Source organism: Salirhabdus euzebyi, from assembly GCF_014207435.1.
GTDB classification, from domain to species: domain Bacteria; phylum Bacillota; class Bacilli; order Bacillales; family Alkalibacillaceae; genus Salirhabdus; species Salirhabdus euzebyi.
In genome coordinates this window covers 172,793-374,214 of sequence record NZ_JACHGH010000005.1, presented here as the reverse complement: position 1 = coordinate 374,214, position 201,422 = coordinate 172,793, and the positions used below count along the sequence as shown (strand labels likewise).

The window sequence follows — 201,422 nt, the reverse complement described above, 5'->3', positions numbered from 1 at the left end:
AATTCCTCTTTTCATTGTTTTTCGTGGTTGAAAACATTGTTGACAAAAAGGAATAAAATGACTCTTCTTTTTTACACAATTATAAGGACTTAATCGGTATGTGTAGGGAATTAAAGGTTCGGTTGAATTAATTGAAGGTTTTCGTGGAATTATTAAAAGACATAATGGAATTTATTATCAACTCATCATCGATAATGGAAGGTTGAAGCGGATTATTCTTATTTTGATCAGTTTTTATGCTATAGGACCTTCCGACTGATAGGTGAAAGATAGCTGTTTCATATAAAAAAGCTAGATTGCTTCTCATACAATCTAGCTTTAACAATATCTAAACCTTAACAACTAATGAAGAATCCAATTCAGATATTCTAGATTTTCCTGCTGTTGCTAGTGAAACATCGACATCATTCAAAAAATGTTCAAGTACTTCCTCAACTCCAGCTTGGCCATTGATTGCAAGGCCATACACATATGGCCGACCTAATAAAACAGCATCTGCCCCTAATGCATAAGCTTTTATCACATCTGGACCACGACGAATGCCGCTGTCAAACAGCACGGGAATTTTACCGCTGACCTCCTGTACGATATTAGGAAGTGCATCTAAAGAGGAGAGGACTCCATCGAGCTGTCTTCCTCCGTGGTTGGATACGATAATTCCATCAGCTCCGTAATCGACTGCTTGTATTGCGTCGTTTGGATGTAATACTCCTTTAAGGATAATTGGTAGCTTTGTATGTTTGCGAATAAAAGCTAAGTCTTTCCAAGAGAGCTTCGGATGGAAGACTATTTTTAACAATTCCTCGATTGCACTAGCCTTATTTACTTCGGGTGATTCTTTTAGTCGTGACCGGAATACGGGGTCTGCAAAGTAGTTGGCGGAGCCGTATCCTGCACGTAAAGGAAAGTATTGATTGGTTAAGTCAGCTTCCCGATAGCCTAAAATCGGTGTGTCAATGGTAACGACTATTGCGGAATAGCCAGCTTTTTCTGCTCGTTTCACAAGACTTGCTGTTAATTCTTGATCGCTACTCCAATATAATTGAAACCATCTCGGCGTATCACCAAGTTCATCCGCAATCTCTTCTAGTGAAAAAGTAGAGACTGTACTGACAATGTATGGTACCTGCTTTTCTTTTGCGGCTCTTGCAACCGCAAGCTCCCCATCTGGATGGGCTGCACCTAAATGACCAACTGGTGCCAAAAGGAAGGGTGTTTTATACGTTTCATCTAAAAGGGAAATGGATAAATTCCGTTCCGAGACGTCATTCAAAAATTGCGGCTTGATTTTCCATTTTTTAAAAGCTTGCTCATTGTCCTTTAACGTTTCTTCGTTTCCAGACCCACTCTGTATATACGTGAATACCTCGTGGGATAACGTACCTTTGGCATGCTTTTCTAAATCACTATAATGATAGATTGGTTTATTGTTGTTTGGCATGAATTCACCTCTAATCCTTCTTCAGTCTAGCTGCTACCACGTTTCCGATTGATTGAAGACCTTGGACGAGTATAATCAAAATACCGACAGTTACGTACATAACAGTAGGTTCATAGCGTAAGTGTCCGAAGCGGTATGCAAGGTCACCAAGCCCACCTGCACCGACTAAACCAGCCATCGCTGTTGCACCGATCAATCCGATTGTTGCAATGGTTAGGCCTAGGACGATGGAAGGTCTCGCTTCTCTAACCATAACATTCCAAATAATATCCTTCGTTTTAATGCCCATTGCTTCGTATGCCTCTAATACACCACGGTCCACTTCAAGTAAGGAGTTTTCCATTAGACGTGCAATATATGGAGCGGTAAATACGACAAGTGGTACGATTACCCCTAGAACGCCGATTGTTGTTCCTACAATTAGCTTCGTAAATGGTAGAATGAAAAATAGTAAAATGATAAAAGGGATAGAGCGGATAATATTAATGACGACATTTAAAAAGCCAAAAAGATATTTGTTTTCTAAACTTTTACCTGGTCTCGTTAATACGAGTAGGACACCTAGTGGCAATCCAATCACAATAGAGATAATTAAGGAAATGGATACCATTTGAAAGGTTTGGATAATGGCTTCCCATATATACTCTCCCCATTCATCAAGAAATCCGTTTATTATTTCCATGCTTTATCACCTCATCTGTTTGAATTCCTTGATTTTGTAAATAATGAATGGCTTTTTGTACTTCATTTTCTTCCCCTTTAAAGTGGACAAGCAAGCTACCGAAAGGCTGACTCTTCAGTTGCGTAATATTTCCGGACAAAATATTTGGATAAACATCGAATTTTTTCGCTACAACAGCAAGTGCTGGCTCCTGGGATGAATGGTCAATGAATTTCAGCGAAATGATTTCACCCGTATTTCTCAATGTATCAATCAGATCATTTGAAAGCTGGTGATTAAAGATGCTATTAACGAATTTTTGTGTTGTAAGGTGTTTTGGTGAAGTGAATACGTCAAGGGTAGTTCCTTGTTCAACAATTTCCCCATTTTCCATTACAGCAACTCCATCACAAATGCGTTGAATAACATGCATCTCATGTGTGATTAACAATATCGTAATGCCTAATTCCTGATTAATTTTTAAAAGTAAGTCAAGAATGGCATCCGTCGTATCAGGGTCTAATGCACTTGTTGCTTCATCACTCAGCAATACTTCTGGCTCATGAGCAAGTGCTCTTGCGATTGCCACACGCTGTTTTTGCCCACCTGATAATTGTGCTGGGTAAGCATCCACTTTATCTGCCAGACCGACTATGTTCAAATAACGATTAACTCGTTCATCAATTTCTTCTTTTGGTACTCCGGTAAGTTTCAATGGGATGGCAATGTTATCATAAACCGTTGCCGTTTTCAGCAAATTAAACCCCTGAAAGATCATCCCAATTTTTCTTCTAGCCTTCAATAATTCCCCCTTAGAAAGCGAGGTAATATCCGTTCCATCTATACTAACTGTACCTGAAGTCGGTTTTTCCAATAAATTCACACTACGAATTAATGTACTTTTCCCGGCACCACTATAACCAATAACGCCAAAAATTTCTCCCTTTTTCACCTCGAGAGAAACATCCCTTAACGCTTCAATAGTTCCTTTTTTCGCTTGAAACGTTTTAGATAGATTACTAATTTTTATCATGGCAAAATCTCCTTTCTGCTAAAAATAGAAGAAAAGAGCCGCAAGTAGCGACTCACATTCTATTTTTTATTACCAAGATGTCACGACAGATCCCTCGAAATTGTTTTCAACGAATTCCTTTACTTCATCTGAATGATAAGCTTTGATTAGTTTATCTAAAACAGCATCATCTTTGTTTTCAGCGCGAACAGCAATGAGGTTAACCCATGGTGAATCTTTAGGTTCGATAAAAATAGAATCTTCTGTTGGAACATATCCAGCTTCCATTGCGTAGTTCGTGTTAATCGCAGCAGCTGTAAGTTCTCCAAGCTGACGTGGAATTTGTGCTGCTTCTAGTTCGATAAACTCTAGACCAAGTTTATTATCTTCAATGTCTTTTACCGAAGCTGTCACTCCAGCTCCTTCCTTTAACGTAATGAGTCCTGCTTGCTCAAACAAGATAAGTGCACGTGCACCATTTGTAGGGTCGTTCGGAAGACCTACTTTATCGCCTTCTTTTAATTCACTCACATCGGAAATATCTTCAGAATAAATACCCATTGGGAAGTTAACCGTTGTAGCAACCTCTACTAGATTTAAATCACGGTCTTCGTTCATTTGGTCCAAGAAAGGCTTATGTTGGTAGCTGTTAACATCAAGATCTCCCTCAGCTAAAGCTGTGTTCGGTGTAACATAGTCACTAATTACTTCAATTTCAATTTCCAAACCATCTTTAGCAGCAATCTCTTTCACTTTTTCCATAATTTCTTCATGCGGTCCGGCTGTAACACCAATTTTTAATTTGTCTTCGCTTAATGCTTGTGTTTCCTCATCAGCACCACAAGCTGTAATCACTGCTAATAAAAGAATACTTGCTAAAAGAATACCTAATTTTTTCATTTTTCTTCTCTCCTTAGATGTTTTAATTTTTTTCTATAAAATATTATTTTTAACAATAAATACCTTAACTTTGCCTACATGATGTATGTAGTTCATTGACCATTCTGTATTTTCTCTGGCAAAAACACCCCTTCCAATCTTTGAAAACTAAAAAACCTCTCCATAACAATGGAGAGGTTAAATAAACATAATCATTCGACCTCTCTCATCTTTCAAAACAAATAAATTTGTTTTGCTGGAATTAGCACCTTTTCTTACAGTTGTAAGAACGGTTGCCGGGCTTCATCGGGCCAGTCCCTCTGCCTCTCTTGATAAGAGATAATTTTACTATTTAATTAATTAAAGCACAGTCGCTTTAAAAGATTAATGTTATTGTATTAGAGAATTTTCAACGTGTCAACAGTAAAAATAAATGGTTGCGCTTACAAATAAAATGGCTTTGTAAATTTCACTAATTTTGATTTTCTCCCGTCTAGAACTTTCTCTAAGCAACGAGGGAAAAGTAAAACATCATAGTGTCAAAATAGGTGATTCACATAGTAAGGTTAAATGAAAGATTGATAAAAAATACGCACGATTTTTTTAAAAAATTGTAAACACTTTCATCCAAGCCCCCGTTAAAATCAGTCATTTTTAAGAAGCAGCTACTAGAAAATTAATTTGTAAAAATTATCTGAATTGTGTAGACAATAAAAAACCGTGTGCTATAATATTAGAAAATTTCATATTTTTAGTAGCAGCATAATTTTATACTATTAGTAAAATATACCAAATGCTGAATGGAGGTTTTTTATTTTTCATTTTGACTGAATAAATATACTTTAATATGTAACTTTTATTCAAAGTAGTACCATTCGCTAAAGGGGAAAGTAGGTGTTTTTCTGAAAGAAGTTTATGAGCGAATAAAGATAATGCGTAAACAGAAGAACATGACATTACAAGATTTAAGTGATGTAACAGGGTTATCTGTTGGATTCATTTCGCAGGTGGAAAGAGGTGCATCAAATCTAGCTATAAGTTCCTTGAAAAAAATAGCTGATGCATTTGAGGTAAACATTTCTGAGTTTTTTGAAGATCGAAATGGGTATACGTATGTGACTCGTAAAGATGAACAACAAGTATTCCAAGTGAATGGATTAGATACCCTTTATGCAAATTTAGGGGGGAACTTTGATAAAAGAGTTTTGGCTCCTTATATTTTAATCCTTGAACCAAGTCAGAAGAAGAAGGATTCGTTTAAATTTTCTGGGGAAGAGTTTTATTACGTTATAAAAGGAGCAGTAAAATTCACGATTGATAACAAAGAGTATGAGATTTATGAAGGTGATTCGATTCATTTTCCTTCTCACCTTGAGCACTTTGGGGAAAATATTTCTGAAGAGGAAACACACTTATTAGGGGTTATAACTCCTGTAGTGTTTTAACATGCTATACAAATTTTTATTTAAAGGGGGTGAGGACAATGAAGGAGCTACTGCAGGTTAAAAATTTAAGTGTGGAATTCCAATCAGACGCGGGAAAGATTCGGGCTATAGATGATGTTTCTTTCAACGTAAAACCAGGTGAAACTGTTTGTATAGTTGGTGAGTCTGGTAGTGGAAAAAGTGTTACTAGTCTATCCGTGATGAGGTTATTGGAATATGAAAATGGTTCTATAGCTGGTGGAGAAGTACTTTTTGAAAACGAGGACTTGGTAACAAAATCACAAGAAGAAATGAGAAAAATAAGGGGTAATGATATTTCCATCATATTCCAGGAACCGATGACTGCTTTGAACCCGGTATTTACCATTGGCCGGCAGCTAATCGAAGGGATTCAGCAGCATCAAGATGTTTCGAAAAAAGAGGCTTGGGATCGAGCTTGTGAGTTATTAAGGTTAGTTGGATTGAATGACGTCCCTGTCCGAATGAAGCAGTATCCACATGAGCTATCTGGTGGGATGAGACAAAGGGTAATGATTGCCATTGCTTTAGCTGGTAATCCGAAATTGTTAATTGCGGATGAGCCAACTACAGCATTGGATGTTACGATTGAAACCCAAATTTTAAATCTACTAAACGAATTGAAAGAAAAAATCAACATGTCCATTATCCTTATCACCCATGACATGGGAGTTGCAGCAGAGGTAGCCGATAAAATCGTGGTTATGTATGCGGGGAAAATTGTAGAACAAGGCACAGTCTACCAAATTTTCGATGAACCAACGCATCCATATACGAAAGGATTGCTTCAGTCGATTCCTTCAGATACTGATAAAAAAGATCGTTTATATTCAATCAAAGGTACGATTCCAAGTTTAAATGATTTGCCACAAGGATGTAGATTCCATCCTCGATGTGAATTTGCAACAGATAAATGCTTACAGAGTGAACCACCATTACTCCAAGAGAATGATAGGGAAGTTGCTTGCTGGAACTTCAAGGAGGTTTTAAAAGAGAAAGTGAAATTATAACTTTCTCAAATGCTGGAAGGAGGCGAGACAGTGACGACAAAGGAAGAAACAGTTCATCAGGATCAACATCCACTAGAGAAATCAAATATTTTAATAGAAGCAAAAAACCTTAAAAAGTACTTCCCGGTAAAAGGAGGGATGTTTAATAGGCAAAAAAGCTTCGTAAAAGCAGTAGATGATATTTCCTTAAAGATTTATGAGGGGGAAACATTTTCACTCGTAGGTGAGTCTGGATCAGGGAAGTCTACACTAGGACGAGCACTACTGAGATTGCAAGAACCAACGGATGGCTCCATCTTTTTTGAAGGACAAGATATAACATCACTCAAAAAAGAGGAAATGCGTAAAATTCGGCACAATATGCAGGTCATCTATCAGGATCCATTTGGTTCGTTAAATCCAAGAATGAAAGTTACAGAATTAATTGGAGAACCATTTCGGATTAATAAAATAGCATCAGGTAAGGAATTGGAGAAACGAGTAATTGAATTGATGGAGCTAGTAGGACTAGATCCTTCGAGGAGAAATCGTTATCCACATGAATTCTCAGGTGGCCAAAGGCAAAGAATCGGAATCGCAAGGGCAATTGCGTTAAATCCAAAATTCATTTTGGCAGATGAAGCGGTCTCCGCGTTGGATGTTTCGGTTCAGGCACAGGTTATAAACTTAATGAAAGATTTGCAAAGAGATTTAGGACTAACCTACTTATTTATCGCACATGGTTTGAATGTGGTAAGACACATATCTGATCGTGTCGGGGTAATGTATTTAGGACACTTGGTTGAGGTGGGGGAAGTTGAAGAGTTGTATAAGCGGCCGGCACACCCTTATACATCGGCACTAATATCAACAAACCCAACCCCAAATCCAAGAGCAAAAAGAGAGAAAGTAATTTTAAAAGGAGAAATCCCGTCTCCATCTAATCCACCAAGTGGTTGTAGGTTTCACACGCGCTGTCCTTTGGCAACGGACCGCTGTAAAACCGAGGCACCAAAGCTAGTTCCTATTTCCGAGGAACGCTCTGTTGCGTGCCATTATCCACTTGTGTAGCGCTTACTTTCTTTTTAAATTCTAGCATAATTTACAAAAAATTCAATCAATAAAGGAGTTTTTATATATGGTAAAGCCTAAAGTAAAAGACTATGACGGTTATAAATCGTTTCAATATTTAGAAGCAAATAAGGACTATAAAGATTATAAGTTAGCAAAAGAAATCGGCCGTGTAGAGCCGTTTGTTTATCCGGTAAGTGAAGAAGAAGAAGAGCAGGTTCAGCAAATTTTGCAGGAAGATTTGATTATTTCTTTGCACGAACATACTTTTGTGACACCTGAAAATGTTGATGAGATCATGGAATTTAGACGTCAAGGTAGAGACTGGACAGGCTATGAAGGTTTAAGTGTTTCAGGACTAGATGTTATATTTGAAAACTATATGGATGGCACAGCATTTATTACATCTAATGCTGGTTGGAAATGGAACGATGTTATTCATGACTTAGGGATTCGTTATAGTGACTTTGCTCATCAAGATATGGTCATTAAAGCGGAATCAATTGAAGATATTTACCGTGCGAAGCGAGAAAACAAAATTGCATTTGTTACTTCCCTAGAATCTGCAACGCAAATTGAAAATGAAATCGATCGTGTAGATGTACTATATGGTCTAGGTGTTCGTGTAATGGGTATTGCTTACTCAGAAGCAAACTCCCTTGGTTCTGGTTTAAGAGAGAAAAATGACAGTGGATTAACTGTTTTTGGTCACAAAGTAGTAGAAAGAATGAACAAGCTTGGAATGACAATTGATGTTTCTCACTGTGGTGATCAAACAACAAGAGATGTTATCGAAGCTAGCTCTAAACCTATTTTCATGACACACGTTGGAGCTCGTGCTCTTTGGAATATTAGCCGCTTAAAGCCAGACGATTGCTTAATTGCATGTGCTGAAAAAGGTGGGGTAATTGGAATTGAAGCTGCACCACATACAACATTAACAGAACAACATAAAGACCATTCCATCGAGTCCGTAATGGAGCATTTTGAATACACAGCGAACTTAGTAGGAATCGACCACGTAGCATTCGGTTTAGATACACTATTCGGTGACCACGTCGGCTTACACCATGCATTCGTAGAAGCTTTATCAATCGGCTCATCTCACGCAGGCGTATCCTTCGATGAAGTGCCATACGTAAAAGGTGTAGAAAACCCATCCGAAGCATACTTAAACGTTGTTCGTTGGTTAGTGAAACATGGTTATAGCCGCGAAGACATCCGAAAAGTAATGGGTGGAAATATTATGCGTGTATTGAAAGAAACTTGGGTTAAATAATTTTTTTACTGAAGGTCTTGGGTTTTAGTTTAGTGCAGATTAAAAAAGTTTAACGCACTTAGCAGTTGATATTACACGAAAACTCCAGCGGAAAGTGAAGTGTATATCAACTGAGGCCCTAGTTAAAACAAAATAAAAATGGGATGAGGTTGTAACAAATGAAAAAATATCTATTTATAATGATGGCTTTTCTATTAACTGTCTTAGTAGCTTGTTCCGATGATAGTGCAAGCAATGATACAGATCAAAACACAGATTCAGAAGATTCTAGTGAATCTACTGAACCAAAACAAGGTGGAAATGTAAATATTCCAATCGTTGGGGATCCAATATTCAACCCTTGGCATCCAAACGCATATGCAGAATCCAATATCGTTAACCGTGTACTTTTTCAAGGTTTAACGAAGCCTGGACTAGACAACTTGCCAGCACCAAGTCTAGCAGAAGATTGGACTCCATCAGAGGATGGACTAGTTTGGACATTTAACTTAAAAGAAGGCGTAAAGTGGCATGATGGTGTTGAATTTACAGCTGACGATGTTGCCTTCACTTTTAATGATTTAGTACTAAATGCATCTTTAGGTTCAAATGGAGCTTCTAACTATAAAGCGGTTAAAGAAGTTGTTGTGGTTGATCCACATACAGTAGAGTTTCACTTAGATCGTCCGTTTGCCTCTTTGCCAGCATACTTAGCTTTCAATTCTGAAATATTACCAGCACATAAGTTTGAAGGGGTAGAAAATCCTTGGGAGTATACAGAATTTAACAAAGAAGCACCTGTTGGTACAGGAGCATTCCAATTTGATACGTATACTTCTGGACAAAGCTTAACACTTAAGCGTTTTGATGATTATCATAATGGAGCAGCTAACATAGAAACGGTAACATTTAAAATTTTACCTGATGTAAATACGCAAATTGCACAAGTATTGAGTAACGAATTAGATGCATTTGCTTTAGAAGATACTTCTTCATTAAAGCGTTTAGAGAGTGCGGATAATCTTGAAATTGTAACATCTGATACAACTAGATATTTCTGGATTGCGACAGATCTTACAAATCCTCTTTTCCAAGATGTAAAAGTAAGACAAGCAATGCTTCATGCAATCGATCGTCAAGCAATCATTGATTCTGTCTTGAGTGGATATGGAACAATTGCGAATTCAGCTATAACACCTGACCAAGAGGGATATTTTAAAGAAGATTTACCAACATATGAATACAATGTTGACAAAGCAAAAGCGTTGTTGAAAGAAGCTGGATGGGAAGATACAAACGGTGATGGCATCTTAGACAAAGACGGAAAAGATTTCTCATTCGAGTTTGATATCGCTCTTCAAGGTGACTTAGAGCAAATGGCAGTATTGGTTCAACAGTATTTAATCGAAGTAGGCTTTGATGTAAAACTTAATACGCTTGAATGGAATGCAATGATTCAAAAGAACATTATTGAACGTGACTTTGATATGATCTTGAACTGGTGGGCTTACCCAACAGATCCAGATGTTCTTGCACAATATCACTCTTCCAACGCGGGAACTGGTAACAACATTCCTGGCTATCAAAATGAAGAGCTAGATGCATTGCTTGAACAAGGTCAATCTGTAGGAGACCCAGCTGAGCGTAAAGAAATTTATGACCAAGTGCAAGTTCATATGGCAGAAAATCTACCATACTTGTATCTGTGGTACCCTCAAGCATTAAGTGTGCGTAGTGATAGATTGCAAAATGTACCAGACTTACACTTCGGAGGCACATTGCACTATATCAACGAATGGTGGGTTAAGTAAGGTTTAAATTTCGGAGGGACCGTCCGTTAGGGTAAAGTCCCTCCCTTCTTTTTCGAATTTTTTATGGTAATGGAGAGGAGGATTCTACATGTTGCAATTTGTAATTAGACGTTTTGGTCAAAGTATTGTATTAGTTCTAATCGTCACCATTATTACCTTCTTCTTAATGAATTTAGCTCCTGGTGGCCCTTCCTCCATGATGAGAATGGATGCAACAGAAGCCGAAAGAGAAGCTATCGCGGAACAACTCGGTTTAAATGATCCGGTTATTGTGCGCTATGGAAGCTGGTTAATTAATGCTTTTCAGGGGGATTTAGGTCTTTCCTTATCAAGTGGTCAACCAGTTCTAGATCGTATTGTGGAGCGGTTTCCACATACATTTAACCTAGCAATTTGGACTGTTTTCTTCTCGGTTATTATCGGAATTGTGTTGGGGATTATTTCCGCTAAGAATCGAAACACATGGAAGGATCACCTGATTAATTTTGGTAGTGTAATAGGTTTATCGGTTCCTTCTTTCTGGTTAGCCATTATGTTTATTTTGCTATTTTCGGTTAACCTACAATGGCTTCCGTCTTCTCTTGTTACAGGGGATAGCATTTGGGATACGATCAAAATGTATATTATGCCAGTTCTGATTCTATCTACGGCTACTTTGCCGACAATTGTTCGATTTACGAGGTCCTCTATGCTCGAAGTTGTATCGCAAAATTATGTGCGAACAGCTCGTGCGAAAGGATTAAAGGAAAGAACGGTTGTTTATTCCCATGCATTACGTAATGCGTTAATTCCAGTTATCTCTATCATTGGTGTACTGATTCCGAGAATGTTAAGTGGGACAGTAATTGTAGAGTCTGTATTTGGATGGCCTGGTATGGGACGTTTAATTGTAGAGGCAGCCCAAGCCCGTGACTATAATCTTGTAATGGGTGTAACGGTTGTGGTAACGATTCTAGTCGTTTTAAGTAATTTTATAGTAGATATTATTTATTCAAAAGTTGATCCTCGAGTGAAAAATATAGGGTAATGGAGGTGTTTTCATGAACCAAGTAGCAGAAGCAAAACAAGAAATACCCGCAAGTCCTAAAGCTCGATCAAACGGATTCTTTCGTCGACTTGCTAAAAATAGAATGGCCTTCGCTGCGTTTCTGTTTTTAGTTGTTATTCATATTGTTGTATTTCTTGGACCTCTTATCTGGAACGTGAGTCCGGAAAAAGTTGATCCAATCAATGCGCTTGCGGGGTGGTCATTGGAACACCCCATGGGCACAGATGATGTAGGTAGAGATGTATTAAGTAGAATGCTTGCAGGTGGCCAAATTACCCTACTAGTAGGTTTTTGCTCGATGTTTTTTACGGTACTAATTGGGGGAATTATCGGAGCAGCAGCAGGATATTTTGGTGGTTGGATTGATACAATTTTAATGCGTTTTACAGAAGCAATGATGTCCATTCCGAACTTCTTCCTTGCACTAGTAGCCCTAACGGTATTAGGAAAAAGTCCGATGATGGTTATCCTTGTTATCGCCTTCACTTCTTGGATGGAAATCGCAAGGGTTGTGTATGGAGAAACACTGAAATGGAAGGAAAGTGAGTTTGTAGAAGCGTCGATTTCGATGGGATCAAAGTCGATGCGCACGCTACGAAAGCACGTCGTTCCACAGATTATTCCTTCTATTATTGTATCTAGTACTTTAGGTATTGCATGGGCGATTTTAAGTGAAAGTGCGATTAGTTATCTTGGCTTAGGTATCCAGCCTCCAACAGCAACGTGGGGGAATATGTTACAAGGTGCACAGCAATATATTTGGACATCCCCAATTTTAGGGATATTACCAGGAGTTGCGATTACATTAGTCGTGCTAGCGTACAACTTTTTAGGTGACGGTTTACGAGATTTACTTGATCCAAAATATCAGAAAAAGTAAATGGAGGAGGTTTTTCAATGCAAGCAGCAATAAACGGATGTGACATATATTATGAAGTTATCGGTGAAGCAGCAGGGAAAGACGCGATCTTTTTTATCCATGGTGGACCAGGGTTAGGGGATTGCCGTGGGGATGTGTTGACTTTTTCAGATTTACAGGATGAATATCAGCTAGTTTTTATTGATATGCGTGGTTCTGGCCGTTCTGCGGATGTACCGCCATATACACATAAGCAATGGGTAGATGACATTGATGCACTTAGAGAACATCTAGGTTTGGACAAAATTATATTACATGGTGCTTCTTATGGTGGGTTTATTGTGCAAGAGTATGTTCTTGCTTATCCGGAAAATACGAAAGCTATTTTGCTGAATGTAACGGCTCCGGATAATGACCATCACTTTAAAGCAATAGACAATGCGCTACAGAGTGATAAAACAGAAATTGATAAAGATAGCTTAATTCGTTTATTTGACGGAAAAGTAGAGTCAAATGACGATTTCAAAAAATTGTATGGAGACATTTTGCCTTTATATACGATGAAGCAAGATGTGGAGGCACAGAAAGCGAAGTTAGATAGCATTTATTTTCATTATGCAACTCATAATGAGGCGTTTCATTCGAATTTAACAAGCTTTGATTTAAAGGAGCGTTTACAAGAGGTGACTGTTCCGGCAATGGTTACAGCTGGAAAGCATGACTGGATTATCCCACCAAATTATTCCAAGCAGATTGCGGACAGAATTCCAGGTGCTACTTTTGTTTTATTTGAAAACTATGGTCATTCTTTAGTTCGTGAGCAAGGAGATGTATATAAGCAGCTTCTACGCGACTTTTTAAACGGGAAAATTACAGAAGAATTTGTATCAGTTGACGTTAATTAACTCGAAGGAGGCTACTTCATGTACGCGACATTAAATGGATGCAAAATTTACTACGAGGTTCATGGTAAGGATGATGGGGAGACGATTTTTTTCATTCACGGTGGACCTGGGATGAGCGACAGTAGGGGGGACACGAAAACCTTTGCTGCATTAGGGGATAAGTATCGATTAGTTTTCCTTGATAATCGTGGATCTGGGCGCTCCGAGGAAGTACCGCCTTATACACATGAACAGTGGACAAGTGATATTGATGCGTTGCGTGAGCACTTGGGTGTAGAACAAATACATGTACTGGGTGGAAGCTATGGTGGATTTTTAACGTTGGAATATGTTTTGCGTTTTCCAGAGCGTGTGAAGTCCATCATGCTTCGTGACACCGCGCCGAATAATAAAAATAGTGACTTGTCTAAACAGAAAGCATTAGATAGCAAGTTGCCGGGAATTAATGAGGAAATGCTGGACCGTTTATTTGGAGGGAAAGTTCGTTCGAATGAAGAATTTCGGGATATGATTAAAGCAATTCTTCCATTATATACGGTGGAGTTTGATGAAGAAGTTGCGGAGAAGCAATTGAATAACATTTATTTCCGTTATGAGACCCATAACTATGCATTCAGTGTTAATAAGCAAAGCTATGATATCACAGATAGGCTAAAAGAAATTCAATGCCCAGCGTTAGTGACAGTAGGTATTCATGACTGGGTAACACCTGTTGAATGCTCTGAAGAATTAGCGGCTGGTATACCAAATAACCGCTACGTGAAGTTTGAAAATAGTGGGCATTCTCCACATATTGAAGAAAACGAAAAATACTTAGAATTAGTCCGAGACTTTCTGGCAGCAGTGTAATGGTGGTGCCTGTCACCACCCGAATTTTCTTGTTTCACACTTTATGTTAATGACCTTCCTTTAGGAAAGTATATAAATAGACCATTTTGTTATATGATGCCGAATTAGGTCGGTATCATATTTTTTTTGAGGTAGGTCTGTTTGGGGAGGTGCCTGTCACTTGTCGAAAAATATTAACTATCTAAAAATATCTTTGGTACAAAGAATTTAGTAATTCCAAACATGTCCACAACTTGGTCATCTGTGTTTGTGCGACAGCGCTCATTAAATGAGTTCCACAGGAAGAAAAAAATATCAAAAGATTACTAGGTTGTTTGTTTCCACAATTAGAACAATACATCAATTTCCTTTAAAAGTTCATTTTTATATAGCAATTAAGGTAACAATTGGTATAAAATTAGTTGATAACTAATCTAAAGAATAGTTACATTTTGTCGATAATTGTAATAAGATGTTAAAAGAGCAAATCATATTGATAAAGGCACACTACCTGAAAAGGTAGGCCGCAAAGCGTTGGGACTAAGGTTGTTAATCAGCTATGTTTGCCATGCTACCAATTATAGGTGTATTTACTATTGGCTATTCTATTTTTTAGAATAGCCTTTTTCATTTATAAAGTTGGCTTTGCATCAAATTGGCATTAAGAAAAGGTTTTCTAATTAGCAGAAAGAAGGTGTTAGCCATGACAATAACGAGAAATGAAGCAGTTACACACTTGCTTAACGGAACTATATCTTCTTTTAAAAATGTCGTACCAGTAGTGGCAAACATAAACAAACCCGAATTATTAGGGAAGTCCTTACAAATTACATATGGGGTATTAATTGGGTTCACAGGTGATGTTAGGGGAAAGCTCATATTGTCTGGTGACACTTCTATCTTTGGATCTATAGGAGAAACTATGTTTGGAATGACATTGGATGGTGTCATGTTGACGTCTTTTAGCGGTGAACTTGGAAATATGGTCGCAGGAGGACTTTCCACGAATATCGCAGGAAAGGGTATCAATACTGATATTACAGCTCCTACTATTATGGATGGAAAAACTAATCTATCAGGATATGAAAAAGCACTTCAAGTACCTATATCCTTAGACCAATTAGGTGATATTTATATATACATATTGCTAGATTAAGGTGCCTGTCACCACCCGGAAAATCTTGTTTCACAGAATGTTTCACATGCGCGATTTTACTTTAAATGGACGAAGAAGCTCCGTTAGCTGAACGGAGCTTCTTTATATTCTCAAACTTTTTAATTATTTGTGCAAAGACTTAATGATTCGCCGTGAACCTTCACTTAAGTTGCCTGAGCCTTTTAATTATCTGAATGAACCTGTAATGATTCGCCTTAAACCGCCAATTAACCCGATGAGCGAGCCTTCAATTCTTCTTTGCTCGCCAGTTTTTTAAGTGCTAATGAACAATAATATTGCTTGAATCAACATAATCAAGCCCTTTTGAGACTGAACGATATAGTACTAAAGGGAAGATTCATTCCTAATTAAGTTGATCCAACCAATTATTTAAATCTGCTAAAAATGCTTCTCTACCTATATCATCAAAAGGACGATGACGTAATTTTTCATATGCTAACTCTTGTTTGTCCCCCGACCCTACTAAACGGAAAAATTCGTGAAGCTTAGTTGGTGGAGTTACCTTATCTTCAAGTCCGTATTGCAGTAAAAAAGGTAATGAAATAGAAGAGGCTTTGCTCATCAATTCGGGTAATATTTTCATTAATGCACGCCCTAAACCTGGAGTAACGGTATTATGACGTAGTTTATCTGCATTTATTTTTGTAATCACTTCTTGATCCTGAGTTAATAAATGTGGCCTAGATTTTTTCACTAAAGTATAGTCAGGTTTAATCCTACTAAAGATTGTAATTAAAATTTTCTCTAACGTCTTTACCTCATAGGAAATTGCGGGTGCAATCGTAACCAATCCTGCTAGACCTTTTCCATAATGTAAAGCATAATCAATGCCAATTAATCCACCAAGGCTATGACCGATAATAAATAGTGGCAAATCAGGATTTTCAGAAGTAACTAGCTCTCTAAAAGTATGTAGATCTTCTCGATACTCCTTCCAATTACTTATAAACCCCCTTACACCCGAGCTCTGTCCGTGTCCCCGCAAATCAAATGCGTATACAATATATTGATTCTGTAATAAGCTTTTATACATGTTTTGTAGGCCACCACTATGGTCCCCATGTCCGTGAACTACTAGTGCTACAGCTTTTGGATTGCCTACTGGTTTTAATAATTGATAAAAAAGATTGGTTCCGTTCAATCCTGTAAAATTTCCTTCGTTCTGCATATATTTTGTGCTCCCTTATCTAATTGTTATGTACATCAATAAGTGCATTTAATAGTAATAGAATACATGAAATAAAGTTGCTTTTACAGAATAATGCGAATCTATACCATCGCGATCAGGTATTCAAAAAGGTAATAATAAGTAAATTCTAAATTGTAGAAAGCATAGTGGGCATGGTGTAAAATTAATACTTAACAGAAATTTTTAACTACAAGAAACTTGGTGAATTATTTTGAAAAACATTTATTTTGTCTTATTGTTAGTCATGTTGTTTTGGGGATTAAATGTCTCCGCTATGAAGGTTTTGGTTGTGAATGTAGATCCGTTATTATTACAAGGAATTCGTGTATTTACCGCTGGAATTGCCGTGTTAGTTATTGCGTATTTCATGAAAATTTTTCGTTTACCTACCAAAAGAGAAATATTAATTATTTTTTACATTTGTATCTTTAATGTAACTGCACATCACATTTTTATTGCATTGGGACTTAAAAATACGTCTGGTGTAAATGCGGGATTAATTTTGGGGATGAGCCCATTAATGGTGATGATGCTCTCTGTCATTTTCCTAGGCAAAGAACTAACCTTTTTAAAGGTTTTTGGATTTATTTTAGGTTTTGTCGGAGTTGCTGTTACAACGTTAGCAGGATCGGGTTCTATTGCGTCTATTTCTATTGGTGACTTATTGATCTTATTCGGAATAGTAACACAAGCCTTTTCCTTTATTATGATTAGCAAACTCAACCCTAATTTTGACCCAAGACTACTCACGGGGTATATGCTTGTCTTAGGTTCTATTTTTATCTTTCTGATTGGTCTCGTATATGGGGCAGAAGTTTCGCAAATTGCCGTCTTATTTAACTGGAAGCTTGGCTCTATTTTTATTTTTAGTGCCTTATTATGTACTGCATTTGGCCACATGGTATATAACTTTGCTATTAAACAGGTTGGTCCGGCTGAGTCTGCCATCTTTATGAATTTGAATACATTTTTTGCGTTAGTTGGGGCAGCTATATTCCTAAATGAAGTGATAACTTTTTATCATGGTATTGGCCTTGTATTAATCGTAGGTGGTGTCTTATTCGGTTCAGGGGCTGTGGAGTACATGGCAGTTAGGAGAAAAGAGAAGAAGTATGGTTTGTAGTCTATAAAATAAATCCTAGACTCATAGAAAATAAAGAGTCTAGGAATTATAGTGTTTTAAGGAATATAAATCAAGTCACAAATAAAAGGAAGTTTATTATGGGATTCATGACCAAGTTGTTTGGCATACCGAATAAAAAGACAGTCTATACAAAGAATGAAGTGATTGAAGCGGCAAGAATGATTATCCCAAACCACAAGCTAGAAATACACGAAAGAATCTTAATGAATTACTATCACAAAGAACGTATTGCGGAAGCTTTGTGTAACTCTCTACCAGAAGGTTTGGTTGCACATGCTAACTTATCAAAAGTGGAGCTAGATGCCATTATGTGGTCCACCTTCATAGAAAGATTCGCAGTCTATTACGCTTTAAACGCATATGTAATTGGATTTATTACCGGTTATTCCGAAAAAATAGGGAAGCTACATGTTTGTGAACCGAATCTAGCAAGAGCTTATGACTCGTTAATGCTAGAGTTACAAAATGAAACAAGTGGAATGAACTATTCAAGAAAAAGCACCGAAGTATTTCAAGGGGTATTTAATTCTGCGTTTAAAATTGGCGAAGAATTATCGCAAGTAATTGACTAACTAGTAGGATAGGTGAATAGGACATGAATAATGACATAATGGAACAAATAAACCGACAAATGACTTATGATTTCAATAGTATATTGAGACAAGCAGAGGAAGCTTTGATGGAGGCATTAGGAAGCTACGCTCGATTATCTTCTTCGCAAATTCAAGGAATCATGAGTGATCAATCGTTTATACAAACGTATATTAATAAACATTGTTTAGATATATTTAGCTTAGGTTGGATGATTGGAAATATGGAAAAAAGGAATGCCCCACAGCAAACTGTAGAAAAAATGGGACAGGATTTCAGGGATTCTCAAAAGGAATTAGAGAGAGATCTAATGAGAAGGTTTGATAATAAAAAGGTTGTGGATGTTTTTTATGATCTGGGATTATCCTTTTTTAATAATGGACATCGTGCTGGTGGGGAGTTTTAAAGTTGTGAAATTTTTATTAGTTCCCATTATTCTTTGGGGTGCTTTTTACATGAATAGCCACTAGCTATTATACTAGTGGCTTGTTTAGTTATCATTTGTATTTAGTTAAATCTGCGACGGATGAAAAAGATTCCTATACCTATCAAAGCAAGACCAGCAATTGTGAATAAATATAGTGCTTCTTCTCCGGTTTGGGGCAAAGTGTCCTCATCTTCTTCAGGTTCTTCAGGTTCTTCAGGATCCTTATCTTCTTTAGGTTCATCTTTAGGTTCTTCAGCTGGGAGTGCTTTAACGGTTACTGTAATTGTTTTTGCCGTCATTAATCCATTACTGTCCGTTACTTGGTATGTTACTTCATATACTCCAGGTTTATCCGTATTCACTTCATTTTTTGCAACATTTATCTTGTTAGTTAGATCTCCATCTTCCGTATCTGTCGCTTTCACATCGGCAAGAGGATCAAAACTATCTCCAACTGTGATCGTTTGATCAGATGCTTCAATATGAGGTGGCGTATTTTCGACAACTGTAACTGTAATTGTTTTTGTTGTTAATTTTTCTTTAGAATCAAAAACAGTGTAGGTTACTTCATAGTCACCTGGAGTGGAAGTGTCTACTTCATTTTTGTCAATTTGAACTCGATCCGTTAGATCCCCATCTTCTTTATCAGACGCTGTTACACCAGCGAAAGGATCAAAATCGTCTCCAACTAGTAAAGTTAGGTCAGAAGCGTGGATAACTGGTGCTTCATTACCAATAACAGTAATTGTGATAGTTTTCTCAGTCTGATTATCATCGCTATCAAGTACGCTATAAGTTACTTCATATTCCCCTGGTTTAGAAACATCTACTTCATTTTTGACAACTTGAATTTGGTCAGTTAATTCCCCGTCTTCTTTATCTGAAGCAGTTACATCATCTTTAGGATCAAAATAGTCCCAAACAACAATAGTTTTATTGTCTGCATTGATAACAGGTACACTTTCCTCTACCCAGTTAATTGGTTGAACTACAGTTCCATTATGATCAAATTCCCCATTGTTAAATGTGTAATCAAATTCATATGACCTAATTATGTCATCACTGTCTTGGCTATTTAATCCAGCCCAAGAGATAATAGGGTGATTATACACACCTGATTGGTTAGGGGTTATCGTTGCTGAAATAATATTTCCATCGACATCTGTTATTTGATTCTCCATTTGAAGCGTGTCCTCTGCTACATGTAGATCAATAGCTGGAAGTTCAATTGTTTGGTTTTTAGCTGAAAAATTTGTTAATTGATCAATTAAATCTGCAGCATGGGACAAGTCAGAAAGTGAATTCCATCCTACTGTTAAACTTTTTAAATTGATCAAGCTATTAAGTGGGGTTAAATCACTAATATCATTAGAGTTTAAAGCTAAACTTGTTAAGTTAGTTAAATTACTTAAAAATGACAAATCGCTAATATTGTTTTGACTTAAGTATAATGACTGTACTTGAGTCAAACTGCTAACGGTAGAGTAATTTAGATTCATACACCCTGCAAGATAAAGAGTTCTTAAATTTGGTAAATCTTTTAAAGGCTCAGCAGTAGTTATGTCATTATTAGATAAGGTTAAAGATTCTAAGTCAGGTAACGTGCTAATAGGAGTTACATCTACAATATTATTACGGCTTAGATTTATAAAAGTTAGTTTTGTCAGACTAGAAAGTTGACTAATATCACTTATCTCATTTCCGTATAAACGCAGTATTTTTAAGTTCGTAGCATACTGCAACCCTTCTAAATTTTGTATGTTGGTATAGGAAGCTTCTAGTTTAGTAAATGAAGAGGATTGTAGGTCCGCTACAGTAGGATTGTATGTACTAGGTTTTGTTAAAGTAGCATTTATGGCTTTCTTAAGTTCCTCATCGACTATTGGAGTATCTGTTGGGTCTGGTGGCGATGTTGAATTTGCATTGGATTCTTGGGGGATTAAAAAGAATCCTAAAATTAGTACGATGGTAATGACTAATAATTTTTTGATTTTCATATTTCTCTCCCTTTCTTAAAATGTTAGTAGCTGTCACTACTACACATGTAATCGTAGAGGGAGAGATTATTGTTATCAATTATACTTTCGTATACTTTTTAGTAGATTAATTCAGATAAAGACAAGGAGTGACAAAAAAATACAAAAGAAGATTTTCTTTTTTTAAAGTTTTGTATTTATTGATTTGCTTTCCTTTATGTCCTCTAATTTCCCTTGCACAATAATTCGATCTGCTCCAGTAATGGTACATGTAACAAGTGTTATTAAATCCTGCCCTTCCACATCCTTTAAAACGTCGACTCTTTCTGGTTTGACAGTTATTACGTTGTTAATCGTGTAATGATATTCTTTACTACCCTCAATCAAAATAACTGTTTCTCCTTCTTTAACCTTGGGTAATCTATTAAAGTGCCTGCCCTCTTTAGTGCTTCGGTGGCCTGCTATCGTAAAGTTGCCTTCCCCTGGGGTTTGATTGGCTTTAATTTGGGTCAAGGCAAGGTTTAGTGACTCTTCGCTCGTTTCCGGTAAGACAGGTTGATTTAGGTCAATAGAAGGAATTTTTAATCGCATAACACCATTTTCTATTTGCTTTTTTATCGATAGAGAAATTTCTGCGTCATTTAATTCTTCCCCACTAGAAATGGCATGAATAGCGAAATGAAGTTCTTCCATTTCCTTTTCTTGTTCCCAATGAAAATAGTAAGGATAACCAACTAACCCAACACCTACTAGAACTAGCATGATGCCCATTATAAGCTTCCATTTTTTCATGCGCTATCACCAACCCCCAATTGTATTCTATATAATGTTATGCAGAAAATGGAAGAAATATCAAGGGCCTTGTATGTTGTTTTAGAGTTGGGATTCAATAAATAGGAAATTGATAATGCAGAAAATTAAAAGGAACAAACTATAAAAAATAGAATTAATAAATAAGAGAGTAATAGAATATATTGAAAAGATTTCAGAAAAGGAGAGTGGGAAAATGGTACAAGACCTACAAAATAGACAAATTCTACTTAAAGAACGTCCACAAGGTATGCCGACAGAAGATACGTTTGAATATAGGGATATTCCTGTTGACGCACCAGGCGAGGGCCAGGTAGTAGTAAAAACAATGTATTTGTCCGTCGATCCTTATATGCGGGGGCGAATGAGCAATCTAAAGTCCTATGTGGAGCCTTTTGAAGTGAATAATGTCATTTCTGGTGGGATTGTTGGTGAGGTTGTGGAATCAAAATCAGATCGCTTTTCTGTTGGGGATAAGATAACGGGAATGCTAGGCTGGCAGTTATATAACACCGTAGATGCGCGTCTCGTTCGAAAGGTTGATGAAGCGATTGCTCCACTCTCTGCGTATTTAGGTGTTCTTGGATTGACTGGTCTTACTGCGTATTTTGGCTTACTAGATATCGGGAAGCCACAGGAAGGGGAAACGGTTGTCGTTTCTGGTGCAGCTGGTGCGGTTGGAATGGTTGTAGGGCAAATTGCAAAAATTAGGGGCGCTCGTGTCGTTGGCATCGCTGGTTCTGATCGAAAAATAGAAGTATTAAAGGATCTTGGTTTTGATGAAGCGGTTAACTATAAAACAGAAGATAGTTTATATAAAGCATTGAAGCAGGCTTGTCCGAATGGAGTCGATGTTTATTTTGATAATGTTGGTGGTCCTGTTTCCGATAAAGTGATGAATCTATTAAACGACTTTGCTCGAGTTCCTATATGTGGTGCAATTTCTGCTTATAATATTACGAGCCCAGACCAAGATATGGGTCAACGCATTCAACCGAAATTAATCAAAAGTAGAGCGTTAATGAAAGGTTTTATCGTAAGCGACTATTCGAAATTTTTTAAAGAAGCGTCCGTCGATCTTGCAAAATGGTTGTCTGAAGGCAAATTGAAATATGAAGAGACCATTGTAGAAGGATTTGAAAATGTTCCGCAGGCATTTTTAGGCTTGTTTAAAGGAGAAAACATTGGGAAGCAGATTGTGAAGGTTAATAGTTAAAGTATGAAAAGTATGTTAGCAGATCCAACTGATGGGTCTGCTTTTATTTTACTTTAAGAAAGTTCAACTTTGTTAAAGGATTAAAGTATAAGAAAAGTGAAGGCTTTCGCCATAAGGACTTGGCGACAAGCCAAATTTTTCTAATGGACTGTTATAGTGACCTCATGCATAAAATGGTAGAAAATAGCAGGAAAAGAAGCATATTATGGAGAAATAATTTTATAACATAATTTGGAAGCGCTTACTTAATCATTTATAAGGAGGAGAGGACAATGACAGTAAACCCTGGTATCCAATTTTTCTTGGACAAATTGGCAGAGTTACCAAAAGTACCAATGGAGATGATCCCAGCCCAAGTTTATCGTGAAAAAAGTAAAGAGATGATGGAGTTTCCACAAGAGGCACCTGAAGAAGTGAGACAGGTGGAAAATCGTGTATTAAACCTTGAAGGAAGGGACATCCCTGTACGTGTGTACACACCAGCGGGGGAGGAGCAAGCTACATATCCTGGTTTAGTATATTATCACGGTGGTGGTTGGGTTATTGGTGACCTGGATAGCCATGACCCAATCTGTAGATTGCTTGCTAATCGGGCAAATTGTGTAGTTGTTTCGGTAGATTATCGTCTTGCTCCAGAGAATAAATTCCCTGCAGCAGTCGAGGATGCTTATGATTCCTTAGTATATGTTTCAGCTCATGCAGAAGAATTTAAGATCGATCCAAATCGGATTGCTGTTGGGGGAGATAGTGCGGGAGGAAATCTAGCAACAGTTGCTTGTATTATTGCGAAAGAAAAACAAACGCCAAGCGTCATTCATCAATTACTTTTATATCCTGCAACTGGGCGAAAGGAGGAATATCCATCTTTATTGGAAAATGGAGAAGGATACTTCTTAACAATGGAAATGATGAACTGGTTTAGTAAACATTATTTTAATGATGAAAGTGATTATCAGCATCCACACGCTTCACCGATATTTTATCCGGATTTAAGTGGCCTTCCGCCTGCTACTATTTTGACAGCGCAATATGATCCGTTGCGTGATGAAGGAAAAGCTTACGCAGATGAATTAGAGGCGCAAGGTGTAGAGGTAACATTTAAAAATTACGAAGATCTTATCCACGGATTTGCGAATTTTATTGGGTTCGTGCCTGCAGCGAAAGAGGCAATGGAGGAAGTAGCGGGGTATTTGAGGGATAGGTTTGAAGCGGTAGTGAAATAAATGAGCGAGGATCCAAAACTGGATCCTCGCTTTTATATATCAGGGGGAATTACTAGTAATTGAAATTAATTAGAACTATATGTCTATTTACCCCAAACCTCATTAGCCAAATCAACAACTAGCTTCAATTTATTCCACTGTTCTTCCTCTGTAAGCTTATTACCGTGGTGTGTCGATGCAAAGCCACATTGTGGGCTTATGCAAAGTTGTTCTAACGGAACGAATTTAGAAGCTTCCTCAATTCTTGCTTTTATCGTTTCCTTATCTTCTAGCTCACCATTTTTGGATGTGATAAGGCCTAATACAACGCGTGGGCCACCTTTAGGAATGTATTGTAGCGGCTTGAAATCACCAGAACGTTCGTCATCGTACTCAAGGAAGAATCCGTCTATCTTCTCTTTTGCCAACAGTGTTGGAGCGATGAGTTCGTAGCTTCCTTGGAATGCCCAAGTAGATTTGTAATTACCGCGACATAGGTGCTGGGTAACGATTAAATCTTCTGGTTTATTTTCTAAAGAACCATTTACCACTCTAAGAGCTAAATCAATTAAGTAATCACGATCGTATTTGCCATCATTGAATGGAATATCTGGGGCTGACAACCCTGCAATATATACGTCATCTAATTGTAAGTAACGGACCCCAGCATCGTAAAATGCTTGAATTGCTTCTTGATATGCTTTGATGATATCCTTCGCAAACTCTTCAATATCTGGATAAATGTCAGGGATACGGATACCTTCGTTGAAAAATTGATTAGGACTAGGAATGGTTTGTTTAGGAACAGCACGCCCTGCAACGATTTTCTTAAATTCTTTAAAATCCTGTAAGAAAGGATGGTTTGGGTTAAAAGAGACTTTACCGATGTTGCGAACGTTATAGCGCTCTGTTTCTTCCCCCTTAAAAATGTACCCTTGGTCTGGTACAAAACCTTCAATTCCATTAAAATGCTCCATGAAATCTAAGTGGAACCAGGTGCGACGAAATTCACCGTCAGACACAAACTCAAAGCCCAGTTCAATTTGTTTATCCACTACTCTTGCAATTTCTTTGTTTTCCACTGCACGAAGATCTTCTGCAGAAATTTTTCCTTCTTTAAAATTCCTTCTTGCCTCATGTAAATTATTTGGACGTAATAAGCTTCCTACTTGGTCCGCACGGAAAGGTGCTTGTAGTTTTGTAATGGTCATGTTTATTCCTTCTTTCTATTTGGTTTATGGTAAAATCGCAAATGCTCTTACAGGAAAACCGGATGCTTTTTCAACTTTTGGCACGATGGTGAAAATTGCTGCGCCTTTTGCTGGCATTTGGTCTAAGTTCGTTAATAATTCAACTTGGAAGGTGTCTTGTGCTAGCACATAATACTCGGCTAACAGTGCACCATTTTTTTGAAAATCAACACTAGCATCTGTATCAAATGTTTCATGTCCTACTGCTTTAATGTTTCTTTCTTCAAATAAAAATTTTAATGCATCTACTGACCACCCTGGTGCATGGTTATTTCCGTCTTCATCCTTGTTATCAAGAGCAGCTTGATCTGGCCAACGTTTACTCCAGTCTGTTCGAAGTGCGACAAATGTGCCTGCTTCTATCGTTCCATGCTTTTCTTCAAATGCTAGAATATCCTCCACTTGTAAGATGAAATCATGATTAGCAGCAGCTTCCGTTGATTTATCTATTACAACTAGTGGTAGCACAAGCTCTTTTAACTCAAGTTCATCCATATATCGTGTATCACGCACAAAATGAATTGGTGCATCTAGATGTGTTCCGTATTGCCCGGGAAAAGAGAAGTTTTGCACGAAAAATCCATCGTTATGGTCAAATTTTGTTGTAATTTCAGCTGCATCCAATGCAGCAAAGTGTGGAGAATCAGGACCAAAAGTATGTGTTAAGTCCACCCATTGTTTCTCTTTTAGCAGATTAATAGCCTGTAGTAGTTCATTTGTTTTTGTTGTTACAGTCGTCATTGTCATCACCTCAATATGAATTTAGAAGAATAAATCAGAAAAGCCTCTTCTTAAATATAAGAAGAGGCTTGGCATCACAAACAAGTACCACTCTCCTTATCTACAAGTTTGAAAACTTTCTGGAATTGGCACAGTACTTGTAAAAGTCCGCTGCCGAGGCTTCAAAGGGCCAGTCCCTCCACCTCTCTGGATAAGAAAATCGAATATGTATGAAGTTGTAATTTGTATGTTACGACGGTTTTGGATGTTTGTCAATGCTTTTTTGCTTTTTTATAGTAAAGGGAGAAAGTGTTTGTGTTTTATCTACGTTAGGCTAGAAAGTAGAAATATTTTTTCTCTAAATGGAATAAAGTTTAATGAATGCGCTTTCATATCATAATTAGTGAAAAGGAGTGATGTGATGTTTGGGAAAGTGAGTTTGGTTACACAGATGCTAATTGCCTTTGTATTGGCAATAATTGTGGGGCTAATACTCGGAGCGAATGCAGACTTTGTTCAGCCTTTAGGTGATTTATTTTTACGTTTAATCAAGTTCATCATGATACCACTAGTCTTTAGTACGTTGGTTGTCGGTGTAGCGAGCACTAGTGACATGAAAGTCCTCGGTAAACTAGGTGGAAAAACGGTTCTTTACTTTTTATGTACGACATTATTTGCAGTTACTATCGGTATTGTCATCGCGCTTATTTTTAATCCGGGAACTGGTTTAAGCATTAGTCCTGGTGAAGCGGCTGTAGAGCCTAATGAGACAGAAGGGGTTATCGCTACATTGCTAGCTATCATTCCAACAAATCCTTTTGCAGCATTTGTGGAAGGGAACATTTTGCAAATTATTTTCTTTGCTTTGTTTTTAGGAATAGGTATTACAGCTGTGGGGGATAAAGCAGCTCCAGTGAAAAGATTTTTTGATGGGTTCGCAGAGGTCATGTATAAAATTACAGGATATATTATTAAGGTCGCCCCAATTGGTATATTCGGCTTAATTGCCCCTATTGTTGGGCAGTATGGTGCATCCGTGTTACTTCCACTAATCAAAGTTCTACTCGCCATGTTATTGGCTTGTCTACTCCATATCACGATTACTTACTTCTTCCTCGTATCCAAATTTGGTAATATGAGTCCTTTATTTTTTATAAAAGGAATTTCTCCAGCAGCTTTAGTAGCCTTCAGTACTTGCAGTAGTTCCGGAACTCTTCCTGTAACGATTAAAAACGTTGAAGAAAATTTAAACGTACCTAAACGAGTGAGTAGCTTCGTTTTACCACTCGGTGCAACGATTAATATGGATGGAACGGCCATTTACCATGGTATTGCCGCATTATTCATCGCACAAGCATACGGTCTCGATTTATCATTTATTCAATATTTAACAATCGTGTTAACAGCAGTTTTAGCATCAATTGGAGCAGCAGGTGTTCCAGGTGCAGGGATGGTCATTCTTGCCATGGTATTGGCATCGGTTAACTTACCATTAGAGGGGATAGCTCTCATAGCGGGGATTGATAGAATTCTAGATATGTTTAGAACATCTACAAATGTTATAGGTGATGCGTCCGCTACTGTCGTCCTTTCTCGAAAAGAACGAGAAGCGGGTGGAGGTTGAAACTTAATCAGCTAAGCTAGTTTAGAAGCCTCTTCCATAGGTGAAGAGGCTTTTTTTCTATGGGGCATTGGAATAAACAAAAAGGTAATTCTATTCTTTTGCAGAAAACTAATTATTAATAGAAACATAGTTAGGGGTAAAACATTAGTGTGGGAGAAAGGAGTTGCATGGATGTATTCATTTATTTCACCGATTAAAATTCATCATGGGGAAGGTTCTGTTAGTAAGTTAGAAGGAATCTTAGAGGAACTGCGCGCGGATAAGGTTTTTTTACTAACTGATCCGATTTTAAAAGAACTTGGTGTCATTGAACCTGTTCTAAAGATTTTAGAAGGACGTGGGGTCACTGTTACTTTGTCAACAAACGTTATACCCGAACCACCTTTAGAAGTAGGGAACAAAGTGATTGAAGAAGTAAGGAAGACGAAGCCGGATTTAGTTCTCGGTATAGGTGGGGGAAGTGCACTAGATTTAGCAAAAGCTGCGGCTGTATTAGCGGATAATGATGGAAATGTGCAGGATTACTTAAACTTAAGTGGAACCAAAAAAATTAAGAAAAAAGGCATCCCGAAAGTTCTCCTTCCTACGACAGCAGGAACTGGGGCTGAGGTTACTGATATTGCCGTTTTTTCATTGGCAGATACCAAGGATGTCATCACTCATGACTATTTACTTGCTGATTATGCCATTGTGGACCCAGTTTTTACATACACTTTACCTGCAAAGGTGACAGCAGCTAGCGGAATAGATGCACTTACCCATGCGATTGAGGCTTTTACTTCTGTAAATGCTACCCCATTAACCGATTTACTAGCATTAGATGCGATGAGAAGAATTAACAAATACGTGCGAACGGCAGTGTGGAACGGAAAAGATAAAGAGGCAAGAGGGGAAATGGCATTAGGTAGCTTGTTAGCCGGATTAAGTTTTTATAATGCAGGTGTCGCTGGGGTCCATGCTTTAGCCTATCCATTAGGTGGACTGTTTAAAATTCCTCATGGGGAATCCAATGCTGTATTGTTGCCATATGTATATGATGCCATTTGGCCTTCCTGTTTAGAAAAGATGGTTTTAGTTGCGGAAGCTTTTGAACTACCAGCGGAAGGAAAATCAGCTAGAGAAATTGCGCTAGATGTCGTGCAAAGTCTTTATGATTTAGTAGAGGATGTTGGTTTGCCTAAGAGTATTGGGGAGTATGATATTCATCCTGAGGATATCAATTTGTTGGCGGAAAATGGGGTTAAGCAAAAGAGATTACTAGCTAGAAGTCCAAAACCTCTCCATTTAAAAGATGTAAAACAAATCTATCAACATGCATATGAAGGCAAATTAACTAGTAAATAAGGGTGAGTCTATTGTATAAAACAGTTATTGATCCACGCGTTTCGGAAACAGATGGGGTTGGCCATATTAACAACACAACGATTCCAGTCTGGTTTGAAGCGGGTAGAAATGAAATCTTCAAACTTTTTACGCCTGATAGCTCTTTTGAAAATTGGCGAATGATCATTTTAAATATGAATGTCGATTATGTGAGCCAAATTTATTTTGGAACGCATGTTACCGTTCATACGTGGGTGAAAAAGATTGGAAATTCAAGTTTGCAGTTGTATGAAGAAATTAGACAAAATGATCAACTGTGTGCGAAAGGGACTGTGACATACGTTAATTATAATGTGAAGGAAAAAAAGTCTGAGCTGATTCCTAATCATATTCGGAGTGTGTTAGAGAAACATTTAGCCGAAGATGTGTAAACGTTATCGCCTTGGAGGTCGGTGAAACCTGTGGTAAACTTATGTTTATGATTGGAGAAGAATGGATGTCTTACGGATCGTAGACATTTGAAAGGTGGAGGTATACATCGACTTCCTAATGCTTAGTTCATTAATAGCAATCGGTATTTTTGCGGGTGCTTATGGTGCAATTGTAGGTGCTGGGGGCGGATTTATTTTTGTTCCAGCACTTTTGATTTTTTATCAATTTTCTCCTGCTGTAGCGGCTGGCACGGGTTTACTTATTGTTTTTATCAATTCATTATCTGGCGTATTTGGTCTCATTAAACAAAAGAGAATTTATTATTATGTAGGGATTATTTTAACGATTGGAGCTATACCGGGTACATTTTTTGGGAGTTGGTTAGCTGAAATAATTCCAGCTGCCTCCTTTTATAAAATTTTTGCGATTTTACTTATTTTGTTGAGTGGATTTTTGTTTTATAAAAACTCAAACATCTTTCAGAAAAATAAAGGTGAAGACAGCGAACTTGAAAAAGCATTTCTGCTGGAAGAGGGTATTTGGAATAAGCAAAACATAGGCTTTTTAGGGATTGGTTATTTATTAGGTACCGTTTCCAATTTCTTTGGCATCGGTGGAGGTTGGTTGATGGTTCCAATTCTCGTTTACGGATTTAAAATTAAACCACATATTGCAACAGCAACTTCTTTATTTACTTTATGTATTTATTCCTTTGTCGGCGCAACAAGTCAAATACTAAATGGCAATATCGACTGGGAAGCTGGTATATGGGGTGGTTTAGGTGTAATGGTTGGTGCGCAGCTAGGCGTTTTAGTATCGAGCAAGCTATCCGGCAAAGTCATCATTCAAATGCTATCCCTCTTACTCCTCCTAATCGGAGCAAGACTACTGTTTATGGGGTGAAGCGGTGCCTGTCACCGCCCGAAATTTGTCGAATAAAGAAAAGGAAGAGTGCACGCGCACTCTTCCTTTTTAGTTACTCGCAGCAGGTACTTGTACTCGCGAAGGCTTCTTTTCGACTTTTACTTTTTCTTTTGTTTCAGCCGTTCTAGTGGCAATTTCATTTTTGAAATAGCCAATTACCTTTGAAATCACCGCGATAGATAATATAGAAAATAATCCTTTGATAAGTCCAACGGCATAAAGTCCGGATAAAACGACGATTCCATCAAAAATAAACGTTGTTTTACCAGGGTTGATGTTGTACCTTTTTTGAAGGAAAAGGGATAAAATGTTAGCCCCACCTAAAGAAGATCCGTTCATGAATAGAACCGATAATCCGACTCCGATAAACAATCCACCAACAATAGCACCAACCCACATCGGTATAGTAAAGCCAGGTAGAAATTGATCTAAGCTCGTTAACCCTGACAAAATGGTTACAGATAAAATTGTAGATAATGTAAACTTCCAACCCATTCGAACAAAGGAGAAGATATAGAAGGGGATATTTATCATAAAAAATACAATTGAAAATGGAAGGGTAAATAAGTATGAGACACTAAGTGCGAGACCTGCTGTTCCACCTGTAACAAGGCTGGAATGGTTTAGAAAAATGACACCTATAGCAGTAATCATGCATCCGAGCAAAATGTAAAGATACTTTTTCATGAAAACGCAACATCCTTTCTTAAAATCACGGAAAAACCCATACTATAATGATAAAATGTAAAAGATAATGTTTGTATAGTAAAATGAAGCAATAAAGGTTGTATCACCTTATATTTGAATTTATTTTAGGTTAATTATATTCATTTTGAAAAGGAGTGCCTTCATGGATAAAATTGATATACATTTACTAAAGCTTTTGCAAGCCAATGCTAGAATGACAATAAGTGAGTTATCAAAGGAATTAGCTTTAAGCCGACCAAGTGTGTCGGAGAGGATTCAACGTTTAAAAGAAAAAGGTATTATTGAAGAATATAGCGCAAGGGTTTCTTTACCAGCAATTGGACGTGAAATTTCGTTGATTATTCAAGTGAAGGATTTGAAGATTTCCTTGAAGGACTTTGAAGCGCGTATAAAAGAAAAGGAAGAAATAATCGAAGCACATCGTGTAACCGGGGATGTCAGCTATTTTTTAAAGGCGGCTGTACCGAATATGATCAGTATGATGACGTTAATAGATGATTTGATACCCTTTGGGAACATAAATACGTCTACTATTCTATCCTCACCTGTACCTTATCGTCACGTGCTACCGATGGAATAATATATTTGTGCAAAAGAAAAGAAGAAGGTTTATCGAAAACCTTCTTCTTTCATATGATCTGTTTATTTTTCAAAAGGATAATAAGAGTCTTTTATACGTAAGTCTTTTTCTAGTTCTTTACTTTGTTCTTCATATTTTTCGTAATTAAAAAAGTTTATACTTCTAAACATTGCTGACACTTTATTAATCATTTCAATCTCTTTGGATGAATAGCTATCTTGGTTTTCGTGATACTCATAGAATAACGGATTCGGAAATACTTGATACGCATGTTGTACTCTGTCAGAGTTTTCGGCATATTTTTCTGCGTCCTTGAATTGCTTCTGTGCTTCCATCCATTCGAAAATATCTCCTGAACCGTCATTAGTAAACATATCCATTTGTGTTTCTAAATAAAAATATTGTTCAACTAGCTGGTAATAAACTTTATCAGAAACCCCTTTTACCTGTGAATTACGCGGACTATCTATAAATATAGTGTAAAAGATGCCTAGCAATAGGATAAGGGAACCAATTATTGCGGTTTTTTTATTAAAAAATTTGCTATAGGCTAAACGCTTTTGTTGAGCAGGTTCTTCTAGATGTATGTTTTGCTCATTTTCTACTAGTTTTTGACCACATTCACTACAAAACTTTTCCTCTGGATTTAGCTTTCTACCGCAGTTCGTGCAAAATTTTGATGACATACTGTAGCCCCCCGTTGTCTTTATATATAAGTATATAGTACCATTCTGCACCTCGAATAACTATAAAATTGTCGAAAACAGGGAGCTCACAAAAAACGCTCCCTGTTTGCTATTCATCAAATGGATTGTAGGAGTCTTTTATTTGCATTTCCTCTTTCAGTTCTTCGCTCATCATTTTATATTCTTCCGTCTCTCTTCGCATTACTAATCTATACATATCTTGAATTTTTCCAACCAGTTCTGTCTCTTTTGAAGAAAAAGACTCTCTATTCTTCATAAATTCAAGAAGTAACGTATTGGGAAATACTTCTCCAGGATTTACTACTATATCTTCCTTTTCGGCAACCTCTTCTGCTTCTTTGTACTGTTCCTGGGATTTCATCCAATCAATAAAGGCCTCTAAACCTCCATTTTCTAACATATCCATTTGCCTTTCTAAATAAAAATATTGTTCTACTAACTCATAGTAAACTTCATCAGAGACCCCTTTTACTTTTGAATTATGAGGCGTATCAATAAGGAAAAAATAAATAAGAAATAATGCGAATAAACCAGCAACAATAAGAGAAACAAACTTTTTATTTTTAATGAAAGGTTGTTTACTTGATTCGGTTGTAGTTTGTAGTAGTTCTTCTCCCCCAGATGTTTCATTTTCTTCTAACTTTTGCCCACACTGACTACAAAATTTTTCTTCTGGGATCAGTTTTCGGCCGCAATTTGTACAAAATTTCAATGACATAGACTTCTCTCCCCTGTTGTTATGTATGTATATAATTTCTATGATTATAGCATAATTGCTATTGTACGATAGCGAAAAAAGTAGAAAGCTGTTGGAGCAAGGTATTGGTGCATGGAAATCGCAGTAATAGGTATTTTTTGTTAAAAAGAGTAAAATAATATTAGACGGAATTAGTGGAGGGAAGATAGTTTGAAAAGAAGTACATTGATAACAAGTTCCCTTTTGATGGTCGGTCTTGTTATATGGGGGCTATTCGATTGGTTCAACAGTTCAAATGATGAATTCAATAGACAAAAGGCACTTGATGTGGAAGATGAAGTGGAAAAGGAAGATACGCAAGTTTTAGAAGACGATAGAGAAAAAATAAAAGGAGTAATTACGGAGGATGATTTAACTCACTTTCAGGAACAAGGGCTCAATCCATTTGGTACGGAAGAAAAAATAAGTGAGTTAAAAGATGTTCATTATAAAGAGTTTATTCACGGAATGTCCCACCAAAAGGTTCGGGCTAAGAAAAAGTGGGGATTTTATGAATTGCATCCCGCTAGAATTCAGTGGTTACTTAATGGATTAAACGAGATAGACCTTAAGCACGAGGATATTTACGAAGAAATTTTGCGTAAGTGGGAGCGGGAGGACTTTTCTGAGATTGATAAGGACCATAATGCCATTTGGAAGCTACAAGGTGGTAATGTTGGGAAAGCGACTGGAATTTTAAGCCCAGAGGAAGAACAGGATTATATTGAAAGTCATCACTAAACTTATGAAGGTCTAACTTTAGTCGTGTTAGGCCTTTTTCATTTGCTTGATTTAAGGAGTAAGTTGAAAAAATTGTCATATTTTGTTTATTTTTCTAATGATTAAATGTAAAATAAATCCATGTACTGTCAGGAGGGGTTTGGTGAAAAAGAAGCTCGGTATTTTATTTATGTTAGCTGCAATGATAACGTTAATAGCTACCATTATTTTTGGCCCGAAGTATCAGGAAGCACAATTAAAATTGATTCAAGGTGAAAATGAACTAACAAAAACCACTTCATTACAAACTAATGGTTCTACTGAGGAGCAGGAACTTGGTTTTTTTCACAAAATAAAGAATGGTGATCCTTATAAAATGCTAGTAATTGGAAATGGGGAGTGGGCTCCTTACCTTTCAGATTCTATTAAAGAGAAATATAAGGCTAGTGCTAATATAGATTTATTACATACTTCTAAACCTGATGTTTTTCAGAGTTGGATAGAGTATTCCCGTTCAGAGGAAAAGGCTAATGATTTAATCATTCTAGCGTTAAGAGAAAACGAATCGAATGGTTTAAAAGTAAATGAATATGCTGCTTTTTATGAAAGTCTATTAAGAGAAATTTTAGGTAATAATGAGCAAGCAGAAGTAATAGTAGTTGTGAATAATGTAATGGAAGATGATTACGCTAAAAAACTGCAAGAATTGGCAAGGTATTACAATGTTTCTTATGTAGATACTAGAATAGCTTTTGAGCAATCAGTAGATCAATTAACGATAGATGGGTCACAACCGAATGAAGAAGGGCATATACTATATGCTAAACAAATGTTTGATTTAATCCGTTCAAATGTCTTTTATAATAAGGCCATCACACGCGAAGAAAAGGAACATTTATTTAAAGATTCCACTAAATTTACTAAAATGAATGTTATTTCGACTATTACTATGGTAGAAAATATTGCATCATTAGGCTTTACTGGTAGTCTAGTAGCTGTTACATTTGCCACAGGTGCAAGTAAGGGAGTTGCAGATATTTACCTAGATGGTCAATATATACAAAGTTTTGATACGTATAGTGAAAATGACGGTGAAACGACGCTTTTACTAAATAGTAGTTTGGCAGACGGAGATCACGCACTGACTGTTCAACCGTCCATACTAACTAATGAAAACGCAATAGGAGCCGAATTAGAAGTTTTAGAGGTTATTACGAATTAGGGGTGTGCCTGTCACCACCCGAAATTTGTCGATTTAATGTTATACTAATATAAGGAAGTTTAGGATACTTGAGGTGAATTACTTGGAAAACAACAAAGAGAAAAAAGTTAGTTCGAGAAGAAAGAAGCTTTTCAAAATTTCGTTAGCTGTCTCCTCCATCCTTATAATAGGTGCGGGAATTTTTGCTTATAGTGTTTATTCTAATGTGAAAAACACGGTAAATGACAGAATGTATACCCCCGTAAAAAGTATTGACCGGACACCGGAGCAGAAGGAGAAGGCTGAAAGAAAAGAGCCGCTGAACATCTTATTAATGGGTGTGGATGAACGTGAATATGACAGAGGGCGATCTGATACATTGATGGTTCTATCGGTAAATCCGAACACAGATAGTATGCAAATCATTAGTATACCTCGTGATAGCCGTACGGAAATTGTCGGCAGGGGTTTTGATGACAAAATCAACCATGCTTATGCTTTTGGTGGAACGGATATGGCAATTGCAACCGTTGAGAATTTCGCAAATATTGAATTAGATTACTACGTAAAAATGAATATGGAAGGTCTTACTGATTTGGTGGACGCTGTAGGTGGAATTACCGTAAATAATGATATTGATTGGATGGATGATTCCCGAGACTTTCATTATAAAAAAGGTGAACTCGAATTAGATGGAGAGCTAGCGATGGGTTACGTTCGCATGCGTTATCAAGATCCGAATGGTGATTTTGGTAGAAACCAACGTCAACGTCAAGTGATTGAAGGAATTATTGATAAAGGCGCAAATATAGGTTCCATTACAAAAATAGATGACGTGTTAGCTGTACTTGGTGACAATATGCAAACAAATATGAATTTTGAAGATATGAAGAATATTTTTAAAAACTACCGAGATGCAAGAAAAAATACATCTAACTATCAAGTAACCGGAAACGGTACCTACATTGGTGATATTTATTATTTGATTGTATCAGAGGAAGAGCGGAAGAAAGTGCATGAAATGATTGTTGAGTTTAATGAGGAAGTATAGGGAGAAAGCCTGAGTTTTATTCTCAGGCTTTTTTATATTCTTATATAATTAAAGTTTTTAATGGGTAAGCATAAAATATTAATATTTTTTTTATATCTATCCTTAATATAATATTGAATTAGTAAATTATTAACATATCTACATAAGAAGAAGGTTTTCATAATGAGCCTCCGAAAGAGAAGTATAAATTTAAAATTAATAGTACCTTTATTTTTCGTAACTGGAGTTATGGGCGCCCGTCCCCTTATTCCTTTAATTGCAGATGAATTAAATGCTGATCACTTTGATATAGGTTTGCTCGTATCCGTTTTTTCTTTATTTCCATTTTTAATAGCTATTAAAGTTGGTCAGGTGATGGATAAAATAGGTTATAAGAATCCAATCATCTTGAGTGGAGTGATCGGGATAGGATCACTATTAGTTCCCTTCTTTTTTCCTAATATGGTTGGATTATATATTTCACAAATTTTAGCTGGTAGTGTTTACACGGTATTTATAATGGGAGCACAAACTTATGGAGGAACTGATTCTTCTGAGCAAGAAAAAGATCATAATATCGTAATGATTAGTGTGGGTGTTTCAATAGGAAGTTTTATTGGTCCGTTGCTTAGTGGTGTATTCGCAGAAGTGTGGGGATATCGAATTTCCTTTGCATTAATGGGACTAGCTATCCTACCATCTCTTTTTATTGCTTCCAATATAAAAGATAAAAAACAAGAAATAAACTATTACAAAAGAACCGCAAAATTTATTAATTCATTAACATTGTTAAAAGAGGTAGATATCCGTAAGGTGATATTAATTTCTATGATTGTATTAGCAGGAAGGGATATTTTTACTGCTTATATCCCTTTAATTGGTATTAGTAATGGACTTTCAAATTCTATGATTGGTTTTATTGTTTCCATTAATGCCTTTGCTGGAATAATAGTTAGGTGGTCAATGCCTTACTTAATTTTGAAGTTTGGAAGAAATAACATTACTTTGTGTGCAATATTGGGATCTGGTGCTCTATTTTTATTAATCCCCATAGCCTCAAGTTCCATTTCATTAATATTAGTTTCCTTTATCCTTGGAATGGGGCTAGGGTTAGGTCAGCCTCTTTCAATTTCTACCATGGTACATATTTTACCACAAAAAAGAATTGGTGAAGGTTTAGGGCTAAGATTATCAGCAAGTCGATTTGCACAATTATCCTCTCCTGTATTATTTGGTTTTGTTGCTCAGATTTTTAGTATGTCATTTGCGTTTTTCTTCGCGGGCACATTAATTCTATTCAGTGGAGCTAAAACAAAAATAAATGATAATTGTCCAACCACATTGGTATTGAAGAAAGGTAATAACTAATAAACAATATTGTATTTGTCTTTAAGGAAACTTACAAATGCGTTAACTACACTTAAATCTAGGAGCTCTTTGCGATATAAAAGAGATGTTTTTCTAAGTAATTTCTTATTATCTATAGTCAAGTCCATAGTATGTAGATCTACGGTATCTTCTAAACAAATACTTGGAAATATACCATATCCAAGACCTGTTTTTACTAATCCTTTACAGGTTTCTATGCTATCTACTTCCATAGAAACTTTTGGTGTCTTGTTAAATGTTTTTAACCACCAATCATCAAATGTTTTCTTTAGACTAACGTCTGTTTGATATTGGATTAAATTTTGATTAGGTAAATTATTTAAGTCTATTTCTTTTTTGGATGCGATACAAAGGGCTTCCTTATTTAATGTGATTTGCTCTCCAGACCACACATGGTCACCCCTAATAATAGCTACATGTATTTCTTCACTTTGAATTAGTTTTAAAACCTTTGAACTCCATCCAGTAGTTAAGTCAATTTCGATATTTGGAAATTTTGCCAGGAATCCTTCTAATATATTAGGTAATTGGTACATTGCGAAGTTACTCGAAACTCCTATTCTTAATATCCCCTGAATATTGTTTTTCATATTTGTTAAATTATCTTTTGCGATTTGTAGTTGTCTTTTCATGGATTCTGCATACTTAACAAGATAGTCTCCCTCACTGGTAAATACAACTCCTTTACTTCCTCTCAAAATAATTTGTGAGTTAAATTCTTTTTCGATTTGTTTAATTCTATATGTGAGTGCTGGTTGAGATATATAAAGTTTTTGAGCAGCTTTTGTTATACTTCCTTCTTTATGTAATGTTAACAATAGTTCCCAGTCTTTTTCCGTCATGTCATTACTCCTTTTCATTTTTTTAAAACCTACAGAGTTAATATGTTTTGGTATATTCCATTAAAAAATTTTATAGTAATTTATAAAATTTAAATATTTCACTTATATTCCAGTTTATTTTAATCTAAATGTAAGCGTTTGAGAAGTCAAAATATAGTGAAAATTAAAATTGTTCAGAGGTGATCTTAATTGTCGAACCACTCAGAATGGATTTATGATGTTGTGGTAGTAGGTGCAGGAAATGCTGCACTTTGTTCAGCACTTTCAGCCTGTGAAAATGGGGCAAAAGTACTTGTTTTAGAAAAAGGTCCCAAAAATAAAAGGGGAGGAAATTCTTTCTTTACAGACGGTGCTATACGTTTTGCGTTCAATAGTTTAGAAGATCTAAGAAAAGTAATACCTAGTATTACAGATGAACTTGCAGCAAGAATTAACATGCCCGCTTATACTAAAAAACTTTTCCATGGAGATTTGATGAAAGCAACAGGCAATAAGTCGGAACCAGAATTAGCAAGTTATTTGGTAAATGAATCTTTTGAAACGATTAAATGGATGCACAAGCACAATATTGAATTTGATCTAATTTTTGATAATCAATCCTTTTTCAAAGATGGTATTTACAATTTTTGGGGTGGATTACCTGTCAAAACAAGGGATAAGGGTGTTGGACTTATTGAAAAATTAAACGAACGAGCTGAAGAACTTGGAATTGATGTTTGGTATGAATCACCCGCAAAGAAAATTGTTATGGCTAATGGTGAGGTTGCGGGTATTGTAGTCAATAAGAAAAATGAAGAAGTAATTGTCAAATCTAAAAGTGTTATTTTAGCATGTGGAAGTTTTGAAGCGAACAATAAACTAAGAGCAGATAATTTAGGTGATATCTGGGATAAGGCTATTGTACGGGGAACTGAATTTAATACAGGTGATGGTCTATCAATGGCATTTGAAGTTGGAGCTCAACCATTTGGAGATTGGAGTATGTGTCATTCTATTGGGACTGATGCTAATGCTCCGAAAGTAGGTGATTTTACAAAACCAGGTGATATTTTTAAGAAACATTCTTATCCACTTGGAATTATGCTTAACAAGAATGGTGAACGTTTTGTCGATGAGGGGGCTGATTTCAGGAATTACACGTATGCAAAGTATGGACGTGAAGTATTAAAGCAACCTGATCAAGTGGCTTATCAAATATATGATGCCCAAGTAAGAGAAATGCTTAGAGATGAATATGACCGTGATGAAGCAACATCTTATAAGGCCAATTCACTTGAAGAACTTGCTGACCAACTGGACGTCAATAAAAAACAATTTTTAAAAACAATTAAAGAATATAACCAGTCAGTACAAAATGGGAAATATGAACCTTCCGAAAAAGATGGAAAAGGTACAAAAGGGATTATGCCACCTAAATCAAATTGGGCTTTAAGATTAGAACAACCTCCATATTATGCTTTTCCGGTAACATGTGGTGTTACTTTCTGCTTTGGAGGAGTAAAAGCCAATACTAATGCAGAGGTACTTAATAAAAATGATCAGCCTATTAAGGGTCTTTATGCTTCTGGGGAAATGATTGGTGGGATCTTCTATGAAAATTATCCTGGTGGAACAGGATTAATGTCAGGTGCTGTATTTGGAAAGACCGCAGGAAAGTCAGCAGCTAATTATGTGAAGGGACAACTTGTGTGAAATAATTAAATATTAAATGAAGATTAAGTCTATATAAAAAATATTAATGGTATCAAATAAAAAAAAGCTATTGTTATTTATATCTAGATTAATATAAAATGTCTAAATATACAGATAATTAAAAATAAATGCTAATTGGAGGGGTGTTTTTGAAGCGCTACCAAATGCTAGTGAATGGGAGCTGGATAAACAGTTCAAGTGAGGAAACTTTTTACTCAATAAATCCATTCAACCAAAAACCGTGGGCTGAAATTCCCCAAGCAACTTCTGTAGACATCGAGGAAGCTATTGGAGCTGCTAGAAAGGCTTTTGAAATAACTTGGAGCCAAACTAATGGATACACTCGTGCTAATTTATTATTTAAACTAGCTGATCTTATTGATAAAAATGCCGAAAGACTTGCAATACTAGAGTCAACCGACAATGGCAAGGTGATAAGGGAAACTAAAAATCAAATGCATTTTGCAGCAAGGAATTTTCGTTTTTTTGCTGGTTTTGCAGATAAACTACAAGGTGAAACTATTCCTTTAGACAACCTCAACTTGTTTGACTACACCTTAAGAGAACCTCTTGGAGTTACAGTATTAATTTCTGCATGGAATTCACCTATTCAAACTCTAACAAACAAACTTGCACCAGCACTTGCTGCAGGTAATACAGTTGTGATTAAACCATCTGAACACACCTCCGTTACTACTCTTGAACTTGGAAAATTAATAGAAGAAGCAGGTTTTCCAAAGGGGATAGTAAATATTGTTACAGGTGATGGAAAAGTTGGTGCACTGCTTACTCAAAGTCAAAGTGTAAATAAGATAAGCTTCACTGGAGGTCCATCAACTGGAAAAATAATTGCAGAAAATGCAAGTAAAAATCTAATACCTTGCACCCTTGAACTTGGAGGTAAATCACCAAATATAATCTTTGAAGATGCCCACATGAAAAATGCCGTAACTGGTGCTATTGCTGGTATTTTTGGAGCGTCAGGTCAAACTTGTATTGCAGGTTCAAGGTTGTTGGTACAAAACAAAGTTTATGATGAAGTAGTAACCAACCTAGCAAAACGTGCTAGTGAAATTGTTTTAGGGGATCCGCTTAATCCTGATACTCAAATGGGACCAGTTGCCAATTTGGTTCAGTTTGAAAGAATACTATCTATGATTGGTAAAGGTAATGACGAGGGTGCACAAATTATTGTAGGCGGTAAAAAAGCTGAAAAGGAGGGCCTTTCAGACGGATTCTTCATTTTACCAACAGTGGCTGCAAATGTTAACAACAATATGAAAATTGCTCAAGAAGAAATATTTGGTCCTGTACTGAGTGTCATACCATTTGAAGACGAGGATGAAGCTATACATATAGCAAATTCTTCTGAATATGGCCTGGCTTCAGGAGTTTGGACTCGCAATATTTCAAGAGCCCATAAAATGGCAAAAAAACTTAACGCGGGTACAGTTTGGATTAATACTTATCGAACAAGTGCAGCACAAGCACCTTTTGGTGGAGTGAAAAATAGTGGATATGGGAAAGAACGAGGTTTACACGCCCTTCTTGAATACACCCAAATTAAAAATGTAATGATTGATCTTAGTGAAGAAGAAAGGGATCCATTTTCTATCAAAGTTTAACTTTTTTGGTTTATTTAACACTATTGTAATCATGTTAATGCAGGAAAATAATTTCAGGAAAGGGGGCGTGAGAATATGGAAGCTAATGAATGGAAAGTTGGGGTAGTTGGTTTAGGAAATATGGGTGGGAAAGTTGCAGAATCCATTGTAAGTAAAGGTTTTAACGTAATTGTATATGATGTTAATCCTAAAGTTACAATCCTATTAAAGGAAATGGGGGCAGAAGTAGCAAATGATCTAATAGATATTGCAGCTAAGTCTAATATAATTTTAACAAGTCTACCTAATACAGATATTGTTAGAGAAGTATATGAAACAATTTTAAACAAAGTAGAGCATGGCACTATATTTATTGAAATGAGCACAATAGATCCTGGTTATATAAAAGATTTAGATACCCAAGTTTCTAATAAAGAATCTTTCTTAATTGATCTTCCTGTGAGTGGAAGCCCGGAAGAAGCCAAAAACGGTAAATTAGTTTTAATGGCAGGTGGAAATAAGGAGGTTATTAATAGATTACAACCACTTATCAGCTGTTTTGGTGAACAAGTGCATTACGTTGGAAAGCCTGGAGATGCTAAAGCGGTTAAGGTAGTAAATAATTTAATGACTATGGGAAATGTTGCTGTAGCAGCTGAAGCCTTTTCAATTGGATTAAAGTTTGGAATTGATCCAGAGCTACTTTTTAATGTTTTAAACCAAAGTGGGGGTCGTTCTCACCATTTTAGTAAGCGCTTTCCTAATGCGTTGCAACGAGATTTTGAGGGTAGATTTTCAGTCGAATTAGGTGAAAAAGATGTTTCTCTTGGATTAGATTTATCAAAAAGTTTAGATGTCCCCTCACCAATTGCCAGCTTAGTTCAACAAATCTATCGTATCGCAAAATCAGAAGGATTTGGGCAAGAAGATATTGTTGCAGTCTTAAAACTCTATGAAAAATGGGGTAGGTTAGTGAACTAATTTACAAAACATTTATTATAAAATCGATGAAAAAAGGAGGATTTATTTATGAGAAAGTTAAAAATCTTTTCATTAATTTTAGTGTTGTCATTTGGATTACTACTTGTGGGGTGTAACAGTTCAAGTACCCAGGGATCTTCTGGTGCAGATGATCCTATCAAGGTGGGGTATATAGGAGCACTTTCTGGGGGTTCTTCGACCATGGGTGTACCTGGTAAAAATGGTATTCAACTCGCAGTTGATGAAATTAATGCTGATGGAGGAATAAATGGAAGACAGATAGAACTTATAGCAGCTGACGATAAAGCAGATCCAGCAACTTCAGCAACACAAGCTCAAAAATTAATTAATGAAGATGAGGTTGTTGCTATTTTAGGTGGGCCTAACTCAGGTACTGTTAAAGCTAATAGTGAAGTAATAGCACAATATGGCGTTCCCGAATTAATAACAATTGCAATGAACGATACACTAATTGATCCAAATAGTGCAACGTTTCCCACTACTTTCCGGATGACTGAGGATAACTCTTATGATATTAGAGCTCTAGCAGAATTTTTAATTGGAGAAGGTCATCAGAATATTGGAGTAATTGCTGATAACACAGCATATGGCCAATCAGGAACAGAAAGTATTAAGAAAATTTTAGAAGAAAAAGGACTTAATGTTGAAATTGCGGTTGATCACCCTGTCGGAGCTAAAGATCTTACTGCTCAAACACTTAAACTTCGTGAAGCAAATGTAGATGCTGTATATGTGTTTAGCCTTGGACCCGAGGGAGCATTGTTTATGAAAACACTTAAACAAATTGATTGGAAAGTACCTGTTGTAGGTGGTCGAGGACTAAATATGAAAGCGTTTGTTGATTTAGCAGGAGACGCAGCAGATGGGATGATTCTACCGACAGTAATAAATCCAAATAAACCGGAAGCAAAAGAATTTATAGAGAAGTATGACGAGAAATATAATGATGATCCAACTCATGTTTATTCTTCACTAGGTTACGATTCTATGTATCTACTAGCTGCTGCTCTTAAAAAGTCTGATGGAGAAGGTGGAGATGCTTTAATAGAAGCCTTAGAAAGTCTAAAAGATATACCTACAGTCACAGGTGGGATGGATCATACAGCTTCCTTTACGGATGATAAACATAACGCAGTAAACGAAAACTACATTATTTTTAATCAAGTAAAAAATGGAGCCTTCGAGTTCTACACAGATGAAGTTGAATCCGGTTGGGAATAATTTAAATTTAAAATAGAAGGGGAAGTCAAACTTCCCCTCTTTAACCTTCTAGTGAGAGGAGCTTATTATGGACGTTTATGGGCAGTTATTAATTGCTGGTATATCAACAGGAAGTATATACGGACTTATTGCTCTAGCATTTTTAATTATTTATAATTCCACACAGATTGTTAACTTTGCTCAGGGTGAGATGGTAATGGTAGGGGCAATGATGACTTTCTTTGGATTAAGTTTTCATTCATTTTCCTATTTATCCACTTTTTTTATTGTTATTGGCTCTATGATAGTTATAGCCTTTATCTTTCAACATGTCCTTGTAAAACCATTACAAAAACAAGGTGCCTCAATGTTTAGTATCATAATCGGAACAATTGCTCTTGGGATAGTGTTATCTGAAGGCATGGGTTTGTGGCTGGGAAAACAACAATATGGCGTCCCACCAATAATTCCTAACAATCCAATTAGTTTGGGCAATATTACGATTCTCCCACAAAACCTTCTAATTATTATAATATCCTGGTCTTTGGTCATATCAATTTGGTATTTCTTCAATCGAACAATGACTGGACTGTCATTACGAGCTGTCAGTATCAGTACAGAGGGAGCCCAGGTCAGTGGTATAAAAATTTCAAGAATGTTAGCTATCGGTTTTACTTTAAGTGCTGTCGTTAGTGGTATTGGTGGGTTGTTAATAGCGCCAGTTGTTGGAGCTTCCCCCTACCTAGGGTTATCCATAGCCGTTAAAGGTTTTGCTGCTGCAATTCTAGGAGGAATGGGTAATATTTATGCAGGAATGATAGGAGGAATAATTATTGGGATTTCTGAAAGCTTTTTCAGTTTTTATATTCCATCCTATGCTGAAGCTATAACTTTTACAATTATGTTATTTATGTTAGTCGTTAAACCAACAGGGTTATTTCCTGAACATTCATAAGAGAGGTGGGCAAATTTGAAAAACTTTAGTAGGTTTAATTTTAATTCTAAATATTTACTGCTTATTTTAGCCTTATTGTTTTTTTTCCTACCCACCTTTGTGAATAGTCCATATTTAATTAGAGTAATAGAAATGATAGCTATTTTCTCATTATTAGGGTTGGGTTTAAATTTTTTGTTTGGCTATACCGGTCAAATATCAATCGGACATTCCGCATTTTATGCATTAGGAGCTTATACTTCAGCAATTTTAGAAACTAAATTTGCTGTTCCTTTTTATATCGCTTGGATAGTTGCTATAGTACTTACTGGATTAATAGCATACTTGGTAAGTTTTCCAATACTGAAGTTAAAAGGCCACTATTTAGCTATGGCTACACTTGCTTTTGTACTTATAGTTGAGACTATTTTAGGACAATGGATACCAGTAACTGGAGGGCATGACGGAATTACGGTATTAACTGTTTCTCTATTAGGACCATGGATAGCACAAAATCTTTATTATTTTATTATTGGATCAACTATTATTGCAATATGGATGCTAATGAATATATCAAAGTCATCAATCGGTAGATCTCACCAGGCACTTAGAGACGATGAGGATGGTGCAGAATCCTTGGGTATTCCTGTGAAAAAGTATAAAGTAAATGCTTTTGTTTTTAGTGCTATGCTTGCTGCAGTAGCAGGAATATGGTACGCCCATCTATCTATGGTAATAACTCCTGAAGTATTTAGTGCAGGTGTGTCTATTCAATTATTAATGATGGTAGTAGTTGGTGGAATGGGTAGTAACCTTGGGGCAATTTTAGGAGCAATCTTTATTATTGTATTGCCAGAGTTTTTGTATGACTTTCAAGATGCAAGTATGTTTATTTATGGTTCTATTGTATTAGTAATTCTCTTATTCTTCCCAGGTGGATTGGCGGGTATTTTTAAGAAGGTATCTAAATTTTTATTTCACAGGAAGAAATATTCAGGGAAAGAAAGTGAGGTAGACGTACAAAATGCTTCTTGAAGTTAAAGGTTTAACTAAAAGATTTGGTGGATTAGTAGCTGTTAATCAAGTTGGTTTTAGTGTTGAAGAAGGGAAAATCACTGCGCTAATAGGGCCAAATGGAGCGGGAAAGACAACATTGTTTAATTGTATTTCAGGTTTTTATCAACCAAATGAAGGTGAAGTATTATTAAATAATAGTAACATTATTGGTCAACCTGCACATAAAATTCTACAAAAGGGTTTAGCCAGAACCTTCCAGCTAGTTAGAAATTTTGAAGGTATGACTATACTAGAAAATATTATGACTGCAGCTCATGTTCATTCTGGCCAAAATTTCCTTAACTCTTTATTATTTCTTCCTTCTGTTAAAAAGAGTGAAAAAGAATTGAAAGAGAAGGCAAATGACATTCTAAAGTTTCTAAATTTAGCTCATGTTGCTGATAAGTATCCTAACGAAATATCTTATGGTCAAAAAAGACTTGTCGAAATTGGAAAGGTACTGGCAACAGATGCAAAATTATTGCTAATGGATGAACCAGCAGCTGGTTTAAACGATAGTGAAACTAGGACTTTAGTAGATACAATGAGAGAAATACAAAAAACTGGTAAGTCAATATTAATTGTTGAACATAATATGAAATTTATTATGGAACTAGTTCAAAAAATAGTAGTACTAGATTTCGGTCAAAAAATTGCTGAAGGTACTCCAGAAGAAATAAGAAATAACGAAAAAGTGATTAAGGCTTACTTAGGAGGAGGGAAGGTTAATGCTTAAGGTGAAAAATGTATCAGCTGGATATGATGGCATTGATGTTCTCCATGAAGTTTCTCTAAATGTGAATGAAGGAGAAATTGTATCTCTAGTAGGACTTAACGGTGCAGGAAAATCAACACTATTAAAAACCATTTCGGGAATTTTACCTGCAAAAAAGGGAGATATCTATTTTGATGATCAAAAAGTAACTAATCATTCAACTGATTCTTTAGTGAAAAAAGGAATGGTTCATGTTCCGGAAAGCAGATTTTTATTTCCTGCACTTTCAGTGAAAGAAAATTTACTATTAGGAACGGCTGCGAAAGACAATAAATTTCGCAAACTTAAAAGTGATGAATTATTTAATTTTGTTTTTGACTTATTTCCTGTTTTAAAAGAAAGGTCTTCCCAGCGTGCTGGCACATTAAGTGGTGGTGAGCAACAAATGTTAGCAATAGGCCGAGGATTAATGTCTAATCCTAAATTATTATTACTTGATGAACCGTCACTCGGTATTGCACCCATATTAGTAGAAAAGATCTTTGAATCTTTACTTATGTTGAATAAAGAAGGAATAACTATTTTTTTAGTAGAACAAAATGTTTCTATTTCTTTAGATATATCACATCATGCATATGTACTTGATCTTGGGAAAGTGATTATGAGTGGGACAGGAAAAGAGGTTTTAAACAATCCTCAGACACAGGAAGTCTATTTAGGAGGATTTTAATAAAAGGGGGATATCCATTTGACAGGGTTAACACTTAACTTATTAAAGTCTGTAGAAAAGTATTTAAACAAAGATGTCTTTGTTAAAAATAACATAAAATTTTACAGTTTAAATTTATTACTTAAGTGTGATAATCATGAAAATTATTTCAATATTTCCAAAGGGAATATTTCGCTTGTTAAAAGTCTTGATAATAGTAAACCTTTAGTTATTGTAAGTGGAAGTGCGGAAGATTGGGATAAGATAATTAGAGGAATACACGGTGGAATGCATCGTGCATTTAGGCATAAAATATTAAAATTTGATGGTGATCCCGTTGCTATGTTAAGTATATGGAAAACCATTTGGAGAATAGGTGAATCTTTAAAACTAGCTAGTGAGGAGAGTTCGCATGCCGTATCTAATAGTTAATAATACTAGAATATATTATGAAGAATTTTCTAATGAGGGTCCAACTCTGTTATTAATACATGGAGCTGCTCAAGATACTCTCTCTTGGCGTTTTAATACAATTTTTTTGGTTGAATTAGGATTTCATGTTATTGCCATTGACTTACCTGGTCATGGAAAAAGCCAGTTAGCCCCATCAGGTCCAATAGATAATTTGGAAGACTACGCTTTTTATACTGAAAAATTTATGGATACACTAAATATAAAAAACTATTCTGTTATGGGACATTCAATGGCTGGAGGAATTGGACTATATATGGCGTTACATAAGCCCGAATCAATATCTATGTTAGTAATAGTTGATGGAGCTGCATATACATCAGGAACTTACGGTGAAGATGTTTTTGAACTTGTGTCTATCAACCCTACTGATTGGTTTGAAGTGAACTTTAGGACAATCTGTTCTCCTACAACAGATATAGCCCGAGTTGAAGAAATAGCTTTTGACGTTAGGCGATGTTCTCCAGAAGTTGCGTTTAATGATATTCGTGCATACGCAGCACTAGACTTAAGAGATAAGATGAAGGAAATAAAAGTTCCATTAATCGCCATCCATGGTGAAGATGATTGGTCTATACCATCTGAAATTGGTAAGAAAACTGTTGAGATGTCTAGTGGCAACTTTCATTTTGAGTTATTAAAAAATGTAGGCCATTTTCCGCATACAGAAAGTCCAGAGCTATTTAACCAAGCATTTAAAAGAGTATTGGAAAAGATTCCGGTTAAATTATAGTTTAAGAGGAGGGTATTAATGGCAGTTAAAGGTATGTATTTCTTAGAATGTGGTACACTCACAGTAGACAAGAGTTTAATAACCTATAAACAAGGGCTGGGGGAACCAATTGATATACCTGTGGTATCAGTATTAATTGAAACAGATGATGGGTATATATTATTTGATACGGGTTTAGATCCAGATGGCTTAGAAACACCAGAGAAAACTTGGGGAATGAAAAGTAAGGTTGTTAAATCATTTGGTAAGGAAAATGATATAAGGAGTCAACTAGAAAAAGTTGGTGTTAAGACTGATGATATTCTATACGTTGTTAATTCACATTTTCATTGGGATCATACTGGAGGTAATAGACTCTTTGAGAAATCAACTATACTTGTGCAAAAATCAGAATATCGCTTTGCATATTATCCAGACTCATTTGTGTCTAATATCTATATTAAACATCAATTTGATCACGAATTAAATTATCAATTGATTGAGGGAGATTACGAGGTAGTAGATGGGGTCTATATTACTACATCTTTTGGTCATACTCCTGGCCATCAGTCATTGATTGTCCATCTTCCTAATGAATGTGCAGTCTTAGTTGGTGATGCAGTTTACTCAAAAGAAAATATTGAAAAAAACATTCCGCCTGGTAACACTTGGAGCCTACCTAATGCAGTAGAATCTCTCAATAAGCTCCTGCATATTGCTAAAAGAAATAAAGGGAAACTTTATATTACTCATGACCCTAATTTTTGGATAGATTATAAGTCTGTACCCTATTGTTATAAATAGTTTGTCTAGTATGTTTCAATTTTAAAAAAACTCAACAATTTCGAAATCATTGCTGGTACCTAATGTGCCAGCTTTTCTAATTTCTTAAAAATAGGGAGTGTATGTATGGATTCGGTTATAGGTGTAATAGGACTGGGGAATATGGGCAGTGTAATTGCAAAAAGGCTGTCTAATTACTATAAAGTTCTTGGGTTTGATGTAGATCAAACAAAAATTGAGGAAATAAAAAAAGAGGGAATTAATTGTCCTCTTTCATTAGATGCTTTAGCGTCAGAAATTAACCATTTAATTGTTTCATTACCTGGAGGCCAAATTTCCAAAACTGTAATTTCTGAAATTGCAAAATATCTTTCTCCAAAAGTTATAATTATTGAAACTAGTACTCTTTTACCTTCTGATATGAAAGAAATAGGTAATATATGTAATTATTATAATTTAAGGGTAATTGATGCTGCAATTCTTGGTGGCATAGTTCATGTAACAGAAGGAAATGCTAATTTTCTTGTTGGTGGTTTACTTGAAACAATTAACAAAACTAGAGAAATATTAAGTGTGCTAGGAAAAAATATAGAGTATATGGGTGATTTAGGAGCTGGTATGTCAGCTAAAATAATAAATAATGCTGTTGCTCATTCAGTGATGGTTACAATTGTAGAAGCTGCAACAATAGGAGTTAAATTAGGAATAAGTTCAGAAAAAATATATGATCTACTAAAAGGCGAGACTGCTCTGATTAGACCGTTGAAACATCGATTCAATGAAAGAGTCAGAAATAGTGATTTTCAAGGAGGAATGTCTACAATAAATGCAAGAAAAGATTCTTCTCTCGTTTTGCAATTAGCAAGCGAATTAGAGATTCCTTTATTTTCCATGCAGTCAACACATACAGTTTATGACATAGCACTAAAAGAGGGGTATGGTGAACTAGATTATTCTTCTATTGCAAAACTTTGGAGTAAGTGGACAAGTATTGAATATTGAAGGTGATAAAGTTGAGTACTAAAATACAAAGTAAGGTGAGGAAGTGTAATTATATGTATTTACACAAGATTTCAAAAAAATATTGAAGGTTAAACTAATATACCGATATAATAATAAGATAGTCTCTTTGACAAAATCATCTAACGAAATGAGGAAACGTACATGAAAAAGAACTTAGCAGTCATCTTATCTATCATTCTTTTTACCCTGCCTTTATCTGCTTGTGGAAAACCAAGCAAGGAAGAGTGTGAGCAATTATTCATGGATGGAAAATTAAAAGAATTCCAAGAGGGCGAATGTGTTGAGCGCTTCATGGAAGATTTCGGATTTTAATTTGAAATCAGTAAGCCACTAACAACAAAGTTAGTGGCTTATTTTAATGGATAAAAATAGTGGTGTTCGACAAAATTCGGGTGGTGACAGGCACCATTTATTCCCCTAACTGTTTGACGCGAGTGGTGCATTTTTCCATTGCGGCTTGTACGGCTCCTCGAAAGCCTTGTTGCTCTAGTTCTGAAACGGCTGCGATAGTTGCGCCGCCTGGCGAGCATACTTGGTCCTTTAATTCCCCTGGGTGTTTTCCTGTTTCTAGTACCATTTTTGCAGCCCCTAATACTGCTTGGGAAGCTAATCGGTATGCCTGGTTTCTTGAAAGGCCTTGTTTCACACCGCCATCTGCCATTGCTTCAATCATCATGTACACGTAAGCTGGAGAAGATCCACTTATGGCTGGGATGGCATCCATTTGTTCCTCTCGGATAATCTCTACTTTTCCGAAACTTTCGAATAGATGTTTTACAGACTTGAGCTCTTCTACTGTTACTTGCTCGTTTGCACACATTGCACTCATGCCTTCTTGAATGAGGGAAGGAGTGTTTGGCATGGTACGGACAACTTTTACCTTCTTTGCAAATGCTTTTTCAACATCCGTCATAGTAATTCCAGCAGCAATGGTTACGATAATAGCATCCGGAAGAATATTAGAACGGATTGCTTGAATGACCGTCGTATAATTATGTGGTGGAACCGCCAAAAATAGTATATCCGAGTTGCTCGCGACTTCGTTATTATGTAGAGTTGTTTTTATGTGAAATTGTTCTTCTACTTTTTGTAAAGTTTCTTTTGAGGTTGCGCTTGCTATGATTTTGGAAGGTTCGATTTCACTTAACATGCCACCAATCATAGCCTGAGCCATTTTTCCACACCCGATAAATCCGATTGTTTGCTTCATTTATGTACACTTCCTTACTATTGCGTTTATAAAGGTTATTTTAACAGAATCCCAATTTTATATCGAATGTGCAAAAGCTACTTCCCGAAATAAGGTACAATTTTGCACACTTCGTTAGGAATCATTTGGTCTTATCGTTTTTGTGCAAATTAAGTAATATAAAAGTAAGCAATTGCTTATGAGCTTTTTTGCACATTGTTGAGTTTGTGCAAGGAGGATAAAGAATGACATTAGATCAACGTAGTGCAGCAGTTTTAACACATTTGATTCATGCCGATTCTTATTTATCCATCAAGGAGCTAACAGAGAGATTAAACGTTTCTAGGCGAACGATTTATTACGACTTAGAGAAAATTAACTATTGGCTAGAACAACAAGGTCTTTCTATAGTTGAACAAGTTCGTTCTGTAGGTTTGATTCTTGATGAGGAAACGAAAAAGCTCATTCCGAGTAAATTAGGAGAGATAAAAGCTTGGCATTATGAACTTTCTGCCACAGAAAGGTTCGCTTGGATAGCCATCTATTTATTTGCAAGTGAAAAGGCGCTTTATTTAGAACAACTAATGGAAAAAGTAAGAGTAAGCAGAAATACAACGATTGAGGACATAAAAACATTAAAAATGGAAATGCTCAAGTTTGATTTGGAGCTAGACTTTGACCGTAAAACTGGTTATGTCATCCGTGGAAATGAATCCGATATTCGAAAAGCAATTGTCTACTTCTTATCCCTTGCGGTTCCTGAAGAAAACTGGGAATCCCTCATTTCGGATATGCAAATGCTTTTAAAATCCTACAATCAAATGGACGAAGAGGAAAATTTATTTAGTGTAGATGATTTAAAAGCAGTTTATCGTGTCATTTCCGAAAGTGAAAAAGTGTTAAATATTGAGTTTACAGATGATGTCCTTCATAGTCTGAGTCTCCGTTTCGTTCTTTTTAGTAAACGTGTTGCACAAGGTAAATATGTTGAAATGGACACGATTGAAAAGGAAGTACTTCGTGATACAAAAGAGTTTAAAGCAGCAAGATTTATAAGTGAAAGACTAACGGAATTATTCCATATTCCTTATTCAGAGGATGAGGAATTGTATATTACAACCCACTTATTAAGTGCGAAAGTGAATTATTCAGATGAGGTTATTTTAACTCATGCCGTTCCAACTGATTTACGAACAGTTGCAGAGCATATTGTCGATGATTTTCAGAAGCATGCATGTGTCTTGTTTCAAAATCGGGATTTGCTTGTGAAAAACTTATTAATCCACTTAAAACCAGCTTACTATCGAATCAAATATGGATTAGAGGTACAAAATCAGCTAGTAGAATCCATTAAGACGAGATATCCTGAAATTTTTTCGTTAACGAAAAAAGTAGTCCATCATTTTGAAAAAATTATCGGTAAACCGGTACACGAAAATGAAATTGCTTACATTGCTATTCATTTCGGGGGTTGGATGAGAAGGGAAGGAACAGAGCCTGCTTCTCGCAAAAGGGTTTTACTCGTATGTGCAAATGGTGTAGGTACTTCCCAAATTTTAAAGCAACAATTAGAAGGGCTATTTTCTACGATTGATATTGTCGGGACAGCGTCTGTTAGAGAATTTGAGAGAAAAGAATATGATGTGGATTTTATTATATCTACCACACCTGTTTCCAAAAAAGATCTTCCTGTTTTCATTGTTAGTCCAATTTTAACCGACTCTGAAAAAGAAGGTTTATTGAAGAAAGTAAATTCTCTATTTCACCATACAAGGCAACAAGCGTATTCTGTTGATGGATTAATGGATTTAATTCAAAGACATGCTTCTGTTCATGACCAAGCAAAGTTATACGATGATTTAAAGCAATATTTAACGCGTACACCCATTACAAAAAAACAAATAAAGCCATCTTTAACGGAATTAATTACGATAGATACAATTCAAATGATTCACTCGGTTAAAGATTGGAAAGAAGCGATTAGAGTAGCGTCTAGTCCACTTATAAAAAATGATTCGATTACAGATCGGTATATAGAAGAAATGATTAGTAATGTAGAAAAATTAGGGCCATACATTGTCATTGCACCGAAAATTGCTATTCCTCATGCAAAACCTGAGCATGGTGTGCAAAAACTAGGAATGAGCTTACTGCGATTAGAAAAATCCGTCGCTTTTTCTGATCAACAAAAGCATGATGTACATTTTGTAGTCGTGTTAGCAGCGATTGACAACGAAACACATTTGAAAGCGTTGTCGCAGTTTACTCGACTGATGTCTAATCCATCTACAATTGAAAATATGCTACAGGCTTGTTCAAAGGAAGAGTTATTTTCCTATATTGAAAAAACCATACAAACAGATGAAATAAACAACTAGAAGGTACGGAGGTGTGATACTTGAAGTTTTTAGAAGAATCACTAATTGCATTAGATGTTGATATTGATACACCAGAGGGAGCTATTCGCGAAACAGGAAAACTTTTATCAGCCTCTCATCTGGTAGAGGAATCCTATGTGGACGCAATGGTTAAGTCCTTTAATGAAAATGGTCCTTATTTTGTGCTAGCACCGAATATTGCCCTACCACATGCAAGGCCCGAGGATGGAGTACATGAAGCAGCTGTCTCCTTTGTTCGATTAAAAAATCCGGTAAAATTCGGGCATGCTTCGAATGACCCAGTACAGCTTGTCTTCGGTTTAGGCGCCTCATCAAGCGATGAGCATTTAACGGTATTACAAAGATTAATGGGGCTGTTAGGTAATCCAGATAACGTAGAAAAACTGTTACATGTAAAAACACATGAAGAAATCAACCAAATGATAGGAGGAAATTAGATGAAAATTTTATGTGTATGTGGTTTAGGGCAAGGAACTAGTTTAATTTTACGAATTAATGTAGAAACGGTATTACGTCAATTGGGTGTACAAGCGGATGTGGAAAACACAGACGTATCAAGTGCTTCAAGTGAAAATCCGGATTTAATTGTTACAAGTAACGAGCTTGCTCAATCATTAGAAGGTCATGCTTCTAAAATTGTGATTGTAAATAATTATTTTGACACAAATGAGATTAAAACTGCTCTAGAAGAGCATTTTAATAATTAAATTCATAGGGGGTATTAGAAAATGGAAGCGATTTCCTGGTTAGCAACCAACTTTTTCGGAGTTCCTGCAATTCTTCTTGGTACGATCGTTTTACTAGGTTTAGTTTTACAGAAAAAGTCTTTTAGCCAAACGATCAGTGGTACGTTTAAAGCAATGATTGGTTTCTTAATTATTAACGCAGGTGCTGGTGTTATCGTTGGTGCATTGACTGTATTTGAACCAATGTGGAAGGAAGTATTTGGTCTTGAGGCTAGCTCTTTCGGTCAGTTTTTAGGGCAAGAAGCTTTCACTACTAAATATGGTTCTGCTGTAACTCTAGCAATGTTTATCGGTTTCTTAATTAACGTATTGTTGGCGAGATTTACTAGATTTAAGTATATTTATTTAACTGGTCACATGATGTTCTGGACAACGATGATTTTTGCAGGTGTTGTTATTGACGCTGTTGGTGATGTGTCTTTCACGAAATTAGTATTGTTCTTATCTGTTATTATGGGTATTTACTGGACACTACAACCGGCAATCGTACAGCCTTACATGCGTAAAGTAACAGGTAATGACAATATCGCATTAGGTCATACTTCTGCAATTGTTGCATTACTTGGTGCTTGGTTAGGACAATTATTTGGTAATAAAGAAAATGATTCTGAGAAAATCAAATTACCAAAAGGTCTTGAGTTTTTAAGAGATTCAAACGTTATTACAGCCTTAACAATGAGTATTTTGTTTACCGTTGGTGCAGTTATCTTATCATTAAAAGGTACACCTGGAGCAGAAGCGCTTGTCGCGCAATCTGGTGACCAAAACTTTATCATCTATGCAATTATTCAATCGTTTACATTTGCTGCAGGTATTGCGGTAGTATTACTTGGTGTTAAGATGTTTATCGGGGAAATCGTACCGGCGTTTAACGGTATTGCTACAAAACTAGTTCCTGGTGCAAAACCTGCACTAGACTGTCCAGTAGTATTCCCATTTGCTCCAAACGCAGTAATCCTAGGTTTCTTAGGAGCTTTTGCTGGTGCATTAATCTGGTTAGTCATCTTAGGCCAAACAATGGCTTACGTATTTGTACCGACTATGATCGTATTATTCTTCCATGGTGCAACTGCTGGTGTATTCGGTAACTCAACTGGTGGTGTACGTGGTGCATTACTAGGTGGATTTGCAACTGCTACAGTTGTAGCTTGGGGTCAATTTGTCATGGTAAAACTATTAATCGGTTCTACTATTCCGGATACAGCAATGTGGGCAGCGGATTCCGACATGTTTATCTTAGGTCCAATTATCCGTTTCGTTTCCCAATTACTATTCTAATTAAATAAAACAATTTCATAAAAGCCGACATGTTTTTTCCATGTCGGTTTTTTACATCAACATTTGTTAACAATAAGTAGGAATTATGAAGATTAACTAAGGAGGCTTCAGCATGAGTTTTATTCGTACGTTAAAGCAAGATATTAAGCCGGAGGAACTAGGATTTACTTATTCACATGAACATATCGTTTGTCGTCCTGATTATTGGGTACAACGTGGTGCTGATGATTTATTGCTAGATGATAAAGAGAAGTCTAAAAAGGACGTAGAAGATTTTAAGCGTCATGGTGGCCGATCTATCGTTGATGCTACGGCAGTGGATTATGGTCGTGATGTACAAGCAGTAAAAGAAATATCTGATGAGTTAGATATTCATATAGTAGGTACTGCTGGATTTAATAAAAGCTTTTTATGGGATGCCAAAATGAAAGAAGAGCTAAAGCCGATCGTTGGAAACTATGAAACGTATGCAGAATGGATTGATAAAGCAACGATTAATGAATTAACCGAGTTTGTTGTACGGGAAGTAGAAGAAGGTTTAGAGGGTACTCCTTTTAAAGCGGGACAAGTGAAATTTGGTACAGGGTATAACCGTATTTCTCCTTTGGAAGAAAAAACATTGCGTGCGGTTGCTCGTGCTCACCATATCACAAAGGCTCCAGTTCATTCTCATACGGAAGTTGGGACGATGGCACTTGAGCAAATAGAATTGTTGAAATCTGAAAATGTGAACCTAGAATACTTAAGCCTTGGTCATATGGATCGTAATCCTGATCCTTTTTACCATGAGCAAATTGCAAAAACGGGTGCTTATTTATCATTTGATGGTATTGCGAAAATTAAATATGCACCAGAATCAACAAGAATTCATTGTATTTTAGAGCTTGTGCGAAAAGGGTACGAAAACCAAATTTTAGTTTCCGGTGATACGGCTCGTAAAACGTACTATAAGCATTACGATTATGGCCTAGGTTTGGAATACATTATTGCAAAATGGGTACCACGTTTTATTGCGGAAGCAAACCAAAATGGGTTTGATGGGGAAAAGCTTATTCAGAAGTTTTTTGTGGAGAATCCTGCGCGTTGTTTCACATTTAAAAAATAGAAAAACATCTGAGGTGTAGCGATGAAATTCCAATTTGAAAATTCATTTGAAGTGAAAGAGAAAATAGTAAATAAAAAAGTGGCGATTTTACCGATTGGGGCTGTCGAAGCACATGGTCCTCACTTGCCTTTGGGGACCGATAATCTTCTAGCCGAGCGTTTAAGTGATCAATTAGCGGAAAAGGTGGATGCATTTGTTTTGCCAACTCTACCTTATGGGCAAGTATGGAGTTTAAAAAACTTTCCAGGCAGTATTAATGTTTCCAATGAGTCGTTAATTAGCTTGATCGTGGACATTGGGGAAAGTTTGTACCGACAAGGATTTAAGGTTTTCGCCATGGTGAATGGGCATTTGGGTAATGCCGTGGCGATGAAAGAGGCTGCTAGAAAGCTGTATGATTTATATCCTAATTTAAAAGTGCTTTATCTTTTTTACCCTGGGATGAAAAAACCCGTAGAGGAAATAAGAGAGACCCCTTCTAGTCATGGCACCTATTTTCATGCATGTGAAATAGAAACATCTTTTATGCTCTATTTAGCACCAGAATTTGTAGAAATGAATAAGGCAATATGTGACATACCGAATATTCCAATGCATGCCGATGTGACACCGACACCGTGGGAGGAGTTCACGAACTCCGCTGTACTTGGTGATGCGACTCTTGCTACGAAAGAAAAAGGGGAAAAAGTAATACAAGTAGCATTAGAAAATATGGTCAAGTTAATCGAAGACTTGAAGGAAGGAATCAACCATGCTTAAGCATAAATTATATGATTTTGTTTTGTTTAACTTTTTAGCTCGAGATAAGAAAAATACAGAAGAAGTTGTAACTGCTGGAAAGGGTTTTGTTGTTCCTGGTATTGTTGCATCTGATTTTGACCATATAGAAGATGGTGCCAATCGTGTCCGTGAAATAAAAGAAGTGTCCGACGTTGTTTCCATTGGTTTAGGAGGAGGTGGCAATCCTGCGTTTGCTCAGCGTGTAGTGGATATAGCTGCACTTTCTAATCCAGGACATATTAATCAACCTTTTGAGCGGACCTCTTTTGCAAAAGGGTATTTAGATGCTAAAGGTTTACCGCATTTGGTTAACGCTCTTGTAACGCCTAGCGGCAATGTTGGAACGGTGAAATTGGCTTCTGGATATGAAATACAAGTAGAAGAATTTGTGGAAATTGCAAAGGCTACCGGAATAGAATCTATTAAATTTATGCCACTAAAAGGTAATGTCCATTTAGAAGAGTTAGCTTATTTGACAAAGGTAGCAGCCGAAAAAGGTATTCGTGGAATTGAGCCTGCTGGCGGTATTAGCGCAGCGAATATAAAAAGTATTATTGACGCAGTGAAGGATTACTCTATTGAGCTGTTCATGCCCCATATTTTTGGTACAACAATTGATAAACAAACAGGTAGAACGATTCCTGCTGAAGTAGAAAAAATCATGCAAGCACTGGAGGGATAAGTATGCTTAATTCTTATTTTCAAAAAATAGAAGAGCGCCTTAAGCTAGTACTGGAAAATGAATCGGCACAGCTACAGGAAGCTGCGAAAAAAGTTGTGGAAAGTATTGAAAATGGTGGGGTTATTCAATTGTTTGGATGCGGTCACTCGCACATTTTAACAGAAGAAGTGTTTTATCGTGCAGGTGGATTAGTTCCGATCAAACCAATATTTGTAGAACCATTAATGTTACATGAAGGAGCCCTTCGTTCGTCTCAATTGGAGAGGAAAAATAATTATGCTTCCTCGTTTATGGCGGCACAAGATATTCAGCCTAACGATGTGGTGTTCGTTTTATCTACATCTGGACGTAATCCTGTACCTGTTGATGTTGCCCAATATGCAAAAGAAAAAGGGGCGTTCGTTATTGGGATTACTTCACTTGAGTATTCTCAAAGCCAACCATCTCGACATGAGAGCGGAAAACATTTATATAATTCCGTTGATTTAGTTATTGATAATTTCTCTGTAAAAGGAGACGCCATTTTGTCCTATGACAAAGTAAAAGTACCTTTTGGGCCTACCTCAACAGTAGTGGGAGCAACAATTTTAAATAGTATTTTTGCAGAATCTATCAAGCTGATGGCTGATCATCAATTTGAACCTCCCGTATTTTTAAGTGGGAATATGGAAGGATCTGATGAACATAACGAAGCATTAATTAAAAAGTATGAAACACGAATTCCTTTGTTGTCCTTGAATGCAGATTTGTAGAAGTTGAAGTGTGTTTGATGATATGTAGAGGAAAGATGCCTTATCAGCGAGAGGGGGTCCAGTAAGTGAAAGTTGTTGCTGTGAGAGATTATCAGGAAATGAGTGACTTAGCAGCTAAGTACATCATTCAGCAAGTGAAAAAGAAACCTTCATCGGTTCTAGGGTTAGCAACTGGAAGTACACCTAAAGGTACTTATCAAAAACTTATTGAAGATGCCGAAAAAAATGGCACCTCCTATGCACAAGTCCGAACCATTAATTTAGATGAGTATGTTGGATTAGGTCAGGATCATCCTCAGAGCTATCGTTATTTTATGAAGGCAAACTTATTTAATCATATAGATATTTTAAAGAAAAATACGTATGTACCAAATGGGAAAGCCTTCAATTTAGATGAAGAGTGCCAATGTTACGAGCAGCTCGTTCGTTCTATTGGAGTTGATTTACAACTGTTAGGAATTGGTGTTAATGGTCATATAGGTTTCAACGAACCAGGAACCCCTTTTCATAGTTCAACCCATATCGTTAAGCTAGCTGATTCCACGAGAAAAGCCAATTCCCGTTTTTTTGAGACAGTAGAAGAGGTACCTAAAAGTGCGATTACAATGGGAATCGATAGCATCCTGCAAAGTAAAGAAATTGTATTATTAGCTTCAGGCTCAAAAAAAGCAGATGCTTTGCAGAAGTTAGTCTCAGGAAAAACAGAGGATAAATTTCCAGCATCAGCATTGAAATTGCACCCGAATGTTACACTCATAGCTGATTATGAAGCATTGGCAAAGGTGCCTCAAGTTGTCGGAAGTATAGTGGAAGGGAAATAAGAAATAGGTGAAGTAATCACTCAGTTAATGGGTGGTTACTTTTTTGTCCTTTAAGAAAGTTTAACTATGTGAAAGAATTAAAGTATAAGAAAAATTAAGGCTTTCACCATAAATACTTTGCGAAAAGCCAATTTTACTTATGCTACTAACGACCTATTTCGACAAAAACTATGTTAAAATAATGGGGACATAGTTAGAAAATAGGGGGACATAACATGAAAAGACTACTACTAACTTTTGTTGCATCTGCCTTCTTTGTTGTATTCATAAGTGGGTGTTCAGCAGTGAAAGAAAACACAAATGAAGTTATTTCTTTTGTGGAAAACGAAGAATACGTACAAGCTAAGGAAAAATTAGACGAAGTAGCACAAAGTACAGAGTTATCAGAAGAAGATAAAGATAAGATTAATCGCAACATTGAACAAGAGCTAATTAAAGAAGTAGGCGCGTTAAAAGAAAGCTTTCAGAACGAAGAGGTTGATGTAGAAACATTACATAACCAGCTATCTGGATATAAAGTACTTGGTTTAAATAAGCTGATTGAAAAAATAAACCAAACAGATATAGAACTAGAAAGCTTAATTAATTCTAGAGTTGCTTTTACGAATGGTGAAAGGCACATTGAAAATAAAGACTATGATTTAGCAATAGATGAATTTTCAATGGTAATAGAAGAAGATGCAAAATTTGCACAAGCTCAAACTTACATAGATGAGTCATATGAAAGCCTTTTAACACAAGTAAAAAATGAAGCTGTTTCTTTAGAGGAAAAGGAAGAATACAGTAATGCTTATACTTATGTAAAAGGTTTTACAGCATATTTTACTGATGATGATTCTTATATAGAGCTATTAAACCAATATGAGGAATTATATTTTGAACAAAGTTTAGCTGAAGTGGAGAAATTAAAAGCAAATAATGAGCTTGATAAAGCTGTTTATCAATTAGAACAAATGGAATCAGAACTTGGAAAGAAAGAAGAAATTGTGACACTTCTCCATGAAACAAAAGCCCAACAAGAGGAGCAAGTAAAACAAAAAAGAGAAGCATTGTTAAGCAATATGAATCAACAGTATGATTCAATGGATGATATAACACGTATTTCTCCTAAAGGAATTGATCCATTTACGTTAAATATTCCTCAAGGTAGCTTTGTATTTTTTCCAATGATTCAAATTGCCGGGCAGGATTTAGATAGTGGGATTGCAGCGATATCTGTTGTTACCGGATTTAGCCAAGATGATTGGGTCTTCATGGAAAAAATCAGCTTTAATGTTGATGGAGATCGGTTTAGCTGGGAATTAGATTATGGAGAGCGCGGAAGTGAAGTCGGCTGGGGTTCTATTTATGAATGGGTAATTAAGAATAGTTTAGTCGATGGTAACATTAAAGGGGATTTAGAAAAAATTGCAAATGCTGAGTCCGTAGAGATTCGGTATGATGGTGATAGTAGTTCACGAGATGAGACTCTATCCCAAACCCAGATACAACAGATAAAAGATACGTTAGAACTATATGAAATGATCAATAAATACGGACTTTAAAGGTGAAATAAGGAGTAATTTTTCCATTTTTAATATTGGAAAGATTACTCCTTTTATTTTACTTTTTTAAGAATGAATATGAGAAAATAGGAAATTTTAAAGGAGAAGGAGGAATGATCAAATGAAAAAACTACTTTTAACAATCGGTACACTTTTAACAGTAAGCGTTCTACTTTTAGGCTTTAACACTGTCCAAAATGAGGGCGGAACCGATCTAGTGAAAGGCATTGACAAAGTGTTGGAAACGAATGAAAAACTGAAAAAGGCCGCGGATAAGAGTCCTGAAAATACGGCGAAGATTAACAAGCTTGGGAAAGAATTAGGAGAAAACTGGGACGTGATTGAAAAGCAAGTTGAAGAAAAATATCCTAAAGACTACATAAACATTGAGAAGAGTCTTTATCCTTTAATTGCTTATGCAAAGAAAGATAAGCCTGATGTGAAGAAAATCGTTATTTTAGCAGATGAAGTGAACGAAAAATTAGTGAATTTTAAGGAAAGGGTTAAGTAAACAGAAAATGAGGCTACAATCCATAAAGTGAAAATGGATTGTAGCCTTTGTTCATCAGTTAGTTCCTATTTATTTGGAGTTCCTTTGAAGATATCGGTACGTACGGGTGTGATATTAAGAGTTTCAGTTAAACTATCTGGAGTTGAGTTTGAGTTATCAATAGTACAGATATAAGTATCCGAATTTGTGCACTTTTTACTTTTCTACCTATTCCCTACGAATGATTTTCTTTCCCATACGCGTGATTTCCAACGTCTTAACATAATCAAGCCTCGTAGCCATTCGTCCGCAATGAACGAAATCCAGATCCCAATTAATCCCAACCCTAAAACAATACCTAGGAAATAAGATAAGGTTACGCTCACGCCCCACATCGATAGAATCCCCATGTAAACAGGGAATCGGACATCTCCAGCAGCGCGTAAAGATCCAATGACAACTAAGTTAAATGCTCTTCCTGGTTCAAGGATAATCGTCAAGAAGAGAAGTTGTGCACCAATCGTGATGATGTCTTGGTTATCGGTAAATATTCCAAATAAAGAATCGGCGAGTAGTGTGAAAAGAATTCCCATTAAAAACGATATGAGCATGGCGATTCGTAAGCTACGAATACATTGAACAAATGCTTTCTGATTCTCTTTGGCTCCTACATGATGGCCGACCAATATTTGTGTACCTTGACCTACAGCTACAGAGAATAGAAAAATAAACATCATTAAATTTTGGGTGTAGACTTTTGCTGTAATACTTTCTGTCCCCATCATATTAATAAAGTACATAATGACCATTTGAGAGGTTACGTAAGCTAAATGCTCCCCAGCAGCTGGAACACCAATTTCTAAAATGTTTTTCATATGTGCCTTAGGTAAATGGAAAAAGGACGCGATTGGCAATTTTACTTCCATCCGTTTCAATACGAGGAAGAATAAAACGACCAAGCCGATAGCTCTACTGATTACGGTTGAAATCGCTACCCCTGTTACTCCTAATTCAGGAAAACCAAGTACCCCAAAAATTAGAACAAAGTTACCAAACACATTAATAATGTTCATGCCGAGAGTTACGTACATTGCATCCTTCGTGAATCCATAGTTACGTAACACGACACTACACGTCATAATAAGTGCTTGAATAAAGGAGAATCCTCCTACGATTTGAAGATAGCTTCTTGCTTCTGCCATTAGTTCATTAGGTAGCCCCATCCAATTAAGAAACGTATCCGCAAAAATCACAAGCACTAAACTAAGGGCAACACCGAACAATAAATTGACAGTGATGGGAGTCGACGTTACTTCGGAAGCACTCTTATGTTTATTTGCTCCGATATATTGCGCGATAATAATCCCCGTTCCTGTTGCGACAAAACCGAACATCACAATGATAATTTGCAGAATTTGATTCGATACACCTACTGCAGCAACTGATTTATCAGAATACTGGCTGAGCATTAGCGTATCGGCACTTCCCATGAGCATGTGCAGTAAAAGTTCTATAAAAATCGGCCACGTTATGGCAAATAAGGTTAATTTTTTGGTGTTATTACTATGTGTACTCACTATTTTCAACCTCTCCATGTAATGCTGAAATCGATCTTAAAATCCGCTTCCATATAGGATATAACTTTTTTTCATTCTTGTCTCTATAAATGAATGGGGAATTAAAGGATATTTTGAGGTTAATGCATGTTGCCATAATTGGTGCAGGAGATTTATTGAAGGTTAGCAGGGAGTTATGAAAGGTTCACACAAAAAATTAAAGGGTTCATTGGAAGTTATAAGGAGTTGAGAAGAAATAATTAGGAGTTCAAAAGAAGTAATTAAGAATTCAGCGAAATGAATGGAAGGTTCATCTAAATTAATTAAGGCTAGCAGTATTTTATTGTCGCAAAAAGTAAGAAGTAGCAACCAGTTAAAAGGATGCTACTTCTTCACGTTTTAATATAACTTTCCTTGCCTATATAAAATGGTAGAAAGTTTCATAACGGCGTGGATATAACAGTTTTGACGAAGCGGGTATGGATCGCCGAAAAACTGCGGTAGAATGGTATCCATCGTCATTTTCATTTTATCGAAAAGCAATTTGAAAACTTCTTCCTCACTGTAAAATTGCGTTTCACGGCCTTGCAGCCATTCGAAGTAAGAGACGATAACCCCACCGGCATTGGCCAAAATATCAGGGATAATAATAACCCCTTTGTCACTCAAGTATTTATCTGCATCTCCTGTGACTGGTGCGTTGGCGCCTTCTACGATAATTTGTGCTTTAATTTTATCCATGTTATCTTGGTGAATTTGGTCTTCTAATGCAGCTAGAATCAGAACATCTACATCAAGGTAGAGAACTTCTTCTCGATCCAAAATGTTTGCTTTTATGTCATGTTCATCTAATTGTTCTGCAGTTGTAGGAAGGTCCCCTTTATTGTTGGATGTAAAATCAATTAAGGCTGGGATATCCAAACCTTCCGAGTTATATAACGTTACGTTCCGATCACTTACGGATACAACTTTATTTTGTATCGATGTACAGTTGTATGATTCAAGTGCTGCTATAGACCCTACATTCCCGAAGCCTTGAACAGCGATTTTTAAAGGCTTTTCTCCGAGGGATAGGGCAGTTTTGGCGAAAATGTTGTCCGTTTTCGTTAATAGGTCTTTTTGGTCTTTTAAGAAATTGTACAGCATGTAACGGAAAGTAAAGTAAACACCTTTACCGGTTGCCTCACGTCTACCTAAAGACCCACCGTTTACGACGCTCTTTCCAGTAAAGCTTCCTCTGTATGGTTCGCCGGGACGAATGCTTTTATATTCCGCCATCATCCAGTCCATTTCTTGATCTCCTGTCCCAACATCTGGAGCAGGAATGTCCTTGTCTGGTCCTAATATATCGCTAAAATAATGAACATACTTTTGGGCGATGGAGTGTAGTTCTTTGATAGTAAAGTCTCGGGGGTTAATACTTACGCCACCTTTACCACCACCAAAAGGAACTTCATGCAAGGCATTTTTTAGTGTCATGAGAGCAGCAAGGTTACTCACTTCTTCTTCATTAACGGATTCGTGAAAACGAATACCACCTTTATAAGGTCCAAGTGTATTATTATGTTGAACCCGATAAGATGGAATTCGGGCAATTTTTCCATTTTCTAATGCGATACGTAAAAAGGATTTATGAATATGGTTAGGAGTAGAGAGGATAGACGCTAATGACGTAAATGCTTGCGCTCTCGTTTCCCCTTGTAAATCTGGTAAAAAGGATGGATCCTCCAATAAAGCATCCAACGAATACTGGACAATAGCCCCAGTCTGATTAGACATAAAATGTGTACCTCCTAAAAAGCAGTGCCTGTCACCGCCCGAAATTTGTCGAACACGATAATTTTCACTATATACAAGTATAGTATGGGATATGTAATACAATTATTAAACGTTGGACATGACTTTTTTCGTTTACCCTTCTATAAAGGTATATAAACAAAAACACCACGGAATGATGTATTCTATGGTGTTTAAAAAATTATTTTATTCAAAAACGGTATACATTAAGTCTTCAAATTCCCAATCTGACATTTCGTACTCATCGATATCAGACCAAACCACTTCAAATTCTTCCGTAACCGGATCCACTCCAAACTGAATACAAACATTCACTGTGTCTCCCATGTATTCTGCTTTTCCATTGAATTCTACAATGTGCTCATCCTCTTCGGATAAGAAATATTCCCACTTTGGAGCACTGAAGAAGTCGTTAAAAGAACGGCCAACATAATCATTCGGATAATCGTAAAAATTACCCTCTGTTACAATGCTAACGTAAGGATCTTGGCTACTCGATTTAGTTTCAATGGTTTCGGTACACGCGGCTAAAACCAGTAATAAGATGAGTGAAGATAAGAGTAGTGTAAGTTTTTTCATTTCTCGTTGCCCCCAATATATAAGTGTCTAGTAAAATATGACTATATTATAGCATGAACTGCACGGGGATTTATTTCGATTTTCGAACTTTTTTAATCTATCAATAAATTAGTTGGAGAAACAAACAGATAATTAGAAAACTAGTACTAAAAGGGCCAATAACTTTATATAGTGTATTAATAGTTTTCATCTTAGTTTTTACAGGTTAATAATGTAAGCGATTACAATTATATTTTTAGGGGGAATCGAAATGAAGTATGAAGTGCCAAATCGACCAGGTGCTGTGGTGCAGTTTCGGGATCGTTATGACAATTTTATAGGAGGGGAATGGAAGCCACCGGTTAAAGGGCAGTATTTTGAAAATGTATCACCAGTTACAGGAGAAGTGTTTTGTGATATTTCCCGTTCGACTGCTGAAGATGTAGAGCTTGCGTTGGATGCGGCCCATGAGGCAAAGGGAAGTTGGGGGAAAACGTCTCCAACAGAACGAGCAAATATATTAAATAAGATTGCAGATCGCATGGAACAAAACATAGAAAAGCTTGCAGTTGCAGAAACGTGGGACAACGGAAAAGCTGTTCGAGAAACTCTTGCTGCGGATATTCCTTTAGCGATTGATCATTTCCGTTATTTTGCTAGTGCCATTCGTGCACAAGAGGGCGGTATCAGCCAGCTAGATGATGATACGGTTGCGTACCATTTTCATGAGCCACTTGGAGTAGTCGGCCAGATTATTCCGTGGAATTTTCCAATCTTAATGGCCACTTGGAAGCTAGCACCTGCTTTGGCTGCCGGTAACTGCGTAGTTATGAAACCAGCAGAACAAACGCCTGCGTCTATTCATGTTTTACTAGAATTGATTCAAGATCTTATTCCACCTGGGGTAGTGAACGTAGTTAATGGATTTGGATTGGAAGCTGGGAAGCCGTTAGCGTCTAGTAGTAGAATTGCCAAGATAGCCTTTACTGGTGAAACAACTACGGGAAGACTAATTATGCAGTATGCTTCGGAAAATATTATTCCGGTAACGCTAGAGTTAGGTGGAAAGTCACCAAATATTTTCTTCAAAGATGTGATGGATGAGGATGATGCTTTCCTGGATAAAGCGTTGGAAGGTTTAACGATGTTCGCGTTGAACCAAGGGGAAGTATGTACGTGTCCATCCAGGGCGTTAATACATGAATCGATTTATGATGAGTTTATGGAAAGAGCATTGAAGCGGGTAGAGGCAATAAAAATAGGTCATCCGCTAGATACAGAAACGATGATGGGGGCACAGGCTTCTACAGAGCAAATGGAGAAAATCACTTCCTATTTAGACATCGGTAAGCAAGAGGGGGCAAAGGTGTTAATAGGTGGGGAAAAGAACCATTTAGCTGGGGAGCTGATGAACGGGTTTTATGTAAAGCCAACGATTTTTGAGGGGAACAATAAGATGCGAATTTTCCAAGAAGAAATTTTTGGACCTGTACTTTCTGTGACAACTTTTAAAGATGATGAAGAAGCATTAGCGATTGCAAATGATACGTTATATGGACTTGGTGCTGGGGTATGGTCACGTAATTTCCATACAGCATACCGGTTTGGACGGGATATTGAAGCGGGACGCGTATGGACAAATTGCTATCATGCTTATCCGGCTCATGCAGCCTTCGGTGGATATAAAAAATCCGGAATTGGTCGAGAAAACCATCAAATGGTGCTATCTCATTACCAGCAAACGAAAAACTTGTTAGTAAGTTATAGTAAGAATGCTCAAGGATTCTTTTAAGAATGGACTGTATAGAAAGGGTGGGAAAACTTGGTGGAGAAAGAAAAGGTGATTGCAACGGAAGCAGCCATTGAATTGATTGAAAAACTGAAAGAACAACATGGGCCTTTAATGTTTCATCAATCTGGTGGCTGTTGCGATGGAAGCTCACCTATGTGTTATCCCCGTGGCGAATTTCGAATTGGGAATTCCGACGTTCAGCTAGGATTTATCGGTGATACACCCTTTTATATGTCTAGGGATCAGTACGAGTATTGGAAGCACACACAGCTTATTATTGATGTAGTCGATGGGCGAGGCGGCATGTTCTCGTTGGAAGGGCCTGAAGGGAAGCGATTTTTGACTAGGTCTCGCGTGTTTTAATAGGAAGTAATAGAAAAGTTTTATAGAGAAAGTTCACGGAAACGATCACTTGTGTGGTCGTTTTTGTTTTGTAAAGGGTTTTGTTCTTATATAAGAATGTTCTTATTTGAGAACAAATAGTCATTAATATTACTCTTGTTACAACTATAACTTTTTTTCTTCCTCTATATTATTTTTCCAATTTTTAAATTTGATGTAGGTCTGGAACTCATGAAAGTCTTTTTTCGTTAAACCAATCTCCATTGCCTGTTTAATTAAACCAACCCATTCATCGTCTAACCAATTGTCTTCACCTGATTTCTCTTCATCAATTAATACTTCAACAGTTATGTCTAATGTAGAAGCAATTTTAGATAAGAGATGTAGGGAAGGGTTTTGTTTCAAGTCCCGTTCTAAGTTACTGAGATAGGATTTAGATATTTCCGATCGTTTTGCCAATTCAGAAATTGAATAGCCTTTTAACTCTCTATAATGTTTAATTTTTTTTCCGATCATTTTGTGCTCCTTGTAAATTTTATAGTTTAAGACAATTACCTCAACATATTCATTATAAAGAATGTTTGGTTCTTAATAAAGTATAAAAATATAAGAAAATGAAAGTAAATGAGAGTAAACTACTCCCTTTGTGTTCTTAATTAAGAAATAAGGCTGAATATGAAGGTTTTCAAAACATATAACATCGTTTAAACTCAGTTTGTGGTTCTCAGTTAAGAACAAAATGTACGCAACAACGATTTTGTCTCTTACTTAGCTAAGAGTCCAAAATAAATAATTTGAATTAATCAGGGAGGAAGTAAAACATGAGTATTAAGAAAAAGCTTGGCCTAGGTATCGCAGCAGCAACACTTGGAATTTCTTTAGTGGGAGGAGGTACATACGCTTATTTTAATGACACGGATGTGTCAACTAACACTTTTGCAGCAGGAACATTAGATTTAGAAGTTGATCCTACAGTTATTTTTGACGTGGATAACTTAAAACCTGGTGACTATATGCTAAGACATTTTGACTTGGAAAATAAAGGGACACTTGATATTGCAAGAGTACTTCTAGATACTTCTTATACTGTTACAGATACACAAGGTGACAATGGATCTGCAGATTTTGGTGAGCACATTGTGGTTAAGTTTCTTGTGAACAAAGGACATAGTGAACATTGGTTTGATAATGATCAATATACAGTAATCTCTGAAAAATCATTAAAGCAACTCTCTAATACAACAGAAGAGGATCTTGCTGTTGAATTAGAAGATTGGTTCTTCGGTTCTGACTATCCACAAGATGGAATTCCAGCAGGTAAAGAAGATGATCTTTATGTGAAAATTGAATTTGTAGACAATGAGCAAGACCAAAATGTATTCCAAGGTGACTCATTAGAGCTTGAATGGACATTCACTGCTGAGCAAGAAGAAGGAGAAGAAAAGTAATTCTCTTTAAAAATGAGAAAGGTGGTTTTTTCCACCTTTCTCACAATTTCAATTAAGGAGTAATTTTGTTTTCTCAAAAAATTTAAAGTGTTTTATTTATATATTTTTTGATAAAGCAAAATTATTTTCACAGATATGGGGGATTACAATGAATAATAGCCGCCTTCAGAGGTTTAGGAAGAGAAGAAAGTTTATTTTTGTTAGCAAGATAATAGCTATATGGTATATGGCTATTATTAGTATTGTTTATTTCTCCTCTAGCACGGGTGCTTATTTTAATGTTTCTAAAATTAATACTGCTACTATTCAGGCAGGTGAGTGGTGGGATAAAAGCAACCTAGTCTTTGTGCGCGATAATCAAGGTGTTGATGTTTATCAAAGTTGTAAACCTGTAGAAATTTCAGCTATTGTCAAAAATGATTCAAATATAGCTATGATTGGATCTACGGAGTATGAAGTGCATCATCATCTAAAGAAAGAGCCAGAAAAAGGGGAAAGCACAATCGTAGGATCAGGGACAATAAATCCGTTAAATGGAAATGAATCTATAACACTTACGTTAACAGCTGATCAAGAGGGTGATTATCAATTTAAGGTTTTCCAAAGACCAGGATACAATGATAATTATGAAAATAGAACAGCTATATGGGATAGAAAAATTAAAGTTAATTGCCAACAAGGTTCAAATGTAAATTCAGAAGAAGAAGTCATAAATAAGGATGAAAATTTGGAAGTCGAAGAAAATCCAGTGGATGTACCGGAACATATAGAAAATGAAGAGTTGAGTGAAAGTAATCCGCCTGAAAATGTAGATGATGAGAGTCAGATTGAAGAAGAATCTAACTCTGATGGTACTACCGATGGGGAAAAACAAGAAGAAAATCTACCAAAAGAGAATGATGTAGATAATCAACAAGAGAATTTAGAGGAACAACCTGAAGAAGAGCAAGACTCGACTGAGGAAGGTGAAACAAATAATGAAAATCAAACTGAATAAAACAAAAGTAATGAAGTGGTTTAACCACATATCTACAGTTTTACTTTTTACTATTCTAATTGGTTTGTTATTCATGGTCATTATTTCAAAAGCCTCTGGAGGCGAGCCGAAGATTTTTGGATATCAGTTAAAGACTGTGCTTTCCGGCTCAATGGAACCAGGGATTAAAACAGGTTCCATCATAGCTGTTAAGCCCGGTGGAGATATGACACGTTTCAAGGAAAATGATGTTATTACGTTTATGGAAGAGGAAGGTTATCTTGTAACCCATAGAATTACGGAAGTTGTGAAAAGTGGGGAACAAACTCTTTATAGAACAAAAGGAGATAACAATGACGCAGAGGATTTAAATCCTGTTCTTTCTGATAATGTTGTAGCGGAATATACTGGTTTCACGATTCCTTATGTAGGTTACTTTATTGATTTTGCCCAGTCTAAAAATGGGGCGTTTCTATTATTGATTCCAGGCTTAATACTTCTCGGATATGCAGGATTTATCTTTTGGAGGACGTTGTCTGAAATTGACGTTTCTAATAAAAGAGGTTCTAAAAATGAAAAATCAGAAGCATCACCTAATCAGACTTGATTACTTGGAATATTCCTTGTTTAAAGGGGGGGAAGTTGTGAAAAAGGCTCTTATAAAAGGGTTAGGAATCATGATTATGATATTTCTATACATGATATGTTTTCCTGTAAGTGCTGTATCAGGATCACCTAATAGTTTGAATGTAGTAGACATAGAAACATCGGCGGGAGAATATTTATTCGATGTAAAGAACTTAAAACCTGGTGATTGGGCTCCACGAACCATTGTTGTGAAAAATAATGGTGAACAGGATTTTACTTATGTTACATCTATAGAAAATACCGGTCCAGAAAAGTTGTTTGGGGAGTTGCTATTAGAAGTTAGTGATTCTTCAGGAGAGATATATAATGGGAAACTAGTTGACTTTAATGGATTAGGTCAAAGGAGTTTAGCGGTTGGTAGTGAAGAAGAATTACATCTTACCGTGAGGGTACCTGAGCATCTTGGGAACGATTATCAAGGGTTAGATGCGAAATTCTTATTACAATTTACTGCAGAGGGAAAACCTGTTGAAAACAATGATGAAGACGAAAATAACGGGGAAACGCCGGTTGATAAAGAAACAGGTGGAGACGGGACTTCGGGTGGTTCTGAATTACCTGACACTGCAACTAACATGTTCAATCTCTTGTTAGGTGGAGGCGGATTACTCCTTGCAGGTGGATCGTTGTACTTATTGCAAAGGAATAGAAAAGCAGATAAAAAACATAGCTAATGAACCTTGATTTGCATTAAACCAATCAAGGTTCTTTTTTTAGGAAGCTGTTATGAGGAGGTGATTGTATGAAGAAGTTATTGACTATTGGCAGTTATGGTATTCTGATAGTTTTGCTCATTGGAAATAAGGAGGCTTTTTTATCGTTGATTAGGTCTGGTGAGGAGTTTTCCATGGTTATTAGTGGAATGTTTTTTGCCCTGTTGGTATTTTTTCCGATTGTGCCATTTGTTGTACCAGCTGGTATTACTGGAGCTTCTTTTGGAATATTAACAGGATCTATGATCATTGTAGTTGGGGTTATGGTTGGAACTATTTTGATGTTCTTAATGGCAAGATACGGTTTTCAGGATTTTGCACAAAAGGTACTATCGAAATATGAAAAGGCTAGGCAATATGAAGAGTTTTTTGAAAGGAATGCTTTTATCACAATTTTAAGCTTGAGGGTATTTCCTGTAATACCAACACCTATTGTGAATATATTATGTGGGGTATCAAAGGTAAAGCTATATACATATACGATAGGGAGTTTGCTTGGTAAACTTCCAAGAATTATTATATTCACTGTTGCAGGATACCAGGCTACTGAAAACATGTTCAGTACAACTGTGATTTATATCGTTTACTTTCTCGTTATGGCAATTGTTGTGGGGCATACATTAAAACAACAAAATAGACATGTCCAAGTATAAGTCCAATTAAGCGATCATTGAACGTATTTTTTCATTGATCGCTTAACCTTTGTCGTTATTCACTTTCCATTTACTAAATTCAATAAAATGCCTAAATTCTTCTTTTGAAATACCTGAATTTCTTACTTCGTTAACTAGCTCTAACCATTCAGTATCAAGTGATTCATCTTGTAGATTACTAGACTCACCGTGCAAGATTGTATCCACAGATACACCTAAAACTTGTGAAACCTTTTCAATAACTTGAATCGAAGGATTGCTTTGAAGATTTCTTTCTAAGGAGCTAATATAAGACTTTGCTACATCTGCTTCTGTAGCTAATTCTGAAACGGACATTCTTTTTTGCTCGCGGTACTTTTTTATGCGATGGCCAATCATAATCATCACCTTCCTACATATTAAGATACTATATTTTGCCATAGTTTTAAATTGAAAGCTTTATATTATTCATAAATGTAATCTTATTTACATAATTCGGATTTATTTACCAATTTGTGGGGGTAAAAATAAAAAAAGACTAAATTATTTTAGCCTTTTTAAACAACAAAATTCTTATATAGTTTTTCGTAATCATTTTTATTCTTACTATCACCAAAATACTTAGTAATAAAAGATAGGAAGGATTCGCTTTGGATGGATAGGTCGTCCTGATCATAGACGGAGTAGAATTGTCGATTCAGCGTGATACCTTCAATAGAAATTGCCTTTAATGATTTTAGTTGTAATTCCTTTCGAATAGCCGATTTGGAAATAATGGATACTCCCATACCTGATTCTACGGCCGATTTAATAGATTCTGTGTTCTCTAACTCTAAAATGACGTTAAGTTTAGAGGGGTCTAGGTTGTTTTTCCGTAAGTGCTCTTCCACGACTTGTCTCGTTCCAGACCCTTGTTCTCGCAGGATAATGGGAAGAGAAAATAAGTCATTTGGTGCAATAAAGTTGTTGTCGCTAATAAGTATGTGAGAGTAGTTCTGAGGGGCAATAAGAACGAGTTCGTCTTCTAAAAATGGCTTTTGAACGAAATCTGGATAGGAGATCATCGATTCAATAAAGCCGATATTAATTTCTTTGTTTTTTAAATGTTCGATTATATTTTGGGAATTTAATATACGTAAGCGGATGTTTACTTGAGGATATTCCTTGATGTATTGGCCGAGTACATAGGGGAGGACGTGCTCCCCTATTGTTCGGCTGGCTCCAACTAAAAGTTCCCCGTGAACCGATTCGGAAAGAAGTTCAATTTCTTTTTCTGCTTGATTCACGAGCTTTAAAATCTTATCCGCATTTTGAAAAAGAAGTTCTCCCGCTGGTGTTAAGGAGATCTTTTTTGTTGTGCGTTCAAATAGTTTAATGTTCAAATGATCTTCCAACTGCCGAATTTGCAAGCTAACAGATGGCTGTGATAAATGCAGGATTTTAGCTGTCTCTGAAAAGTTCTTCTTCGTTGCAGCTGTATAAAATACTTTCAAATGTTCTAAATTCATCTTTTTTCAACCCCACATATTTTCGACATAATTCGGGTGGTGACAGGCACCCCCTTAAAGCAGGAGAAGTAGTGGTCCAATTGCGGCTAGTGCTGCGAAGCCTAGGACGCCGACGATGACAGGTTTGATGCCTACTTGTTTGAAGTCGCCGAAGTTGATGCTTAACCCTAAACCTGCCATTGCCATAGCTAGCAAATATACGCTTGCGTCTATTAGCACTTCGGTAACCGCTAACGGAATGATGTTTACTGTATTAACAACACTCATTGCTAGGAAACCAAATATGAACCATGGTACAGGTAGATTTTTTAGTCCCTTTTTTTGCGTTGTTTCTTCCTTATTATCCTTAGAAAACATATACCCCAATACGAGAGCTACTGGAATTAATAAAGCAACACGCCCCAGTTTGGTTAAAATAGCGTTATCCATACTTACTGCTTCTCCTGGTACAGCTGCTGCTATAACGTGCGCCAACTCATGTAAAGTTGCACCGACTAATATCCCATAATTTTCCGGATCCAACCCAAGAACAGGGAAAAGGAGAATGTAAATGATTGCTCCAACTGTTCCCAAAATCGCAATACAAGCTACTGCTAAAGCAGTGAATTCCTTTTTACTTTTAATGACAGATGATACGGCAACAATGGCGGCGGCTCCACAAACAGCTGTTCCAACAGCAATTAGAGCGGACAAGTGTTTATCAACCTTGAAAACGCTTCCTAAATATATCATGACAGCTAGTGTAAATACGATAACAATAGAATCTATTAAAATAAGGGAAAGCCCCGCATCATAAATTTGCTGTAGGTTAAGCCTTAACCCCATTAAAATGATCCCAAGTCTCAATAAGTATTTACTACTAAATCCAATCCCGACGGATGCACTCGTTTGTACACCCATTAAACTTTTCCAGCTCATTCCTAGTAAAATGGCAATAATCATAATTCCCATAATAGAGAAAAAAGGTAGATTCGTAATTTGATCAGCTACAATTGTGATGATTAAAGTAAGTATAAGTCCTTGCGATAACCCTTTAAAATACTTTTTCCTATCTTCAGTAAGGAAAGGGGTTGGTTGATTCGTTTGTACTTGATTACTTGTTTCCAATTTTTCTTCCCCCTTTGGATAAATAGTGTCTTTTACCACATTACCATAAAAATGGGGGCAGAAATTATTGGCTTTTTTTATATTATTTATTAAAAATCCTAATATGTCAAAATTTTGCGAATATATTGTACAATTCCTGAGCGTATGCTTTAATGGGGTTGAATCAAATTGGTTGGACCAAACAACCATTGACCACCAACCAACGTATTAGTTTTTTTAATAAATGAGGAGGGGACTATAATGGCTAGAGAGGTTCATGTTATTGACCCGAAGGATAACACGGGTACAGTTATTAGTCGTACAATGACTGCTGGAAGAGAAGTGGAAGTAGAAGCTGGTGGAGAAGTGAAGATGGTAAAAGTGTTAAAGGACATCCCTTATGGACACAAAATTGCGGTTCGTTCAATTAAAAAAGGGGATACGATTTGGAAATATGGCCTAAGTATCGGTACAGCACTAGAGGATATTGAAGTTGGGGACCATGTCCACATTCACAATATAGAGAGTAACAGAGGACGCGGTGATTTATTTAAGGAAAAAGCTAATGCAGGGGAGAGTGTATAAGATGGGTTATTTTAACGGTTATGTTCGTCCAAATGATACAGTTGGTGTTCGAAACACGTTACTGATTTTATCTGGAACAGTTTATGCAAATTCAACTGCAGAGCGTGTGGCAGCTACAATAGAAGGTGCAGTAGCTATTACGCATCCACTTGGAAGATGTCAGGTGCGTCCAGATTTACGAAACACTTTTAATACTTTAGTCGCAACAGGTAAAAATCCAAATGTTGGGGCAGTTGTGGTTATTGATCATTTCCGAGAAGAAGGCTGTACAGCAGATGAAATTGCTCATGAAATTCGCAAAACAGGTAAGCCAGTGGAGGTAGTGAATATTCGTAAGGCACACGGTGCAATTGAAGCAACTGCGGAAGCAACTCGTAAAGCGATGCTGTTAAAGCGTAAGTTGTCTGCTCAAGTTCGTGAAAAAGTAAGCGTTTCCAACTTGCTGCTTGGTTTAAACTGTGGAACGTCTGACACAAGTTCAGGTATTGGATCTAACATGGCATTAGGCTTTGCTTCAGACAAAATTGTCAACCAAGGTGGACGCTCCATTTTAGCGGAAACGATGGAGCTAATGGGGGCAGAAGGTTATCTACGTGAACGCTCTGTGAACCCAGGTGTTGGCGATAAGATTGTTGGATATATTGATCGAATTGAAAGACGTGCTCTAGCAAGTGGGGAAGACATTCGTGGTTCTCAGCCTACTGGAGATAACATCGTTGGTGGTTTAAGTACGATTGAGGAAAAATCACTTGGTGCTTACATGAAGTCCGGAAGTGCTCCAATTATTGATGGTTTAGATTACGCACAAGTTTGTGAGAATAGAGAGCCAGGAGTATATGTAATGGACACACCGGGTCATGGCAGTGAGTCGATTACTGGTATTGCTGCAGGTGGCGCACAAGTGCTTGTGTTTAGTACAGGTGGTGGGCATACCATTTCCCATCCAATTATGCCGACGATTAAAATTACTGGTAACGGCGAGTCATTCCAATTCATGGAGGACACAATGGAGCTAGACTTAAGTGGTATTTTTGAAGATAAGTTAACTATAGAGCAAGCGGGCGACCTAGTGTATGACGAAATACTAGAAACGTGTAATGGGAAGTTAACGAAAGCGGAAATTTTAAAAGAACAAACAGGATTTGCGATTCACCGAGTTGGAATTAGTATTTAAACAACAGTTATATAGGGGTCAAGATAGGGTGTTTGAGCCGATATCACATAAATGAGCTGAAATATCGCTCATATGCAAAAAGATATCACTCTAGCAGCTAAATATTTCACTCATGCAGAAATATTTAGCAAAAAAAGCACCAATCTAATGGGTGCTGGCATAAACTGAATTCGATTGCGCTTCTTAGGCAGCACTCAAAGCCCCTAAGTACTGTACCTCATTATAGGAGGGTAAATATGAAAATTGTCATAACGGAATTGATCTGGCCGAATGGGCTAGAATTACTTGAAAAGTATGGAGATGTGGAATATGATCCTTCTTTGTGGTCCGATAGAGCTACATTGTTGGAGAAGGTGAAAGATGCAGACGCAATAATCGTGCGGAATCAGACGCAGGTAAATGAGGAATTACTAGGTGCTGCTTCCAACTTAAAGGTTGTTGGTAGATTAGGGGTTGGGTTAGATAACATTGATATTCCAGCGACGAAAAAGAGAGAAGTAAAAGTAGTGTTTGCAAAAAATGCGAATGCGACTTCGGTTGCGGAGTATGTTTTCTCTGCGATGTTTGATGCGAGTCGGAACCTTTCGAAAGCAAACGATGATGTTCACTTAGGAAATTGGAACCGTAAGCAATTTACGGGCTCTGAAATATGTGGGAAAAAGCTTGGTCTCATAGGTTTGGGAGAAATTGCGCAACGGGTTGCTAAACGCGCTCAGGCTTTTGGGTTAGATGTTTTAGGGTATGATCCATTTGTATCAAAATTTGATTTTGTTTACAACGAATTAGGGGTAAAGCAGGTTTCCTTAGAGGAACTTTTATCACATTCTGATTTTATTTCCATGCACGTTCCGTTAACGAAGGGGACAAAGGATCTTATTGGTGCGAAGGAAATGGAACAAATGAAATCGACCGCCTATTTAATCAATTCATCACGTGGTGGGATTATTAATGAAGCGGATTTGCTAGAGGCCGTTACGTTAAGCAAAATTGGTGGTGCTTACTTGGATGTCATTGAGCAGGAGCCAATTAAGCCAACTAATCCACTGTTAACGAATGAGAAAATTATACTTACCCCTCACATCGCTGGTCTCACGGAAGAAGCGCAAGTAAGAACATCAGAACTTGTAGCGGAGGAAGTTGGAAAGGTGCTAGAAGGAAAACAAGCGCTTTGCACCGTATAATTACGTAATAGATTACTAGATTAGGGGGGATATGCTTGCCAACCTACCAAGCAGAAGATTTAAAGCAATTTGGTCAACACGTATTTGAGGCTATTGGTGTAGAGGAAGAATATGCAAGAGTGGCCGCTGATGCATTAGTTCGGGCAAATTTAGAAGGTGTCGATAGCCACGGGATTAGCCGGTTAGGCATTTATGCGAAAAGAATGAATGAAACGAAAACGATAAATGCGAATCCTAATATAAAGGTAGAAAAGAAGGGTGAATCTGTCTTATTAGTAGACGGAGATAACGGACTTGGGCAAATTACGAGCTATGTAGCTATTCAAGAAGGTATTAAACTAGCAAAAAAGACCGGGGTTGCTGCCATCGGCGTACGTAACAGTAATCACTTCGGTACGGCCTCTTACTTTTGCCAAAAAGCATGTGAAGAGAATGTTGCTGCCATGGCATTCACGAATTCACCTCCTGGGATTGCTCCGTGGGGTGGTATCAAACCATTTTTTGGAACGAATCCGATTGCTTTTGGTTTTCCAACAGATGATGAGAAGCCTGTCATTATTGATATGTCCACTAGTGTTGTTGCGAGAGGGAAAATCATTTTAGCAGCAAAACAAGATGAATCCATTCCTAAAGGTTGGGCAATCGATTCAGAAGGTGTAGAGACGGAAGATCCGAATGAGGCTTTACAAGGTGCTGTATTACCGGTTGGTGGAGCAAAAGGATACGCGCTTGCCTTAGCGGTAGAAATTTTAACAGGTGTATTATCAGGTGCTGCTTTTGGCCCAAACGTAAAAAATATTTACAGTGAAACAGTGGAACAAGCAAATGTTGGGCACTTTTTCATATTGATGGATGTGGAAAAATTTATGCCGATTGAACAGTTCCAAAAAATAATGGAGATTTTCCTTGAAGATATGAAGGAAATGCCGAAACAGGATGGTGTGGATGAAATTTTATATCCTGGAGAGCGTCGTAATCGTGAATATACGAAACGTTTGGCGTCTGGGATAACGATTTCTGAACAAGTAAAAGAAGAATTACAATCCCTTGCCACAGCTGTACAGGTTGATTTTCCTAAGGAAAGAGTAAATGCATAAATTTTATATAATTTTTTTAAATAAATATTATAGGAATTTCGTATAATACAAGTTTTCGGAAAATATTGAATAGTTAGATACAATTCTATACTATTTGAATTATAATTGGTTGGGTCATCCGACCAATTACCTTAAAAAGGGGGGAGTTATGCAGATGAAGAAATTGTCCTTCGCCTAGTATGGCTGGGATGAAGCGAAGAGGTGTGATCCGTGTATGAAGGTTTTAAATTAAATCGCAAAGGTATTTCAAGTGTTGTTGGGGATTACATTAAGCAATTGATTCATGAAAACAAGTTTAAGCCTGGGGAAAAGCTTCCGGCAGAGAGACAAATGGCAGACCTATTAAATGTCAGTCGAAACTCTGTGCGCGAGTCCTACAAAATATTAGAAGCAATGGGTTACTTAACGATTAAACACGGTGATGGGGTATACGTTTCGAGTAAAGATGAGCACCTCAATAAAATTGCTAGCTCCTTTTTCCTCGGAACGGAAGATATTGTTGATTTGTTTGCGATTCGTAAAGTGTTAGAAGTCAGTGGTATCGATTGGGCTGTCAATCATATTACCGAAAGCGAATTGAATGAACTTGTTCATATCGTGAACACATCTAAGGAGTTAGTCCGTGAAAATGCTAACGTAGAGCAAATTGCAAATCTTGATCAAAAATTTCATTTAACACTAGCGAGAATTTCTAAAAATACGTTTTTAGTCCGAATTATGATTAGTTTAATTGACTTACTTGAGGAATCCAGAATTCAGTCAATGAAAATTGTTGGGAGAGTAAGTCAGTCCATTCAAGAACATACGGAAATTATAGAAGCTTTACGATTAGGTGACAAGCTTCTTGTTAAAAAAGCAATGACACACCATTTAGAGAGCGTCGAGCGTTCACTTCTTACTAATCTATCCTCATCTGAGAGTTCCAGCACTAATTAAATTTTTTTCCGCAAAAATGTTAACGCTTACAAAAAATTTAAACATAAATCCATGAATATGATGGAAAAGGAAAGAATTACTTTCCTAATTAAGAGGAGGAATTTGATGAAAACAAAATGGTTGGCTTTAGTGTTTGTGCTTTGTGGTCTATTTGTTTTAGGGGCATGTGCCAATAGTGCAGGAAGTACGGAAGATCCAGAAGATTACCCATCCAAGAAGATAACGTATAGCATCCCGTTTGATCCAGGTGGTCAATCAGATGTGGAAGCAAGACGTCAACAGCCGTATTTAGAGGAAGCGTTAGGACAGAGTGTTGTTATTCAGTATAAGCCTGGTGGCGGTGGTTCTGTTGGTTGGACCGAATTAGTGGATAAAGATCCTGATGGATATTTCCTATCTGGTATGAATATTCCACACATTATTTTGCAGCCATTATCCAATGATGATACAGGTTATGAAACAGAAGATATCGTTCCAGTAGCAATTGTTCAGGCGACACCTATTGGTATCGCTGTTTCAAAGGATAGTGACATTAACTCATTAGCAGATCTAGTGGAAAAAGCGAAAGCTAATCCAGGTTCTGTTACTGCAGCTGGATCAGGTACTTATTCTGGCCATCACTTAGCTTTCTTGCAGCTACAAGATTTAGCTGGAGTTGAGATGCAATATATTCCGTTTGATGGTGCAGCACCGTCCGTTCAAGCGTTTTTAGGTGGAAATACAGAGGTCCTTTTTGCGAACTCCAGTGACCTCGTGAAGTATGCGAAAGATATGAAAATTCTTGCGATTGGTTCTGAGGAAACATTTAAGCCACTTCCAGACGTACCGACAATTAAAGCAGAAGGTTACGACATGACTGCTGGTATTGACCGTGGAGTAGCTGTACCACCTGGAACAGACCCAGCGATTATCGCTAAGCTAGAAAAAGCATTCTTAGACATTTTAGATGAACCTGGTGTCATGGATGAAATGTATGCAGAAGGCTTTGAGCCGAAGAAAATGGGCCATGATGCAGCGGTTGAGTACATTGCTACGAAAAAAGAACAATACTCAAGAATTTTAGAAGAGGTTAAAGGAAACTAAGGTTTTAATATGGAGAGACGTCCAAATCCCCAGTAAGTTTGGGGATGGGCGTCCATTCCAATTAAAAGATAAAGAGAAAAGATAGATAGAAATATATATTGGGAGGTGGGAGAGTGTTAGAGTTTCTTCCTGACATAATCAGTTCACTAACAAATCCTATCAATTTACTGCTCATGTGTGCAGGGGTAATAGCGGGTATTATCGTTGGAGCCTTACCAGGGTTGACGGCAACGATGGCGCTGGCATTATTATTACCTTTTACCTTTACGATGCAGGCAGATACATCATTAATTACACTTGGTGGTTTGTATATTGGTGGGATCTATGGTGGATGTATTTCAGCCATTTTAATCAATACACCTGGTACACCATCTGCCATTGCTACGACCTTCGATGGTTATCCAATGACCAAAAAAGGGAAGGCAACCCAAGCATTAATTGCAGCGGCAGTTAGTTCCGGGATTGGGGGGGTAATAGGGGGTCTTGCTCTCCTATTCCTTACACCTCTGTTAGCAACTTTAGCATTACGTTTTGGTCCTCCAGAGTATTTCTGGATTGCCATGTTAGGTTTAACGATGATTGCAACGTTATCTTCTGGTTCTATGTTAAAAGGTTTAATGGGTGGAGCGGTTGGTCTCCTCATTAGTACGATTGGTATTTCCCCAGTTGGTGGTGAGTCGAGATATACTTTCGGTTTTTCGCCACTACAAGCAGGGTTAGAATTAATCGTTATTTTAATCGCCTTTTTCTGTATACCAGAAGTCATAGGAATGATTGAGAGTAAGATAAAACAAAAGAAGAATAAAGAAGTGAAAAAAGAACGAGGAGTCGCAAGAAAGCTTTTTTTCTACATTATTAAAAGGCCAATATTAGTTATTCGTTCCTCTATCATCGGTATTATTACTGGTATTATCCCCGGTGCTGGTGGAAACGTAGCGGCCTTATTATCTTATGATGCGGCTGTTCGTTTTTCAAAAGATAAAAAGGAATTTGGTAAAGGAAAAGTGGACGGGGTTGTTGCTTCGGAAGCTTCTAACAATGCGGAAGTAGGCGGATCCTTAGTTCCTTTACTTTCATTAGGTATTCCAGGAGCTCCACCTGCTGCAATTATTTTAGGGGCATTGATGATGCAAGGTATTCGACCGGGTCCTGATTTGTTAGAGGAGCACTCTGGTCTCGTTTATACCTTCTTAGTAGCCTTTATTGTAGCCAATGTTGTCATGTTGATATTTGGTCTTATGGGCTCTAGATATGTAGGGAAAGTCATATCCCTTCCTGTTTATTATTTAGCTCCTTCCATTGTGTTCTTAACTATTGTCGGTTCGTATGCAATTCGAAATAACTTTTTAGATGTAGCCTTGATGATTGGTTTTGGTCTTTTAGCTTATGTGATGAAGAAAGTAGGGTTTAATCCAGCTCCGATTGTACTAGGATTAATTCTTGGTCCAATCGCAGAAAGAGGATTAGCTCAATCTATGCTAATGGCAAAAGCATCTGGGAACACATTTGAATTGTTCTTCACACGCCCAATTTCAGTCGTGTTAATTGCACTATGTATCCTATCAATAGTAGGACCACTACTAAGCACAATCTTCAGATCTAAGTCAAAAATAGATGAAGAGATCCAGGGATAAGTGCCTGTCACCACCCGAATTTTGCCGAATGGAAGGAGAGTAAGTAATGCAAAGGGTTAATCATGATATTGTTTCTTCTATTATATTTATTTTTGTTGCTGCTTTTGCTCTATGGGAGACACGCGGGCTCTCTGAGATGAGTTATGTGTTCCCGAGAACTGCAGGAATTATACTATTAGTCTGTAGCATCATTTTCTTTATTAAAAGCATTATTAAAAAAGAAGATAAAAAGGCTTTTGATGATATTAATAAACGAAAAGTTATGGTGATGAGCTTAGGTATGATTGGTTACCTTATCGTCATTGGTTTAGTTGGATTCCTCATTGCGAGTATTATTTATATCTGGGCTTTCTGCTTCTATTTACAAAGAGATGAGAAGGAGAAAAGCAATAAAAGCAAAATGCTTCATGCAGGAATTACAGCATTTGGTGTGAGTATATTTTTCTTCGTTCTATTTAAATTTGTATTTGCTGTACCATTACCTCCAGGGATCTTTTTTGGAGGGTAGGATGTAAGAGAGGCTTGGACACATTGTTTAAGCCTCTTTTTTATATCGTGCCTGTCACCACCCGAAATTTGTCGAAGGATAGCCTGTTGTGTAAATAGGTAAAATAAGATAAAATAAACGAGAACAAACGTTCCTCTTTTAACCCTTCGTTCTAGTCCTCATAATCTTCATGTAAGAAAAAACAAAAATAGAAAGAGAGGTTTCACATGGGAAGAAAACTCCGCACATGGATCCCAGAATATTTCTATCACATTGTTTGTAGAGGTATTCGGCGTGATGCGCTTTTTAAAGACACTCATGACTTCCAAACTTTCTTATACATTCTCCAAAAAGTACATGAAAACACCCCCTTTGAAATAGCTTCTTATTGTTTAATGACGAATCACTTTCACCTCCAGCTTCGCTCCAAAGAGCAACCAATATCCAAAGTTATGGCGTTGATCAACAAACGTTACGCGAACTATTACAACACAAAATATAATTTGACTGGACATGTATTTGAAAAAAGATATTTTGATGACATGATTAAAACTGAAATTGGCATGTTGGAAGTAAGTCGGTATATTCACCTAAACCCACTAAAGGCCAAAATCGTCAATCGTTTAGGGGATTATCAGTGGAGTAGTTATCCATATTTTCTACTGAGAGGAAAGACAATCATACCGAACTACATGAAAGTAGATTTGCTTCTCTCTACATTTGACTCTCACCAAAATGTGTTTAGTAGTTATAACGATTTCATAGAAAATTTTGATGGAGACAAAGATCTTTTGAATAGGATTTTACTTAGTAAAGTGAATAGTTGAATATGATATAATAATCCAAAGGTGGTTGGTTATCTCATGGAGAAAATGTTAAGTGAAATTATTTCGAAAATTGATTTTTTACAATCTGATATGAATGAAATGAAAAAAAATATAAAAGGTCTCAAAACAGATGTAGGCGACCTGAAAATAGAACTTAAAACTGGGCAGGATACTTTAATGAAACAAGTTGCTGAAAACAACTGAATCATGAGCGAGAATAAGTGACTTAGCAGCTAAAGTACAGGAATTAGATATAGATATGAAAATTGTTAAGAAAACAATTACACAATAAATAACAAACTCCTCCTCATTCTGATGAATGGGGAGGAGTTTTTTTTATTTTAAGAAAGTTTAACTTTGGTAAAGGATGAAAGTATAAGAAAAACTAAGGCTTTCGCCATAATGACTTGGTGACAAGCCAAGTTTTTCTAATTTGATTTATTTCGACAAATTTCGGGTGGTGACAGGCACGTCATTTTACAGGCACGTCGTTTTTACAGAGTACTGCTTGGATGGTGAAGTAGTCTATGTTTTCGGGTAGTGCTTCTTTGATTGTTTTTAATCGGTCTTCTTCACAGTTGTTTTTGGCTTCCAGTACTAGTTGTTCTACGTCTTCTGAGAATATTTCCTCCCAATTAATTGGTTGACCTTCTTTTACACTGCGAATGATGTGCCCTTGAACAGTTATTGTTTTGTTGCCTCTTGATTGTGCTATTTCTTCTATCGTAAGTCCTTCCCTAAATAGTTGATAGGAAATGAGGTGGCTTGGCATGTCTTCAAATCTATCTTCTAAGTCTATTGTGTTAACAGGTTTCGCTTTTATAGGGCTAGGTGTAGTCTGGGATTGATTTGCGATTACTTCCTTTTCGTTCACATAATATTGAATAGTTTCCAAAAACTTCGCACCGTATTTTTCCAATTTTGCTTGTCCTACTCCACTAATTTTCAAAAAGTTGTGCTCATCAGTAGGATAGTTGCTTGCCATTTCTTTTAACGATGCGTCTGAGAATACGACATATGGAGGAACAGATTCTGTATCTGCCAGTTCTTTACGTAAAGCTCGTAATAAATCAAATAACTCTTGATTTTCTTCGGTAGTAGTTTCTTCTTCAACTGTCTTCATTTTTTTGTACACTTGTTCTTGCCCAGTTAATACATCATAGGCTTTTGTTGTTAAGCGGACTACAGGGAATTTACCATCAGATAAGGCCAAAAAGCCTTCTGCCGTTAAATATTGAATTAAGTCTACGATATCTTTTTCCCGTTGTTTTTTCATTAATCCGTATGTGGATAATTTATGGAATTGTAGTTCTTTTACCCGTTTATTGTTTGATCCTTTTAACACTTGCGCGACTAATGTCGTCCCAAAGCTTTCTCTCATACGTTTAATACAGGAAAATACCATTTGAGCTTCTGTAGTGATGGCTACTTTCTCCCGTTGATCACTACAGTTACTGCATTTTTCACAGTCCGAGTAATTGGTTTGGTCACTAAAATAATGTAAAAAATGAGAATGAAGGCAGCTTTCGGTATGGCAATAGTCAACCATTTGTTTTAATCGGCTATATTCTTTTGTTCGTTGGGCCTCATCGAGCTGACTTTCTTCTATTAAAAACTTATGAATTTGTACGTCCTGTGGGGAAAAGAGTAGATAGCAATCACTTTCTTCACCGTCTCGTCCTGCTCTTCCTGCCTCCTGATAATAAGCTTCAATATTTCTAGGCATATTATAGTGAATCACATATCTGACGTTTGATTTATCAATCCCCATCCCAAAGGCGTTGGTGGCAATCATCACAGAAATATCATCTAAAATAAAAGCCTCTTGTGCTCGTTGCCGTTCTTTTTCGGATAAGCCAGCATGATATTTTTCAACGGATAGGTTTTTCTTTTGTAAGTATTCATATAGCTGGTCTGCGTCTTTTCTTGTAGATGTGTAGATGATCCCAGAATCTTTTTTATGCTTTGTCAAATAATCTAAGGTAAAATCCTTTTTATTTTCTCCTTTTAAAACGTGAAAAGAGAGATTTTTTCTTGCAAATGTTGTTAAAACGGTATTATCTTCAGATATGTTCAGCAAACCTCTAATGTCTTCTGCAACTTCTTCTGTAGCTGTTGCAGTAAGAGCGACAACGACGGCCTGGCGACTGATGTTAAACAAGTTGTTAACGACAGAGCGGTAGCTGGGACGGAAATCATGTCCCCAATGGGAAATACAGTGGGCCTCATCAAATGCAATTAATGAAATGTCTAATGTGCGTAGGGTACTCGCAAAAGCAGGGGATTCCAATCGCTCAGGGGCAATAAATACCATCTTATATTCACCGGCCCGAATATTATCTACGCGCTCTTTATATTCATTCGTCGTCAAACTACTATTAATATACGTAGCAGGAACACCCGCTGCATGGAGTGCATCGACCTGATCCTTCATTAGCGAAATAAGAGGGGAAATAATAATGGAAACACCAGGAAAAATCATTGCTGGAATTTGATAACATAAGGATTTCCCACCACCTGTAGGCATGATACCAAGTGTATTTTTCTTATGTAATATACGTTGAATGATTTCATCTTGCCCTTCTCGGAAAGAAGAAAAACCAAAAGATTCTTTTAAAATTTGTTTTGCTGTATGTATCATCGCAACCACCTATTGTTTTTGTTTGTCTGTCTGCTATTTTATCATGAATAGTAGAACAGCACATGCAGAAGGTTATGGGAAAATTAAACATAAAGTTAGTGGAAAATAAAAAAAACATAAAGGATAAAGTCTATTCTCCTCAATCAAATTACTACTCTTTAAAAAAGTTATGTTAAGCTAAATGTGGATTGTTAAGTAAAGGAGCACGTAAAATGAACGTAAAAGGGATACACCATATCGCAATAATTTGTTCGGATTACGAAATATCAAAGGACTTTTATACAAAAAAGCTTGGTTTTGAAATCATTCGGGAAGTATATCGGGAGGAAAGAGGATCCTATAAATTAGATTTAGCTTTAAACGGCGATTATGTTATCGAGTTATTTTCTTTTCCGGATCCTCCGAAACGTCCAACACGTCCAGAAGCACAAGGGCTCAGACACTTAGCATTTGCGGTAGATCATATAGAAGATGGCGTCATTGAGTTGGCTAGCCATGGAATAGTTTGTGAAGTGATACGTGAAGATGACATTACAGGAAAGAAATTCACGTTTTTTCAAGACCCAGATGGATTGCCTTTGGAATTGTATGAAGTGTAAAATGAATCCATACATGAAGTAAACGGAAGTGAGAAGAATGATAAAGGATTTGCAGGCCATATATCCTTCCCTCGTTTTATTAGAACCCCAACTAGAAATTAGTTTTGAGCTATACACGTGGTTTGAAACTGGGGAAGGCGAGACAATTGGAATAAAAAAAGAAGAACTGTCTAGTAATGAAAGCGAATTATTAAGTGCCTTTTTGAGAAAAACAAACATTACAAAAAGACCTTTAACGAAGCGAGAAAAATGGTGGAGCCGCATTCTTTTTCAACAAGAAACCACATTTGCTGAATCAGGCATATTACGCTATCGGTTTATTTTTTTTCAAGCGGACAGTCACATTAAGGATGTGGCTTTATTTGAAGAGGGATTTGAAGCGATTTTTCCCTTCCAAATGCCTGTCATCTGGTTGAGTGGATCACAGGGATTTATTGTGGAAGAATTTTTATCTAATGACCAAGTTCCTGTTCCTTTTGAAGAAGTCATAGATGTGTTAATGAGTGATTTATACATAAAGATAAGGTTGTTTGTTGGGGAAGTGAATGAAAAGCTAGAAAATGCACAGGAGCAGTATTCCTTTCTTCAACATATTTCGCCAATGGTTTTCGCTGAAACGAAACAGAATGTTGTTTATCTTAAGGACGCTCTTTCCCAAGTACTCATCCAACAAGTAGAGGATAAGCGAAAACAACAAATGGTTGATGCCATTTTAAAGGATACGGTCGAGGATGAGGAATTGTTAAAAACGATTCGTGTTTTTTTAGAATCAAACTCAAATGTCACCGAAGCTGCCAAAAGAATGTACATGCACCGAAATAGCTTACAGTACCGGATAGATAAATTTGTTGAACAAACAGGGATTGATATTAAATCCTTTGAAGGAGCAGTTACTACATACCTTACACTGCAAATGATGGACTAACCTCTTAGTAGGAGTCCTTATTACAAAATGGAGGAAAATAAAATGAAGACTGTGGCAGTTTATTGTGGGTCCAGTACTGGAAATGACCCGATTTATATGGAAGCAGCTAGAGCACTTGGAACGCTGTTAGCAAAAGAAGGAATTGACCTTGTTTATGGTGGAGCAACAGTTGGATGCATGGGTGCTGTTGCTGATGCTGTTTTAGAAGGTGGGGGAAAAGTCATCGGTGTCATTCCCAAAAAGCTCGCAAATGTAGAAATTTCTCACCAAACGTTAACCGAGCTTCACGTAGTGGATACGATGCATGAAAGAAAGGCATTAATGGCTGATTATGCAGATGGTTTTATTGCGATGCCAGGGGGAACTGGTACATTAGAGGAATGGTTTGAAGTCTTTACTTGGGCACAATTAGGCTATCACCAAAAACCTTGTAGCTTTTTAAATGTGAATAACTATTACGATCCAATTGTTTCCCTTTTTGATCATATGATTGGCCAAGGCTTTGTCAAAGAACGCTACAAAGACTTGATTTTGATTGACGAAGATCCTAAACAATTAATTAGTAAGTTAAAGGAGTATAAGGCAGATTATATTCATAAATGGTAAGCTGTGAAAAATGCATCACTTTCTCTTTTGAGAAAGTAGATGCATTTTTCTTTTCTCTATTCAATGTTTAAAAATCCTCTAACTCTACGTCATTTTCACCAGCAAGCTTTTGTAGTTGGAAGCGGAAGTCGTTAATTTTTTGTGTTCCACTCATTAGTTTTTCATTAGCAGCATTTACTTCATCTAAGCTTTGCGTTTCAATGGCCACTCGTAACGTTAACAGTGCTTGGTATTGTTCGCCAACACCTTCCACATAAATATCATGGATTTCTTTTACTTCCTCTGTCTTAGGCGTAATGAGGTTTAACTTTTCATAAAAATCTTCGTAATTCGGAAGCACGGTAACCTCTAACACATCGTATAACGTATAATCATCCGTATAGTTTACTCCTGTAACAGATGCGTAAGCGTCCATTGCATCTACTTCTAATTGGGAAATAGGGATCAATTCATCGTTCACATACGATAGTAGGTCATCCTGGACAGGATTGCTACATCCAACTAGTGCTAGCATTAGAAAAAATCCTAGGCTTATGATTGCTTTTTTCATGTTTGTCTCTCCTTCGTCTAATTATGTATAGTTTTTTGACAAAGTTAATTATTCGACACAAAACGTCATATCCCTTTCATCATTTAAAGGAATGCAGAATTTTATTTCTTATGATAAAGTGCACAAAAAGAAAATGGAGTTTTGTGCACTTTGTCCACTATAATTTCTATGGTTAATTGTTTACACTAAATGTATCGAATATAACGCTTTCAATTTAGGAGGAAAGATAATGGCTGACGTTAAATTAGAACATGTATATAAAGTTTATGATGGGGACGTAACTGCTGTTAAAGATTTTAATTTAGATATTAAAGATAAAGAATTCATCGTATTTGTAGGACCATCTGGTTGTGGTAAGTCTACAACGCTTCGTATGATTGCAGGTCTTGAAGAAATTTCTAAAGGTGATCTAATCATTGATGGAAAACGTGTAAACGATGTAACACCGAAAGATCGTGATATTGCAATGGTGTTCCAAAACTACGCTCTATATCCACATATGAATGTTTATGACAACATGGCATTCGGATTAAAGCTTCGTAAAATGGACAAAAAAGTTATCGAAGAAAAAGTAAATAATGCAGCGAAAATTTTAGGATTGGAAGATTACTTAAAGCGTAAGCCAAAAGCATTATCTGGTGGTCAGCGTCAACGTGTTGCCCTTGGACGTGCTATCGTACGTGATGCCAAGGTTTTCTTAATGGATGAGCCTTTGTCTAACCTTGATGCAAAACTTCGTGTACAAATGCGTGCAGAAATTCAAAAGTTGCACCAACGTCTTCAAACAACAACTATTTATGTAACACATGACCAAACAGAAGCGATGACGATGGCAACAAGACTAGTCGTTATGAAGGATGGTATTATTCAACAGGTTGGATCTCCTAAAGAGGTTTACGATCTCCCGAATAACGTATTCGTTGGTGGATTTATCGGATCACCAGCAATGAACTTTTTTACTGGAACCCTAACGGAAGATGGTTACTTTACTATTAATGAACTAAAAGTAAAGGTTCCTGAAGGTAAACTAAAAATGTTGAAAGAACAAAATTACGTAGGAAAAGAAATAATTTTAGGTATCCGTCCAGAAGATATCCATGATGAGCCTGTATTCATCGAGGCTTCCCCAGAAACAAAGGTAACTGCTTTAGTGGATGTTGCGGAACTAATGGGAGCAGAAACATTCTTGTATTCTACAGTAGGCGACCAAGAATTTACGGCACGTGTGGATTCACGTACGGATGTTCACGGTGGAGATAACATTACCCTTGCGTTCGATATGAATAAAGTACATTTCTTTAGTAAAGAAACGGAGGAGCGAATTCGCTAAGATTGACTAGATATTTTAGTGAACACGATCACTCTTAATAGGAAATGAAAACGAGACAGGATAAATATCCTGTCTTGTTTTTGTTTAAGCTGTAAACTAAAATTTAAAAAAGTTAATATTTACATTTAAATTCAAAATAGGCAAATCAAAAACAAATTTATATTCTCTGCTATAATAAATTTTATAGTCTAGTAGGAAAAAGGAGCTTTCCTGATGCGAAAAATAGCTACTTTTGTAATCGCTATCATCTGTATTATTCTCTTTTATTTTACCTTTGAAACCGCATTGAAGGTTTTTCGTGCGGATTGGCAAATGCCTGAGGAATCAAAACAAGAAAATACGAACAACCGTTTAGTTTTAATTACCCGGGAGTTAGACAACCCTTTTTGGGACAAGGTTAGTGCGGGGGCGCGTAAGCAAGCTGAGGAAGATGGAGCAAGGCTTGAGATATGGGGGAGCTACGGAAACAATCAAGAGGATTTTCTAAGACAAATTGAAATAGCCATTTATTCTAAAGTCGATGGAATCATTGTACAGGGTCTGGATACGGAAGAGTTCAAGGAGTTAACGAAAGTTAAAGCTTCTTCGTACGGAATCCCGATCATTACTATCGCAAATGATGTACCTATGGCCGAAAGTCTGCGCAGAACGTATGTAGGTTCCAATCAGTATTTAGCTGGAATCATGATTGCCAGACAACTATTAACGGACATGGGGACTTCAGGAGAGGTAGTTCTTATGCTCGACAGTAGGCAAGAGCATTACCAGAAACAGCGTTTGGAGGGTATTCGGGATATTTTACAAGACTATCCAAACGTCCAAATTATTGAATCCGAAACAGAAGATACAAGAGAGCAAGTGATAGCAACAACAAAGGATTTATTGAACAAATACCCAAATGTTGATGCTTTTATCGCTGTTAATGCAAATTTCTCAGGAGACATAATCGAGGAAATGGATAGACGTTCTAATGCAGAACCTTATTATATTTATTCCTTTGATGATTATGCTGATGCGTTTTCTTTATTAAAAAAAGGAAAGCTTGACGGAATCATTGAACAATCCCCACTTAAGATGGGGGAGCTTAGCGTTAATTTAATGATGAAGTGGCTAAATCACGAGCTTGTTCCGCTTGATTTACATGGCTACCTCACTGATATTCGATTGATAAAGGCGATGGACATCCAATGAGTAGTATACAAAAGAAGATATGGGCTTTAGCTATGGTAGTGTTGCTGATCATGGCATCTATTTGGGTATCACTCATCTACTATAACCAAAAAATGCAAGATCAATATAATGAAATTCTCGAACGCTATTTAGTCATGAACGAAGTGACAAGTACGAGTCAGCAAATGGTCACCGTGTTAAACAATTATTTGCATACTCCTATATCTGACAATTATGAACAAATTGATCAGAGTAAGCTGGAAATGGAAAAGTTAAAAGAGAAGGTCGTTGATTTTAAAAATGCCGATAACGAGTTAGCATTGACGAACTATGTAAACTTAATTGATAGCTTAATGGAAGCCGTTAATCGTTCCATTATGTTTCATCCAGAATCAGAAACAGAAAATGCCATTAAAACATTCAAAGAAGCAACGAATATATCCAATTATATATCAGAGATGACCCTCACTTTAATTGATACGGAGCTTAAGACATATGATCGTCTCTATCGAGGTATTATTAACCAATCAGAAGAAATAAAACAACTGGGGATTTGGTTACTACTTTTAATTTCATTATTATTATTGCTTTTTACTTATTGGTTCTCATTAAGAATTACAAAACCTGTGGAAAAACTAACACAAGCAGCAAGCGAATTATCTAAAGGGAGATTTGATCGGAAAGTCGAAGTAGATTCCAAAGATGAAATTGCTTTTTTAGCTAAGGCGTTTGATCATATGAGGGTTAATATTAATAATTTAATTTCAGAAATTCATCAAAAGGCACAATTGGAAAAAGAGCTTCAACAGAGTAAGCTTCTTTTAAGGGAAAGCCAGTTACGTAGCTTACAAAATCAAATCAATCCACATTTTTTATTTAATACACTTAATACTATTTCGAAAAAGGCTTATTTAGAAGGATCAGAAGAGACTAGTGATTTACTCGTTAGCGTGTCTGATCTATTACGATATAATCTAAAGCACTTAGATAAATCCACGACATTATTTGATGAAGTAGAAGTGTTAAAACAGTATATTTTTATACAAAAAGCGAGATTTACGGACCGGCTAACCTTTTATACGGACATTGATGAATCATGCCTACCTGTTGAAATTCCTGGTCTTACTATACAACCGATTGTAGAAAACGCTGTCATTCATGCTGTCGAACCAATTGAGGACGGGGGTACCATCTGGTTTCGTGTAAAAGATGGTGGAGACCGTGTGATCATTGAGGTGGAGGACAATGGACCTGGAATGACCGATGATAAGAGAAAGCAAATCATGGATGGAGAAGTAGATACAACAAAAGGACAAGGGTCTGGAATTGGATTAAGCAATGTAGTAAAGCGTCTACGCCTTTTTAATGGTTATGAAGACGTGATTATGATTGAAAGTTGCTTAGGTAAAGGTACAAAAGTGACTATTAATATTCTTAAAGAAAGGGGTGTCGAAGCATGATAAAGATCCTAATTGTCGATGATGAGCAAATCGAGCGAGATGGACTACAAGTAATTTTGGAGAGAAACTTTTCTAATCTTAAAATCAAACAAGCGAAGAATGGTAAACTTGCTGTTGATATTGCGGCAAGTTTTCAACCAGATTTAGTTTTTATGGACATTCAAATGCCAGGCATGTCAGGCTTTGAAGCAGTAGAAAAGATCATCGCAGACAATCCCCACATTAAGTTTATTATGGTCACTGCTTATGCAACATTTGATTATGCGCATTTGGCAATGAAACTTGGAGTAAAAGATTATTTGGTTAAACCGAGTAAGGTATCTGATATTGTGAAAACAGTTGGAAAAGTACTAGGACAAATTGAAGCAGAACAAAGATTGTTAGAAAAGAGTAAGTTTCAGCAGGATACCTTAAAAAAAGCGATGTCTGTGTTTGAAACGGACGTTGTAACTCAGCTCTTGTTCGATCATGTCCATGAAGTGCATCTCGATGAGCTGGTTGAGCTGCTCAACATGGAGGCAAGCGAAGAAAAATTTGTGATGAGCATTTTGCTCCCATTAGGCTCAGATGACCACTATTCTATTATAAAAGAAAAGATTAGGAAAATTGGTAGTGGATGGGTTGGGGCTCTATATGGGCGTCAATTACCCATCATTGTGTTCCGTAATCAAGATCAAACATTTCGTACACAGGCTACATTGTTAGCGAAAGAAATCCTTACACTCGTCAAAACAACTGACAATGAAAACTGGTTTATTGGAATCGGTAATGTTTATAAGTCACTAAATAAAATACGCCAATCTTATCAAGAGTCTTTAATTGCTACAAAGGATACGAAGCTTCCAGTAAAATACCGTTTCTATTCTGATCTACCTGCAACTGTCCCTGGTTTTGATGAACATACTTCTAGACAGTATGAACAGCAATTTTTTGAACAGATACGTAGTGGTGAGTGGGAACAAATATATAAAAACATTACGGATTTAATCGATCATTACGAGCAGGAAGGTGCTAATCTTTTACAAGTGCAGCAACGTTTAGCTGAACTTCTTTGGATTGCTTCACGGGTAATGAGCGAAATGGGCGTAGAATCAGATACACATTATTATTCCTCTAAGGCTACTGATTATAGGCAACTTCGAGCAGAAACGAAACACTTGTTAGAAAGAATTCAGGAAGCTTTTTACGATTATAATGATAAGCTTGAAGCGGATACCATACAAAAAATCAAACAATACATTATCCAACATGCTCATGAAGATATTTCTTTAGATGCCATTGGTAAGGAAGTAGGCTTTAGTCCTATTTATATTAGTAAAATTTTTAAAGAGCAACTAGGTGTCAATTACATTCACTTTTTAACGGAGTGTCGTATAGAGGAAGCAAAGAAATTGATGAAAGATCCTGAAAAAAGTTTAAAGGAAATAACTTTTGAGGTCGGTTATCATGATCCAAACTATTTCAGTAAGGTATTTAAGAAAATGTGTAATCTATCGCCATCGGAGTATCGTAAAAAACTGTTAGGGTAAGAACAATGAGTATGTAACGAAAGGAACGAGGCGAATGAGACGATTATTTTTCCAAATAAGTATAGTAATGCTATTCGTTCTGATTACGGCTGCTTGCGAAAAAGATGAAGATAAAAGTAATGAACCTCCATCAAAGAATGCAACATACAAGCCAGTGGAAGATTTGACTGATGATGAACAGATTAAAATAGGTTTTGCTATGGATACATTGCTTGAGGAACGATGGCTCAAGGACAGAGAACTGTTCAAAAAAGCAGTGGAAGAGCTTGGAGCTGAAGTAGAAATCCTAGCAGCAAATGGTAATGATGCTCTGCAGATTTGGCAAGCGGAAACATTAATTAGCAAAGAAATTGATTTACTCGTTATCGTACCGCATAATGCAGAAGCAACCGCATCTATCGTGGAAAAAGCCCATTCAGCTGGGATAAAGGTAGTATCTTATGATCGGTTAGTAAAAAATTCGGATGTTGATACGTACATTTCTTATGACAATGAACAGGTTGGGATACTACAAGCTAAGGCAATTACAAGTTTGGTCCCTAGAGGTAAATATGTGTATATTGGTGGTGCCGAAACGGACAATAATGCTCAATTACTTAAAAAGGGTGTATTTAAGGTACTGCGTCCAATGATTGATAAAGGTGAAATTACCGTAGTGTTTGACCAATGGACAAAGGATTGGTTACCAACGAATGCTTATGAGAATATGAAAATGGCTCTAGAAGCAAACGATTATCAAATTGATGCGGTTATTGCAGCTAATGATGCGACGGCTGGTGCAGTGATTCAGGCACTGGAGGAGCACGGTCTTGCTGGTGAAATACCAGTTGCTGGTCAGGACGCTGATTTAGCTGCAGCTCAGCGAATCGTTCAAGGGACACAAACCATGACAGTTTATAAGCCGATTAAAGCACTAGCAGAAAAAGCTGCGGAGATTGCCGTAAAGCTTGCAAAAGAGGAGGAAGTGCAAGAGGATCGGAAAGTGAACAACGGAAAAGTTGAAGTGCCTTCGATTCTCCTCTCACCGATTGCTGTTGAAGAATCAAATTTAGATGAGACGATTATTGCTGACGGATTTCATAAAAGGGAAGACGTATATAATTTGACAGACCACTAGGTGTATTCGCACCTAGTGGTTTTAATTATTATGGGTGTTTTCTAAAATGCAGATAATCTATGGAAGCCCCGGAATACATCAATCCCCCTCTTGCTTTTATTCATCTAATGTAAAAAAATGAAAAATCCCTCATATTAAAAAATTACAGGTTAATAACAAAATAGTGCTATAAGAAAGCGTTTTCACCCTATGACTTCGATGTTATATTTAGCTTGTAAATAAATAATAACCTATTTTGAAAGGGGTTTCATAATGAAGAGAAGGTTGAAATTTGTACCTATTTTATTTGTAGCAATTATGGCTATTTTTATTGTAGCAGGATGTAGCGGCGGAGGTAGTGAAGTAAGTGTTGGTATCGTATTACCTACAAAAGATGAGCCTAGATGGGTTCAAGATGAAGAAAGATTTAAAGCAGCTCTAGAAGATTCCGATTATACTACTGAAATTTTATTCAGCCAAGGATCATCTGCTAAAGAAAAAGAAAACGTAGAAACATTAATCAGTAAAGGTATTGATGTTTTAATTATTGCTCCACATGATGGTGCAGCTGCTGGTTCTTCAGTAGAAGCAGCTAAAGAAGAAGGAATTACAGTTATTGCATACGATCGTCTAATTACAGACACAGATGCTGTTGATTACTATGTTACATTTGACAGTATTGCTGTAGGTGAAGCACAAGCTCAATACTTAGTTGATAATGCAGAAGGTACTGGTGTTCCATTGTATCTATATGCTGGTGCTGCTTCTGATAACAACGCATTCTTATTCTTCGAAGGTGCATGGAATGTCCTTCAACCTAAAATTGCTGATGGAACTTTTGTGATTGCTAACTCTAGTGAAGCAGTAGCATTACAAGATAAAGCGGAACTTACTCGTGATGAAATGGGTAAAATCTTAGGTCAGGTTACAACAAACTGGGATCCTAACGAAGCAAAAAACAAAGCACAAACACATCTTACAGCAGCAAGTGCTGATCTAAAAGGTGATGTTGCAATTCTAGCTCCTAATGATGGAACAGCTCGTTCAATCGCTGACGTATTTGGAACTGACTCTGAAGTAACTAGTTATGTTGTAACAGGTCAAGATGCTGAAAAGGCTTCTGTTCAGTACATCATTGATGGCACACAATCTATGACAGTTTTCAAGGATGTTCGTACACTTGTTACGGATGCAATGGGCATGGCTGTAACAATTCTAGATGGTGATACACCAGAAACTACAGGAAGTTATAACAACGGAGTAATCGATATCAAAGCTAAACAAACAGACGTTATTGTAGTTGATCAAGAAAATGTGAAGAGTGCATTAATTGATTCTGGTTACTATGATGCAAGCGAGTTTAGTGGATTAGAATAATAAAATAGTAGAATGTTACGCAATAGTGTTAGATAGCCATCTAACACTATTGCACATTGTAAAGTTGTCTGGTTAAGGAGGCATACTGATGAGCGATTATATTTTAGAAATGAACCAGATATCAAAAGAGTTTACCGGAGTAAAGGCGCTCTCTAATGTCAATTTTAAAGTTGAAAGAGGAGAAATCCACTGTCTAGTTGGAGAAAATGGTGCCGGTAAATCTACACTTATGAAGGTACTTAGCGGTGTTTATCCTTATGGAACATATGAAGGAGATATCGTGTTTAATGGGGATACAAAGCAGTTCAATAAAATAAATGATAGCGTTGATGCAGGTATCGTTATCATTCACCAAGAATTAGCACTTTTCCCTGATTTATCTGTCTACGAAAATATATTCATAGGTAATGAAATACAAAATGGTGGCGTTTTAGACTGGAACAAAGCTATTGTTGAGTCAAAGAAAATGCTAGACAAGGTTAAATTGAAAGTAAACCCTGAAGCATTAATTAAAGATTTAGGCGTTGGAAAACAACAGTTAGTGGAAATTGCTAAAGCCTTAAGTAAGGACGTAAAGTTACTCATATTAGATGAGCCAACTGCCGCTTTAAACGAAAATGATAGTGAAAATTTATTGAACCTTTTACGCGAATTAAAAAAACAAGGAATCACTTGTATCATGATTTCTCACAAGCTAAAAGAAGTTATATCCATTTCGGATAAAGCAACGGTTATTCGTGATGGGGAAACTATTTGCACATTAGATGCTTCTAAAGGGGAAATTACAGAAGCAAACATTATTAAAAACATGGTTGGTAGAGAAATTCAAGACATTTATCCAAAGAGACCTGACCAAGAATATGGGGAAAAGGTTCTTGAATTGACTAACTGGTCCGCATATGACTCCCAGTTAGGTCGTTATGTTGCTAAAGATGTTAATCTTCATGTAAGAGAGGGCGAAATCATCGGAATTGCTGGATTGATGGGCTCTGGAAGAACAGAACTTGCGTTAAGTATTTTTGGGAATTCAAAAAATTACAAGCTACAAGGGGATTTATTTGTTAATGGAATCCCTGTAAAATTCAAACATACTAGTGATGCGATAAAAGCAGGTATTGCTTATGTAACAGAAGACAGAAAAGGCGATGGGCTATTTTTATTACAGGATATCAAAAACAATATTTCAGTTGGAAATTTAAAAGGTATATCTTCTAATGGAATTGTGAATGTAAACGAAGAAATTAAAGTTGCAGATGAATATAAAGATTCATTAGGAATTAAAACTCCATCCATACAACAACTAGTCGGAAACTTAAGTGGTGGTAACCAACAGAAAGTTTCCTTAGGAAAATGGCTTTTTGTAGGACCAAAACTTTTAATATTAGATGAACCGACACGAGGTATCGATGTTGGTGCAAAATTTGAAATTTATACAGTTATGAATGATCTGATTAAAAAAGGTTTAAGTATTATTATGATTTCGTCTGAACTTGGTGAGGTTCTAGGAATGAGTGATCGTGTTTACGTCATGGCAGAAGGCGAAATCCAAGGTGAGTTGTCCTCAGAGGAAGCCAGTCAAGAAAAGATTATGCAACTAGCAACGCAATAGGAGGTTAAACTTATGAAACTGTTTAATGAATTAAAGAGTTTAATTAAACATAATATTCGCGATTATGGAATGTACATTGCATTAATAGTTATTATGATTACATTTACTATTTTAACAGATGGATTATTTATGTCTTCTCGAAATATTAGTAATCTATTAGATTCAGCTGGTTATATTGCTGTATTAGCTGTAGGGGTAATGCTCGTTATTGTTATCCGTCATATTGACTTATCTATTGGGTTCTTAGCTGGTTTTCTAGGAGCAATAGCAGCAATCTTAATTATGCAATACAATATGCCAGTTTTTATCGTTATCCCAATTATTCTCTTATTAGGTATTTTGGCTGGTGGAGTAACAGGTTTTCTTGTTGCTAAAGTTGGGATTCCGGCCTTCGTTGCAACACTTGCAGGTTGGCTTATTTATCGAGGCGCTATCTTAATGGCCACAGAAAAAACCGGAACAATTGTAGTTGAAAATGATGCATTTAATGCAATAGGTAATGGATATATTCCATCTATTATGCAAGTAGGTGGATTGCATTTACTATCTTTACTTGTAGGGGCTTTAGGAATCATATTTTACATTTATAGTTCCATTTCTAATCGTAGAAATAAAATAAAATATGATTTTGATGTTGTATCTAGACCAATCTTTATTTTACAACTAGTGTTTGTTTCTTCCATTATTGCTTACATTACGTGGCTTTTAGCAGGTTATAATGGTTTCTCTTGGACAGTAATGATAATCCTGCTAGTAGTAGCTGTGTACCATTTCGTTACTACAAAGACAGTATTAGGACGCCACATTTATGCTGTAGGTAGTAACCCGGAAGCTGCACATCTTAGTGGAATTAACGTAAAGAAAATTACATTCATCGTTTTTGGTTCCATGGGTATGCTTTCCGCGTTATCTGGTATTTTGTTTACTTCTCGTCTGCAATCAGCTACGACTACTGCTGGTACATTGTTCGAACTTGATGCGATTGCCGCCGCGTTCGTTGGTGGTGTATCTGCTGCGGGTGGTGTAGGTAAAGTAACTGGAGCTGTTATCGGAGCTGTTGTTATGGCAACTTTAACAAGCGGTATGAACTTAATGGGTGTTGGTATTGCACCTCAGTATATGATTCGTGGTGGAGTACTTGCACTAGCGGTTATCTTTGATGTAATGACACGTAGACAAAGAGCTTAATTTTGGAAGGAGCAAGGGAGCAATTCTCTTGCTTCTTTTTTGTTGCTTAGGAAATTATAAAATTTCGGACTTGTGGATAAGTTAGTTGCACGGGAGAGCCACGTCTAGCTCCAGCACCTACCCCCTCGGGACCTCTTCTGTGGCATAAACCTCCACGGCAGGTCTTGTCTTATGCCTGCCTTAGGCTGAGCAAGGCGCTGGCGCTTTTGTTCTATAGCACAGATTTATTTAATCCTTTGTAACAATGAGCCTTTACTAGGTGTTAAATAAATTGCATTTCTATTTGATTAATCCACTATTATAATGAAAAATAAAGAAACAAGAACATTATAATAGTTGATGAAAATTTTCACTTGTTTTAACTAATAGACGGGTTGGTTCTCAAAGAGAAGAAGAGGTGAACAAATGCTTTATGGTGCCATAGAAGCTGGTGGAACAAAGTTTGTTTGTGCTGTTGGAAATGAAAAAGGTGAGCTGTTAGAAAAGGCTATAATTGATACGACTACACCAGAGAAGACGTTGGAACAAATCAAAACTTTCTATCTAGGAAAGGACATTGTAGCTTGTGGTGTAGGTTCTTTTGGCCCTATTGATGTCAACAAAGAAAGTCCAACTTACGGTTATATAATGAATACACCAAAAATAAAATGGCAAAAGTTTAATCTGTTAGGTGAGTTGAAAAAGTTGTTAGGTGTACCTCTTGCTTTTGATAGTGATGTGAATGTGGCCGCAGTAGGGGAAAAATTACTTGGTGCCGGTCGCGATGTCAATAGTTGTCTTTACATGACGATTGGGACAGGAATTGGAGCAGGGCTTTATGTAGAAGGAAGTACGTTAAGTGGACTGTCTCATCCGGAAATGGGACATATTTTGTTAAAAAGGCACCCAGAAGATAGTGATTTTACAGGTTTTTGCCCTTTTCATGGAGCTGATTGCTTCGAAGGTTTAGCCGCAGGTCCGGCTATTGAAAAAAGATGGGACAAAAAAGGGAACGAGCTAGGCGTTGACCATGAAGCATGGAGGTTAGAAGCTTATTATATAGCACAAGCTCTTATGAACTATATTTTAATTGTTAGTCCAGAGAAAATTGTTTTAGGTGGGGGAGTCATGAAACAAAAGCAGCTTTTCCCCTTAATTTTTGATGAATTAATTGAAAAGCTTAATGGCTACTTAGATTTTCCTCAACTAACTCGCGAAAATATTTCCCGTTATATCGTGTCACCAGAACTAGGGGATGAAGCTGGCGTGAAAGGTGCTTTGATGACCGCAGTAAAAATGCTATAATTTTTAAAATCATTCGCTAATCTTTAGACGATGAAGGAGTTGAGCTATGGATTATTATAAGGTTGCACCTACTTTAGTCGGGGAAAAAGTATTGTTAAGGAGTATTGATTTAGAAAAAGATAAAGTCCCTTTTCATCAAATGTTTTTGGAGCCAATATTGCATGAATGGACGGGGAATAGAGTACCAGATAATGAGCAGGAATCATATGAACAATTGAAAGCTTATCGGGATTTAGACTTTCTTATTTCATGGGTCATAACGGACAAACAGACAGAAGCATTTATCGGAACATTTTGGATTGGCCCATCTAACGAAAATGGTAAGCAAATTGCAGGGGATGCCCAGAGAATAGCGAAACAATTTTGGAGAAAAGGCTATACGAAGGAAGCTCGTCAATTAATCTATGATTTTGCTTTTAACGAGTTAGGGATAGAAGAATTTCACTCTACTGCTTGGGGTAATAACGAAAATTCTTGCCAATCGATGGAGAGTGTAGGCTATAGGTTAGCAAAAGTAGAAGAGAAATTTTTTGCTAAGAAAAACAATTATTTCACGGAACATTACTATGTTTTAACTAAAGAGGCTTGGCAAAAATATAAAGGCAATAAAGTAGGGATAAGGTGACGAGCACCCTATCCCTTTAATTTGAAATGTTAATAGTTATATTTTCCAAGTAACTAGTTCGAGAATCTAATCGCAATCCACGCCTAGTTATCTCTCTCCACAACAAGTGAACAAAGTCATCTTCAAGCTGTAAGCTAATCGCAGACTCATAAGCCTCCATTAATAAATCATCCGTTAGCGCTGGGAAGCTCATTTTCTCACCCCTAAAAGGACATATCATTCTTTACCAATTTTAATATCCTAATTTTTACATACTTTATTTCGACAAAGAATGAGCAATTTCCTTCAAAAAGTAAAAAAAAATAATAATATTTTTAAATTTATTTTAAAACTAAATTTTACTAGAGGATTTTTGTTCATAGAGGACAGTACTTTTATTGAATGAAAAAATCCCCATAAACATGGGGATTTTTCTACTACTTACCAAGGATAGCTTCCACTACTTTTAAGGAGGACATGGCGTCTTGCCCAGTCACAATAGGATCTGTATCATTTATAATCGCATCAACAAATGCATCAATAACTCCTGTACTCGTTTGGTTATCGTTTGTTTGAATTGCTTCTAATTGATACTTAATTACTTCGCCATCTTTCGTTTCTACAATTAATTGATTTTCTGGATCATGGTAGATTTTCATCATACCTTTTTGACAATAGATTTTAGTGCTATTATCCTCTGATCCATAATAAGTCCATGAGAAGGAAGCTGTACCGAGGCGTCCTTTTTTCGTTTTTAAGGCAGCAACCACATTATCACAAACTTCAATCGGATTTCCATTCTCATCCACTTTATCAAGAGCACCATGAAAAGCATGGACATCAACAATTTCATCATCTAATAAATAATGGATTAAATCTATTTTATGAATACCTAAGTCTCCAGCTACACCGGAATGGGAACGCTCTTTCTTAAAGAACCAAGTAGCATTTGAATTGTTCACACTCCAATGCTCAGGACCCTGGTGCCCAAAGGATGTTTTAAAGGTAAGAACTTCACCAAGCTCTTTGCTTTCAATCAGTTGCTTAGCCTTTTGGTGTGCCTTCGTAAATCGTTGATTGTGATCAACCATTAGCTTTTTGCCTGATTTACGTTGTGCGTCTAACATTTTTTCTGCATATTCAATGCTTACAGCCAGGGGCTTTTCACATAAGACATGCTTTCCACTTAACAGAGCATCTGTTGTGAAAATATGGTGCGTGTCATTTGATGAACAATCACTAATCGCAATAATAGAAGGATCGTTATACAGTTCTTCTACTGTTTCGACAGCGCGACCACCAAATTCCTCTGCTAGCGCTTTAGAACGTTCCATATTCCGGTCAAAAAAGACGATTTCATTTACATAAGGATTCGCCTTGTATTCAGGGGCATGACGGAATTTCGTAATGGAACCACACCCAATGATACCCACGTTGATTTGTTCCATGAAAAATCCTCCTTAATCTCTTTTTTGGAAAAATACCGCGACAATAATGATTAAACCTTTTACTAACCCTTGAAGGTGAGAGGAGATGTTCATTAAGTTCATCATATTGTTTAGAACACCAAGTAAAAGAACACCGAATAAAGTACCAATTACTCTCCCTTTACCACCTGTCATTCTTGTTCCACCAATAATTACAGCAGCGATAGCATCAAGCTCATAAAGGTTACCAGAGCTTGAAGAAGAAATAGAGTTCAAGCGGCTAGTTTCAATTAAGGCAGCAATACCTACTAAGAAACCACAAAGTGTATATACCCCGATTTTAATGCGGTCAACACGAATAGCAGATAACAAAGTCGCTTTTTCGTTACTACCCATTGCATAAACGTAACGGCCAAAACGTGTTTTTTGCATAAGTACATAAACTGCTAGTGTTAGGACAAGGAAAATGATGACAGGTACATCGATAATACCGAATTCTGTATTCGCAATACTGGAAAACCCTTGTACTTCTGCAGATTTACTACCGCCATTTGCTGTATATAAAGCAATAGATCGGGCTGCGGCCATCATACCGAGTGTGGCAATGAAGGAGGCTATTCGTCCCTTTGCTACGAGAATTCCGTTAATGAACCCAACAGATGCACCAACTAAAAGTGCTGTAAGGATACCTACGAATATGCTTTCGGAAGCATTTAATGCCATAACGGAAAAAACACCGACCATTGCAAGTACAGAACCTACAGATAGGTCAATACCACCAGAAATCATAACAACGGTCATCCCAAGTGCAATAATCCCAATTGTAGATACTTGTAGTAGAATATTCATTTGATTTTGGAGAGAGAGGAAACGATCGTTCATAAGAGCTGCCGCAATGAAAATTATAATAAAGGCAATAATGACACTATATTCGCTCCAAATCCAGGATAAATTCAGTTTTTTACTACTTGTTGTTTGTTCTTCATTGATTTTTACATTAGCCAATGCTTTCAGCCTCCCTTTTCGAGCCAGTTGCATATTCCATAATTATTTCTTCCGTTAAATCATCACGGTTAAATGTACCGGTAATTTCGCCTTGGAACATAATATTAATCCTGTCACAAATTCTAAGTATTTCAGGTGCTTCAGAGGAAAGAATGATTATCGCCTTTCCTTCATCCGCTAGATTCATAATGTGTTGGTAAATCTCGTTTTTCGCACCAACATCAATTCCTTGCGTAGGGTTATCAAAAATAATGACATCACTATTTACTTCTAACCATTTTGCGATAACTACTTTCTGTTGGTTACCACCACTTAAGGAATCAATTGTTACTTTTGGATCGTGAACTTTAATGTTGAGCTGCTTTTTATATTCATAAAACTTTGCTCGTTCATTTTTTGAACTAATCAAGCCATTTTTTTCAAAATGCCCCATTGTTGATAGACTCATATTTTCAATAACGCTTAAATCTTTAATGATTGCATTTTCTTTCCGGTTTTTTGGTACTAATCCAATACCTGCTTTTACTGCTTTTCTAGGATGATTTATATTCACTTGACGACCATTTACTTCAATGACGCCATCATATTTTTTTCGAAATCCAAAAATACTTTCAAATAATTCCGTTCTTCCATCCCCAGCAAGGCCTGTAAATCCTACTATTTCGCCTTTTGCGATAGAGAAGTTTATGTTACGGAAAATTCCTTCACTTGTTAGGTTTTTTACATTCAGTACAGTTTCACCGGGACCATTCTTATGGTACATGGCATCTGTGGAAATAGATTTTCCTACCATTAATTGTGTAATGTTACTTAAATCTGTATCTTTCATATAACCATTACCGACAAAATAGCCATCACGTAGTATGGTGTAGCGATCACAAACTGCTTGAATTTCCTTCAGTTTATGGGAAATATAAATGATAGATACACCAGATTTTTTCAATGAACGCATGAGCTCAAAAAGTCTTTCTACTTCATTATCTGTTAAGGAACTAGTCGGCTCATCCATAATAATAATTTTGGAATCTCGTAAAAGTGCCTTTGCAATTTCAATCATTTGTTTATAAGAAGTTTCTAAGTCTCTTACATAAGTTTTCGGGTTTATGTTTACGCCTAGTTTAGCTAGAATTTCATTAGTTTGCCTGCACATTTCCTTAACGTTAAGTATGCCCCATTTATTACGAAGCTCTGAGCCTAAAAACATATTTTCATAAATGGTTAAATCTGTTACAACATTAAGCTCCTGGTGAATAAAACTAACTCCACTTTCTTGTGAGATGCGGGGGTTTTCCATATTAATTGCTTGCCCATTTAACTTGATTTGACCTTCGTCAGGTTGGTGTACACCACCAAGAATATTCATTAAGGTCGACTTGCCAGCACCGTTCTCCCCAAGTAAAGCATGGATTTCACCTTTTTGAAGTGTTAAATCAACTCCATGTAAAACTTCTACTTGATTAAAGGATTTCTTTATTCCACTCATCTCTAAAATGGCGTCTTGTTCCATAAATCTTACCCCCTTTGATTATGAATAGAGTAAAAATAGGAAATACGATAAATGCTAGTGCATTTATCGTATTTAATCCTATTTGTTAATCGTTACTATTAAAATGCAGCTTCTGAATCGTAATGATCTTCAACGTTGTCAATTGTAACTGGAGTTGCAGGGATAACCATTTCTGCACTTTCAGGGTCCTTACCATTTGCTAAATCTGCACCAACTTTGATTGCATCTTTAGACATTAATGGAGAGTATAGGAAAGTAGCTTTAATTAAACCATCTTCTTGAATGATTTCATAAACATCTTTCGCTCCACCCGCACCAGTTACAAACTTAATGTCTGTACGGTTAGCTTCTTTAATTGCTTGGATAACACCTAGAGCCATACCATCATCTTGTGTATAAACAGCATCGATTTCAGGATGTGCAGTTAAAACGTTTTGCATAACACTTAAAGAAGTTTCTGTTGAGAACTCTCCATTTTGTGAAGCAAGAATTTCAATATCAGATCCCTCAATTGATTCGCGGAATCCTTCACTACGTTGATTTGTAACGGAGCTTGGAGGTCCAGCTATTTCAACTACTTTACCACTTCCGCCTAATTGTTCAACGAAGAATTTACCTGCGTTGATACCAATACCAGTATTGTCACCTTTTACAACAACAGTTGCAGCGTCGTTTGTAAGCTCACGGTCAAGAATTACTAAAGGAATGCCTTCATCCGCAATTTTTTGACCAGCTGGAGATAATGCTTCTGATTCGATAGGAAGCATGACAATTGCATCTACACCTTGTGCAATTAAGTCTTCCACATTGTTAGCTTGTGCAGCAGTACTATCTGCAGTTGTGAACACATAATCATCAATTGTTCCATCTTCTACTAATGCTTTTGCTTGATCTTCAGCATTTTGAATAAGTGCACCCATCCACCCGTGAGTTGCAGATGGTAAAGCAATACCTAGTACTACTTCATCATCACTTCCACCGGAACTTTCACTACAACCTACAATACCTACAGCAAGTAAAACTACAAAAAATAAAGAAAATAAACGCTTCATTTTGACCTTTCACCCCTTTTAAATTGTCAAAAAAATAGTCCCTCTACAATGAAAACGATTTCATTATTGAGGCTAACTGACCGACATTAAACGTATTTTAATGCCGGTTCGCTAGTCTCAGCATTGTTTATGGGGTCAGACCCCCGTCGCTTTAACGCGTTACTGTTTGAGGGGACTGACCCCACAAACAGTAACGTTATCCTAACGTAGACTCGCGAATAACTAACTCGTGATCTAAGATGACACTCGATACATCTTTGCCTTTAATTTTGTCAATTAGCATATTGGCAGCAACACAACCCATTTTGTACATCGGCTGCGATATGGTTGTTAAGGTTGGATTCGTCATGTTAGAAAAACTAATGTTATCAAAACCAACTACTGCAATATCATTAGGTGCCTTTAATTGGTTTGCATTTATTTCTCTTAATGCTCCGATTGCAAGTGTGTCCGAAACGGCAAACACTGCTGTCGGTTTTTCATTAAGTTGTAAAAGTTTTCGCATTGCTTGCTGTCCATCTTCAAAGCCTAATTGCTGAGATGTGATCATCCATTCATTAAAAATGGGTAAGTGGAACTCCTTTAACGCTTTTTCATAGCCTTGGCGACGTTGACGAGCATAAAGGAATTTTTCATCAGAATTAATTAAGGCAATTTTTTTATGACCAGATTGTATAAGATGCTTAACTGCTCGGTATGCAGCTAACTCGTTATCAATCGTGACATACGGTATACAACCATTTTCATCATACTCACTACATTGAATAATAGAATGAGTTGCCGCTAGTTCATTTAATTTCTGCATATTCACTGCAGGATCCATCGATATAATGCCATCAGCAAGTTTGTTTTTGATTAAATTGAAATAAATGTTTTCTCGCTGAGGATTGGAATCTGTGTCGCACAATAAAATATTGTAGTTGTTACTAACAGCAGTATCTTCAATCCCGTTAATGATTTCCGTGTAGAAGGGATTCGATATGCTAGGAATTAAAACGAGTAGTAAGCGACTTTCCGAGTTTCTTAGATTACGACCTAGCATACTAGGTTCATAGTTTAATTCCCTGATAGCGTTCTCAACTTTAAGTTTAGTTTTGGGTGATACAGTTGTATTTTTGTTAAGGACTCTCGAAACCGTTGCAACGGAAACACCTGCTTTTTGAGCCACCTGTTGAATGTTTGCCATGACGTTTCCTTCTTTCAAAATAATGTATTTCGTTAGAATGAAAAGATAATGTAATCGATTACATTTACATCATATAATTATCAGAATTGTTTTGTCAATAACTATTTTATTTTTGCATATATTTAAAAATACCGAGAGTTTTTCATTGATTTTAAGAATGTTTTTCTTTAAGCTAGTATGTAATGGATTACATTAAAGCGTTTTCATTATAAGGGAGGGGCCTAATATGAAATTAGGTGTTTTCACAGTATTATTCTCAGATAAAAGTTTAGAAGATATGTTAGATCATGTTGCTTCTAAAGGTATTGAAGCGGTGGAGCTAGGAACTGGAGGTTATCCAGGAGATGCCCATTGTAAAGTGGATGAATTGTTAGCAGATGAAAAAGCAAGAGAAGATTTCCTTGAAAAAATCAGCAGTAGAGGACTAATCATTAGTGCTCTTAGCTGTCATGCAAATCCTTTACACCCACAAAAGCATATTTCTAAGGAAGCGGATGAATTGTTTGAAAAGACTGTTAAACTAGCTAGTCTATTAGGAGTGCCAGTTGTTAACACTTTTTCTGGTTGTCCTGGAGACCATGAAGATGCAAAGCATCCAAACTGGCCAGTTGCAGCTTGGCCAAATGATTTCCAAGAAATTTTAAAATGGCAATGGGAAGAGAAAATCATTCCTTATTGGAAAGAAAAAGCAGCTTTTGCTGAAAAACACAATATTAAAATTGGCTTAGAGCTACACGGTGGATTCTCCGTACATACACCGGGTAACTTATTGCGTTTAAGAGAAGCATGTGGACCCGCAATTGGAGCTAACCTAGATCCAAGTCATATGTGGTGGCAAGGTATTGATCCTGTCGAATCTATCAAAATATTAGGTCGCGAGGGAGCTATCCACCATTTCCATGCAAAAGATACGATTATTGATCAAGGGAATGTGAACCGTAACGGGTTAGTCGATATGACCCCATATACAGATATGAAAGACCGTGCATGGTATTTCCGGACGGTTGGATTTGGTCATGATACAAAGGTATGGGCGGACATGATTAGTGCATTACGTTTATATGGATATGATTATGTCGTAAGTATTGAACATGAAGATGGACTTATGTCTATTGATGAAGGCTTTACGAAAGCAGTTGAAAACCTGAAGCCTGTTATGGTTAAAGAGTCCGTTGGGGAAATGTGGTGGGCTTAGTTGTTGTTTATGGGGTCAGACCCCCATTACAATAATATGTTAAAGTGAAAAAGCGGACTTTATCCTTTTGTGATAAAGCCCGCTTTTTTTACATGTTAGAAAAGTATAAAAATTTTGCAGGGAAATTAGTCGATCTAGTCAAAAGTTCGAAGTAAATGCAACTATCCTATTATTCGCTAATCGCCAGTTTTCCTTATGTTTCGGTTCATTTGGAATCCATTTTACTTTTAATAAAATGTTGATAATGAATAGTGGATGGTTCAGGAAAGTGAGCTAATGTTTTGGTAGTGGAAATGTCTTGAGGTGAAAGGGGCAATAAGAGTCTGTTTTCACTTATTTTTAGATAAGCCTGGTAACTACTCCAAGGCCAATCCTCTGCTCTTTTTGTTAAACCAGCTTTTACTGGATTAAGGTGGATGTACCGGGAGGCTTCTAGCAAATAATCACTAGAATCTACTACTTCAGATTTAAATCTTCCTTGAAACAAATGACCTACAAGATCATACCGAACGTTATAATACATTGCATATATTGTGTGAATTCTTTTTATGATGTCGCTAATGGAATGGTGCTGCATTTCTATAAGCAAATGAATGTGGTTGGGCATGAGGCAGTATGCATGAAGGTTGAAGGGGAGAGATGTTTTAGTTTCTTTCAAATAATGTAAGTATTTTTGATAATCTTTTTTGTCCGAGAACAGGCTTTCTTTTCGATTTCCTCGAGCTGTAATATGATAGTGTTCACCGGTTTTCCATGGGATTCTATGTTTTCTTGCCAATTTTCAATTCACCTCCGTTTCTTTTATCATTTATATATTACGACAAAATGCGCATTTATTCCTTTTTGGGGTCAGACCCCCTCCATAGTAGTGCGGTAATGTGGTACAGTAGTGGGGGTCAGTCCCCAAAACGCACGTAATATAAATGAAATAAAAAACATCTTGATTAAATTGATGAAAAATGGCAACATATTAAAGTGTTTATTCGTCTTATAATGTGGGAAAATGTTTTTAACTTATAAATGAGGTGTCCTTAGTGGGAAGAAGAACCGAAAGAATACAAGAAAAGAAGAAAAAGAAAAAAGGTCTAAAAATCTTCTTAATCATATTAGCTATATTGTTTATTATCGCAGGAGCTTTTGCGTTATATGTATATAATAAAGTAAAGAGCACTGTAGAAGATGATATGCATGAAAAGGTCGGCAGTATAGACAATGATCCGAGTAAAGTAAAAGATGGTACGGAAGCGTTAAACATTCTATTAATGGGTGTAGATGAGCGAGAAAGTGATTCCGGAAGAGCGGATACTTTAATCATCTTGTCCTTAAATCCGAATACAGATAGTATGCAAATGATTAGTATTCCTCGTGACACGTACACAGAAATTGTAGGGCATGGAACAGAAGATAAAATCAATCACTCATTCACTTTTGGTGGTGCGGATATGACAGTTGCTACTGTTGAGAAGTTTGCAAATATTGATTTAGACTATTATGTAAAAATCAATATGGAGGGTCTTAGTGATTTAGTAGATGCTGTTGGTGGAATTACTGTTGATAATCCAATTGATTGGGTTGAATCCGGGGCTGCTTATGAAAAAGGGTTCCACTATAAAAAAGGTGAAATTGAATTAAACGGACCAGAAGCGCTTGGTTTTGCGCGTATGCGTAAGCAAGATCCGGAAGGGGATGTTGGTCGTAACCTACGACAACGTCTCGTCATTAATGCCATTATTGATAAAGGTGCGAGTGTAGGATCTGTTACTCGTATCGATGATATTTTAGATGCATTAGGTACTAATGTAAGTACGAATATGTCATTTGATGAAATGAAAGATATTTTTAAAAACTACCGTGATGCACGTAAAAATCATACAAACTATCAAGTCCAAGGATACGGAGAATATATTGGACCTTACTGGTACTTGATTGTTCCGGATGAAGAGCGTCAAAATGTTCATAATATGATTGTTGAGCATAATAATAAGAGATAAATATGAAGGTTTCCACCAAACTTTTGGTGGAAACCTTTATTTTTTATTTTATTAAACCTCGAACTTATCCATAACCTTTTCCATCATGACAGACTTAGTTTGCTCTTTCATTTGCTCAAACTCTTCCTTAATGGAACTAGCTTCCGATGGATCATAACCATGTGAGGATAGTTCTTCTTTTAATTGTTCGTAAATCTTTTGAAAGGAACTATCTGTTTTTTCTTCTAAATCATCAATTGCTTTTTTATACTTTAAGTAAAGCATTGGTAAATTAACATTACCGTCATCTTGCTTATCTGCTGCATACTCCTCAAAGGCATGCTCCATAAGGACATTTAACTTTTCCTCTACTTGTTCCTTCAGACTAGTTAAAGAATCTTCATATTTTGTTACAATGGATGATACAGACTGTGTTTCCTTTTGATCCGTGTTAGGTTCATTTTTTTCTGCATTATTTTCTTCATTCAAAATACTGTTTTTCGGTTCTCCGTGATCCAATTTGTTTTCATCTTTTTGTTCTAGATCAAAATCTGCATTTAAGAAATCGGTTAGCTTTTCATCTGCAAGGGTAAACATTTTCATTGGGTCCACATAATAGAAGGTAACCCCACAAATGAAGAGAAATACGATTAAAAATAGCGTTCTTATCACCTATACCACCGTCCTGCTGTTTGATGTTGAAGAGTTTTTTGTGAAACTATCTATTTCTACGTCATTTAGATACCCATCATTATCGACAGCAAAGGAGGGCTATATACACAGGTGATATGAACATTTTGAAATGTCATAGGAATGTAATATTTTTAATGGGGAGGGTTAAGTGTGCACTCATTTCATCCGTTAGGAGATTCAGCAATTATTGTACATTTCGATGGGGATAGTAGTTCTGAAATTCATGGAAAGATTGTTAGTCTAGCATCTATGCTTCAAGGTAGCGAGTTGGACGGATTTTTGGAGGCAGTGCCTAGCTATACGACATTAACTATTCATTACAATCCTCTCCTCATTGGCAAAGATGATCCATATGAATATGTTTGTCGGCAAGTAGATTTATTAATAAAAAAATTACCCGCTCATACTGACCTAGCTGGTAGACAAGTGGACATTCCTGTGTGTTACGGAGGGGATTTTGGTCCCGATCTAGATTATGTTGCTTCCTATCATAATCTTTCTGTCCAAGAGGTAATTGCTATACATATGGAGCCTATTTATCCGGTATATTTTTTAGGGTTTTCACCAGGTTTCCCTTATTTAGGTGGATTATTGCCTAAACTTGAAACACCACGAAAAGAAACTCCTCGAAAGACGATTCCTAAAGGATCAGTAGGTATTGCTGGGCGACAAACAGGGATATATCCTTTGGGAAGTCCAGGTGGATGGCAAATCATTGGTCAAACGCCTTTACGGTTATTTTCGATTAATCAAGATTCCCCCGCTCTATTACAGCCAGGAGACAATATCCGCTTTTACCCGATTTCACGGCAACAGTTTATGGATTGGGGGAAGGAAGATGGGAATTAAGGTGCTAAAAAGTGGTCTGCACTCGACTATCCAAGATATAGGTAGAATTGGATTACAAGCACTTGGTGTAGGGGTAAGTGGGGCAATGGATGTTTATGCGATGCGGATGGCAAATATTTTAGTAGGAAACAACGAAAAGGAAGCAGTAATGGAAATAACTTGGATTGGTCCGGTATTAGAATTTGAACAGGATGGTGTGATTAGTCTGTTTGGCGCGGAAATGTCTCCTACCATTAATAGGGAAACAATTCAGATGGGCTGTCCAATTTTGGTGAGAAAAGGTGATGTTCTACGTCTAGGAGTATCGAAAAAAGGATGCAGGTGCTACTTAGCAATTCGTGGTGGGTTCGATGTAAGTTCTGTCTTCGGTAGCAAAAGTACGTATAGTCTTGGTGAATTTGGAGGGTTTAAAGGAAGAGCACTTCAAGAAGGGGATACGATTTACTGGAATGAGGTTTCGTTAATGAAAAACCTTTCTAGTAATTGGCGGCTATCACCTAAACTTAATCATTACCAGAATAATAACGTCATTCGATTTGTAGCAGGAAAGCAATATAGTTGGTTTACAGAAAATTCACAGAACGTATTTGCCTCTCAGCTATATACTGTTACCCTTGACTCAAATCGGACGGGGTACCGCCTTTGTGGGGAACAGTCTTTGAAAGTGGAGAACGACAAAGAACTTCTAACAGAAGGAACGGTTTTCGGCACTATTCAAATTCCCCAAAATGGCCAGCCAATCGTTCTAATGGCAGATCGACAGCCGACAGGGGGATATCCGAAAATTGGGGAAGTAATTACTGTAGACCTAAGGGTATTAGCTCAAAAGAAGCCAAAGGATATGATATATTTCCAACCTGTTAGCTTAAAAGAGGCTCATCAACAGTTAATTTTACTAGAAAAAGAAATAAAATTAGTGAAAAAGATAGTTAATCAAAAACTAGAGGTGGAATCATGAGTTATTCTATTGACTTAAATTGTGACATGGGAGAAAGTTTTGGACCCTATCAAATCGGACAAGATGAAAAAATGTTCCCTTATATATCATCTGCAAATATAGCTTGTGGTTTTCATGGAGGGGATTTCCGTGTTATGGATGAAACCGTGAGGCTAGCTGTGAAACATCATGTTACTATTGGTGCCCATCCTAGTTTTCCAGACCTCCAAGGGTTTGGGAGAAGGGAAATGTCCATGACACCGAAAGAGGTTTATCAAATGATTTTGTATCAAGTTGGAGCATTACAGGCATTTGTTCGAGCACATGGTACGACATTACATCATGTGAAACCACACGGAGCCTTGTATAATTTGGCAGCTAAAAAGGGAGAAGTCGCAGAGGCGATTGCAGAAGCAGTTTATCAGTTAGATAGTAACCTTATTTTATATGGTTTAGCTAATAGTGAGTTAATAGCTGCTGCAAAAAGGAAGGGATTACGGGTAGGACAGGAAGCTTTTGCGGACAGAACCTATCAAGATGATGGTTCGTTAACACCGAGAAACATTAATAATGCTCTGATAGAAAAACGAGAGGTAGCCATTACACAAGTTATTGGGATGATCAAAAATAAACGGGTTACTTCTGTTACAGGAAAACAAATTCACCTTGATGTAGATACCATTTGTTTACACGGTGATGGAGAGCATGCAGTTAACTTTGCTAGACATATAAAGGAAGCTTTTGAACAGGAAAATATAAAACTGAATCCAGTAAATGGGTAGAACGGAGAATAAGAAATGAAAAAATGGTTTTTTTGGTTATTGCCGCTGTCTTGGATGGGAGTGATCTTTTATGCTTCCGGCCAACCTTATGAAAAACAGGATCTAAAACCGTTTTTTAGTGAGTATTTAAATTTTTCTTTTTTAGAACCATTTGTTGATAGTATTGTATTCACGTATCATAATAGCGAGGTAAGTGTTGAAGCGTTAGGGATTAATGGCTTTATTGAATTTTTTATTCGAAAAGGCGCACATTTTGGGGTATTCTTTCTTTTATTCCTTTTCTTCATTCTTGCATTTAGAAAATCAACCGCTTTTTCAAATGGGAAAATTGGCGTTTTATCTTTTGTCTTCACGGTGTTGTATGCTATTACGGATGAAATACATCAAGGGTTTACACCAAATCGAACGCCATATGCTGGAGATATCATCATCGATACAATTGGCGCCGTTTTTGGTACCATATTTTATGCTTTTTTCCTAAAATTTAGTAGAAGTTGAGAAACTTTGCGAAAAAAACGCAAATGAATGGCCAAAATTTGCAAAAGTTTCTCAACCTCCAAACCATTGAATTCGTCCAAATCGTGTATTACAATATAAATATCCTCGATCATTTTTTTGGAATAACTAGACGCTACTTTTGGCTGTCCCGAATTTAGGGACAGCACTTTTTTTGTTCATTTATAATGGGATATTATTCCAACAGAATATTATATTATGAAAACATTATGCACTAAATTGATCAGAATAGAAGGAATTAAAATAGACCCTCGTTTTTAACAAGGGCCCTGAAATTATTCGAATTCTCTTAGCTTATTACTAACTTTGTCATTTCCCGGGAAATGTTGTCACTGTTTGTTACGTTACATCTAATTCTATATACGTTTCTTCGGCTTCGACAACTTCTGCTTGATCACTCGTGACATTCACAATCCAGTTTGTAAATTCCTCTTCGACCCCAGCCTCGACGAACACATTCAAGGTTACTTTTTCTAAATACTCAATTTCCTTTAAAATATAATCTGATCCTCTTAGCTCATTTTCTAATTTTCCTAATAAGGAATAATCGGCATTTACTTTCATTCTTTTCATTAATTGTCGTTTCACAACACCGATAGCGTTAATCGCTTCTGAAGTTGCTTTCGAATAAGCGCGAATTAAGCCACCAGCACCTAGCTTGATTCCACCGAAATAACGTGTCACCACAACGGTTGTATCTTTTAAATCTTTTTTCTTTAATACTTCCAGCATAGGGACACCTGCAGTTCCGCTAGGCTCTCCGTCATCATGGGCTTTTTGTATAAGGTTATGTTCCCCAATCATATAAGCAGAACAGTTGTGATTAGCATCTTTGTGTTTCTTCTTTATTTCCTGTATGAATTGCTGAGCCTCTTCTTCGGTTTCGGTTCGTTTCACATAACCGATAAAACGGGACTTTTGAATAATAATTTCATGAAATCCTTCATTTTTTATTGTAAAATATTTATTTAACATCTTGCGCCAAACCTCCTGACACTTCATTATAAAAGTATATATACATAGTCGGCAAACGATTAGTAAATAAAACTAGCTATTGTCGAGCCTTCAGACAAAGACAAAGGGATTAGTTGCAGTTATCTAATCGTGTTTACTACGTTACTAACACGATAAGTTTTTCTTATAGGGAGAAAATAATCGCTAGAGACCCCCAGAAAATGACGGATGTGCTCGAATGATGTAAAAATGATGGAGGAAATGTTTTATGTCTAATTCAAAACAAGAAAAACAAGGCTTGAATAAAATAATTAACGAGATGGTAGCAGTCGTCACAAACAGTAAAGATGAAATCTTTGAAATAGGTGAGCAATCACGTGCTGAATGTGAACAAGTAGAACAAGAGCTGCAACGAGTAAAAGATCAAGTTATTAGTATTATTCAAGAAGGGGATATACTGGAGAAAAAGGTAAAGTATTATCGAATACGTTTATCAGAAGTGAGTAAAAATTTTAATCAGTATTCAGAAGAAGAAGTGAAGGAAGTTTATAATCAAACCCACCAATTACAATCTGAATTGTTTTTGCGCAGAGAAAAAGAAGAGCAATTACGTGTGCGAAGAAGTGAGTTAGAGCGTCGACTTGTGAATCTTTCCGAAACAGTAGAGAGAGCGGAAAATTTATTAGGCAAAATATCTGTCATCTTAAATTATTTAACCGATGACCTACAGGATGTATACCAAACTCTAGAATCAGCAAAAGAAAAAGAGGCTTTCGGTTTAAAAATTATCGACGCCCAGGAAGAAGAGCGCAAAAGGTTGTCGAGAGAAATTCATGATGGTCCTGCTCAAATGTTGGCGAATGTAATGCTTCGCTCAGATTTAATTGAAAGAACTTTCCGTGAGCGTGGGGTTGCTGAAGCTTTAGTTGAAATAAAACAAGTGAAGCAAATGGTGCGTTCAGCCTTGTATGAAGTCCGCCGGATTATTTATGATTTACGTCCAATGGCACTTGATGATTTAGGGCTTGTTCCGACTTTAAATAAATATTTGCAAACGGTTGAAGAACATAATGAAATACATATTGAGTTTTTACCAAGGGGAATAGACAATAGGTTAGATCCAAAATATGAAACAGCTTTGTTTAGACTAGTTCAGGAAGCTGTGCAAAATGCAGTGAAGCACGCGGAGCCGAGTTTAGTGCGTGTTCAATTTGAGCGGAATTATAATAGTATTAATATAATTGTGACGGACAATGGAAAAGGGTTTGATCTAGAAGATAAGAAAAAGTCATCATTTGGGTTAATTGGAATGAAAGAAAGAGTAGAAATGTTAAGCGGAACGATCGACATTCAATCAAAAATACAACAGGGTACGAAAATTAGGATACAAGTCCCATTACTAAAGTAGGAAGGAAAAATAGCGAATTATGAAGTACTAATGTATAATGGGAAAAATAGAGAAAATTTTGGTAAGAAACACCACTAATTAACTAATTTGATGACACAATGTCCGGAGCGTTTTAGTAAATTTTCAGGAGGTCGAGGAGATGGGGGCTAGAATTGTATTAATCGATGATCATAAGTTGTTTCGAGAAGGAATCAAGCGCATTTTAGACTTCGAGAACGACTTTGAAGTAGTAGCAGAAGGTGATGATGGCAACCAGGCAATTGAACTAGTCAGAAACTATCACCCTGACGTTGTGTTAATGGACATTAACATGCCAACTATAAACGGTGTGGAAGCAACAAAAAATCTAGTAACACAATTTCCAGACGTTAAAATAATTATTCTATCTATACACGATGATGAAAGCTATGTAACACATGCACTAAAAACAGGTGCTCAAGGTTACTTGTTAAAGGAAATGGATACGGATGAGCTGATCGAGGCAGTAAAAGTAGTATACAATGGCGGATCTTACTTACATCCTAAAGTGACACATAATTTAGTGCGGGAATACCGCCGACTCGCGAACGGAACAAATACGAGCAGTGCATTTAAAAAGGTGGAATACCGTAAGCCACTCCATCTACTTACAAGAAGAGAATGTGAAGTATTGCAGCTTTTAGCCGACGGAAAAAGTAACCGTGGCGTAGCAGAAGCGTTATACATTAGTGAAAAGACAGTGAAAAACCACGTATCCAATATCCTACAAAAGATGGATGCAAATGATCGGACACAAGCAGTTGTACAAGCGATTAAAAATGGTTGGGTAGAAGTACAGTAAATAAATAGAAGAATAATAGATTGGAAGGGGCAGGCTCTGAACGATTTGGAGTCTGTTTTTTTGTTTGTAAATGGGGACAGACCCCACTTACGTTAAAGGGGTAAAGGAATTCTGAATATATTTTGCTTAATGCTTTTTCATTTATTATTGTGTAAAATATTAGCAAGAGAACTCGTACATATTATAGTTAATGAAATTTTTAAAAGGGAGAGAATAAATTAATGAAAACAGCCGTTTTAACGGATAGTACAGCTTATATACCTGAAGACATACGCGAAGAACTTGATATACATATGGTTCCATTGAATGTTATTTTTGGTGATGAGTCGTATCGTGAGGAAATTGATATTAATACAGATGAGTTTTACGACAAATTAAAGACATCGGAAGAACTACCTAAAACGTCTCAGCCTTCGATTGGGTATGTTGCAGAAAAATTTGAAGAACTAGCAAAAGAGTACGATGCAGTTGTGGCGATCCATTTATCAAGTGGAGTAAGTGGCACGTATCAAGGATCGGTAGCTGCCGCGGATATGGTAGATGGCATAAAAGTGTATCCGTATGATTCAGAAATTAGTGCTATGGCTCAGGGGTTTTACGTTCTAGAAGCTGCAAAAATGGCAAAAGAAGGCGTAGGGCCAGAAAAAATTATCGAGCGATTGGATGAAATAAAGAAGACAAATCATGCTTATTTCATGGTCGATGAACTAACGAACCTTCATAAAGGTGGACGTCTTAGCGGCACGCAAGCAATGATTGGAAGTTTGCTACAAGTAAAACCAATCCTACATTTTGTTGATGGTAAAATCGAGCCGTTTGAAAAGATCCGCACACGTAAAAAAGCGCTTAACCGTTTACGTCAACTGTTTGATGAAACAGCTAGTAAAGGGGTACAAGTAGAAGCATGTGTGATCCATGCAAAGCGCTTGGAAGAAGCAAAGCAATGGAAAAAAGACTTAGAAGAAAAGTATCCGAACGTTACGGTTGCCATTAGTCACTTTGGCCCGGTTGTCGGTACCCACCTCGGGGAAGGCGCAATCGGTTTGACTTGGTATGAGAAATAAGGATTAAAATGGAGTGGGCTTGACTGGTTGTAGATATCAGGCCTACTTTTTAATAATTTTGCGTGAAGTCTTGATTACTTTCTACAAACTCCTGATATCTTTTCTTGTATTCTCGATATTATGTTATGAGCTCCCCATTTTTAACAGCTTACTCCTGATACATTACAGTAAACTACAAATATTCTGCTTTCTGCTCCTGATTTTTACAGGAATTCCGACAAATTTTCATTGAAACCGTATTTTTCCCCTAGGAATCAAAACTATCCCAGACCTTATGTGCGATTTTCTCCAAAAATATACTTGTCAAGGAGTGTTTCTACACTTGAATATAAAAAATCCTACTGAAAATCCTTCAAATGTTTATGCCGCTCACTTATCGGGCAAAATTCTTCTCCGAAACGAAATTCCTTTCACTGAAACGGAAATAGAAATGTTATTGAATCAAAAATTTTTAAACGAAATCCGTGGAATAGAAGACAGTAATTTTGGTTATCGCTGTGTCAGGTGTGGCAACCAAAAAAGGTACCTTATTGGTCGTATTCCGACAAAGACGGGAAAACAGATTTACTGCCGAAATTGCATTGAAATGGGTAGAGTAAGTACTTTTGAACCTTTATATAAATGGGCAGGTCCTGAGCTTCCATTGGATAGGCTAAAAAATCCTTGTGCATGGGAAGGGCAACTAACTGTTCATCAAAAAATTGCTTCGGACAAAATTAATGAAGCAATGACTAATCGAACGAAGCTCTTGACATGGGCAGTATGCGGAGCAGGGAAAACAGAAATGCTTTTTCGAGGTCTAACAGATGCTATTAGTCGAGGTGATCGAATTTGCCTTGCCACCCCGAGAGCTGATGTTGTCCGAGAATTAGTCCCGCGTTTTAGAAAAGCTTTTCCTGAAGTCTCCATCACTGCTCTGTATGGAGGTTCACCAGATAAGGATGATGGCTGTCAATTTGTTATTTCCACAACACATCAGTTATTTCGATATGAACGCGCCTTTGATGTCATGATTATAGATGAAGCGGACGCTTTTCCGTTTTATGCAGATGCATCCCTTGTCTATGCTGCCAAAAAAGCTAGAAAAGAATCCTCCAGTCTTATCTTTTTAACGGCCACTCCCCGAAAATGGATTAAGCTTCAATCGGCATGTGGATTCCTTCCTACTGTTTTCGTCCCTTCCCGTTATCATGGTCATCCTCTTCCAGTACCTACTTTTCCCTCTTGTTACTCCCTAAAAAAATCCCTGCAAAAAGATAAACTGCCCCCAAAAATAAACGATTGGATTGCTGAAAAAGAAAGAAACAATCGTCGGTTCCTGTTGTTTGTACCCTCCATTGAAATGGCAGAGCAAATTTCCAAATTAACGAAATATGAATATGTCCATGCTGATGACCCTGATCGGATTGAAAAAGTAGAATGCTTTCGTAAAGGAGAAATTACTGCTCTTATCACTACAACTATTTTGGAACGTGGAGTAACGTTTCCATCCATTGATGTGGCAGTGATAGATGCAGGTCACAACGTATTTGACGTTGCTGCTCTCGTGCAAATTGCAGGACGAGCTGGTCGAAACGCAAAGGATCCTTACGGTGATGTTTCCTTTTTTCATCAAGGAAAATCAGATGCGATGGTTGGAGCGGTAAAGATGATTGAAATGATGAACAATCTAGCAAAGGAGAGAGTAAAATGAACTGCTTATGGTGTCATGATGACATTATGCCAGATATTACATGGTTAAACTTCTGGAATCCCTTTTATGAGCCTGGAAAGATTTGTACCACTTGCAAGGAGGGTTTTCCAATCATTGTAGACCATGTTTGTCCGATGTGTTCCAGACCGTCTAAAAATGAAGAAGTGTGTGGGGACTGCCAAAGATGGAGTAACAGTGAAGCTTTTCAAGGTGCATTGGAGCGAAATGTTTCCGTTTTTTCTTATACACCAATAATGAAAGATATGATGGCAAAGTGGAAGTATAGAGGGGATTATGAACTGATCCATATGTTCTCGGAAGACGTGAGAAAAAAGTTTAAGGAGGCTTTTGGCAAAAGTAAAGCAACCTTAGTCCCTATCCCTCTTAGTTCCAGTCGCGAAAAAGAAAGAGGATTTAATCAAGCTAAGGCAATTGCCATGCTGTTAAAGCGACCGATAGAATCAGTGCTTACTAGAGTACAAGATGAAAAGCAATCGAAAAAAACGAGACAGGAAAGAATGGAGGCGGAAAATCCTTTTCAACTCGTGAAGGAAGTGAAGGGAGAAATCATTTTAATAGATGACATTTACACAACGGGTATGACATTACATTGGGCTGCAGAGCTATTAAAAAAGGGCGGTTCGACAAAAATTCAAAGCTTTACTTTGATTCGAAGCTAACTTTATAGAAAAACATTTTGTTCGTTTGCTAGAAAGTCGATATAATAGAGAAAATGACGAATGATCGAGGAGTGTCAAAAATGGGAGAATTAGCAAACTGCCCAACATGTGGCGCATTATTTGTAAAAGGTGTACAGTCCGTTTGTCAAAAATGCTATAAAGAAGAAGAGAAAGCATTCGAAACGGTTCACGGGTACATTCGTAAAAAAGAAAATAGAACAGCAACTGTTCCTGAGGTTTCAGAAACAACTGGAGTGGAAGAAAGACTTATAATGAAGTTTGTTAAAGAGAGAAGGCTCCATACTACTCATTTTCCCAACTTAACTTATGGTTGCGAGCGTTGTGGAGAACCAATAGGTGAAGGGAAAATATGCAACAATTGTAAAGATGAACTTCGAGCAGATTTAAGTCTGGAAGAGAAAATAGAAACAATACGTGAGAAGCAAGATAGAGAAAGTAAAATCACCTATTTTTCGGTTAATCGTAAAGATAAACGTTAAACATTCAATTGTTGTTGCCGATATAAAGAATAGAAGAATGTTTGAACGGTTTTATAAAAAGAGGTGAAGAAAGTGAAAATTAATGGATCTAATCACATACATGTTAATCCTTATCAAAAGCAGATGAATAAACAAGCGTCTGTTTCAAAAGGAAACGCTTCTGATAAAGTAGAAATTTCCAACCAAGCTCAACAAATGCTGAAGGGAAATGAAATTCAAGAAGCTCGACAAAAACATGTTGAACAAATTAAGAAGGAAGTACAAAATGGTGACTACCAAATAAACTATCAAGAAACTGCTAAAAAGATGATAGATTTTTGGTCGAACCGAGGCTAAAAGGAGGACGGCATCATGGCAACGCAAGAAATAATAACTGTGATGACAAAGCTACATTCGCTACATGAAAGTTTACTGACGATTTCTAAGGAAAAGACGGTCCACTTAAAAAGTGGTGATACAACAGCTTTTCAGGCAACGTTCGTAAACGAAAGAAAACATGTACAAGCAATAGGACAGCTAGAAGACAAAAGACAGGCTTTGACAAAACAGTGGTTTACACAACAGGGTGTGCAAGATGCCAATCAAACCGTTTCGGAAATGCTTTCTCTTATAAGCGATTCTAACGAAAAAGAACAACTAATGAAGGTATACGAACAACTCGTCATCACGATAGCAGAGTTAAAGCAGCAAGAACAATTGAATCGGGAATTAACCGAGCAATCGTTGCAGTTTGTCGAGTTATCACTCGAATTATTACAGCCTTCTATTAAAAATATGAATTACGGAGAGAAGAAACAAGGGGAACAAGCTTTTAATCGTTCCATGTTTGACTCCAAAGCATAGAGAGGAGTTGCCTTTATGTCAACCTTCAGCGGACTAGAAGTAGCAAGAAAAGCACTGTTTGCGCAACAAAGTGCTTTACATACAACAGGTCACAATATTGCAAATGCGAATACACCAGGCTATTCGAGACAACGAGTGAATTTGCAGGCGACAAGTCCTTTTCCTACTCCTGCACGTAACCGCCCCGAAATTCCTGGGCAGTTAGGAACTGGGGTTGAAGCGGGATCTATTCAGCGTATTCGGGATACGTTTTTGGATATTCAGTTTCGCGGAGAACATAATAAACTCGGATATTGGGAAGCTCGTGCCAATTCTTTAAATCAAATGGAAAATATATTAAACGAGACGAATGATACAGGGCTATCTAGCAACTTGGATTTGTTCTGGCAGTCATTGAACGACCTAGCAGGTAATGCTGAAGACTCCGGAGCTCGTTCTGTTGTTCAAGAAAGAGGAATCACATTAGCTGATACGTTTAATTATGTTTCTAATTCCTTAAAAGCAATTCAAAAGGATATCGGAGAGGAAATGGGTGTTACAACTACTCATTTAAATTCTCTTTTAACGCAAATTAAAAATGTGAATGATCAAATTAAAGAAGTGGAGCCTCACGGATATTTACCAAACGACCTATATGATGAGCGAGATCGATTAATTGATCAGCTTTCTGAGGTAGTAAATGTAAAGGTTACCTATGATTCTAGTGGAGGAAACCCAGATGCATCTGCTATGGGTATTGCTTCTATTGAATTAGTGGATGGTGAAGGGAAGCCTTATCCAACTCCAATTCAATTACTAGATGATACGAATACCGTTCATAACGTCTCTGTTTCCTTTGGCGATCTGAATGGTCAACGAGTAGTGAATGGAGTAACGGTTGATGGTCATGCTGCGTTATCACCAACGGATTTTGTTTCTCCAGGAAAACTAAAAGGCTTAATTGAGTCTCACGGCTATGAAAACACTGGAACAGCTGATGGAATATACACGAAAATGCTAGCAGATATCGATAAAATGGCCTATGCATTTGCGGAAGAATTCAATCGAGTACATCAGCAAGGCTATGATTTGAACGGAGAGCAAGGAGAAGCATTTTTCGATTTAGAAGGGGCAACTGCTGCTAACTATATAGGATATGCATCCCGCATGTCTGTCTCCGATACAATCCAAAATAACCCTTCCAAAATTGCAGCGGCATCTAAACTAAATGCTGATGGGACCACTCCTAAAGGAGACGGAGAAAATGCCCAAGAGCTAGCAAAAGTTAAAAATAGTGACCTGGCAATTTTTGGAACCAATACTTCTGTAGCAAGCTTTTTTGAAGGTACTATCGGAAACATGGCCGTACAAGCCCAACAAGCAAACAGTATGCATGCAAGTGCAAAAACACTTGAAGGCGCCGTTGAATCAAGGCGTCAATCCATAAGCGGTGTTTCCCTAGATGAAGAAATGACTAACATGATTAAATTCCAGCACGCATACAATGCTGCTGCAAGAAATATGACAGTAGTCGATGAAATGCTTGATCGAATTATTAATAATATGGGAGTAGTTGGAAGGTAGGTGAGCTAAATGCGCGTAACGCAATCAATGCTAGCAAATAACTTTTTACGAAACTTAAGTACAAGCTATGAACGAATGGGAAAATACCAAGACCAACTAACAACAGGGAAAAAAGTTAATCGACCATCAGATGATCCGGTTGTTGCGATGAAGGGTATGAACTATCGGACACAATTGAAAGAAATTGAACAGTACCAGCGTAATCTTGGGGAAATTCAGACTTGGATGGATAATTCGGATGATGCTTTGGATAAGTCTACGAAAGTATTACAACGTTTACGAGAATTAGCTACTCAAGCTAGTAATGGAACGTATGATGCTGGACAACGGGCTAATATTGCAGAAGAAGTAAAAGAACTTCGTAATCACATGGTTGAGATAGCGAATACAAAGGTAAACAACAAGTACATTTTTAACGGCACAGATACGACTAATCCACGTTTTGACAAAGACGGTTTGCTAATAGCTAATCCGCCTAATGATGAGGGCGTAAACATTGCCGTTTCTGATGGCATTACCCTAAAATCAAATATAAATCCTTCTAATGTGTTTTCGGAAGAACTTTTTGCGGAGTTAGAAAATTTCGCGGATGCTCTAGAAAATCCAGCTAGTACAGAGGATGATATAGCTGGTTATCTTGGCAAAATAGATCAATTTGCTAATAATGTAGTAGATGAACGAGCAAACCTTGGTGCTCGTACGAACCGATTAGAAATGGTGGAAGATCGTTTAAGTGCACAAAAAATAGTTGCAACAAAAGTTTTATCTGAAAATGAGGATATTGATTACGAAAAAGTTATTACTGATTTATTAACTCAAGAAAGTGTTCACCGAGCAGCTCTATCTGCTGGCTCACGTATAATTCAACCTACGCTAATTGATTTCTTAAGATAAGCTATCTGCCAAAACAGATAGCTTTTTCTGTAAAGTGAGGTATTTCCATGAAACTACCACAAATAAGATTGCAATCACAAATGGCTAAAATTGAGATGAATACTATTAATGGAACTCAATCTATTGAACAACCAAAAGCAGTTCAAACCATTGAGCAACCTTCTGCAGAAGTAACTATGAAACGAACTCCAAGTAAGTTAACTATCGATCAATCACAAGCTTGGCGTGACATGGGATTGTTCACACCTATAGAATCTGGCTATGAAAATGCTCGACTAGGTAAAGCGGGTGTTCAAGAGGGTACTTCACGTCGAGCGATTCAAGGTGACCAATTAATGAGGATTGAGAATGGTGGGAATCCGATAGTTGATCAAGCGATTACCAATGGATATAGACCCGAAAAAACTTTGGGTATAAGGTGGGTACCATCAAGTTTTGCAGTAAAAACTAGTTACGAAGCTTCCAAGTTACATATAGAAGTAAACAAAAATAAACCAATCGTTAATGTGCAACCACAAAAACCTATTGTTGATTTTAGTCCGGGCAAAGTTGAGACTAGTATGAAACAGTATGCAGAAATAGAAATTGATTATGCCCATGTGAATTGGAAGCGATAGTTTTAATAAATTGAGATAAAGAAGGGTTGACTTATGAAAATAAATACATTGTATTTTGGAGAAGTAGAAGTTAAAGAGGAAGAATTGTTAACTTTTGAAAAGGGTATTCCAGGATTTAATAAGGAAAAGAATTTTGTTTTGTTAGATATACCTGAGAATCCGACCTTTCAAGTTATGCAATCTATCGAAACAGAGGAACTAGCATTTGTAGTTACGAATCCATATTTATTTTATAACAATTATGAATTTGATCTAGATCAAACAACAATTGAACTATTGGAAGTGGAAAAACCAGAGGATGTTTTGGTAAAGACAATTGTTACAATGCAGAGCCCTTTTGAGAGCTCTACTTTAAATCTACAAGCGCCAGTGGTTTGTAATATTAAAAATAAAAAAGCAAAACAATTAGTTTTGAATAATAGCCCTTACATGACAAGACATCCATTAAGTGTTGAAAGTGAGGCGAAAGTTCATGCTAGTGCTAACAAGAAAAACAGGTGAGTCGATACATGTTGGGGATGAAATAGAAGTGAAGGTGTTAAGTATTGATGGGGATCAAATTAAATTAGGGATTTCTGCACCAAAAAATGTAGATATTTTTCGTAGTGAAATATATCAATTGATACAGGATGAAAACAAAAATGCTAGTCAATTATCTAAAGATGTACTAGATTTTTTGAAAAACAACAAAAATAGTTAAAAATATAAGAATCATGTCGATAAATAAAATGTAAGGTAATTTCATACTAAAGGCGGCCGACTATAGTATGAAAATAGAGCCACAAGGATGTGGCCACAATAAAATTTCAAGGAGGAATATAAAATGAGAATTAATCACAACATTGCCGCTTTGAACACCCATCGTCAATTAAACTTTGGAACAAATGCTGCATCAAAAAACATGGAAAAATTATCATCAGGGCTACGTATTAACAAAGCAGGAGATGACGCAGCTGGACTAGCAATCTCTGAAAAAATGCGTGGACAAATACGTGGTTTAGAAATGGCTTCCAAAAATGCTCAAGACGGTATATCTTTAATTCAAACTGCAGAAGGCGCATTAAACGAGACACATTCAATCCTCCAGCGTATGCGTGAACTAACAGTTCAAGCAGGTAATACTGGAACACAACAGGATAAAGATTTAAGTGCTATCCAAGCCGAAATTTCTTCACTAGTAGAAGAATTAGGTGGAGAAACAGGAAGTAAAGGTATTTCTGACAGAACACAATTTAATGGAAAAAACTTACTAGATGGAACATTTGCTGGTTTAGGTGGTACTAATGCAGCTGGGACTACGGTAGACTCAACAAATATAGAATCTATTACTTTTCAAATTGGTGCAAACGAAAGTCAACAACTAAGTGTGCAAATCGGTAATATGTCAGCTTCTGCACTTGGAGTGAATGGAATTGATGTAACTGAATTTGCAACCAACCCAGCTAATACTGCAACTGTAGGTTTTGATGCTCAATTACAAGCAATTGATACTGCTATTGAAACTGTTTCTACACAACGTTCTTCATTAGGAGCAGTACAAAACCGTCTAGAACACACAATTAACAACTTAGGTGCATCCCAAGAAAACCTAACGGCAGCGGAATCACGTATCCGTGACGTTGATTATGACTTAATTGCGGCATAAGCAATAATAGTCACAGTCGTCCTAACTGGTAACGGTTAGCGATAATGATCGGGTGAATTGCTGGAAACCCCTTAAGCTTTCTACTCCACAACGTAGTTGGAAACAGCAGGCGTGAAGGATTAAAAAGGAGAAAGATTGGGCAATCAGCAGCCAAGCTCCTGTTTCGAAAGAATGGAGAAGGTTCAACGACTAGGATAAACCGCCTAAAGCAAATCGCAATGGTGATGAAATCCGTAGGAAAGGTAAGCGTGAGTAACTTATCTATCCGAAGTGCCCGACCCCTTCATGCAAAGGGTGAAGATATAGTCTAGTCAATCATGAAAGTGATTGTTCGCACGATGGCGAAAGAAATGATGGAGTTCACAAAGAACAACATCTTAACTCAAGCATCTCAAGCGATGTTAGCGCAAGCAAACCAACAGCCGCAAGGAGTTCTTCAATTACTGCGTTAAGTTTTTAATTATATAAATCACATGGATGTGTTTAAGATTATTTCAAGGAGGAATTAAAAGTGAGAATTAATCATAATATTGCAGCATTAAATACCCATCGTCAATTAAACTTTGGAACAAATGCTGCATCAAAAAATATGGAAAAGTTATCTTCAGGTCTTCGTATCAACAAAGCGGGAGACGACGCTGCAGGTTTAGCAATTTCTGAAAAAATGCGTGGTCAAATTAGAGGACTGGAAATGTCTTCGAAAAATGCTCAAGATGGTATATCTTTAATTCAAACTGCAGAAGGTGCATTGAATGAATCACATTCCATACTCCAGCGTATGCGGGAACTAACTGTGCAAGCTGGTAATACTGGAACACAACAGACTAAAGACTTAGAAGCAATTCAAGCAGAAATTGATTCATTAGTTGAAGAATTGGGTGGCGTAACTGATGGAAGTAAAGGTATTTCGGATCGTACTCAATTTAATGGAAAGAATCTACTGAATGGTGCTTTTGCTTCTGGAACTGGTGATTTAGTTTTTCAAATAGGTGCTAATAAAGAGCAACAACTTACTGTGAATATTGGTGATATGTCAGCTGCAACTTTATTGGGTGTTACTACAACAGATCCTGATAATGTTGTAGCAGCTGATTTTGATGATGATTTCGTTGTAACTGCATTTGAAGGGAGCACGGCTGCCTTTGATACAATGTTAGGCAAAATTGATACTGCGATAGAAAAAGTATCAACACAACGTTCTTCATTAGGAGCAGTCCAAAACCGTCTAGAACACACAATTAACAATTTAGGTGCATCCCAAGAAAACCTAACAGCAGCGGAATCACGTATCCGTGACGTTGATTATGACTTAATTGCTGCGTAAGCAAAAACAGTCACAGTCGTCCTAACTGGTAACGGTTAGCGATTATGATCGGGTGAATTGCTGGAAACCCCTTAAACTTTCTACTCCACAACGTAGCTGGAAACAGCAGGCGTGAAGGATTAAAAAGGAGAAAGATTGGGCAATCAGCAGCCAAGCTCCTGTTTCGAAAGAATGGAGAAGGTTCAACGACTAGGATAAACCGCCTAAAGCTAATCGCAATGGTGATGAAATCCGTAGGAAAGGTAAGCGTGAGTAACTTATCTATCCGAAGTGCCCGACCCCTTAATCCAAAGGGTGAAGATATAGTCTAGTCAATCATGAAAGTGATTGTTCGCACGATGGCGAAAGAAATGATGGAGTTCACAAAGAACAACATCTTAACTCAAGCATCTCAAGCGATGTTAGCGCAAGCAAACCAACAGCCTCAGGGAGTACTTCAATTACTTCGTTAGTAATTTATTTATTATTAATCACATGGATGTGAATAAAAGATAATTATTTCAAGGAGGAATTAAAAGTGAGAATTAATCACAACATTGCAGCACTAAATACCCATCGTCAATTGAACTATGGAACAAATGCTGCATCAAAAAGTATGGAGAAATTATCATCAGGTTTACGAATTAACAAAGCTGGAGATGACGCTGCAGGCCTAGCAATTTCAGAAAAAATGCGTGGCCAAATTCGTGGTTTAGAAATGGCTTCGAAAAATGCCCAAGACGGTATTTCCCTTATTCAAACTGCTGAGGGGGCATTAAACGAAACGCATTCAATTTTACAACGTATGAGAGAATTAACTGTTCAAGCTGGTAATACTGGAACTCAGCAAGGAACGGATTTAGATGCTATTCATGCTGAAATTGAAGCCCTTAAAGAAGAAATTGGTGGAGTTACAGGTGGAAGTAAAGGTATATCAGACCGTACGCAATTCAACGGCAAAGAGCTTTTAGATGGATCCCTTGCTACTACTGGCCTTACATTCCAAATTGGGGCAAACGCAGGTCAGCAACTTACGGTCACTATTGATGATATGAGTGTTGCTGCGTTGGGAACTACTGGTACAGGGTTGAAAATTGCAGGAATAGACGTAAGACAATTTGATGATGCTACACCTACTAATGATTTTGATACCCAATTAACAGCAATTGATGATGCTATAAACCAAGTGTCTACACAACGGTCAGCATTAGGAGCAGTCCAAAACCGTCTAGAACACACAATTAACAATTTAGGTGCATCCCAAGAAAACCTAACAGCAGCGGAATCACGTATCCGTGACGTTGATTATGACTTAATTGCTGCGTAAGCAAAAACAGTCACAGTCGTCCTAACTGGTAACGGTTAGCGATTATGATCGGGTGAATTGCTGGAAACCCCTTAAACTTTCAACTCCACAACGTAGCTGGAAACAGCAGGCGTGAAGGATTAAAAAGGAGAAAGATTGGGCAATCAGCAGCCAAGCTCCTGTTTCGAAAGAATGGAGAAGGTTCAACGACTAGGATAAACCACCTAAAGCAAATAGCAATGGTGATGAAATCCGTAGGAAAGGTAAGCCTGAGTAACTTATCTATCCGAAGTGCCCGACCCCTTCATGCAAAGGGTGAAGATATAGTCTAGTCAATCATGAAAGTGATTGTTCGCACGATGGCGAAAGAAATGATGGAGTTCACAAAGAACAACATCTTAACTCAAGCTTCTCAAGCGATGTTGGCGCAAGCAAACCAACAGCCGCAAGGAGTTCTTCAACTTCTAAGATAATTAGTTTAATTAAGGAGGTTCTGTTATTAAAGCAGAACCTCTTTTTATTTTCTATAAGCTATTAAAAAGCATAATGTTGCTAGTTCACTATAGGTAAACCCAGTATAGGATTTCAATTGGTTTAACAGTAAAAGATTTCTAGGTTGAATTAAGATTTGATAAGAATTAGTACGATTTATATTCTTCAGTTCTTTAATATAAAGAGGATAAAGATAATTATAAAAATCTCCTTTTTTATAAGTTCTCAATACTTTGCTTAGCAAAACTAAATGTTGATTAAGTTCTTGGGTTGGTTTTGTTATTTTTATTTCTTCTGGTAAATATATTGTTGTGCGTTTTGCCTTAATTGGAACTTTATCATGTAACGGTAAAAGAGGAATGGTTTTTCTATACATAGAGTGATGAATGTGAGGCTGTACAAGATGAAGAAAGTATAAAATTTGTGTAGCATCGTATATTATTAATCTATTTTGCTTATCTAATGTAAAAGTAATTGTATATTTCCTTTTTAATAAGTTAATTAATTGATTATTTTCTTGTTTGGTAAAGGAATCTGTCGATAATATAATTTTTCGGGGCTTCATAGTGTGTTTATCTAGTTTTAAGTGTCCATCATCTTGAAACCACCATGCTAGAGTTAAGTTGTTAAAATATTTTTCAAGAAAATCCATTGGGACTACTTTAATTCTGTTGTGATACCATATTGATTCCAACTGGGTAATGATAGGTGACGTTTTAGATAATACATAATAACCTTCTGTATAACCAGCTTTCGTTCGAGGGTCAATTACTTTTCGGTATCTTGGCTCAGATAGAGGGATTAATCCTTTTAATTCTATATATGAATGAATACTCCAACCTTTATCTTTTATACAATGAGTAAACTGAAATCTTGGTTTTCTCCCTTTCTGAACAGTGATAGATCCGTCCCCTAACAATTTACCTGCTATCTTTGATAAAAAAATATGATTATTAGCTATCATGAAACAACCCCCATTTCGAACGTATGTTCCTATTATTTGTATTCTTTATAATGTTTAACTTTTCCTTCATTTTCATTAAAAAAATCAAAAAGAAACCGATAAATACTATAAAGACGAATATAGGAGTTGGATTGGAATGGAAATCGGGAAAATTTCTCCTGGATCCCAGCTCCTGCAAAGGAACGTAAACATCGAGTCGGTAGCGCCTAGAGAAAGAGCCAATGCAGAGGGGAACCAGGGTGGAACACAACGTAATGAGCAGGGTGTATTAAGTAAAGAAAAAGCTAAGCAGATGACGAAAAGCTTAAATCATGTTTTAGATTCGACAAAAACCTCGCTTCATTTTGAATTTCATGAGAAACTAGAAGAATACTATGTGTCGATAATAAACCCAGATACGAAAGAAATAATTAAAGAAATCCCCCCCAGAAAACTATTAGACATATATGCTGCAATGGCAGAGTTTATGGGATTTATAGTAGACAAAAAGATTTAATGGTGGTGTTATTTAATGTCAAGTATGCGAATTGGTGGATTAGCTTCGGGAATGGATATAGACCAGCTTGTTAATGATTTAATGAAGGCAGAGCGTATGCCTCTTCAAAAATTGCAACAGGACCAAATGTGGTTAACTTGGCAACGTGATGCATATCGAGAAGCAAATGCTCTTCTTTTTGACTTGGATTCATTAGCATTTAATTCAACATTAACAGAAACTTTTAAAACAAAGTCGGTAAGTTCTTCAAACGAGGGACTTGTTTCTATTTCAGCTGGAGCATCTGCTGCAAATGGTGTACATACGATTGAAAACGCTACTGTGGCGTCTGCTGCTTCTAATGTAAGTGGTACTATTTCTGGCGCTACGAAAATAGACCCAACTAAAAGTCTTTTCGAGCAACGGGCTCTTTTTGGAAACACTGCGTTTGCAAATGAAGAAACAGGTGGAATTTGGGAAAAGAAGACTTTTACTAATGCTGATATTGCAGTAACACAGGAAAAGGACACTTTTAAGCTTCAAAAGGGTGCTCTTAATGTAACTGCTGGTGAAACGATTGAAGTTCATGATAGTGATGGTAATCTACTAAAAGCTTATACTATTGTTACTGATCCTAATCAGACTCTCACAGAAAATGACGTATATGTTAACGCAAACACTGGAGACTTAAAGTTTGGTGAAAATTTAGCAGAGGGAAGTTCCATTAAGGGCAAGCTCTACGAACATTATTATTTATCTTTTGGTATCACTACCTATGATTCAAACGGTAACCCGATTGAGGACGATCCTGACAATCCGAATTCCCGTTTTGATTTTGAAATAGACGGGACTACGACATTAAATAATTTAATGTCACAAATTAGTAATTCAAAAGTAGGGGTTTCTGCTTTTTATGACACTTTTTCTGATAAACTAAGTTTTCAACGGAAACAGACTGGTGATTTAAACACGAGTGGTAAAGAAATGCAGTTTTCTGGTAGCTTTTTAACAGATGTTTTAAATCTGGATGAAGCTAACGAAACTGGTGGTACAAATGCTACCTTTACGATTGATGGGCTTACTACGTCAAGAGCTTCAAATACATTTACTATCAGTGGTGTTACGTACACGTTAAAGGGGAATATCCCAGCGGGTACAAAAGTATCTGTAAGTGTTCAAAATGATACAGAAAAAGCAGTTGAAAATATTAAAGATTTTGTTAAAAAGTATAATGAATTAATCGACAAAATGAATGGTATGTTACGGGAAGAACGCTACCGTAGTTACAAGCCTTTAACGGAAGATCAAAAGAAGGACATGTCAGATAATGAAATAGAGTTGTGGGAAGAACGAGCTAAAAGTGGACTATTAAGAAATGATTCTATACTATCTTCTGCTATTTCTGGAATGCGAAGTGCTTTTTATAGTGTGATAGAAACAAATGATGATTTTAAACACCTATCTGAAATAGGAATAACGACTACTTCTAACTATTTAGAAGGTGGGAAGCTACAAATTAATGAAAGTAAGCTCCGTCAAGCCATGTCCGATAGTCCTGATGCTGTTCAAAAGTTGTTTAGTAATAGTGCAACTGGAGACAGTCGGGGCATTCTTAATCGAGTAAGGGATTCTATTAAGGACACAATGGGACGTATTGAGGAAAAGGCTGGAAAATCTACTCATACTCTTCAACAGTATTCTATGGGACGACGTTTAGACGATATGAATGATCGTATCACTCGTTTTGAGGACCGAATGATACAAGTAGAAGACCGTTACTGGCGTCAATTCACAGCAATGGAACAGGCGATTAACCGTATGAATAGCCAGTCTATGTATCTATCGCAACAATTCAGCGGTGGAATGTAATAAAAAGGAGTGTTTTGAATTTATGGCAAACCCATATGCAGCACAGCAGCAGGCCTACCAAAATAATGCAATAAATACAGCATCTCCTGGAGAATTAACGTTAATGCTGTACAACGGATGTTTAAAATTTATTAAGTTAGCTCAAAAAGGCATGGAAGAAAAAAATATTGAATTGAAGAACACGAATATTCAAAAAGCACAAAAGATTATTCAAGAGTTAATGGTTACTCTAAATCCAGAAATGGAAATATCAAAGCAATTGATGCCGTTATATGACTACATTAATCGTCGGTTAATTGAGGCGAATATAAAAAATGATGTGGCTATCTTAGATGAAGTAACTGGTTATGTAACTGACTTTCGTGATACTTGGAAAGAAGTACTACGCTTAAACCGCCAGCAAACCTTTGGTACAGGTGGAAACGCATAATGAGTGCGGTCAAACAAATGCATCAATTAACAGCCGAGATGAAACATAAAATAAGTGATTCTACTATTGACTCAGACAAGCTTTTAGAAGAAATTAACTCATTTTTAGAACAACGTGATTCATTAATAAAAGGCGTGAAACCTCCATACACAGAGGAAGAACAAGTCCTTGGCAATGAGCTCGTCCAACTAGACAAGGAAATACAAGCAACCTTACAGACCCTTTTACTAAAATTGAAGGGTTCCATGAAGCAAGTACAAAACCAAAAGGGTAATACCCAAAAGTACATGAATCCATATAAAAACCTATCAAATATAGATGGCATGTTTTTTGATAAGAGAAATTAGGTGCTCCCATGCAGACGTTAAAGGGGACTCAGGTTGAGTTCTTACAGAGGTATTTTCAGCTTTTAGATAGTATGAATGAGGGGTTTGATTATTTAATGCAAATTCCTGATTTGGAGCATTCAGATATGGCCAATACGCTGTATGGGGATCTTGTTCATGCGTTCCAGCAGCTTCATGAGGGGCATCGTCAAATGATGCTGATTTTTGATGACTTGGAGTTACATCTTTTTGAAAATCTTGTGGAATTGATGACGAAGTGGTTCGATCATTTTATCGATAAAAGAGAATTATTGTCGAATCAAGTTATTCCAGTTTTTCGTGAATGGAAATGCTCGATGGAACAGCTTATACAGCCGTATATCGTCCATTAAACCGTGTGCAGATGCAGCGGTTTTTTTATTTTTTGTCGACAAACGACGACACAAATTGTTCATAAAGATACTTTTATGTTTATAGAGGAATTTAAACGGTTATAGTAGAATAAAAATACATAAGGATGAAAGGAGGAACTTCTTATGAAATATAACATAAGAGGCGAGAATCTCGAAGTTACAAATGCAATTCAGGAGTATGTGGAAAAGAAAATTGGGAAATTGGAGAGGTATTTTGAAACTACTCCAACATCTGAGGTACATGTAAACTTAAGCGTTTACAATAACCAACAGCGAATTGAAGTAACGATTCCTATGCAGGACCTCCTATTAAGAGCAGAGGAACAACATAGAGACCTATATGCTGCTATTGATACAGTACTTGATAAACTAGAACGTCAAATTAGAAAATATAAAACAAAGGTAAATCGGAAGTTCCGTCAAGGTGGGGCTCCTAAATATGTATTTGCACAAATGGAAAAAGAAATCATTGATGAACCTGCACTAGAGGACGAGAGCGAACTAGAAATTGTTCGTACAAAGCGTTTTGATCTAAAACCTATGGATTCAGAAGAAGCGGCACTACAAATGGATATGTTAGGACATAGCTTCTTCGTATTCCGTAATGCCGATACTGGTGATACAAACGTAGTGTATCGCCGTAATGATGGACGCTACGGATTAATTGAGCCTAGCTAATACAAAATAACACACTGCTAATACTTACCGTAAAATCCTTTGCCTTCAATGGGCAGAGGATTTTATTTTGGTTCAAAAACTAACAGACTTTTCTATTGTTTCACGTTAAACGAAAAAAAGTACTGTTTTTTGCTAAATTTCTCAATCTTTCTTCCGTTTTGCGAAAAAAGTCCCCTTTTTTGCTAAAAAGTACTACTTTTCCCGACAAAACAACACCATTTTGCCATTTTGGTCATTCGCTAGTTATTTCGTCCTATGATATAACTAAGTTAGTAAAGTTAAGGAGGCGTATTCATGATCCAACAAGCGTGCCCTCACTGCCAAAGATTAGAAAACCGAATCCAGCAGCACGAAAAATACATAGCGCAATTAGTGGAAATCATCGCTAAGACAAATAAGAAACTGATGGATTTGGAAAAACGGCAATATAGCTGATCAATCAGCTCCCCATTTTTTCCAAAAAAGTGCTCTATCCTCCCCTCACAATCTGAATACGGCTCCAACTTTATGCGCAGCTTAAATAGCTGCCTTTTTACTTTCAAGAAATAATCTACCGATATTACATTCGTGTTAATTTTTAAATCCGTGATAATAACTTCCATTGAGTTGTCATAACTCTTATGTTAGTGTTATGATTGATTTTGGATTATTCTATTATTTAGTTGATTTTATAAAATAGAGGTGCTTACTATATGCGAGGATTGTTAAAGAAGGTTTTCGGTGATGGAAATACACGTCAATTGAAAAAACTTGAGGAAATAGCAGCTCAGATAGAGGCGCTAGAGCCTGAAATAGAAAAGCTTTCAGACGATCAGTTAAGAGAAAAGACAAATGATTTCAAACAACGTCTAGAAGCAGGAGAGACGTTAGATGATATTTTAGTAGAGGCTTATGCTGTTGTGCGTGAAGGAGCAAAGCGTGTTTTGAAAATGCGTCCTTTCCATGTTCAGTTATTAGGTGCTATTGCCTTACACAATGGCGATATTGCAGAAATGAAAACAGGGGAAGGTAAAACATTAGCTTCCACTATGCCTGCTTATTTGAACGCACTTGAAGGTAAGGGTGTTCATATCGTTACTGTAAACGAATACTTGGCAGATCGTGACGCAAAGGAAATGGGTCAGCTTTTTGAATTCCTAGGATTAACCGTTGGACTTAATGTGAACGGTCTATCAAAGGATGAAAAACGGGAAGCATACGTGGCTGATATCACCTATGGTACGAATAACGAGTTTGGTTTTGACTATTTGCGTGACAACATGGTTCTGTACAAAGAGCAAATGGTTCAACGCCCGCTTAACTATGCCATCATTGATGAGGTTGACTCTATCTTAATTGATGAGGCACGTACACCGTTAATTATTTCTGGTTCTGCACAAAAGTCAGAAAATATGTACATTCAGGCCAATACGTTTGTCCGTTCATTGAAAAATGAAGAGGACTACTCATATGATGAGAAAACGAGAAATGTTCAGTTAACAGAAGAAGGTATTAATAAAGCAGAGCGTTTCTTTAATGTGGAAAATTTATATGATTTATCGAATGTATCTTTGACTCACCACATTAGCCAAGCGCTAAAAGCACATGTCGTGATGAAACGTGATACAGATTACGTTGTACAAGATGGTGAAGTTGTTATCGTTGACCAGTTCACAGGTCGTTTAATGAAGGGTCGTCGTTATAGTGATGGATTACACCAATCTATAGAAGCAAAAGAAGGCATGCAAATCCAAAAGGAGAGCATGACACTTGCGACGATTACGTTCCAAAACTTGTTCCGTATGTACCAAAAGATTTCTGGTATGACTGGTACAGCGAAAACAGAGGAAGAGGAATTCCGCAACATTTATAACATGGATGTTGTCGTTATTCCTACAAACCAACCAATTGGACGTGATGACCGTCCAGACTTAATTTACAAGACAATGGAAGGTAAATTCCGTGCAGTAGTAGATGATATTAAAGAACGACACCGTAAAGGCCAACCAGTATTAGTTGGTACAGTTGCAGTTGAGACTTCTGAATTAATATCTAAGTTTTTGAAGAAAGTGGGAGTTCCGCATAACGTATTAAACGCGAAAAACCACTATAGAGAAGCAGAAATTATTTTAGAGGCTGGTCAAAAGGGTGCCGTTACAATTGCTACCAACATGGCTGGTCGTGGTACAGACATTAAACTTGGTGAAGGTGTAAAAGAACTTGGCGGTCTTGCTGTTGTAGGTACGGAACGTCACGAATCTCGCCGTATTGATAACCAGCTCCGTGGGCGTTCAGGACGTCAAGGTGACCCTGGTATTTCACAATTTTATTTATCACTTGAAGATGAGTTAATGCGTCGCTTTGGCTCTGATAATATGAAAGCAATGATGGATCGTCTCGGTATGGATGATACCCAACCAATTGAAAGTAAAATGGTATCCCGTGCTGTAGAATCTGCACAGAAACGTGTAGAGGGTAACAACTTTGATGCACGTAAACAATTACTTTCTTATGATGATGTCCTTCGTCAGCAACGTGAAATTATTTATGAGCAACGTTTTGAAGTGCTTGATTCAGATAGTTTACGTCCAATTGTCGAAGGTATGCTTCAAACAACAGTTGAACGTGCTGTAGCATCTCATACAGAAGAAGAGGTTCAAGAGGATTGGAATTTAGAAGGTTTAGTAGCTTACGTAAATGGAAATCTTTTAGATACAGATGTCCTTTCTGAAAATGAACTTAAAGGCAAGGAACCAGAAGAAATAACGGAATATATTATGGCGCTTGTTAATAAGAAGTACGATGAGAAAGAACAAGAACTTTCTCCTGAACAAATGCGTGAATTTGAAAAAGTTATTCTTCTTCGCTCTGTTGATTCGAAGTGGATGGACCACATCGACCAAATGGATCAGCTTCGTCAAGGGATTCACTTACGAGCATACGGACAAACAGATCCGCTGCGTGAATACCAAATGGAAGGCTTTGCGATGTTTGAGCAAATGGTCGCATCCATTAACGAAGAGGTTTCCCGATTCGTTATGAAAGCACAAATACGTGAAAACCTACAACGTGAAGAAGTTGCGAAAGGTGCAACAGCTGTATCTGGTGGTGGAGAGGCTAAGAAAAAGCCGAAGCCATTTGTGAAAAAGGATACGACAGGACGTAATGATCCTTGTCCTTGTGGTAGTGGTAAAAAATATAAGCACTGTCATGGCAACTAATATAATGTTGAAAGGCACTCCATGGATAGTGGAGTGTCTTTTCATGAAAAATAACTTGAGGTGAACAATATGGATTTAGCAGAAATTAGACAAGAATTAGAAAAGATGACGAAAAAATTAAATGACTTTAGGGGGTCTCTTTGACTTAACAGAGAATAAGGCCCGTATTGAAGAGCTTGAGCAAATAATGACCGAACCTGGATTTTGGGACAGCCAAGAAACTGCTCAAAAAACAATTAATGAAGTAAATGGATTGAAAGATCTAGTTCATACATTTGAGCAGCATGAAGAAGATTTAGAAAATTTAGAGGTTAGCTACGAGCTCGTGAAGGAAGAAAACGATGAAGAGCTTCGTGAGGAATTAGAAAGCGAAGTAAAGGAATTAACAGGAAAACTGAACGCGTTTGAGCTTCAAATGTTACTTAGTGAGCCTTATGATAAAAATAACGCCATTTTAGAGTTGCACCCTGGTGCTGGTGGTACAGAGTCACAAGACTGGGCAAGTATGCTATTACGGATGTACAACCGTTGGGCTTCTGATAAAGGGTTCAAAGTGGAAACATTAGATTATCTTCCAGGAGATGAAGCGGGCGTAAAGAGTGTGACGCTTCTTATTAAAGGGCATAATGCTTACGGTTATTTGAAGGCAGAAAAAGGGGTTCATCGTCTCGTACGTATTTCTCCATTTGATTCTTCCGGCCGCCGTCATACATCCTTTGTATCATGTGATGTTACACCTGAGTTTGATAATGATGTAGATATCGAAGTAAGAACAGAAGATTTAAAAATTGATACGTATCGCTCTAGTGGTGCAGGTGGACAGCACGTAAACACGACGGACTCTGCTGTTCGGATTACACATGTTCCGACTAATACAGTTGTAACCTGTCAATCAGAACGCTCTCAAATTAAGAACAGAGAACAAGCGATGAAAATGCTTAAAGCGAAACTATATCAAGCAGAAATTGAAAAGCAACAACAAGAACTAAATGAAATTCGTGGAGAGCAAAAGGAAATTGGATGGGGAAGCCAAATCCGGTCTTACGTTTTCCATCCTTACTCAATGGTGAAGGACCACCGCACAAATATGGAAGTTGGTAACGTACAAGGGGTAATGGACGGAGACCTTGACCCGTTTATAGATGCGTTTTTACGATCTAACCTTTAATAAGCAGGGCAGGAGATGAGTTTTCATCTTCTGCTTTTTTTCGTTTGAGCTATTTTTATTAGGTAGAACTATATATTGACTTGATAAGGTAATATATCCTCTCGCTTGAACGCTATCGGTTGATTTCTAATTGAAATCGGCTGATAAAATGATCATTTGGTTGATATCCTTCCCAAATCGGTTGATAAAATAAACTCCTGGATGATATATCAAAAAACAGCGGTCAAATCTTTGTCTTAGTAGCGTTGTAAAGCGTTAGCGGGCTGTCATTTACACCCTAAAATATGTGTGTTATATTCCATAACGGCATAATAATTGGTTGATAGGTTATTTCTAAAACAAAGAGGTGCAATTGACATGACAAAAAACGGCAGACGACAACCTTTATCGGATAAAACGCAACTTATTATTGATTATTTTTTCGTCATAGTAGGAGCATTTTTTATAGCATTTGCATTTAACCTGTTTTTATTACCGAATGACATTGCATCCGGTGGGGTAGCGGGTATTAGTACGATTACGGATGAGGTATTTGGATGGGAGCCAGCATTCGTGCAAGGATTTCTTAATGTTCCTCTCTTTATTTCGGGTGTTTTAATATTAGGAGTAAATTTCGGTCTGAAATCATTTATTGGTACATTGGCTTTGCCATTTTTCGTATACTTAACAAAAGATTTTGATCCTGCGACGAACAATGCGCTTCTTGCTTCGATTTTTGGTGGTATTGGTGTTGGTACGGGTTTAGGTATTGTTTTCAAAGGTCGTGCTTCCACAGGTGGAATCGATGTAGCAGCACAAATATTGCATAAATTTTCAGGTATTTCATTAGGTCTCTGTATTGCGATTATTGATGGCATGATTGTTTTTACATCTGCATTTGTCTTTAGTGTGGAACAGGCACTTTATGCATTAATTGGATTGTTTGTTACGAGTCGAACAATTGATATTATACAAGTAGGTTTTAATACGTCTAAAAACGTCATGATTATTACAGATTGCGTAGAAAGTATGCGAAAAGCTATTTTTGATGAGGTAGACCGTGGTGTGACCATTTTAAATGGAGAAGGTGGGTACACGAGGGAATCACGTAATATTATTATGTGTGTGGTGGACCAGAAAGAATTCACTAAATTGACAAAAACTGTGAATAAAGTTGATTCTAAGGCATTTGTGATAGCAATGGCTGCTGCAGAGGTATTAGGTGAGGGTTTTAAAAAGAAATAAGTAGGATATAATAAGCTTGATGTGTAGTAGCTACCTACGCAAATACTATGTAAAAGGGGATTTTGTAAGGATGAAAATGAAATTATTAGCCTTACTTTTTGGTTCTGCTCTAGTGCTTGCAGCTTGTGGTGGGGATGACAACGCTGGTGAAGACACAGATACTGGTAACAATGATACAGGTACTGAACAGCCAGCTGATGATGAAAATGCTGGTGGTGACACTGGTGCAGTAGACACGGCTGCAGCAGAAAAGATTTATCAAAACAATTGCTCCATGTGTCACGGTGCAGATCTTTCCGGAGGAGCTGGTAAAGATCTTCGTGAAATTGGTGCCAAATACAACCAAGAACAGCTAGTAGATATAATTCATAATGGTATTGGTGGCATGCAAGGAATTAACATAAGTGATGAAGATGCCAATACAGTTGCTGCATGGTTGGCTACAAAAAAATAATTGTTTTTTCTTCTAACCTGATGTTGGATATTCTAATATCAGGTTTTTTATTTTGCCATATTTAGCCCACTTTTTTACCTTCTAAGTCTTTTGTCCCTCACCTTGAAATACAACTGTAATAATTTTCAGTCTAAAAAAAATGTCAAATGATGATATAATAAAAAAGACCAACTTTTTTACAATATCTGATAAAATAATTTATATATTTAAAATACAACACAAATTAAAGAACAATGTCGATTTTAGCGTGTTGGTCATCGGTTAACACACGTACATATCGACAAATAATACAATAGACATCTACGTACAAAAATACAACTAGGAAAGCATAGGTGGTTGATAGAATGATAGAAATGAAGGGAGTACAAAAAACTTACTCTAACGGTGTTACGGCTCTTCATGGGATCGACATCAGCATCGATCAAGGTGAATTTGTGTATGTAGTTGGGCCAAGTGGTGCTGGAAAATCAACTTTTATTAAAATGATGTACAGAGAAGTTAAACCTTCAGGTGGGTCTGTATTCATTAATGGACACGATATCGGGAAAATAAAAAATAGACAAGTTCCACATTTGCGCAGAAATATAGGAGTTGTATTCCAGGATTTTAAACTACTCTCCAAATATACAATTTACGAAAATGTAGCTTTTGCTTTAGAGGTAATTGAAGAGTCACCTAAAAAAATTCGCCGAAGAGTAATGGATGTACTAGATATGGTGAAGTTAAAAAACAAAGCTCGTTTTAAACCGGATGAACTTTCTGGTGGAGAGCAACAACGTGTATCGATTGCTAGAGCAATTGTGAACAATCCGAAGTTAATGATTGCTGATGAGCCTACTGGAAACTTAGACCCTGAAACATCATGGGAAATTATGAAGATATTTGAAGAGATTAATGCAAGAGGAACGACAATTATTATGGCAACGCACAGTAAAGACATTGTTAATACGATGAAAAAGCGAGTAATAGCAATTGAGCATGGACGAGTTGTCCGTGATGAGCAGCGAGGTGACTACGGTTATGAAGCTTAGAACAGTAAGACGTCACCTTAGAGAAGGTAGTAAAAATATTCTTCGTAACGGTTGGATGACAGTTGCATCTGTTGGCTCTGTGACAACAACGTTAATACTTGTTGGTGTTTTTCTAGCATTAATGCTGAATTTAAATAAAATGGCAGACAATATTGAACAAGACGTTCAAATTAAAATCTTAATAGATTTAGGTGCAGATCAAGCTGCTATTGATCGATTAGAAACCCAAATTAACACCATTCAAGAAGTATCGTATATACAGTTCTCCTCGAAGGATGACGAATTAAGAGAACTGATGGAAAGTATGGGTGATGATGGAGCTGCTTGGGACCTCGTTCAACAAGACAATCCACTAAACCATGCATTTGTCGTGAAGACAGAGGATCCACTTGATACGTTCGATGTGGCAAAGACAATTGAAGGCTTTCAAAATGTAGAACATGTCGAATATGCAGAAGATGTTATACAGAAATTATTTAAATTTAACGAGTACTCTCGATATATTGGGTTAGGTTTAGTCATTGCACTTGTTCTGACAGCAGCCTTCCTCATTTCCAATACGATTAAAATAACGATTATGGCAAGAAGTAAAGAAATAGGAATTATGAAATTAGTAGGGGCTACTAATGGATTTATTCGTTGGCCATTTTTCGTAGAAGGTTTGTTAATGGGAATATTAGGATCGCTCATTCCGATAGCAGTTGTCCTTTTTGGCTACCACTACTTGTATTATAATCTTCAAGGGAGAATAACCCTATCGTTTATCGAGCTGCTCCCATTTAATCCATTTGCATGGCAATTAGCCTTATTGTTATTAGTAATTGGTGCTTTTATCGGTATATGGGGAAGCGTCATGAGTGTCCGTAAGTTTTTAAAGGTTTAATAGATAAATAGATTTTTACTGATTCAAGGGGAGGAGTCATCCGAGTGAATAAGAAAAATGTATCACTATTAACCGCTTTTATACTTGTTTTAGTTACACTGACATTTTCGGATAGTACGATAACGTATGCAACGAAGTCAGCAAGTGAATTGCGTGAAGAGATTAATAACTTAAAAGAACAACAGGATCAAGTATCTGGTCAAAAGGAAGATGTGAAGGGCCAACAAACGGAAACAGAGCAAGAAATTGCTGCGAACCAAGCTGAGCAAGAACGTATTAATGCACAAATTAGAGAAATTGATATGAAAGTAACACAAACGGAAGAAAGTATCCGTGTGAAGCAAGAGGAGCTCACTCAGACTGAAAAAGAGATCACTAGACTTTTAGATAACATTACTGATTTAGAGCAACGAATTGCGGAAAGAGATGAACTGTTAAAAAATCGTTTAAAAACGTTGCAACGTAATGGTGGCAATATTAGCTACTTAGAAGTAATTCTTGGAGCAAAAGACTTCGGTGACTTCTTAGACCGTACTTCTGCTGTAAATAAAATAATGGACCAAGACAAAACCATTATGGACAAGCAGAAGACGGAAAAGCAGCAGCTGGAAGATGATAAGATTGAAGTGGAAAAGAAAAAGGAAGAGCTAGTTGCCCAAAAAGCATCTCTTGAATCATTAAAAGCAGATTTAGGTAACCAGCGTAGTCAGAAGTCTACTTTAATGGCACAGTTAGAAGCAGAAGAGGAAAAATTACATCAACATAAATTGACTCTTCAAGAACAACAAAAGATTTTAAGTAATCAGGAAGCAGCTTTTGCTAAATTACTTAAACAAAAACAATCGGATTTAAAAGCATTAACGACTCCGAAACCAACAAACAATGCGCCAGCCATAACTAACGGAATGTTCATGAGACCAGCTACTGGTTCAGTGACATCTGGCTATGGTCCAAGATGGGGAACTTTGCATCCAGGCGTTGATATTGGGAAAAACGGTAGAACGGGTGATGTTCCTATCGTAGCGTCGGCAGAAGGTATCGTGTTTATTTCTGAATACTCTGCTTCTTATGGGAATGTCGTTTATTTAACGCATTACATTGATGGTCAACAATATACGACGGTATATGCACATATGTCTAACCGATTCGTATCTAATGGTCAGCATGTACAAAAGGGACAAGCATTAGGTTATATGGGTAACACTGGTGATTCCACTGGTCCCCATTTGCATTTTGAGATTCATGTAGGGTCATGGAACTATGCGAAATCTAATTCTGTTGATCCAAGAAGGTACATCAACTTCTAATCGGACATGTTTACTCAAGCTAAAACATATAGTAATATAAAAGGCATCTCACTACTATCGTGTGATGCCTTTTTACCTAATGAAATACATAGTTTCTCATCTTAGGTAATGACAGCTATAGCTAATAAAGAAGTTTGTATTATGATTCCCTATCGGTTTCGTGTACACTTATAGCTGGTACTTTCTTGTGGAAGATGTTTTATTTAGGCTCTTTTCTTAGAGTTTTTTGTTATTTTGGTGGTAGTCGATAAAAAATAGGACGTAACTTAATGTGTCTAAATGCCAGCCGCTACGGAAATACACTACGCGCACCTTAGGGCTCGCGCTGAGCCTCCTCACTCGCACAGAACGCTCGCTGTGGGGTCTCAACGTCTTCGCTTTCCCGCAGGAGTCTACGTGTATTTCCTTCGCTAAACATGTACTACTAACTTATTTAAATTCATTAGTACTAGTGATTGGAGCAGAAAATAGTTGAAATATAGCCTAAGTGATAAATTTTCTTACGATGGCTTTATTGATAATCACTATTCTTGAATCAGAAAATCACTCTCAGCGAAGTATTCTGCCGAAGCGGTCGTATAGCACTCACCAAAATTAAAAGTTATAGTTACGTCGTAGTTTCAGAAAAATAGTACAATCTTAAAAAAACAGCTTTTAATCAATGATGAGAAAACAAAATGAATTTGTTATAGCGTCACTGGCACAGAAAGATACATCAGTTTAGCAAGAGTAGTGAATGAGGTGAAAACATGAAGATGAAAAATAGTTATCTTGTCATCCTGTTATTTCTTGCCATGGTTTTTGGTGCAATTTTAACCTATGCCGGCATAGAAATATTAGCTGAGGATGAGGTTAAACAAGATGATACAGCAAAAGAACCTATTGTAACAACAGATGAAGAAAAGAAAGCCTTACTAGAAGCAACTCTCGGCAAGAACGAATTTAGTAAAATTCAACAAGCTTATACGATTATTCAAGAAAATTACCTGGAAGACGTGGATCAACAACAGTTAATTGAAGGTGCTATTCAAGGAATGTTAAATTCGTTAGATGATCCACATAGTGTGTACATGGATTTAGAAACAGTTGAGCAATTTAATGACAGTATTGAATCTTCCTTTGAAGGTATTGGTGCTGAGGTAAATATGGAGGAAGGCGTTGTCACAATCGTTGCTCCAATTAAAGGATCTCCAGCAGAGGAAGCTGGTTTGAAGCCGAAAGACCAAATTCTTAGTGTAGATGGAGAGAGCTTAGAAGGTTTAGATCTTTATGAAGCTGTAGCGAAAATCAGGGGCGAAAAAGGATCTGTTGTTGATTTGGAAATTCGAAGACCTGGTGTGTCGGAGACGATGATTGTAGAAGTCGTAAGGGATGATATTCCACTTGAAACGATCTATTCCTCCACGAAAACTGTAGATGGTAAGAAGACTGGGGTTATTCAAATTACCTCCTTCTCTCAAGACACGGCTGCTGATTTCAATAAAGCTTTACAAGAGCTAGAAGCTGATAATATTGAAGGACTGATCATTGATGTACGTGGAAATCCTGGTGGACTATTTACATCCGTTGAGGAAATATTAGAGAACTTTATCCCCGAGGATCAACCATACGTATTAATTGAACAAAAAAATGGGGAAAAGATTCGTTATTTTTCTGGAACGAAAGAGAAGAAAGACTATCCTATCGCAGTGTTAACGAATAACGGTAGTGCCTCCGCATCAGAAATTTTAGCTGCAGCTATGAAAGAAGCAGGGTATGATGTAATTGGTGAGCAGTCTTATGGTAAAGGAACGGTTCAAAAGACGATTCCGATGAATGATGGCAGTAACATCAAGATCACGATTTATAAATGGTTAACTCCAAGTGGGGAATGGATTGATGAAAAAGGGGTTGCACCGACAGTAGAGGCGAAACAGCCGGACTTCTTCTACACGACTCCAATCAATGTAGAGGAACCGCTAAAATATAATATGGCTGAAGATCAAATTTCAAATGCTCAAATTATGCTCCAAGGTATTGGGTACAAGACAGGGCGAACAGATGGATACTTCAGTAAAGAGACCGAAGAAGCAGTGAAAGCATTCCAACAAGAAAATGGATTAACCGTTACAGGTGAAATCGATAAGCTAACTGCTGAAAAGCTTCAACAACAAGTCCTAGAAGCTGCACGGGATGAAGAGAATGATTTGCAAATGAAAAAAGCATTAGAAATCTTGTATTAAAAAAATCCGCGGATTGCCGCGGGTTTTTTCTGTGTAAGGAAGAATCGACATCTTTCATATGATAAAAGCAGGAATGAACATTTATATGTAGAAATTAATAGTAATTAGATAAATTTCATTTACGTTTATTATTGCTATATTTACATAGTTAGAACAAGCCATAGGCTAATGATAAGTTTTAAAAACGGAGGGTACAGCATGATAGAAGCTTGGGGAATAGAATTAGGAAAAGCGTTTGTAATGGTCTTTTTACAACCGTTATTATACTGGACAATACTTTTAACTATTCTTACTTCTTATATTAGAAGAAAAAGAGAACGGGTTGATTTTGGGACGAGTATTTTTTCCAGCGGTTCAGAATGGAAAAAAACGTGGCTCATTAGCTTGTTTTCTTTTCTCCTTCTATCGGTTGCCATCATTGGGCTTGGAGCAGTTTTATTCCCTTCTGTCATTCTTGTTATTTCTGCTCTAACTATTTTATTAACAATATCCGGGAGACTTCATTTATTATCTTCTGGCTATTATATTGGTTTAACGATTTTATTTCTATCGATTATTCACCAAATAAACGTACCCTTTATACCTGATTATTTGATGGTGGAATGGGGACAAGGGAATTTAACCGTATTGTTATTGATTGCTGTTGCTTTTTTGGTAATTGAAGCTATTTTATGTTTTACAACTAAAAAGGAAGATGGCTTTCCTAAACTAATTAAGGGAAAAAGGGGAAAGTATATCGGGAACCATGTTGTTAAACGACTAACCGTTATTCCACTTCTTATTCCTATTCCGACAGGCTCTATTGAATCCTTTGCGCCTTGGTGGCCTTTATTTCCATTAGGAGACAATGGCTATAGTTTAATGCTCGTGCCATTCCTGATTGGTATTCAACAGGCGTTTCACGGTATGTTTGTGAATGAGGGTGCGAAGAAGCTAGGGACAAGTTTAATTGGCCTTAGTATGATACTTGGACTTCTGATTGCAGGAAGCTTTTACTATCCAATCCTTTCCATTGTTGGTGCCATTATCTTAATTGTTGGACGTGCTGCCATTCAGCTTTATCTACGTTTTATCGACTTAGAAAAACCAGGACTTTTTAAGCCTCCTGGTGATAGTTTAATTATATTATCGGTTATTCCGAATACGCCTGCCGCAAAAATGGGACTTCGCGTAGGGGAACGAATTGAAAAAGTTCATCAGCATCCTGTTACGAATGAACAGGAGTTTTACGATGCATTACAGGAAAATCGAACCTTCTGTAAACTTGAAGTTAGGACGATTGAGGGAGAATTAAGATTTGTTCAAGGTCCTTTGTATCAAGGGGACCACTATGAATTAGGCTTAGTATTCGTAAAAGAAAAGCCTAGGTTTAGACTTTATCAAGATCTTCCGACTGAAATTAATTAAGGACTGCAAAAGCTTGTCAATTGGCAAGCTTTTTTCATGTTGAAAAAATTTTTTCGCGATAAAATTAATGTTGAACGTTATAGGAACGGTAAGCAAGCAACTTTTCATAAAAAAACTATACGAAAGTATAATTTATCCCTCCAGCTTATTCATGGTAAGGTTATGGAAAAAATGGAAGGGATCGTTTGCTATGAAAAAGAACGTTATTATTCTTTTTCTATGCCTTTCAATAGGTTTTATACTGGTGGGGTGTGGAGAAAAGTCGATTACTTTAAAGGGTGAAAATGGGGAAGAAACGAAGATTAATTTAGAAGACGCAGGGGATGGAAATATAAGTGTAAATATGGAGGGAAGCAATGGAGAGGATGTCTCGATTACATCAGATGGGGATTCAGCAACATTTAGTGATGGGAAATCAGAAATGACTACCCAGGGTGGTGCAAATGTTTCCTTACCTGATGGATTTCCAGCAGATTTTCCAGTTCCTAATGACGGTGTCCTTTTAACCGCGACTACTATTACGAATAATGAAGAAGGAGCAAAAATGTACACCGTTCAATATGAATTTCAACAGAATATTGAAGAGCTTTTCACAAAGTATAAAGACTATGCGAACAGTAATGGTTTTACAATAGATCAGGAAATTGTATCAAACTCAGCCTACATGATGTATGTATCCAAAGGTGATGAAGCTAGTGGCTATAATATAACCTTGTCACCAGATTATGAGGATGGAAAACAATTAGCTACTCTCCAAGTATATGTTCCAACTGAATAAGGAATAAATCGAAGCTTGTTGAATTAACTCAACAGGCTTTTTGTTTTGTCCTTTAGTAAAAGTTGAATGCAATCATTCATTCGGGAAAGAAAAAAATGTAAGATTTTGTCGCTTTTGTCATTCTGAAATACTATCCATGTTATAATGAAAACCAATTTTTCAAAAGGTGGATGGTTCTCTATGATGAATAAAGGAGAAAATCAACATGGTTTATTTCTAGCAAATAACGGTAATTATGATGATCTCCATTTTTTTATCGGGAGAAACAAAGAACTGCAATTTGTGAATAGCATTTTATATGGAGATCCTAGTCCTACACGGATTATCAATTTGTATGGTCTAGCAGGTACTGGCAAAACGTTCTTTCTCCAAAAAATCAATTACACACTGACTAATCAAAAAGGGAAATTCTTTTATGTTGATTGTAAAAGGTTTGCAGAAGACTCTACCTTCATTCACTCCTCTTTAGTAGAAAAAATAATAGAAAACACCCAACAAAATTTTGACGCTGAATATGCTCAACCTGTTGTCATTGCATTTGATCATATGGATGATAATAGCCACATAGAAGCATGGATTCGGGAACGCGTTTTCATTGAAATTCCAGACCATGTATACCTTATTTTTGTTGGACGTAAGCCACTCCGAAGAATATGGACGGCTTCTCCATCGTTACAAAAGAAAATGAAACGACAAGAAATTAAGAAATTCACTTATTATGATGTAAAATTATATTTAGAGCAACATGGTATTCATCATTCTCTTATTTACAAGCTTTGGAATTTTACAAAAGGGCATCCTTTGGCGCTCTCTCTCCTATGCTCAAAGCTTGATCATCAACAACAGTCATTCGATATAAAAGAACAATTTGATGTAATACAAGAATTAGTAGATACTTTTTTCAGTGAATATGTACACGATGATCAGATACGTAAATGTATGGAAATTGCTTCTGTTTTGCATTATTTTAATGAAGAAAATGTAGCTAATATCGGGGAACGTGAAATACCTTCTCCAATATTTGACCGTGTTATTTCGCTCTCTTTCGTAAAGCAAGGGAAAAATGGCTGGTATTTAGATGAATTTGTGCGGACTATTATGAACTTATATGCTAGAGAAAGAAATCCTAAACGATACGAGGATATTTCCAAACGAGCTGCCTCTTACTATCGCCACAAAATTTTTTCTGACCCTCACCCAAACTACTTAGAGTTATACATATCGGAATATATATATCATATTGGAGATAACATGATTGCGGCATCATTTTTTGATCAATACTCTCTCAAAAGCTATGAAATGGAAACTGGGCATTCAAGGAATTTTCATAAAGTGGAACGTTACTTTGAAACTCGTAAACAACATGTCAGTGAATATGAGGTAGAGTACTATCATAAGCAGGACGAAGAGAAATACGCTTTTCAAGTATCTGCTGTACATAATAAAAAGGAAAACGAGCTTATAGATGTAAAGGCATTAAAAGCGCTAGGCTATGATATTTTCAAACTATTAAAGGATGACAGCGGGGAGATAATTGGTTTATCGATTATCATCCCGATAAATAAGGAAACAATTCCTTATTTAAAGGAAATGCCTGTATCTAGAAGTTATTTTACTCGGTTAAATGAAGAGGAATTAGTAGATTATAGTGTGGAAGGCAAAAATAAAGCTGGCTGGTTTATTCGGATGATAGATGTCAAAAATCCAGAAGAGACAAGTACAAGATCTTATATGTTATTTAGTCTACTACCATTACTCTTATCAGGGGGAGTGATTATTTGTTCCACCCCACTTAAGATGTACCAAGAGTTACTGAAAAGGTTCGGATTTGAACGAGTAAAAGGCTCTACCCATTTTGATTACGGGCCTAATACACCTTCACCGACTTACCTATTAGATGTAAGAGGACCCCGATTAGTAGGGTATTTGGATCACCTTGCTTATAAACTACAAAATAAAATGAGACTGGAGCTACCGAAAAAGGCTTTTCCATTTTCACCGAGAGAATTTGAAGTAGCCGAGCTCATTATGGAAGGTTATAAAAATGCGGAAATAGCTGAAAAGCTATCAGTTAGTCAAATAACGATTAAAAAGCATGTGAGTAGTTTATTAAAAAAAGCAGAAGTGAAAAACAGAGCGCAACTGGTGCGACGTTTATTAGATTTTGTTAAGAATAAAAACTAGAAGAGTAAATAGATAACGGAAGGAAACTGGAAGGCATATACTATTCTGAGGTGAAAGCTGATGAATAGAAGGCCTATATTTTATTTGGCATTAGGAGATTCATTAACAATAGGGAGAGGCTCCCGAGCATCTGCGGATTTTGTTCAACTTTATCAACAATGGTCAGAGCAAAGTTTAAAGCGTCAAGTTGTGAGTGAAAAATTTGCTAAGGACGGGATTACAAGTTATGCCTTTAAAAACAGTATCGAAACACTCCCGGTCATTCAGCAAATAGAACAGGCAGATATTATAACGTTAACTTTAGGTGGAAATGATTTTCGAAGAGCGTGGAAAGTGTTTACTAAAAGCAAGAATTACGATGTGTTAAGATCTGCACTTTTTTCGACGACAAAAAATATTGCCGATATATTGAATCGAATAAAAGTAATCAAAGAAAAAGTAGGAAAACCATACATTGTTAGAGTAGTAAATTTATATAATCCAGTTAAAGTCCCCATTGCAGAACAGGTCGTGAATACTTTCAATAATCAGCTTGCTCATCTGCAAACTGACTATGTGAAGGTTGCGAATATATATGAACGATTCTACGGACAGAAAAAACAACTATTATCTATAGATGGCTACCATCCAAACAAATATGGCTATCAAGTTATAGCACAAGCTTTGTATGAGCTTGGTTATCGATAAATTCTCTAGTGGGCATAATGGCTAACTAGAGAATTTTTATTTTCATATAGAGGGCACATCTGATTTTTTGCAATATGAAGGAGAAATACATATCCTATAGGTAGAGGTATGGTTTAGATGAAAATTTTGTCTATTTTTCAAAAGATATTAGTTTTTTAGGTATAGAATTAGCTACAGATGGACGCTGTAAGCAGTTGACATATACGTAGACTCCTGTGGGACAGCGAAGACGTTAAGACCCAGCAAAGAGCGTTCTTTGCTAGTGAGGAGGCTTAACGCGAGCCCGCGGAAAGCGAAGTGTATGTCAACTGCGGGCTTGGGTTAAAACAATTTTGTTAAAATGAGTTAAATGGAGAAGTAAAAAATAGAATGTTTGTTCGCTTGTATGATACAATAGGGACAGACTAGTGAATCGGACGAATGGAGGTTCAAAGGGTGGAGAATCAATTTGAACTACAATCAAAATATAGCCCTCAAGGGGATCAACCAAAAGCAATAAAAGAGCTAGTAAAGGGCATTAATAGTGGCAAACGACATCAAACACTTCTAGGTGCGACAGGTACAGGGAAGACCTTTACTGTTTCCAATGTTATCAAGGAAGTAAACAAGCCAACATTGGTTATTGCCCATAATAAAACTCTTGCTGGCCAGTTATATAGTGAATTTAAAGATTTTTTCCCTAACAATGCAGTGGAGTATTTCGTTAGTTATTATGATTACTTTCAACCAGAAGCGTATGTACCTTCAACGGATACCTACATTGAAAAAGATGCGAGCATAAATGATGAAATAGATAAATTACGTCACTCAGCAACTTCTTCTTTATTTGAGCGAAGAGACGTTATTATTGTTGCGAGCGTCTCCTGCATATACGGTTTAGGTAATCCGGAAGAATATCGTGAATTAGTTCTTTCTTTACGAATGGGGATGGAAAAAGACCGGGACGAGCTATTACGTAACTTGGTGGACATTCAGTATTCCCGTAATGATATTGATTTCCAACGTGGTACTTTCCGAGTCCGTGGTGATTCTGTTGAAATCATTCCTGCTTCTCGTGAGGAGCATTGCTTACGGATTGAATTTTTTGGAGACGAAATTGATCGGATTCGTGAGGTTGATGCACTAACAGGTGAAATCATTGGTGATCGAGAGCATGTCGCTATTTTCCCAGCATCCCACTTCGTAACCCGTGAGGAAAAGTTGAAGGTTGCGATTGAACGAATTGAAAAAGAACTCGCAGAAACTCTCGAAAAAATGCGAGCTGAAAATAAGCTGTTAGAAGCACAGCGTCTTGAGCAACGCACGAACTACGATTTAGAAATGATGAGAGAAATGGGCTTCTGCTCTGGGATTGAAAACTATTCCAGACATTTAACATTAAGGGAAGAAGGATCAACTCCTTATACGTTATTAGATTATTTTCCAGATGACTTTTTAGTAGTTATCGATGAGTCCCACGTGACATTGCCTCAAGTAAGAGGAATGTATAATGGGGATAGAGCTCGTAAAATGACGTTAGTAGATCATGGCTTCCGACTACCGTCAGCTTTAGATAATAGACCATTAAAGTTTGATGAGTTCGAAAAGCATGTGAACCAAGCTATTTATGTTTCTGCAACACCAGGACCATATGAAATAGAACATACGCCTAAGATGGTCGAACAAATTATTCGTCCAACTGGTTTACTGGACCCACAAATTGAAGTGAGGCCAATTCATGGTCAAATTGATAATTTGATAGGGGAAGTGAAGAAGCGTACAGAGCGAAATGAAAGAGTGTTAGTAACGACGTTAACGATTAAAATGTCGGAGGATTTAACGGCATACTTAAAGGATGTCGGTTTTAAAGTTGCATACTTGCACTCGGAAATTAAAACATTAGAACGTATTGAAATTATTCGTGATCTGCGAATCGGAAAATATGACGTTCTTGTTGGTATTAACTTGTTAAGAGAAGGATTAGATATACCAGAAGTGTCATTGGTTGCGATTTTAGATGCGGATAAGGAAGGATTTTTGCGTTCTCAGCGATCCTTGATCCAAACAATTGGCCGTGCTGCTCGTAACGAGAATGGTCAAGTAATTATGTATGCGGACAAGATGACGGATTCGATGAACATTGCAATTGAAGAAACATATAGAAGACGTGAAAAGCAAATAGCTTATAACGAAAAACATGATATTACCCCGCAAACAATCATTAAAGAAGTCCGAGATGTGATTCGGGCAACTGTTGCAGCGGAAGATGAAGAAAAATATGTTGAAAAAGAATCCCTTACGAAATTAACGAAAGCACAAAAGGCAAAGAAGATAGAAGAAATGGAAAAAGAAATGAAGCAAGCTGCGAAGGATTTGAACTTCGAACGTGCGGCTGAGTTAAGGGATATCATTTTGGAACTTAAAGCGGAAGGATGAATCATAGATGGCGATGAAGTCAATTAAAGTACAAGGAGCACGTGCGCATAATTTAAAAAATGTAAGTGTTGAAATCCCTAAAAATAAACTGGTCGTCATGACAGGCTTATCGGGCTCCGGTAAGTCTTCTTTGGCGTTCGATACGATATACGCAGAAGGACAAAGAAGATATGTAGAGTCCTTATCTGCTTATGCAAGACAATTTTTAGGACAAATGGATAAACCAGATGTGGATGCCATTGAAGGTCTTTCCCCAGCGATTTCGATTGACCAAAAGACGACAAGTAGAAATCCACGATCAACCGTTGGTACAGTAACTGAAATATACGATTATTTACGCTTGCTGTTTGCACGTGTTGGGCGTCCGTACTGTCCAGAGCATGGAATTGAAATTACTTCCCAAACGGTAGAACAGATGGTGGACCGTATTTTGGAATATCCAGAACGAACGAAGCTACAAATTTTAGCTCCTGTCGTTTCTGGTCGTAAAGGTGAGCATGTCAAAGTACTAGAAGACCTGAAAAAAGAAGGGTACATTCGTCTACGCATCGACGGAGAGATGATGGAAATTACGGAGGATATTAAGCTTTCTAAAACGAAAAAGCATTCGATTGAAGTTGTGATTGACCGAATCATTGTTAAAGATGGGGTAGCTGCGCGTCTTAGTGATTCACTAGAAACGGCTTTAAAGCTCGGTGAAGGCAAAGTGATGGTGGATGTTATTGGGGAAGAGGAGCTTCTTTTTAGTGAAAAGCATGCCTGTCCTATTTGTGGATTTTCAATTGATGAATTAGAGCCACGTATGTTTTCTTTTAACAGTCCATTTGGAGCGTGTGAAAGCTGTGATGGTCTTGGGACGAAACTAGAAGTAGATATTGACCTCGTTATTCCGGATTGGGATTTAACATTACGTGAAGGAGCCATTGTTCCTTGGGAGCCGATTAGTTCTCAATATTACCCCCAGCTATTACAAAGTGTATGTAACCATTTTGATATTCCGATGGATGTACCGGTTAAATTGATAGCGAAAGAAAAAATGGATAAAATTTTACAAGGTAGTGGAAAAGAAAAGATTCTTTTTGAATATGAAAATGAACGTGGTCAAGTTAGAAGTAACTATATTTATTTTGAAGGTGTATATGCCAACATCGCACGTCGTTATCGGGAAACGACTTCCGATTATATCCGTGAGCAAATGGAAAAATATATGGCCCAGAAACCTTGTCCTACTTGTAAGGGGTATCGTTTAAGAAAAGAAACGTTATCCGTGCTTATTAATGAGCACCACATTGGGAATGTTACCGAGTTTTCTGTAACAGAAGCGAGAGATTTCTTTACAAAAATTCAGCTATCAGAAAAAGAAGAACAAATCGCGAAAATGATTTTAAAGGAAATAGAAGATCGTTTATCGTTTCTTATTAATGTTGGACTTGATTATTTAACTTTATCCCGTTCTGCAGGAACCTTATCAGGTGGGGAAGCACAGCGTATTCGACTTGCTACTCAAATTGGTGCTGCTTTAACAGGGGTGTTATACGTATTAGACGAGCCATCTATTGGACTACACCAACGTGATAATGATCGTTTAATTTCTACGTTGCAGCGGATGAGGGATTTAGATAATACGTTAGTCGTTGTCGAGCACGATGAAGATACGATGATGGCAGCAGACTGGTTAATCGATATCGGACCGGGTGCAGGTGCCCATGGTGGGGAAATTGTTGCTAGTGGTACTCCGAAAGAAGTGATGAAAAACAAAAACTCTTTAACGGGTCAATATTTAGCAGGAAAGAAATTTATTCCTCTACCAAAGGAAAGAAGAACTGGATTGCATCGATATTTAAAAATTATAGATGCACAAGAAAACAACTTAAAGAAAGTAAATGTGGACATTCCTTTAGGGATAATGACAGTCGTTACAGGTGTTTCTGGTTCAGGGAAAAGCTCGTTAATAAACGAAATATTATATAAATCCCTTGCGCAAAAATTGAATCGAAGCAAAGCAAAACCTGGGAAGCATAAAGAAATCAAAGGTATTGACCAATTAGAAAAAGTAATTGATATCGACCAATCACCTATTGGTCGAACACCTAGATCTAACCCGGCTACGTACACTGGTGTGTTTGATGATATTCGTGATGTTTTTGCCCAAACGAATGAGGCGAAAATAAGAGGCTATAAAAAAGGGCGTTTTAGTTTTAACGTCAAAGGTGGTCGCTGTGAGGCCTGTCGTGGAGATGGGATTATAAAAATTGAAATGCATTTTCTTCCTGATGTTTATGTTCCTTGTGAAGTTTGTCATGGAAAACGTTACAACCGCGAAACGTTAGACGTTAAATACAAAGGGAAAAACATTGCAGATGTATTAGATATGCGTATTGAAGATGCTTTATCGTTTTTCGAAAATATCCCTAAAATTAAGCGTAAGTTGCAAACAATTTTTGACGTAGGTTTAGGCTATATTAAGCTTGGTCAGCCAGCCACTACGTTGTCTGGTGGGGAGGCGCAGCGAGTAAAGCTTGCCAGTGAATTGCATCGTCGCTCTACAGGTAAGTCTTTGTACATTTTAGATGAGCCAACAACAGGTTTGCATGTAGATGATATTGCTCGACTCCTGATTGTACTACAACGTCTAGTAGAAAACGGCGATACGGTATTAATTATTGAGCACAATTTAGATGTCATTAAAACAGCTGATTACCTTATTGATTTGGGTCCTGAAGGTGGAGAAGGTGGCGGGACGATTGTCGCTACAGGAACTCCAGAAGAAGTGGCTGAGCAAGAAGGCTCCTATACAGGGAAATATTTGAAACCAGTTTTAGAACGAGACCGTGAAAGAATGACAAAACGGATTAAAGAAAAGGTTTCCTCTTAGGTCTACTTCGTTGACGATATAAAGCCGATTCGGTAAGGTAAAATAAAGTAACTCTATGTGAGAGGAGATTGGCAGATGAAAGCTATCCAAATGGAAGAAGTGCAACAAGCTTTAGATAGCTTTGCAAATAAAGAGGTTTATGTACATTTGGAAACGACTAACGGTGCGTATGCAAAGCACTTTGATAAAAACGCATATAACGTAGGAGCGTTTATCCGAAATGCTAAAGTTTCCTTTTCAAGAGCGAAGATTGTTGGTGCAGAGAGCACTTACCGTATCGGTTTGAAAATGGAAATGGGCTGGATTTATGCGGAAGGTGTATCAGACTGGGAGCTAAATGATGAAGGACAGTTATTATTGGCCGGTCATGATGCGCAAGGAAGATTAATGGTTGCTCTACAAATTAGTGACAAGCCGTTCCGTTACTAACGAAAAGAGAGGAGAATGAGCATGCAAAAGCATGTAGTTGTCATCTATCCTCATCCTGATGATGAGTCGTTTGGATGTTCTGGAACAATTACGCAGTTTCGTAAAGAAGGTATCCCGGTCACCTACTTATGTGGAACCCTAGGGGAAATGGGACGTAATATGGGTAGTCCTTTTTTTGCCAATCGTGAAACACTACCTGAAATTCGTAAACAGGAATTGTTAGATGCCTGTTCGGTGTTAGACGTTCAAGTAGAAATGCTTGGTTATCGGGATAAAACGATAGAATTTGAATCACGTGATGAAATTGCCGAACATATTAAAACATATTTAGAACAAATAAAACCATCGCTCGTTATTACCCACTATCCTGGTGAAGCAGTCCATCCTGACCATGATGCAATGGGAGCTGCAGCGATAGAAGCAGTTAGAAAAATGAATCCCGAAGACAGACCCGTTTTGTGGGCCCAGGCGATAACGAATGACAGATACGAAAAGCTAGGTAATCCCGATGTCGTTCGAGATGTTCAAGATGTTTTTGATACAAAGATGAAAGCAATCGAATCTCACCGTTCTCAATTTGAAGGCATGTTAAATAAATTCAAACAAAGTCCAGAGTTCTTAGGAAAAAACAAGGATGCATTGGAAAGATTCTATTACGAAGAATTTTACACTTGGAAATTTGAATAAAAGAAAAACGAACTTGGGGCTCCAAGTTCGTTTTTTTATTAACATTTATTTTAGAGGGTTTCCTCTATATTTAAAGGAGAAGATTCAGTTAAAAAAGAATACATAATAATAGTTAATTCACCATATATAAAGAGTTGTGTTCATTTATGGGGAGAATTTTACTAAAAGTTTTATGACGGTAAAAAAGGGTTATTAGTGTAAGGAAGAGACAATGATTGTGAAACGATTAGTAAGTTTTTAACGTATATAAAAGAAGGAAATGACAAGGGGGAACAGGAATGAGTGAAGAGAGAAAGCGTATTTTAAAAATGCTTGAAAGTGGAGCCATTTCAGTTGAAGAGGCAGAAAAAATGCTTGAGCAGGTTGAGGAATCCAATTTTTTATCTGAACATGTAGAATGGGAAGAGTTCGAAAAAGAGGAGCCACAAAAGCAATCAACGAAAAAGAAAGTGTTTGATTTTTTAAATAATACGGTGAAAAAAATTAAAAATGCAGATTTAGACTTTAACTTTGGTCCTTCCATTGATGTTTCTCATGTGTTTTTCTACCAAGCTACTACTTTTAATCAGCTACAACTTGAAATAGAAAATGGTAGTGTGGATGTTCGTGCATGGGATGAAGAGGATGTCCGTATAGAGTGTAAGGCAAAGGTATATAAAGTAAATGATGCTGAGCAAGCAAAAAAGCTGTTGTTGGAGCAGCTTGAAGTGCATTTAGATAATAAAGATCTGAAAATAAAACTAGAATCGAAAAAGATGAAAGCGGATTTGATCCTTTATGTTCCGAGAAGAGCATATGAGGAAGGGAAGGTCCGTCTTTTCAATGGTCCTATTTCCCTAAAAGGATTTTACGTAAATACGTTGAATTGTAAAACATCTAATGGTGACATCGAACTTCAAAAAATGAAGGGAGATGAATGGGAAGTAAAAGCTGTTAACAGCGATATTCGTCTAGTAGATGTTAATGTAAAGAATAGTGAAGTAGAGGCATTAACAGGATCAATTCAAGTAGAAGGAGAATTTGGTAAACTAGATGCACAGCTGGTAAACGGGAGTATCCATTGTAAATGGTTTGGTGAATTAGGACATACAGGATTCTTTAAAACTACTACAGGGTCTATTGACTTGAACTTACCTCCTCATCGAGCAATTGATGGAGAGCTCAAAACGACAATAGGTAGCATTCACTGTGATTTGCCAGAGCACTATATTATACGTTCTGATAGTGAAGTATTAAAAAAACAGCTTCATTTTCAAACGAAAAAAGAAGCGAATGCTACACTTTTTATTGAAGCAGAAACAAAAACTGGTAGTATAAAAGTAAAACCTATCTCGTAAATAATAGGAATAGGAGAAGGAGGAATAGTAATGCTAAAAAATTGGTTAATTTCTATCGTTGTGAATGCAGTAGCGATCATTGCTGTAGCCGAGCTAATTGATAGTTTTTTTGTGGAGGATTTCGTTACAGCTTTGTTAGCTAGTTTTGTCTTATCGATATTAAATGTCATTGTAAAACCTATTTTGATTATTTTCACATTACCGATAACGCTTCTTACTCTCGGACTCTTTTTATTCATTATCAACGCAGTAACATTAATGATTACGCAGTCAATTATAGGAGAAGCTTTTGTCATTGATGGATTTGTAACAGCAATTCTTGCAGCTGTTATTTTATCTATTTTAAACTTGCTACTTCAAAAGTTAGTCGTTGATACATTCCGAGACAAATAATAAGTAGAAATATGTCTTACCTATAAGGATTCTCTACACGTCATCATATGTGGAGAATCCTTTTTCTATATGGTTACACTAGTGATATGGAGCTTAAGGAATCAAGAAAAAGGACAAGCTATACAAATTGGGAGTGTAAAAGTGTAAAATTAATTCTAAAACGTGCTAAAATAGGGAACAGTTATGTTTTAGAAAGTGCGAACTAAGAATTGATAAGAAAATAGAATGTCCATGATTCAAGTTTCCAATGATTAGGAGGTCCTTATACATATGGCAAAAGTACGAACAAAAGATATAATTGAACGTTTTGAATTGGAACTAATTGCAGGGAAAGATGGCATTCATCGTGAAATTATAAAAAGTGATATTTCAAGGCCTGGAATGGAAATGGCCGGATACTTTAAACATTATCCGAAAGAAAGGCTTCAGTTATTAGGGAAAACAGAGCTATCCTTTTTTTATGATTTGGCGAATGATGTGAAGCAGGATCGGATGGAAAAGCTTTGTACAGACATAACACCTGGAATTATTATCACACGTGGTTTAGAAGTTCCACAGCAAGTGATAGATGCTGCAAATAACGCTGGTGTACCGATTATGCGTTCACCTCATAAAACGACAAGTGTCATGAGTCGGATTACGAATTATTTAGAATCAAAATTTGCTCCTTTTACCGCTATTCATGGTGTATTAGTAGATATTTATGGGGTAGGTGTCTTAATTACTGGGCAAAGTGGTGTCGGTAAAAGTGAAGCGGCACTCGAACTCGTGAAAAGGGGACATCGCCTCGTGGCCGATGATAGTGTGGAAATTCGACAAGAGGACTTCGACACATTAATAGGGAATTCACCACCTTTAATCGAGCATTTACTCGAAATAAGAGGATTGGGTATTATTGATGTCATGACATTGTTCGGTGCAGGAGCCGTTCGGAATTACAAGCGTATTTCATTAGTTATTAATCTAGAACTATGGGATAAAGATAAGCAATATGATCGACTAGGTTTAGATGAAGAATTGATGAAAATTATGGATGTGGATTTGCCTAAGGCAACAATACCAGTACGCCCAGGAAGAAACTTAGCTGTTATTATTGAAGTTGCTGCTATGAACTTCCGTTTAAAGCGCATGGGAATTAATACAGCAGCAGAATTTTCTAAAAAGCTTACGAAAATGATTGAAAGTGATCCAGATCCATTCGATCAATAATTTTTCAAGGGCATAAATAAAGAGGGGGAACGAGTTTATGATGTGTACGACGCAGCCCTATAGTAGGGTCTTTCTCGAAATAGGAAATTGGCCAATTTATTGGTACGGAGTAATTATTGCTACAGGTGCCTTTTTAGGTCTCTTATTAGCAACAAGAGAGTCTGATCGATTAGGACTTAAAAAAGATATTTTTGTTGATTTACTAGTGTTTGCGATTCCTGCAGCAATCATTTTTGCAAGAATTTATTATGTCATCTTTGAGTGGGATCGTTATGCTGATGGTCCTTGGTGGGGCATTTTTGCCATTTGGGAAGGCGGCATCGCTATTCACGGTGCGCTTATTGGTTCCGTTTTAACAGCATGGATTTATGCACGAGTTCGTAAAATTTCATTCTGGCAATTAGCAGATATTGCGGCACCTAGCTTACTATTAGGTCAAGCAATTGGTCGTTGGGGAAATTTTATGAACCAAGAAGCTTATGGTGGCCCGGTGTCCGAAGAAGCGTATAATAATTTCTTGCGATTTGTTCCGGACTTCATTATGAATCAAATGTGTGTAGATGGTGTCATGCATCATCCGACGTTCCTATATGAATCCGTATGGAGCTTTATTGGTATCGCTATCCTTCTTTACTTAAGAAAAGTGAACCCACGTAGAGGAGAAATTTTCTTCAGCTATTTAATTTGGTACTCTATTGGAAGATACTTTATTGAAGCAATGCGTACGGACAGTTTATATTTATTTGGTACGACAATTAGAGTTGCCATGCTTATTTCGGTCTTGATTATTGTAGGAAGTGTTATAGCAATGTTCTATCGACGTAAAACAGGGCTTGCGGATAAACATTACAACGGTAAAAAAGTAAATAAAAAGAAAAAATAACAACATGAGGCGATAGGAGGAATACACGATGTCGGGCATTTTACAGCGAGGGTTGTGGAGTGGCTTATCGTTAACGTGGACGTTAGGGAAAATTATTTTTCCAGTTACGTTAGTGATTACGATATTAAGTCATACTCCCATTTTCCCTATCGTTATTGGCTGGCTTGAGCCGTTAATGAATTTACTCGGTTTACCTGGGGAAGCGGCTGTTCCGATTGTACTTGGGAACTTTTTAAACTTGTATGCTGGTATAGGGGCAATTGTGACGTTTGACTTTACTGTTAAAGAAGTGTTTATTATGGCTATGATGTTGTCCTTTTCCCATAACTTGTTTATTGAATCCTCTTTAGCTTCTAAAGTAGGCGTTAACTTTTGGTTGATTTCAGGGATTCGAATGGGTCTTGCGATACTATCAGCCGTTATGATCAACCTTTTCTGGGATGGCGGCCAGGAAATGGCTCAATATGGTCTAATTGCTGCACAGGAAGCACCTGAAACTTGGTGGGCCATTACCTTTTTAGGTATGAAAACTGCTGCTATCGCGATTTTGCAGCTTGGTTTAATCGTTATTCCGCTAATGATCGTCATGCAATGGCTTCGAGAAAAAGGCTACTTTCAAGTATTTTCTAGATGGTTAGCCCCATTTACGAAAGTGTTAGGCGTAGATAAAAATACATCTATGACACTAGTTACAGGATTAACAATTGGTTTAGCCTATGGAGCAGGGTTAATGATTCAAGCGGTTAAAGAAGATGGTATTTCAAAAAAAGATATGACCTTGGTGTTAATCTTCCTCGTCTCCTGTCATGCGGTTGTAGAAGATACATTAGTATTTGCGCCGTTAGGGATACCACTCTGGCCGTTGCTTGTTATTCGATTAACGACAGCAATTGTATTAACGGCTACCATAGCATTTGTTTGGAGTCGAATGGAAAAATCCAAATCCAAAAGAGAGGAACGAGCAAAACATGAGCATACGTACGATTCTCTTTGATCTTGACGGAACATTAATTGATACAAATGAATTAATAATCGCCTCTTTTACGCATACGTTAAATCAATATTTTCCTGATAAATACAGTCGAGAAGAAATTCTTGAATTTATTGGGCCACCTTTGAAGGATAGCTTTGAAAAGGTTTTGCCTGATAAAGTGGAGGAAATGATTGGTGTTTATCGAGAGCATAATTTACATCACCATGATTCTTTTGTGAAGGCTTATGATGGTGTTTTTGAAACAATGAAACAATTAAAAGAAGAAGGCTATCAGATAGCTATTGTTACGACGAAAATAAGTGAAACAGCAAAAAGAGGTTTAGCTGTAACGAATTTAGCCGACTATTTTGATGTTATTATTGGGTTAGATCATGTAACCCATGCAAAACCTCATCCAGAGCCAATCATTAGAGCACTAGAAGCTTTCAACGGAAAAGCAAGTGAAACATTAATGGTTGGAGACAATAGCCATGACATTTTAGCTGGGAAAAATGCAGGAGTAAAAACAGCAGGAGTCGCTTGGACAATCAAAGGAAGAGAAGCTTTAGAAAAATTAAATCCAGACTACATGCTAGAGCATATATCAGATTTGTGGAAGATTGTAGGGAAGTGATCTCGTGAGGCGGACGAAGCGTTATCGTGTTAAAGGGGCAAATTCTTTGTGGCACGTGTATAAAACCGTCCCATTTTTAAAAGTGGTGAAAAATTTTATCGTTATTCAAACAGCTAGATATACCCCTTTTCTATCCTTTAAAAATTGGATGTATCGGAAACTACTTCGCATGGATGTAGGGGATAAAACTTCCTTTGCATTGATGGTCATGTTAGATGTCATGTTTCCAGAAAAAATATCCGTGGGGAAAAATACAGTTATTGGTTATAATACAACTATATTGGCCCACGAATATTTAATTAAAGAATATCGTATTGGAGAAGTCCAAATCGGCAATGAAGTAATGATAGGCGCCAACTCCACTATTCTTCCCGGTGTTTCTATTGGAGATAGGGCAATTGTGTCAGCTGGAACGTTAGTTCATAAGGATGTTCCGGCAGGATGTTTTGTTGGTGGGAATCCGATGCGGATTATTTATACAAAAGAAGAAATGGAAAAGCGGATGAGTGAAGATGACTTCTTGAATGAAATATAAGGCAGCAGGCGTCCACCTGCTGTTTCTTTTTATAAATAAAGCCAAGTTTAACACAAATTTTTATAAAGATGAGGTGATAGGGAATGTGTAATTTACAAGGTATTTTACCTGCTGTTCGAAATTTGCGTGATTTTGAAAAGCTATTAACAAGTAAGCATGAATACATTATTTTTTTAGAAACGAGACTCTCACAACTTGCCGGTATGGTCAAATATGCGAAACGCGAAAATAAGAAAGTGTTGATTCATGCTGATTTAATTCAAGGCTTAAAAGGGGACGAGTTCGGGATTGAATTTCTCATTCGTGAAACCAATGTGGATGGGATTATTTCTACAAGGGGAAATGTAATTTCGCTAGCGAAGAAAAACAATTTAATTGCCATACAGCGACTATTTTTACTTGATAGTCATGCATTAAATCATAATTTGAAAATTGTCGAAAATGTGAAACCTGACTACATTGAAATATTGCCAGGAATTATTCCAAAAATGATTAAAGAAGTACATGAGAACACAGGTTTACCAATCATTGCAGGTGGTTTAATCCGGACGCCAGAAGACGTGGATAATGCCTTTAAAGGCGGTGCAAGTGCCGTTACAACATCGAACAATGAACTCTGGAAATTGTAAAAGAATAAAAATATCAGAAAATAAAAAAAGTTGTTGACAGCGTTTTCAATATAGTTTAAATTGTAATTAACAAGTTAAGAATGTGATGGAGATTTGGAGACCCACACTACAAGCGTTGCTTCCAAGGGGAAGTCTGTGTTTGAAGTGTGGGTTTTTTCTATGCTCTCTATCAATTGGATCCGCATTCTCAGCTTGGAAATTTTAGTTTCATAAACTTATACGAGGGAGTGTTTATGATGTCAGAATTTTTAGCTGAAATTATTGGTACCATGATTCTTATTATCTTTGGTGGTGGAGTAGTAGGTGGCGTAGTATTAAAGAAATCTAAAGCAGAAGGCTCCGGCTGGATCGTTATTACGATTGGATGGGGTCTAGCGGTAACAATGGGTGTTTACGCGGTTGGTAGTATTTCCGGCGCGCATTTAAACCCAGCTGTAACGCTAGGTTTTGCTTCTGTAGGAGAATTCCCATGGGATAAGGTTCCTTTGTATATTACAGCTCAAATGATAGGTGCTTTTATCGGAGCAGTTATTGTTTACTTCCAATACTTACCGCACTGGAGAGAAACTCAAGATCAAGGTGCAAAACTAGCAGTATTCTCAACTGATCCTGCTGTTCGTAGCCCACTTTCTAACCTAGTAAGTGAAATCATTGGTACATTTGTTCTTGTTATGGGATTAATGTTTATCGGTGCAAACCAATTTACAGAAGGTTTAAATCCGTTTATCGTAGGTTTACTAATCGTAGCAATCGGTATGTCATTAGGTGGAACGACTGGTTATGCAATTAACCCAGCTCGTGACTTAGGTCCTCGTATTGCTCACGCATTACTACCTATTGCAGGTAAAGGAAGCTCTGATTGGGGTTATGCTCTAATTCCAGTAGTTGGTCCAGTAATTGGTGGTATCTATGGTGGATTGTTCTACCAAGCAATTTTTGCAAACAATTTCTCTCCAGCATTCTGGGGTGTAACTGTAGTTGTAGCATTGATTCTAGTAGCAGCAGCTAGCTCAGAGTTGAAAAAATCAAAAGTACCTTCAGTTGATGCTGGTGTAACAACAAAACAAGCTTAATGTACAAACTTGACTTAACTGTGAAAGCGGTTAAGTCGGGTTCTACCATACATCTTTTAGATAACAATCATAAAGAAGAAATATTAAGGAGGAGAGCATTTTGAGTAAATTTATTTTGTCTCTTGACCAAGGAACAACTAGTTCTCGTGCAATTTTGTTTAATCACCAAGGTGAGATCGTAGAAACGGCACAGAAGGAATTTGAGCAACACTTTCCAAAGCCAGGTTGGGTAGAGCATGACGCGAATGAAATTTGGACTTCTATTCTTGCTTGTATTGCAGAAGTATTAAGAAAAGCAGATGCAGAACCAACGGATATCGCGGGTATTGGTATTACAAACCAACGTGAAACGACTGTAGTGTGGGATAAAAACACTGGTAAACCAGTTTATAAAGCAATTGTTTGGCAGTCTCGTCAAACAGCTGACATTTGTAAAGATCTAAATGAAAAAGGTCACGGTGATCTTTTCAGAGAAAAAACAGGCTTACTGATTGACGCTTACTTCTCTGGTACAAAAGTAAAATGGATCCTTGACAATGTTGAGGGTGCAAGAGAAAAAGCAGAAAACGGCGATCTACTATTTGGTACGATTGATACATGGCTTGTTTATAAACTTTCTGGTGGAAAAGCCCATGTAACAGATTACTCAAATGCTTCTCGTACTTTAATGTTTAACATTTATGACTTGAAGTGGGATGACGAATTACTTGAAATCCTTACAGTACCAAAGAGCATGCTTCCTGAAGTTAAGCAATCTTCAGAAGTTTATGCACATACAGTAGATTATCATTTCTTCGGACATGAAGTACCAATCGCTGGTATTGCTGGTGACCAACAAGCTGCGTTATTCGGTCAAGCATGTTTTGAAAAAGGTATGGCGAAAAACACTTACGGAACTGGTTGCTTCATGTTAATGAACACTGGGGAAGCAGGAGTTCCTTCTAAGCACGGTCTATTAACTACTCTAGCTTGGGGTGTTGATGGAAAAGTAGAATATGCTCTTGAAGGTAGTATTTTCGTAGCAGGATCTGCTATTCAATGGTTACGTGATGGATTAAAACTTATTGATAGTGCTCCAGAAACAGAAGGATTAGCAACTTCAGTAGATTCTACTGATGGTGTATACCTAGTTCCAGCATTTGTTGGACTTGGAACGCCTTACTGGGATAGTGATGCACGTGGAGCAGTATTTGGCTTAACTCGTGGTACAACGAAAGAACATTTCGTTCGTGCAACTCTTGAGTCACTTGCATATCAAACAAAAGACGTATTGGATGCAATGGTAGCTGATTCTGGAATTGATCTTAAATCACTACGTGTTGATGGTGGAGCAGTTAAGAACAACTTCCTAATGCAATTCCAAAGCGATATTTTAGGTGTACCAGTTGACCGTCCAGTTGTACAAGAAACAACTGCATTAGGTGCAGCTTACCTTGCTGGTCTAGCAGTAGGATACTGGAGCAGCAAAGAAGAAATCGGTAAACAATGGCAAAACGAGCGTACATTTACGAACGATCTTGCTACTGAAAAACGCGATGAGCTTTATGCTGGATGGCAAAAAGCTGTTGAAGCTACGCGTGTATACAAATAAGATAGCATCCTAGTCTACTAGACTATAATAATTCTCTGCTACATGAAGTACTAAATGTAACATGGCATGAGTATCCTTAAAGTTGAAAGGGTTAAGCTGGTTAGTTAAGTCCCACTTGACACATCTTGTAGTGGGTACCTACCGCGCCCTAATCAGTTTTCCTTTTCAAGACAAGGATAATCGTGTTATACTATTGATAAGTTAATAAGTTGGCCGGAGAAATGGAGAGACCACAGCACTCTACTAGATTAATCTATAGGGGTGATTTGTGGTCTCTTTTCTATTGCGAAAATTTCTCATCGGAAGAAATGTTTTCCTTATCAGAACTTGGAGAATTAGGAATACATCGTTACGATTCTATTAAAAAGGAGCGATAGTTATGGTGTTTTCCAGTTTAAACAGAGGTAATATATACGAACAAATGAAGGATTCAACGTTAGACTTACTTGTGATCGGTGGAGGTATTACCGGTGCAGGGATTGCATTAGATGCTGCAACGCGAGGAATGAAGGTAGCGGTTGTAGAAATGCAAGACTTTGCTGCAGGCACTTCCTCAAGATCTACAAAGCTAGTACATGGTGGATTGCGTTATTTAAAACAGTTTGAAATTGGTGTAGTAGCAGAAGTTGGGAAGGAACGTGCCATTGTTTATGAAAATGGTCCACACGTAACAACACCCGAATGGATGATGCTACCATTTTATAAAGGTGGAACTTTTGGACCGTTTACAACGAATATTGGTCTTCGCGTTTATGATTTTCTGGCTGGTGTTAAAAAGAGCGAGAGAAGAAAAATGTTTAGTCCGATTGAAGCAATTGATCGTGAACCTTTGCTTAAGGATGAAGGTTTAAAAGGTGCAGGCTATTATGTGGAATATAAAACAGATGATGCACGCCTAACGCTAGAGGTAATGAAAAAAGCAGTTGAAAAAGGTGCACTTTCTATAAACTATGCGAAAGTAAATACCTTAACATACGAGAATGGAAAAGTAGTTGGTGTAGAAGTTGTTGACCAAATTGACGGTACTACTCATCAAATTTTAGCGAACAAAGTAGTAAATGCAGCTGGTCCATGGGTTGATACGTTACGTGAAAAAGACAACTCGAAAAAAGGAAAAACACTTCAACTGACAAAAGGAATTCACTTAGTATTTGATGAAGAAAGATTCCCGTTAAAGCAGGCAATCTATTTTGATACACCTGATGGACGCATGGTGTTTGCGATTCCACGTGAAGGTAAAACGTATGTTGGTACGACAGATACTGTTTATAAGGGGGACATTGCAAACCCGAAAATGACAGTTGAGGATAGAGATTATGTTTTGAATGCCATTGACTATATGTTCCCAGATGTAAAAATAACAGCGGATGATGTAGAGTCAAGCTGGGCTGGATTACGCCCATTGATTCACGAAGAGGGCAAAGATCCTTCCGAAATCTCTCGAAAAGATGAAATTTTTGTTTCCGATTCAGGCCTGATTTCTATTGCTGGTGGTAAATTAACGGGATACCGTAAAATGGCAGAAAGCGTAGTGAATTTAGTAGTGAAGCAACTTGGTGAAGAAACAGGAGCTCAATACCCTGGTTCTCAAACGAAAAATCTCCCAATGTCTGGTGGAGATGTAAGTGGCTCAGAAGGCTTTAAAACATTTTTGAAAGAAAAAACGCAACAAGGCATAGACTTGGGATTATCAAAAGAAACAGCAGAATTGTTAACGAGAAGATACGGTTCTAACGTAGACCAAGTTTTCAACACTTATAAAAATGAAAAAGCACAAGCAGAAGTAGAAGGACTTGATCCAGTCGTTTACGCCATGATTCGTTACTCTATTCAAGAAGAGCTAGCCTACAAACCAGTTGATTTCTTTATACGCCGCACAGGAGCTATTTTCTTTGATATCAATTGGGTAAGAACACATAAAGAATCAGTAAATGCCTACTTGGCAAAGACATTTAATTGGACAGATGAACAACTTGATACGTATACAAAGGAATTGGATCAATTGCTATATGAAGCAACACATCCAGTTGAAAAAGATGAAGTATTGAGTGAAGATTTAGTTGGTTCTGCTATATAGAAGGGGAAAAGCTTAGGAATTTTAGGATTCCTGAGCTTTTTCTTTTGATGTCAGCTTATACATCCTATTACCGTTGGGGTTGTGATTTTGCAGGCTATGGAGGTTATTTGAAGGTTGGGGGGAAAATTGCAGGTTCATGCGGAAGTTTTGGAGGTTCAGCGGGAAAAATTGCAGGTTCATGCGGAAGTATTGGAGGTTCAGCGGGAATAATTGAGGGTTCATGCGGAAGTATTGCAGGTTCAGCGGGAAAAATTGAAGGTTCATGCGGAAGTATTGGAGGTTCAGCGTGATGATTGAAGGTTCGCTCTGGTGTATTGCAGGTTTAGCCGGATGATTGGAGGTTCATGCGGAAGTATTGGGTTCAGCGTGATGATTGAAGGTTCGCTCGGTGTATTGCAGGTTCAGCCGGATGATTGGAAGTTCACTCCGATGTATTGCAGACTAAACGGCATAATTGAAGGTTCAAGCAAGTGAATTGCACCGTATGGCCTACTGAATACATGTTTGAGATTGATTAAACAATGAAGTAATGCAAAAACCGGAGCAATCACGCTGCTCCGGTTACTTATCATTAATAAATTTGTTCAAATATACTTTTTACCCTTTGGACGACGTATCCGCTACTGCCTTCGTCCTCAACGTTTTCCATTAACATAGCGATAATGAGATCCTTTTGTTCCGAGTTATAGGCGACGAAAACACCGTTTTCTGCACCTTTTTCATCTTTATTCGATTTTAATTCAGCTGTCCCTGTTTTCCCTGCTAGTGGAATGTTTTCCATGTTAGCTCCTCGGGCTGTACCGTTTGGACTTGATACGACTTTGCGTAAGCTTGCGTTTATTTCCTCCGCATGTTCTGGTGATACTAATTGTTCCTTCCACATGCCTTTTTCCTCTTCTTGAAGTAGGACAGGCTTAACTAAATGTCCACCATTGGTAAATGGGGAGTACATCGTTGCTAAGTGTAAAATACTTACTTGAAGCTCGCCTTGACCGTATGCGGTGTCTGCTAATAAAATTTCATCGTTTAAGTTTCCGCTATTAGAAATGGACGAGCTTGGAATCGGGTATGTGTATGGTACTTCAGTAGTAAATCCGAAGTTTTCTAGTCCCTGGACCATCGCATCTGCACCGACATCTAAAGCAGTTTGTCCGAAATAAATATTATCGGAAAAGACGAGTGCATCCTCTAAATTAACTGGTCGACCAGGATCGGATACTCGTGTAATTTCGTATCCGCCCCAAGAGTTTCCTTTCCCCCATGTTTTACCGGTAATATCCTTCGTTGCATCAGCAGTAACTGTGCCTTGCTCTAAGGCAATTGCTGCGGTTATCGGCTTAAAGGTTGAACCAGGTGCATAGAGGGAAGTAAATCGGTTTAGTAATGGGTTTGCTTCATCTGCCATTAATTTTGTGTAATAGTAAGATGTTAACCCGTTTGGATCAAAGGAAGGAGAACTTACTAAAGCCATTGTTTCTCCGGTTGTTGGATTGATGGCTGCAGCTGTTCCTTGTTTTCCTTCCATATTTTCATAGACTAGTTTTTGAAATTCTCCATTAATCGTGACGTGAATGTCTTTTCCTTTTTCTGCTCGCTGCTCCGCAATGACAACTTGGTCGCCATTTTCTTTCTCGATGTAAATTTCCACACCTGGTTTGCCTTTTAACTGTTCCTCATACAAAGATTCTAATCCTCGTTTTCCGATTATGTCGTGCTGTTTGTATCCTTTATCTTTATAGGTTTCCAGTTCTTCGGCTGTAATTTCCCCAGTATATCCGATTAGGTGGGTACCTGCTGCCCCAAGTGGGTAGGAACGACCTGCAGTATTTTGCTTCCATACACCTGGAAGATCACTAATCTTACGGTACAATGCTTCATCATTTGGATTTATGATCCCAATTGGCACGAATAAGTCTGGCTGTACCCATCCTTGATTCAGCTGTTGGTCTATGTAAGCGACATCTAGATGCAATAACTCTGCTAATTTTTCTTTCGTTTCTTGCTCTTGGCCTTCCATGTCCCCAGGAACAATGCCTATTTCATATAACGTATCGTTAACTGCGAGTCCTTTTCCATTACGGTCAAAAATTTCTCCCCGTGGCCCCTTCGTTGTATTAACGCCCACCTTATCACCTGGTTCTAATTCAGGAAATATGAACGTTGTATCCCAATTCACGTACCAGTTTTCTTCCGATTCTTCCTCGGGATTTTTCGTTTCTTTTACTAATGTAGCTTCCTGATCAAACGTAATTTTGCCAGCGAGAGAGTCCATTTCCACTTGAAAAGGATAGGTTACTTCCGATACTTCTTCTGTCTCTTCTCCCTGTGGTTCTTTTACTTCAGGAATGACATAGGTAATAGATAAGTTGTTTATTTCTAAATCGTTGTATAAATGATGATACCTTTCAACCATTTCTTCTTTGGAAAAAGCTTCTTTTGAAGTAGTGGAGAGGAATTCATCGTACATGTCATCGAATTTTTGTTCCTTCCATAACTCCACAAATTCATTGAACCGATCTTCTGGTTTTACTTCTTCCTCTTCTTCCTTTTTACATGCTGTAAGTAATAGAAAAAAAGCCAAAAGGAGAATAAGAGCTAGCCAATTTTTCTTCATCGTGCTTCACCTCTTCCTACCAACTATCCTTTTCATTTTATCAGAATAGTTCTTCAATTTGGTAGTGGAAAAACTGAAGGATGATAGGAATTCCTATCTTCTCATGTAAAAATTTGTCGACGGAAATAGGTGTTAAAAACGTTTGTCAATACTTTGCTGTAAGTACTGTCACTAGGCATTTAGATATGTTATACTTTGTACGTTAATTCGAATGCTGTTAAGGAGTAGGAGGCTTTTATGTATAATCCAAATGATAAAAATGACGAGCATTTGAAAGTTATCCCGTTCTTGGTCGAAGGGGACTTTTATTTTTCTATTGCAGTTAAGGCTTTTCAAAAGCGTGATTTTAATAAAGCGATTAAATGGTTTAAAAGGGCGATGGAACTCAATCCGAAAAATCCCCTTTATCCATGTCAGCTATCGGTTTTATATACAGAAATAAGATCGTACCATAAGGCTAATCAGTTGTTAACAAAAGTGTTGGCCGATTTTGGGGAAGAATACGCGGATTGTTACTACCTTATTGCTAATAATTATGCCCATCTAGGCCTTTTTCAAGATGCGCAGAAAAATATAGAAATGTATTTAAAAAAAGAACCTCAAGGGGAGTTTGCAGAAGAAGCTGCTCAGCTCTTAGAAATGTTAGAGTTATATAATGATGAAGAAGAAGAGGATTACGAAGATGATGATTGGCTCTTTGATGAGGAAGATGAGCTACTCATTTATCAAGAAACGGTTTTTTACCACTTGGAGAATCATGAGTGGGAGGAAGCATTGCCAATCTTAGAGGAAATGATTGATCTTTATCCGGAATATAAAGTTGCAAAACATGACTATGCTTGGGCGTTGTTTTTTGCTGGTAATCGGGAAGCGGCTGTTGAGTTAGAACTTGAGTGGCAGGAAAATGACCAAAATTCTACCCATAGCATCGTGAATTTAGCTATCTTTTATCACTTAATGGGAAAAGAAGAGTTGTCAATAGGATACATAGAAACGTTGAAAAACGTCTATCCTATTCATGAACAACAACGGTTAAAAATTGCCATCGCTTTAGCTTATACGGGTCATTATGATTTAGCATATGAACGTTTTCAATATTTATCCAAAGGAAATCTTCGGGATCATGTTTCTTACTTTAAATGGTACAGTAAATCTGCTTACCAACTCGGATTGGGTAAGCTTGCTGATCAGTTATGGCAAGAAGGGTGCAGAAGACATCCGTTTTTGCAGAAGATAGGCAAAATTGAGAATGTTAAGTAAATGAGAAAAATGAGCAAAATGATAGACGAAATGCTTTCTCTCTAATACGATAATAGTAAGTTGCAATATATGTAGAAGGGATGAAAAAATATGAGTTCAGATCATATTTATGATGTGATAATTGCAGGTGCTGGACCAGCCGGATTGACTGCTGCTGTTTATACTTCGCGTGGAGATTTGGAAACGTTAATGCTTGAGCGAGGTATACCTGGTGGTCAAATGGCGAACACAGAGGATGTAGAGAACTATCCTGGTTATGAGCATATTTTAGGTCCGGATTTGTCGACTAAAATGTTTGAGCATGCGAAGAAATTTGGTGCGGAGTATGCTTATGGTGATATAAAAGAAATTAAAGACGGTAAAGAGTACAAAACAGTAGTTGCTGGAAATAAAGAATATAAGGCTCGTGCTGTTATTATTGCTACTGGTGCACAGTACAAAAAGATTGGTGTACCTGGTGAAGAAGAGTTGAGCGGTAGAGGTGTTTCCTACTGTGCCGTGTGTGATGGTGCATTCTTTAGAGATAAAGAATTAGTAGTAGTAGGTGGGGGAGACTCTGCTGTAGAAGAAGGCGTGTATTTAACTCGCTTCGCTAAAAAAGTTACTATTGTACACCGTCGTGATGAACTACGTGCACAAAAGATTTTGCAACAACGTGCATTTGATAATGAAAAAATTGATTTTATTTGGGATACAGAAGTGAAAACAATTAATGGCAAAGATGGCAAAGTCGGAAGTGTGACGTTAGTCAACAACAAGACAAATGAAGAGTATGATAAAGAAGTTGAAGGTGTCTTCATTTATATCGGTATGGTCCCACTAAGTGAACCATTTAAATCATTAGGCATCACAAATGAAGAGGGCTATATTCCGACAAATGAAAAGATGGAAACGAATGTACCCGGTATTTATGCTGCTGGTGACATCCGTGAAAAAGATTTACGACAAATTGTGACAGCAACAGGTGACGGTAGTATTGCGGCACAGGCTGCCCAAGTATATATTGAGGAACTGTTAGAAGAATTAAAAGTAAATAAGTAGTACAGTTTGATAGGAAATGTAAAGATTAGCTTTATATAAACGTAATTACATTTTAATGCTGTTGTAATACTCCTGCAATAATTATGAGGTACAATGGTCTTAACGAAATTGACCCCCTTTTAATAAGATATATCCTTTTCCGGCACAGGCACATAATTTAGCCTGTGTTTTTATTTTGTCTCCTTACCGAATTTAAAGCGATTTCGTCTTTTTTTGTTTGCTTCGTAACTTTTTACCATAACCGTTTCCTAATAGCCTTCAAAATCTTATTCCCTAAATGTTCCCTCATTGGTTTTGAAAAGTATTCGTAGTATAATATTTATAGTTTGTTTGTTATGACCCCATTTCCTTTTGGAAGTAAGTAGAGGTGATGTGCTTTGCAACGGGTAACAAATTGTATTTTAGTAGTTGATCAACAAATATTAATGTTAAAGAAACCTCGCAGGAATTGGTATGTGGCACCTGGTGGAAAGATGGAGCAAGGTGAACATATTAAGGAATCAGTAAAACGTGAGTTTAAAGAGGAGACCGGACTTACGCTAATTGATCCAAAAATAAACGGTATTTTTACCTTTATTATCCGAGACGAGGAAAAAGTAGTGCAGGAATGGATGCTTTTTACGTTCTATTGTGAAAACTATGAAGGAAAGCAATTAGACTTTTGTCGAGAAGGGGAACTGGAATGGGTTTCTATTGAAGAGGCCGTTCTTAAACCGATGGCAGAGGGCGACCGAAAAATATTTGAACACGCCATAAAAAGTGATGAAATACTTTATGGAACATTTACATATACATCTGATTACAATTTATTAGCAGCGTCGCTAGATCCAAGATAAATATAGAGGTGAAAAAAAGATGGCAGAACAAAATATCCAACTCGTTATTATTACAGGGATGTCAGGAGCAGGTAAAACAGTAGCGGTTCAAAGTTTTGAGGATTTAGGTTATTTTTGTGTGGACAATTTGCCACCAGCATTGTTACCGAAATTTTTAGAGTTAATGAAGGAAAATAATCAAAAAACGCAAAATGTAGCTGTCGTGATGGACCTTCGTGGAAGAGAGTTTTTTGACTCTTTATTTGGTGCACTTGATAGTTTGGCAAAAGAAGAATGGCTATCTGAACAAATTTTATTTTTAGATGCTGATGATGAAGTGCTTGTATCGCGATATAAGGAAACGAGAAGATCCCATCCATTAGCTCCAGAAGGACTACCGTTAGAAGGTATCCATAAGGAGAGAGATTTGTTAGATGAATTGAAGGGTCGTGCCCAGCAAATTATTAACACATCTTCATTAAAGCCTCGTGAACTCAGAGAAAAGTTAATTGAAACATATAAGGAAAAGTCCCAGCAAGTATTTTCGATTAATGTTGTGTCCTTTGGCTTTAAGCATGGTGTACCAATCGATGCAGACTTAATGTTTGACGTTCGATTTTTACCGAATCCTCACTATGTAGAGTCGATGAGACCGTTAACTGGAAAAGATCAAGAAGTGTCCTCCTATGTTTTTAAATGGGCAGAGACCCAAAAATTTATGGAGAAGCTATTGGACATGCTTCAGTTTATGGTGCCGCAATATAAAAGAGAAGGTAAAAGCCAGCTTGTTATTGCGATTGGATGTACAGGTGGACAACACCGTTCTGTAGCAATAGCGGAAACAATTTCGAAGCATTTTGGGGAAGATTATGTAACATATATTAAACACAGGGACATAGAAAAGAGGAAAGGATAATTCATTTTATGAAGGATACGAGGAAGCCCAATGTAGTAGTCATCGGGGGAGGAACAGGAATGCCTGTCCTCATTCGTGGACTTAAAAATTTCCCTGTATCCTTGTCCGCTATTGTGACAGTTGCGGATGATGGAGGCAGTTCAGGACGCCTACGAAGTGAAATGGCAATTCCTGCTCCTGGGGATATACGGAATGTAATTGCAGCAATGTCAGATGCAGAACCGATGATCTTAAAAATGTTTCAGCATCGATTTGAAAACGGAAATAGTTTATCTGGTCATTCACTAGGCAATTTACTTTTAGCCGCAATGACATCAATAACAGGTGATTTTTACCGTGGTATAAAAGAAATTTCTCGTGTGTTAAACGTGAAGGGACGTATTTATCCGATTGCGAATCAAAACATGTTTTTACATGCGGAAATGGACGATGGATCGATTATATCTGGCGAATCAAAAATACCGTCTGCCAATAAAAAAATCAAACGCGTATTTTTAAGTCCAGAACATATTGAACCATTACCAGAAGCGATAGAAGCTATTTTGAAAGCAGATTTAATTGTGATCGCACCAGGGAGTTTATATACGAGTATTTTACCAAATGTTATTGTGCCGGAAATTGGAGAGGCTTTGCAAAATAGTAAGGGTAAAGTTGTGTATGTTTGTAATGTAATGACCCAATACGGAGAGACCCAAGGGTATACTGCCGCTGACCATGTGAAGACAATCCATGATCATGTTGGGAAAAATATTATCAATGCCATTGTTGTGCATAATGCAAAAATAGAGCAGTTTGTGAGAAAGCTTTATGAAGAAGAAAATTCTACGCCTGTTATTTATGATACAGAGCGTTTACTTGGGTTAGGTTTAGAGATTATTGAAGCGGATATTATAGATCATTCCAAAACAACCTTACGTCATAATACGAATAAAGTGGCAAAATTACTTTATTCTTTATTGGGGCAATGATTGGAACTGTCCTATAATTATTGTCTGGCTAAGTGCCTTATCAGGGATGGAAATTTTCTACGCCTGAATAAAGTGCTTGTGCTTTTCTTAGTTGGTTTAGGTTTGAGTGGAGGTGAGCGGTAATGTCATTTGCATCAGATATTAAAAAGGAATTAACGAAAGTGGAAAATGATACATGCTGTACAGAGGCAGAATTAGCTGCTCTCATTCGCATGAATGGTTCTCTTTCTTTTTCAAATCGAAAATACGTGTTGGATGTGCAAACAGAAAATGCTGCCATTGCACGTCGCATATACACTTTAATAAAAAAAATATATCAAGAACCTATTGAATTATTAGTGCGTAAAAAGATGAAATTAAAGAAAAATAATGTTTATATTGTAAGGCTTAAAGAAAAGGTGAAGGATTTTTTAATTAACCTTGATATTTTGGAAGAGCCTTTTACATTTAATCGATCTATATCCGGGAAATTTACAAAGAAAAAATGTTGCCGTCGTTCTTACTTAAGGGGTGCATTTCTAGCAGGAGGTTCTGTTAATAATCCAGAAACTTCTTCCTATCACTTAGAAATTTTCACTCTTTACGAGGAGCATAACGATTCCATATGTAAATTAATGAATCACTTTAACTTACATGCTAGAACGTTAGAAAGAAGGAAGGGTTTCATTACGTATATTAAGGAAGCGGAAAAAATTACGGAATTTCTTATTAATATTGGGGCTCACCAAGCGTTGCTTAAATTTGAGGACGTACGTATTATGCGTGATATGAGAAACTCTGTAAACCGCCTTGTGAATTGTGAAACGGCCAATTTAAATAAGACGATTGGGGCAGCATTCCGCCAGGTGGAAAACATCCGTTTCATTAAAAAGACGGTTGGACTAGAGGCACTACCAGGTAAGCTACAGGAAATAGCTCAGCTTCGGTTAGATCATCAGGATGTGACGTTAAAAGAGCTTGGTGAACTAGTGTCTGCTGGGAAAATTAGCAAATCTGGTATTAACCATCGATTGCGTAAAATTGATGAGTTTGCTGAAAAACTTCGCAACGGGGAAACAGTATAAATTTATTGTAAATGGGACGTTTTGTCGTTTCCTTATAAAACGTTCCATGATATAATACGGATAATTATAAAAACGCTTTCATAAGAGAGCGTTATTTTCATACTATAGTAAATAGGGATATGGTATAGCCTAGATTTACAGTCCTTATTGTAAAGAATAGATGAGTTGAGAGAGGAGAAGTTATCTTGATAGAGAGAAAGATTACGGTGAACTTAACTACAGGATTACAAGCTAGGCCAGCTGCGAAGTTTGTGCAAGAAGCAAATCGCTATTCATCAAATGTGTTTTTAGAAAAAGACAATAAGCGAGTAAATGCAAAGAGTATTATGGGGTTAATGAGTCTTGCGGTAGGTACTGGAGAAGAAATTCTATTAGTTGCTGATGGAGCAGATGAAGAGGACGTTATTAGCGAACTAACTGCCTTCGTATCAAAAGAGCAATAATTTTTTTGGTTTTGAATGTGAGCAATTGAGCATGTTGACACAAGAAAAGGAGAAACCCAAGTATAATAAGGGTTTCTCCTTTTTGGTTAGATTATTAGTCTGCTTTATGTTCCATTACTTTATCAATTAATCCATACTCCAATGCTTTGTGAGCGGACATGAAATTATCACGATCTGTATCACGCTCAATGACATCAAGTGGTTGACCTGTGCGGTCTGATAAAATTTGGTTTAATTTTTCGCGCATTTCGATAATACGTTTTGCGTGAATTTGAATGTCTGATGCTTGACCTTGTGTTCCACCTAATGGTTGGTGGATCATCACTTCACTGTTTGGAAGTGCATAACGCTTACCTTTTGCGCCTGCAGCTAGTAGGAACGCCCCCATAGAAGCAGCCATACCGATACAAATAGTAGAAACATCAGGCTTAATGAATTGCATCGTATCATAAATAGCCATACCAGCTGTAATGGAACCACCTGGTGAGTTAATGTAAATAGATATGTCTTTTTCAGGATCCTCTGCTGCTAAAAATAGCATTTGCGCAACAACAGAGTTTGCTACATTATCGTCAATACCGCTACCAATCATAATGATGCGGTCCTTTAGTAGTCTAGAGTAAATATCATAAGCACGTTCGCCACGATTCGTTTGTTCGATGACAGTTGGGATTAAATTCATGGAAACTCCTCCTTAAAATATAAAATATCTTCTAATAACCTTATCATACATAGTTGGTCAATAAAGGTCAAACAAAAGAACTTACTTTTCCATACTTTACTATATTCGTTGTAATGGCCATTATTCCCTTGTTATCGGATCGTTAAACTAGTGTGTAATGGTTGATTAAGCAAACGAATAGTGAAAGTAAGAAACGTGCAGTATTTCTATGTAAAAACGAACCTATCTGACAACACTCTTTATGTACCTCCATATGATAGCCTAAATTTTTATAGTATATACCGTTAAACCTACTGATTTAAATGATTTCTGATAAAAACTATTGCGTTTAAAATAACCGATGAATACTTGCGTTTTATTGATTACATAAGTATAATAAAACATGCCGTTTTAAAGTGCCTAGGTATCGTTTTACTTAACATATGCCCTCGTAGTGTAAAGGATAACACGCAAGATTCCGGTTCTTGTAATGGGGGTTCGATTCCCTCCGAGGGCGTTATTTTTTCGTTGAAGTTTTAATTAAATTAAGCTCAAGAACATTTAATGTTCTTGAGCTTTTTTTGTTTTCTGACATACTGGATATTCTTTTCTTTTTACACAAAATAGAACTTTATACCCGCGTAATTAGAAGTGCTTTCATCATTTTCACACTTTATTCGATAAGCATTTCAGCTCATTTTTGCTGTTGGTAACAATTTCATGTTGAAGATTCTGAAAATTATTACTATAGTGATAATTACAACGTTTTTTCCTAGGAAACGAAGACGAAAAGTTGCAACAAGAAAAATTTTGGGGAGGAATTGGTTTGAAGAAAAAGAGTAAAGTGTTAACTTCCGTACTAGCTTTAGCTTTAGCGGTTGGTCCGACAACAAGCTTTGCTGTACAGAAATCTGTATCAGATTTCTCATCTGTTCAAGATCATGTAGAGCATGCGAAGCACGTACATAATCATGGAGGCCCGTTTGATCTTGGGGTTGCAAATGATGAGCGACTCATTCAGATGTTAAAGGATCAGGGGAAGGTTGCAGTGGATGCTTCACCTGCTGAAGCAGAACAGGCTCTAAAGACTTTCCTAAAAGCGAAAGCATCTAATGCTAGTAAAACAAAGGATCAATTACCGGAAGGCCTTGGACAACCTTTGAAAGAAAAACAAGTGAATGTGAATGGGTTACAAAATGGAAAAGGCAATAAGCTTGGACAAGCTAAGAAAAATACTGTCGACTCTGTAGTTGAGGAAACGTATGAAGGAGAAGTTCGTAAAGATAAGGTTTTAGTACTTGCGATTGATTTCCCTGATTATCCGAAAAGCTCTATTACTCCAGAGGAAACAGATATGTATTATGATGAATATACACATGAACATTTCCAAAATATGATTTTTGGTGATAATGGATATGAAGGTCCTAACGGCGAAAACTTCATTTCTATGAAACAATACTATGAAAAACAATCTGGTGGAAGCTATACAGTTGATGGTACGGTAGCTGGTTGGTACACTGCTGATCATCCTGCAGCTTATTACGGTGGAAACTACCCAACCCCAGATGGTAACGATGCACGCCCACGTCAGTTAGTCTATGAAGCTCTTAAGAAGGCTGGACAAGATCCTAACGTGAACTTAAGTGAATATGATGTTTGGGATCGCGATGATTATGATGGTGATGGCGTTTATAATGAGCCAGACGGAATCATTGACCACTTAATGGTTATCCATGCAGGTGTTGGTGAAGAAGCTGGTGGTGGATCATTAGGTGGAGATGCAATTTGGTCTCACCGTTGGAACCTAGGTCAACTAACAGCAGTACCAGGTGGGACTTCAAATAGTGATCGTTTTGGTGGTTTACTAGGTGCTTATGATTACACAATTGAACCGGAAGATGGGGCAGCTGGTGTATTCATTCACGAATTTGGTCATGATTTAGGTTTACCAGATGAATATGATACACAATATACTGGTGCAGGTGAACCTGTTTCCTACTGGTCTATCATGTCAAGTGGTAGCTGGGCAGGAAAAATTGGTGGAACAGAGCCAACCGGATTTAGCCCATATGCAAAAGAATTTTTACAGGCAGCTCATGGTGGTAACTGGTTAACAGGTACAACTATCAATGCTGATGATGTGACAAGTGAAGGTGTTGAAGTACTTCTAGATGAAGGTGTAACGAAAGGTGTAAACAACGATGCTGTTCGTATCAATCTACCAGATAAAGCGAATAGTGTGAACACACCTTATAGTGGAACATATGAGTACTTTAGTGGAAGTGGAAATAACCTTGATAACTCTATGACGACTACTGTGGATTTATCAAATGCAACAAGTGCAGAGCTTACTTTCCAAACTTGGTATGATATTGAAGTAGATTGGGATTATGCTTCTGTGAAAGTGAATGGAGAGTCTGTTGAAGGGAATATCACAACAACAGAAAATCCTTATGATCAAAACCCTGGTCATGGTATTACTGGTTCTACTAATGGAGATTGGGTAGAAGCTACTTTTGATTTAAGTGCTTACGCTGGCCAAGAAGTAGAAGTGGAATTTAACTATTGGACAGACGGTTACGTAGCAAACCCTGGTTTCTATGTAGATGATGTTGTGGTAACTGTAGATGGTAGTGTAGTAGTTTCTGACGATGCAGAAGGTGAATCTGCATTTACATTCGATGGATTCAAGAAGGACGAAGGTAAATTCTACTCTGAGCATTACTATTTATTAGAGTGGAGATCCCATAATGGTGTCGACGAAGGGCTTGCAAACATTCGTCGTGGCACTACGTTAATGTCATTTGATCCGGGCCTTGTTGTTTGGTACGTAGATAATGCGTATGACAATAACTGGACTGGGGATCATCCTGGTGACGGTTACCTTGGAGTAGTTGATGCTGACCAGCATACACTATATTGGAGTGATGGAGCAGTAGGTTCCACTCGTTACCAAGTACACGATGCAGCATTTAGCTTAAATAAAACAGAAAAAATGTTCCTGGATTATCCTGGACAATTTACAATGAAGGATAATTTCACACAACGTACACCGTTGTTCGATGACAGTGCTGACTGGAGTAATCCAGGTCTAGTAGATGCTGGACGTAATGTTCCAGAATTAGGATTAAAATTCCGTGTCGTTGGAGAGAGCGCAGATGGAACAGTTGGTAAAGTGTTAATCTTTAAATAATAGTTTTTAGTAGAAAACCCTCCCGAGTGGAGGGTTTTTTCGTGTTTGCGATGTTGGTTGATAAGGTTTTAAAATTGGCTGATATATTTTCATATTGGTCGACATTTTCCACAATCGGTTGATATATGACAAATTTGGTTGATAAATGCTATTACCATAAAACTTCCTGCAAATTTTGTGCTGACTTTTTGTTAGAATAGACATATAAAGAGTGTGGGAGGGGCATATATGAAGCAAAAACTGACACAAGAGCAGAAATTAACGTGGAAGTTAACACAACAACTAGGTCAGGCGATAGAACTTTTACAATATAATGGACAACAGCTGCATCAGTTTTTGCAGGAGCAAGTGAAGGAGAACCCGTTTTTAGAAGTGGAAACAAATGTCCACTCTTCCTATTACCCCCCTCAAAGTGGAGCGGGTGATTTTGATGAAAGCTATTATACAAATGAAGAACAAAATATTAGAATTTATTTAAAGGATCAGTTGATTAATAAAGATTTACCAAAAGGATTGAAAGGTATAGTTGAGTTTGGTATTGATTCATTAGATGACAATGGGTATTTGACGTTAACTCTTTCGGAATGGGCTGAGGCAGTACAACAAGAGGAGGGCGATGTGGAACAGGCACTTCACATTATTCAAGGCCTTGACCCAATTGGGGTTGGAGCTAGATCATTACAGGAGTGTTTGTTGCTACAATTATCGGCAAGCTCCAATCCAAATGAAGTGGCGATTGATTTAATCACTCATCATATAGAATGGGTAGCAGATTTTCGTAAAGAAGCGATAAAAAAGAAATATCAGCTTTCTTCTATAGAAATAGAACAAGTGTTACAGGAGATACAATCTTGTAACCCAAGACCAGGTCTTCTGATGACTAGTAGTAAATCTGATTATGTTATACCTGATGGGGAAGTTCTATTGGAGCAAGGATTATGGCGTGTGTATTTATCTAAATGGAATAGTCCTAAAATTTCAGTGAATGAACACTATCTTCAAGTGGAAGGAATGGAAGAGAAAGATAAGCAGTTTGTATCTTCTTATATCAAAAGTGGTAATTGGTTAAAACAAGCAGTAAATCAACGGTATGAAACGATGGGTAAAGTATTTTCCACTATTGTGAAGAACCAAGTTTTATTTTTTGAGAAGGGTCCTGAAATAGTACAACCTTTAACGTTAAAGGAAATTGCTCAGGAAGTGAATTTGCATGTATCCACGGTTAGCAGAGCGATAAAAGGGAAATATATCCAGACTCCGCATGGGGTGTATCCAGTTAAGTTTTTTCTTCAACAGGGCATATCGACAAAAAGTGGAGGTACTGTTAGTAGTCATTCCATTAAAGTTATTATGAAGGAATTAGTTGGGCAGGAAAGTAAGGCGAAACCTTTATCAGACCAAATTATTGCCGAACAGTTAAAGCAAGACTATGATATTCACATATCTAGAAGAACAGTGGCAAAATACCGAATGGAATTGTTCATCCCTTCTTCAGCTCAAAGAAAAAGGAGATACCAATCATGACAAATGAAGTTATATTATATACGAAGGAAAAATGCCCCTTATGTGATGAAGCAAGGGCTTTGTTACAGGTTTTCCAAAATACGTACCATTTTGAAATAGTAGAAAAAGACATATATAAAGATGACGAACTACTTGAAAAGTATCAAATTTCCATTCCAGTTGTAGAATATAAAGGGGTTCAACTAGATGGATCGGAAATAGACTATATGGAATTAAGAAATCTTTTTGACAAAATGGTTTAATTCGTTGCATATTTCAAACAAGGTTGTTAAAATAAACTCGAATAGGAATGAAACTATTCTCACTTGGTGGATGCTAACTCTGTTAAGGGATTATAGTAGAAAAAGCAAATGATTTCGCCATTAAGGCTGGCGATAGTCCCGTTTTTTAAAAAAATGAAATTCATGTTCGAGTATTTTTTTGGACTCACCGGGACATAATAAGCCATGCCGGGACGAAAGTAATCCCGATAAGAATGAAACAAAGGGGTTATTCGATGCGTGAGTTAATTGCTGTACAACAAAAATTGTTCCCTGATCTAATGGAAATTATTGATCGACGTTTCCAGTTATTGAAAATCATTCACTTGCTGCAACCTGTTGGTCGACGAAGTATTGCGGAGGAAACAAACTACTCGGAAAGATTAATCCGTACAGAAGTAGAATTTTTTCAGCAAGAGGGATTAGTAGATATTACGACGAAGGGCATGCTACTAACGTCTGAAGGAACAAAATTATTGGATCAACTGACAAACATTATGAAAGAACTTTCTGGTTTGGAAGTGTATGAACAAAAATTGAAGACAAAATTCAATTTGCGTAAAGTAATTGTTGTTCCAGGTAATAGTGATATCGATTTAGGGGTAAAACAAGAGTTAGGAAAAGCATGTGTCCATTTCCTAAAGCGAATAATAAAAGATAATATGATTATTTCCGTTACAGGTGGTTCGACCATGTCTGCGATAGCAGATGAAATGATCCCAATGGAAAATAAAGATTGCTTGTTTGTTCCTTCACGAGGTGGGCTAGGTGAGCAAGTTGAAAATCAAGCGAATACTATTTGTGTGGAAATGGCTCGTAAAGCAAAAGGTAATTATCGATTACTCTATGTACCTGACCCGATAAGCGAAAGTTCCTATCGTTCTATTATTAAGGAGCCTGTGGTAAAAGAAGTGACGGAGTACATTCAAAATGCTGATATTGTCATTCATGGTATTGGTGAAGCAATGACAATGGCTGAGCGGAGGAAAATGTCCAAGAATCAATTAGACCAAATTAAAAAGTCTAATGGAGTTGGCGAAGCATTTGGGTATTATTTTGATAAAAGTGGTCAAATTGTACATAAGGTTCGAACTGTTGGGCTACAACTTGAAGATTTAGAAAGCATTGCCCATGTCATTACAGTTGCTGGTGGAGCTTCCAAGGCAGATGCAATAGAGTCTTATTTTAAGCTTGGAAAAAGTAATGTCCTTATTACAGATGAGGCAGCAGCGATAAAGTTAGTAAAGGGATAACCCTTTCACATAAATGATAAAATTAACTATTATTTAAGGAGGAATTATAAATGGCAGTAAAAGTTGGTATTAATGGTTTTGGTCGTATTGGAAGAATGGTTTTCCGTGCAGCTTTGAAAAATAGTGAGGTTGAGGTTGTTGCAATTAACGATCTAACAGATGCAGAAATGTTAGCACATCTTCTTAAATATGACACTGTTCATGGAACGTTAGATCAAGAGGTTTCCGTAGACGGTTCTGATTTAGTTGTAGGTGGAAAAACAATTAAAGTTTTAACAGAAAGAGATCCAGCAAACTTAGGGTGGGGTAATTTAGGAGTAGATATCGTCATTGAATCTACTGGCCGCTTTACTCAACGTGAAGATGCGAAAAAACACCTTGATGCAGGAGCTAAAAAAGTAATCATTTCTGCACCAGCTAAAGATGAAGACGTAACATTGGTAATGGGTGTTAACGAAGATAAATATGATGCAGGAAGCCACCATGTTATTTCAAATGCTTCTTGTACAACTAACTGTTTAGCACCAATGGCAAAAGTACTTCACGATAATTTTGGTCTAAAACGTGGTATGATGACAACTGTTCACTCGTATACAAATGACCAACAAATTCTAGACCTACCACATAAAGATTATCGTCGTGCTCGTGCAGCAGCTGAAAACATCATTCCAACAACTACTGGTGCTGCAAAAGCAGTATCTCTAGTACTACCTGAGTTAAAAGGTAAATTGAATGGTATGGCAATGCGTGTACCTACACCTAACGTTTCTCTTGTAGACTTAGTTGCTGAATTTGATAAAAACGTTACGGTAGACGAAGTGAATGCAGTACTTAAAGAAGCAGCACAAGGTGATCTAAAAGGAATTCTTGAGTTCTCTGAGCTTCCACTAGTTTCTCGTGACTACAATGGAAGTCCAGCTTCTTCTACTATTGATGGTATGTCAACAATGGTATTAGAAGATAACCTAGTAAAAGTTATTTCTTGGTACGATAATGAAGCTGGTTATTCACACCGTTGTGTAGACTTAGCTGTATATATTGCTAACAAAGGATTATAATACAATTGAAGGAAAAATATAACAAGTAAGGAGGAAGGGCGGCCCCCTCCTCCTTATGGTGTTTATTTACCTTTTGATACATAAGGGATATAGGCCACACAGTAATGAAAACTTACACTTTCATCTTTATTCCTAACACAAGGAGGAACCTGATTATGAACAAAAAGTCAATCCGTGATGTTGATGTAAAAGGTAAAAAGGTGTTTTGCAGAGTTGACTTTAATGTCCCAATGAGCAAGGGTGTTATTTCGGATGAGACGAGAATAAAAGCTGCGTTGCCAACGATCGATTATTTGGTTAATGAAGGCGCAAAAGTTATTCTTGCAAGTCACCTAGGACGACCAAAAGGGCAAGCAGTAGAGGATCTTCGTTTGGATCCAGTAGCTCAGAAATTAAGCGATTATTTAGATCAAACGGTAACAAAGACAGATGAAGTTTATGGTCCAGAAGTAGAAAAAGCCATTTCCGAAATGAAAGACGGGGATGTTTTACTACTGGAAAATGTTCGTTTTGAACCAGGCGAAGAGAAAAATGACGAGGCACTAGCAAAGGAATTTGCAAAGCTTGCTGACTTGTACGTGAATGATGCATTTGGTGCTGCTCACCGTGCACACGCTTCAACAGAAGGAATTGCAAAACATATCCCTGCTGTAGCCGGATTCTTAATGGAAAAAGAGCTGCAAGTTTTAGGAAGCGCATTAGAACAACCGGAACGCCCATTTACGGCAATTATTGGTGGGGCAAAAGTGAAGGATAAAATTGGTGTAATTAATCATCTACTAGATAAAGTGGATAACCTCATTATCGGTGGTGGATTAGCCTACACATTCGTAAAAGCAAAAGGGTATGAGGTCGGAAAGTCTTTACTAGAAGAAGATAAACTCGACTTAGCTAATGAATTTATGAAAAAAGCTGAAGAAAAAGGTGTAAAGTTTTATATGCCTGTTGATGTTGTCGTTGCAGATGACTTTTCTAGAGAGGCCAATACAAAAATCGTACCGATTGAGGAAATTCCAGCTGATTGGGAAGGTTTAGATATTGGTCCAGAAACGAGAAAGCAATACGATGAAGTCATTAAAGCTTCTAAGTTAGTGATTTGGAACGGCCCAATGGGAGTTTTCGAATACGAAATTTTTGCGAACGGTACAAAAGGTGTTGCGGAATCAATGGCAGCAACAGAAGGCTACACAGTTATTGGTGGTGGTGACTCTGCTTCTGCTGTAGAAAAATTCGGCTATGCGGAACAAATGGATCACATCTCTACAGGTGGCGGTGCTTCCCTAGAGTTTATGGAAGGAAAAGAGCTTCCAGGTGTAGCTGCGTTAAACGATAAATAATGTTTTTTACCGGTCTAATCTGGATAAATATTTAAAGAGGTGAGAATATGCGCACGAAAATTATTGCGGGAAATTGGAAGATGAATAAAGTTGTTTCGGAAGCGGAGCAATTTTTACATGATGTAAAAGATAAGGTACCTGCATCCAATCAAGTAGAAAGTGTAATCTGTGCACCTTATATTGCTTTACCAGCACTTGTGCAACAGGCGAAAGGTACAAATGTAAAAGTTGCCGCTCAAAATATGCACTACGAAGAAAATGGAGCTTTTACAGGTGAAGTAAGTCCAGTCATGTTAAAGGACTTAGGTGTGGAATATGTTGTAATTGGTCACTCTGAGCGCCGTGAAATGTTTAATGAAACAGATGAAACGGTAAACAAAAAAACGAAAGCAGCATTTGCTCATGGCTTAATACCTATCGTATGTGTAGGGGAAACGTTAGAGCAACGTGAAAATAACGAAACGAAAACACATGTGGAAACACAAGTGAAAGCTGCGTTAGAAGGTTTATCAGATGATCAAGTAAAACAAGTCGTTATTGCTTATGAACCAATTTGGGCTATTGGAACAGGTAAAACAGCTTCCTCTGAGGATGCAAACGAAGTATGTGCACACATTCGCCAAGTAGTAAGTGTAGCTGTTTCTGAGGATGCGGCAAATGCTGTTCGTATTCAGTATGGCGGTAGCGTGAAGCCTGCTAATGTGGACGAATTACTTGCGCAATCAGACATTGATGGCGCATTAGTTGGTGGAGCAAGTTTAGAGTCTGATTCTTTCTTGAAACTTGTGGAGGCAGGAGCAAAATGAGTAAAGATAAGTTAGCAGCTTTGATTATACTAGATGGTTTTGCGTTGAGGGATGAGGAGAAAGGTAATGCAGTAAGCCAGGCGAAAAAGCCTAATTTTGATCGATATTGGAACCAATATCCACATACGACTCTTGAGGCTTCCGGTGAAGCTGTTGGACTACCTCATGGTCAAATGGGGAACTCAGAGGTTGGTCATTTAAATATTGGTGCAGGTCGTATTGTGTATCAAAGCTTAAGCCGTATCAACCTTTCGATAAATGATGAGAGCTTTTACGAAAATGAGCAGTTTAAGGATGTTGTTCATCACGTCAAGAGCAAGGACAAAGCGTTACACATCTTAGGACTTTTGTCAGACGGCGGTGTCCATAGTCATATTGAGCATTTATTTGCATTGCTAAGAATGGCAGCAGATCAAGGGATTGAAAAGGTATACTTACATGCTTTTCTTGATGGCCGTGATGTTGGACCACAAACCGGGTCTACTTACATTAACTTGACGGAAGAAAAGATGAAAGAATACGGTGTTGGAGAATTTGCGACGATTTCAGGCCGTTATTATGCCATGGACCGTGACAAGCGATGGGAACGTATTGAAATGGCTTATAAGGCTATGGCTTATGGAGAAGGCCCGAAGTTTTCAAACCCACACCAAGTGGTTGAGGATTCTTACGAGGAAGAGGTTTTTGATGAATTTGTTATACCGGCTGTTATTACGCGTGAGAACGGGGAGCCGGTTGCCACGATTCAAGATGAAGATGCTGTTATCTTTTACAATTTTAGACCAGATCGTGCCATTCAAATGACAAGAACGTTCACGAATCCTGCATTTGCGGACTTTGATTTAGGAGAAAATCCTCCAAAGGATGTCCGTTTCGTCATGTTAACACAATATAGTGATGACATCGAGGCAAACACAGCTTTTGGTCCCAATCATTTAAAAAATACACTTGGGGAAGTATTATCTAGTCATGAGCTTACGCAATTACGTATTGCTGAAACGGAAAAGTACCCTCATGTTACGTATTTCTTAAATGGTGGTAGACAAGAGCCATTTCCAGGTGAAGATCGTATTTTGATTGATTCACCAAAGGTAGCAACCTATGATTTGCAGCCGGAAATGAGTGCTTATGAAGTTACGGATGCTTTGTTAGAGGATATTGATCAAGAAAAACATAATGTAACAATATTGAACTTTGCAAATCCGGACATGGTTGGTCACTCCGGCAAATTAGAGCCTACCATTCAAGCGATTGAAGTGGTTGATGAGTGCTTAGGTAAGATCGTTGATAAGATCATTGAAAAAGGCGGTCATGTTATCATCACTGCAGACCACGGAAATTCGGATGAAGTATTGACGCTAGAAGGTAAACCAATGACAGCACATACGACAAATCCAGTTCCGTTAATCATTACAAAGGATGGTTTAAAGTTAAGAGATGATGGAATTTTAGGTGATTTATCTCCGACTTTGCTTGACTTATTAAATATTGGGCAACCTATAGAAATGACTGGTAAATCATTAATTATTAAAGAATAAAGGAGAGAACAAACATGCCATACATTACTGATATTTATGCACGTGAAGTTTTAGATTCTCGCGGTAATCCAACGATTGAGGTAGAAGTTTACACAGAATCTGGCGCATTCGGTTCTGCATTAGTACCAAGTGGCGCTTCCACTGGAGAATATGAAGCTGTTGAACTTCGCGATGGTGACAAAGACCGTTACTTAGGAAAAGGTGTAACAAACGCTGTATCAAACGTAAACGAAATCATCGCACCAGAACTAATTGGCTATGATGTCACACGCCAAGTTGACATTGATGAGTTGATGATCGAGTTAGATGGTACAGAAAACAAAGGCAACCTAGGAGCAAACGCTATTCTTGGTGTTTCCATGGCCGTAGCACATGCTGCAGCTGATTTTGTAGGACTTCCGCTCTACCAATACTTAGGTGGATTTAACTCTAAAGTACTTCCAACTCCAATGATGAACATTGTAAATGGTGGGGAGCATGCCGATAACAACGTAGATATTCAAGAATTCATGATTATGCCTGTAGGTGCTCCAAGCTTTAAAGAAGCACTACGTATGGGGGCAGAAATTTTCCATAACTTGAAAAAAGTATTACAATCTAAAGGCTTAAATACAGGTGTTGGTGATGAAGGTGGTTTCGCACCAAACCTATCTTCCAACGAAGAAGCGCTAGAAACTATTATGGAAGCAATCCAACAAGCTGGTTACAAGCCAGGCGAACAAATTAAATTAGCAATGGACGTTGCATCTTCTGAGTTTTATGAAGATGGAAAATACAACCTTAAAGGGGAAGGCGTTGTTCGTACTTCCGAAGAAATGGTTAATTGGTACGAAGAGCTTGTTAACAAATACCCAATCGTTTCTATTGAAGACGGTTTAGATGAAAACGACTGGGAAGGCCACAAGCTATTAACGGAACGTCTTGGCGATCGCGTACAACTAGTTGGTGATGACTTATTCGTTACAAACACAGTACGCCTTGGCCGTGGTATTGATGAAGGTGTAGGTAACTCTATCCTAATCAAAGTAAACCAAATCGGTACGTTGACGGAGACTTTCGAAGCAATTGAAATGGCAAAAACGGCTGGCTACACAGCTGTCATCTCTCACCGCTCTGGTGAAACAGAAGACGCTACAATTGCTGACATCGCTGTAGCAACAAACGCTGGTCAAATCAAAACAGGTGCACCATCCCGTACAGACCGCGTTGCAAAATATAACCAGTTATTACGTATTGAAGATATCCTAGGTGATACTTCCATCTACGCTGGTGACGAAGCATTTTATAACTTGAAAAAATAAAATATGTAAATGGAAAAACGGCGTCCGATTGGGCGCCGTTTTTTCGTTTTTGTTGGGTGTTTTAGGATTTTATAGCTTGGTTGATAAATGAATTAATTTGGTTGATAAGTTGACCAAAGCGGATGATATTTTTAATATTTAGTTGATAAATGTATAAAGCGGTTGATATTACTGGTTAATAGCGGGGAGTGCACCATTTTGATTAAAAAGGAACATGAAAAACCATTAAAATTAAGTAAGTTAGAGGCATTATATAGAAGGTTGCCGATAAATTATGAAAAGAAAAGCATAATTAAAGAGGAAATAGCTAAGATGAGAGCGGGCTTTCATGGAGAAAAGTCGCTTGATTACCAATTATCTTTTTTATCTATAAAAGACTATATTATCCTTCACGATTTAAGATTGGTGGATACAGTTGGTCGTTATTTCCAACTTGATACGCTGATCTTATTTGAGAATTTTGCACTTATTTTAGAGGTGAAAAATATTGTTGGTACATTATTTTTTGACATTGAATTTCACCAATTAGTCAGAACTTTACATGATGAAAAAGAAGCTTTTAATGATCCTCTTTTACAGGTTAAACGCCAAAAGGACCAGTTTACAAACTGGTTATTAAATAATAAATTCACCGAAATTCCTGTCGAAACATTAGTCGTTATAAGCAATCCATCTTCTGTTATTGAAACAAACCCAACCAGTAAAGAAATCTACCAGAGAGTGATTCGAGCTCAGAATCTTCCATACAAGATAGAACAATTACATAGTTATTATAGTAAACAAAGTATAGATTTTAAGGAGTTAAAGAAAATATCTAATCGGTTATGTAAAAATCATACTCCTCACAATCCTGATATATTGAGACAATACAATATTCACAAAAATGAAGTGATGAAGGGAGTTCACTGTCCGGATTGTTTCTACATCCCAATGACAAGGAACAGAGGGGGCGCTTATATATGTCCTGATTGTAATAGGAAGGGGACTATGGCTTACTATATACTTTATCTGACTATCTACTCCTTTTCGGCCCAAAGATTACGAACAAAGATTGTCGTGAATTTCTGGGGATTCCTAGCCCATCAGTCGTTAATAAGTTGCTAATATCATTAAATTTACATGCAATGGGTTCTAACGTTTGAAAAATTGAAGCAAAATTAAATATATCATCCAAGTTTGAGGTTTATCGTCCAAAATTAAAATAAATCAACCGATTTACCCCATATATCAACCAAATTAGAAAAATATCACCCAACCCCACTAAATCACACAAAAAAAACCGACAGCCAATGCTGTCGGTCTCCTAAATCTTTTATTCTGTAATCGATTTAACTAGCTCTACGACTTCCTCTGCAGTGCCTTTAGATAAAATCTCATCCTTATAAGAAGCGATTCTCTCTTTAGACAGGCTAAGTAGTTGGGTACGAGCAGGTAAAATGGATGTTGCGCTCATGCTGAATTCGTCTAGTCCTAATCCGAGTAGAATAGGGATTGCGATTGGGTCTCCAGCCATTTCGCCACACATTCCAGCCCATTTGCCTTCTGCGTGGGCTGCTTCGATTACGTTATTAACTAAGTTTAAGATTGCTGGGTGGTATGGTTGATATAGGTAGGATACCTTTTCATTCATACGGTCAGCTGCCATTGTGTATTGAATTAGGTCATTTGTTCCGATGCTGAAGAAGTCCACTTCTTTGGCGAATTGTTTTGCGATAACTGCTGTAGATGGGATTTCCACCATGATACCAATTTCGATATCATCAGCTACTTGAACACCTTCGCTTAATAGGTTGTCTTTCTCCTCTAAAAGAAGTGCTTTCGCATCACGGAATTCTTGAAGTGTTGCTACCATTGGGAACATGATTTTTAAATTACCGTGTATGCTTGCACGTAGTAATGCACGCAATTGTGTACGGAAAATATCATCACGCTCTAAACAGAAACGGATCGCACGGAATCCTAAAAATGGATTTAGTTCTTTTGGAAGCTCAAGGTAATCCAGTTCTTTATCGCCACCGATATCAAGTGTACGAACGACAACTGGCTTGTCTCCCATGTTTTCTAAAACAGCTTTATAGGATTCATACTGTTCGTCTTCTGTTGGTAAGCTACTTTTACCCATGTATAAAAACTCTGTACGGTACAGACCAACGCCTTCTCCACCGTTGCGTAAAACGCCATCTACATCTTCTGGTGTACCAATGTTTGCTGCAAGCTCTACATGCACGCCATCAGCTGTAACTGTTTGTTGGTCTTTTAATTTCGCCCATTGCTCTTTTTGTGTTTCGTATTCAGCTTGTTTTTGTTCATATGCTTGACGTTCTTCATCAGAAGGATTGAGGATTACTTTACCTTCTAGACCATCTACTATTAGGAAGTCGCCATCTTTCACAGTTGTTGTCACGTTTTTCGTTCCAACAACTGCAGGGATTTCCAATGAACGAGCCATAATAGCGGAGTGGGAAGTTCGTCCACCGATATCTGTCGTAAAGCCCTTAACGAACTCTTTGTTTAACTGAGCTGTGTCAGAAGGAGTTAGATCAGCAGCGACGACAATTACTTCCTCATTAATTAGAGCTGGGTCAGGGAAAGTAACATTTAATAAATGCGCCATGACACGTTTTGTAACGTCATCTATATCTGCTGCACGCTCACGCATATATTCATTGTCCATGCTTTTGAACATGTTAATGAACATGGTAGCTGTTTCTTCTAAGGCAGATTCCGCATTTACTTTTTCATTGTTGATTTTATCTTTAATTGGTTGTATTAGTTCTGGATCGCTTAAAACAAGAAGATGAGCAGAGAAAATTTCTGCATGCTCATCGCCTAATTTTTGTTTCGTATGGGCTTTAATTTTTTCAAGCTCACCTTTTGACACTTCTATTGCCTTTTCAAGACGAGCTATTTCTGCCTCGGGATTGTCGATGTCTGTTTTTTCAAATGTTAAGTCTGGTGCTTCTAGTAGGTAAACTTTTGCAATGGCTATGCCATTTGAAGCAGCTATCCCCGCTAATTGTTGCATAAAATTATTCCCCCAGGTTTTCTGATTTGATCTTTTCTGCTAGTGTGTTAAGTGCTTCTTTTTCATCAGAACCTTCAGCCGTAATTTTTACTTCGGATCCTGCTGGAATACCTAAAGACATAATACCCATGATCGATTTTAAATTTACTTTTTTACCGTTGTACTCCATGTTAATATCAGCGTTGAATTTCCCTGCAGTTTGTACAAGAAGTGTTGCTGGACGAGCGTGAACACCCTCAGCAGAAGTGATTTTGAATGTTTGTTCTACCATTATTTATTTCCTCCATATCCAATTGGTTTTTATTATGTTTATTATGCCATAAGGCTTGCTAAGTAAAAAGTTAATCATTTTGAACTTTTTTTGTCAAAATAAAAGTACTAGAAATTCTTTTCTAAAATTGTTACGTTTTTCAAAATGGCTTCTAGGTCTTCTTTTGTACATAAATCTTCACTAAAAGCTGTAGCTGTTCCTGCGGCGACTCCATATTGAAAGGCTTCCTTATAGTCCGCATTTTGAATATAGGAAGCTAGGAAACCAGAGACTACAGAATCCCCTGCTCCTACAGTATTTTTAACTGTTCCTTTTGGAATATTTGCCTCAAAAACATCCTTTTCATTGATGAAAATAGCACCTTTTCCTCCCATTGATACAATGACATTTTGGACACCTTGATCCACAAGTTTTTTTGCATACGTCACTGCATCTTGAGCTGTTTCAATATTTGTTTGGAAAAGCTCACCTAGTTCATGATGATTTGGTTTAATGAGAAATGGTTGAAATTGAATCATTTCCTTTAGGGCGTCTTGTGAAGTATCTACTACTAGTTTTGCTCCTCTTTCTTTACAACTACTCGCAATTTTTTCATAAAAATTATTTGGGAGTGTGTTCGGAATACTGCCTGCAAGAACAAGAATGTCATCGCTCGTTAATTGCTCAATTTGGGTAAATAGTTTATCTTGTTGGTCTGTAGTAATAACAGGTCCGTTCCCATTAATTTCAGTTTCCGCATTAGATTTAATTTTGACATTCATTCGAGTAATTGATTCCACTTCAATAAATTGTTGCTTTACTTGTTCTTTTTTTAGAAAGTCTTTAATGAACTTTCCTGTAAATCCTCCTAGAAAACCTAACGCTGTGTTTTCTATATGAAGTCTCGTTAAAATTCGGGAAACATTAATACCTTTTCCACCCGGGAAATAGTGTACTTGATCTGCTCTGTTTAATTTTCCAGCCTCAAATTCCTTCGTATAAACGGTGTAGTCGATTGCAGGACTTAAGGTGCAAGTAAAAATCATGGAGTCACAACCTTTATGTTTGTCATTTCAGTTAAATGTTGGTTTTCTACCGGTATGTTATTCGTAATTAACATTGCTTCATGAAGGTCTATAATTTTTGAAAAAGATACTTCGTTAAATTTAGTTTCATCTGCTACGATATATTTATTCTGAGACATTTCTAAAGCTGTTAGCTTCATCGCAGCTTCATCAGGGTCTGGTGTTGTATATCCGTAGTCAGGATGAATCCCATTTGCACCGATAAAGCATTTATCAAAACGGAATTGTTTAATTTGATTAATGGCATGCTGTCCAACTAGTGCTTTCGTTGTACTTTTCATAAAACCACCTGTTACATAGGAAGTAATTTGATGTTCCATTAACAAGTCTAAGATCGTTAAGTTATTCGTAACAACGACAATTTGCTTATCCTTTAAGAAAGGAATCATTTGTAAAGTAGTTGTCCCTGCATCTAAATATATACAATCTCCATTTTGGACAAGCTTAGCAGCGTATTCAGCTATGGCTAATTTCTTATCTAAATGTATAGTAGACTTAGCGTGTAAGCTTAATTCTTCACTTTTTGGTCGTACATAAGTTGCACCGCCGTGCACTCTTTTTAACTTATTTTCTTCTTCTAAATAAGCTAAGTCACGTCTTATTGTAGACTCGGAAGACTGTGTTGCTTCTACGAGCGTGTGAATAGCTACTGTATGATTTTCTTTTATTAGTTTTAAAATAATTTGATGACGTTCAGGAGTTAGCATAAGTATCTCCTTTCTTCGAGTTTTAGAAATAAGATAAGAATGAAAACGCTCTTAATCATAATATTAGCGCAACACTTTTTAAGAATCAATCAAAAACAACCAAAAATAATCATAATATCTCAGTCTTTTCTGTGACAACGGGTTTTTACCATTATTTCTTCCTTATGTTTATCTTGCTCAAGGTGTATTTTTGTGCTACATTATTTTTATGGATTTGTCCGTTTTTATTTAGGAGGTGTAATACAGCATGTATGGAACTCTAGTTACATTATTAGTTATTGATGCATTATTCATGATTGTTTTAGTGTTATTGCAGTCTGGAAAAAGCGCAGGATTATCTGGTGCCATTTCTGGTGGAGCAGAACAGCTTTTTGGAAAACAAAAAGCACGTGGAGTAGATGCCTTCTTACATCGTGCTACGATTATAACAGGAGTACTCTTTTTCATTTTCACTTTTGCGTTAGGTTATTTAGTACAAGGCTAAAACAGCAAGTATCGACTTGCTGTTTTTTTGTACGTTTATAATATGGTAATTTATTCCTTCTAAATGGTGGAATTACCTAAAAAACGCGACTTTCGCTCATACTAATAGAAAGTCGTCTTTCTTTGAACTTAACTAGTAGTAGGAAAATTTAAGTGCTCACCAACTAGCCAAGATTTTTCTATTTTTCGGAGCTCATAAATATTACTTGCCTAGAGGAGATGAACGTAGATGAAAATTAAAGCACCGAAGCCGTTTACATTTGAAGAGGGAAATCGCGCGGTTTTATTATTGCATGGATTTACTGGACATACAGCTGATGTGCGGATGCTTGGTAGATTTCTACAGAGCAAGGGTTATACATCCCATGCACCGATATATAGAGGGCACGGGGCACCGCCTGAGGAAATTATTAAATATGAACCTGCTGATTGGTGGGAAGACGTCCAACAGGCTTTAAAACACTTACAAGACCTAGGATACAATGAAATAGCAATAGCAGGATTATCCCTTGGGGGAGTTCTTGGATTAAAGCTTGCCTATACACAACCAATAAAAGGGATAATCCCTATGTGTTCCCCAATGTTTTTTGATAATGAAACACAGCTGACACAGGGCTTTAAATTATTTGCGAAGGAATATAAACAATTGGAGAGAAAGGAATCCAATCAGATAGAAGAAGAAGTAAATCAATTAATGAACAAATCCAGTCATACATTTAACAAAATTGGTGAGTTTATAAATGAGGTTCATAATCATATTGATCATATTTATACTCCAACCTTTGTAGTACAAGCGGAACAAGACAAAATGATTAACAAAAATAGTGCCCAATATATTTATGATCATGTAGAGTCTGACCATAAGGAAATTAAATGGTATGAGAAATCAGGGCACGTTATTACCATTGATAAGGAAAAAGACCAGTTACATGAAGATATTTATCAATTTTTAGAATCGTTGGATTGGTCAGACCGATAATGTGGAATACTTTAACTATAAAATAAGAAGTCCGAGAAGGTGATATTGTTTTGAATTCTTTAAAAGAAAAAATTTTACAGCATTTTAATGAAACAGCATCAAAGCCGTTATCTGTAAATGAAATAGAAGAGATTTTGGCAATTGATGAAGATAGCGCTGAAGATTTTACACAGTTAGTGAAAGCGTTAAATGAGCTAGAGCAAGAAGGAGAGCTTGTCCGTACGAGGAAAAATCGATATGGTTTACCTGAAAAAATGAATTTAATCAGAGGTAAAATTCAAATGCATGCAAAAGGGTTTGCTTTTTTACTCCCTGAAGATGCGGATCGTGATGATGTTTTTTTACCACAGCGTGATTTAAACTCAGCGATGAATGGTGATCGTGTCTTAGTTCGAATTGATTCTGGTGGAGAAAATGGTCAAAGAGCTGAAGGTACGGTCGTTCGAATTATAGAACGAAGTGCCCAAAAAATTGTAGGTACGTATCAGGATAATGGAGCATACGGTTTTGTTGTTGCCGATGACAAACGAATTCCTAATGATATATTTGTTCCGAAAGAGAAAGCAAATGGTGCCGTTGATGGTCATAAAGTTATCGTAAATATTACGAAATATCCGGAAGATAGAATGAGTGCAGAAGGGGAAGTTGTAGAAATACTTGGTCATAAAAATGATCCAGGTATTGATATTCTTTCGATTATTCATAAGCATGGGATTAAATCTGACTTCCCAGGAGAAGTTATTGAGCAGGCAAACCAAGTTCCTGATGAAATTAACCCGGATGAAATTAAAAACCGCCGAGATTTACGTGATGAAGTTATCATTACCATTGATGGTGCAGATGCAAAAGACTTAGATGACGCAGTTACCGTAAAGAAATTAGATAATGGCAACTACAAGCTAGGTGTTTACATTGCCGATGTAACCTACTATGTGGAAGAAGGTTCGCCAATTGATAAAGAAGCAGCCGAGCGTGGGACGAGCGTCTATTTAACGGACCGCGTTATTCCAATGATTCCCCATCGTTTGTCGAATGGGATTTGTTCTTTAAATCCAAAAGTCGATCGCTTAACCTTAGGCTGTGAAATGGAATTTAATAATCAAGGGCAAGTCGTGAGTCATGAAATTTTTGACAGCGTTATAAAAACAACTGAACGTATGACTTATTACGATGTAAATCGTATTTTAGAAGACAAAGATGAAAAATTAATGCAAGAATATGAGCACATTGTTCCGATGCTTCAGGATATGGAGGATCTTGCAGCCATCCTTCGCTCAAAGCGGATGAGCAGAGGGGCAATTGATTTCGACTTTAAGGAAGCAAAGGTTGAAGTGAATGAACAAGGTGAAGCAACTGATGTTGTGCTTAGAGAACGTTCTGTAGCCGAAAAGCTAATTGAAGAATTTATGTTAGCAGCTAACGAAACGATTGCTGAACATTTTCATTGGATGCAGGTGCCGTTTATGCACCGAATTCACGAAGATCCAGACCCTGCAAAGCTACAACGGTTCTTTGAATTTATTGCTAATTTAGGCTATATTGTGCGTGGTACCGCAAATGAAATTCATCCGAAAGCATTGCAAAAAGTTCTAGAAGAAGTTAAAGGTACCCAAGAGGATATGGTGATTTCTAAATTAATGCTTCGTTCTATGCAGCAGGCAAAATATGATCCAGAAAGTAAGGGTCACTTTGGATTATCAACGGAGTTTTACACGCACTTCACTTCACCAATCCGTCGTTATCCTGACTTAATCGTACACCGACTTATTCGGACATATGCTATACAGAAAAAATTAGATCCGAAGACGGTTGGACACTGGAAGGATAAACTACCAGAAATTGCTCAACATTCTTCCATGATGGAGAGACGTGCGGTTGATGCGGAAAGAGAAACCGATGACCTAAAGAAAGCGGAATATATGAAAGGTAAAATTGGTGAAGAGTTTGACGGTGTAGTAAGCTCAATTACGAATTTTGGCTTGTTCGTAGAGCTCCCTAACACAATTGAAGGGCTCGTTCATGTTAGCTATTTGACAGATGACTACTATCATTTCGATGAACAGCATTTCGCTATGATTGGGGAACGTACGGGAAATATATTCCGAATGGGCGACGAAATTACAGTAAAATGTGTCAATGTCAATTTAGAAGAACGCGTAATTGATTTTGAAATCGTAGGGATGAAGCCTCGTAAAGAAAGACCTGTGAAGGATCGTCCTACTATTATTAAAGCGAAAGAAAAAAAACCTAGAAAGCCAACGAGTAAAAATGCACCTAACCGAAATAAGAAATCAGGATCAAATGGGAGTAAAAAACCATTTTATCAAGGTGCCCCAAAAAAGAAAAAGAAAAGATAAGAAGAAAGCCTTAACTTCGAATTTTTTCGAGTTAAGGCTTTTTCTTCACGGGAGAGATGAAAGTGATTGAGTTGAAATCTGCCACAAATGAAGATGAGGACCAATTTCTTAAGCTAGTTTTAAAATTAAGTGAGTTTAATCGACAAAACCATAAGGAACAAAATAAATATGATTACTATGAGCTAGTTATATCCGAAATTCAAAGACGTGCTAAAGAAAAGTTTTTGCAACGTCATACACAATCCGTGTTCCTTCGGTTAGCCATTTTAGATGGTGAAGCAATTG

The 201,422-nt window shown here is 37.1% G+C and carries 196 protein-coding genes, 1 tRNA gene, 2 pseudogenes and 3 riboswitches (1 of these 202 cut by a window edge); of the genes and pseudogenes, 160 read left to right on the top strand and 39 right to left on the bottom strand.

The window, feature by feature from the left end; translation table 11 throughout:
• Window positions 1-328: 328 nt before the first annotated feature.
• From HNQ94_RS10825 to HNQ94_RS10810, 4 genes are all read right to left on the bottom strand, one after another.
• A complete protein-coding gene (locus HNQ94_RS10825; RefSeq protein ID WP_174495903.1) occupies window positions 329-1,441 on the bottom strand; it encodes an alpha-hydroxy-acid oxidizing protein in 1,113 nt (370 codons plus the stop codon).
• Between the two features lie 10 nt (window positions 1,442-1,451).
• On the bottom strand, window positions 1,452-2,123 hold the full coding sequence (locus HNQ94_RS10820; protein ID WP_174495904.1) for a methionine ABC transporter permease: 672 nt from the start codon (window positions 2,121-2,123) through the stop codon (window positions 1,452-1,454).
• The gene (locus HNQ94_RS10815; RefSeq protein ID WP_174495905.1) at window positions 2,098-3,135 is read right to left on the bottom strand and encodes a methionine ABC transporter ATP-binding protein; all 1,038 of its coding nucleotides are present in this window, start codon (window positions 3,133-3,135) and stop codon (window positions 2,098-2,100) included. Before HNQ94_RS10815 ends, HNQ94_RS10820 begins: the two co-directional genes overlap by 26 nt.
• Window positions 3,136-3,204: 69 nt before the next feature.
• The gene (locus HNQ94_RS10810; protein ID WP_174495906.1) at window positions 3,205-4,014 is read right to left on the bottom strand and encodes a MetQ/NlpA family ABC transporter substrate-binding protein; all 810 of its coding nucleotides are present in this window, start codon (window positions 4,012-4,014) and stop codon (window positions 3,205-3,207) included.
• Between the two features lie 202 nt (window positions 4,015-4,216).
• Window positions 4,217-4,332, bottom strand: a riboswitch (SAM riboswitch).
• 593 nt (window positions 4,333-4,925) lie between these two features.
• Here HNQ94_RS10810 and HNQ94_RS10805 point away from each other — a divergent pair.
• From HNQ94_RS10805 to HNQ94_RS10765, 10 genes are all read left to right on the top strand, one after another.
• Window positions 4,926-5,438, top strand: coding sequence for a helix-turn-helix domain-containing protein (locus tag HNQ94_RS10805; RefSeq protein ID WP_246199970.1), 513 nt, complete (start codon window positions 4,926-4,928; stop codon window positions 5,436-5,438).
• Window positions 5,439-5,476: 38 nt separating this feature from the next.
• Window positions 5,477-6,466 carry an ABC transporter ATP-binding protein gene (locus tag HNQ94_RS19645; protein WP_174495907.1) on the top strand — a complete coding sequence of 330 codons (990 nt, stop codon included), beginning with the start codon at window positions 5,477-5,479 and terminating at the stop codon, window positions 6,464-6,466.
• 30 nt (window positions 6,467-6,496) lie between these two features.
• Window positions 6,497-7,516, top strand: coding sequence for an ABC transporter ATP-binding protein (locus HNQ94_RS19640; protein ID WP_246199971.1), 1,020 nt, complete (start codon window positions 6,497-6,499; stop codon window positions 7,514-7,516).
• 67 nt (window positions 7,517-7,583) lie between these two features.
• Window positions 7,584-8,795, top strand: coding sequence for a dipeptidase (locus HNQ94_RS10795; protein WP_174495909.1), 1,212 nt, complete (start codon window positions 7,584-7,586; stop codon window positions 8,793-8,795).
• 158 nt (window positions 8,796-8,953) lie between these two features.
• Window positions 8,954-10,585 carry an ABC transporter substrate-binding protein gene (locus tag HNQ94_RS10790; RefSeq protein ID WP_174495910.1) on the top strand — a complete coding sequence of 544 codons (1,632 nt, stop codon included), beginning with the start codon at window positions 8,954-8,956 and terminating at the stop codon, window positions 10,583-10,585.
• An 88-nt stretch (window positions 10,586-10,673) separates the two neighbouring features.
• Entirely contained in the window at window positions 10,674-11,612 is a 939-nt protein-coding gene (locus HNQ94_RS10785) for an ABC transporter permease (RefSeq protein ID WP_174495911.1), read from the top strand.
• A gap of 13 nt (window positions 11,613-11,625) precedes the next feature.
• A complete protein-coding gene (locus tag HNQ94_RS10780; RefSeq protein WP_174495912.1) occupies window positions 11,626-12,513 on the top strand; it encodes an ABC transporter permease in 888 nt (295 codons plus the stop codon).
• A gap of 17 nt (window positions 12,514-12,530) precedes the next feature.
• Window positions 12,531-13,397, top strand: coding sequence for an alpha/beta fold hydrolase (locus tag HNQ94_RS10775; protein ID WP_174495913.1), 867 nt, complete (start codon window positions 12,531-12,533; stop codon window positions 13,395-13,397).
• An 18-nt stretch (window positions 13,398-13,415) separates the two neighbouring features.
• The gene (locus HNQ94_RS10770) at window positions 13,416-14,246 is read left to right on the top strand and encodes an alpha/beta fold hydrolase (RefSeq protein WP_174495914.1); all 831 of its coding nucleotides are present in this window, start codon (window positions 13,416-13,418) and stop codon (window positions 14,244-14,246) included.
• 470 nt (window positions 14,247-14,716) lie between these two features.
• Window positions 14,717-14,804: riboswitch (cyclic di-GMP riboswitch) on the top strand.
• A 124-nt stretch (window positions 14,805-14,928) separates the two neighbouring features.
• Window positions 14,929-15,381, top strand: coding sequence for a chemotaxis protein CheX (locus tag HNQ94_RS10765; protein WP_174495915.1), 453 nt, complete (start codon window positions 14,929-14,931; stop codon window positions 15,379-15,381).
• A 364-nt stretch (window positions 15,382-15,745) separates the two neighbouring features.
• On the opposite strand, the gene HNQ94_RS10760 is transcribed toward HNQ94_RS10765, so the two are convergent.
• The gene (locus HNQ94_RS10760) at window positions 15,746-16,570 is read right to left on the bottom strand and encodes an alpha/beta hydrolase (protein ID WP_174495916.1); all 825 of its coding nucleotides are present in this window, start codon (window positions 16,568-16,570) and stop codon (window positions 15,746-15,748) included.
• Window positions 16,571-16,802: 232 nt separating this feature from the next.
• Between HNQ94_RS10760 and HNQ94_RS10755 the strand changes: the two genes are divergently transcribed.
• From HNQ94_RS10755 to HNQ94_RS10745, 3 genes are all read left to right on the top strand, one after another.
• Window positions 16,803-17,714, top strand: coding sequence for a DMT family transporter (locus tag HNQ94_RS10755; protein WP_174495917.1), 912 nt, complete (start codon window positions 16,803-16,805; stop codon window positions 17,712-17,714).
• A gap of 98 nt (window positions 17,715-17,812) precedes the next feature.
• Window positions 17,813-18,307 (top strand): hypothetical protein, encoded by a 495-nt coding sequence (locus tag HNQ94_RS10750; protein ID WP_174495918.1) that lies wholly within the window; start codon window positions 17,813-17,815, stop codon window positions 18,305-18,307.
• Window positions 18,308-18,330: 23 nt separating this feature from the next.
• Window positions 18,331-18,732, top strand: a complete 402-nt coding sequence (locus HNQ94_RS10745; RefSeq protein ID WP_174495919.1) for a hypothetical protein — start codon at window positions 18,331-18,333, stop codon at window positions 18,730-18,732.
• Between the two features lie 101 nt (window positions 18,733-18,833).
• Here the strand turns inward: HNQ94_RS10745 and HNQ94_RS10740 are convergent, their stop codons facing one another.
• Both HNQ94_RS10740 and HNQ94_RS10735 read right to left on the bottom strand, forming a co-directional pair.
• On the bottom strand, window positions 18,834-20,750 hold the full coding sequence (locus HNQ94_RS10740) for an immunoglobulin-like domain-containing protein (protein WP_174495920.1): 1,917 nt from the start codon (window positions 20,748-20,750) through the stop codon (window positions 18,834-18,836).
• A 162-nt stretch (window positions 20,751-20,912) separates the two neighbouring features.
• Window positions 20,913-21,521 (bottom strand): class D sortase, encoded by a 609-nt coding sequence (locus HNQ94_RS10735; RefSeq protein ID WP_174495921.1) that lies wholly within the window; start codon window positions 21,519-21,521, stop codon window positions 20,913-20,915.
• 214 nt (window positions 21,522-21,735) lie between these two features.
• Between HNQ94_RS10735 and HNQ94_RS10730 the strand changes: the two genes are divergently transcribed.
• Window positions 21,736-22,755 carry an NADP-dependent oxidoreductase gene (locus HNQ94_RS10730; protein WP_174495922.1) on the top strand — a complete coding sequence of 340 codons (1,020 nt, stop codon included), beginning with the start codon at window positions 21,736-21,738 and terminating at the stop codon, window positions 22,753-22,755.
• Between the two features lie 272 nt (window positions 22,756-23,027).
• The gene (gene lipP1, locus HNQ94_RS10725) at window positions 23,028-23,978 is read left to right on the top strand and encodes a LipP1 family hormone-sensitive lipase (RefSeq protein ID WP_174495923.1); all 951 of its coding nucleotides are present in this window, start codon (window positions 23,028-23,030) and stop codon (window positions 23,976-23,978) included.
• An 83-nt stretch (window positions 23,979-24,061) separates the two neighbouring features.
• Here lipP1 and HNQ94_RS10720 read toward each other — a convergent pair whose 3' ends face one another.
• Window positions 24,062-25,168 (bottom strand): 5-methyltetrahydropteroyltriglutamate--homocysteine S-methyltransferase, encoded by a 1,107-nt coding sequence (locus HNQ94_RS10720; RefSeq protein ID WP_174495924.1) that lies wholly within the window; start codon window positions 25,166-25,168, stop codon window positions 24,062-24,064.
• Between the two features lie 24 nt (window positions 25,169-25,192).
• Window positions 25,193-25,948: a cyclase family protein gene (locus HNQ94_RS10715; protein ID WP_174495925.1), complete on the bottom strand. Its 756-nt coding sequence runs from the start codon at window positions 25,946-25,948 to the stop codon at window positions 25,193-25,195.
• 93 nt (window positions 25,949-26,041) lie between these two features.
• Window positions 26,042-26,145: riboswitch (SAM riboswitch) on the bottom strand.
• A 203-nt stretch (window positions 26,146-26,348) separates the two neighbouring features.
• On the opposite strand from HNQ94_RS10715, the gene HNQ94_RS10710 reads away from it, so the two are divergent.
• The 4 genes from HNQ94_RS10710 (at window position 26,349) to HNQ94_RS10695 (ending at window position 30,209) form a co-directional block, all read left to right on the top strand.
• Window positions 26,349-27,551, top strand: a complete 1,203-nt coding sequence (locus HNQ94_RS10710; RefSeq protein ID WP_174495926.1) for a dicarboxylate/amino acid:cation symporter — start codon at window positions 26,349-26,351, stop codon at window positions 27,549-27,551.
• A gap of 171 nt (window positions 27,552-27,722) precedes the next feature.
• Entirely contained in the window at window positions 27,723-28,895 is a 1,173-nt protein-coding gene (locus HNQ94_RS10705; RefSeq protein WP_174495927.1) for an iron-containing alcohol dehydrogenase, read from the top strand.
• A gap of 11 nt (window positions 28,896-28,906) precedes the next feature.
• A complete protein-coding gene (locus HNQ94_RS10700) occupies window positions 28,907-29,305 on the top strand; it encodes an acyl-CoA thioesterase (protein ID WP_174495928.1) in 399 nt (132 codons plus the stop codon).
• A 118-nt stretch (window positions 29,306-29,423) separates the two neighbouring features.
• Entirely contained in the window at window positions 29,424-30,209 is a 786-nt protein-coding gene (locus HNQ94_RS10695) for a sulfite exporter TauE/SafE family protein (protein ID WP_174496031.1), read from the top strand.
• A 69-nt stretch (window positions 30,210-30,278) separates the two neighbouring features.
• Here HNQ94_RS10695 and HNQ94_RS10690 read toward each other — a convergent pair whose 3' ends face one another.
• A complete protein-coding gene (locus HNQ94_RS10690; protein ID WP_174495929.1) occupies window positions 30,279-30,917 on the bottom strand; it encodes a YitT family protein in 639 nt (212 codons plus the stop codon).
• Between the two features lie 163 nt (window positions 30,918-31,080).
• On the opposite strand from HNQ94_RS10690, the gene HNQ94_RS10685 reads away from it, so the two are divergent.
• Window positions 31,081-31,518 (top strand): Lrp/AsnC family transcriptional regulator, encoded by a 438-nt coding sequence (locus tag HNQ94_RS10685; RefSeq protein WP_174495930.1) that lies wholly within the window; start codon window positions 31,081-31,083, stop codon window positions 31,516-31,518.
• 62 nt (window positions 31,519-31,580) lie between these two features.
• On the opposite strand, the gene HNQ94_RS10680 is transcribed toward HNQ94_RS10685, so the two are convergent.
• Both HNQ94_RS10680 and HNQ94_RS10675 read right to left on the bottom strand, forming a co-directional pair.
• Entirely contained in the window at window positions 31,581-32,204 is a 624-nt protein-coding gene (locus HNQ94_RS10680) for a zinc-ribbon domain-containing protein (protein ID WP_174495931.1), read from the bottom strand.
• Between the two features lie 109 nt (window positions 32,205-32,313).
• A complete protein-coding gene (locus tag HNQ94_RS10675; protein ID WP_174495932.1) occupies window positions 32,314-32,943 on the bottom strand; it encodes a zinc-ribbon domain-containing protein in 630 nt (209 codons plus the stop codon).
• 189 nt (window positions 32,944-33,132) lie between these two features.
• Between HNQ94_RS10675 and HNQ94_RS10670 the strand changes: the two genes are divergently transcribed.
• The 4 genes from HNQ94_RS10670 to HNQ94_RS10655 all read left to right on the top strand — a co-directional run bounded on the left by HNQ94_RS10670 (window position 33,133) and on the right by HNQ94_RS10655 (window position 37,280).
• The gene (locus HNQ94_RS10670) at window positions 33,133-33,702 is read left to right on the top strand and encodes a DUF6241 domain-containing protein (RefSeq protein ID WP_174495933.1); all 570 of its coding nucleotides are present in this window, start codon (window positions 33,133-33,135) and stop codon (window positions 33,700-33,702) included.
• A gap of 142 nt (window positions 33,703-33,844) precedes the next feature.
• The gene (locus HNQ94_RS10665; RefSeq protein ID WP_174495934.1) at window positions 33,845-34,903 is read left to right on the top strand and encodes an SGNH/GDSL hydrolase family protein; all 1,059 of its coding nucleotides are present in this window, start codon (window positions 33,845-33,847) and stop codon (window positions 34,901-34,903) included.
• A gap of 82 nt (window positions 34,904-34,985) precedes the next feature.
• On the top strand, window positions 34,986-35,933 hold the full coding sequence (locus HNQ94_RS10660) for an LCP family glycopolymer transferase (protein WP_174495935.1): 948 nt from the start codon (window positions 34,986-34,988) through the stop codon (window positions 35,931-35,933).
• Window positions 35,934-36,095: 162 nt separating this feature from the next.
• A complete protein-coding gene (locus HNQ94_RS10655) occupies window positions 36,096-37,280 on the top strand; it encodes an MFS transporter (protein WP_174495936.1) in 1,185 nt (394 codons plus the stop codon).
• Here the strand turns inward: HNQ94_RS10655 and HNQ94_RS10650 are convergent.
• Window positions 37,277-38,143, bottom strand: coding sequence for a LysR family transcriptional regulator (locus HNQ94_RS10650; protein WP_174495937.1), 867 nt, complete (start codon window positions 38,141-38,143; stop codon window positions 37,277-37,279). The genes HNQ94_RS10655 and HNQ94_RS10650 overlap by 4 nt on opposite strands.
• Before the next feature lie 189 nt (window positions 38,144-38,332).
• Between HNQ94_RS10650 and tcuA the strand changes: the two genes are divergently transcribed.
• The 13 genes from tcuA to HNQ94_RS10585 all read left to right on the top strand — a co-directional run bounded on the left by tcuA (window position 38,333) and on the right by HNQ94_RS10585 (window position 50,356).
• On the top strand, window positions 38,333-39,835 hold the full coding sequence (gene tcuA / locus HNQ94_RS10645) for an FAD-dependent tricarballylate dehydrogenase TcuA (protein ID WP_174495938.1): 1,503 nt from the start codon (window positions 38,333-38,335) through the stop codon (window positions 39,833-39,835).
• A 149-nt stretch (window positions 39,836-39,984) separates the two neighbouring features.
• Window positions 39,985-41,460, top strand: coding sequence for an aldehyde dehydrogenase (locus tag HNQ94_RS10640; protein ID WP_246199973.1), 1,476 nt, complete (start codon window positions 39,985-39,987; stop codon window positions 41,458-41,460).
• A 75-nt stretch (window positions 41,461-41,535) separates the two neighbouring features.
• The gene (locus HNQ94_RS10635) at window positions 41,536-42,420 is read left to right on the top strand and encodes an NAD(P)-dependent oxidoreductase (RefSeq protein ID WP_174495940.1); all 885 of its coding nucleotides are present in this window, start codon (window positions 41,536-41,538) and stop codon (window positions 42,418-42,420) included.
• Window positions 42,421-42,468: 48 nt separating this feature from the next.
• The gene (locus HNQ94_RS10630) at window positions 42,469-43,662 is read left to right on the top strand and encodes an ABC transporter substrate-binding protein (RefSeq protein ID WP_174495941.1); all 1,194 of its coding nucleotides are present in this window, start codon (window positions 42,469-42,471) and stop codon (window positions 43,660-43,662) included.
• A gap of 67 nt (window positions 43,663-43,729) precedes the next feature.
• Window positions 43,730-44,596 (top strand): branched-chain amino acid ABC transporter permease, encoded by an 867-nt coding sequence (locus HNQ94_RS10625; RefSeq protein ID WP_174495942.1) that lies wholly within the window; start codon window positions 43,730-43,732, stop codon window positions 44,594-44,596.
• A gap of 15 nt (window positions 44,597-44,611) precedes the next feature.
• Window positions 44,612-45,610 carry a branched-chain amino acid ABC transporter permease gene (locus HNQ94_RS10620; RefSeq protein ID WP_174495943.1) on the top strand — a complete coding sequence of 333 codons (999 nt, stop codon included), beginning with the start codon at window positions 44,612-44,614 and terminating at the stop codon, window positions 45,608-45,610.
• Window positions 45,600-46,367 carry an ABC transporter ATP-binding protein gene (locus tag HNQ94_RS10615; RefSeq protein ID WP_174495944.1) on the top strand — a complete coding sequence of 256 codons (768 nt, stop codon included), beginning with the start codon at window positions 45,600-45,602 and terminating at the stop codon, window positions 46,365-46,367. Before HNQ94_RS10620 ends, HNQ94_RS10615 begins: the two co-directional genes overlap by 11 nt.
• The gene (locus HNQ94_RS10610; RefSeq protein ID WP_174495945.1) at window positions 46,360-47,076 is read left to right on the top strand and encodes an ABC transporter ATP-binding protein; all 717 of its coding nucleotides are present in this window, start codon (window positions 46,360-46,362) and stop codon (window positions 47,074-47,076) included. Before HNQ94_RS10615 ends, HNQ94_RS10610 begins: the two co-directional genes overlap by 8 nt.
• Window positions 47,077-47,094: 18 nt before the next feature.
• On the top strand, window positions 47,095-47,487 hold the full coding sequence (locus HNQ94_RS10605; RefSeq protein ID WP_174495946.1) for an SCP2 sterol-binding domain-containing protein: 393 nt from the start codon (window positions 47,095-47,097) through the stop codon (window positions 47,485-47,487).
• On the top strand, window positions 47,468-48,259 hold the full coding sequence (locus tag HNQ94_RS10600; protein ID WP_174495947.1) for an alpha/beta fold hydrolase: 792 nt from the start codon (window positions 47,468-47,470) through the stop codon (window positions 48,257-48,259). Before HNQ94_RS10605 ends, HNQ94_RS10600 begins: the two co-directional genes overlap by 20 nt.
• 18 nt (window positions 48,260-48,277) lie before the next feature.
• Window positions 48,278-49,042, top strand: coding sequence for an N-acyl homoserine lactonase family protein (locus HNQ94_RS10595; protein WP_174495948.1), 765 nt, complete (start codon window positions 48,278-48,280; stop codon window positions 49,040-49,042).
• 105 nt (window positions 49,043-49,147) lie between these two features.
• On the top strand, window positions 49,148-50,023 hold the full coding sequence (locus HNQ94_RS10590) for an NAD(P)-dependent oxidoreductase (RefSeq protein WP_174495949.1): 876 nt from the start codon (window positions 49,148-49,150) through the stop codon (window positions 50,021-50,023).
• Between the two features lie 162 nt (window positions 50,024-50,185).
• Window positions 50,186-50,356, top strand: a complete 171-nt coding sequence (locus HNQ94_RS10585) for a hypothetical protein (RefSeq protein ID WP_174495950.1) — start codon at window positions 50,186-50,188, stop codon at window positions 50,354-50,356.
• 97 nt (window positions 50,357-50,453) lie between these two features.
• Here HNQ94_RS10585 and proC read toward each other — a convergent pair whose 3' ends face one another.
• On the bottom strand, window positions 50,454-51,254 hold the full coding sequence (proC, locus tag HNQ94_RS10580; RefSeq protein WP_174495951.1) for a pyrroline-5-carboxylate reductase: 801 nt from the start codon (window positions 51,252-51,254) through the stop codon (window positions 50,454-50,456).
• Between the two features lie 224 nt (window positions 51,255-51,478).
• Between proC and HNQ94_RS10575 the strand changes: the two genes are divergently transcribed.
• From HNQ94_RS10575 to HNQ94_RS10525, 11 genes are all read left to right on the top strand, one after another.
• Window positions 51,479-53,611, top strand: coding sequence for a BglG family transcription antiterminator (locus HNQ94_RS10575; RefSeq protein WP_174495952.1), 2,133 nt, complete (start codon window positions 51,479-51,481; stop codon window positions 53,609-53,611).
• Between the two features lie 20 nt (window positions 53,612-53,631).
• Window positions 53,632-54,069 (top strand): PTS sugar transporter subunit IIA, encoded by a 438-nt coding sequence (locus tag HNQ94_RS10570; protein WP_174495953.1) that lies wholly within the window; start codon window positions 53,632-53,634, stop codon window positions 54,067-54,069.
• Window positions 54,070-54,339 (top strand): PTS sugar transporter subunit IIB, encoded by a 270-nt coding sequence (locus tag HNQ94_RS10565; RefSeq protein ID WP_174495954.1) that lies wholly within the window; start codon window positions 54,070-54,072, stop codon window positions 54,337-54,339.
• 21 nt (window positions 54,340-54,360) lie between these two features.
• Complete coding sequence (gene ulaA / locus HNQ94_RS10560) at window positions 54,361-55,656, top strand: PTS ascorbate transporter subunit IIC (RefSeq protein ID WP_174495955.1); 1,296 nt, start codon at window positions 54,361-54,363, stop codon at window positions 55,654-55,656.
• 112 nt (window positions 55,657-55,768) lie between these two features.
• Window positions 55,769-56,761: a phosphotriesterase family protein gene (locus tag HNQ94_RS10555; protein WP_174495956.1), complete on the top strand. Its 993-nt coding sequence runs from the start codon at window positions 55,769-55,771 to the stop codon at window positions 56,759-56,761.
• A 21-nt stretch (window positions 56,762-56,782) separates the two neighbouring features.
• A complete protein-coding gene (locus HNQ94_RS10550) occupies window positions 56,783-57,520 on the top strand; it encodes a creatininase family protein (RefSeq protein ID WP_174495957.1) in 738 nt (245 codons plus the stop codon).
• A complete protein-coding gene (locus HNQ94_RS10545; RefSeq protein WP_174495958.1) occupies window positions 57,513-58,223 on the top strand; it encodes a KDGP aldolase in 711 nt (236 codons plus the stop codon). Before HNQ94_RS10550 ends, HNQ94_RS10545 begins: the two co-directional genes overlap by 8 nt.
• 2 nt (window positions 58,224-58,225) lie before the next feature.
• Window positions 58,226-58,975: an SIS domain-containing protein gene (locus tag HNQ94_RS10540; protein ID WP_174495959.1), complete on the top strand. Its 750-nt coding sequence runs from the start codon at window positions 58,226-58,228 to the stop codon at window positions 58,973-58,975.
• A 65-nt stretch (window positions 58,976-59,040) separates the two neighbouring features.
• Window positions 59,041-59,796 (top strand): glucosamine-6-phosphate deaminase, encoded by a 756-nt coding sequence (gene nagB / locus HNQ94_RS10535; protein WP_174495960.1) that lies wholly within the window; start codon window positions 59,041-59,043, stop codon window positions 59,794-59,796.
• Between the two features lie 215 nt (window positions 59,797-60,011).
• Entirely contained in the window at window positions 60,012-61,340 is a 1,329-nt protein-coding gene (locus HNQ94_RS10530; RefSeq protein WP_174495961.1) for a hypothetical protein, read from the top strand.
• Between the two features lie 121 nt (window positions 61,341-61,461).
• Complete coding sequence (locus HNQ94_RS10525) at window positions 61,462-61,851, top strand: hypothetical protein (RefSeq protein WP_174495962.1); 390 nt, start codon at window positions 61,462-61,464, stop codon at window positions 61,849-61,851.
• Window positions 61,852-62,054: 203 nt separating this feature from the next.
• Here HNQ94_RS10525 and HNQ94_RS10520 read toward each other — a convergent pair whose 3' ends face one another.
• From HNQ94_RS10520 to HNQ94_RS10510, 3 genes are all read right to left on the bottom strand, one after another.
• Window positions 62,055-63,407 (bottom strand): MATE family efflux transporter, encoded by a 1,353-nt coding sequence (locus HNQ94_RS10520; protein ID WP_246199974.1) that lies wholly within the window; start codon window positions 63,405-63,407, stop codon window positions 62,055-62,057.
• Between the two features lie 378 nt (window positions 63,408-63,785).
• Window positions 63,786-65,165 (bottom strand): Glu/Leu/Phe/Val family dehydrogenase, encoded by a 1,380-nt coding sequence (locus HNQ94_RS10515; protein ID WP_174495964.1) that lies wholly within the window; start codon window positions 65,163-65,165, stop codon window positions 63,786-63,788.
• Window positions 65,166-65,369: 204 nt separating this feature from the next.
• Window positions 65,370-65,762: a hypothetical protein gene (locus HNQ94_RS10510; protein ID WP_174495965.1), complete on the bottom strand. Its 393-nt coding sequence runs from the start codon at window positions 65,760-65,762 to the stop codon at window positions 65,370-65,372.
• 250 nt (window positions 65,763-66,012) lie between these two features.
• On the opposite strand from HNQ94_RS10510, the gene adh reads away from it, so the two are divergent.
• The gene (gene adh / locus HNQ94_RS10505; protein ID WP_174495966.1) at window positions 66,013-67,533 is read left to right on the top strand and encodes an aldehyde dehydrogenase; all 1,521 of its coding nucleotides are present in this window, start codon (window positions 66,013-66,015) and stop codon (window positions 67,531-67,533) included.
• Window positions 67,534-67,563: 30 nt separating this feature from the next.
• Window positions 67,564-67,896 carry a DUF779 domain-containing protein gene (locus HNQ94_RS10500; RefSeq protein WP_174495967.1) on the top strand — a complete coding sequence of 111 codons (333 nt, stop codon included), beginning with the start codon at window positions 67,564-67,566 and terminating at the stop codon, window positions 67,894-67,896.
• A 144-nt stretch (window positions 67,897-68,040) separates the two neighbouring features.
• Here HNQ94_RS10500 and HNQ94_RS10495 read toward each other — a convergent pair whose 3' ends face one another.
• Entirely contained in the window at window positions 68,041-68,391 is a 351-nt protein-coding gene (locus HNQ94_RS10495; protein ID WP_174495968.1) for a helix-turn-helix domain-containing protein, read from the bottom strand.
• Between the two features lie 305 nt (window positions 68,392-68,696).
• Between HNQ94_RS10495 and HNQ94_RS10490 the strand changes: the two genes are divergently transcribed.
• The 5 genes from HNQ94_RS10490 (at window position 68,697) to HNQ94_RS10470 (ending at window position 72,313) form a co-directional block, all read left to right on the top strand.
• Window positions 68,697-69,323 carry a TasA family protein gene (locus HNQ94_RS10490; protein ID WP_174495969.1) on the top strand — a complete coding sequence of 209 codons (627 nt, stop codon included), beginning with the start codon at window positions 68,697-68,699 and terminating at the stop codon, window positions 69,321-69,323.
• A 148-nt stretch (window positions 69,324-69,471) separates the two neighbouring features.
• The gene (gene tapA, locus HNQ94_RS10485) at window positions 69,472-70,320 is read left to right on the top strand and encodes an amyloid fiber anchoring/assembly protein TapA (protein WP_174495970.1); all 849 of its coding nucleotides are present in this window, start codon (window positions 69,472-69,474) and stop codon (window positions 70,318-70,320) included.
• Complete coding sequence (gene sipW, locus HNQ94_RS10480) at window positions 70,301-70,906, top strand: signal peptidase I SipW (RefSeq protein ID WP_174495971.1); 606 nt, start codon at window positions 70,301-70,303, stop codon at window positions 70,904-70,906. The genes tapA and sipW overlap by 20 nt, the downstream gene beginning before the upstream one ends.
• A complete protein-coding gene (locus HNQ94_RS10475; RefSeq protein WP_174495972.1) occupies window positions 70,872-71,621 on the top strand; it encodes an LPxTATN C-terminal sorting signal domain in 750 nt (249 codons plus the stop codon). The genes sipW and HNQ94_RS10475 overlap by 35 nt, the downstream gene beginning before the upstream one ends.
• A gap of 68 nt (window positions 71,622-71,689) precedes the next feature.
• Window positions 71,690-72,313 (top strand): TVP38/TMEM64 family protein, encoded by a 624-nt coding sequence (locus HNQ94_RS10470; protein ID WP_174495973.1) that lies wholly within the window; start codon window positions 71,690-71,692, stop codon window positions 72,311-72,313.
• 42 nt (window positions 72,314-72,355) lie between these two features.
• Here the strand turns inward: HNQ94_RS10470 and HNQ94_RS10465 are convergent, their stop codons facing one another.
• The 3 genes from HNQ94_RS10465 to HNQ94_RS10455 form a co-directional block, all read right to left on the bottom strand.
• Window positions 72,356-72,691: a helix-turn-helix domain-containing protein gene (locus HNQ94_RS10465; RefSeq protein WP_174495974.1), complete on the bottom strand. Its 336-nt coding sequence runs from the start codon at window positions 72,689-72,691 to the stop codon at window positions 72,356-72,358.
• Between the two features lie 158 nt (window positions 72,692-72,849).
• A complete protein-coding gene (locus HNQ94_RS10460) occupies window positions 72,850-73,800 on the bottom strand; it encodes a selenium metabolism-associated LysR family transcriptional regulator (RefSeq protein ID WP_174495975.1) in 951 nt (316 codons plus the stop codon).
• 54 nt (window positions 73,801-73,854) lie between these two features.
• Window positions 73,855-74,907, bottom strand: coding sequence for a YeiH family protein (locus HNQ94_RS10455; RefSeq protein ID WP_246199975.1), 1,053 nt, complete (start codon window positions 74,905-74,907; stop codon window positions 73,855-73,857).
• A 240-nt stretch (window positions 74,908-75,147) separates the two neighbouring features.
• On the opposite strand from HNQ94_RS10455, the gene HNQ94_RS10450 reads away from it, so the two are divergent.
• The 10 genes from HNQ94_RS10450 to HNQ94_RS10405 all read left to right on the top strand — a co-directional run bounded on the left by HNQ94_RS10450 (window position 75,148) and on the right by HNQ94_RS10405 (window position 84,094).
• Complete coding sequence (locus tag HNQ94_RS10450; protein WP_174495977.1) at window positions 75,148-75,471, top strand: UxaA family hydrolase; 324 nt, start codon at window positions 75,148-75,150, stop codon at window positions 75,469-75,471.
• Between the two features lies 1 nt (window position 75,472).
• Window positions 75,473-76,645 (top strand): UxaA family hydrolase, encoded by a 1,173-nt coding sequence (locus tag HNQ94_RS10445; RefSeq protein WP_174495978.1) that lies wholly within the window; start codon window positions 75,473-75,475, stop codon window positions 76,643-76,645.
• Window positions 76,646-76,881: 236 nt separating this feature from the next.
• Window positions 76,882-77,826, top strand: a complete 945-nt coding sequence (locus HNQ94_RS10440; RefSeq protein ID WP_174495979.1) for a hydroxyacid dehydrogenase — start codon at window positions 76,882-76,884, stop codon at window positions 77,824-77,826.
• A 35-nt stretch (window positions 77,827-77,861) separates the two neighbouring features.
• The gene (locus tag HNQ94_RS10435; RefSeq protein ID WP_174495980.1) at window positions 77,862-78,923 is read left to right on the top strand and encodes an Ldh family oxidoreductase; all 1,062 of its coding nucleotides are present in this window, start codon (window positions 77,862-77,864) and stop codon (window positions 78,921-78,923) included.
• Window positions 78,924-79,133: 210 nt separating this feature from the next.
• Complete coding sequence (locus tag HNQ94_RS19750) at window positions 79,134-79,859, top strand: FadR/GntR family transcriptional regulator (protein WP_174495981.1); 726 nt, start codon at window positions 79,134-79,136, stop codon at window positions 79,857-79,859.
• 105 nt (window positions 79,860-79,964) lie between these two features.
• Window positions 79,965-80,942 (top strand): tripartite tricarboxylate transporter substrate binding protein, encoded by a 978-nt coding sequence (locus tag HNQ94_RS10425; RefSeq protein WP_174495982.1) that lies wholly within the window; start codon window positions 79,965-79,967, stop codon window positions 80,940-80,942.
• 113 nt (window positions 80,943-81,055) lie between these two features.
• On the top strand, window positions 81,056-82,576 hold the full coding sequence (locus tag HNQ94_RS10420) for a tripartite tricarboxylate transporter permease (RefSeq protein WP_217423881.1): 1,521 nt from the start codon (window positions 81,056-81,058) through the stop codon (window positions 82,574-82,576).
• Between the two features lie 46 nt (window positions 82,577-82,622).
• Window positions 82,623-83,084, top strand: a complete 462-nt coding sequence (locus HNQ94_RS10415; protein WP_174495983.1) for a tripartite tricarboxylate transporter TctB family protein — start codon at window positions 82,623-82,625, stop codon at window positions 83,082-83,084.
• A gap of 206 nt (window positions 83,085-83,290) precedes the next feature.
• On the top strand, window positions 83,291-83,890 hold the full coding sequence (locus tag HNQ94_RS10410; protein ID WP_246199976.1) for an REP-associated tyrosine transposase: 600 nt from the start codon (window positions 83,291-83,293) through the stop codon (window positions 83,888-83,890).
• A gap of 36 nt (window positions 83,891-83,926) precedes the next feature.
• Entirely contained in the window at window positions 83,927-84,094 is a 168-nt protein-coding gene (locus tag HNQ94_RS10405; protein ID WP_174495984.1) for a hypothetical protein, read from the top strand.
• A gap of 268 nt (window positions 84,095-84,362) precedes the next feature.
• Here HNQ94_RS10405 and recQ read toward each other — a convergent pair whose 3' ends face one another.
• The gene (gene recQ, locus HNQ94_RS10400) at window positions 84,363-86,531 is read right to left on the bottom strand and encodes a DNA helicase RecQ (RefSeq protein WP_174495985.1); all 2,169 of its coding nucleotides are present in this window, start codon (window positions 86,529-86,531) and stop codon (window positions 84,363-84,365) included.
• A gap of 212 nt (window positions 86,532-86,743) precedes the next feature.
• On the opposite strand from recQ, the gene gloA2 reads away from it, so the two are divergent.
• The 3 genes from gloA2 to HNQ94_RS10385 are packed head-to-tail and all read left to right on the top strand — an operon-like array spanning window position 86,744 to window position 88,661.
• The gene (gene gloA2 / locus HNQ94_RS10395) at window positions 86,744-87,130 is read left to right on the top strand and encodes an SMU1112c/YaeR family gloxylase I-like metalloprotein (protein ID WP_174495986.1); all 387 of its coding nucleotides are present in this window, start codon (window positions 86,744-86,746) and stop codon (window positions 87,128-87,130) included.
• A 37-nt stretch (window positions 87,131-87,167) separates the two neighbouring features.
• Window positions 87,168-88,055: a PucR family transcriptional regulator gene (locus tag HNQ94_RS10390; protein ID WP_184351835.1), complete on the top strand. Its 888-nt coding sequence runs from the start codon at window positions 87,168-87,170 to the stop codon at window positions 88,053-88,055.
• 42 nt (window positions 88,056-88,097) lie between these two features.
• Window positions 88,098-88,661: an LOG family protein gene (locus tag HNQ94_RS10385; protein ID WP_174495988.1), complete on the top strand. Its 564-nt coding sequence runs from the start codon at window positions 88,098-88,100 to the stop codon at window positions 88,659-88,661.
• Window positions 88,662-88,728: 67 nt separating this feature from the next.
• On the opposite strand, the gene HNQ94_RS10380 is transcribed toward HNQ94_RS10385, so the two are convergent.
• Window positions 88,729-89,211 (bottom strand): hypothetical protein, encoded by a 483-nt coding sequence (locus HNQ94_RS10380; protein WP_174495989.1) that lies wholly within the window; start codon window positions 89,209-89,211, stop codon window positions 88,729-88,731.
• 229 nt (window positions 89,212-89,440) lie between these two features.
• Here HNQ94_RS10380 and HNQ94_RS10375 point away from each other — a divergent pair, with 229 nt between their 5' ends.
• The 10 genes from HNQ94_RS10375 to HNQ94_RS10330 all read left to right on the top strand — a co-directional run bounded on the left by HNQ94_RS10375 (window position 89,441) and on the right by HNQ94_RS10330 (window position 101,879).
• Window positions 89,441-90,541, top strand: a complete 1,101-nt coding sequence (locus tag HNQ94_RS10375) for an oligosaccharide ABC transporter ATP-binding protein MsmX (protein WP_174495990.1) — start codon at window positions 89,441-89,443, stop codon at window positions 90,539-90,541.
• A gap of 213 nt (window positions 90,542-90,754) precedes the next feature.
• Window positions 90,755-91,732 carry a sugar ABC transporter substrate-binding protein gene (locus tag HNQ94_RS10370; protein WP_174495991.1) on the top strand — a complete coding sequence of 326 codons (978 nt, stop codon included), beginning with the start codon at window positions 90,755-90,757 and terminating at the stop codon, window positions 91,730-91,732.
• Complete coding sequence (locus tag HNQ94_RS10365; protein ID WP_174495992.1) at window positions 91,729-93,171, top strand: sensor histidine kinase; 1,443 nt, start codon at window positions 91,729-91,731, stop codon at window positions 93,169-93,171. Before HNQ94_RS10370 ends, HNQ94_RS10365 begins: the two co-directional genes overlap by 4 nt.
• Window positions 93,168-94,700, top strand: coding sequence for a response regulator (locus HNQ94_RS10360; RefSeq protein ID WP_174495993.1), 1,533 nt, complete (start codon window positions 93,168-93,170; stop codon window positions 94,698-94,700). The genes HNQ94_RS10365 and HNQ94_RS10360 overlap by 4 nt, the downstream gene beginning before the upstream one ends.
• 34 nt (window positions 94,701-94,734) lie before the next feature.
• Entirely contained in the window at window positions 94,735-95,817 is a 1,083-nt protein-coding gene (xylF, locus tag HNQ94_RS10355) for a D-xylose ABC transporter substrate-binding protein (protein WP_174495994.1), read from the top strand.
• A gap of 252 nt (window positions 95,818-96,069) precedes the next feature.
• Complete coding sequence (locus HNQ94_RS10350) at window positions 96,070-97,173, top strand: sugar ABC transporter substrate-binding protein (RefSeq protein ID WP_174495995.1); 1,104 nt, start codon at window positions 96,070-96,072, stop codon at window positions 97,171-97,173.
• A gap of 88 nt (window positions 97,174-97,261) precedes the next feature.
• On the top strand, window positions 97,262-98,782 hold the full coding sequence (locus HNQ94_RS10345) for an ATP-binding cassette domain-containing protein (RefSeq protein WP_174495996.1): 1,521 nt from the start codon (window positions 97,262-97,264) through the stop codon (window positions 98,780-98,782).
• A 12-nt stretch (window positions 98,783-98,794) separates the two neighbouring features.
• Window positions 98,795-99,970, top strand: coding sequence for a sugar ABC transporter permease (locus HNQ94_RS10340; RefSeq protein WP_174495997.1), 1,176 nt, complete (start codon window positions 98,795-98,797; stop codon window positions 99,968-99,970).
• A 405-nt stretch (window positions 99,971-100,375) separates the two neighbouring features.
• Entirely contained in the window at window positions 100,376-101,254 is an 879-nt protein-coding gene (locus tag HNQ94_RS10335; protein WP_174495998.1) for an ROK family protein, read from the top strand.
• 46 nt (window positions 101,255-101,300) lie between these two features.
• The gene (locus tag HNQ94_RS10330; protein ID WP_174495999.1) at window positions 101,301-101,879 is read left to right on the top strand and encodes a GNAT family N-acetyltransferase; all 579 of its coding nucleotides are present in this window, start codon (window positions 101,301-101,303) and stop codon (window positions 101,877-101,879) included.
• A 16-nt stretch (window positions 101,880-101,895) separates the two neighbouring features.
• On the opposite strand, the gene HNQ94_RS10325 is transcribed toward HNQ94_RS10330, so the two are convergent.
• From HNQ94_RS10325 to HNQ94_RS10300, 6 genes are all read right to left on the bottom strand, one after another.
• Entirely contained in the window at window positions 101,896-102,072 is a 177-nt protein-coding gene (locus HNQ94_RS10325; protein WP_174496000.1) for a sporulation histidine kinase inhibitor Sda, read from the bottom strand.
• 223 nt (window positions 102,073-102,295) lie between these two features.
• A complete protein-coding gene (locus HNQ94_RS10320) occupies window positions 102,296-103,306 on the bottom strand; it encodes a Gfo/Idh/MocA family protein (protein ID WP_174496001.1) in 1,011 nt (336 codons plus the stop codon).
• 12 nt (window positions 103,307-103,318) lie between these two features.
• On the bottom strand, window positions 103,319-104,290 hold the full coding sequence (locus HNQ94_RS10315) for an ABC transporter permease (RefSeq protein ID WP_174496002.1): 972 nt from the start codon (window positions 104,288-104,290) through the stop codon (window positions 103,319-103,321).
• Entirely contained in the window at window positions 104,283-105,797 is a 1,515-nt protein-coding gene (locus HNQ94_RS10310) for a sugar ABC transporter ATP-binding protein (RefSeq protein ID WP_174496003.1), read from the bottom strand. The genes HNQ94_RS10315 and HNQ94_RS10310 overlap by 8 nt, the downstream gene beginning before the upstream one ends.
• Window positions 105,798-105,895: 98 nt before the next feature.
• The gene (locus HNQ94_RS10305) at window positions 105,896-106,849 is read right to left on the bottom strand and encodes a substrate-binding domain-containing protein (protein ID WP_174496004.1); all 954 of its coding nucleotides are present in this window, start codon (window positions 106,847-106,849) and stop codon (window positions 105,896-105,898) included.
• A 196-nt stretch (window positions 106,850-107,045) separates the two neighbouring features.
• Window positions 107,046-108,035, bottom strand: a complete 990-nt coding sequence (locus HNQ94_RS10300) for a LacI family DNA-binding transcriptional regulator (RefSeq protein ID WP_174496005.1) — start codon at window positions 108,033-108,035, stop codon at window positions 107,046-107,048.
• Between the two features lie 226 nt (window positions 108,036-108,261).
• Here HNQ94_RS10300 and HNQ94_RS10295 point away from each other — a divergent pair, with 226 nt between their 5' ends.
• Window positions 108,262-109,230, top strand: a complete 969-nt coding sequence (locus tag HNQ94_RS10295; RefSeq protein WP_174496006.1) for a sugar phosphate isomerase/epimerase family protein — start codon at window positions 108,262-108,264, stop codon at window positions 109,228-109,230.
• Between the two features lie 205 nt (window positions 109,231-109,435).
• Here the strand turns inward: HNQ94_RS10295 and HNQ94_RS10290 are convergent, their stop codons facing one another.
• Window positions 109,436-110,008, bottom strand: coding sequence for an REP-associated tyrosine transposase (locus tag HNQ94_RS10290; protein WP_174496007.1), 573 nt, complete (start codon window positions 110,006-110,008; stop codon window positions 109,436-109,438).
• A gap of 256 nt (window positions 110,009-110,264) precedes the next feature.
• Here HNQ94_RS10290 and HNQ94_RS10285 point away from each other — a divergent pair, with 256 nt between their 5' ends.
• A complete protein-coding gene (locus HNQ94_RS10285; protein ID WP_174496008.1) occupies window positions 110,265-111,221 on the top strand; it encodes an LCP family glycopolymer transferase in 957 nt (318 codons plus the stop codon).
• Window positions 111,222-111,272: 51 nt separating this feature from the next.
• On the opposite strand, the gene HNQ94_RS10280 is transcribed toward HNQ94_RS10285, so the two are convergent.
• Entirely contained in the window at window positions 111,273-111,872 is a 600-nt protein-coding gene (locus HNQ94_RS10280) for a hypothetical protein (protein WP_174496009.1), read from the bottom strand.
• A gap of 171 nt (window positions 111,873-112,043) precedes the next feature.
• Here HNQ94_RS10280 and pxpB point away from each other — a divergent pair, with 171 nt between their 5' ends.
• Genes pxpB through HNQ94_RS10260 form a run of 4 tightly spaced genes read left to right on the top strand, consistent with a single transcriptional unit; the run spans window position 112,044 to window position 114,959 of the window.
• Window positions 112,044-112,742: a 5-oxoprolinase subunit PxpB gene (pxpB, locus tag HNQ94_RS10275; protein WP_174496010.1), complete on the top strand. Its 699-nt coding sequence runs from the start codon at window positions 112,044-112,046 to the stop codon at window positions 112,740-112,742.
• Window positions 112,732-113,700, top strand: coding sequence for a 5-oxoprolinase subunit C family protein (locus HNQ94_RS10270; RefSeq protein WP_174496011.1), 969 nt, complete (start codon window positions 112,732-112,734; stop codon window positions 113,698-113,700). The genes pxpB and HNQ94_RS10270 overlap by 11 nt, the downstream gene beginning before the upstream one ends.
• Window positions 113,697-114,461, top strand: a complete 765-nt coding sequence (locus tag HNQ94_RS10265) for a LamB/YcsF family protein (protein ID WP_174496012.1) — start codon at window positions 113,697-113,699, stop codon at window positions 114,459-114,461. The genes HNQ94_RS10270 and HNQ94_RS10265 overlap by 4 nt, the downstream gene beginning before the upstream one ends.
• A gap of 15 nt (window positions 114,462-114,476) precedes the next feature.
• Window positions 114,477-114,959 (top strand): VanZ family protein, encoded by a 483-nt coding sequence (locus tag HNQ94_RS10260; RefSeq protein WP_174496013.1) that lies wholly within the window; start codon window positions 114,477-114,479, stop codon window positions 114,957-114,959.
• A gap of 357 nt (window positions 114,960-115,316) precedes the next feature.
• On the opposite strand, the gene HNQ94_RS10255 is transcribed toward HNQ94_RS10260, so the two are convergent.
• The gene (locus tag HNQ94_RS10255) at window positions 115,317-115,952 is read right to left on the bottom strand and encodes a YigZ family protein (protein ID WP_174496014.1); all 636 of its coding nucleotides are present in this window, start codon (window positions 115,950-115,952) and stop codon (window positions 115,317-115,319) included.
• Between the two features lie 247 nt (window positions 115,953-116,199).
• Between HNQ94_RS10255 and HNQ94_RS10250 the strand changes: the two genes are divergently transcribed.
• The 19 genes and pseudogenes from HNQ94_RS10250 to HNQ94_RS19860 form a co-directional block, all read left to right on the top strand.
• The gene (locus HNQ94_RS10250) at window positions 116,200-117,339 is read left to right on the top strand and encodes a sensor histidine kinase (RefSeq protein ID WP_174496015.1); all 1,140 of its coding nucleotides are present in this window, start codon (window positions 116,200-116,202) and stop codon (window positions 117,337-117,339) included.
• A gap of 139 nt (window positions 117,340-117,478) precedes the next feature.
• Complete coding sequence (locus HNQ94_RS10245; protein ID WP_174496016.1) at window positions 117,479-118,159, top strand: response regulator; 681 nt, start codon at window positions 117,479-117,481, stop codon at window positions 118,157-118,159.
• A gap of 221 nt (window positions 118,160-118,380) precedes the next feature.
• Window positions 118,381-119,223 carry a fatty acid kinase binding subunit FakB gene (locus HNQ94_RS10240; protein ID WP_174496017.1) on the top strand — a complete coding sequence of 281 codons (843 nt, stop codon included), beginning with the start codon at window positions 118,381-118,383 and terminating at the stop codon, window positions 119,221-119,223.
• A 322-nt stretch (window positions 119,224-119,545) separates the two neighbouring features.
• Window positions 119,546-120,916 carry an ATP-dependent helicase ComFA gene (locus HNQ94_RS10235; RefSeq protein WP_246199977.1) on the top strand — a complete coding sequence of 457 codons (1,371 nt, stop codon included), beginning with the start codon at window positions 119,546-119,548 and terminating at the stop codon, window positions 120,914-120,916.
• Entirely contained in the window at window positions 120,913-121,596 is a 684-nt protein-coding gene (locus HNQ94_RS10230; RefSeq protein WP_174496019.1) for a ComF family protein, read from the top strand. Before HNQ94_RS10235 ends, HNQ94_RS10230 begins: the two co-directional genes overlap by 4 nt.
• A gap of 80 nt (window positions 121,597-121,676) precedes the next feature.
• Window positions 121,677-122,096: a TIGR03826 family flagellar region protein gene (locus HNQ94_RS10225; protein ID WP_174496020.1), complete on the top strand. Its 420-nt coding sequence runs from the start codon at window positions 121,677-121,679 to the stop codon at window positions 122,094-122,096.
• A gap of 72 nt (window positions 122,097-122,168) precedes the next feature.
• The gene (flgM, locus tag HNQ94_RS10220; RefSeq protein WP_174496021.1) at window positions 122,169-122,432 is read left to right on the top strand and encodes a flagellar biosynthesis anti-sigma factor FlgM; all 264 of its coding nucleotides are present in this window, start codon (window positions 122,169-122,171) and stop codon (window positions 122,430-122,432) included.
• Window positions 122,433-122,447: 15 nt separating this feature from the next.
• A complete protein-coding gene (locus HNQ94_RS10215; protein ID WP_174496022.1) occupies window positions 122,448-122,939 on the top strand; it encodes a flagellar protein FlgN in 492 nt (163 codons plus the stop codon).
• A 15-nt stretch (window positions 122,940-122,954) separates the two neighbouring features.
• Window positions 122,955-124,502, top strand: coding sequence for a flagellar hook-associated protein FlgK (flgK, locus tag HNQ94_RS10210; RefSeq protein WP_174496023.1), 1,548 nt, complete (start codon window positions 122,955-122,957; stop codon window positions 124,500-124,502).
• Window positions 124,503-124,511: 9 nt separating this feature from the next.
• Window positions 124,512-125,396 carry a flagellar hook-associated protein FlgL gene (flgL, locus tag HNQ94_RS10205; protein WP_174496024.1) on the top strand — a complete coding sequence of 295 codons (885 nt, stop codon included), beginning with the start codon at window positions 124,512-124,514 and terminating at the stop codon, window positions 125,394-125,396.
• Between the two features lie 47 nt (window positions 125,397-125,443).
• The gene (locus HNQ94_RS10200; RefSeq protein WP_174496025.1) at window positions 125,444-126,013 is read left to right on the top strand and encodes a DUF6470 family protein; all 570 of its coding nucleotides are present in this window, start codon (window positions 125,444-125,446) and stop codon (window positions 126,011-126,013) included.
• Between the two features lie 33 nt (window positions 126,014-126,046).
• Window positions 126,047-126,514 carry a flagellar assembly protein FliW gene (gene fliW, locus HNQ94_RS10195; protein ID WP_174496026.1) on the top strand — a complete coding sequence of 156 codons (468 nt, stop codon included), beginning with the start codon at window positions 126,047-126,049 and terminating at the stop codon, window positions 126,512-126,514.
• The gene (csrA, locus tag HNQ94_RS10190; protein WP_174496027.1) at window positions 126,486-126,713 is read left to right on the top strand and encodes a carbon storage regulator CsrA; all 228 of its coding nucleotides are present in this window, start codon (window positions 126,486-126,488) and stop codon (window positions 126,711-126,713) included. The genes fliW and csrA overlap by 29 nt, the downstream gene beginning before the upstream one ends.
• A 123-nt stretch (window positions 126,714-126,836) precedes the next feature.
• On the top strand, window positions 126,837-127,658 hold the full coding sequence (gene hag / locus HNQ94_RS10185; protein WP_174496028.1) for a flagellin Hag: 822 nt from the start codon (window positions 126,837-126,839) through the stop codon (window positions 127,656-127,658).
• Between the two features lie 317 nt (window positions 127,659-127,975).
• The gene (locus HNQ94_RS10180; protein ID WP_376697743.1) at window positions 127,976-128,110 is read left to right on the top strand and encodes a flagellin; all 135 of its coding nucleotides are present in this window, start codon (window positions 127,976-127,978) and stop codon (window positions 128,108-128,110) included.
• Between the two features lie 59 nt (window positions 128,111-128,169).
• Window positions 128,170-128,982 (top strand): flagellin Hag, encoded by an 813-nt coding sequence (gene hag / locus HNQ94_RS10175; RefSeq protein WP_174496029.1) that lies wholly within the window; start codon window positions 128,170-128,172, stop codon window positions 128,980-128,982.
• A gap of 338 nt (window positions 128,983-129,320) precedes the next feature.
• Window positions 129,321-129,434 (top strand): annotated as a pseudogene (locus tag HNQ94_RS10170) (flagellin); the annotation flags it as partial.
• 65 nt (window positions 129,435-129,499) lie between these two features.
• Window positions 129,500-130,288: a flagellin Hag gene (hag, locus tag HNQ94_RS10165; protein ID WP_174498048.1), complete on the top strand. Its 789-nt coding sequence runs from the start codon at window positions 129,500-129,502 to the stop codon at window positions 130,286-130,288.
• A 365-nt stretch (window positions 130,289-130,653) separates the two neighbouring features.
• A pseudogene (locus tag HNQ94_RS19860) lies at window positions 130,654-130,740 on the top strand (flagellin); the annotation flags it as partial.
• Window positions 130,741-130,784: 44 nt separating this feature from the next.
• Here HNQ94_RS19860 and HNQ94_RS10155 read toward each other — a convergent pair.
• Window positions 130,785-131,723: an endonuclease gene (locus HNQ94_RS10155; protein ID WP_174496033.1), complete on the bottom strand. Its 939-nt coding sequence runs from the start codon at window positions 131,721-131,723 to the stop codon at window positions 130,785-130,787.
• 136 nt (window positions 131,724-131,859) lie between these two features.
• On the opposite strand from HNQ94_RS10155, the gene flaG reads away from it, so the two are divergent.
• From flaG to HNQ94_RS09980, 35 genes are all read left to right on the top strand, one after another.
• On the top strand, window positions 131,860-132,219 hold the full coding sequence (gene flaG / locus HNQ94_RS10150) for a flagellar protein FlaG (protein ID WP_174496034.1): 360 nt from the start codon (window positions 131,860-131,862) through the stop codon (window positions 132,217-132,219).
• Between the two features lie 15 nt (window positions 132,220-132,234).
• Window positions 132,235-134,067, top strand: a complete 1,833-nt coding sequence (fliD, locus tag HNQ94_RS10145) for a flagellar filament capping protein FliD (protein ID WP_246199978.1) — start codon at window positions 132,235-132,237, stop codon at window positions 134,065-134,067.
• 22 nt (window positions 134,068-134,089) lie between these two features.
• Window positions 134,090-134,497 (top strand): flagellar export chaperone FliS, encoded by a 408-nt coding sequence (fliS, locus tag HNQ94_RS10140; RefSeq protein WP_174496035.1) that lies wholly within the window; start codon window positions 134,090-134,092, stop codon window positions 134,495-134,497.
• Window positions 134,497-134,844: a flagellar protein FliT gene (gene fliT / locus HNQ94_RS10135; protein WP_174496036.1), complete on the top strand. Its 348-nt coding sequence runs from the start codon at window positions 134,497-134,499 to the stop codon at window positions 134,842-134,844. Before fliS ends, fliT begins: the two co-directional genes overlap by 1 nt.
• Window positions 134,845-134,852: 8 nt before the next feature.
• The gene (locus tag HNQ94_RS10130) at window positions 134,853-135,215 is read left to right on the top strand and encodes a DUF8042 domain-containing protein (RefSeq protein WP_174496037.1); all 363 of its coding nucleotides are present in this window, start codon (window positions 134,853-134,855) and stop codon (window positions 135,213-135,215) included.
• Window positions 135,216-135,359: 144 nt separating this feature from the next.
• Window positions 135,360-135,914 carry a ribosome hibernation-promoting factor, HPF/YfiA family gene (gene hpf, locus HNQ94_RS10125; RefSeq protein WP_174496038.1) on the top strand — a complete coding sequence of 185 codons (555 nt, stop codon included), beginning with the start codon at window positions 135,360-135,362 and terminating at the stop codon, window positions 135,912-135,914.
• A gap of 294 nt (window positions 135,915-136,208) precedes the next feature.
• A complete protein-coding gene (locus HNQ94_RS10120; protein WP_174496039.1) occupies window positions 136,209-136,349 on the top strand; it encodes a hypothetical protein in 141 nt (46 codons plus the stop codon).
• Between the two features lie 257 nt (window positions 136,350-136,606).
• Complete coding sequence (gene secA / locus HNQ94_RS10115; protein WP_174496040.1) at window positions 136,607-139,114, top strand: preprotein translocase subunit SecA; 2,508 nt, start codon at window positions 136,607-136,609, stop codon at window positions 139,112-139,114.
• A 69-nt stretch (window positions 139,115-139,183) separates the two neighbouring features.
• Window positions 139,184-140,282, top strand: a protein-coding gene (gene prfB, locus HNQ94_RS10110) for a peptide chain release factor 2 (protein ID WP_376697742.1) whose coding sequence is annotated in 2 segments (ribosomal slippage) — window positions 139,184-139,255 and window positions 139,257-140,282 — 1,098 coding nt in all. Because the reading frame shifts where the segments join, the coding sequence is not laid out codon by codon here.
• Window positions 140,283-140,639: 357 nt separating this feature from the next.
• The gene (locus tag HNQ94_RS10105) at window positions 140,640-141,506 is read left to right on the top strand and encodes a YitT family protein (protein ID WP_174496041.1); all 867 of its coding nucleotides are present in this window, start codon (window positions 140,640-140,642) and stop codon (window positions 141,504-141,506) included.
• Window positions 141,507-141,576: 70 nt separating this feature from the next.
• Window positions 141,577-141,960 (top strand): c-type cytochrome, encoded by a 384-nt coding sequence (locus HNQ94_RS10100; RefSeq protein ID WP_246199980.1) that lies wholly within the window; start codon window positions 141,577-141,579, stop codon window positions 141,958-141,960.
• Window positions 141,961-142,304: 344 nt separating this feature from the next.
• Window positions 142,305-142,991, top strand: a complete 687-nt coding sequence (ftsE, locus tag HNQ94_RS10095) for a cell division ATP-binding protein FtsE (RefSeq protein ID WP_174496042.1) — start codon at window positions 142,305-142,307, stop codon at window positions 142,989-142,991.
• Window positions 142,981-143,874 carry a permease-like cell division protein FtsX gene (gene ftsX, locus HNQ94_RS10090; RefSeq protein WP_174496043.1) on the top strand — a complete coding sequence of 298 codons (894 nt, stop codon included), beginning with the start codon at window positions 142,981-142,983 and terminating at the stop codon, window positions 143,872-143,874. The genes ftsE and ftsX overlap by 11 nt, the downstream gene beginning before the upstream one ends.
• 44 nt (window positions 143,875-143,918) lie before the next feature.
• Entirely contained in the window at window positions 143,919-145,181 is a 1,263-nt protein-coding gene (locus tag HNQ94_RS19745) for a murein hydrolase activator EnvC family protein (protein WP_174496044.1), read from the top strand.
• Window positions 145,182-145,936: 755 nt separating this feature from the next.
• Window positions 145,937-147,403, top strand: coding sequence for a S41 family peptidase (locus HNQ94_RS10080; protein WP_174496206.1), 1,467 nt, complete (start codon window positions 145,937-145,939; stop codon window positions 147,401-147,403).
• A gap of 198 nt (window positions 147,404-147,601) precedes the next feature.
• Window positions 147,602-148,810: a PDZ domain-containing protein gene (locus tag HNQ94_RS10075; protein ID WP_174496045.1), complete on the top strand. Its 1,209-nt coding sequence runs from the start codon at window positions 147,602-147,604 to the stop codon at window positions 148,808-148,810.
• A gap of 190 nt (window positions 148,811-149,000) precedes the next feature.
• Complete coding sequence (locus HNQ94_RS10070) at window positions 149,001-149,588, top strand: hypothetical protein (RefSeq protein ID WP_174496046.1); 588 nt, start codon at window positions 149,001-149,003, stop codon at window positions 149,586-149,588.
• A 180-nt stretch (window positions 149,589-149,768) separates the two neighbouring features.
• Entirely contained in the window at window positions 149,769-151,772 is a 2,004-nt protein-coding gene (locus tag HNQ94_RS10065) for a LuxR C-terminal-related transcriptional regulator (protein ID WP_174496047.1), read from the top strand.
• A 60-nt stretch (window positions 151,773-151,832) separates the two neighbouring features.
• A complete protein-coding gene (locus HNQ94_RS10060) occupies window positions 151,833-152,459 on the top strand; it encodes a GDSL-type esterase/lipase family protein (RefSeq protein ID WP_174496048.1) in 627 nt (208 codons plus the stop codon).
• A 435-nt stretch (window positions 152,460-152,894) separates the two neighbouring features.
• Window positions 152,895-154,874: an excinuclease ABC subunit UvrB gene (uvrB, locus tag HNQ94_RS10055; RefSeq protein WP_174496049.1), complete on the top strand. Its 1,980-nt coding sequence runs from the start codon at window positions 152,895-152,897 to the stop codon at window positions 154,872-154,874.
• Between the two features lie 7 nt (window positions 154,875-154,881).
• The gene (gene uvrA, locus HNQ94_RS10050; RefSeq protein WP_174496050.1) at window positions 154,882-157,749 is read left to right on the top strand and encodes an excinuclease ABC subunit UvrA; all 2,868 of its coding nucleotides are present in this window, start codon (window positions 154,882-154,884) and stop codon (window positions 157,747-157,749) included.
• Window positions 157,750-157,824: 75 nt separating this feature from the next.
• Window positions 157,825-158,178, top strand: a complete 354-nt coding sequence (locus HNQ94_RS10045) for a YojF family protein (RefSeq protein WP_174496051.1) — start codon at window positions 157,825-157,827, stop codon at window positions 158,176-158,178.
• Between the two features lie 21 nt (window positions 158,179-158,199).
• Window positions 158,200-158,865 (top strand): bacillithiol biosynthesis deacetylase BshB2, encoded by a 666-nt coding sequence (gene bshB2 / locus HNQ94_RS10040; RefSeq protein ID WP_174496052.1) that lies wholly within the window; start codon window positions 158,200-158,202, stop codon window positions 158,863-158,865.
• A gap of 278 nt (window positions 158,866-159,143) precedes the next feature.
• Entirely contained in the window at window positions 159,144-160,202 is a 1,059-nt protein-coding gene (locus HNQ94_RS10035; RefSeq protein ID WP_174496053.1) for a DUF4097 family beta strand repeat-containing protein, read from the top strand.
• Between the two features lie 30 nt (window positions 160,203-160,232).
• Window positions 160,233-160,595 carry a phage holin family protein gene (locus HNQ94_RS10030; RefSeq protein ID WP_174496054.1) on the top strand — a complete coding sequence of 121 codons (363 nt, stop codon included), beginning with the start codon at window positions 160,233-160,235 and terminating at the stop codon, window positions 160,593-160,595.
• 270 nt (window positions 160,596-160,865) lie between these two features.
• A complete protein-coding gene (hprK, locus tag HNQ94_RS10025; protein ID WP_174496055.1) occupies window positions 160,866-161,804 on the top strand; it encodes an HPr(Ser) kinase/phosphatase in 939 nt (312 codons plus the stop codon).
• A gap of 37 nt (window positions 161,805-161,841) precedes the next feature.
• A complete protein-coding gene (lgt, locus tag HNQ94_RS10020) occupies window positions 161,842-162,687 on the top strand; it encodes a prolipoprotein diacylglyceryl transferase (RefSeq protein WP_174496056.1) in 846 nt (281 codons plus the stop codon).
• Window positions 162,688-162,715: 28 nt separating this feature from the next.
• The gene (locus tag HNQ94_RS10015; RefSeq protein WP_174496057.1) at window positions 162,716-163,681 is read left to right on the top strand and encodes a nucleoside recognition domain-containing protein; all 966 of its coding nucleotides are present in this window, start codon (window positions 162,716-162,718) and stop codon (window positions 163,679-163,681) included.
• Complete coding sequence (gene ppaX / locus HNQ94_RS10010) at window positions 163,656-164,294, top strand: pyrophosphatase PpaX (protein WP_174496058.1); 639 nt, start codon at window positions 163,656-163,658, stop codon at window positions 164,292-164,294. The genes HNQ94_RS10015 and ppaX overlap by 26 nt, the downstream gene beginning before the upstream one ends.
• A gap of 4 nt (window positions 164,295-164,298) precedes the next feature.
• Entirely contained in the window at window positions 164,299-164,829 is a 531-nt protein-coding gene (locus HNQ94_RS10005; RefSeq protein ID WP_174496059.1) for an acyltransferase, read from the top strand.
• Window positions 164,830-164,912: 83 nt separating this feature from the next.
• The gene (locus tag HNQ94_RS10000) at window positions 164,913-165,458 is read left to right on the top strand and encodes a glycerol-3-phosphate responsive antiterminator (protein WP_174496060.1); all 546 of its coding nucleotides are present in this window, start codon (window positions 164,913-164,915) and stop codon (window positions 165,456-165,458) included.
• A gap of 236 nt (window positions 165,459-165,694) precedes the next feature.
• Window positions 165,695-166,531 carry an MIP/aquaporin family protein gene (locus HNQ94_RS09995; RefSeq protein WP_174496061.1) on the top strand — a complete coding sequence of 279 codons (837 nt, stop codon included), beginning with the start codon at window positions 165,695-165,697 and terminating at the stop codon, window positions 166,529-166,531.
• Between the two features lie 97 nt (window positions 166,532-166,628).
• Window positions 166,629-168,122: a glycerol kinase GlpK gene (gene glpK / locus HNQ94_RS09990; protein WP_174496207.1), complete on the top strand. Its 1,494-nt coding sequence runs from the start codon at window positions 166,629-166,631 to the stop codon at window positions 168,120-168,122.
• Window positions 168,123-168,501: 379 nt separating this feature from the next.
• On the top strand, window positions 168,502-170,199 hold the full coding sequence (locus HNQ94_RS09985; protein WP_174496062.1) for a glycerol-3-phosphate dehydrogenase/oxidase: 1,698 nt from the start codon (window positions 168,502-168,504) through the stop codon (window positions 170,197-170,199).
• Window positions 170,200-170,243: 44 nt separating this feature from the next.
• Window positions 170,244-170,489, top strand: a complete 246-nt coding sequence (locus tag HNQ94_RS09980) for a hypothetical protein (protein WP_174496063.1) — start codon at window positions 170,244-170,246, stop codon at window positions 170,487-170,489.
• Between the two features lie 281 nt (window positions 170,490-170,770).
• Here the strand turns inward: HNQ94_RS09980 and HNQ94_RS09975 are convergent, their stop codons facing one another.
• On the bottom strand, window positions 170,771-172,813 hold the full coding sequence (locus tag HNQ94_RS09975) for a penicillin-binding transpeptidase domain-containing protein (protein WP_174496064.1): 2,043 nt from the start codon (window positions 172,811-172,813) through the stop codon (window positions 170,771-170,773).
• Window positions 172,814-173,050: 237 nt separating this feature from the next.
• Here HNQ94_RS09975 and HNQ94_RS09970 point away from each other — a divergent pair, with 237 nt between their 5' ends.
• From HNQ94_RS09970 to HNQ94_RS09940, 7 genes are all read left to right on the top strand, one after another.
• Complete coding sequence (locus tag HNQ94_RS09970; protein WP_174496065.1) at window positions 173,051-174,073, top strand: tetratricopeptide repeat protein; 1,023 nt, start codon at window positions 173,051-173,053, stop codon at window positions 174,071-174,073.
• A 90-nt stretch (window positions 174,074-174,163) separates the two neighbouring features.
• The gene (gene trxB / locus HNQ94_RS09965; RefSeq protein ID WP_174496066.1) at window positions 174,164-175,114 is read left to right on the top strand and encodes a thioredoxin-disulfide reductase; all 951 of its coding nucleotides are present in this window, start codon (window positions 174,164-174,166) and stop codon (window positions 175,112-175,114) included.
• A gap of 377 nt (window positions 175,115-175,491) precedes the next feature.
• On the top strand, window positions 175,492-175,950 hold the full coding sequence (locus tag HNQ94_RS09960; RefSeq protein WP_174496067.1) for an 8-oxo-dGTP diphosphatase: 459 nt from the start codon (window positions 175,492-175,494) through the stop codon (window positions 175,948-175,950).
• 19 nt (window positions 175,951-175,969) lie between these two features.
• Window positions 175,970-176,845, top strand: a complete 876-nt coding sequence (gene rapZ, locus HNQ94_RS09955) for an RNase adapter RapZ (RefSeq protein WP_174496068.1) — start codon at window positions 175,970-175,972, stop codon at window positions 176,843-176,845.
• Window positions 176,846-176,853: 8 nt separating this feature from the next.
• Complete coding sequence (mgfK, locus tag HNQ94_RS09950) at window positions 176,854-177,813, top strand: gluconeogenesis morphogenetic factor MgfK (RefSeq protein WP_174496069.1); 960 nt, start codon at window positions 176,854-176,856, stop codon at window positions 177,811-177,813.
• 122 nt (window positions 177,814-177,935) lie between these two features.
• On the top strand, window positions 177,936-178,877 hold the full coding sequence (gene whiA / locus HNQ94_RS09945; protein WP_174496070.1) for a DNA-binding protein WhiA: 942 nt from the start codon (window positions 177,936-177,938) through the stop codon (window positions 178,875-178,877).
• Between the two features lie 185 nt (window positions 178,878-179,062).
• Window positions 179,063-179,320, top strand: coding sequence for an HPr family phosphocarrier protein (locus tag HNQ94_RS09940; protein WP_174496071.1), 258 nt, complete (start codon window positions 179,063-179,065; stop codon window positions 179,318-179,320).
• Window positions 179,321-179,414: 94 nt separating this feature from the next.
• Here HNQ94_RS09940 and clpP read toward each other — a convergent pair whose 3' ends face one another.
• Window positions 179,415-180,002, bottom strand: coding sequence for an ATP-dependent Clp endopeptidase proteolytic subunit ClpP (gene clpP / locus HNQ94_RS09935; RefSeq protein WP_174496072.1), 588 nt, complete (start codon window positions 180,000-180,002; stop codon window positions 179,415-179,417).
• A 424-nt stretch (window positions 180,003-180,426) separates the two neighbouring features.
• On the opposite strand from clpP, the gene HNQ94_RS09930 reads away from it, so the two are divergent.
• The 11 genes from HNQ94_RS09930 to HNQ94_RS09880 all read left to right on the top strand — a co-directional run bounded on the left by HNQ94_RS09930 (window position 180,427) and on the right by HNQ94_RS09880 (window position 193,355).
• A tRNA-Arg gene (locus HNQ94_RS09930) sits at window positions 180,427-180,498 on the top strand.
• A gap of 309 nt (window positions 180,499-180,807) precedes the next feature.
• Window positions 180,808-183,174: an immune inhibitor A domain-containing protein gene (locus HNQ94_RS09925; protein ID WP_174496073.1), complete on the top strand. Its 2,367-nt coding sequence runs from the start codon at window positions 180,808-180,810 to the stop codon at window positions 183,172-183,174.
• Between the two features lie 228 nt (window positions 183,175-183,402).
• Window positions 183,403-184,698 carry an RNA polymerase factor sigma-54 gene (gene rpoN, locus HNQ94_RS09920; protein WP_174496074.1) on the top strand — a complete coding sequence of 432 codons (1,296 nt, stop codon included), beginning with the start codon at window positions 183,403-183,405 and terminating at the stop codon, window positions 184,696-184,698.
• Entirely contained in the window at window positions 184,695-184,940 is a 246-nt protein-coding gene (locus HNQ94_RS09915; protein WP_174496075.1) for a glutaredoxin family protein, read from the top strand. The genes rpoN and HNQ94_RS09915 overlap by 4 nt, the downstream gene beginning before the upstream one ends.
• Before the next feature lie 254 nt (window positions 184,941-185,194).
• A complete protein-coding gene (locus HNQ94_RS09910; protein ID WP_174496076.1) occupies window positions 185,195-186,211 on the top strand; it encodes a sugar-binding transcriptional regulator in 1,017 nt (338 codons plus the stop codon).
• Between the two features lie 50 nt (window positions 186,212-186,261).
• Window positions 186,262-187,269, top strand: coding sequence for a type I glyceraldehyde-3-phosphate dehydrogenase (gap, locus tag HNQ94_RS09905; RefSeq protein ID WP_174496077.1), 1,008 nt, complete (start codon window positions 186,262-186,264; stop codon window positions 187,267-187,269).
• A gap of 155 nt (window positions 187,270-187,424) precedes the next feature.
• Complete coding sequence (locus HNQ94_RS09900; RefSeq protein ID WP_174496078.1) at window positions 187,425-188,606, top strand: phosphoglycerate kinase; 1,182 nt, start codon at window positions 187,425-187,427, stop codon at window positions 188,604-188,606.
• A 47-nt stretch (window positions 188,607-188,653) separates the two neighbouring features.
• Entirely contained in the window at window positions 188,654-189,412 is a 759-nt protein-coding gene (gene tpiA, locus HNQ94_RS09895) for a triose-phosphate isomerase (protein ID WP_174496079.1), read from the top strand.
• Window positions 189,409-190,950, top strand: coding sequence for a 2,3-bisphosphoglycerate-independent phosphoglycerate mutase (gene gpmI, locus HNQ94_RS09890; RefSeq protein ID WP_174496080.1), 1,542 nt, complete (start codon window positions 189,409-189,411; stop codon window positions 190,948-190,950). Before tpiA ends, gpmI begins: the two co-directional genes overlap by 4 nt.
• Before the next feature lie 14 nt (window positions 190,951-190,964).
• The gene (eno, locus tag HNQ94_RS09885) at window positions 190,965-192,251 is read left to right on the top strand and encodes a phosphopyruvate hydratase (protein WP_174496081.1); all 1,287 of its coding nucleotides are present in this window, start codon (window positions 190,965-190,967) and stop codon (window positions 192,249-192,251) included.
• A 198-nt stretch (window positions 192,252-192,449) separates the two neighbouring features.
• Window positions 192,450-193,355, top strand: a complete 906-nt coding sequence (locus HNQ94_RS09880; protein ID WP_174496082.1) for an NERD domain-containing protein — start codon at window positions 192,450-192,452, stop codon at window positions 193,353-193,355.
• Between the two features lie 208 nt (window positions 193,356-193,563).
• Here the strand turns inward: HNQ94_RS09880 and ptsP are convergent, their stop codons facing one another.
• From ptsP to HNQ94_RS09860, 4 genes are all read right to left on the bottom strand, one after another.
• On the bottom strand, window positions 193,564-195,276 hold the full coding sequence (gene ptsP / locus HNQ94_RS09875) for a phosphoenolpyruvate--protein phosphotransferase (RefSeq protein ID WP_174496083.1): 1,713 nt from the start codon (window positions 195,274-195,276) through the stop codon (window positions 193,564-193,566).
• A 4-nt stretch (window positions 195,277-195,280) separates the two neighbouring features.
• Window positions 195,281-195,547, bottom strand: coding sequence for a phosphocarrier protein HPr (locus HNQ94_RS09870; RefSeq protein WP_174496084.1), 267 nt, complete (start codon window positions 195,545-195,547; stop codon window positions 195,281-195,283).
• A gap of 107 nt (window positions 195,548-195,654) precedes the next feature.
• The gene (gene pfkB, locus HNQ94_RS09865) at window positions 195,655-196,572 is read right to left on the bottom strand and encodes a 1-phosphofructokinase (RefSeq protein ID WP_174496085.1); all 918 of its coding nucleotides are present in this window, start codon (window positions 196,570-196,572) and stop codon (window positions 195,655-195,657) included.
• Window positions 196,569-197,318, bottom strand: coding sequence for a DeoR/GlpR family DNA-binding transcription regulator (locus HNQ94_RS09860; RefSeq protein WP_174496086.1), 750 nt, complete (start codon window positions 197,316-197,318; stop codon window positions 196,569-196,571). The genes pfkB and HNQ94_RS09860 overlap by 4 nt, the downstream gene beginning before the upstream one ends.
• Window positions 197,319-197,565: 247 nt before the next feature.
• Between HNQ94_RS09860 and secG the strand changes: the two genes are divergently transcribed.
• The 4 genes from secG to HNQ94_RS09840 all read left to right on the top strand — a co-directional run.
• Entirely contained in the window at window positions 197,566-197,802 is a 237-nt protein-coding gene (secG, locus tag HNQ94_RS09855; RefSeq protein WP_174496087.1) for a preprotein translocase subunit SecG, read from the top strand.
• Between the two features lie 228 nt (window positions 197,803-198,030).
• Window positions 198,031-198,780, top strand: a complete 750-nt coding sequence (locus HNQ94_RS09850) for an alpha/beta hydrolase (protein ID WP_174496088.1) — start codon at window positions 198,031-198,033, stop codon at window positions 198,778-198,780.
• A gap of 50 nt (window positions 198,781-198,830) precedes the next feature.
• The gene (gene rnr, locus HNQ94_RS09845) at window positions 198,831-201,137 is read left to right on the top strand and encodes a ribonuclease R (RefSeq protein ID WP_174496089.1); all 2,307 of its coding nucleotides are present in this window, start codon (window positions 198,831-198,833) and stop codon (window positions 201,135-201,137) included.
• A gap of 62 nt (window positions 201,138-201,199) precedes the next feature.
• Window positions 201,200-201,422 carry the 5' end (the start) of a GNAT family N-acetyltransferase gene (locus HNQ94_RS09840; RefSeq protein ID WP_174496090.1) on the top strand. The gene runs 281 nt beyond the window's last position, so 223 of the gene's 504 nt are visible here — the first part of the coding sequence; the start codon lies at window positions 201,200-201,202; its stop codon lies off the right edge, out of view.

Bases quoted from the DNA above. Each gene is read 5' to 3' on its own strand.
- HNQ94_RS10825 (WP_174495903.1), bottom strand. From the start codon at position 1,441: ATGCCAAACAACAATAAACCAATCTATCATTATAGTGATTTAGAAAAG.
- HNQ94_RS10820 (WP_174495904.1), bottom strand. From the start codon at position 2,123: ATGGAAATAATAAACGGATTTCTTGATGAATGGGGAGAGTATATATGG.
- HNQ94_RS10815 (WP_174495905.1), bottom strand. From the start codon at position 3,135: ATGATAAAAATTAGTAATCTATCTAAAACGTTTCAAGCGAAAAAAGGA.
- HNQ94_RS10810 (WP_174495906.1), bottom strand. From the start codon at position 4,014: ATGAAAAAATTAGGTATTCTTTTAGCAAGTATTCTTTTATTAGCAGTG.
- HNQ94_RS10805 (WP_246199970.1), top strand. From the start codon at position 4,926: ATGCGTAAACAGAAGAACATGACATTACAAGATTTAAGTGATGTAACA.
- HNQ94_RS19645 (WP_174495907.1), top strand. From the start codon at position 5,477: ATGAAGGAGCTACTGCAGGTTAAAAATTTAAGTGTGGAATTCCAATCA.
- HNQ94_RS10795 (WP_174495909.1), top strand. From the start codon at position 7,584: ATGGTAAAGCCTAAAGTAAAAGACTATGACGGTTATAAATCGTTTCAA.
- HNQ94_RS10790 (WP_174495910.1), top strand. From the start codon at position 8,954: ATGAAAAAATATCTATTTATAATGATGGCTTTTCTATTAACTGTCTTA.
- HNQ94_RS10785 (WP_174495911.1), top strand. From the start codon at position 10,674: ATGTTGCAATTTGTAATTAGACGTTTTGGTCAAAGTATTGTATTAGTT.
- HNQ94_RS10780 (WP_174495912.1), top strand. From the start codon at position 11,626: ATGAACCAAGTAGCAGAAGCAAAACAAGAAATACCCGCAAGTCCTAAA.
- HNQ94_RS10775 (WP_174495913.1), top strand. From the start codon at position 12,531: ATGCAAGCAGCAATAAACGGATGTGACATATATTATGAAGTTATCGGT.
- HNQ94_RS10770 (WP_174495914.1), top strand. From the start codon at position 13,416: ATGTACGCGACATTAAATGGATGCAAAATTTACTACGAGGTTCATGGT.
- HNQ94_RS10765 (WP_174495915.1), top strand. From the start codon at position 14,929: ATGACAATAACGAGAAATGAAGCAGTTACACACTTGCTTAACGGAACT.
- HNQ94_RS10760 (WP_174495916.1), bottom strand. From the start codon at position 16,570: ATGCAGAACGAAGGAAATTTTACAGGATTGAACGGAACCAATCTTTTT.
- HNQ94_RS10750 (WP_174495918.1), top strand. From the start codon at position 17,813: ATGGGATTCATGACCAAGTTGTTTGGCATACCGAATAAAAAGACAGTC.
- HNQ94_RS10745 (WP_174495919.1), top strand. From the start codon at position 18,331: ATGAATAATGACATAATGGAACAAATAAACCGACAAATGACTTATGAT.
- HNQ94_RS10740 (WP_174495920.1), bottom strand. From the start codon at position 20,750: ATGAAAATCAAAAAATTATTAGTCATTACCATCGTACTAATTTTAGGA.
- HNQ94_RS10735 (WP_174495921.1), bottom strand. From the start codon at position 21,521: ATGAAAAAATGGAAGCTTATAATGGGCATCATGCTAGTTCTAGTAGGT.
- HNQ94_RS10730 (WP_174495922.1), top strand. From the start codon at position 21,736: ATGGTACAAGACCTACAAAATAGACAAATTCTACTTAAAGAACGTCCA.
- lipP1 (WP_174495923.1), top strand. From the start codon at position 23,028: ATGACAGTAAACCCTGGTATCCAATTTTTCTTGGACAAATTGGCAGAG.
- HNQ94_RS10720 (WP_174495924.1), bottom strand. From the start codon at position 25,168: ATGACCATTACAAAACTACAAGCACCTTTCCGTGCGGACCAAGTAGGA.
- HNQ94_RS10715 (WP_174495925.1), bottom strand. From the start codon at position 25,948: ATGACGACTGTAACAACAAAAACAAATGAACTACTACAGGCTATTAAT.
- HNQ94_RS10710 (WP_174495926.1), top strand. From the start codon at position 26,349: ATGTTTGGGAAAGTGAGTTTGGTTACACAGATGCTAATTGCCTTTGTA.
- HNQ94_RS10705 (WP_174495927.1), top strand. From the start codon at position 27,723: ATGTATTCATTTATTTCACCGATTAAAATTCATCATGGGGAAGGTTCT.
- HNQ94_RS10695 (WP_174496031.1), top strand. From the start codon at position 29,424: ATGCTTAGTTCATTAATAGCAATCGGTATTTTTGCGGGTGCTTATGGT.
- HNQ94_RS10690 (WP_174495929.1), bottom strand. From the start codon at position 30,917: ATGAAAAAGTATCTTTACATTTTGCTCGGATGCATGATTACTGCTATA.
- HNQ94_RS10685 (WP_174495930.1), top strand. From the start codon at position 31,081: ATGGATAAAATTGATATACATTTACTAAAGCTTTTGCAAGCCAATGCT.
- HNQ94_RS10680 (WP_174495931.1), bottom strand. From the start codon at position 32,204: ATGTCATCAAAATTTTGCACGAACTGCGGTAGAAAGCTAAATCCAGAG.
- HNQ94_RS10675 (WP_174495932.1), bottom strand. From the start codon at position 32,943: ATGTCATTGAAATTTTGTACAAATTGCGGCCGAAAACTGATCCCAGAA.
- HNQ94_RS10655 (WP_174495936.1), top strand. From the start codon at position 36,096: ATGAGCCTCCGAAAGAGAAGTATAAATTTAAAATTAATAGTACCTTTA.
- HNQ94_RS10650 (WP_174495937.1), bottom strand. From the start codon at position 38,143: ATGACGGAAAAAGACTGGGAACTATTGTTAACATTACATAAAGAAGGA.
- HNQ94_RS10635 (WP_174495940.1), top strand. From the start codon at position 41,536: ATGGAAGCTAATGAATGGAAAGTTGGGGTAGTTGGTTTAGGAAATATG.
- HNQ94_RS10630 (WP_174495941.1), top strand. From the start codon at position 42,469: ATGAGAAAGTTAAAAATCTTTTCATTAATTTTAGTGTTGTCATTTGGA.
- HNQ94_RS10625 (WP_174495942.1), top strand. From the start codon at position 43,730: ATGGACGTTTATGGGCAGTTATTAATTGCTGGTATATCAACAGGAAGT.
- HNQ94_RS10615 (WP_174495944.1), top strand. From the start codon at position 45,600: ATGCTTCTTGAAGTTAAAGGTTTAACTAAAAGATTTGGTGGATTAGTA.
- HNQ94_RS10610 (WP_174495945.1), top strand. From the start codon at position 46,360: ATGCTTAAGGTGAAAAATGTATCAGCTGGATATGATGGCATTGATGTT.
- HNQ94_RS10600 (WP_174495947.1), top strand. From the start codon at position 47,468: ATGCCGTATCTAATAGTTAATAATACTAGAATATATTATGAAGAATTT.
- HNQ94_RS10595 (WP_174495948.1), top strand. From the start codon at position 48,278: ATGGCAGTTAAAGGTATGTATTTCTTAGAATGTGGTACACTCACAGTA.
- HNQ94_RS10590 (WP_174495949.1), top strand. From the start codon at position 49,148: ATGGATTCGGTTATAGGTGTAATAGGACTGGGGAATATGGGCAGTGTA.
- HNQ94_RS10585 (WP_174495950.1), top strand. From the start codon at position 50,186: ATGAAAAAGAACTTAGCAGTCATCTTATCTATCATTCTTTTTACCCTG.
- proC (WP_174495951.1), bottom strand. From the start codon at position 51,254: ATGAAGCAAACAATCGGATTTATCGGGTGTGGAAAAATGGCTCAGGCT.
- HNQ94_RS10575 (WP_174495952.1), top strand. From the start codon at position 51,479: ATGACATTAGATCAACGTAGTGCAGCAGTTTTAACACATTTGATTCAT.
- HNQ94_RS10565 (WP_174495954.1), top strand. From the start codon at position 54,070: ATGAAAATTTTATGTGTATGTGGTTTAGGGCAAGGAACTAGTTTAATT.
- ulaA (WP_174495955.1), top strand. From the start codon at position 54,361: ATGGAAGCGATTTCCTGGTTAGCAACCAACTTTTTCGGAGTTCCTGCA.
- HNQ94_RS10555 (WP_174495956.1), top strand. From the start codon at position 55,769: ATGAGTTTTATTCGTACGTTAAAGCAAGATATTAAGCCGGAGGAACTA.
- HNQ94_RS10550 (WP_174495957.1), top strand. From the start codon at position 56,783: ATGAAATTCCAATTTGAAAATTCATTTGAAGTGAAAGAGAAAATAGTA.
- HNQ94_RS10545 (WP_174495958.1), top strand. From the start codon at position 57,513: ATGCTTAAGCATAAATTATATGATTTTGTTTTGTTTAACTTTTTAGCT.
- HNQ94_RS10540 (WP_174495959.1), top strand. From the start codon at position 58,226: ATGCTTAATTCTTATTTTCAAAAAATAGAAGAGCGCCTTAAGCTAGTA.
- HNQ94_RS10530 (WP_174495961.1), top strand. From the start codon at position 60,012: ATGAAAAGACTACTACTAACTTTTGTTGCATCTGCCTTCTTTGTTGTA.
- HNQ94_RS10525 (WP_174495962.1), top strand. From the start codon at position 61,462: ATGAAAAAACTACTTTTAACAATCGGTACACTTTTAACAGTAAGCGTT.
- HNQ94_RS10515 (WP_174495964.1), bottom strand. From the start codon at position 65,165: ATGTCTAATCAGACTGGGGCTATTGTCCAGTATTCGTTGGATGCTTTA.
- HNQ94_RS10510 (WP_174495965.1), bottom strand. From the start codon at position 65,762: ATGAAAAAACTTACACTACTCTTATCTTCACTCATCTTATTACTGGTT.
- adh (WP_174495966.1), top strand. From the start codon at position 66,013: ATGAAGTATGAAGTGCCAAATCGACCAGGTGCTGTGGTGCAGTTTCGG.
- HNQ94_RS10495 (WP_174495968.1), bottom strand. From the start codon at position 68,391: ATGATCGGAAAAAAAATTAAACATTATAGAGAGTTAAAAGGCTATTCA.
- HNQ94_RS10490 (WP_174495969.1), top strand. From the start codon at position 68,697: ATGAGTATTAAGAAAAAGCTTGGCCTAGGTATCGCAGCAGCAACACTT.
- tapA (WP_174495970.1), top strand. From the start codon at position 69,472: ATGAATAATAGCCGCCTTCAGAGGTTTAGGAAGAGAAGAAAGTTTATT.
- sipW (WP_174495971.1), top strand. From the start codon at position 70,301: ATGAAAATCAAACTGAATAAAACAAAAGTAATGAAGTGGTTTAACCAC.
- HNQ94_RS10475 (WP_174495972.1), top strand. From the start codon at position 70,872: ATGAAAAATCAGAAGCATCACCTAATCAGACTTGATTACTTGGAATAT.
- HNQ94_RS10470 (WP_174495973.1), top strand. From the start codon at position 71,690: ATGAAGAAGTTATTGACTATTGGCAGTTATGGTATTCTGATAGTTTTG.
- HNQ94_RS10465 (WP_174495974.1), bottom strand. From the start codon at position 72,691: ATGATTGGCCATCGCATAAAAAAGTACCGCGAGCAAAAAAGAATGTCC.
- HNQ94_RS10460 (WP_174495975.1), bottom strand. From the start codon at position 73,800: ATGAATTTAGAACATTTGAAAGTATTTTATACAGCTGCAACGAAGAAG.
- HNQ94_RS10450 (WP_174495977.1), top strand. From the start codon at position 75,148: ATGGCTAGAGAGGTTCATGTTATTGACCCGAAGGATAACACGGGTACA.
- HNQ94_RS10445 (WP_174495978.1), top strand. From the start codon at position 75,473: ATGGGTTATTTTAACGGTTATGTTCGTCCAAATGATACAGTTGGTGTT.
- HNQ94_RS10440 (WP_174495979.1), top strand. From the start codon at position 76,882: ATGAAAATTGTCATAACGGAATTGATCTGGCCGAATGGGCTAGAATTA.
- HNQ94_RS10425 (WP_174495982.1), top strand. From the start codon at position 79,965: ATGAAAACAAAATGGTTGGCTTTAGTGTTTGTGCTTTGTGGTCTATTT.
- HNQ94_RS10415 (WP_174495983.1), top strand. From the start codon at position 82,623: ATGCAAAGGGTTAATCATGATATTGTTTCTTCTATTATATTTATTTTT.
- HNQ94_RS10410 (WP_246199976.1), top strand. From the start codon at position 83,291: ATGGGAAGAAAACTCCGCACATGGATCCCAGAATATTTCTATCACATT.
- HNQ94_RS10405 (WP_174495984.1), top strand. From the start codon at position 83,927: ATGGAGAAAATGTTAAGTGAAATTATTTCGAAAATTGATTTTTTACAA.
- recQ (WP_174495985.1), bottom strand. From the start codon at position 86,531: ATGATACATACAGCAAAACAAATTTTAAAAGAATCTTTTGGTTTTTCT.
- gloA2 (WP_174495986.1), top strand. From the start codon at position 86,744: ATGAACGTAAAAGGGATACACCATATCGCAATAATTTGTTCGGATTAC.
- HNQ94_RS10390 (WP_184351835.1), top strand. From the start codon at position 87,168: ATGATAAAGGATTTGCAGGCCATATATCCTTCCCTCGTTTTATTAGAA.
- HNQ94_RS10385 (WP_174495988.1), top strand. From the start codon at position 88,098: ATGAAGACTGTGGCAGTTTATTGTGGGTCCAGTACTGGAAATGACCCG.
- HNQ94_RS10380 (WP_174495989.1), bottom strand. From the start codon at position 89,211: ATGAAAAAAGCAATCATAAGCCTAGGATTTTTTCTAATGCTAGCACTA.
- HNQ94_RS10375 (WP_174495990.1), top strand. From the start codon at position 89,441: ATGGCTGACGTTAAATTAGAACATGTATATAAAGTTTATGATGGGGAC.
- HNQ94_RS10370 (WP_174495991.1), top strand. From the start codon at position 90,755: ATGCGAAAAATAGCTACTTTTGTAATCGCTATCATCTGTATTATTCTC.
- HNQ94_RS10365 (WP_174495992.1), top strand. From the start codon at position 91,729: ATGAGTAGTATACAAAAGAAGATATGGGCTTTAGCTATGGTAGTGTTG.
- HNQ94_RS10360 (WP_174495993.1), top strand. From the start codon at position 93,168: ATGATAAAGATCCTAATTGTCGATGATGAGCAAATCGAGCGAGATGGA.
- xylF (WP_174495994.1), top strand. From the start codon at position 94,735: ATGAGACGATTATTTTTCCAAATAAGTATAGTAATGCTATTCGTTCTG.
- HNQ94_RS10350 (WP_174495995.1), top strand. From the start codon at position 96,070: ATGAAGAGAAGGTTGAAATTTGTACCTATTTTATTTGTAGCAATTATG.
- HNQ94_RS10345 (WP_174495996.1), top strand. From the start codon at position 97,262: ATGAGCGATTATATTTTAGAAATGAACCAGATATCAAAAGAGTTTACC.
- HNQ94_RS10340 (WP_174495997.1), top strand. From the start codon at position 98,795: ATGAAACTGTTTAATGAATTAAAGAGTTTAATTAAACATAATATTCGC.
- HNQ94_RS10335 (WP_174495998.1), top strand. From the start codon at position 100,376: ATGCTTTATGGTGCCATAGAAGCTGGTGGAACAAAGTTTGTTTGTGCT.
- HNQ94_RS10330 (WP_174495999.1), top strand. From the start codon at position 101,301: ATGGATTATTATAAGGTTGCACCTACTTTAGTCGGGGAAAAAGTATTG.
- HNQ94_RS10325 (WP_174496000.1), bottom strand. From the start codon at position 102,072: ATGAGCTTCCCAGCGCTAACGGATGATTTATTAATGGAGGCTTATGAG.
- HNQ94_RS10320 (WP_174496001.1), bottom strand. From the start codon at position 103,306: ATGGAACAAATCAACGTGGGTATCATTGGGTGTGGTTCCATTACGAAA.
- HNQ94_RS10310 (WP_174496003.1), bottom strand. From the start codon at position 105,797: ATGGAACAAGACGCCATTTTAGAGATGAGTGGAATAAAGAAATCCTTT.
- HNQ94_RS10305 (WP_174496004.1), bottom strand. From the start codon at position 106,849: ATGAAGCGTTTATTTTCTTTATTTTTTGTAGTTTTACTTGCTGTAGGT.
- HNQ94_RS10300 (WP_174496005.1), bottom strand. From the start codon at position 108,035: ATGGCAAACATTCAACAGGTGGCTCAAAAAGCAGGTGTTTCCGTTGCA.
- HNQ94_RS10295 (WP_174496006.1), top strand. From the start codon at position 108,262: ATGAAATTAGGTGTTTTCACAGTATTATTCTCAGATAAAAGTTTAGAA.
- HNQ94_RS10270 (WP_174496011.1), top strand. From the start codon at position 112,732: ATGGGAATTAAGGTGCTAAAAAGTGGTCTGCACTCGACTATCCAAGAT.
- HNQ94_RS10265 (WP_174496012.1), top strand. From the start codon at position 113,697: ATGAGTTATTCTATTGACTTAAATTGTGACATGGGAGAAAGTTTTGGA.
- HNQ94_RS10260 (WP_174496013.1), top strand. From the start codon at position 114,477: ATGAAAAAATGGTTTTTTTGGTTATTGCCGCTGTCTTGGATGGGAGTG.
- HNQ94_RS10255 (WP_174496014.1), bottom strand. From the start codon at position 115,952: ATGTTAAATAAATATTTTACAATAAAAAATGAAGGATTTCATGAAATT.
- HNQ94_RS10250 (WP_174496015.1), top strand. From the start codon at position 116,200: ATGTCTAATTCAAAACAAGAAAAACAAGGCTTGAATAAAATAATTAAC.
- HNQ94_RS10245 (WP_174496016.1), top strand. From the start codon at position 117,479: ATGGGGGCTAGAATTGTATTAATCGATGATCATAAGTTGTTTCGAGAA.
- HNQ94_RS10240 (WP_174496017.1), top strand. From the start codon at position 118,381: ATGAAAACAGCCGTTTTAACGGATAGTACAGCTTATATACCTGAAGAC.
- HNQ94_RS10230 (WP_174496019.1), top strand. From the start codon at position 120,913: ATGAACTGCTTATGGTGTCATGATGACATTATGCCAGATATTACATGG.
- HNQ94_RS10225 (WP_174496020.1), top strand. From the start codon at position 121,677: ATGGGAGAATTAGCAAACTGCCCAACATGTGGCGCATTATTTGTAAAA.
- HNQ94_RS10215 (WP_174496022.1), top strand. From the start codon at position 122,448: ATGGCAACGCAAGAAATAATAACTGTGATGACAAAGCTACATTCGCTA.
- flgK (WP_174496023.1), top strand. From the start codon at position 122,955: ATGTCAACCTTCAGCGGACTAGAAGTAGCAAGAAAAGCACTGTTTGCG.
- flgL (WP_174496024.1), top strand. From the start codon at position 124,512: ATGCGCGTAACGCAATCAATGCTAGCAAATAACTTTTTACGAAACTTA.
- HNQ94_RS10200 (WP_174496025.1), top strand. From the start codon at position 125,444: ATGAAACTACCACAAATAAGATTGCAATCACAAATGGCTAAAATTGAG.
- fliW (WP_174496026.1), top strand. From the start codon at position 126,047: ATGAAAATAAATACATTGTATTTTGGAGAAGTAGAAGTTAAAGAGGAA.
- csrA (WP_174496027.1), top strand. From the start codon at position 126,486: ATGCTAGTGCTAACAAGAAAAACAGGTGAGTCGATACATGTTGGGGAT.
- hag (WP_174496028.1), top strand. From the start codon at position 126,837: ATGAGAATTAATCACAACATTGCCGCTTTGAACACCCATCGTCAATTA.
- HNQ94_RS10180 (WP_376697743.1), top strand. From the start codon at position 127,976: ATGAAAGTGATTGTTCGCACGATGGCGAAAGAAATGATGGAGTTCACA.
- HNQ94_RS10155 (WP_174496033.1), bottom strand. From the start codon at position 131,723: ATGATAGCTAATAATCATATTTTTTTATCAAAGATAGCAGGTAAATTG.
- flaG (WP_174496034.1), top strand. From the start codon at position 131,860: ATGGAAATCGGGAAAATTTCTCCTGGATCCCAGCTCCTGCAAAGGAAC.
- fliD (WP_246199978.1), top strand. From the start codon at position 132,235: ATGTCAAGTATGCGAATTGGTGGATTAGCTTCGGGAATGGATATAGAC.
- fliS (WP_174496035.1), top strand. From the start codon at position 134,090: ATGGCAAACCCATATGCAGCACAGCAGCAGGCCTACCAAAATAATGCA.
- fliT (WP_174496036.1), top strand. From the start codon at position 134,497: ATGAGTGCGGTCAAACAAATGCATCAATTAACAGCCGAGATGAAACAT.
- HNQ94_RS10130 (WP_174496037.1), top strand. From the start codon at position 134,853: ATGCAGACGTTAAAGGGGACTCAGGTTGAGTTCTTACAGAGGTATTTT.
- hpf (WP_174496038.1), top strand. From the start codon at position 135,360: ATGAAATATAACATAAGAGGCGAGAATCTCGAAGTTACAAATGCAATT.
- HNQ94_RS10120 (WP_174496039.1), top strand. From the start codon at position 136,209: ATGATCCAACAAGCGTGCCCTCACTGCCAAAGATTAGAAAACCGAATC.
- secA (WP_174496040.1), top strand. From the start codon at position 136,607: ATGCGAGGATTGTTAAAGAAGGTTTTCGGTGATGGAAATACACGTCAA.
- HNQ94_RS10105 (WP_174496041.1), top strand. From the start codon at position 140,640: ATGACAAAAAACGGCAGACGACAACCTTTATCGGATAAAACGCAACTT.
- HNQ94_RS10100 (WP_246199980.1), top strand. From the start codon at position 141,577: ATGAAAATGAAATTATTAGCCTTACTTTTTGGTTCTGCTCTAGTGCTT.
- ftsE (WP_174496042.1), top strand. From the start codon at position 142,305: ATGATAGAAATGAAGGGAGTACAAAAAACTTACTCTAACGGTGTTACG.
- ftsX (WP_174496043.1), top strand. From the start codon at position 142,981: ATGAAGCTTAGAACAGTAAGACGTCACCTTAGAGAAGGTAGTAAAAAT.
- HNQ94_RS10080 (WP_174496206.1), top strand. From the start codon at position 145,937: ATGAAAAATAGTTATCTTGTCATCCTGTTATTTCTTGCCATGGTTTTT.
- HNQ94_RS10075 (WP_174496045.1), top strand. From the start codon at position 147,602: ATGATAGAAGCTTGGGGAATAGAATTAGGAAAAGCGTTTGTAATGGTC.
- HNQ94_RS10070 (WP_174496046.1), top strand. From the start codon at position 149,001: ATGAAAAAGAACGTTATTATTCTTTTTCTATGCCTTTCAATAGGTTTT.
- HNQ94_RS10065 (WP_174496047.1), top strand. From the start codon at position 149,769: ATGATGAATAAAGGAGAAAATCAACATGGTTTATTTCTAGCAAATAAC.
- HNQ94_RS10060 (WP_174496048.1), top strand. From the start codon at position 151,833: ATGAATAGAAGGCCTATATTTTATTTGGCATTAGGAGATTCATTAACA.
- uvrA (WP_174496050.1), top strand. From the start codon at position 154,882: ATGGCGATGAAGTCAATTAAAGTACAAGGAGCACGTGCGCATAATTTA.
- HNQ94_RS10045 (WP_174496051.1), top strand. From the start codon at position 157,825: ATGAAAGCTATCCAAATGGAAGAAGTGCAACAAGCTTTAGATAGCTTT.
- bshB2 (WP_174496052.1), top strand. From the start codon at position 158,200: ATGCAAAAGCATGTAGTTGTCATCTATCCTCATCCTGATGATGAGTCG.
- HNQ94_RS10035 (WP_174496053.1), top strand. From the start codon at position 159,144: ATGAGTGAAGAGAGAAAGCGTATTTTAAAAATGCTTGAAAGTGGAGCC.
- HNQ94_RS10030 (WP_174496054.1), top strand. From the start codon at position 160,233: ATGCTAAAAAATTGGTTAATTTCTATCGTTGTGAATGCAGTAGCGATC.
- hprK (WP_174496055.1), top strand. From the start codon at position 160,866: ATGGCAAAAGTACGAACAAAAGATATAATTGAACGTTTTGAATTGGAA.
- lgt (WP_174496056.1), top strand. From the start codon at position 161,842: ATGATGTGTACGACGCAGCCCTATAGTAGGGTCTTTCTCGAAATAGGA.
- HNQ94_RS10015 (WP_174496057.1), top strand. From the start codon at position 162,716: ATGTCGGGCATTTTACAGCGAGGGTTGTGGAGTGGCTTATCGTTAACG.
- ppaX (WP_174496058.1), top strand. From the start codon at position 163,656: ATGAGCATACGTACGATTCTCTTTGATCTTGACGGAACATTAATTGAT.
- HNQ94_RS10000 (WP_174496060.1), top strand. From the start codon at position 164,913: ATGTGTAATTTACAAGGTATTTTACCTGCTGTTCGAAATTTGCGTGAT.
- HNQ94_RS09995 (WP_174496061.1), top strand. From the start codon at position 165,695: ATGTCAGAATTTTTAGCTGAAATTATTGGTACCATGATTCTTATTATC.
- HNQ94_RS09985 (WP_174496062.1), top strand. From the start codon at position 168,502: ATGGTGTTTTCCAGTTTAAACAGAGGTAATATATACGAACAAATGAAG.
- HNQ94_RS09975 (WP_174496064.1), bottom strand. From the start codon at position 172,813: ATGAAGAAAAATTGGCTAGCTCTTATTCTCCTTTTGGCTTTTTTTCTA.
- HNQ94_RS09970 (WP_174496065.1), top strand. From the start codon at position 173,051: ATGTATAATCCAAATGATAAAAATGACGAGCATTTGAAAGTTATCCCG.
- trxB (WP_174496066.1), top strand. From the start codon at position 174,164: ATGAGTTCAGATCATATTTATGATGTGATAATTGCAGGTGCTGGACCA.
- rapZ (WP_174496068.1), top strand. From the start codon at position 175,970: ATGGCAGAACAAAATATCCAACTCGTTATTATTACAGGGATGTCAGGA.
- mgfK (WP_174496069.1), top strand. From the start codon at position 176,854: ATGAAGGATACGAGGAAGCCCAATGTAGTAGTCATCGGGGGAGGAACA.
- whiA (WP_174496070.1), top strand. From the start codon at position 177,936: ATGTCATTTGCATCAGATATTAAAAAGGAATTAACGAAAGTGGAAAAT.
- clpP (WP_174496072.1), bottom strand. From the start codon at position 180,002: ATGAATTTAATCCCAACTGTCATCGAACAAACGAATCGTGGCGAACGT.
- rpoN (WP_174496074.1), top strand. From the start codon at position 183,403: ATGAAGCAAAAACTGACACAAGAGCAGAAATTAACGTGGAAGTTAACA.
- HNQ94_RS09915 (WP_174496075.1), top strand. From the start codon at position 184,695: ATGACAAATGAAGTTATATTATATACGAAGGAAAAATGCCCCTTATGT.
- HNQ94_RS09910 (WP_174496076.1), top strand. From the start codon at position 185,195: ATGCGTGAGTTAATTGCTGTACAACAAAAATTGTTCCCTGATCTAATG.
- gap (WP_174496077.1), top strand. From the start codon at position 186,262: ATGGCAGTAAAAGTTGGTATTAATGGTTTTGGTCGTATTGGAAGAATG.
- HNQ94_RS09900 (WP_174496078.1), top strand. From the start codon at position 187,425: ATGAACAAAAAGTCAATCCGTGATGTTGATGTAAAAGGTAAAAAGGTG.
- tpiA (WP_174496079.1), top strand. From the start codon at position 188,654: ATGCGCACGAAAATTATTGCGGGAAATTGGAAGATGAATAAAGTTGTT.
- gpmI (WP_174496080.1), top strand. From the start codon at position 189,409: ATGAGTAAAGATAAGTTAGCAGCTTTGATTATACTAGATGGTTTTGCG.
- eno (WP_174496081.1), top strand. From the start codon at position 190,965: ATGCCATACATTACTGATATTTATGCACGTGAAGTTTTAGATTCTCGC.
- ptsP (WP_174496083.1), bottom strand. From the start codon at position 195,276: ATGCAACAATTAGCGGGGATAGCTGCTTCAAATGGCATAGCCATTGCA.
- HNQ94_RS09870 (WP_174496084.1), bottom strand. From the start codon at position 195,547: ATGGTAGAACAAACATTCAAAATCACTTCTGCTGAGGGTGTTCACGCT.
- pfkB (WP_174496085.1), bottom strand. From the start codon at position 196,572: ATGATTTTTACTTGCACCTTAAGTCCTGCAATCGACTACACCGTTTAT.
- HNQ94_RS09860 (WP_174496086.1), bottom strand. From the start codon at position 197,318: ATGCTAACTCCTGAACGTCATCAAATTATTTTAAAACTAATAAAAGAA.
- secG (WP_174496087.1), top strand. From the start codon at position 197,566: ATGTATGGAACTCTAGTTACATTATTAGTTATTGATGCATTATTCATG.
- HNQ94_RS09850 (WP_174496088.1), top strand. From the start codon at position 198,031: ATGAAAATTAAAGCACCGAAGCCGTTTACATTTGAAGAGGGAAATCGC.